The following is a 228085-nucleotide window of genomic DNA, read 5'->3' as shown; positions in this document are numbered from 1 at the left end:
CCGTTATTCCATTCGACAGACGTCACACGCCGCCCCTCGCGGTTGATCTTGGTCACGGCTGTGCGCTCGATCACCTGCGCCCCGTTCTGACGGGCGCCTTTGGCCAGTGCCAGCGCGATATTGGCCGGATCGCCCTGCCCGTCTAGCGGCAGATAAACGCCAGCCGTCACATCGTCGATGTTCAGATGCTCGTAACGCTCTTTCACTTCAGTCGGGCTGATCTCTTCGACCTCAACGCCGAAAGCGCGGGCCATCGCTGCCTGACGGAAAATCTCTTCCTTACGCTCCGCCGTCAGCGCCGCCGTGATCGACCCCACGCGCTTAAAGCCCGTAGCGACACCGGTCTCCGCTTCCAGATTGCCGTAAAGCTCTTGGCTATATTTGGCGAGCTTGGTCATATTGGCAGACGCCCGCAATTGCGCAATCAGACCAGCCGCATGCCACGTCGTGCCTGACGTCAGTTGCTTGCGTTCCAGCAAAACCAGTTCTTTCCAGCCAAGTTTGGCCAGATGATAAGCAACCGAACATCCGATAACACCGCCACCGATAATCACGACGCGGGCTTGGGCAGGAACAGGCATGACGAGGCTCCGTAAATTGGCAAGAAAGTCATGCCAGCCTTGTCATATGTGACCTATCTGCGCCTTTTCAAAAACGTCATGCGTGGCGCAAATCTGCTATTTCAAACGGCCCTTCTTGCGCGCTGTATTCGGCGTCATTCCAAAGGCGCTGCGATAGATCGTGGAAAACCCAGATGGGAAACCGCAGGCCAGACCGATTTCATTGATCGACATATCGGTGTTGAGCAGTAGGTTGTTGGCTTTGGTCAAGCGCAGTTCACGGTAAAATCCGTTTGGCGTGCTATGCAAAACCGCGTGAAAGCGCCGCTCTAATGAACGTTTCGACAGGCCCGCACGGTCTGCGATTTCGCTGATCGGGATCGGAAATTCGATATGGTCCTGCATCAGCCCGACACATAAATCCAGATCACGATCTCCGGTTGTCAGTGCCGCGCGGCCCCCGAACGGTTGCAGCGTGTTGTGATGCCTGATGCGTTCATGCAGCAGGATATCGGCTACCGTCATCATCGTGGCTGACGACACATGACCGGCCGCCAGCGACAGCATCATATCCACGGTTGCCCCCATGCCCGCACAGGTCACAATCGCGCCCGCATCCACGGCAAGCGCTGTTTTGGTGTCATAAAGCCCGTGGCGTTCCGACAGCACAGCACGGTTTTCCCAATGGGTCGTGTGATGATCGGCCTGATCACCTTTTTCCGCGATAAAGCGGCTTGCCGCTTCAGACAGCAGGATCACCCGCGCGTTGCGGGCCGTGTAGGTTCCGATGGCCCGCGCCAGTGACAACTCGGAATGGTCGGGGTCGGCGTTGCCAAGCGCCACCGCATAACGCGCGTTTGACTTGTCAGTCAGTTTGGCGGTTTGCACCGATGCCGCAGAACTGCTGGCCACCTCACCCCCGCTGGCAGAGACGTATCGCCACGCAAAAACCTCGCGTTGTGCGACCCGATTGGCCAGACGCAACACATCCACGACACCCGCCATTTCGGTCAGAACAAAGCCTTCGGCCACGATCACATCGAAATGGATGGGTGGTGTGTCTTGCATCAGACGATCCTGTGTCCCGCCTCGCGAATGGCATCTGCCATCGCGCGAATGTGTGCGGGTCCAACTTCGCAACAACCGCCGACAATCGTGGCCCCCAGACCGATCCACGCCATGACATGCCCGGCATAGGCATCCGGCCCCATATCGCGGCGCTGGGTGAGCGCGTCCACGGTGGGGTTTTCTTCAAGAAAGTCGGATGTGATCTGGGTAAAGCCATTGGCATAGCCGCCAAACGGCAGCCCGCAATCCGCGATGACAGGCAACCCCTGCGACACAGCCTCGGGTGATGAGCAGTTGATCAGCAACGCCGCCGCCCCGCCTTCCTTTGCCACGGGGATCACATCGGCCAAAGGCTCGCCCGAGCGCAGCTTGGCACCATCGCGATCATCGACCGAAACAGCAAGCCACACAGGCTTTCCGGTCTGGGTGGCTGCCGCAAGAATACTGCGGGCATGATCAACTGACACCACGGTTTCGCAGATCAACAGGTCCACCTGCGGCGCTAGAATATTGGCCACTTCAGTATAAAGCGGGATCGCCTGATCCGCAGCCGGATGCACGTCAGGGCGATAAGACGCGACCAGAGGCCCGATCGCACCCGCGATGCGCGTACCGTCGCGTTGCGCTGTTGCGGCCTCTTTCAGGGCGGCGGCATGCAGCGCGTCAAACTGGTTTTCGATACCGGCAAACGTCAGCCTGTCGCGGTGGATCGCGTAGGTGTTTGTCGTCGCAACTGTCGCACCGGCATCAAAATAGTCGCGGTGAATCTCGGCCACCAGACCGGGCCGGTCGATCATCACTTGTGTCGACCAAAGGGCCGTGGGTCTGTCACCTGCGCGATGCACAAGCTCTTGCCCCATGCCCCCATCAAGTAAGGTAATATCCGCCATGTCGGTGTTCCTTTTTCGCCGCCCGATTTGGCGTGCGATAGCAAATCCCCCCGCCACGCGAAAGGGATTTGCCAAGCCGCGCGATCAGGCGCGGATGCGGTCGTTCTCGGGGTCCCAAAGCGGTTGGTCATCGTGGATCGTGGCGGTGTATTTTTCACCGTAAATCTGGATTTCGACCTTGTTGCCCGGTTTATTCACGTCCGTGCGCACCATGCCCAGCGCCACGGATTTACCGATCCGGTGGCCCCAGTCGCCTGACGTGGTTTCGCCCACGACTTCACCACCGGCCCAGATGGGCGACATATAAGGCGCGTCCTGCGGACCCGGGTTGTCGAGCGTCATGGTCGCAAACATCTTTTTGCTGCCCTGCTGCTTTTCGGACATCAGCGCGGCCTTGCCGGGGAAATCCTGTTCTTTGTTCAGACGTACGAACCGCTCCAAACCGCCTTCAAGGATCGTGTAGTCGGTGGACAGATCGCCCTTCCAAGCGCGGTAGCCTTTTTCAACGCGCATCGCGTTCAGCGCGAACATGCCAAAGGGTGCCGCACCCGCGTCGCGGATCGCGGTGTAGACGGTGGCGGCATCCTCGAATTTGGAATGCACCTCCCACCCTAGCTCACCGGCAAAGTTGATGCGGAAAAGCTTGCATGGCTTGCCCGCGACGGTGGCGTCCTGAATGGACAGCCAGCCCGCCTCCAGATCGCCATCAGAGATTTGCGCCATCAGGTCGCGCGATTTTGCGCCAGACACCAGTGCTGTGGACCATTCGGTTGTGATGTCGGTCATGGTCAGGCTGTCCGGCATCCGCGATTTGAGGAACTCGAAGTCGTGCCACTGCGCAACGGCAGCAGTCATCAGCCAGAAATCATCCTCGCCCCAACGGATCACAGTCACCTCGGTCACGATCCGGCCACGGCTGTCCGCGAAATAACCAAGGTTCATCCGCCCGACCTTTGGCAGCGCGCCGGAAATCTGACCGCGGAGCCACTCAGCAGCACCCGCTCCCGTCAGCGTGTAGCGCGAGAATCCGGGCATATCGAGAACGGCGACGTCATTGGTGGCAGCTTCCACCTCGCGCTTGATACCAGCCTCCCACGGGCCTGCGCGACCCCATGTCTCGGTGGCCTCAACCGACGTATCCTCGCCGTCCTGCGCAAACCATGTGGCGCGTTCCCAGCCGTTGTAGGCCCCCATCTGGCCACCGGACGCAATCAGCGCATCATGGTTTGGCGACAGCTTCTTATCGCGGCCAGCGGGCCACATCTTGTGAGGGAAATGCATGCCGTATTCGTGACCATAGGTCTCCAGCGCCTTTGCCTCACAATACTCCGCATCAGCGTAATCGGTATAGCGGCGCGGATCGACGGCCCACATATCCATCTCTGTCTCGCCGTGGATCAGCCATTCGGCCATGACTTTACCAGCGCCACCGCCCTGCACGATACCAAATGTGAAAGAATGCGCCTCGAACGCATTGGTGACGCCGGGCATCGGGCCGATCATCGGCAGACCATCGGGCGCGTAAGGGATCGGTCCATTGATATTGCGACCCACACCAGCGGTGCCAAGGACCGGCACACGCTCCATCGCGTCCTCGATATACCATTCCAGACGCTCAAGATCGTCCGGATAAAGCTGGAAGCTGAAGTCATGCGGCATCGGATCGTCCTTGGTCACCCAATGCGCCTTACAGTTCCGCTCGTAAGGGCCGAGGTTCAGACCGTTCTTGTCCTGACGAAGGTAATAGCTGCTGTCCACGTCGCGGATCATCGGGGTCTTTTTGCCGTTTTCCTTGGTCCACGCCGCAATCTCGGGGATTTCCTCGGTCAGGAAATACTGGTGCGACATAACCGTCAACGGCACATCGCGGCCACCGTAAGGCTTGAACCATTCGCCCACGCGCGCGGCGTAGTAACCGGCGGCATTCACTACCTTTTCGCAGGTGATGTCACCTTTCTCGGTGTGCACGATCCACTCGCCGTTGTCTTTCTGAGTGACACCCGTCGCAGGGCAGAAACGTTCGATCCGCGCACCCAGATCACGCGCACCTTTGGCCAACGCTTGGGTCAGCTGTGCGGGGTCGATGTCACCATCCAGCGGGTCCCACAGCACGGCAGACAGGTCGTGTGTTTCGACAAACGGATTGTATTTCTTAACGTCCTCGATGCCGATCATCTCAAGCGGAAGGCCCATCGCCTGCGCCTGAGAACAAACCTGCGCAAATTCCTGCGCGCGTTCTTTCGTGTGACCCAGACGCAAGGCACCCGTGACGTGGTAATTCATTGGATAGTCAACGTCATCGGCCAACGTGCGATACATCTCCAGCGAATAGCGCTGCATGTTCATCACGGCCCAGTTGGGCGCAAAGTTGGGGCAGTTGCCCGCAGCATGCCATGTCGATCCTGCCGTCAGTTCGTTCTTTTCCAGCAGAACACAGTCGGTCCAGCCCTCCTTGGCCAGATGATAAAGGGTCGAGACCCCGACGACGCCGCCACCAATGATGACAACACGGGCTGTGGTTGGAAAATCGCTCATGACATAGGCCTCTCAGACAGTGTTAATAGACGGGCGGAGCAATGACCCAGATGATGACGCAGGGCGCATCATGGGGGTTGGCCCAGTGATAGGATTGGCCGCGAATGCGAAAACTATCGCCTGCGGTGAGGTGAAACTCCGTGTCGTCGATCCACAGATCAAACTGCCCGCTAACAACATAGCCCACCTCTTGGGTGGGGCGTGTGACAGCTTCGGTCAGGGCCGATTGCGGCTCGAACGTGGTGTGAATCATCACAAAATCATCGGTCAGATCGGGTGACAGCAGTTCCTCGACCGACCCCGCGATGCGTGACCCGATCGGGCGGCGTGCCGTGCTGCGCACGATCAGGCCGTCTTCACCGGCGGCCGTTACCGCGCTGAAAAGGCTTGCGATTTGCACGTCCAATGCGGCGGCAAAAGCGCGCAGGTCCGAGATCGACGGCTCTGACAAATCGCGTTCCACCTGACTGAGCCAGCCAACAGATTTACCAAGCGTGTCAGCCAGCGCCGTCAGCGTCAGCCCCCGCGATTTGCGTAGTGCGCGCAGGTCAGCGCCTAGGGTCCGGGTATCAGGTGGCAAGCTGTGCAGCATGGGTCCGTGAAATAAATGCGGATTCTTTCACCGTCACGTTGGCACAGGGTCGTGAAATTTCCTAGAAAATTTTCACGGGCAGAGTGATTTTCATGAGAATCATTTCAGCGGGCAAATGTATCGCGCAGGATTTTGGCAAGCTGATCGGCGTCATCTTGGGTGAAAGCTGACGGTTGGTTGCTGTCGATATCCAGCACCGCGATCAAATCGCCTATGGCGTTCCAGACCGGCAAAACGATTTCCGATCGCGTGGACGAGGCGCAAGCGATATGGCCCGGAAACGCATCTACGTCGTCCACCAGTTGCGTCTTGCCTGTCCGCGCAGCCGCACCGCAGACCCCGCGTGCGAACGGAATTTGCAAACACCCGTGCCCGCCTTGATACGGGCCGATCTTTAGCATTTCCGGTGCCGTCACGCGGTAAAATCCGGTCCAGTCGAATCTGTCGTCTGCGTGATGCAACTCGCAAGCGACGGTCGCCATAAGGGCGACGGTGTCGGTTTCGTTCTCGGTCAGCGACGCGATGGATTTCGCGATAGTCGTATAGTCGATGTTCACAAGTTCGTCTTTCATTTGGAACGTCATGGCCCTGACATAAAGGCGGATCAACGGTGCTTGGTCCACACTCCGTCGGGCAGCTACCTGATCAAAAATGGAGCGCTACCCTATGGGCGCTCAATGGCAATGGCCGTGCCCTCGCCACCGCCGATGCAAATGGCCGCAATGCCGCGCTTCAGGTTACGGGTCTCCAAGGCATGCAACAGCGTGACCATAATCCGCGCGCCAGACGCACCAATCGGATGGCCAAGCGCGCAGGCACCGCCATTCACGTTGATCTTGTCGCGGGGAATATCCAACTTGTGCATAAAGGCCATTGGCACGACGGCAAACGCCTCGTTCACTTCCCACAAGTCCACGTCATCCACTGACCAGCCAAGCCGGTCCATCAGCTTTTGCGCGGCGGGCACGGGTGCGGTTGTGAACCAGCCGGGGGCCTGTGCGTGACTAGCGTGCCCTAGAATCGTGGCCCTGACCGGACCGGTTGCGACATCGGCGCGTTCCAGCACCAACGCCGCGGCACCGTCAGAGATTGAAGACGCGTTGGCCGCCGTGACCGTGCCATCCTTGCGAAACGCAGGCTTCAAATGCGGGATTTTGTCAGGCATCGCGCGGCCGGGCTGTTCGTCTGCGGCGACGGTCACATCGCCCGTGCGGGTGCTGAGTGTGACCGGAATGATTTCGGCATCAAACGCGCCGCTATCTTGGGCGGCCTTTGCGTTGGACAGCGATTTCAGCGCGTAATCGTCCTGGGCGGCACGGGTGAACTGAAATTCTGTAGCGCAGTCTTCCGCAAATGTGCCCATCAGACGCCCTTTGTCATAAGCGTCCTCCAGACCGTCCAGAAACATGCTGTCGATCACCTGCGCATGACCGATCCGCGCACCGCCTCGCATTTTGGGCATCAGGTAAGGCGCATTGGTCATACTCTCCATGCCGCCAGCGACGATCCTGTCCGCCTGCCCCAAGGCCAGCGCGTCATAAGCCATCATCGCGGCTTTCATGCCGGAGCCGCACATCTTGTTGAGCGTCGTGGCAGGCACATCATCGCCCAACCCAGCGGCAAAGCTGGCCTGACGCGCGGGCGCTTGCCCCTGCCCCGCTGGCAACACACAGCCCATCAACACTTCGTCCACCTGTCCGCGGGGTGCATCGCCCAAGGCCGCAGCAATCGCAGCACCGCCCAGCGTGGGCGCATCCACATCGGCAAAGACGCCCTGAAACCCGCCCATCGGTGTGCGCGCGGCCCCTGTGATGACAACCTTATCCATGTGATTTCTCCCAATTTGGCTTGCCCGCAAACGTAGGTGAGCCGCGAAAGAAGGAAAAGCCCTCAAAGGGCCATATTGTTTTCATGCAATCGCCCCAGCCGCCCGCGATACCGTTTCATGTAGCTGCAGAGCTTCATCCGGCATCGCGTCGTTTTAGCCCCCACCCAGTGGCGCGGTGCCGGATACTTCCCCCATTGAAGCCGCCCGGAATTATCCTAAAGTACGCCTGACTTATGGGGATGACATCATGCGTGACTTTTCGGCTGGCGGACGCTCTGCGACATTTGCAACAAACGGAATGTGCGCCACGTCGCACCCCTTGGCGGCGAAAGTGGCCGTTCAGATGCTTGAGGCGGGCGGCAACGCCGTTGACGCTGCGATTGCGGGCGCGGTTTTGCTGGGTATCTGCGAACCCCAAATGACGGGCATCGGCGGCGACTGTTTTGTGCTGCTGACCCCGCCGGGTGAAGACCGCGTCGTCGCACTGAACGGATCAGGGCGCGCGCCAGCGGGGCTGGATGCCGCCGAACTGCGGGCCGCTGGTCATCAGACCGTGCCGGTTCATGGTGTTGAGGCTGTCACTCTGCCCGGTGCCATAGATGCGTTTTGCAAACTATCCAAGGATTATGGCCGGATCGGGCTGAAAGCGTCCCTCGCCCCCGCGATCCACTATGCCGAAGCAGGCGTTCCCGTGGCGCCGCGTGTGGCCTTTGATTGGGCGCAGCTGACGGATGACCTGCAAGGACAAGCGCGCAACGCCTATCTGGTTGATGGCAACGCGCCGCGTGCCGGACAGATGTTCCGGTCCCCCAAACAGGCCGAAGTTCTGCGCCGCATCGCAACCGAAGGTCGCGCCGGTTTTTACGAGGGCGAAGTGGCCGAGGATATGGTCGCATCGCTGAACGCTTTGGGCGGCTCACATACGCTGGATGATTTTGCATCCGTGGCCTGCGACTACACCGATCCGATCATGGGCGGTTACGGTGGGCTGGACCTTTATGAGCATCCGCCCAACGGGCAAGGTGCCACCGCGATCCTGATCCTGAACATTCTAAAGCACTTTGATCTGGCCGCGATGGACCCGATGGGTGCTGCCCGCGCCCATATCGAGGCCGAGGCCACGAAACTTGCCTATGACACCCGCAACCGGATGCTGGCCGACCCCGATCACATGTCGCGGCTTGCACATATGCTCGCCCCTGAAACAGCGGAGAAACTGGCCGCGTTGATCGACCCCAAGCGCGTGCTGACTGCCGATCTGCCGGGGGCCGAAGCGGTGCATAAAGACACGATCTACATCACCGTTGTCGATAGCGACTGCATGTGTGTGTCGCTGATCTATTCGATCTTCCATGGTTTTGGGTCGGGCCTTGCGTCGGACAAATTCGACATCCTGTTCCAGAACCGTGGCGCAGGATTCACGCTGAAAGAGGGTCACCCGAACGAGGCTGGTCCCGGCAAGCGCCCGATGCACACGATCATCCCCGGCCTGCTGAAACGAGATGGTGCACCCTACATGCCGTTCGGCGTGATGGGCGGCGCGTATCAGTCCACCGGGCATGCGCGGTTTGTCACGAATATGCTCGACTTCGGAATGGACGCGCAGACTGCCATTGATGCGCCACGGGTCTTTGCCGAAGGATCAGAGCTGCGCGTGGAAACCGGCTACAGCGACAGCGTGCGTGCCGCGTTGGCTGACCTTGGGCATAATGTGGTGGAACCGGACACGCCCATCGGCGGCGCGCAGGCGATTGCTGTGCATGACAGCGGCGTACTGGAAGGCGCGAGCGATCCGCGCAAGGACGGCTGTGCATTGGGCTATTGAGGGCGGCGGGGTGGAACCCCGCCCTACGATGGCGTCGCTGCTCAGTTCAACTGCACCTGCAATGGATACTGACCATCCTCGAACGGGCCAAACAGGTCTTCCAGATCGGGGTGCTCAACCGGTTGCCCGGAATAGTCGGCCACAAGGTTCTGCTCGGACACGTAGGCCACGTAATAGCTTTGGTCATTCTCGGCCAGCAAATGATAAAACGGCTGGTCCTTTTTGGGGCGGCTATCCTCCGGGATCGCCTCGTACCATGCGTCTGTATTGGAAAACATCGCGTCCACATCAAATACCACACCGCGAAACGGATGTTTGCGATGGCGGACAACCTGCCCCAGATGATATTTTGCGCGCGTTTTGAACATGGAAAACGTACCCCCGCTTCCCTATTAGACGCCCCACAGGGGCGCTGTCCACGCCAAACCCGCCGAATCAAAGGAAACAGTCTGTGAACCTCGCATTGACAGTCTTGAACATCACCGCGCCTGTTTTCCTACTGGCTGCGGTCGGTTTTGCATGGGTCAAGATGGGCTTTGAATACCGGGTGGAGTTCGTGACCCGCCTTGCGATGACCCTCTCTGTTCCCTGCCTGATCTTCGTGGCCCTGATGCGGACCGAGATTGAACCAGCCGCCCTTGCCGCCCTGTCATTGGCCAGCCTTGCGGCATACGGGTTGGTGACAGTGGGCTCTTTGATCCTTGTGGCGGTGTTCAGATTGAATGTGCAGACTTTTCTGGCGCCGCTGATGTTCGGCAACACCGGCAACCTGGGCCTGCCGCTGGCGCTTTTTGCCTTTGGCGATGTGGGCTTGGGCTATGCCGTGGTGGTGTTCGCCGTCATGGCAATCCTGTCGTTCACCCTTGGCATCTGGATCGTATCAGGCGGCGGATCGGTGCTGCGCGTGGTCAAGGAGCCGCTGGTCGCCGCCACCTTGCTGGGTGCGCTGTTCTTGTGGCAGGGCTGGGAGACGCCTTCGTTCCTGACCAACGCGCTTGATCTGATCGGACAAATGGCGATCCCGATCATGCTCATCACGCTTGGCGTGGCTGTCGCACGGCTGGAAACCAAGGCACTGGGGCTGGCGGTTGTCCTCTCGATCATAAAGGTCATCATCTGTGTCGCCGCCGCCTACGCCGCAGCCCTGTGGTTCGCGCTTGACCCCGTGGCAGCCGGAGTCCTGATCGTGCAGGTCGCCACCCCTGTGGCTGTCACATCCTACCTGCTGGCCGAAAAATATGGCGCCGACGCGCAGCCCGTGGCGGGCCTCGTGGTTGTCTCGACGTTGCTGTCAGTGATCACTTTACCGCTTATTCTGGCATTTGTGATCTGACCGCGACACCTTTGCCGTTCACAGCAACCGCGCAATCCGCTATGCTCGTCTCAAAATAAAGACGAAAAGCGAGAGGCAGATGAGCAAACTCTTTCGCGCAATGGTACTGATGGTCATTCTGGGAAGCTGTAGCAGCGGCTATGGCACGGCCCCGCGTGATCTGGACAATGCCTGCGCCATCGTAAACGAACGCCCCGAATATCTGCGTGCCTTCAAGGCGGTAGAGCGGAAATACGGCGTGCCGGTCCCGACGATTATGGCGATGATTTATCAGGAAAGTAAGTTCATCTCCAACAACCGCCCGCCGCATCAATACGCATTGGGCGTGATCCCCGTGGGTCGTCAGTCGTCGGCACTTGGCTATTCCCAAGCCCTTGATGGCACGTGGGAGGAGTACCAAGACGGTCCCGGTGGTCGCAGCGCCGACCGCGAGGATATCTGGGACGCCACCGATTTCATGGGATGGTACATGACCGCCACGGTCCGTGAAAACGGCATCGCGATCAATGACACCCGCAACCAGTATCTGGCCTATCACGACGGGCGCACAGGGTTCCGGCGCGGAACTTGGCGGGCCAAGCCTTGGCTGATCCGCATCGCCGGTGAAGTCGAACGACGCGCGGCCACCTATGGCGCGCAACTGCGGTCCTGCGGAAAAATCTGACCGCGACACACGGCTCCAAAACAATAAGGGCGGCCCACACTGGACCGCCCTTTCTTCATGCCTGCCGTGAGACCCCTAGTTATTCCAGCGGTTCATCTCGGCCACGATGTTGAACTTGATCTCGCCAATCGCGGCACCCGGCACCAGATCGTTCAGGATCACGGTGGTCTGTGTGCCGGTATCATCGGTAACGATCCACTGGCGCAACTCGACCGGATTGTTGGTAAACACCATCTTGATGTTCCCGTACTGCGGATTGTCAGGGTCTTGCGCCGTAATCGTCGTGCTGGTCCCGTCCGATGTGTGACCCGTCACCATGCGCGCACGGCCAAGGTTCACATTCTCTTCCAGAATGATTTTCAGCGGCGTCTGGTTCAGCGGATACTGATCCGGACCCGTGTTAGAGCGCGGATCAAAGATCGCCACTTGCCCGCCACCGGCCACCATCAGCGAGTTATCCGGCGGGTTATACTCGAACCGGATGCGGCCCGGACGCTTGATGAAAATCTGACCCGTCGACAGCGTGCCATCGCCGTTGATCTGCGTGAACCCGCCTTGTGCTGTGCGCAGCCGGTTCAGGTAGCCCGATACCGCGTCCAGCGATATGGCCTGTGCCTGCGCTGACGTGACAAGTGCGGGTGTCGCCAGTGCGGCGGCCCCCAAAGCGAGAAATGATCGTCTAATCATGGCGTATTACCTTTGTCTTACGGGCTGACTTGCACCCAAGATAGGTCTCACCCTGCCCAAGGACCAGAGGTTAAGCGATAACACGCCGTCGGTTAACCGTTAACACAACGCGCTGCCGCCCGTTTGAGGCCTGTATCATTTTGCCAAAAATACTCAATATTTGCTGATGTCAGGCAGCAAAATTGCGCCGCCCAACGGGCGGCGCAAAACGTCATGTCGCGCGGCACGCGCGCCCGTTTGGCTAAACCGGATCAGTGCTGTTCAGGCACCAAAATCTCGCGCTTGCCAACATGATTGGCCGACGACACAACGCCTTCGTCCTCCATCTGCTCCACCAGACGTGCGGCTTTGTTATAGCCGATCGCAAGTTTGCGCTGGATATAGGACGTGGAACATTTGCGATCCTTGATCACAATCGCCACGGCAGTGTCATAAAGCGCGTTCTCGCTGTCCGACCCGTCACCAAGCCCCAGCACCAGATCGATACTGCTACCCTCGTCATCCGACGGTCCCTCGACCACACCGGACATATACTCTGGCGGACCAAAGCCCTTGAGGTGGTTGACGATTTCCTCAACCTCTTCATCCGAACAGAACGGCCCGTGCACGCGGGTGATCTTGGACCCGCCCGCCATATAAAGCATGTCACCCATGCCCAGCAGTTGCTCCGCGCCCTGCTCGCCCAGAATAGTTCGGCTGTCGATTTTGGACGTCACTTGGAAGGAGATCCGTGTGGGGAAGTTCGCCTTGATCGTGCCGGTAATCACGTCCACCGACGGACGCTGCGTGGCCATGATCAGGTGGATACCCGATGCACGTGCCATTTGTGCCAGACGCTGGATACATGCTTCGATCTCTTTGCCTGCGACCATCATCAAGTCGGCCATCTCATCCACGATCACAACGATGTAAGGCAGCACTTCGGGCTGGAATTCTTCGGTCTCAAACACCGGCTCGCCGGTCTCGTCGTCAAAGCCCGTCTGAACTGTGCGGCTGAACATCTCGTCTTTCGCCAGCGCATCTTTCACACGACCGTTGTATCCGTCGATGTTGCGCACGCCCATTTTGGACATCTTGCGATAGCGTTCCTCCATCTCGCCCACGACCCACTTGAGGGCCACAACCGCCTTCTTGGGGTCGGTCACAACGGGCGACAACAGGTGCGGAATGCCGTCGTAGACGCTCAGTTCCAGCATCTTGGGATCGATCATGATCATCCGGCATTCTTCGGGTGTCAGCTTGTAAAGCAGCGACAGGATCATCGTGTTGATCGCCACCGATTTACCCGAACCCGTCGTACCCGCAATCAGCAGGTGGGGCATCTTGGCCAAGTTCGCGATAATCGGCTCGCCACCGATATCCTTACCCAGCGCCAACGGCAGCTTCATATTGCTGTCGCCAAAATCACGTGCCGACAGCATCTCGCGCAGCACAACCATCTCGCGGTTTTCGTTCGGCAATTCGATACCGATCACTGAGCGGCCGGGCACTGTGGACACACGCGCGGACAACGCCGACATCGACCGGGCAATGTCATCAGCCAGACCAATTACGCGCGAGGCTTTCAAACCGGGTGCAGGCTCAAGCTCATACATCGTGACGACGGGACCGGGGCGGACCGACACGATCTCGCCCTTGACGCCGTAGTCGTCCAATACGCTTTCCAGCATGCGGGCGTTCTCTTCCAACGCTTCGTCGGACAGGTGATGCCGCTCAATCGTCGACGGGCTGGTTAGCAAGGATAGGGGCGGGATTTCGTAGTCCGCATATTTGTCTTCAAAGGCCAATTTCGGCTGGCTTTCGGCCAGTGCCTGCTTGGACGGCATCGTCGCGCGCTTCAAAGGATGCTGCACAACCTTTTTGGCTTCCGGCACGGGCGCGGCCACAGGCGCAGCGGTGTCGTAAAGCGGCTCAGCCGTCAGTGGTGTCGCTTCCGCCTTTGGCAAATTCTTGCGAATAAAAGGCGCGTTGCGCGGCGCAGGTGCGGCATCCTCCATGATCACCGCTTCGTCCTCGGCCTCTATCATCACGTCCATCGCCACCGGCGCCTCTGCTGGCACTTCAACCGGATCGGTGTTCAGCAACAGCGGGCGCGGGCCTTTTCCGCCCGTCAGGCGCGGCTCGATACGGGCAGCGACGGCCTTGGGCACAATACCACCCGCGCGGCTGCGAATTGCATCAGATATGCGCGCGCTGACACGATCACCATCTGGTGCGGCGCTGTCAGCGGCTGGTGCGGCGGCCACCAGTTCAGGCTCCGGCATCGGTTCATTGCGCTTCAGCAAACCTGCCAGAAATCCGCCCGATTGCGGGGCGGGCGCAGGCGCAGGTTCGACGCGCGCAGGGGCCGTCAAGGCAGGCTCTGCGGCAACCTGATGGCGCGACATGGGCGGCATCTTGCGCCCGTCAGCGGAGGCCATCGCAGCTTGGACGGGCATCGCAGGATTTGCACGGACCACGGCGGCGGCACGGGCGCGGGCGTCGGGGGCTGGTACAGCTGCGCGGGCTTCTGCCTCTTCGGCGGCTTGCGCGGCCATGATGGCGCGCTGCTCACGCGACTGCTCGCGACGTGCAGCAATCGTGCCGCCAACGCCTTGCGCTGTGGATGCGGCAACAGATGCGCCCTGCCCGACAAGACGCAGGATCGCAGCGTAAAGCATCACGCAGCCAATCAACGCGATACGCACGCCGGCCTTCACCTCAGCACGGACAAAGCCCAACACAAACGCCAGCAACGCCACAAGACCGATCCCCATCAGGAACGACATCATCTTGACGCTGAAAATCGGACCGAACGGAAGGATTTCCAGCACGATCCCAAGGGCAGTATCGCCAAACAGACCCCCAAGGCCAAAGTTCGGCGGCCAGTTCAGACCAGCCGTCAGGGTCGCGGCATAGATCGACGCAATCGCCACGGCAATCGGCGCAAAGATCACACGGCCCACCGCGCGATCAGACCCGATATGCGTCATGAAACGCACGCCCCAGCCGACAAATAGCAGCGGCACGACCCAGATGCCCTTGCCCACGATCATCATCAGTGTGGCGGCTGTGGACGCGCCCAAACGTCCCATCCAGTTTTGCACAGGCGCGTCTGTTGCAGAAATCCAGCTTGGATCATCGGCCGAATAGCTGACCACCATCGCGGCAAACAGCAGGCCCACGACGATGAACGCCAGCCCCAGCAATTCGCGCCCGCGCTTTTCGATCACCGCCTGCGTGTTGCTATCCAAAAGTGGATCGCGTTTGCGTGCCTGATATGATGCCATGTTCTTAATTTCCCTCAGCCGTAGAGACAGTCGCGGATCTGGGTGAGCCCGCGCTGCACTTCTTGTGTTGGGGCCACAAGTGCGACCCTGATAAATCCTTGTCCGGGGTTGGCCCCGTCCACGTCTTTGCAAAGGTAGGCGCCGGGCAGTGTTTTCACGCCCGTGGCCTCCCATAATTTCACTGCTGCCGCTTCGCCGTCATCAACGGGCAGCCACAGGAAAAACCCCGCTTGCGGCGACATGTACCCGGGGACCTGCCCCATGATTTTGTCGGCGATGCTGTATTTCTGCTGATAAAGCGCGCGGGACTGTTCCACATGCGTCTCGTCCAGCCATGCGGCGGCAGACACGATCTGCAACGGGCCTGGCACGGGCGATCCCGAATAGGCGCGCATCCGTCTGATACGCGCGATATTTTCCGGCCCGCTGGCAACAAAACCGGACCGCAATCCTGCTAGGTTTGAGCGCTTGGACAACGAATGAAACACCAGCACGCGTTCGGGATCGGCACCCAGACGCTGCGCCATCTCAAGCGCGCCAGTGGGCGGTGTGTCGCGGTAAATCTCGGAGTAGCATTCGTCGGCAAAAATTTTGAAGTCGTATTTGTCCGCCAATGCGATCAGATCGCCCCAATAGGCTGCATCAGCCATCGCCCCATGCGGGTTGGTGGGCGATCCGACATAGGCGATTGTGGTGCGGCGCAGAATGTCGTCCGGCAGTGATGCGAAATCCGGCAGGTAGCCGTTTTCGGGTGTGGCGGGAACAAAGACGCTTTGCGCGCCGACAGACGCGGCAGCCGACGGATAGGACGTATAGAACGGGTTGGGCAGCAGGATGACCGGCGCCTCGCCGTTCTTTTCCTCGGGGTTCAGCGCTATGGCCGCGTTATAAAGCCCCTCGCGCGTGCCATTGAGAACCATCAGGTTCTCAGGCCCGACCTTGGCGTCAAAGCGTCGGTCCAGCCAAAGCGCAATCGCATCCAGCAACGCGGGCATGCCGTTGTTATCTGGATAGCCACGGAACCCGCCAATGTTGTCGGCAATGATCGGGCCAACGAATTCGGGCATATCGTGTTTCGGGGTGCCAATGGTCATATCAATGACGTCACCGCCCGCGGGGCGATGGTCCAATAACGCGCGCAGACGTGGCCACGTCGGCGCCGGAAGGGCTGAAAACCGCTTTGGATAAGTCATAACTGCCTCGATCACGAGATCATTGACGCCTCGCATTGGGGCCAAACTAGCGGCAAAGCCCGCCTCCTGTCCAGAATTTCAATGACTTGTGGCGGGGCGATTAGGGCCGATTGTGTCTTTTCGGCCCCCCTGCCCCATCGGGTCGCTTATGCGTTCAGCGCAGCCTCGGCGGCAGCGGCGATGCGCAAAAGCCGTGCCTCACCATAATTCTGTGTATTTATCATGAACCCGCAGGACGACTTCCCCGTGGGTAAGGTGATCGACGCCAGATCAAGCAGATTGGCGATGCGGGTGTTGCGCAAGGCCAGCAGGTTTTCGGATTTGTAGTAGTCGTCGTCGGTCAGAAGGCGGTTTGCGTCCGGCGGCAGGATCGGCGCTGTGGGCAGCAGGACTGCGTCAAATTCCGCTGTCTCGGCAGCATATTGGCGGCGGATGTCGCGCAGCGTGTTCCAGCCAGCGCAGTAATCCGGCCCGCTGACGGTCTTGCCACCGCGGACCCGCTCAAGGATCTGAGGGAACATCTTTTCGGGGTGCGCCTCGACCAGATCACGCCACCAGCCATAGCTGTCGGCGGCGTACAAATTCCCCGCCACATTGAACGCATCAAATAGCTGCGCAAAATAGCGGTGTTCGATGGTGGCACCGGCGTCTTTCATCTTCCCCACGGCAAGGTCAAAAGCCGCACGCGGTGCGTCGCGCACGTCATCTGGCGCAATCGTGTCGAGCACCATAAGGCGCAGGCCCTTCAGCGACGTGGCCGCCAGATCAACCGGCTTGCTGTCTTCCAACGCGGCCAGCATCAGTGCTGCATCCTCGACCGACCGGCACAATGGGCCCACGGTATCGAACGTCAGGCAGAGCGGCACGGTGCCATCCAGTGACAGGCGCCCGTGGCTGGTTTTCAAGCCCACCAGATCGTTCCACGCGGACGGGATGCGCACGGACCCGCCCGTGTCAGACCCGATTGCCGCTGCCGCCAGACCAAAGGCGACAGAGGCCCCCGCCCCCGACGACGACCCACCCGGAACGGCGTTCTCGTCGTTCACGCAAGGCGGCGTGCCCAATATCGGGTTCAGGCCAAGGCCTGAAAAGGCAATCTCGGACATGTGGGTTTTGCCCAGACAGACCAGCCCGTTTGCAGTGGCCGTTTGCAGCACCTTCGCGTCGGCGTCAGGTGTGCGGCCTTCCATCAGCTTGGTGCCTGCTTCGGTCACGATACCGGCGGTATCAAACAGGTCTTTCCACGACACCGGCACGCCGTCCAGCGGCCCACGACGCAGCCCTGCCTTGGCGCGCGCGCTTGCTGCTGCAGCCTCGCTTCGCGCGCGGTCATGGGTCACGCGGGCATAGATGCGGTCGCGCAGGGGATGCGCGTCGATGGCGGCAAGATATGTTTCGGTCAATGCCACGGGATCAATGTCGCCCGTGCCGATGCCGCGCCCCAGATCGGCGGCTGTCATCCAAAGCCAGTCTTGCATGATGATCCCCTTTTGCGCCGACCCTAGCGGCGGCGCGACGCATGGACAATCCCGTGCCGCTGCCCATATTGCAGGGTATGGATACTGATCTGATTATCGTCGGCGGCGGCCTGAACGGCCCCGCCCTTGCCCTTGCCACGGCCCAAGCGGGTTTTCGCGTCACAATCATTGACGCGCTGCCGCTTGATACGCGCGAAGACCCTGCGTTTGACGGGCGATCCTACGCCCTTGCGCTGGCGTCCAAGCGTTTGCTGGCGGGCATCGGGATCTGGGATCAGATCGCGGATCACGCCCAGCCGATGCTTGAGATCAAGGTCACCGATGGGCGTGCGGGCGAAGGACCAAGCCCGTGGATGCTGCATTTCGACCATGCCGAGCTTGAAGAAGGCCCGATGGGCTATCTGGTGGAGGACCGCCACCTGCGCCGTGCGTTTCTGGATGCGATGGCTGCCACTCCCGGTATCACCCATCTGTCTGAACAAATGGTAACGGCACAGTCCGTCGATGCATCGGGTGCAAGCGTCACTCTGGCCAGCGGTGATGTCGTGACGGGACATCTTTTGATCGGATCAGACGGTCGGCAAAGCGGCACGGCGACACGCGCGGGGATCAAACGGATGGGCTGGGGATACGACCAGACCGCCGTGGTATGTGCTGTGGAACACGCGCTGCCCCATCACGGGATCGCGCATCAGTTTTTCATGCCCGGCGGCCCGCTAGCTATTCTGCCGCTGACCGGCAACCGGTCATCAATCGTCTGGTCCGAGGAAACCGCACGTGCAAAGGCGTTGATCGCAATGGACGACGCCGATTTTCTGGACGCCCTGCGCCCTGCATTCGGCAGCTTTTTGGGCGAAATCTCATTGACCGGTGCGCGGTTCAGCTATCCGCTGGGGCTGTCACTGGCGCAAGCCTTTGTCGCAGATCGCGTGGCGCTGGTGGGTGATGCGGCACACGGCGTGCACCCGATTGCGGGCCAGGGGCTGAACGCGGGGCTACGCGATGTGGCAGCACTTGCGCAGGTCCTGCAAGAGGCGCGCGGACGTGGCGAAGATATCGGCGGGACGCAAACGCTTGCCCGCTATCAGCAGTGGCGGCGATTTGATACGGCCACGCTGGCGGCCGCCACCGACACGTTCAATAAGCTGTTTTCGAACGACAATCCGCTTTTGCGCGGATTACGCGATTTCGGGATGGGCGCGATCAATGCAGCCCCCGGTCTGCGCCGCCGTTTCATGCGTGAAGCGGCTGGCCTGACGGGTGATCTGCCAAAGCTGATGCGCGGATAGGTCAGTCAAACACCGCGCCAGCAGATCCCGGCGCGGGGGCAAACTGCACCTCGCGGACGTAATCAGTGCGCCAGAAGCTTTCGTCATTTAGGATATGTTCGGGCAACTTTTCCCGCAGGAACACCCGCTTCTGAAGCGGTTTGACCTGTGCCACCACATCCTTGCCGATACGCGGCAAACTGTCGTTCAGGAAACCTTTGCGCAAAAATGCCTCGCGCATTTTCAGTCTTTTCAGATCGCTTCTGATGTCGGCCAATTCGTCAGCCGGATGTCGCAAACTCAAACCCATCAATCACCTCGCTTACACTTCGGCGATCATGAAAGACGCAAATTCCTTAAAAATCGTAAACGCGCGGCATGTCAGTCGAGGTGCCGTGCCTCGTCAATCAACATGACGGGGATACCGCCACGGATCGGGAACGCAAGATTGGCAGATTTCGAGACAAGTTCTTGCTTGTCTACATCATAGTGCAACGTCTGATGCGTCTGCGGACAGATCAATGCCTCAAGCATCTTGGGGTCGAATTCTGTCTCGCTCATTGCATCATCTCCTCGCCTGATCCGCCGCGCAGGGCAAACTCCATCAGCGTTGTGAGCGTTTCGCGCCGCGTGGTCAATGACGGCGCTTCAAGCAGGGCCTGCCTGTCTTCGGGTTCAAACGGGCAAAGCATGGAGAGCGAGTTGATCAACAACTCGTCGTCCGCCTCGCCCAGTGATTCCCAGTCGGTCTTAAGGCCCTGATCCTCAAAGAAACGACCCAGCGCGTCCATAAAGGCTGCGCGGTCGAACCCCTCGTCCTTTTCAGCGCCACCAAGGTCACGCTCAAACCCCGACCAGCGCACATCGCAGCGGCGATATGGCGCAAAGCCTTCCACCTCTTGCGCGATGCGAAAGCGTGACGCGCCCGACAGCGTGATCATGTAACGCCCGTCCTCGGTTTCGGAAAACGATGTAAGCCGCCCCGCACAGCCGATGGTATGCAACTGGTTTGCACGTCCCGGCCCGTCATAGGGCTGCACCATTCCGATCAGGCGGGTTGGTGTTTTCAGAACGTCCTCGATCATCGCAAGATAGCGGGGTTCAAAGATATGCAACGGCAGCTGGGCGCGCGGCAAAAGCAGCGCACCGGGCAGCGGGAACACAGGGATCGTGTCAGGCAAATCTGCGGCGTTTATCATACCCTCGAGGTAGCCCGATGAACCAATCAGGCAAATATAAGCGACGACAATTTCCGGCGTCCGTTCAGGACCAGCGGATCATTGGGCTTGAGCGCGTCAAATATCTTGAAAAGCTGGGTGCGCGCGGCACCGTCATTCCACTCCGCGTCGCGGCGGAAAATCTCAAGCAACGCGTCGATGGCTTCGGCTGTTTGTCCGTTGGCGTGCAGCGCTGCCGCCAGATCAAAGCGGGCCTGATGGTCATCAGGGTTCGCCTCAACCGCGGCGGTCAGATCGGCCACAGGGCCGGCGTTGGCCGCCTCTTTGGCCAGCGCGATCTGCGCATACACCGCCTCAAGCAGCGGGTCGGTTGAACTTTCAGCGGGTGCGCCGTTCAACACGGCCTCGGCCTGTTCAACGTCACCAAGTGCGAGATACCCGCGCACCAGCCCTGCGTAGGCTGCGGCATGATTGGGGTCTTCTTGCAGGATTGCCGCAAAAGTTTCGACAGCATCGGTGACTTCGCCAGCTTCCAGCATGCTTTCCGCAGCTTCAATGGCAGCCCCCAGCCCCTCGTCCTCGGCTGGACCGGCCAGATCGGCGATCTTGGTGATAAAGGCATCAATTTCGGACGGGGGGATATTGCCCTGAAACCCGTCAACCGGCTGGCCGTTGTGAAACGCATAGACCGTGGGGATCGACTGCACTTGCAACTGCCCCGCGACGGCGGGGTTTGCATCCACGTCGATTTTCACCAGCTTTACGCGGCCACCGGCCTTGGTCACCGCCGCTTCAATCGCGGGGCCAAGCGTTTTGCACGGGCCACACCATGGCGCCCAGAAATCAACGATCACGGGAACGGTGCGCGATACCTCGACCACGTCCTGCATAAAGGTGGCATCGGTGCCATCCATGATGTGGTCACTGGCCTGCGGGGTTGGCTGTGTGCCGCCAAGTTCGATCATCGGTCGTCTCCTGAAATCTTGTTGCCCGTTATATGGGCGCAATTAGGTGCCACGCCAAGGGGCGGATGCAGCGGGACGGCGGGAGGGGCGTCGGCGCAGCCGCGCGGCTCCCCGCCGGATCAGATATCAAACGTGGCAAAGACAGGCGCATGATCGGATGGCTTTTCCCAGCCGCGCACATGGCGCAAGACCTTACTGCTGTGCGCCGCACTCGCAATATCGGGTGTGGCCCAGACGTGATCCAGACGACGGCCCTTGTCCGCGCCGTCCCAATCCTTGGCGCGATACGACCACCAGCTATAAAGCAACCCGTCAGGAATATCGGCGCGGGTCACATCGACCCAATCCCCTGCCGCCTGAACGTCCGCCAGCGCCTCAACCTCAATTGGGGTATGGCTGACGATCTTGAGCAATTTTTTATGATCCCACACATCATCCTCACGCGGCGCGATGTTCAGATCACCCACCAGGATCGCCTTTTCCGGCTTCGCAGCAGCGAACCCGTCACGCATATCGGCCAGATAATCGAGCTTCTGGCCAAATTTTTCGTTCTTCTCACGATCAGGAATATCGCCACCGGCGGGCACGTAGAAATTATGCACCGTGACGCCATTCGACAGCCGCCCCGCCACGTGCCGCGCGTGGCCAAGGCCCGCGTAATCATAGGCCGCGACCTCTTCCATCGGCAGTTTCGACAGGATCGCCACGCCGTTGTAACCCTTCTGCCCGCGCGCAACCATGTGGCTGTAGCCCAGCGCCTGAAACTGCTCCATCGGGATCTTTTCGACAGGGCTTTTACACTCCTGCAAACACAGCACGTCTGGTGCTTCCTGTGTCATCAGATCAACCACGATCTGTTCGCGCAATCGGACCGAGTTGATGTTCCAGGTGGCAAGGGTAAAGGGCATCCGGCTTCCTTATCTCAAAGCGGCAGCGGGGCGCATGTGGCCCGTGACGATACCGTTCCAGTTTTTGATCTGCGGGGTCATCCGCTCGATTGTCGCAGGGTGTTTTGCGTCCAGCACACCCAGTTTCACAAGGATCGCCGCGATCGCGGCCTCGCTCGCGCGGGTGGCACCATCTGCAATCTTCAGCGCAACGCCCAGCTTTTTGGCGGGGATGATCGCGATGAAGTAGCCCTCAGCCCCTGTCTTGATCGTAACCTTATGATCCATCGCCCGCATCAGATCGGTGCAGGCGCGGGTCTCTCCGGCGACCAGTTCGGGGTATGTGGCCATCGCTTGCGTCAGGCGTGCTGCGGCTTTTGAGCGGGTGTCGCTGCGGTCATTGGCAGAGGCGAAAAACGCCATTGCGCGGGCCATGCCATGCATCGTGCAGGCGTGGTTGGGGGCCGAACAGCCGTCAACGCCCCAAAGCGGTGATGTCTCTTGCGTCACCTCCTCGAAGGCGGCTTTGCAGGCCACCTGAACGGGGTGGTCAATTTCGTGATACTCAGTGCCAGCCTTCAGGTGTTGAGTCAGCGTGAGGAAGCCCGTGTGCTTGCCCGAGCAATTGTTGTGAATTTGGCAAGGCTCCTCGCCCGCGCAGATCATCGCGTTGCGCACGGCGATGTCGCGGCTTTCCTGCGGGCCGCAGCGGAAGTCATCGTCGTGCAGGCCAAGCTGGTTCAGCCACAGTCCGACCTTCACGGAATGGATGTCAGATCCTTGGTGCGACGCACACGCTAACGCCAGTTGCTCGTCGCCCAACCCGTAGGCTTCCGCCGCCCCGCTTTCGATCAGGGGGAGGGCCTGCAACATCTTGGACGATGATCGCGGATAGACCACAGCGGCCGGATCGCCCCACGCCTGCACAATCTCGCCATCTGCGTCGCAGACAACCGCGTGGCCGCGATGAACCGATTCCAGCAGATCGCCACGCCAGATTTCGACGAGGTCGACGGCGTTTTGCATGGTTTGATCAATCATTCGGCACTTCTCCTGCGGCGGGTCGCCGCGATTGCGCTATGTAAGGCGCGAACAGGGCTTTCAAACCCAAGCGGTTTTTTGCTACCACCTTGCCTATCGCGTTGAAACCGCACCCGCCAGCCGGAAAAGTGTCGCCAAACGGCCCATCCGGCATAACTGTAGGATAACATAACCGCTGCGGACAAAGGCGGGGTGGTGCAATCAGAGGCAAGGACAGCTTGGAGGCTGGATTGATGAATTTTAAGTTTTACGGGGCGGTTGCCGCCTTGGCCGCCTTCGGGCTTACCGGCGCGGCCTTCGCGCAGAACTCCGATAACCGCGTGGCCGCCAACACTGATTGGAGCGTCTTTGTCGAGGACGACCCCAAGGAATGTTGGGGCGTGTCTGCACCGAAAGAGACCGTGAACTCGCGCGATGGCAACGTCGTGACAGTGCGGCGCGGCGATATCCTGTTGTTCGTCTTTTACCGTCCCGGCGCGTCTGTGCAGGGTCAGGTGGCCTTTACGGGCGGCTATCCCTTTGCCAGCGGATCAACAGCCACCCTTGAGATCGGCGGCACCAATTTCCAGCTGTTCACCGAAGGCGAATGGGCATGGCCCGCCACCCCAGAGGATGACCAGCGTATCGTTGCCGCGATGAAGCGTGGCGCAAGCGCCGTTGTCACCGCCCGTTCGGGCCGTGGTACGCAGACAGTCGATTCCTTTTCGCTGTTGGGCTTTACCGCCGCTGTGGAAGAAGCCGCGCGCCGCTGCGGTTAAACGCGCCGTCACATGAAATGCAGGGCGCGGTTTTCCATTGGAAACCGCGCCTTTTTGCTTATATGAGGCGCAATCACGCCTCCTGACCCGCCTTCTGAAAGGTCCAGACCGATGACTGCCAAGGCCCCTATTACGCAAGATATGCTGACGATCCCGCGCAAAGATACCGCCGGTGGTCTGCCTAATCTGGTGGGTATGACACGGGTACAGATGCGTGATGCGCTGATCAAGGCAGGCACGCCCGAAAAGCAGGCCAAGATGCGCGTGGGGCAAATCTGGCAGTGGATTTACCACTGGGGTGTGCGCGATTTTGCGGTCATGACCAACCTGTCGAAAGACTACCGCGCGATGCTGGCGGAAAAGTTCGTGGTGGCGGTGCCGGAAGTTGTGACCAAGCAGGTTTCCGACGATGGCACCCGCAAATATCTGGTCCGCATTGCGGGCGGTCACGAGGTCGAGGTGGTCTATATCCCCGAAACGGATCGTGGGACGTTGTGCATTTCCAGCCAAGTCGGCTGCACGTTGACCTGCACGTTCTGCCACACGGGCACGCAAAAGCTGGTACGCAACCTGACCACCGCCGAGATTATCGGGCAGGTCATGGTGGCGCGTGACGATCTAGGCGAATGGCCCGAGCAAGGCGCGCCCAAAAACGAGGTGCGCCTGCTGTCGAACATTGTGCTGATGGGCATGGGTGAGCCGCTTTATAATTTCGAGAACGTGCGCGACGCGATGAAGATCGCGATGGATCCCGATGGCATCCAGCTTTCGCGCCGCCGGATCACGCTCTCGACCTCTGGCGTTGTGCCGGAAATCGCCCGCACCGCCAGTGAAATCGGTTGTCAGTTGGCAGTATCCTTCCACGCGACCACTGACGGGGTGCGAGATGTGCTGGTGCCGATCAACAAACGCTGGCCGATTGAAAAGCTGCTGGATGCGCTGCGCGAGTATCCCAAGGTTTCCAATTCCGAGCGGATCACATTTGAATACGTGATGCTGGATGGTGTGAACGACAGCGACGCCGACGCGCGCCGCCTGATCAAATTGATCGACGGCATCCCCGCAAAGATCAACCTGATCCCCTTCAACGAATGGCCCGGCAGTGTCTATAAGCGGTCGTCCAACAATCGTATCCGTGCGTTTGCGGACATCATTTACAAAGCGGGATATGCCTCTCCGATTCGCACGCCGCGGGGCGAGGACATCATGGCAGCGTGTGGCCAGTTGAAGTCCGCGACAGAACGCGAGCGTAAATCCCGCGCGCAAATCGCAGCCGAAACGGGAACCGCCTAAGCCGCAATCGTGTTTGCCTTGTGAAAAATCACAGGAGAACACGACATGTCTGACTACAACGAAGGCGATAAGGTTGAGTGGGACTGGGGCAACGGCACCGGCACCGGTAAGGTCGTCAAGAAGTACACCCAGAAGATCACGCTGAAAATTGACGGCACTGAAGTGACCCGCGACGCCAGCGATGATGAGCCTGCCTATAAGATCGAGCAGGACGATGGTGACGAGGTGCTCAAGTCCGGTTCCGAGTTGTCAAAGGCCTGATCTTACCTGTTGCGCAGCCAGCTATACGCCGCCTTGTCGCGGCCGGTGTGGCTGCGCAGACCCAAAGTGCCCAAGAACGCTGAAAAGCATTCGGACGGGTTGCCGTAGTAATCTGCATAGGCCGTCACGCTTTCCTCGCTCAGGTCATGCAGCCAGACGTAGGTCACAAGCGGCATCTTAGCTGCATTGGCCGCAGCGAACTGATCAACCTGCTGCACAAAAGCAAGTTGCATCGCCTCGCTCGCACCGCATCCGCCACTGGGATAGCCGGCCTCGGTCAGAAAGACGGGCTTACGACCCGCCATCGCCAGCATATCGACCAGATCAGCAGCGGTGTTGCGCGGATCACGCGCCTGAAATTCGGGCGTGAGCGGGTAGTAGTTGATCATCCAGACATCACCCAAAGCGGCCAGTGCCTGTATCTGCGGATTATCTTCAAGCCCGTCCCACGTGACCGTCATTCCAACAGGCACTTCTGGCGCAAGACGGTGGATCGTATCGCTCGCTGCTGCGAAAAAGACGGCATACTCATCGATTGTCACGTCATCCAGATAGCCGTCAACTTCGTTCCCGATACCGATGCTGGTGAAGGTCACGTCAGGCATCGCAGCCATGACTGTCGTCAGAAATTCATCAAATGCAGCAATCACTTCGGGGTCCGAGAACGCGCGCTGCTGCAAGGCCACCGGGCGCCTGTCGGCGACCATATCGACCACAGCGATATTCAGTGACACCTGCAAATCGGCAGCCGGATAGATCAGGTTGGCAATCGCGGGCCAGTCGGGATCAGGCGCATAGGCACCATCGGGTGCCATCAGGTCCCAATATAGCGTGAGGTTGGTCGCATCAGCATCAATCGCATCCAGCGCATCCAGCACAACGGCATAGTCTTCGGAGGCATCCATCGTGCCTGCGACCGACAAAAGCGGATCGGCCCACAGCGGGGCAGCGCCCGTCAGGATGGTCGCAAAGGCAACGTGCCGTGCGATGGCATGGAAATTCATCTGCTCTGCCTCCGGCCCCATGAACGGGACCATCATATCGTGACCCGTATGTTCGGGCCTTGAGATGAAGATGCTGGAAACGGCAGCGATTCTCTACTGTCGCGCTGATTCAGGCGCAGGAATCCGCGAATGTGTGACCTTGTGTGCGTCGCGACGAGCTATCTGCCCGGAATCGCACCGCGTTTTTCGCCTGCACCTTCCCAGTTTTCCAAGGCCTCAACCGCCTCTTCTGCGGTTTCGACAAAACGGAAAAGTGCAAGATCATCGGCTGAGATGGTGCCCGCGTCAGCCAACGCGTCCCAGTTGATGATCGTTTCCCAGAACGATTTACCGAACAGCAGGAACGGCACGCGGGCCATACGCCCCGTCTGGATCAGGGTCAGCGCCTCGAACGTCTCATCCAGCGTGCCAAAGCCGCCGGGGAACACGGTGATCGCTGCGGCGCGCATCAGGAAATGCATTTTACGAATGGCGAAGTAGTGAAAGTTAAAACACAGCTCCGGCGTGACGTATTCGTTGGGAGCCTGTTCAAACGGAAGCACGATGTTCAGGCCGATGGATTTGCCGCCCGCATCCAGCGCACCGCGGTTGCCGGCCTCCATCACGCCGGGACCACCGCCGGTGACGATGACGTTGTCAGTGCCGCCTGTTTCCATCGATTTGCGGGTCATGATTTCCGCGAATTTGCGGGCCTCTTCGTAATATTGCGACAGATCGGCAAGCGTTTGCGTGCGGGCGCTGTCCTTGTTGGCAGGGGCTGGAATACGCGCGCCGCCGAACAGAACGATGGTTGAATTGACGCCTGCTTCATCCATCAAAAGCTCTGGCTTCAAAAGCTCAAGCTGCAACCGCACAGGCCGCAAATCATCACGGCACAAGAAATCCTCATCCGCAAAGGCCAGCTTGTAGGATGGCGCTTGTGTCTGGGGCGTGACAGGCGTCTTTTGGGCCGCCTCGCGGTCCTGACCACTGTCACGGAATGGATGATTACGGTCGTCTTTCATGAATCTGCCCTTATCATTAGAACGTGCAAGAATGACCGCTTGGGCCAAAGATGCAATGGAGAACCGATGCTGCTTAAAACAAACGCCTGTGAATTCGGCTGGCCCGCCCCCGATTTCAAGTTGCGGACGCCAGATGGTGCGACGTGGACGCGCGATGAGGTGATAGGCGAAGGGGGCATGCTGATCGCGTTTATATGCAATCATTGTCCTTATGTGATCGCGGTGATTGACCGGCTGGTTGCGGACATCAAGGATATGCAGGCCGCAGGGATCGGCGTGGCATGCATCATGTCCAACGATTACGCGGCCTACCCTGCCGATGCCCCCGCGCGCATGATCGATTTTGCCGCGCACTACGGCCTGACAGCGCCTTATCTGGTGGATGAAGACCAAACCGTGGCGCGAGCCTATGATGCGGTCTGCACGCCTGACTTCTTTGGCTTTGATGCCAAAGGCGGCCTGCAATATCGCGGGCGGATCGACAGCGCGATGATGGGTAATCCCACAGGCCGCGCGCCAGAATTACGCGATGCGATGCTGGCGGTGGCTCGTGGCGAGGGCGGCCCGCAAGATCAGACTCCGTCGATGGGCTGTTCGATCAAGTGGCGTTGATTGATCGCCCCGACCCCGCTAGAACGCCGCTGAAACGCCAACCGGAGTAGTCCCATGTCAAACGCCGCACTTGAAACCGCCATTGAAGCCGCATGGGACGCCCGCGACGGCATCTCGCCCGCCACGACAGGCGAAACCCGCGAAGCAATCGAAGACACGCTGAACGCGCTCGACAGCGGCAAGCTGCGTGTTGCTGAAAAGCAGGACGACGGAAGCTGGCACGTCAACCAGTGGGCCAAGAAGGCCGTTCTGCTGTCGTTCCGCCTCAATGACATGGCGATGATCGAAGGCTCCAACGGCGGTGGTCACTGGTGGGACAAGGTTCCGTCCAAGTGGGAAGGCTGGGGCGACAACGAATGGAAAGCCGCCGGTTTCCGTGCCGTGCCCGGATCAATCGTGCGCCGCTCGGCCTACATCGCGCCCGGTGTGGTGCTGATGCCGTCGTTTGTGAATATCGGCGCCTATGTCGGTGAAGGGTCAATGGTTGATGGCTGGGCTACGGTCGGATCCTGCGCTCAGATCGGCAAAGACGTGCACCTGTCTGGCGGTGTGGGCATTGGCGGCGTTCTGGAACCGATGCAGGCTGGCCCCACGATCATCGAGGACAACTGCTTTATCGGCGCACGCTCCGAAGTGGTCGAAGGCTGCATCGTGCGCGAAGGGTCGGTCCTTGGCATGGGCGTCTTTATCGGCCAGTCCACCAAGATCGTGGATCGCGAAACCGGTGAAGTCATGTACGGCGAAGTGCCGCCCTATTCGGTGGTCGTAGCAGGCTCCATGCCGTCCAAGAACAACACATCGCTTTACTGCGCCGTGATCGTGAAGCGCGTGGACGAGCGCACGCGGTCCAAGACAGCGATTAACGACCTGCTGCGCGACTGATGATCATTAGCCGTCAGTTGGCCAAGGGCCGCATCGCCAAGGGTGAGCGGCCCGGCTTTCTGGCCGCGTGGGGACCTGTTCTGCTGGACTGGGTCGCAATAATTGCCGTTCTGGCGTTGCTGTTTGATCCGGTGATGTGGGCCATCTATGCCGCTCAACCCGGCGACGGGATCACCTTTGCCATCCTGTTCGGCGTGTTCTTCGTACCGATGCAAATCGTGCTTATCATCTCGTCCATGTGGGCCGTGCGGTCACGCTGGCAGGATCTTGACGGGAACCAATCGCGCTGAACTGCGTTGTTTTGTCGCAATACCACAAGGGGACGACAGAATGGGTATCGGACTTATCGCAAGCATCATCGTCGGCGGCTTGGCCGGATGGATCGCATCTATGATCATGAAGGCTGACACCGGCCTGATCCTGAACATCGGCTTGGGCATCATCGGTGCGGCTGTTCTGAACATGCTTCTGGGCTGGTTTGGCATCTATGCCGAACGCAGCTGGTTGCCGCAACTGATCGTGGGTGCTGCAGGTGCCGCGGCGCTGATCGCGGTCTACCGTCGGATCAAAAGCTAGGGTCGCACTTGCCCGCCAAAGCGATTACAGAATGACCTGTCGCAACGTCTGCGGCAGGTTTTTCGCATCTTAAGGCCATTGCAATGACCCAAAAGCCCAAAAAAAAATCGCGCCAACAGGTCTTTACGTTGCTGGTCGAGGTTGGCCGCACCGCAGATGACGGCCTGCCGGACGGGGCGACAGGTGCCGCGCTGATGTGTTATTCAAGCGGCGTGGACGAGGCTGAGGCCGTGCGCGAAACTGTCGCGATCCTCAAGCAGGCCGATCTGGCCCCGCTTGATGTGTCAGGCTACGGCACGCTGGATGAACGTCTTGCCGAAGGGCACGAGATTCCAGACGAGGAACGCGCCCTGATGCAGCGCGCGCTGGATGAAAATTCGGTGATCATCGCTCAGATGACCCCGTTCTTTGAAGGGGACAAAGCCGATGCCGACTGATCCCGCAGCCCTGACTGCCGACTTGGTCCGCTGTCCCTCTGTTACGCCAGACGAAGGCGGTGCAATCGTGCTGCTGGAAAAGCTGCTGACAGACGGCGGCTTTGACTGCACGCGTGTCGATCGTGGCGGTATCGCAAACCTTTACGCCCGCTGGGGCCGCAAAGGGGCCAACCGGACGTTCGGCTTTAACGGTCATACAGATGTGGTGCCAGTTGGCGATTTGTCTGCGTGGTCGGTTGATCCGTTCGGGGCCGAGATCAAGGACGGCTGGCTCTATGGGCGAGGTGCGACGGACATGAAATCGGGCGTGGCCGCTTTCGCCGCCGCCGCCATCGACTTTGTCCGCGACACGCCGCCTGATGGCGCTGTTGTGCTGGCGATTACGGGCGACGAAGAAGGCGACGCGCTGGACGGCACGACCGCCCTGCTTGACTGGATGAAAACGCAAGGCGAACAGCTCTCGGTTTGTCTTGTGGGCGAACCCACCTGCCCCGACACCTTGGGCGAGATGATGAAGGTCGGACGGCGCGGATCGCTCACCGCCTACTTCACATTCACCGGCGTGCAGGGCCACAGCGCATACCCGCACCGTGCCAATAATCCACTGCACGCAGCAACGAAAATGCTGGATAAGCTCGCCAGCACCCCGCTGGACGAAGGCACCGATCACTTTGACCCCTCAACCCTTGCCATCGTCACCATCGACACCGGCAATCCCGCAACAAATGTGATCCCCGCCCAGTGCAAGGCCACCATCAATATCCGCTTTAACGACCAGCACAGCGGCGAGGGTCTGACGGCTTGGCTGCAACACGAGGCGAATGAGGTGTGCAAAGTCACTGGCGTGCGCGTTGAGACACAAATCAAGGTGTCGGGCGAAAGTTTCATCACGCCCCCCGGCCCCCTGTCAGATTTGGTCAGCGCAGCGGTAGAGGCGGAAACAGGCGTCACGCCAACCTTGTCCACGACAGGCGGCACATCGGACGCGCGCTTTGTCAAAAACCATTGCCCCGTGGTGGAATTTGGCCTTGTCGGCAAGACCATGCACCAAGTCGACGAACGCGTCGAAATCGCGCAAATCCATCAGCTCAAATCCATCTACACCCGCATCCTCACGGACTATTTCGACACCTAATGCCCTGATCTTCTTTTGGATCAAACTACTTCGGGGGTATGGGGGCTGGCCCCCATGCGTCTTTCACGCAGGACCGCACCATGACCCAACTGCCCAGCAAAGCCGACATCCTGCAATGGATCTCAGACAACCCGACCAAAGCCGCCAAGCGCGACATCGCCAAGGCGTTCGGGATTAAAGGCGCGCAGCGGATCGACCTCAAGCGTATCCTGAAAGAGCTTGAGGCAGAGGGTAAACTGGCCAAACGGCGCAGCAGCTACCGCGATGCGAATGTCCTGCCTCCCGTCAGCGTGCTCGAAGTCACCGGTCCCGATGCTGACGGCGACATCTACGCCAAACCGTTGGAATGGAGCGGCGATGGCGCGGAGCCACGCATCCTGCTCACCCTGCGCGAGACCGACCCGGCCCTTGGGGCGGGCGAGCGGATACTGGGCCGCCTGACCGCTATCGTGGGCGAAGATCACAGCCACACCGCCCGCCTGATCCGCAGGATCGGCACCAACCCGCAAAAGCTGCTAGGCATCTTCCGGCAAGGCGCCGAAGGCGGCCGCATCGTGCCCATCGATAAAGGCTCCGACCGCGAGTGGGTGGTCCCCGCAGGGGCCACGCAAAGCGCCAAAGATGGCGAGTTGGTCGAGGCAGAACAAACAGGCCCGAAGGGCCGGATGGGCCTGCCGAAGGCGCGGATTACGGACGTGCTGGGCGATCCAAGCGGGCCGCGCGCGGTATCGCTGATTGCGATCCATCAGCACAACATCCCCGACAGTTTCCCCGATAAGGTCGTGGCCGAGGCGGATGCCGCCAAGCCCGCGCCACTGGGCAAACGCACCGACCTGCGTGATATGCCGCTAGTCACCATCGACCCGCACGATGCGCGCGACCACGATGACGCTTGTTTTGTGCAATCCGATGACGACCCCAAGAACGCGGGCGGCTTTATCATCTGGGTCGCGATTGCCGATGTGGCGCATTACGTGACGCCCGGCTCTGCGCTGGATCGCGAGGCGCGGATGCGCGGCAATTCCACTTATTTCCCAGACCGCGTGGTCCCGATGCTGCCCGATACGCTGTCGGGTGATCTGTGTTCACTGCACGAAAATGTGGACCGCGCCTGCATCGCCGTCGCCATGACCATCGACAAAGACGGCAACAAGCTGGGCCAGACCTTCCACCGCGCGCTCATGCGCTCTGCCGCGTCACTGCACTATGAAGAGGTGCAGGCGGCGATGGACGGGGAGGAGACCGACCGCACCGCGCCCCTGATGGACGAGGTGATCCGTCCGCTTTACGCCGCCTACGCCGCGCTGCGCAAAGCCCGCGCGCGGCGTGAACCGCTGGAACTTGACCTGCCAGAACGCAAGATCGAACTGGATGAGCGCGGCAATGTCACCGGCGTGAACTTCAAAGACCGCCTCGACGCGCACCGTCTGATCGAAGAATTCATGGTGCTGGCCAATGTCGCCGCCGCCGAGGTGTTGATCGCCAAAAAATCGCCGCTTCTGTTCCGCGTCCACGAAGAACCCAATGCCGACAAGCTGGACGCCTTGCGCGAGGTCGCGCAGTCGGCGGGGCTCAATCTTGCCAAAGGTCAGGTCCTGAAAACTGCGCATCTCAACCGTCTGCTGGCGCAGGCAAAAGAAACCGACCACGCGGAGCTTGTGAATATCTCGACCCTGCGATCAATGACGCAGGCCTATTACAACCCCGAAAACTTTGGTCACTTCGGTTTGGCGTTGCAGGCCTACGCGCATTTCACATCACCAATCAGGCGGTATGCAGACCTGATCGTGCACCGTGCGTTGATCAGTGCGCACGGCTGGGGCAACGACGGTCTGTCGCCAGAGGATATTGAGCGTCTGCCGGACACGGCACAGGTGATTTCCGACACCGAACGCCGGTCCATGCTGGCCGAGCGGGATACAACCGACCGCTATCTGGCGTCCTTCCTGCAAGAGCGGATTGGCGCGGAGCTGACGGGAAAAATCAGCGGGATCGCGAAGTTTGGTGTGTTTGTGAAGCTGGATGAAACTGGGGCGGATGCGCTTATTCCGATGCGCAATCTGGGGAACGAGTATTTCCACTACGATTTCGACACGCAGACGCTGATGGGGTCGGATACTGGCACCGTGATCGGGCTGGGCCAGAAGGCAACCGTGAAGCTGGCTGAGGCCGCACCTGTCACGGGCGGCTTGATCGCCGACCTGCTCACGCTCAATGACAAGGCGATGGCACGGGGGCCTTCAAAGGGGCGCGGAAAACCTGTGCGGCGCAAGGCGGGATCGGCCAAAAAGAAAGCGGCGAAAACCGCGCGCAAGGTCAAGCGGACGCGGAAGTAAGCGCTTTCTCATAGCGCCAGACTTGCAAGGTGTACGGCGCGCCAAGGGTTTCGACCTGCAAGTCCTCGGTCGCGGTGTGGATCCAGCCTGCCTTTTCGTAAAACCGTGCAGCGCGGTCGTTCCCGACAGAGCAGGCCAACCATGCCGTTGTGACACCTGCGTTCCGCATGCGTCGCTCCGCCTCCTGCATCAAGGCCTTGGCAAGCCCGGTGCCACGTGCGGATGCGCTGACATAAAACTGGTAAAGCTGATCGTCACAGATCATCGCCATCGCTGTCACATCATCGTTGACGATTGCGTCATCCAAATGCGCGCGCGTGCGGGTTTCAAAGCTGTCGTATGTGCGCAAGGCGATCAGATCATCCGGCACGATGGCGGCATGGCCGTCGGCCCAGCCTGTGTGCCACATCGCGGCAATGGCTGGCACGTCAGCCGCAACAGCCGGCCGGAAGGCGGAATCAGTCAAGCGGCGGGGCGCTTGGCGTGGCGACGCCCAGATTACGGAAGCGGGTCAGTTCGCCGTAAGCATCCAGCGCCTGATTGCGATAGGTGCTGAAATACCGGTCCGTGCCAAGGAAATTGAACCAGTTCAGCACCTGCGCGGAGCGGCGGATGCCTGCATCCTGCGCGGCAAGTTCGGCGCGGATCGCGGGGTTCACACCGTTGCGACCTGCGGCTGCCACAAGGGCGCTGTCGCTGGACGGGATACCACCGGCGAAGGCCCGCGCAGGATTGCCGCCCAATGCTACAATCGCGTCACCAGTAGGATTGGGATCAGTGATGTTACTCCCGCCCGGTGTGGGCTCTGGCAGGGCATTCAGGTTGGTTGGCAGGACAAGTGGTGCGACGGGGACGACAGAGAATTCATCCGGCCCTTCGGAATTTGCACGCAGATCGTGAAGGGAACGGTCACCCGCCGTGCAGGCCGTCAGGGCAAGTGCGGCAAGGCCGGAAAGAAGTGTCGCGCGCATGTGTCGTTCCTTTGATCTTGGGGCCTGTTTAACCCAAGCATCGCGTCGCGTCACGTGGTCTTGTTCCGGCGCGGCTTTTTCGCCTTTGGCGTGTTGTCGTCGGACAAAAACGCAAGCCCGATGGCCCCCACAAAAATCGCCACATCAGCGATATTGAAGGCAAAAGGATTGTTGATGCCACAGCACGACATATTCAGGAAATCGGCCACGGCACCGTAAAGCAATCTGTCCACCACGTTGCCCAGCGCGCCGCCAATCAGAAAGCCCGCCGCGATATGCATGTTGCGCGTGCCACCAGCCCGATAGAGCCAGACCAGCACGCCCACCGAAATGGCGATTGCCACACCAATCAGCACCCAGCGCATGTCGTAGTTCGCCCCAAGGCCGAAATTCACGCCCTTGTTCCACGCCATACGAAATTCCAGATACGGCGGGAAAACGCGGATACGACCATCCGCGTCGTTAATCAGGCCAAGGTAGTGGACCACGTAATACTTCGTCGCCTGATCGGCGAGAAAGACCCAAAACCCTGTCCAGAAAACTGTGCGCATTGATATTCGTCCTTAGTGTCGGAAGTGGCGCATGCCGGTAAAGACCATCGCGATGCCAGCCTCGTCAGCGGTGGCGATCACCTCGTCATCGCGCATGGACCCGCCGGGTTGGATGACGCAAGTGGCACCGGCGGCTGCGGCCTCCATCAAACCGTCAGCGAAAGGGAAAAACGCGTCGGAGGCCACGGCAGAGCCTTTGGTCAGCGGTTCAGGCAGGCCCATCGCATCGGCCATACGCTCGGCCTTTTTAGCGGCGATCAGGGCACTATCGAGACGGCTCATTTGACCCGCGCCAACGCCCACGGTGGCGGCGTCTTTGACGTACACGATGGCGTTGGATTTGACGTGTTTTGCGACTTTCCAAGCGAACAGCAGATCGGCCATTTGCGCGTCAGACGGCTTGGCCTTGGTCACAACCTTCAGGTCGTCCATGCCGACATAGCCGGTGTCTTTGTCCTGCACGAGCATCCCGCCCGCGACCTGCCGCATAGTGAGTTGCTTGGCAGTCACATCGGGGAGGCTATCGGTCGTCAGCAGGCGCAGGTTCTTTTTGGTGGCGAACACGGCCTTGGCGGCATCGGACGCACCGGGCGCGATCACAACTTCAGTGAAAATCTCGACGATGGCTTTTGCGGTGTCTTCGTCCAGCGGCATATTCAGCGCAACGATGCCGCCAAAGGCCGACGTGCGGTCGCAGTTGAAGGCGTTCTGATAGGCTTCCAACAGCGTCGCGCCGCGTGCCACACCACAGGGGTTCGCGTGCTTGATGATCGCGACAGTGGGGCCGTCTGCGGGGTCAAATTCTGCAACCAGTTCGAACGCGGCGTCGGTGTCGTTGATGTTGTTGTAGGACAGTTCCTTGCCCTGATGCTGCTGCGCTGTGGCAACGCCCGCACGGCCGGTGCCGTCGGTGTAGAACGCGGCCGACTGGTGGCTGTTCTCGCCATAGCGCAGGGTTTGCGCGAAGGTGCCGGCAAAGCTGCGGCGGCGCGGTTCGCTCAGGTCAATTGCACCGGCCATCCACGTGCTGACGGCGGTGTCGTAGGCGGCGGTGCGGCCATAGGCAGTCTGGGCCAGTTTCTGGCGGAACGCGAGGGTCGTCTGGCCGTCGTTTGCCTCCAACTCAGCCAGCAGGGCGGCGTAGTCTTCAACGTCCGTCACCACGTTCACGAATGCATGGTTCTTGGCGGCAGAGCGGATCATTGCAGGGCCGCCGATGTCGATGTTTTCGATGCAGGTGTCGAAGTCAGCACCCTTGGCGACGGTTTCCTCGAACGGGTAGAGGTTCACGACCAACAGGTCGATCGCACCGATGCTGTGCTCGTTCATGGCCGCCACATGTGCTTCCAGATCGCGCCGCGCCAGAAGGCCACCATGCACGACCGGATGCAGCGTTTTCACGCGCCCGTCCATCATCTCGGGAAAGCCTGTTACATCGGCCACGTCCTTGACCGGCAAGCCCGCGTCGCGGATCGCTTGGGCAGAGCCGCCAGTGGACAAAAGCTCGACCCCGCGCGCGTCCAAGGCTTTGGCCAGATCAATCAATCCGGTCTTGTCGGATACAGAAAGTAGGGCGCGGCGTAGGGGGGCAAGATCGGTCATGGCAGTCTCCGGTTACTCGTTTTCCATGTCCGCGGGGTCGCTCACGACCAGATCACGCACGGCGTCAGGGGTGTCCTGCGCCTTGGCCAGTGACCAGCGGACGCGCGTCGCATAGGCCATTGCGCGTCCGGATAAAACCACCTGTTTGGTCGCGCGCGGCTTTAATCGCCCGTTTTCAAGATAAACCGACGGTTCGACGGTCAATGTGGCGCTACCGTCCTGCCTGAAAATCCAGACCTCTCCGGATTTGAGCACCATCGATACCGCCGCCCCGCCCAGATCCAGCGTGGCGTCCACGTCAGGGTGCAGATGAAACCGCACTGCAAAGGGGATGCCTTGCAAACTGGTCCGGTCAAGGGCCGCATCAAACCGCTGGTTGTCGGTGGGGCTGAGAGTGGTCAGCAAATCTTCACCCACCATCCCGCGCCCGTCGACGGCGATGTCAAAGGTACGCGCGTGGGTCAGCCCGTGCGTGCGGGCGTAACCGTTGTGCGACAGCTCCACACGGCGACCATCATAGAGCGGGCTGATCTCGCATTGGACAAACGTGGGAATGTCCTCAAGCCGTTCCTGCATCGCAATGGCAAGGCGTGACGGGGCTGCAAGCCTTGAAGACGAATACCCGTCGATGGCAAGTGTAGAGTGGCTGGCGGTGGCTCGCCCTGCCCTGCGCCAGTCTTCGCCAAAACTGCGCCCCGATCCGCAACTTACGACAAGCGGACGACGCCCCGAAGTCAGCTCAAACCCAAGCGTGCTGGCGTGGCCGTTGGCGGATGCCTCACCCTTCGGGGGCGGGGCTGCATCAATGATTAGCGATGTCCGTCCCGCCGTGAGCCGCGAGAAGCCCATCGCCAAGGCATCATCACTACGAGTTTTGACAGCTGATGTAGCAAGTGCGTGATCCAACCGCCCGTCAAGCCCGCGTCCGCCGCCGTGAAACCGTGCAAGGCTCCCGTCAGAATGGCGCAGCGCACGCAGTGTTGGCGCGATACGGGCGATGGCATTCAGCAGTTCTTCCGGCGGCCGTTGGCCGGATTCGTTCAGGGATTGCGCGGCCCATGTCAGCAGGGTGAAGACCTCAAGAAGCTCTTCGGGATTGCGCGTGGGAATGCCGCCCTCGCCGTCGACCTCGGTCGCGCAATCCCGGGCAAGGGCCGCCACGGCAGGCGCTACATGGTCTTCCATGCCTTCCAGTGACAAGCCCGCATAGATCATGCCCGTCAGCGCCTCGAACCGTGGCAGGCCGGGCATGGTGGTTTTCCAGCGGCGCGACAAAAAAATCGTCTGACGGCCAAGGCACCGGAAAAAGCGTTCGCTGTCTTCTTTTTCCTGTCCGCGTAGCAGGAAAAAACCGTGGTTGATCCAGCGGATCAGGCGGCGACCGACCAGATCAGGCGTCCAGCCCGGTCCGCGTCCGTCACCATAGCGCGCGATCCAATCGTTGACCCAGCCCTGCGCCAGCGCACGCGCCTTGGCGTCACCAACGGCGGCAAGATCATCCAGCCACGCGCAGCCCTGCACCTCGTCCTGCACCACGGCATTGTCGCTGCTGATATCCCAGATCGACGCGCCCTTTGCCTCAACCAGCAGACCCGAGAACAGAAAGTTACCGGCGATAAGCTGCCGACCACGGGCGAAATGGCCAATGGTGCGGGGTTCGGGTTGCAGGACAAAGGCCGTCGCAGGCCGTCCACGCGCCACAAGGCGCGCGTGAAGACGGTGCATCAAGAACGTGCGTCGCGCACGCCATGTCAGCGGTTTGGTCAAGGGCCTGCTGCCTTTTATCTGCGCGTCGCGCTTATTGTTGGCAGCAATATATGAGGCAGGGGTGATTCTGTCACGACTGTTGTCGCAGGGATCAATTCGCGGCGCGTTCAGCCCTTGCGCAGGGCCGCGATGTAAAACCCGTCCATGCCGCCTTGATCAGCCCAGTAATCGGGACGCAATCGCAGGCCGCCTTCTTCGGTGATCCACGCAGGATCAATGCCCGCGCGGTCATAGCTGGCGGTGATGGGCGTCAGATCGGGATGGCGTTCAAGCGCCTCTTCGACCTGAATTTCGCCTTCGTCCGGCAAAAGAGAGCATGTGCAGAACAAAAGCGTGCCGCCCGGTTTCAGCAGTGTCAGTGCATGGTCGATCATCGTCGCCTGCTGGTCGATCAACGCGCCAAATTCGGACCCGTCCTTGGCGTATGGCAAATCAGGGTGGCGGCGCATCGTGCCTGTGGCTGAACAGGGCGCGTCGAGCAGCACGGCGTCATAGCCGCCTTCGGTCACGTCAAACGCGTCGCTCACGATGGTTTTCGCCTTGAGCCCCGTGCGCTTGAGGTTCTCGCGCACGCGCAACATGCGGCTTTCGCTGTTGTCCACGGCTGTCACTTCTGCGCCCGATGCTGCCAATTGCAGCGTTTTGCCACCCGGCGCGGCACACAGGTCCAGCACGCGCATGCCTTTAGTGGGAGCCAGCACCTGCACCGGCATGGCGGCGGCGGCGTCTTGCACCCACCAATCGCCTGCCTCAAAGCCCGGCAATGCAGTGACCTGCCCCACGTCGGCCAATCGCACCGACCCACTGGGCATCAACATTCCGCCCGTCGCCTCTGCCACAGCGGCAGGGTCGCCTTTTGCGGTCAAATCAAGAGGGGGTGATGCGAACTGAACCGCCTCGATCCCTTCAACGCCTTTGCGGCCCCACGCCGCGACAAGCGGTTGGCGCAACCAGCCGGGGATCAGCGGCACGTTGCGTTTGTCCCAGCCTTTACGGCCTTCTTCGGAAATACGGCGCAACACGGCGTTGGTCATGCCGCGCATGGATGACACGTGTTTGTTGTTGCCCACGATTTCGACATAGGCGTTGACCACGCCGTGTGCGGCCTCACCGTTCACAAGCTCAATGGTGCCGAGGCGCATGGCGTTTTGCACAAACTGCGGCGGTTCTTTTTTCAGGTAGGGCTTCAGCATCCGGTCCGCGCGGTCCAGCCCGCGCAACGTCTCTGTCGCCAGCCGCTGTGCGCGCGCACGGTCATCGGCAGCCAGATGGTCCAGCGCACCGCCGCCCAACAGTTCGGACATAAGGCGACCTTCGCCGATGATCTGTTCCAGCAGATAATGGGCGGCGCGACGGGGCGGAAGACCGGCTTTGGACATCGGGGATAACTCGCTTGTTCTGGGTTGGGCGGGGATTATATGAAAGGCGTGAACGCAGCAAGGAGTGCCGCCATGTCAGAAGAACACGCGCAAGACCTGCCCCCCGCCGCCCAACGCGCCTTGGCAGAGGCCGAGGCAAGACGCAAAGCGGCCGACACCGTGCAGATGCCGACCGAATTGGGTGGTCGCAATGGCCCCGAACCCGTCCGCTATGGCGACTGGGAAAAGAAAGGCATCGCGATCGATTTCTAGGTCGCGTGCCTAGCGCAGGGTAAAGGCAGCTGAGTCGCCTGCACCCTGATCGGTGGTAAAGCGCATGTCATTGCCCGCGCTTTCGACAAGCTGGCAGTTGTAGGGGATCGGATCACCGCCCCAGTTCATCTCGCGGCAGAAATAGCCGTTCTGCCACGACCATGTGCCGGTGATGTCCCAGCCAGCACCAGAACCGGTGATCGTGCCATCGGCCCCCACGCGCAGGTCGACACCGTACAGACGGTTTGTCAGGTTCTTGCTCCCGATCAGTTGCAGGAACGTCGCCTTGTCGGTGACAGGCTGGTAACTTTGTGCGGCAGCAGGAACCGCGGCTAAAGCAGTCATTGCGGCAAGGCCAAAAGCGAGAATTGCAGATTTCATCGGACGGGTCCTTTCGTAGCTTTCATAAAACATACGCGGAATGGTCCGATTCGGTTTCAATTCATCTGGACACGTCGCGGCAAACCGCCTGTTTTGCTAGCCGTCCGACAATCCCAGCACGTCCATCATGTCATATTCGCCCGGTGCTTGCGTCTGCCCCCACAACGCCGCTTTCACCGCGCCGCGGGCAAAGATGCTGCGGTCGGTGGCCATGTGGCGCAAAACGATACGCTCTCCGGGGGCTGCAAACATCACATCGTGTTCGCCTACGATATCGCCGCCGCGAATGGCGGAAAAACCGATATCGCCACGCTTACGTGCGCCAGTGATACCGTCTCGCCCGCTGTCAGAGACATCCTTCAGATCAACACCGCGCCCCTGTGCGGCGGCCTCACCCAGCATCAGGGCGGTGCCGGAGGGAGCATCAACCTTGTGGTGGTGGTGCGCCTCGATCACCTCGATGTCGAAATCCTCGTCCAGTGCGGCGGCGACCTTTTTGGTCAGTTGCACCAGCAGATTCACACCAAGCGACATATTTCCCGCCCGCACAATAACAGCATGGCGGGCGGCGGCGTTAATCTTGGTCAGGTCATCGTCGGACAGCCCCGTGGTGCCGATCACATGCACCGCGCGCGCCTGTGCGGCCAGTGCGGCAAAACCAACGGTGGCCGCAGGGGCGGTGAAATCAATGACAGCCTGTGCTTTGGCAAAAACCTCGAGCGGGTCATCAGTGACGGTGACGCCAATGGCAGCCCCACCCATCGCCACGCCCGCATCCTGACCGATCCAGTCGTGACCCGGACGTTCCAGCACACCCACCAACCGGCACGCGTCAGAGGCCTGCACATGGTTGATCAGCATCTGCCCCATGCGCCCCGATGCGCCTGTAATCACGATCCCCGGTGTGTCTGTCATCGCCCTGCCTTTTGCGTTGTGTCGCACCGTCATAGCCGCGCGGACGCTGCGGCGCAAAGGCTTAGGTTGGCAAAGCCGCATTGAGCCACTACATCACGGGACATGGCTAAGAATTCAAATCGCGATGGTCGTGCGCCGACCCAACGCATGTTGCAAGTGGGCGAGAAAATCCGCCGCACCCTGTCTGAAATCCTGCAACGCGGTGACGTGCATGACCCTGATCTGGGCCGCATGTCGATTACCGTGGGCGAGGTACGCATGTCGCCCGATCTGCGTGTCGCAACAGCCTTTGTGCTGCCCTTGGGTGGCAAGGACAAGGAACTGATGCTGGACGCACTGCGCCGCAATCGCCACGAAATCAGACATCTTGTCGTGCGTGGCGGAAGCCAGAAATACGCGCCCGAGCTGCGGTTCGAGATCGATGGCACCTTTGACCAGATGGATGCCACACGCGCCCTGCTTGACAGTAAGCACGTCAAGCAAGACCTCGACGACTGATGCGCTGGGCGGTGGCCGTGCTGATGTGGCTGGCAGCGCCGGCCCAAGCGGTGACCTGCGCCGATACAGTCTTTGACGGCGCATCTTTCACGATCTGCACGGTTGATGCCGCTACCGAGGACTTGCGCCTCTTTCACAGCGATCAGGACGGCGCGCTGCTGGGCGACTTTGCTGCAATTGAAAGCGTGCACCCCGACAAAACCCTGGCCTTTGCCATGAACGCGGGCATGTATCATGCGGACCGTGCGCCAGTAGGTCTGTATCGCGAAGGAAACACCGATGTGTCCCGCATCGTGACTTCGGCGGGGCCAGGTAACTTTGGCCTTTTGCCAAATGGCGTGCTGTGCCTGACCGACACCACCGCCAAAGTCTATGAAAGTCTGGATTTTGTGACCCGTGCGCCTGCGTGCCGTGATGCAAGCCAGTCCGGCCCGATGCTGGTCATCAATGGCGCGCTGCATCCCCGGTTTATCCCCGACAGTTCTTCCGAATTTATCCGCAACGGTGTTGGCACCTCGGCTGACGGGCGCACGGCGGTTTTTGCCATTGCCAATGATGCCGTGAATTTCCACACCTTCGGGCGGCTGTTTCGCGACCACCTGAACCTGCCCAACGCGCTGTATTTCGACGGTAAGGTCAGCCGCCTTTATGCGCCAACGCTAGGCCGTCATGATTTCGGCTTTCAACTGGGGCCGATGGTTGGCGTGTTACAGTAAGCTGGACGCAACGCCCCCTTGACCACCCTGTCCCCCGCGACTAGCAGACGCCACCTATCTGGATCGCAAGGACGCAGCACATGGCACGCAGGAAAAAGGGCAAGGATATCTCCGGCTGGCTGGTCGTCGACAAACCTGCGGGGATCACATCCACGGCTGTCGTCAACAAGGTGCGCTGGGCGCTTGATGCCAAGAAGGCGGGTCATGCGGGCACGCTTGATCCTGATGCAACGGGCGTTCTGGCTGTCGCTTTGGGTGAGGCTACCAAGACCGTGCCTTATATTACTGATGCACTGAAAGCCTACACGTTCACTGTGCGCTTGGGTCAATCCACTAATACCGATGACGCCGAGGGCGAAGTGATTGCGACCTCTGACGTCCGCCCTTCGGATGATGAGATCAAGGCAGCCTTGCCTACATTTCTGGGCGATATCATGCAGGTCCCGCCGCAATTTTCAGCCGTGAAAGTCGACGGAGAGCGCGCATACAAGCTTGCCCGCGAAGGTGAGGACCTTGAACTGGCCGCCCGTCCACTTTGGGTGGACGAGTTGCTGCTGGTGGATCGGCCTGATCCCGATCACGTCACGCTGGAAATGACGTGCGGCAAGGGCGGCTATGTCCGGTCCATTGCGCGTGATCTGGGGCAGGCACTTGGATGCCACGGCCACGTGCGCGAATTGCGCCGGATCTGGTCCGGTCCATTTATCGCAGAAAACGGCGTCACGCTGGATCAGGTTGATGCGGAGGCAAAGACGCCCGCGTTGCTGGAACGCGTGCAGCCGCTGGAGGTTGGTCTGGCCGATCTGCCCGAAGTCCGCTGCCCGCAGGAAAGCGTGACCAAACTGCGCAACGGCAATCCGGCCAGCGTTATTGGGTCGGGTCTGGAATATGGCGAAGAGGTCTGGGCCTCTTATGATGGTCAGGCCATCGCAGTCGGGCGCTATATGGGCGGCACGCTTCAGCCGTCACGGGTTTTTGTGCCACCTGCGGACAGCTGAATTTCCGCACCGTTGCGACAAATTGTTACAACCTGTCACGCAGATCACGCCGCCGTGCGCCATGGCGGGGGATATGTTTCACGCATTGTTACAATCGGTGCGATCAACATCAGAGCGTTGTGAGGGGGCTGCACAGACACGCCTGACGTCGTCATCTTGAGTGCAACAGACACACTCAGGAAAATGGAAAACCCCTCTGATGACACAGCTTGCAAACAAACAAACCGCCTTCACCATCCTGTCCGCCGGAGCGCTGGCAACGATTGCCTTTGATGCCTTTGGGCAGGGCCTTTCGCCGCTTTTGGGATACGCCAAGCTGGCCCCTGTAGGACTGGCCAACCAAACCCTGAAAACTGTCTTTGGCGCAAGCCCGTCAGGTCTGGCGCATCTGCTGCACGTCTTCACAGGCATGTTCGCTTACACGCTTGGCTATTTGTTGATCGCCCGTCCGCTGCAACAGCGGATCATGCCGTCACTGCCATGGATCGCAACTGCGGTGGCCTACGGGGTCGTGCTGTGGGTGTTTGCACTTTACGTCATGGCGCACCTTGTGGCTGGGAATCCGCCATTCTTGGGCTTCTCTGGCATCACATGGGTCGCGCTTTGGGGGCATATCGTATTCGCCTTGGTCGCCGCATGGGTGATGGAAGCCCGCGGCATCATCAGCGCCCCTGCCCGCCAGCACGCCGCACTGGCATGATAAAGACACAGGCGGTCATTGGGGCCCCTCCCACCTCGCACGCACCGCCTGAAACAAAAACCGTCTGCCCCACCGGCAGGCGGTTTTTTACTGCGTTGTGCCTTGGACCGCGACAGGGCAATCTGCGGACATGATCACCCGCACGCATACGACCGACAGCATCGCATCGACGGTGCAATACTCCGATTGCGAAAAATACCGCTATGCGTTGACCCGCGTCTGGGATGCGAACGGCAAGACTGTCATGTTCATCATGCTCAACCCGTCCAAGGCGGACGAGCTCGCCAACGACCCGACCGTCGAACGCTGCGAACGCCGTGCGCGAGCGCTTGGGTTTGGTGCCTTTCGTGTGACCAACATCTTTGGATGGCGCGACACCGATCCCTTTGCCATGCGCAAAGCGGCGGAACCCGTTGGCCCAGACAACGATGCGACCTTGCGAGACGGGCTGGCTTGGGCCGATTGCATCATCTGCGCATGGGGCACCCACGGCGCGCATCGCGGGCGTGGGCCACAGGTTGCCCAGATGCTGCATCGCTCCGGCCACCAGCTGCACACCTTGGGGCTGACAAAAGACGGTCACCCAAAACACCCGCTTTACATCGCTTACGCAGAACAGCCTCGGGAATGGAGCCTTTCATGATAACCGGATTTGACCAAAGCTATGTGCAATGCGGCGATGTGAGGCTGTCGGTCCATCGCGCAGGGCACGGAACACCGCTGATCTTGCTGCACGGCTATCCCCAAAACCATCATTGCTGGGAAAAGGTCGCCCCCACGCTGGCAGAGGATTTCGACGTCATCGTGCCTGACCTGCGCGGCTACGGCGACAGCGATGCCCCACAGGACGATGCAGAGCACAGCGTTTATGCCAAACGTCAGATGGCTGCGGATATCATCAAGTTGATGGATGCCCTGCAACTGCCCAAGGCGCACGTCCTCGGCCATGATCGCGGCGGGCGTGTGGCCTACCGGTTTGCGCTGGACCATCCTGACCGGCTTCTGAAGCTGGGTATCATCGAGATCGTGCCAACCGGGGATTTCTGGGCGCACTGGGACGCCAATCTGGCGATGAAAGCCTATCACTGGACATTTCTGGCCCAGCCAGCCCCCCTTCCCGAACGTATGATCGGTGCCGATCCGGAGGCCTACATCGACTGGACCCTGTCGGCCTGGACACTGGCAAAAGACCTATCGGCGTTTTCAGATGCAGCGTTGGAAAGCTATCGCGCGCAGGCGGCGGATGACGCGCATCTGCATGCAATGTGCGCCGACTACCGCGCGGGGGCAACGTATGACAAAGCGCTCGACGAGGCGGATCGCGCCGCTGGACGCCAGATTACAGCGCCAATGCATTTTCTGTGGGCCGAAGACGGCTTTCCGGCGCAGACGGGCGATCCGGCAAAGCTCTGGCGCGACTGGGCACCACAGCTGACCCACGGGTCGTGCGTATCTGGCCATTTCGCGATGGAAGAGAACCCGCAGGCCGTGTGTGACGCCTTCCTGCCGTTCTTTCGCGATTAACCAACGCACACGAATTCAGCAGATTTCCGACGCCAGATTTGCTATCACCGACGGACGAAACCGGCTGGGGGCAGTACGTTTTCGAAAGGTGTCTGCCATGCTTGCGATTTTGGGATTGATGGGTTTTGCCGTCGCCACCCTGATGTGGACCGATGCCGATACGGCCACGGATGCCGACGACCAATCCGCGTCGGATCAGCTTGCCAATCAGGATCAGGCACTCACGACGGTGGCGATTGATGAAATCATCGCCTCTGACGCGGATCGGATTGACGGCACGGCAGCCAACGACCGGATCACTGCCGCCGAAGGGGACAACGATATCAACGGCGCGGACGGCGACGATGTGATCATGGCCAACGGTGGCAATGATTGGGTGCATGGCGGCGCGGGCGACGATATTCTTGACGGCGGCACCGGCAATGACGAATTGCATGGCGGCACTGGCGATGACCGGATCGACGGTGGTGACGGCGATGACGCCATGATGGGTCACACGGGCGATGATGCGCTGACCGGCGGTGCGGGCGACGATTCCATCAGCGGCGGCGCGGGTGACGATACGCTTGACGGTGGCGCTGGCGATGACAACCTGTCGGGTGGCCTTGGCAATGACACGCTTGCTGGCGGGAGCGGCAGCGATGCGCTTTTTGGCGGGATGGGTGACAATGTCCTGATCGGTAATGATGATTCCGAGGCTGACTATCTGAACGGCAGCAGCGGCGACGATCTTTTGCGTGGCGGTACGGGAGACACGATGACAGGCAGTGGCGGTTTTGATACCTTTGCCATTGATGCCGATGCAGGTGCGATCGTGCTTGATTTTGACCCGCGCGACGATGTGATCGAAGTGCACTATGTTGAAGACGCGACCCCGCCGGACCTGTCGGTAGAGCCGACAGAGGATGGATCAATTCTGCGGGCCAACGGCGAAACCGTTGCAGTGTTCACCAACGGCCATGTGGTTGATGCCTCACTTGTACGGCTGGTCGCAGGCACCGTCGCCTGACGCCCGATGAATTTGCTTTCTTTTTGATCGAATCTGCCTTATGCGCAGCCATCCGCTTGGGATACCTCTTGGGCGGACCCTCCACGGGCTTTTCTGGACGACATCCCGGATCGCGCCTTAACCCTTTGAAAACAGGAGACCCCGATGTCGATTACTGCTGAAGAAAAATCACGGATCATGAAGGAATACGCCACCAAAGAAGGCGATACCGGCTCCCCCGAGGTGCAGGTTGCAATCCTGTCGTCGCGCATCGCGACACTGACAGAGCACTTCAAGACCCACAAAAAAGACAACCACGGCCGCCGTGGTCTGCTGAAGATGGTGGCCCTGCGCCGCAAGCTTCTGGACTACACACGCGCCAAGGATGAGGCCCGCTATCAGGACCTGATCAAGCGTCTGGGCCTGCGTCGCTAAATTCCAGAATTTGGCCGTGGCCTAGCGTTTTCTAGAAAACGCGCGAGCCGATGGACTTGGATTTGAAACGCCCGCCTTCTGGTGGGCGTTTTTTTGTGCGCCTTTCACGCAAAGACCATGCCGCACACCGCTTAGACGGCATACGACGCAAATTGTTACGCCCGACCAGAAAAGACTGATCGGCATCCACTCTTTAGCGGGCCAAGGCGTTGAGATAATCTCCGACAGCCTCTTCCCAAAGGTAGGGATATGCAGTCACCCAGTGCCCTTTGCCAAAACCCGGTACGTCAGTCACAATAAGATCACTGTTCGCCCCGAGCCGTTCCATCTCGGCGATATTCGCTCTCGCATGCGCGATGCTGTAGTGCGTATCGTCTTCGCCATAAATCGAAAGGATCGGCCCGTCGAACGATCCGATCCGTCGAAAAAGAGGCGGATTGATAGGGGTATCGCAGCACCCCTCACTGACCCAGCCGCCAACAAAGTTTATCACACCGATGATATCATTTTGGCGTTGTCCGGCTTGCATGATTGCCACCACGCCACCGCGTGAAACGCCCGCCAAAAGAGCCGGTCCGGGCTGCACGTTCGAACGGTTCCGCAAGGCCGCGAGAGCTGCATTTGCATCCTCAAGCGCCCTATCCGCTCCCGCTATGGCAATCGCCGCATCTGATGAATACCCGTCCGAACGATCCGCAGAAAACCCCTCGTCATAAAGCCCGTCCGACCCACCGCGACCGCGTCTTTGTGGAAAGGCAGCGATATAGCCATTTTCGTTCAGAACGTCGGCCAGCCAGTCGTTGGTCCAGACATGCCTGAACCAAACCGATTGCCGCCCTGTCCCCGTTGACCCGTGGTGAATAACAGCGAGTGGAAAAGGCCCCTCTCCGCGCGTAGTATAAATCACCGCCGCAAGTTCGACAGGCGCATCGTCCTCAACCAGATCGGTTTCCAATCGCTCGAGTTCCCCGACTAGAAACCAGTCATCGTCTGGGGACGACAGCACGGCTGAGATGTCTTGCCGCTCCAACACCGCAAATCGTTCGTTGTCGCCAAACACCGCTCGCATGCGGCCGGTAGGTGACATGGAATAGCGGACCGGAAGGCTGTCATCGGTGGAAACCAACGCGTCACCTTCGATCTTCGCCTCCAGCCGTAGCCAGTTGCCACGACCATTCTGAGTACTCGCAACGGCGTATACGACATCAACAAGACCGTCGGCATTCAAACCTTCCACGACCAGGATGTGGTTTCGCCAGTTATCCCATTTCCCGATCCAGACGCCTGAGACCGGCAGTCCAGCGTCGTCCTGCACGCTGACGTCCTCCGGCAGCGGGACGTTTCCGATGAAAATCGGGTTTTGAGCGATGACGCCGCACGGCAATACCATCCATACCGCTATCAAAAAGGCCATCACGCTCGAATTCATCAATTCTCCCACCTCTCAGGAAGCTTATGCGATCAGCGCCGAAAATGTAGAATTTTGCAAACCTATCCCGCGCCGACACTATTCGCCGCGATCTGTGCAGTCGCAGCGAAAAGCGGCTTGGCAGCGGACAAGCACCCCCTTCCCAAAACATGCAATCCCCTGTATGGCGCAGCCATCTTGAGACGTACCGGCGCCCGGACCCAGCGCCAACCCGACGAACGGGCAAGATGAAGGGGTCAGGGGGAATACGCCCCCTATGCAAAGTGGCCAGCGTGCCAAAAGGAAAAACTACATGTTTAACGAAGTGAAAAAGTCGATGAAGTGGGGTCAGGAAACCCTCACTCTCGAAACAGGTAAGGTTGCGCGTCAGGCAGACGGCTCCGTTATTGCTACGATGGGTGAAACATCCGTCATGGCAAACGTGACATTTGCCCGCAAGCAAAAGCCCGGTCAGGATTTCTTTCCCCTGACAGTGCACTACCAAGAGAAATACTATGCCGCCGGTAAAGTCCCCGGTGGTTTCTTCAAGCGCGAAGCGCGTCCCACTGAAAAAGAGACGCTGACATCCCGCCTGATCGACCGTCCGATCCGCCCACTGTTCGTCCCCGGCTTCAAGAACGAAGTTTTGGTGATGTGTACGGTTCTGTCCCACGATCTGGTCAACGACCCAGACATGCTGGCGATGATCGCTGCATCCGCCGCGCTGACGATTTCCGGCGCGCCGTTCATGGGCCCGATTGCCGCCTGTCGCGTAGGCTATGAGGATGGCGATTACATTCTGAACCCTGAGATGGACGACATGCACAACCTGCGCATGAACCCAGAGCAGCGTCTGGACCTCGTTGTGGCTGGCACTAAAGACGCCGTGATGATGGTTGAATCCGAAGCCTACGAACTGACCGAAGCAGAGATGCTGGGTGCGGTGAAGTTCGCCCACGACAGCATCCAGCCTGTCATCGACCTGATCATTGATCTGGCCGAAGATTGCGCGAAAGAGCCGTTTGACTTCCAGCCGGAAGATTACTCGGACCTGTCCGCAGCTGTGAAAGCCGCTGGCGAAGACAAGATGCGTGCCGCTTACGCGATCACTGACAAGCAAGAGCGCACATCCGCTGTTGCTGCCGCCAAGCAAGACATCATCGACAGCCTGACCGAAGAGCAGCAAGAGGACAAGAACCTCGGCTCCGCCCTCAAGGGTCTGGAATCGTCCGTTCTGCGCGGCGACGTTGTGAAAAACGGCAAGCGTATCGATGGCCGTGCCCTCGACACCATCCGTCCGATTGTGTCCGAGACTGGCATCCTGCCACGCACACACGGCTCTGCCCTGTTCACACGTGGTGAGACCCAAGGTCTTGTTGTGACGACACTCGGCACCGGCGACGACGAGCAGATGATCGACGCGCTGTCTGGCATGTATAAGTCGAACTTCATGCTGCACTATAACTTCCCACCCTATTCGGTTGGTGAAGTTGGTCGTGTGGGTGGCCCCGGCCGTCGCGAGATTGGTCATGGTAAGCTGGCATGGCGCGCGCTTCAGGCGGTTCTGCCTGCGGCAACCGACTTCCCTTACACAATCCGCGTTGTGTCCGAGATCACGGAATCCAACGGCTCCTCCTCGATGGCATCCGTCTGCGGCGGTTCGCTGTCGATGATGGACGCTGGTGTACCTTTGAAAGCGCCGGTTGCCGGTGTTGCGATGGGTCTGGTCATGGAAGACGACGGGTCCTACGCGATCCTGTCCGACATCCTTGGTGACGAAGACCACCTTGGCGACATGGACTTCAAGGTTGCGGGTACCGAAAACGGCATCACATCCTTGCAGATGGACATCAAGATCGCGGGCATCACGCCAGAGATCATGGAAAAGGCACTCGATCAGGCGAAAGCCGGCCGGATGCACATCCTTGGCGAGATGGGCAAAGCCCTGACAGGTGCCAAAGACCTTGGCGTGCACGCACCCAAGATCGAAACGATGCAGATCCCGACGGATAAAATTCGCGAAGTGATCGGTTCGGGTGGTAAGGTCATCCGCGAAATCGTCGAAGTGTCCGGTGCGAAGGTCGACATCAACGATGATGGTGTGATCAAGCTGGCCTCGAATGATGCCGACGCGATCAAGAAGGCCTACGACATGATCCACTCGATCGTGGCAGAGCCGGAAGAGGGCGTCATCTACAAAGGCACAGTTGTGAAACTGGTCGACTTTGGTGCCTTCGTGAACTTCTTTGGCAAGCGCGACGGTCTGGTGCACGTGTCCCAGATCGAGAACCGCCGCCTGAACCATCCTTCGGATGTGCTCAAGGAAGGTCAGGAAGTCTGGGTCAAGCTGCTTGGCTTTGATGATCGCGGTAAGGTCCGTTTGGCCATGAAGATGGTTGATCAGGAAACCGGCGAAGAGATCAAAGAAGAGAAGAAGGAAGACTAAGGTCTTACCCTCGAACGATAGATTGGCCCCGGTGGAAACGCCGGGGCCTTTTGCATTTGAGGCCAGCGGTCAACGCAGCCGAGGCGTTGCACAATGGCACCAGTGCATCATCCTCACAGTTTTTTGATGGGGAACTTGACCTTAAGGCGCATAGTTGATGAATCACTGTCACAGACTATTTTTGGGGGAGCCTGCCATGCTCACACGCCGTCATTTTATCGCCACCGGCGCTTTTTCGTCCATTCTGGCCGCTCATCCTGCATTTGCGCAGGAAGCGGTTGAACCTGCACCATCCGCAGAACCAGCTGATCCGCTTGCGCCAACGCAAGTGACGCTCGCTGGTGCGATCCCTGCAAACCAGATCCACATGGACCCGAACACCTTCCGCCTGTATTTCAGCGTCGGTGGGGATCAGGCGATCCGCTATGCTGTCGGCGTTGGCCGCCCCGGCCTCTACGAACCGGGTGCATTTTTCGTCGGCGCCAAGAAAGAGTGGCCAAGCTGGACACCCACGCCCGACATGATCGAGCGCGAGCCGGAAAAGTATAAGCAGTACGAAGACGGCATGCCCGGTGGACCAAACAATCCGCTTGGTGCGCGCGCGCTATATCTGTTCCAACCCGGTCGCGGCGATACATATCTGCGTATTCACGGCACCAATTCGCCGCGGACAATCGGCACGGCTGTATCTAACGGCTGTGCGCGCCTGACCAACGAATATATCGTTGATCTGTATGATCGCGTGCCGCTTCGGTCGAACGTCTTTTTGTACACACGCACCGGCTAATCCATTCACCCCACATTGATCGGGTGATGCAAGAAATCCGCAGGCCTCGCGAAAATTCGCGGGGCCTGTTCGTCTTGAAGGGTCATGATGCTAGTTTAGGTGCTTAAGCCGCGCCAAGCGGTAGGTCTTGAGCAGGAAATCAGCAATGCTAACTCGTCGTCATTTTATAGCATCGGCCGCAGCAACCGCCTGTGCCGCGCCAGCACTCGCCACACCAACCGTGGTGCGCCTTCCCTACAAATTTGTGCCGCAGGATGTGGCTGTTAATCCCGATCTGCCAGCAGGCCAAATCCACGTCATCAAGGAACAGTTCTTCCTGTATTGGACGTTGGGCAATGGTCGCGCCCGCCGCTATGGAATCGCGCTTGGTGAACAAGGCCGCAATTATACCGGCGTGCTGACAATCCGGCGCAAGGCAGAATGGCCAAGCTGGACACCAACGCAGAACATGGTCCGTCTTGAGCCCGAGATTTACGGCCCCTACCGCAACGGTCTGCCTGGCGGCCATCCGCAAAACCCAATGGGTGCGCGCGCGCTTTATCTTTATGACGGCAACGTCGACACCTATTACCGCATCCATGGCACCATGCAGCCTTGGACCATTGGACAAAGCTTTTCGTCGGGCTGCGTACGGTTGATCAATGACCACGTCGAGGAACTGTATTCGCAGGTTCCGATTGGCACACAGGTCTATATCTTCTGATCTTACCCACTAAATTTCCGACAGAACAGGCGCCATATCGGCGCCTTTTTTGTCATCTAAACGCCAACTTAACCAATTAAATTCAAAGTGACCGTAGCCTTCAGCAATGAGAATTTGACATGAAACGTCGTGATTTTCTGGTGTCCGCAATCGCAGCCGTCGCTGCGTCATCCGCATCAGCAAACGCTGTTCCGATCACATATCAGCCGCAGCTAGTTGATCTAACGACATCGCAACGCGCAGGCGTGATCCATGTGAACACCGACCAGCGGTTCCTTTATCTGACACTGGGCGGAACACAGGCCATTCGCTATGGCGTCGCCGTCGGTGCAGCGGGGCGCGCATTTAAGGGGCAGGCCACGATCCGGCGCAAGGTTGAATGGCCCAGCTGGACACCAACAACCAACATGATCCGGCAAGAGCCGAACGTTTATGGACCGTATCGCGCCGGACTGCCCGGCGGTCATCCCGAAAATCCAATGGGGGCGCGGGGCTTGTACCTTTATCGCGGCAACCGCGACACGATGTTCCGTATTCACGGGACGCACCAGCCATGGACCATCGGGCAATCGTTCTCGTCGGGCTGCATCCGGCTGCACAACGACCATATTGCCGATCTTTACGCCCGTGTACCTATCGGGACTCGTGTGATCGTCACATAAAAAAGCCCCGCAGACGCTGCGAGGCCTTTCTGCGCCGTCTGAAGCGACTTTAGTCTTTCAGTTTGGTCTTGCGGATGTACGGCAGCACGGTTTCAAAATCGCCGAACTTTTCCTTGGCCTCTTCATCGCTGACGGCCACGGGGATGATAACATCCTGCCCCACGGTCCAGTCAGCAGGTGTCGCAACACCGCGCTTTGCCGTTGTTTGCAAGGCATCCAGCGCGCGTAACACTTCACCGAAGTTGCGGCCCACAGTCATTGGATATGTCATCGAAAGCTTCAGCTTCTTGTCAGGACCAATGATAAACACCACACGCACGGTCGCACTGTCAGCAGGGGTGCGCCCATCCGGCAAATAGGCATCTGCTGGCAGCATGTCGAAGGCTTTGGACACTTCAAGATCGGTGTCGGCAACAATCGGGAAACCCGCCTTGGTGCCTGCGACCTTCTCAATGTCGCCTTTCCACTTTTTGTGATCCTCAACCCCGTCAACAGAGATGCCCATCACCTTGGTGCCGCGCTTTTCCCATTCATCCGCCAATTGCGCCACGGCGCTGAATTCTGTTGTGCAGACGGGGGTGAAGTCTTTGGGGTGTGAAAACAGGATGGCCCAGCTATCGCCAATCCAGTCATGCAGTTCATGTGTGCCCTGATCGGTCTCGACCGTCAGGTTGGGAATAGTGTCGTTGATGCGCATGCTCATGTCGTGCTCCTTGAGGAATTACTGTCTGAAGCAGATATAAGTCTTCTGTCGCAAACCACCACCGCTGCCGCCGCTTGCGCCTTGCGTGTGGCGGTGCCACGATATGCCAAACTCACCGAAGGTATCCCCCATGATCGAAAAACGTGACTTCTATATCAACGGCACGTGGACAGCCCCTGCCACCGCGCGCGACTACAATGTAATCAACCCATCCACCGAAGAACCGTGCGCCGTGATTTCCCTTGGTGATCAGGCAGATACGGATGCAGCCGTGGCGGCGGCGCATGACGCTTTTGCCAGCTGGGCAGCAACCGCCCCTGCGGAGCGCGCGAAGTTGGTGAAGGCCATCCTCACGCAATATGAGGCGCGTGTCGAAGAGATGGCCGAGGCAATCAGCCTTGAGATGGGTGCACCAATTGATATGGCGCGTGGCAGTCAGGCCCCTTGCCTGCCTTGGCACCTTGAAGGCTTTCTTGAGGCGTTTGACGAAGTGGAATGGGTCCGACCACTTGGCCCACATGCCCCCAACGACCGGATCGCGATGGAGCCTATTGGCGTTGTCGGCCTGATCACGCCTTGGAACTGGCCGATGAACCAAGTCACGCTCAAGGTAATTCCTGCCTTGCTTGCGGGTTGCACAATCGTGCTGAAACCTTCCGAAGAGGCCCCGCTGTCGTCCTTGTTGTTTGCAGAATTTGTTCACGACGCAGGCGTTCCTGCAGGGGTGTTTAACCTTGTGAACGGCGACGGCGCAGGTGTCGGTTCGCAGTTGTCGGCCCATGAAGACGTGGCGATGATCTCTTTCACCGGATCAACACGCGCCGGCAAGGCGATCTCTAAGGCGGCGGCAGAGACACTAAAACGGGTGACGCTTGAATTGGGTGGCAAGGGTGCAAACGTCATCTTTGCTGATGCTGATGAGAAAGCGGTGAAGCGTGGTGTGATCCACTGCATGAACAACACTGGCCAGTCGTGCAACGCGCCCACGCGGATGCTGGTCGAGGAAAGCTACTACGATGAAGCCGTTGAAATCGCGACCCAAGTGGCCGCTGCGACAAAGGTTGGGCCCGCATCAGAAAGCGGGCGTCACATCGGGCCAGTGGTCAACAAATCGCAATGGGACAAAATTCAAGGACTGATTGAGACCGGTATCAACGAAGGCGCGCGCCTTGTCGCCGGTGGCACCGGATTGCCCGAGGGCGTGAACCGCGGCTATTTTGTTCGCCCGACGGTCTTTGCCGATGTCACCCCCGGCATGACCATTGAGAAAGAGGAAATCTTCGGTCCCGTTCTGTCGATCATGAAGTTCAAAGACGAAGCCGAAGCCATCAAAATCGCCAACGACACGCAATATGGCCTGACAAACTATGTGCAGTCTCAGGACGGGGCGCGGCGCAACCGCATGGCACTGGCGCTGAAATCCGGCATGGTCGAAATGAACGGCCAAAGCCGCGCACAAGGATCGCCCTTTGGCGGCGTGAAGATGTCCGGACGCGCCCGCGAGGGTGGCATTTGGGGGATTGAGGAATTTCTTGAGGCCAAAGCAATCTCAGGCTGGGACCCCTCTGCAGGCTAACGACGATCAGTATCATTTTGCCAAAAATACTCAAAACACGACATGCGCGTCAGAACGGCACTTTTGCCCTGATGCGCATGCCCTTGCCACCATCGGGATGTCTGAATTGCAGGCTTTCGGAATGGAGCATAAGGCGCGGATAATCGCGGGCCGCGCCAGTTGCATAAAACGGATCGCCCAAGATCGGGTGGCCCAGTGCCAGCATATGCACCCGCAGCTGGTGAGAGCGACCGGTCTTGGGTTTCAGGCGCACACGGCTTTCGCCGTTCCGCGCGCGCAGCACCCGCCAATCTGTCACCGCCTGCTTTCCCGTCTTGTGACACACCATCTGACGCGGGCGGTTGGGCCAATCGACGATCAGCGGCAAATCAACGGTGCCGGTTTGATCGGCCATTTCGCCCCAGACCCGCGCGACATAAGTCTTTTGAGTCTGACGTTTTTCAAATTGCAGCCCCAGATGCCGCTGGGCATGGGGTGTAAGCGCAAAAACCATCACGCCCGATGTGTCGCGATCAAGCCTATGCACCAACAGCGCCTGTGGAAATACCGCCTGCACCCGCGAAATCAGACAGTCCGACAGATGCTCGCCCTTGCCCGGCACCGACAGCAAACCGCTTGGTTTGTCGACCAGCAGGACCTCGTGATCGTCATGCAGCACCACAAGCGGGTCAGTGGGCGGCGCGTAGGTATCATCCATAGACCCGCTCACCAAATATGGCCGAGCCGACACGGATGTGCGTGGCTCCAAGCGCCACTGCCGTTTCAAAATCGCCGCTCATCCCCATCGAAAGCCCCTTCAAGCCGTTGCGCTCTGCAATCTTGGCCAACAGCGCAAAATGCAAAGACGGCTCTTCATCTACAGGCGGAATACACATCAGCCCCTGCACCGGCAGGTCCAGCGCGCGGGCCTCTGCAATGAAGGCATCCGCATCTTTGGGCAGTATGCCGGACTTCTGGTCCTCTTCACCTGTGTTGACCTGAATAAACAGATCAGGGCAGTGGCCCGTCTCTTGCGCAAGCCGCGCAAGCGTCGTGGCCAGCCTTGGCCGGTCCAGCGTGTGGATCGCATCAGCCAGTTCCATCGCCTGACGCGCCTTGTTGGTTTGCAAAGGCCCGATCAGATGCAGTGCGATCCCGTCATACTGCGCCCTGAAATCAGGCCACTTGCCAGCAGCCTCCTGCACCTTGTTTTCGCCAAAGCACCGATGACCTTCATCAAGAATCATCGCGACTCGCTCGTTTGGCTGGACTTTGGAAACTGCAATAAGTGTGATGTCAGATGCCTCGCGGCCTGCACGCTTGGCAGCCTTTTCGACACGCGCGTTGATCTCAGCCAGTGACATGCAGCAGCCCCCTGTATTTACTCATGAATTCTTAATACCAAGACGAATATGGGGTTTGGGCACGATTGTCATGGGCCAAACGTGGCAAAAGTGTGTGTGACCTCGTTGCATCATTTCCCGTAGAGTCACGCGGAAACAGGGCAATTCACTTGAGTGTGCAGCCTCTTGGGCGCAGTTACACACTCAATGCTGGACGATCTGGCATCTTGGGAATGCAAACTTACGAGGGAATTATCCATGAAAAGCATCCTTCTTACCTCGACTGCCCTGGTCGCCTTTGCTGGCGCAGCTGCAGCCGACGGCCACGCCTCCGTTTCTTACGGTCTGGGCGCAACACTGGGCTACAACGACACAGTTGCAGCAACAGACGACAACAACGAAGGCTTCTACTGGGAAGGCAACCTGAAAGCGACTGCTTCCGCAGCGCTGGATAACGGTGTCACAGCTGGTGCATACTTCGAAGTGACTGTTGCTGAAGATGACGGCGACGCATCCGACGACGGCGGCATCGCACTGTCCTCCTCCGACTGGGTTGTTTCGCTCGAGTCCGACATGGCCTCCCTGTACTTCGGTGACACATCCACAGCCGCTACAAAGCACTGGGTGTCCGCTGGCGACATGGAAGCTGATGACTTCACAACTGGCACAGACTCCGCAGTTCTGCGCGGTGACGTTTCCTTCGCTGGTTTCGACACATCGCTGTCGTACATCTACGACGACGACTCCAACGAGCTGGAGCAGCTGTCCTTGGGTGCAGCAGGTTCTTTCGGCGCTTTCACAGTGTCCGCAGGCTACCAGGCTGACACAGACTTTGCTGACGCTTCCGGCGACTTCAACGCTTCCGAAGTATACGGTATCTCGGTTGGCGGCACATTCGCTGGCGCAACTGTAACTGCTGGTTACGCGTCCAACGAGACCAACGGCGAAGCCTCCACAGGCATCAAGCTGGCCTACCCATTTGGCCCAGTAACTGCTGAAGTTTACTACGTCATGGAAGAAGTCGGCGACGACAACTACGGCGTGAAAGTAACTTACGATGCAAACGGCATCGCAGTGACTGCTGCTTACCGCGACGAGCAGGGCCGTCCAGAGTACAACATCGACGCATCCTACGACCTGGGTAACGGTCTGGTTGCTATCGGTGGTATCCTGAACGAGAACGAAGGCGACGACATCGACTACTACGTTGGCGCAACATATGACCTCGGCGGCGGTGCATCCGTCCTGATGACATATGCTGGCGACGAAGATGGCGACCAAGCTGACGAAATCGGTGCAGGCGATTACCAGGAAGGTATCACTGTTGAGGTTTCCTTCGCGTTCTAATCGAACCTGAAGATACTCTTCTGATTGAGCGGTCCCTCGGGGCCGCTCTTTCTTTTTGTGCAACAGCTTTTGCGCAGCCCTGCCCCGTTGGCGGTAAACCGCTTGTGACGCAGGCATCGCTTCGTTAAACATTTTGCACAGACCACGGGCATGGGGACGGACCTTGAAAGCAATGACGCGCACACTGCGGATGATGGCCACGGCCACAGCCCTGATCGCCACCACAGCCTGTAGCAGCTTTTTCGGCAGCGGCCCTGTTGACGCCACACGCGAGGCTGTCCGCACACGCGGCGCCGAAAGCGTTGCCGTCAATCGTTATCTTTGGGCCGCATCGATTGATGTCCTGAATTTCCTGCCGATCGAAAGCGTTGATCCTTTTACCGGCGTGATCGTCTACGGCTTTGGCCGTCCACCCGGCGCACCACGCGCCTATCGCGGCACCGTCTACATCACCGATCCAGCACTTGATGCGCGGTCATTGAATGTTGCCCTGTCCACGCAATCAGGCCCCGTGGCACGCGAAACGCAGCGCGCTATCGAGGACGCGATCCTATCGCGCGCGCGCCAAATCCGTGACGGCGATAGCGGTCTCTAGCCTTTCACGGCAAGCCGCAGTATGACAATCGCCGGGCCCCGCTGCCCGGCGTTTCACGTTAAGAAAGACGAATATTCCATGTCGACCTACGCACCCGCTGATATCGAAGCAAAATGGCAGTCCGCATGGGACGACGCCGGCACATTCAAAGCTGTGCGCAGCCCTGACAAGCCAAAGTACTACGTGCTGGAAATGTTCCCCTACCCGTCAGGCGCGCTGCATATCGGGCACGTGCGCAACTATGCGATGGGTGATGTGGTCGCCCGCTATAAATTGGCCACTGGCCATAGTGTTCTGCACCCTATGGGCTGGGACGCCTTTGGAATGCCGGCAGAAAACGCCGCGATGGCCACTGGTGTGCATCCGAAAGAATATACCTACGGCAATATCGCCGACATGAAGAGCCAGTTCAAAACGCTTGGCTTGTCGCTAGACTGGTCGCGCGAATTTGCGACTTGCGATCCCGAATACTACGGCCAACAGCAGGCGCTCTTTATCGACTTCATGGAGAAGGGTCTGATCTATCGCAAGAAGGCGGTGGTCAACTGGGATCCGGTCGACATGACGGTGCTGGCCAATGAACAGGTGATCGACGGCAAAGGCTGGCGCTCCGGTGCCGATGTGGAACGGCGCGAACTGGTGCAGTGGTTCTTCAAGATCAGCGACTATTCTGAGGAATTGCTGGCGGCACTCGACGGGTTGGACAACTGGCCCGCCAAGGTGAAGCTAATGCAGGCCAACTGGATCGGTAAATCGCGTGGTTTGCAATTCTCGTTCAGCTTGGTGGACGGCCCCGATGGCCATGATCGCGTTGAGGTTTACACAACGCGCCCCGACACCTTGATGGGTGCGTCTTTTGTCGGCATCTCGCCGGACCATCCTTTGGCCAAGCAGTTGGAAAAGGATAATGCAAATCTGGCGGCCTTTAACGAGGATTGCCGCCGTGGTGGTACGACTGAAGAAGCCTTGGAAAAGGCCGACAAAAAGGGGTTTGATACCGGACTTCGCGTGCGCCACCCGTTTGATACGGCTTGGGAATTGCCTGTTTATGTCGCCAACTTCATCCTGATGGACTACGGCACTGGCGCGATCTTTGGCTGTCCGGCCCACGATGAGCGTGACTTTGAATTTGCAACGAAATACGGCCTGCCCATCATCGCGACGTATCTTCCCGACGAAGACGCCAGCCCAGAACTGACCGAAGCTTATGTTCCGGCCAAGACCGATAAGGTGTTCTATAACAAAGGTTTTGCCGGAAAGCAGTGGCAAACCGGAAACGAAGCCGTCGACGCCGCGATCGCATTCTGCGAGGAAAACGGCGTTGGTCAGGGCGTAACCAAGTTCCGTTTGCGCGACTGGGGTCTGTCGCGCCAACGCTATTGGGGTGCGCCGATCCCCGTGATCCACTGCGATGCCTGCGGCGTGGTGCCGGAAGCCAAGGAAAACCTGCCGGTTCGCCTGCCAGACGATGTGACTTTCGATATTCCAGGCAACCCGCTGGACCGTCACCCGACTTGGCGCGATTGCACCTGCCCGACCTGCGGCGCGGCAGCGACCCGCGAGACCGACACCATGGATACGTTTGTGGACTCGTCATGGTATTTCGCACGCTTCACCGCCCCGGATGCTGCAACACCCACAGATCTGGACGACGCCGCCTACTGGATGAACGTCGATCAATATATCGGCGGGATCGAGCACGCGATCTTGCACCTGCTTTACTCGCGGTTCTTTGCCCGCGCCATGAACATCACAGGCCACCTGCCCTCCGAGGCAATTGAGCCGTTTGACGCGCTCTTCACCCAAGGCATGGTGACCCACGAGATCTATCAGACAACCGGCGACAATGGCCGTCCTGTGTTCCATTTCCCGTCTGAAGTGACTGACGGAAAACTGGCCGACGGGACCGAGGTAACAATCATCCCATCCGCCAAAATGTCCAAATCTAAGAAAAACGTCGTCGATCCCGACCAGATCATCGCGACATACGGGGCCGACACCGCGCGTTGGTTCGTGCTGTCCGACAGCCCGCCAGAGCGCGACGTTGAATGGACCGCTTCCGGCGCGGAAGCCGCGTTCAAGCATATCGGGCGCGTGTTCCGTATCGCCTCTGACATCAGCACAGCACAGCAAGACGGCGACACAAGAGCTGACGAAGACCTGCTGCGTGCCATGCACAAGACCATCCGCGATGTGACCAATGGGTTGGAATCATTCGGGTTTAACGCGGCTATTGCCAAGCTTTACGGCTTTACCGCAACGCTGTCGAAGTCCAAGGCCAGCGCCGCGGCCAAGGTGCAAGCTGCCAAGACGCTTGCGCAGTTGATGGCACCGATGACACCGCATTTGTCCGAAGAAATCTGGGCGATGCTGGGCGGCGAAGGGCTTATCGTCGATGCGGCATGGCCCATCGCGGATGAGGCGATGCTGGTTGAGGACACAGTCACCCTGCCGATCCAGATCAATGGCAAACGCCGGTCTGAAATTGCCGTTGCTGCCGATGCATCCAAGGATGATATTGAAAAGCTGGCGCTGGCAGATCAGGCTGTGGTTAAGGCGCTGGATGGATCCGCGCCCAAAAAGCTCATCGTTGTACCCGGACGGATTGTGAACATTGTCATCTAAGACCCGCATCATGCCGCCCCGCCGGTTCGCCCTTCTTGGGCTTCTGGCGTTGGGCGCATGCGGGTTTACGCCGGTTTACTCCCCTGGGGGCGCAGGCGATGCACTGCAAAACGCCACATCGCTGGTCACACCTGAAACCGTCGCCGGATTTGCATTGCGCCAACAGCTTGAGAGCAGACTGGGCAGGGCACGCTCTGACCGGTTCACGCTGGAAACCACGCTCGACCAGTCGCGCACGCCAGCCACGATCACGGTTGACGGGGACACCACACGCTTCAATCTGGTTGGCACAGCAGGCTGGGTGCTGACGGACCGCGCAACGGGTGCTGTCTATGACGGCACTGTCGAAACCTTCACCAGCTACGCCACCACAGGATCGACAGTCGCAACCCAAGCGGCCCGCGCAGATGCGCGCGACAGGCTGTCTGTTGCGCTTGCGGACATGATTGTCGCACAGCTTATCATCGCGGTTCCCGCGCAATGAAACTGACCGGAGCGGCCGCCAACACCTATTTTCGCAAACCAGACCCAACCCACGCAGGACTGCTTGTGTTCGGTATGGACGCGATGCGCGTCGCAGAGAAACGTCAGCAGGTAATCCTTGCTCTGGTCGGTCCGCAGGGCGAAGAGGAAATGCGCCTGACCCGCCTGAACGGTGCTGATCTGCGCAAGGACGCGGCCCTGTTGGATGACGCAATCAAGGCGCAGGGTTTTTTTCCCGGACACCGCGTCGCCTTTGTCGAAGATGCGACGGACGGCCTGTCAAAGCTATTTGCATCGGTCTTGGCAGATTGGAAGCCGGGGGATGCGCAACTAGTCGTGACCGCAGGATCGCTGACTGCAAAGTCGCCTTTGCGCAAGGTATTCGAATCGCACGGTAACGCAGTGTCCGTTGGCATCTACGATGATCCGCCATCCCGTGAAGAGATTGAACAGACGCTGCGCGATGCCGGTTTGGACCAACCCGCACGTGATGTGATGGATATCGTTTTTGAACTGGCCCAAAGTCTTGAGCCCGGCGACTTCCGGCAAACGATCGAGAAAGTGGCACTTTACAAGCGCGGGGATACTGAACCTCTGAGCGTTGCAGACGTCATGGCCTGTGCCCCACAATCAGCGGATGTGGATGTGGACGACGTGCTTGAGGTGGTGGCCTTGGGCCAAGCGGACAAGATCGGCCCGACACTGCGCAACTTATACGCTCAGGGTGTTCTTCCCGTGACGCTTTGCATCGGCGCGATGCGCTATTTCCGCACGCTGCACACGATTGCCTCGGACCCCGGTGGCCCGAATGCGGGGATCGGCAGATTACGCCCGCCCGTTTTCGGCCCGCGGCGTGACCGGCTGGTGCGGCAAGCGGGGAATTGGGGGCGTGACCGATTGGAGCGGGCATTGACCGCGCTGACGGATACCGATTTGCAGATGCGATCAGCCGGGCAGACACCGGATCAGGCCTTGATGGAGCGGGCATTGATCCGTCTGGCCATGATGGCGCGCCGGTAAGCGCCACCAAAACGCAAAAAGGCGAGCCGCCATGGCCCGCCTTTCCGATATTCTGTTCCGCAGACTTAGAAAGATGCGGATGCAGCAACCAGTGCGCCAAGAACACCCAACACGATCAGGCCCGGCGAGATGGAGCCTGTTGGCTCAACCGGAACGATCTCAACGGGGCCAACTGGGATGACCGGGGCAAGGCCACCGGCGGAAACGGATGTGGCAGCTGTGGAAAGCAGAACAACAGCAGCGATTGTCTTAAGAGTTTTCATAATTTAGGTCCTTTCAAAGTCAAAAAGCAAAAGGGGCCAACCGTAGCTGACCCCTTTCAAATCGATATCTAATCAGTAGATTAGAAAGAAGCCGAAGCAGCAACCAGAGCACCCAGCACGCCGAGAACGATCAGGCCTGGGGAGATGGAACCAGTTGCAGGTGGTGTGTCAACGATGACAACAGGTGTCGCGTCGACGATTGGGGCCAGGCCGCCAGCGTTAGCAGCAACACCGGAAACTGCGATAGCAGCTGCGGCAGCGAGAGTAGTTGTAAGGCGCATGTCGGTACTCCAAATAAATGCACGTTGTGAACGATCAACGTTTTTCTATCTACGTTGTTCCGCTAAGACAAGTAGCTAATTCAAAACAGGAAGTCAGCACCAGATTACGCGTAAAGCGGTTTTTGACTTGCCCGTTTTTCGCGGTTGAGGATTGTTGAAGGCGCATCTATGCGGCAGCGTTTCACCATATAACTCAACCAAAACAATGCTTTATCGTCAATAAAGGCGCATCAGGACGGTGACTTTAGGTCAGATTCATTGCGTTTTTAAGCACCGATGTTCCGCAGAAGCGATGCGATCATGCAACAGTGAAATGCGGCACTGCAGCAGTGACAGTCACTTCTTCAGCGGAATATCGCGAAAAATCGGCCTTCGGACGTGATTCTCGCGGGTTATGGGGCCTTTTCCCAGCCCAGCAGACAAATAAGGCAGAATTGGGGCGTCGGACTGAATGAGCGATTTCTTAACCATCCGAGCGGTAGGGTCACGCTATGTTACTGTCCCACGCACGGCGATTCGTGTTCTTCCCCGACCCGATTGATGGATCGCCGATCCTTTCGGGCGGGTTTGCCCCCCTTACCGATACGGATTTGCAGGATCGCGCGCGGCGTGGTGCCCTGTTTCACAGCACGATGTCACCGGCCGAAGCTGAATGGGCTTTTGACGGTGCCGGTTATGCCTTTCGCACCTACCTACGGGTCGCCGTTGTGCAAAACCCGTTTGTACAGATGGTGAAGCTTTACGAAAAAATCACCGCTACCGATCAGATTTGGCAGGCCCGCTATAAGGCCGGTCTTGGGCGACCGGACTTTTACCGCTGGTTGCGGGGCACGCGGCCCAACGGGATGGGCGCCGGATCAAAGCACAGCCCGACATGGCGCCGCTTTGGCGCGTGGAGTGCCCGAAACTGGTGTGGCGACTATGTGAGCCATGTGATCCGCCAAGAAGCGATGGAGGAAGACCTGACCGCTGTCTTGGGCATACTCGGCGTCGCGCCATCGTTTGATAAGCCGCTGAAATCAATCAAGACAGACATTGATTGGGAAAGTTATTACGATGAACGCTCCATTGCCTTGATGCATCACCGATATGGCTGGGACCTCGCCCAATATGGATACCGGATGCCGACCCATTTATGCGCGGGTTAGGCAGTAGCGTAGCGCGCCGCAGCAAGCCCAGCCAGACGTCCTGTCGCAAGGCAGGCGGTGATCAGATAGCCGCCTGTTGGAGCTTCCCAATCCAGCATTTCACCAGCACAGAACACGCCAGGGCGATCCTTTAGCATAAAATTATCGTCAAAATCCGCAAAACGCAGTCCGCCCGCCGTTGAAATCGCTTCATCCATCGCAAAAGGGCCTGTGGTCGCGATGGGCAAGGATTTGAGCCGCCCAGCGATCTGTTCCGGCGTTTGGCCAATCGCGTCGCGCCCGCATTCCTGAAACAAGGCGCCTTTGATCGGCGACAGCTTTAATGATGACTTCAGAAAGCTGGAAAGCGAGGTTTTCATCCGGCGCGCCGCGATCCGCGCGATCAGCTTGTCCAGTGCGACATCCGGCATAAGATCGATGGCCAGCAGCGCACCCTCTCTCACCGCTGCCGAGACGCTATAAATTCCGCCGCCTTCAACGCCGCGCGAGCTGACAATGAACTCACCCCGAGACGAAAGGTCGCCTGCCATCAGGCGCACACCTTTGACGGCCTGTCCCGCAAAAGGGATCATGTATTTTGACCAATCCACCGCAAAACCCACGTTAGCAGGCTTGAAATCAGCTACGCCGTCAAAGTGCCGGACCCAAAGACCGTCAGACCCGAGCCGCGACCAGCTCGCGCCACCAAGCGCAAGCACCGTGACTTTCGGGGAAAGCGATACCGGGCCATCGGGTGTGTCGAACGTCGTTGCGCCATTGTCCCACCCCGTCCATCGCCAGCGCGTGCGCAAGATGACGTTTTGATCAGCCAACTGGGCGAGCCACGCGCGAAGCAGCGGCGAGGCTTTCATCGCTTTTGGAAAAACACGCCCGCTTGATCCGGTAAAAATGTCCTGCCCTAAATCCGTGGCCCATGCCTGCACATCGCGCGGGCCGAACGCGGCAATCGCCTGCGCCAACTGATCGGGCAAATCAGAATAGGCCTTTGAAAACGCATCGTTTGGCACAGACATGGTCAGGTTCAAACCGGACTTGCCAGCCATCAGAAACTTGCGCCCGACAGACGGCATCGCGTCAGCGACCGTCACTTGCAAACCGGCGCGGCCCAGCATTTCAGCAGCCATCAGACCGGCGGGCCCTGCTCCGATCACAAGCGCATCTGTCACGCAGGCAACCCGCCTTTGATCTCGACCACGCGCTGTGGATAAGGAATCTCAATCCCCTTGTCTTTAAGGGCATTCCAGATCAGGAACAGCACGTCAGAGGTGTACTTATTCTTACCGTCGTCGATACCCTCGACCCAAAATTCCACCGCAAAATCAATGCCGCTATCGCCAAAACCCCTTAGTTCGCAATCAGGTGGCTCCGGCGTTTGCAGCACGCCCGGATGCTTTGAAACCGCCGCTTCGATGATGTCTGGAATCAGGTTGATATCGGTGTCGTAGCTGACCGAAAATTCAGCTTCCAGCCGGTTGGCCGATCCGCTGTCGGAATAGTTCACAACGCGGGTTGTGATGAAATCCTCGTTCGGGACCACGATCCAGCGTCCGTCATATGTCTCCAGAAACGTGGCGCGGGCAGTCATCTTGATGATTGTGCCAGCCTCGCCGCCGTCCAGTTCGACGTAATCGCCCACCGTGGCCTGCCCCTCGATCAGCAGGATCACACCAGAGATAAAGTTGGACGCAATCTTTTGCAGACCAAAACCCAGACCAACACCAACGGCACCACCAAGCACGGCCAAAGTGCTGAGATTGATCCCCATGATGTTCATCAACAGCAGGAACGCCAGACCGAAGATCGAAAATTCTGCTGCCTTCACAATCAGTTGGCGGATCGCAGGGCGCATCGATTGGCGTTCGATATAGGCGGATGACTGTGTGTTCGACCAACTGCCAAGCCAGAAAAGCAGACTGCCCGCAACGATCCCGCGAATGATCGCAAGGACGGAAAAGTTGATATTTCCGATGCTAACCCGCGTTTCGGACAGCGACAGGAGCACCGGATCAAGGATTCCCAGCGCGTAGAGCGCGCCAACAGGGACAAGGAAAAACTTGCCCAATAGATGCAGGAAGGGATCGGTCAGGATATCGCGGGCAAAGGCACGGATCGCGAGGAACAGGAAAACCCGTTTACCAAAGGCAATCACCGGACCGGAACCGAACATCGACGTGACAATCGCCTCGCCCGCGGCGGTCAAGGCGTAGGCCAGTAGTGGCAGAAGAAGCGGCAGAAAGCGCAATACAAAGCGGCGGATCGTTGCAAGGATCGATTGCGTGTCGGCAGGCGGCAACAGGATACGGGTGATGCGCGGCGACACGATCCGGTTGATCAAACGGGCCAGCAGGTAAGAGGCGACCAACAACCCAAACTGCGACCACGCCGCAGGCGACAAAAGCCACTGCGTCGCAAGGACAATCGCCTGATCGACGTAGCCCATTGCGGTATCAAACAGGTCTTGCGGATCCATGCGGGCGCCCCTTGTCGTTCGCGGTTGCTATCTTTTGCCTATTGGGCCCGCGCAAAACAAGGGTTCAGATCATTGCTTTGATTGCAGTTGCATGCGTTGGAGATGCTGACAACGTGTCGGCTGACAACTCATCGACGGTGCCGCGTAGTTGATCCTGCGGCACAACGCGGTCAACGAGACCCCATGCCAAGGCGGTATCCGCATCGATTTTCTCTCCGCCCATCAGGATCATCTTGGTCCGTGCAGGGCCGATCAGATCGCGCAGACGCTGTGGGTCAGAGGGTTGCGGCAGAAAACCTAGCTTCATCACCGGATAGAAGAACCGCGCGTGGCGTGCGCAAATCCGCAAATCACAGGCCAGCGCCATGCCAAACGCGCCGCCTGCCAGTGATCCGTTCAGTGCCGAAATCGTCAGGCACGGCAAATCCGCTATTGCCGAAGACAGGCGTTCCCAAAGATCGCTGGTAGCAAGACCCGCGCGGGCGGCATCAAGGTCAGCCCCTGCGCTGAAGACGCGCCCTGCACCCGTCAGCACAAGGCACCGCGCGGCGCTTGCGTCCTGTGCAATATCGACCAGTTTTTCCAGCATCGCTTCGGTCAGAGCGTTCGCTTTATCAGGTCGGTTCAGCGTTACCGTCCAAAGGTCGCCATCCTTGGTCAGGTCAATCATATAAGACCCACACTGCGCCGGACGTCTTCATCGCGCAGGGAAACATCATCGCCCAGATACCCATCAGCATCAGAGCCACACATCCACACAAGGGTCTGCGCGGGCCATTCGGGCGGGATGTGATCTGACCAGTCAAGTTGGCTGACCGGATTGATGCCCGACGCTTTGATCTCGCGCTGCATCTGGGTTGCGACTGTTCCGGGCGACAGGCCAAGGATGCGAATACCGTGGTCGCGGTTTTCCTTGTCGGCGGCGCGGGTCAGCATGTAGGCACCCGCCTTGCCGCTGCAATAGGCTGTCCAGCCCTCGACAGGTCCATGGGCGGCACCGGATGAAACGGTAATGATTGTGCCGTGGCCTTGCGTGATCATATCGGGCAGCACAGCGCGCATTCCGTAAAAAACGCCCTTGAGGTTGGTATCAATGGATTTGCCCCAATCGCGGGTATCCGCTTCGGCCAGATGACCGATCGGGTCGATGGTGCCTGCATTTCCGATCCAGACATCCAACCCGCCAAACCGTGCCTTGGTCGCGGCAACAGCCTGCGCCACGCTATCGTAATCAGACACATCACACGTAATCGCGTGGGCCGCATCGCCGATCTCTGCGGCAATTTCGGCAATCAGCGTCTCGGAGCGTGCCAGTAAGGCGACATTGGCACCAGCATCGGCAAAAGCACGCGCGGCGGCAGCGCCGATCCCTTTGCTTGCCCCTGTAATCGCGACAGTTTTTCCCTTCAGGTCAATCATTATTGGCCCCTTCCTGCTCAAGAATTGCACATCAAAACCTTGAAAGGTCTCGAATACCCGACCTTGACCATGCGCGCCCGGCGTATGATCGTATGGCCAGATTGATACGAAAGGATATGAAATGAATGTATTTCACAAGTTGAAAGGCGCGGTCAGCGTGGCCGCTGTCATGACAGGCTCTGCCGCCGTTGCCGACGTCACCGCGATGGAGGTCTGGGAAGACTGGCAGGAAAATCTGGCCATCTATGGCGAAGATGGCATGTCCGTCGGGTCCGAGGATGTGTCTGATGGTACGGTAACAATCACCGATCTGACGCTGTCGATGGAAGATGAATACAGCTCTGTAACCGCGACCATCGGCACGATGACTTTTACCGAAAACGGCGATGGCACGGTCACTGTCACGATGGATGACAGCTATCCCATCTTCATGGATCTGGAAGGCACACCGGTCAATATGACCGTGCTGCAAGAGGGCATGAACCTTGTTGTCAGCGGCGAGGCTGACGACATCTTGTATGATATCAATGCCGACAGCTATGGCATACGGATCGACAGCATCGAAGACGTGGAAGGCGACATGCTTTTGACGGCCAATGGCGTTGCCGGTCAGTTCGGGTCAACAGCCGAGGATGGCGGGCGCGAGTTGGGCTATCAGCTTGCTGCGGCATCCATTGATCTGTTGGTCGATATCAAGGAACCGGGTGGCGATGGTTACGTTGTCGGCGGCGGCAAGATCGACAATTTCGAGACACGCTTTGGCGCATTCGTGCCTGACGACACCGACTATGACAAACCCGAAGAGATGTTTGCCAACGGGTTCGGTTTCGGCGGCGGATATGGCTTTTCAAGCGCCAACTATCTGTTTGATTTCAACGCCGACGGTGAGAGTGCCGCTGGCACGATCCAGATGGGCGAAGGCGAATTGCGCGCCGCGATGGAAAGCGAAGAAGTATCGTATCGGGTCAATACCAAGGACCTTGCAGTCACGATGCAGTCCAATCAGCTGCCCTTCCCTGTGAATGTGTCGGCGTCTGAATACGGGATCAACTTCTACATGCCGCTTGAGGCCTCCGACGAGCCAGTCGAGTTTGGCACCGGCATTGTGCTGGCCGATCTGACCATCAACGACGAACTGTGGATGATGGCCGATCCGTCAGGCACCCTGCCCCGCGATCCCGCCACGATCGAGCTTGATCTTTACGGCACAGCCAAGCTGTTCTTTGACCTGCTTGATCCCGCGCAGATGGAAGCCGCAGCACAGTCGGACATCCCCGGCGAGCTGAACTCCCTCACACTTGAGACGCTCAAGATCGCGGCCGTTGGCGCTTTGATCGAAGGGAACGGCGCGTTCACGTTCGACAACTCTGATCTTGAGACGTTTGACGGGCTTCCGCGCCCCACAGGCGAGATCAACCTGACGATCAACGGCGCAAATGCCGTGATCGACAATCTGGTGTCGATGGGCCTTCTACCTGAAGATCAGGCGATGATGGGACGGATGATGATGGGCATGTTCGCACGCTCCGTCGGCGACGATCAGCTGGAATCGAAGCTTGAGATCAATGATGAAGGTCACATTCTGGCCAACGGTCAGCGCATCCAGTAGGCTTCACACGAACCGGGGCCGGATGGGGGAACCTGTCCGGCCTTTTTCTTTGCTTAACAGGGATTTATCATGCTGCGACGCCATCTGCTTTGCTCGACCTTTTTCATTTCTGCTGCTGCCGTGCCTGCCATGGCGGATATCAGCCCTACCGATGTGTGGGACAATACAAAGGCGCTTTATGCCGCAACCGGTGCCACCGTAACCGGCACGCCGCGGGTCGATGGTGATGTCATAATCGTCGACGATGGCGCACTACTTTATGCGCTGCCATTTGGTGCGGGCACGGTCACGGCCACACTCCCGCCGCTGCGCATGTCCGATAACGGCGATGGAACGGTCAGCCTGATGGACACCGGCGCGTTTGATCTTAAGGTCGACATGGATATTTCCGGCGAACCGCCGGTTTCTGTCACGCTGAACATGACCCAGACCGACTACACCGGCCTTGTGAGCGGCACGCCAGAAGAGATGATCTATGATTACCGCTCTGGCCCTTATGAGGTGCGCGTGACGGACATCTCTATCCCCGAAGACGAAGTGGTCTTTGACATGGCGATTGCCGGCGAAGGGTATGATGCAGTCACCACTGTCACCACCGCTGATCTGATCTCGCTGACAAGCGTGTCCAATACTGCGCCCCTGACCATGAATTACGAAATTACCGACGGCGAAGGCTTTAACGTCACATCAAACGCCACCTACGAGGCCGCAACCGCGACCTATGACATGACGCTGCTGACAGGTGGGGCGAATATCCTGAACCTGACACCGGCCCTTTCTGCGGGGATGAGCATCGCCTACGAGGCCGCATCGGGCGGCAACACATCGTCCAGCCAAACTGTTGTGAACGGCGAGGTGCTATCTGACCAAACCATCGAAAGCGGCGATACTGTTGCCAGCTTTTCCCTGTCGCAAGACGGGTTGAGCCTTGGTGCCACAGCGCAGGATATCCTGATCCGGATGGTGCAGGCCGATCTCTTGCCCTTCCCGATTGAAGCCGAGATGTCCGCAATGGCGGCCGGTTACACTTTTCCCGTGATGGCCAGCGCCGATCCACAGGATTTCAGCTTTGATATGGTGCTTGATGGCCTGCGCCTGAGCCCCGAAATCTGGTCGCTTTTTGATCCGGGCAAGGACCTGCCACGTGATCCGGCGACTGTTGCCCTGAACCTCGCTGGCACAGCGACTACCGATGTTGATTTGTTCGATTTCCTTGTGCTGGAAAGCAAATTTGAGGCGGCAACTCCGCCGGTGTCACTGGAGTCGCTGAATGTCAGCAAAATCGGCCTCAGCGCCATTGGTGCGACGCTTGACGGATCATCAGAGCTTGTCTTCGATAATACCGATCTGGCCACATATGACGGCCTGCCGAAACCTGTCGGTGATGCGTTTTTCGCAGTCACCGGCGCAAATGCGCTGCTGGATCGTCTACAGGCCGTGGGCATCCTGCGCGAAGACGAAGCCAATGCAGCACGGTTTGGCATGGGCTTTTTCGCCCGTTCAACCGGTGATGACAGCTTTGAAACGACGGTCGACTTTGGCGACGACGGCAGCCTGAGCGTCAACGGCCAGCGTATTCGCTAAAGCTGCCGCCTAAAAACTTGCGATAGGGCGTGCGGTGACCTACCTGATGGGAACATCAAAGGACACCGCATGACCCAATCGCTCTCCGACATTACTGAAAATATGATCGCGCAGGCCCGCAAGTCTGGCGCCGATGCATCCGATGCGATTGCCGTTGACGGCACATCGGTGTCGATTGATGTGCGGGCGGGCAAGCTGGAACATGCAGAGCGATCCGAGGGTGTTGATATCGGCCTGCGGGTTTTTGTGGGCCAGCGCAGTGCGATTGTATCGTCGTCCGATGCGCGCCCCGAAACTGTTGCAATCATGGCCGAACGGGCTGTGGCGATGGCCAAGGAAGCGCCGGAAGACCCCCATGCGGGTCTTGCTGATCCGTCACAACTGGCCCGCGACCGCGACAGCACATCGCTGGATATGTTTGACCCGTCAGCCGAACCCGACCCCGCCGCCTTGCAGGAGGCAGCCGTACAGGCCGAGGCCGCAGCACTGGCCAATGATGGCGTCAGTCAGGTGCAGTCAGCATCCGCAGGCTATGGCAAACGGCGCGTGCATCTGGCCGCGACAAACGGATTTTCCGGTGGCTATACGCGCACCGACAGCAGCCTGTCCTGCGTGGCAATCTCTGGCAGCGGCACGGGGATGGAGCGGGACTACGACTACGACAGCCGCATCTATTACAGCGACCTGCGTGATCCGTCCGAAATTGGCCGGATCGCCGCCGAACGCGCAGTCGAACGTGCAGGCGCACGTAAGCCGAAAACCGGCAGCTATCCGGTTTTGTTTGACGAACGCATCGCCTCTAGCCTGATCGGGCATCTCGTGGGCGCAATCAACGGTGCCGCAATTGCACGCGGGTCAAGCTGGTTGCGCGACGCCATGGGGGAGCAGGTTCTGCCCTCCTCCATGTCATTGATCGAAGATCCGCGCCGCCCCCGAGCATTTTCCAGCCGCATGTTTGATGCCGAAGGCCTGCCCACGGCCCGCCGCGCAATCATTGAGGATGGTGTGCTGACAGGCTGGACGCTTGATCTGGCCAATGCGCGCAAACTGGGGCTGGAAAGCACAGCAAGTGCGGTGCGCGGCACGTCCGGCCCACCCAGCCCGAGCCTGACCAATCTGGCACTGACCCAAGGCGCACAATCGCGCGATGACCTGATCCGCGATATGGGCACCGGTTTGTTGATCACGTCGCTGATCGGTTCAACCGTCAATCCAAACACGGGTGACTATTCACGCGGCGCATCCGGTTTTTGGGTTGAGAACGGCGAAATAACGCATCCTGTGAACGAATGTACCGTGGCGGGCAATCTGCGCGACATGCTGATGCGGCTCACACCTGCCAACGATGCGCGCCCGCATCTGAGCAAGGTGATCCCGTCCCTTCTGGTTGAAGGGCTTACGCTTGCCGGCGACTGATCTTGATCTTCTGATTGCGGCTTCAAAAGAGGCGGGCGCGATTGCCCGCCACTATTTTGGTGACGATCCACAAGTTTGGGACAAGGGCGGGAATGACGGCCCCGTCACCGAAGCTGATTTGGCCGTGAATTCCATGTTGGAGCGCGACCTGCGCGCGGCCCGTCCGTCTTATGGCTGGCTGTCGGAGGAAAGTCAGGATGGTGCAGATCGCCTGCAAGCCGAGCGCCTCTTTATCGTGGACCCAATTGACGGAACCCGCGCCTTTATCGAAGGATCAAAGGACTGGGCACATGCGATGGCTGTCGTCGAAAACGGGGTCGTGACCGCGGGGGCGGTGTATTTGCCCATGCGCGATCAGCTGTTTGCCGCGGCTTTAGGGCAAGGTGCCACGCTCAACGGGGAGCCGATTGCGGTGACCGGCCAAGATGCGCTGCACGGTGCAACTGTGTTGGGTAACAAGTGGAATTTTGAACCCAAATACTGGCGCGATGCGAAAACGCCGCCCGTTAAGCGCCATTTCCGATCTTCATTGGCCTTTCGACTAAGCCTGGTCGCACAGGGCCGGTTTGACGCGATGATTACTCTGCGCCCGACGTGGGAATGGGATGTCGCCGCCGGTGCGCTGATCGTGACCGAGGCGGGTGGCACCGTCACCGACCGACAGGGGCATGACCCTGTTTTTAACAATGTCCATCCCCAGCTTAACGGCATGGTAGCAGGTGGCGCGGTACACGGACCCCTCCGCGCCGCTTTGGCATAGCATTTGCCTGATATTGAATAGCGGCGCGCACGGGCCCCATCTTGGGATAACCGCAGAATTTGTCTGCGATCCCTTGATTGTAAAGGAAATACCATGCGCTCTGCTTTGCTTACCGTTTCCCTGATCTCCGGTCTGTCTGCCTGTGGGACAGCAACCCGCACTGCCAATGTCGCGGCCCCCGATCCGATTGTACCCGCACCTGTGACCGACAGCTTCAACCGCCGCGAAAACGAACGCCGCGCGTTGCTGAATGATTTTGGCACTTTGGATGTCACCCGACCCGGCGATCTGCCTTTCACCTCGCGCCTGCAATACGAAGGGCTTTTGAACACAACGCTTGGCGAACGGCGCGACGTGATCGGTGAAGTTGATATCGAGGTCGACACTTTCCGCGATACGATTGATGGCAGCGCGGGTAATTTTCGCGACCAGTTCAACCGCCGTGTCGATGGTGAGCTTGAGCTGTTCCGCGGTGAATTTGATGCCCGTCCCGATGCGGACAGAAATCAGGCAGTTGCCGGTGTGCGCGGCACACTGCGCGAAGGCAATTTCCGCGACTATGCCATCAGTGGCCAGTTGCAGGGCGACGTGCTGGGGCGTGATGCGCAGGCCTTTGAAGGCACGCTGACCGGATCGGTCAAAATCGATGGCGCCCCGCAGCAGCCTATCAAAGGCGGCGTTGTGGCCGAACGTGTGCGCTAAACGCCAATGGCCGCTTGAGACAGGACAGCGACAGGCATAGGGTAGCGCCAAATCCAATTTACGAAGGACACACCATGACCCAGCGCCTGCACCTTGTCTTTGGCGGCGAACTTGTCGATCCGACGAAGAACGCCTTCAAAGACGTGAGCGACATCGATATTGTCGGCATGTTTCCCGATTACAAAAGCGCTTACAATGCGTGGAAAAGTGCCGCACAGCGCACAGTTGATAACGCGCATACCCGCTATTTCATCGCGCATATTCACCGCCTGCGCGACGAAGAGACAGCCAGCTCTCCTACAGAAGAGCTTGATACCTAAGGCGGGGCGAAACGATCATGGCGCGCCCGCTTCCGCTTGCGGCCTATCTTGCACTGCGGGGCGCGGATGACCCCAAGCGGCCCGCGCCCGACTATCCGGCGCCGGCCGCCGGGGTCACCATCTGGGCCGTCTGCACAACTGATGCGATGGTCGAGAAAGCCAAAATCCTTGAACAGGCGCTAACCGCAGACGGTGATCCCATCACCCTGTTGCGGACTTGCCTGACCGGTGATGATCACACCGGCTGCACCACGATGCCACGCGGCAGGCAGGAGGTACAACGGTTCTTGCAGCACTGGAAGCCGTCGCTAACGATCTGGTTCGGGGATCATATTGATCCGCTGATCCTGTCGCAGATCCAACTGGCAGCGATTCCCGTCATTCTGGCCGAGGCTTCACAAACGCTGCCACAATCGCACGACAGGCATTGGATACCTGGACTGACACGCGCTGTTCTGGGCATGTTCAAACGCGTGTTTGCCGTGGATGACGCGGCGAAGATGGCACTTTTTCAGGCAGGATTGCCCGCATCGCGGATCAGTGTTGTCGGTGAGATCGAAAAAGCGATCGACAGCCTGCCCTATAACGAGGGCGAGCGGCGCGACTTTGCGGAAACCGTTGGAACACGACCTATCTGGCTGTCGGCCGAAACATCGCTGGCCGAACTGCCAGCCCTTGCACGGGCGCATCATCAGGCCAGCCGCCGGTCACATCGCCTTTTGCTGATCGTGGCCCTGCGCGAGCCGCAAACCGCGCCTGATGTCCGTGATGCATTTCGCGCCGAAGGATACGAAGTGGCTGTCCGCACTGACGGCGAAGACGTCAGTGACGCCACGCAAATCTACATTGTCGACGGCGGGTCCGAGCTTGGCCTGTGGTATCGCGCCTCTCCGGTCACGTATTTGGGTGAGACACTGAACGGCCAACCGCACAGGCACCCGTTCGAGGCGGCAGCACTGGGCACGGCCTTGGTCTATGGTCCGAATATTGATCCGTTCCAATCGGAAGTGACGGCGTTGGAAAGTGCTGGCGGTTCAATGGCGGTGGCATCTGCTGACGGGCTTGGCGACGCGGTTGAACAGCTTCTGGCGGCAGACAAGGTGGCGCAGATCGTTCATGCCGCATGGGATGTGACGACACGCGGCGCGGATGTGGTGCAGCATATCGCGCAGTGGATACACGCTGAACTGGATGCGCAGGGGGGCAGATAATGCGGCAGCCATTGTTCTGGTCAAACGCGCCCGACGCGCCGGGGTGGCAGGCCAAGGCGCTTGCGCCGCTGGGGTGGCTCTATGGCCAAGCCACGAAGCGGCGCGTGGCGACTGGTCCCGGATATCGCGCGAACGTTCCTGTCATTTGTATCGGCAACATCAATATCGGTGGCACTGGAAAGACCCCCACGGCCATCGCGTTGACGCAACATCTCCAATCACAAGGCAAAGCCGTGCATATCGTCACGCGCGGATTTGGCGGCAGCCTGACCGGCCCCACCCGCGTGATCGAACGTGACCATTCGGCAGCGGATGTGGGCGACGAGCCGCTTTTGCTGACCGCCTTCGCCCCGACATGGGTCGCCAAGGATCGCAAGGCAGGCGTGAAGGCTTCCCAAGACGATGGCGCGGACATCATTTTGCTGGATGATGGTTTTCAAAATCCGTCAGTCGCCAAAGACATCGCGATTGTCGTGGTCGATGCCCATCGTGGTTTCGGAAACGGCAGGGTGATCCCCGCCGGACCTTTACGTGAACCTGTTCCCGTTGGTCTTGCTCGTGCTGATTTAATTCTGGCGATAGGCGACGATGCTGCGCAAGATCGCTTTCGTCAGGCTTGGCCCGTTGAAACGACCAAAATGACAGGTCAGCTTGTGCCGCTGCAAACAGGGATGCCGTGGGGCAATATGCGCGCGCTGGCCTTCGCCGGGATCGGTCATCCCGAGAAGTTCTTTCAGACGCTACGCGCTTTGGGCGTTGATCTGATCCACGCGGAGGCGCTGGCAGATCATCAACCGCTCACTCCTGCGCTGATGAAACGGCTCGAGCTAGAAGCTTCGGCCCGAAATGCACAGCTTGTGACAACCGAAAAAGACGCGGTGCGCTTGCCAGACAGTTTTCGGGCCAAGGTCATCACCCTGCCCGTCCGGCTGGAAGTGGATAGCTGGGGGCCGCTTGACGCAGCCCTCCAGCGTGTCAGCGGCGATTAGGCCCCGATTTTGTCGTCCAGAATGGCCTTCAGATCAGCGTAGGCCATGTTGGAATACTTCTGTCCGTCAATCAGGAAAGATGGCGTCGACGACACATCATCGCGTTCGGCGTTGGCACGATACCAATCAACAAGGTTTTGCGCCATTTCACCGTCCGACATGCATGCATCCAGCGTTTCTGCGTCCAGACCTGCCATCAGGCCGATCTTGTTAAGCTCCTCCGCGATGATTGCGGGGTCACCCGATTCGGTCCATTCGCGCTGCTTTTCATAGATCAGATCGGTGATGCCAAAGAATTTCTCTTGCCCGCCGCACCGTGCAACCATGGATGCCCACAGGCCGAAACGGTCGAAATAGACCTCGCGATAGACAAACCGGACCTTGCCGCTGTCGATATAGTCGGCCTTCAGTTCGGGGTATGTGTCCGCGTGGAAACGGGCGCAGTGCGGGCAGGTGTAGGACGCGTATTCGATCATCTCGACCGGCGCATCGGCGCTGCCTTGGACCATGTCCATGATACCAAATTCGTTATCGGCCTCTTGCGCCATGATCAGGCGTGGCGTTGTGATGCCCAGCGCGAATGCGGCGCCGCCGGTGGCAAGAAGGGTTCTGCGATCCATAAGATATACCTCTGGTTTATTTATTCTGTTTGGTCAGGACGTGCGCACCAAGCCGCGCAAGCGCCGCTTTCAGTTCTGGGTTGGCCACGTCATTGGACAGCGCAGCAGATGCGGCCTGCATCTCCGGGCTGGGTGTTTTGTCGGCCTTCGGTGCGGCCGCAAAGCTGGCGCGGCCTTCGGCAAATCCGGTCGGGGCGGTCTGTGTGATACGGACCCGCACGATCGCGCGATAGCCATAACACGCGTTCACCTTTTCCTGAATTTGCGTCTTTTGCATTTCCAGCATCGGGGCCTGCGCGCCGGTCGTCAGCAACGTCAGCGTCGCCCCCATACCGCCACGCCCATAGCTGATATTCACCGGTGTGGCGATTTGCGCGGTGGCGTCGCCCACAATTTCCGACCAGTGGGTCAGCAGGCGGGTCACGGCAAATCCGCGCGTTTCGCTGGCTTTGCGCACACGCGACTGCAACAGGCCGGAAGCCCGCGAAAACCCGTAGGTCGACGTATTGCGATGGCGTGTCTGTTTCATCATCACGTTCTAATGTAAGCCTTGCCTGCCGCCAAGCCAGAGCCTTTCGAAAGGGTTAAATAAACAGTGCGTGATCTCGCTGATACATTGCTAAGCTGGTACGACCGAAATGCACGCGTGATGCCGTGGCGGGTATCGCCCGCAGATCGCAAGGAAGGCGTGCGGCCCGATCCCTATTTCATCTGGATGTCCGAGGTGATGCTGCAACAAACGACTGTTGCCGCCGTGAAGGACTATTTCCGCAAGTTCACCGCGATCTGGCCCACCGTGGGCGATCTGGCCGCCGCAGACGACGCCGATGTCATGGCCGCATGGGCAGGACTTGGCTATTACGCAAGAGCGCGCAATTTGCTGAAATGTGCGCGTGCGGTTGTCGCTGATCATGGTGGTCAGTTTCCAGACACCTATGATGCGCTGATCAAACTGCCCGGTATTGGCCCCTACACCGCCGCCGCCGTTTCCTCGATTGCATTTGACCGGCCCGAAACGGTGCTGGATGGCAATGTGGAACGTGTCATGGCGCGGATGTATGACGCGCACACGCCTTTGCCCGAAGCCAAGCCAAAACTGATGACACTGGCAGAGGCGCTTACCCCCAACGAACGCCCCGGAGATTACGCGCAGGCTGTGATGGATCTGGGTGCCACGATCTGCACCCCGAAATCACCTGCCTGCGGGATATGTCCGTGGCGCGAACTTTGTCAGGCCCGGATTGCAGGCACAGCCGCGGACCTTCCCAAAAAGACACCAAAGAAGAAAACGCCGATACGCCACGGTTTTGTGTACGTTACACGCGATATAAACGGGGCATGGCTGCTTGAGACGCGTCCCGAAAAGGGGCTGCTCGGCGGCATGCTCGGCTTTCCGACAAGCGACTGGTCAGACGACCCCCAGCACCACTTTCCCATCGATGCGCAATGGGAAGAAACGGGGTTAGAGGCGCGGCATACCTTTACGCACTTCCACCTGCGTCTTGCGATTCTTACCGCACAGGTGCCCGCTGACGTGCCGCCGCAGCGTGGACAATTCGTGCCACACACCCGCTTTGTGCCAGCCGCGCTGCCCACAGCCATGCGAAAAGTCTATGATTTGATTGCGACGCTACGCCACGATTGAGCGATGGCGCGTGATTGGCTAACCTTCGGCGCAGCCAAAGGGACAGATCACATGACCGCAATTCCTGCGCCGCAGCTTCGCAAACTTACTGCTGCCCTGCCATTCTGGATGACGTTGGGATTGATCCCCGTTGCGATCATTACCGCGATGTATGGGGGCTGGACGCTGCTCTTGATGCCGATTGCGACGTGGTATCTGTTTTCGATGCTGGATTTCTTTACCGGCCTGAACACCGATAACGCCGATCCGCAGACGCCGGATGAAGACCTCAAATGGTATCGCGCGATCACGCTGATCTGGGCGCCAGTGCAGATCCTCACGATTTTCGGACTTCTGGTCTATATGGTGAACACCGATCATCTGCACTGGGCCGAAGAATGGGCGCTGTTTGCTGGTGTTGGGATCATTACTGGCACGGTAGGGATTAACTACAGCCACGAGTTGATGCACCAAAAGCCCAAGATCGAACGCTGGATGGCCGATATATTGCTCGCGTCCGTGCTCTATTCGCATTTCCGGTCAGAGCATCTTTTGGTGCACCACCGCTATGTCGCAACCCCGCGTGATCCCGTGACGGCCCGCTATAATGAACACTTCTGGCGCTTTTTCCCGCGCGTTTTGCGTGAATGCTGGGTGTCGGCCTTCAATGCCGAAAAGGCGATGCTGGCCCGCAAGAAACTGCCTTGGACCGACCTGTCCAACCCGTTCTTTCGTTACTGGTCGCTGCAAGCCGTCTTTCTGCTGGCAGCGGTGCTGATCGGCGGCTGGTGGGGGCTGTTCCTGTTTGTGACGCAGGCATTCTGGGCGATCTTCCAGCTTGAACTGGTGAACTACATCGAACACTACGGCCTGACCCGCAAACATCTGGGCGACGGCAAGTACGAACATGTCCTGCCGCGCCATTCGTGGAACGCAGCTCAAAAGGCATCAAACTGGTTGCTGATCAATCTCCAGCGTCACTCAGACCACCACTACAAACCTGACCGCCGCTTTCCGCTGTTGCAGACCTATGACGATAACGAGGCACCGCAACTGCCATATGGCTATCCCGTGATGACCATGGTCGCCCTGTCACCGCGTCACTGGAAACGCGTGATGAACCCGCGTGTGCAGGCATGGCGCGAAAAGTATTATCCCGAGATTTCCGATTGGCAGCCCTATAAGAACGCCACCAATCCACAGCCGCGCTAAAGAAAAAAACCCCGCCACAAGGGCGGGGTAAAAGTTAGTGCTGACGGTCTTTATCTACTTGGATAAAGGCGGGTCGCCAGCACCGGCGGTATTCAATTTCAGTGGTGTTTTGCCATTTCAGAGCGGATTTGCTGGCGCAAAAGGTCAATCGGCACCTTCTGTCCGTCACGCTTGAATTGCCAATAGGTCCAGCCGTTACAGCTTGGCGCACCTTCGCAGGCAGCGCCGACCTGATGGATCGATCCTTTGATATCGGCACCAATTACCGTGCCGTCGGCACGCACCTTGGCCTTGTGACGCCCGTTAAGCGACCACAGTTCTTCACCAGGGCGCAGCATGCCGCGCTCGACCAGCACACCAAAGGCCACGCGGGGTTCAGCGCGTTTGGATTGGCTGACCTCAAGGGCTTCGTTATCAAACTTGCGGGTGTTGGCGATACGCTTGGTGGCGACCTTGCGGTAGGCTTCCTCGCGCTCGATCCCGATGAAATCACGCCCCAGCATCTTGGCGACCGCACCCGTGGTGCCTGTGCCAAAGAACGGATCAAGCACTACGTCACCGGGGTTCGTTGTGGCGACCAGAACGCGGTGCAGCAGTGACTGTGGCTTTTGCGTCGGATGCGCTTTTTCACCGTTTTCGTTCTTAAGACGTTCGTGACCCGTGCAGATCGGCAGCACCCAATCAGAACGCATCTGCACACCTTCGTTCAGCGCCTTCAGCGCCTCGTAGTTAAAGGTATATTTGCTCGCCTCTTCCTTGCTGGCCCAGATTAGCGTCTCGTGAGCGTTTGTCAGGCGTTTGCCACGGAAATTGGGCATCGGGTTCGACTTGCGCCACACGACGTCGTTGAGAATCCAGAACCCTTGGTTCTGCAACTCAGCGCCCATGCGGAACACATTGTGATAGCTGCCAATGACCCAGATCGCGCCATTGGGTTTCAGCAGGCGGCGGGCGGCGGCCAGCCATTCGCGGGTAAACTTGTCGTAGACCTTGAAGCTGTCGAACTGGTCCCACGCATCATCAACCGCATCCACCTTGGAATTGTCAGGACGGTGCAGATCACCCTTCAGTTGCAGGTTGTAGGGCGGGTCGGCGAAGATCAGGTCAATGGACCCCGCAGGCAGCGCGTTCATGCGCTTAATGCAGTCGCCATCAAGGATCGTGTTTAGCGGAAGCGTCGCCGCCTCCTTCCCCGCTTTCGGGGCCTTTGTTTTGGTCGTCATATCTTGCCTCTGTCCGCGGCGGATTGTTCCGCTCGTTGGTTGCAACCAATGTGATTCAACCACGAATCAGAGTAAATAAATTTAATGAATCAAGGCTTTAGGTTTTTTTCTTGCCACAAGATGTTGTGGACAGGTGCAAAAGTACGCCGATGATGTTGAGTTACACCGTGGCTTTTGAGTCCCGCTTTATGTTCCGGCGTCGGATAACCCATGTTCCGCTCCCAGCCGTAGTGCGGATGTTGTTGCGCCAGCGCCACCATCAGACGGTCGCGCCAAACTTTTGCCACAATTGAGGCCGCCGCGATGCTGAGTGAACGGGTATCGCCTTTCACCAAAGTGCCCGCAGGCGTGTTCAATCCGCGCGGCACCATGTTTCCGTCAATCAGTGCGTAATCCGCAGGTTGGCGCAGCCCCGCGACAGCGCGCACCATCGCCAGATGTGATGCCCGCAGAATGTTGTGCTCTTCAATCTCGCGCACATCCGCCTCGGCAATGGACACGTCGGCGATGTCGTGCAGCAGATCAAACAGCGCATCGCGGCGTTTGGCTGTGACCTGTTTACTGTCGTTCAATCCATCGGGGATATTTTCGGGGTCCAGCACAACAGCCGCCGCAACCACCGGACCTGCAAGCGGCCCACGCCCAACCTCGTCCACGCCAGCCACGCGGGCATAGCCGCTGGCGATGGCGTCAGTTTCAAAGCTGAAATCGGGTGTCGTCTTGGTCATAGGGTCTGAGTCACCAGACAAGACGCACAGGTTCAAGCACAAAAAAGGGCCGCGCGGACGCGGCCCTAAGGTGGCGCGGTGTTGGGGACACCCGCGCTCTGACACGCTGCTAGTGGTTGCGGCGGTCAATCCGGTATCCGAAATCGCGCAGACAGCTGGGCGCATATCCCTGACGCGGGCCGTCATAGGTGCGCAAGCGGATCTGGCACTGATCAGGCAGGCTGCGGGCATGACGGTAATTTCGCTCAAGGCACCGCTGGCCAAAGATGCGCTGCACACCGCGTTGTGTATCGTGTCGACGCAGGCATGACGATGGCAGCACATCACGCGCACCGGCCAGACGGTCATTGAAAGCGGGCTGCTGCGGGCGCAACGGACGAAGCGTGTCGTGGCGTTCCTGCACCGGCGCCTGACGCGCCTCCTCGCGGCGGTCATTGTCACGTCTGTTGGTGTCGCTGATCGCTTTGCCGATAATGCCCGCGACAACCAGACCAAAGAGAAGCTGACCGACCTCGCGTTCGTTTATATCTGCCGCCGCTGGTGCCGGGGCAAGTGTCAGGGAAAGCGCGGTCAGACCCGCCATAAATGTCTTATACATGTCCATCTCCTTTTCAGGTGGGAACGCATCGCACCAATCTGTGCTGCGTCGATGAAGCTAAGATGTGGCGGCTGGGGGGTGTCTCTCAATAACGCGGGCTGGCTATGGGATGGCAGGCGCGATAACATAAGCAGATATTGAATATCACAGTGCCACAACCGCATGGTCACCCGCATGAAACAGATTTCTTTCTCAGTTCTGGCGCTTGTCGCCACGACAGCGACAGCGCAGGCCGCCTGCTTTGCCGATTACAAGGCCAAGCAGGACGATCCGTTGCGGCTGCACTACGGCGTAGCGGAAATTCGCGGTGATTGCACAGTTTCCAACGCTCAGGCGCAACTTTCTGGCCGTCTGGATCGTGACGGTTGGGAACTCCTGAATGTTCTGGGCATCTTTGATGATGCAGGACTTGCTGAAAGAAGGACCGCTGCCGGTGAATACTACCTCCGCTATTGAGACCCGTCAGACCGGCAATCGCATCGTAATTGCAGGGATCACGGCCATCGTGCTGATCCTTGGTGTGGCGGCTGTGCTGCTGTTCATCAACCTGCCGGATGCGAACGCGTTCAATATGCGTGTGGAACGGTTGTTTGTGGAAAACGACACGCTGACCGGCAATGCGGAGATCAAGCTGCTTGAGATTCTCGCGCAGTCGGGCACCGCCTTTTCCGACACGCTGTCGTCCTACCGCTTTGTGATCTTTGTGCTGCTGGTCTTTGCAACGGCCATGCTGATCGCCGCTGTGGCATTTCTGGTGATGCTCATCGCGCTGAACCGGCGCATGGGCCAGATTGAGCGGAAGGGGATCGAGGTGAACTCGCTCATGATCTCGCGCGATCAAAAGGCGGTTTATCTCAATAACTTTGAATTCAAGCTGACCGAGGCCGCGATGGAAACGCTATCCGTGCTGGCCGAGGCGCGGATGGATGATGAGGTGATGTCAGGCGCTGAGATTGAAGGCGTGATTTCCGGCCGCGACGCTTCCGATTGCGACGAGGCGGCCGGTGCCACGCGGATCAAACGCCTGCGTGACACGCTGGGCAACCAGATGGTCAGTGAACTGCTGGTCAAGAACATCGCGCGCAAAGGCTATATGCTGGCGATTGATAAAGACGTCATCCGCATGGTCTGACGCTCTTGCAATCAGTCTGGGCGCTGGCCAAAGTTGGCGCATGGTTGATCTGGTTATCAAAGGTGGCACGGTGGTTACCCCCGACGGGGTGTCGCAGGCGGATGTGGGGATTACGGGTGGCAAGATTGCCGCTCTAGGCGTTCTGGACGGCGCAAAGCAAATCGACGCCGCAGGCAAGATCGTCACCCCCGGCGGCGTAGACGCGCATTGCCATATTGAACAGATGTCGGGCATGGGCGTGTGGAACGCTGATACCTTTGAAACCGCCACGCTCTCTGCTGCGATGGGCGGCACAACCACGGTGGTTTCATTCGCAGCACAGGCAAAGGGCGAACGGTTGCGCGATACCGTCGCCAATTATTCCGCCCGCGCCGAACGTGGCGCAAGGGTGGACCACGCGTTCCATATGACGGTAACGGATGTGGACGTGCCAGACTTTGAAAGCGATCTGGCAAAGCTGATCGACGCCGGTCACCGCTCGATCAAAGTGTTCACCACCTACAACATCATGCTCGACGATACCGCAATCCTGCGGGTGATGCGTGGAGCCAAAGCTGCGGGCGCGCTCGTTTGCGTGCACGCCGAGAATGACGCGATCATTGCGACCGCCAAGGCCGACCTGATTGCCGCTGACAAAACCGCCCCGCACCACCACGCCGCTTCCCACCCCCGCATGGCGGAAATCGAAGCGATTAGCCGGATGTGCCATTTCGCGGAGTATCTGCACCAGCCAGTGATGATCTTTCACGTCTCGACCGTTGAAGGTGCACAGATCATCCGCGACACCCGCACGCGTGGCGTGCCGGTCTGGGCTGAAACCTGCACGCACTATCTGGGCATGACCGAGGATGTTCTGCACCGTGACGGGATCGACGGAGCCAAATGGATGTGCTCCCCCCCACAGCGTGCGCAAGCGGATCAGGATGCGCTGTGGGATGCGCTGGCAGACGGCACGCTTGATCTGGTGTCGTCCGATCACGCGCCCTACCGCTTCGACGAAAGCGGAAAACTTTCCGCCGGACCCAACCCGCCGTTCCAAGACATCGCCAACGGCCTTCCTGGTTTAGAAGTGCGATTGCCGCTGATGTTCGACGCGATGGTCACGCGCGGACGTGGCGGGTTGGAACAGTTTGTGAAACTCACAGCGACTGCCCCCGCAGACCTCTATGGCCTGACAACCAAAGGCCGGATCGCAGAAGGCTATGATGCCGATCTGATCCTTTGGACCCCCGATAAGACCCACACCTACGGCGCGAACGATCTGCACGACAACGTGGGATATAACCCGTGGGAGGGCACAACTGTCACTGGCTGGCCCGAGACAGTCATGCTGCGCGGCGAAGTCATCGTGGAAAATGGCACCAGCCACGCAAAGGCAGGCCAAGGCCGCTGGCTCAAACGCGACCGGATAGGAACAACAGTATGACCAAACGTCCCGACCTGAATGCAAGTCTTGCCATCACTTTTCTCTATTACCGCGACCTGCCCACGGCGATGCGGTTCTACGAAGACGTGCTGGGGCTGAAGCTGGCCATCGACCAGGGTTGGTGCAAGATTTATCGCCTGTGCCCCGGTGCACATATCGGGCTAGTGGATGAAACCAAGGGCATGAACAAATGGGCCGAAACGCGCCCCGTGCAGGTATGCATGCGCGTGCCCGACGTGGATGACTGGTATGCCTATGCCAAGGCGCAGCAACTTGACGGGCTTTCAGAGCTATTCGTGAACGACGATATCGGCATCCGTGCGTTCGTGTTCTTCGATCCCGAGGGCTACCAGATCGAAATCCAGACCAGCACACGTCATGATTTTGAGCCGGGCATGGGCTGATGAAAAAGGCGCTTATCGTCATTAATCCCAACTCCACCCAATCGTTGACAGACGGGATCGCGGCTGCACTTGAGCCGCTCCACAGCTTTGGCATCCCGATCCGCTGTTTGACGCTGGCCGAAGGTCCGCCGGGGATCGAAACGCAGCAGCAGGCCGATCTGACCATTGCCCCGATGCTCGCGCGGGCCAAGCGCGAAGAACCCAACGCGCTCGGCTACGTCATCGCTTGCTTCAGTGACCCCGGCCTCTATGCCCTTCGCGATGGGACCGCCCTGCCCGTGCTTGGCATCCAAGAGGCGGCGATGATGACAGCCATGACCCTCGGCCAAGCCGTCGGCGTCATCGCGATCAAACCCGCCTCAATCACCCGTCACATGCGGGCCTTCGGCGCAATGGGCGTGTCAGGCCGCATCGCAGGCGAACGCGCGCTTGGGCTAAGCGTGACCGCACTGACCGGCGATGGTACGCTGGACGCGATGATCGCCACGGGCCGTGCGCTGCGGGACGAAGACGGCGCGGAGGTGCTGATCATGGGGTGCGCCGGTATGGCACGTTACCGCGATCCGCTGGAGCAGGCGCTGGGTATCCCTGTTGTTGAACCTTGCCAAGCCGCCGCCAGCATGGCCTTGGGCCGGATTGCACTGAACCAATCTCACAAAATCACAGGAGCCACCGATGCTTGATGAAACCGCAAAAGGTGTCTTTACGATCGCCTGCACGCCATTCCTTGAAGACGGCGCACTGGATTTGCAAAGCGTTGATAGCACGGTGGATTTCTATCTGTCCAAAGGCTGCACCGGCCTTACCATCCTTGGCATCATGGGCGAAGCAGGCAAGCTGTCGGCGGAAGAGTCTATCGCTGTGGTTAAGCGCGTCGTCGCCCGCACCGATCTGCCTGTTGTCGTCGGCGTCTCCTCCCCCGGTTTCGCAGCGATGCAGGCGCTATCGGGTGCGGCAATGGACGCAGGTGCCGCCGGTGTCATGGTCGCGCCACCCGCCAGCCTACGCAGCGACGACCAGATCGTGAACTATTATCACGCCACCGCCGAAGCCTTGGGCGACGCGCCATTCGTCTTGCAAGATTTCCCGCTGGTCACGACGGTGCAAATCCCAACCAAATGCATCGTAAAGATCGTCGAGGACTTGCCGACCTGCGTTATGCTGAAGCACGAGGACTGGCCCGGCTTGGCCAAGATCAGCGCCCTTCGCGCGGCGTCTGACGCGGGCGGGCGGCGCATCTCGATCCTGTGCGGCAATGGCGGTCTTTTCCTGCCAGAAGAGATGCAGCGCGGTGCCGACGGGGCCATGACCGGCTTTGCCTATCCCGAGATGATGGCTGACGTGGTCGCCGCGCATAACGCAGGCGACACCGACCGCGCGCAGGATATCTTTGACGCCTACCTGCCCCTTGCCCGCTACGAAAGCCAGCCGGGTCTGGGCCTCGGCGTGCGCAAACACATCCTCGCCCAGCGCGGCGCGATTGCTCACGCGACTGTCCGCAAGCCCGGTGCAGGCATTGATGCAGCCACGCAGACCGATGTTACCCGCTTAATCGAACGTCAGGAGAGAAAGCTGGCCGCGCTTTAGGCTTTGCGGATCAACGTGTCGCCAAAAGCGATCTTCGGCTCCAGCTCGATCCGCTCCGGTTCGGTGCTCCCACCCTCGACATAGTGACGCGCAATGACCTGCGCGGCCTGCTGCCCGATCTCGCGGCGGCAGGCATCCATCGTGGCAAGCTGCTTGGGCAAACCATCCAGCAATTCGACGCCGTTAAATCCCGCCAAACCAATCTGACCGGGCACATCGATCCCTTGTTCTAGCAGATAGAGCAAACCGCCTGCGCCGATCATGTCGTTCGAGTAATACAGAAAATCCAGATCAGGCGTGCGCTCCAGCATGGTCGCCGTCAGTTCTCGCCCCTTGGCCAGCGCCGATCCACCCGAATAGAACTGCTGGTCCGCAATCTCGATCCCCGCTTTGGCCAGCGTGCGTGTAAAGCCTTCAAACCGTTTGCGAGCACGGTGGTCCAGCGGCATCTTCGTGCCCATGAATCCGATCCGGCGATAGCCCGCATCAATGATCTTTTCCGCCATCATGCGGCCTGCCCGCCTGTGCGAAATGCCGACACAGCTGTCCACTGCAACGCCGTCCACGTCCATAATCTCGACCACCGGAATACCGGCCTGTTGCAACATCGCCATCGCAGCTTCAGAGTGTTCAAGCCCCGCGATAATCACGCCAGACGGCCGCCAAGACAGCATCTCGAACAGAACTTTCTCTTCCTTTTCAGGCAGGTAGTCCGTTACGCCGACCACAGGCTGCAATTCGGTGTCCTCAAGAATTTCGGAAATACCGGCAAGAACTTCGGGGAACACCATGTTGCCCAGCGACGGGATAATCACCGCGATCAGGTTCACGCGGCTCGATGCCAAAGCACCTGCGATTTTATTGGGCACATACCCTAACCGCTTGGCAGCATCCTGCACGCGCTGACGGGTGGCGGCGCTTACATCGCCCTTGTTGCGCAAAACGCGACTGACCGTCATCTCACTGACGCCGGATGCTTCGGAGACGTCACGCAAAGTGAGCGGGCGGCGCGGTGGAACTGTCACGTATCTTATTCCCGTGGATTGCGTTATTCGCCTTACCTTACGCCGCAGATGTTTACGTTCCAAGTACCCAAAATGCGCACGCCCGCGCATTGACCATAACAGCGATGGCAGGCAAACATCGCCACTATGGCCCCGTGGCTCAACTGGATAGAGCAGCCCCCTCCTAAGGGGCAGGTTGCAGGTTCGAATCCTGCCGGGGTCACCAAAAACACCTGAAAAATATGACTTATTTACAGGGCTTTGTGCAGGAGCGTGCAGACATTCCCTAGAACTTTCGCGCCGAATTTTGCTGAAACGGCGGAAATCTCGTACAAAACCTGTACAAAATTCGCACGTCTTTGCGCCTTTTGAGGTGTTCCAATGAGTTGGCGGGTTGCGAACACATGCGCGGAACGCAAGTTCGGCAGCGCAACGCGCAAGCAGATCATCATGTTTCTGGCTGACAAGGCGAGCGACGATGGCTCAGGCATCTGGTGTTCTAAAGGAACGATTCAGCGACATACCGAGCTTGGCGAGACCACCGTCAAGCGAACCGTGCGTGAGTTCCTAAAAGAAGGCATCCTGGTCGAGACTGGCTCACGGACCTGCAAGAACGGTTTCACTGTCGTTTACCGGATCGATCTGGCCAAGGTTGAGGCGCTGGAACCAACCGCAGAGCCAGAAATAGAGACGGGGTCCACAGTGGCCCCCGTCCAGTCTGGCCCCGGTACGGGGGCCACTATGGCCGGCGTACCGGGGCCACCACGGCCCCCAAACCCTCCTAAAACCATCCATAAACCACCTACGCGCAGGCGCGAGGCGGCGGAGGCTGAAGGCGCTGAGAAGATTTTGGCGGCGTATCCGCCCGACCGATTGCGTGGCAAAGCAGCATGCCTTTCCCAGATCGAAGAGGCCATGAAGGAAGGGATTATACCAGAGGACCTGCTGGAGGCCGTCCAAGCCTACGCAACCGACAGCGCTGGTTTCACCCGCTCCAAGGTCTGCTTTTCGGACAACTGGTTCCAGTCGCGGCGCTGGCAGGCCTATGTCGAGAAACAGGCGGAAGACCGAAAGAAGGTGACAGCGTTGCAGGCCGATCACCAAGCGCGGTTAGCGTGTTGGATCAATGATCGCAGCCCGATGTGCAAACATATCACAGGCACCCAAGTCACGGCTTTGCTGGCGTCGAAGTTGGTGACGGAAGTCCAAGTCCAAGCGGCAGGCCTCAAATCATGACCGCAACCGATCCCACCGAAGAGCAAACAGCAAGGCGACCCATGTCATACGCTGACGCTGCTGACACGGGACCTTGCGAGGGGCGGCAAGCCTCCCCTTCGAACCCCACCGGCGCGGGAAAAGCCCGCACCAAAGAGCCGCTTACCGAGACCTTCGTCTTTCGGTGCAGCGCCGCAGAGAAGGCCCAGTTGCGCGCCAAAGTCGAGGCCGCTGGACTGCCCGCTGCGACCTTGCTGCGCGAGGCGCTTGGCCTCACTGAGGCCCGTCGCCGTAAGCCGATGCCCCGCGTCGATCCGGCGCTTGTGCTGGCCGTCGGGCGCATCGGCGGCAACCTCAACCAGATCGCCCGCTGGCTGAACCGCGCGATGCTGGCGGGCCGCGTTAATCTCGACGGGTTGACCGTTGCCCGCCGCCTGTTGACCATCGAACGCCAACTTGCCCAGATCATCGAGGCCTCACGCCGATGCTGATCAAGTTCTTCCGCAACGGCAAAGGTGCGGGCGCAGGTCCGGTTGGCTACCTCGTTGCGGACAAAGTGCTGGCTTATGACGACAACCGCGACCTGATCCGCGATGCGGACGGCCAGCCGATGACTGTCACCCGTGAACCTCTGCCCGAGGTCCTGCGCGGCAAACCCGACCGCACCGAAGCCCTGATCAACGCCAGTCGCCACCAGTGGACCTACCGCGCTGGCGTGATCAGCTTCGCCGCCAACGACGCCCCGACCGAGGAACAGCAGGCCGAGGTCATGGACCACTTCGAGCGTCTGGCCTTCGCGGGGCTGGACCCGACGCAATATGACGTGCTTTGGGTCCGACATACCCACGAAGACCGTGTCGAGCTTCATTTTTGTACACCGCGTTTGGAGCTGACCTCGAGCCGGAGCCTGAACATCGCGCCGCCGGGATATGAGAAAGCCTTCGACAGCCTGCGCGACGTGATGAACCAGCGCCACAGCTGGGCCGATCCGATGGAACTTGAGCGCACCCAAGTGGTCCGTGACACCATCGAGACGCCGACACGCGCCCAGGGGCGCGACGAGCTGCATGCGTGGCTGCAAGACCAGATCAGCGTCGGCCTGATCACCGACCGCGCCACGATGATCGATGCCCTCACAGACGCAGGCTACGACCTGCCCCGCGTCGGCAATGCATACCTGACCGCCCGCGATCCAGACACGGGCGAACGCTGGCGTTTGAAAGAAGAGATTTTCCATGAAAACTGGCAAGCCGACACGGCTGAGCGAGAAGCTGAACGCGGAACTGGACACGATCCGGCAGGACTACGCCGCCTCGATGGCATCTCAGCTGGAGAGCTTCAGGACCGATTTGAACAAAGTTGCGACCATCGCGCATCGTACAATCGAGAGCGATACCCGCAGCTTTCTGCGACAGAACAAGAGCTGGCTGACGATCTCGCCCTGGCTGATCACGGGGACGTTCTTGGCGGGGATCGTCTCGATGATGGCCGCGAGCTTGCTCTGGACGCTGATGCTGGCCAGCTCGGAACTGACGGACTTGGGCCTGACGCAGATCGACAGGGAGGACGCGACATGGCTGGTGCTGGACCCGACCAAGACGCGCCTGAGGACCTGCACATTGGGCGGCAGATCAGTGACATGCATCAAGATCGAGGAGAATTAGATGACGACACCCCTGACAGCGTTGGAACGCGACTTGCTCGCCTGCGTCGAGCGGTTGGTGACGGCCTGCGAGGTCTCAGCAAAGGAATTGAGCGGGTTAGAGGCACGCTCGACGACCAAGATGCAGAGCCAGATGGATGGATTGGCCGCCTGCGTGTCAGTGCTCATTCAATCGCAAACGGCGTCCGTGGCTGCGTTGCACGGCTTGCTGAACGAGGGCTCGAATTACGGGAAGCTGCGCACGCAACTCGAGACCAGCTTGAAATTAGTGAAAGCTGCCGAAGAGAGGTTGAGACAGAGATAGAAGAGCGAGAGGTCGAGATGGACCGGGGGATGACGCATTTGGGGGCTGCGACGGCCAGCAGCGCGGGACATTGAATTTTGTGCAATCAACCTCATATGTGTTGCTAAGATACAGGTCGCTGGCTTAATACTTCTATAAGATCGCCAGTGTTTAAGGCGAATGGCGTTCTGTCGCGCTTTTTCAACAACGCTTGAAAACGCCTTTCGAATCCTGTTATAGACCAGCGATGAGATTCAGACCGCGTCGCACCCTGCGGCGCGTTGTTTATTTGAGAGGAAGATGCTGATCAAAATTCTAAATGTGGTGGCCAACTGCGGCCTATCCACACGAAATAGATTGATTGACAGCATATTGGGTGTAGTGTGGGCAAAAGCATGGCGGATGGGCAGACAATGACAAAGCAGGCACAACCCAAACCTACTAAGACAGAAGCACAGCTGAAAGAGCGCGTTCGTCGTCTTGAAGAAGCTCAGATTTCAGTTGCTGAACCTCCAAATGGCGGTCCTCGTATGTCTCAATTTTTTGAAGGTATACATGGCATGGGCGCACGCGCGCGTGCAAACGGTACCATAGCGCTTAGCGTTAGAAACCGCAAGCGCGCCTAGTTGGCCGTTCTGCACTGAGTTGTCATGTTCCCCAACGTAGACGTACCCAAAAAACAGGTTCTTTTCCTGTCAGAAGAATGTGCCCAAGTCTTTCAAGTGATTTTGGAAAACTTGGGTGTCAAGGCGGACATTGACCCAGATTTGGTTGATGAGCTTGCTGCGTTCTTTCTGCGTGACATCTACCGCATCGATCAACAACAGCGCGGGTCAGTTTCCTTGGCCAAATATGCAGGATACTGGGCGTTTTGGGTCCGAAAGCTGAAGCCGGTTTCGAACCCCAGCTATGCATCTGACGATCCCGAAGAGCACTACCTCACCAAACGTGAGCTCAAGTCGATCAATGAAATCGTCTCAGTCTATTTTGCAATTGAACTCGTGAAAGACTTCAGAACACGCGAAGAGAATGTAACGCGCGTTCGTGGTCAGCAAGAGGATGTCGTTCGTGTAGCCTGTGCTAAACTGAAGAATGGGCACTGTAAGGGTGCAGAGTGCTTTAAAGAGCACACTGAACGATACCTGATTTTCAATGACGGCTTCTTTTTACAGTATATTACCTACTCGATGCGCAACAGGACCTTTGGTCCACATCATTTCGCTCTATTGATCGAAAGCCTGATCTACGCTGCATGCCCAATCGTGGCTGGGCCCGAAAATGCATAGTGAAATTACAGAAGCTCTGTCAGCTTGGTATGTCGACAACGGCATCGACAGCTTTGCAGATCGGGCCTATCTTTTTGGTAGCCTCATCAATGAAGACGGAGACTCCTTTTGGCCAACAGGGGTTCGCACAAGCGACATTGATTTTCTGATCCGTATCAATCCTGAACGCGCAACAGCTGTGCCCCGAACTGAAGCATTGAAGGAAGTGAAAGACCTCTTACCCCCTATCGAAGCAAAAATTGAACAAATCCTTGAACGCGACCCTGAACACAAAGATTCTGTTCTCAGCGTCCTGCCTGTCACTTGGTACGAGCTCTACAATTGCATCCACAAAGGGTTCGATCCAAAGATTTTCACCCTCAATATCTTCTTTGACATCGTAAATATGGTTGATCGTAAAGGTGGATTGTCTGACTACATTGATAAGTCTTACCATTTTGACAATACAGAGACGTTTGCAGTGATGCGTCTCAGCCAAAGCCTGCGTAATGCCTATCTGAGGCGAGACGACGAAGGTTGCGAAGTTTTAAAGCCATTCAAGGGTGTCATGGCGATTCCAAAGGAACTGATGCGCGCGGCTGCTTTGCTTAAATATGTCGAAACAGAAGGCAAAAAACCCAAAACTCGCACTAGCCTTCGCGAAGGTGAAGATTATTTTACTAAGTTGGTCGAGAGGAAATCCGGTGACCATGATGATATCGCTCGACTTTATGAGAAAATCGTAAAACGCGGCTCGACCACTATTCCTCCCCATAACAAACCAGCGCTTGAACCAATCGACCTGATCCTCGCGAGCGAGCTGCTATTTGACGAGGCCAAGGAGCTATCGTTGCCGTCCGTGCGTGAAACAATTGACCGCATGCGCCGAATGTCCGAGGATAAACCTGTTTATTCATAGGTTTCCCAGCAAGGTTTGATATGGCGGATGACTTTTTTGACCTAAAATATTCCATCCTTCTCGAAGAATGGAAAGCGTGTGGGAGTAACATTGGTCGCCTTGATGGGATTGTATTCACGATCCGGGGTTGGGCAATCACGACGACAACGGCTGCAATCGCCTATGCCTACACCAAGGCAGACCCTGAGGTCTGCATGTTGGTTCTTATCCCACTGCTCTTGTTGTGGATCATTGACGCAATGTTCAAGACTTTCCAACGTGTTTTTATTGTGCGGTCCAAGGAAATCGAACAATACCTTGTGTCGGACCAATTCAAGGTAGATTTTGATGGGCGCAGTCCAAGTTTTGTCACACCGGTCTTGTCGAGCCGCTTTGGGCAAGGCTCAATTGGGGGAAGATTGGGAGAGCTATTTGCGCAAGCCTTCTTGCGAAATGTCGTCGCCACTTACGTCTCATTGATAATATTTTCACTTTGTTCGTACGTGGTTATAGCGACCCGTATCGGCTGATATGTGCCTGGCCGTCTAGCAACAATTGCTCAGAAGTTGTGGGGTACTTGATCGAAAAACCGCTGTATTGAAGGAGAGGTTCGAGTTGAGGGTGAAACGCAAATTCACCCTCGACGTCACAGGCCTTCAAAAAGTCACGACAAGCGGTTCAATGCCCGAGACGTCGATTTCCTTGGCTGCCACTGCCATGTCGTAATTCGTCTGCAAGTTCACCCAGTAGGCCGGGGTTGTATTGAACACGCGGGCGAGGCGCACCGCCGTGTCAGGTGTGATCCCGGTCGTCCCCTTGATCAACCGCTCGATCCGCGTCCGAGGCACGCCCAGACGCCGCGTCAACGCGATTGCCCCTAGTTCCAGAGGATCAAGGTAAAGTTCCTTCAGGACTTCACCGGGGTGCATTGGATCTTCAAACAAGCTCATTAGCGTATCCTCTCAATGAGAATCTACAATTTAGACAACGGCGGGGCCCTTCGGCGTTTAGGAAAAACCAATGATCATCGCTCAGAAGTCACCCTCAGCGCATTGTAGGCAAGTGATGTTGTTTCGTCGCCACATTTCGACCACTGAGTTGCGGTCATCGACGACAAATGAGATCGTTTTACCTTCGGACAAAAGTCCGTCTAAAATTTCCTGCTTGATTTCAACATCTGATCTGAAATCACCGTGAGGGCGCATCAAGAGCTTGCCGAAGGGGATCAAATTCCACGTGAGCCAGGTCTCTGTGACTGAGCGAAATTCTTCACCACGCCCTGAGACTAGGATCAATTCATAGCTCTTAGACTCCCAAAGAGCCCTATATAGGTCAACAATCGGCTCGTTTGGGAGATCGTCGCCCATTAGGGAGTTGAACGTCTTCCAGTCTGGTTTCTTTCCAACAACGAGGGGCCGTCTATGGTCAATTTTCGCTAAAGTCCCGTCGATGTCGAAAAGCGCTGTCAACATTGATATGCCTATCCGCTAGTCAAGCTTGCGACGTACTTGCTTAAGATGTCGGCGGCTTTGTTGATCGCTTTACGCATGCGAATTGCTTCAGTTTGATCGAAAACATAATTTGCCTTTCCGTCTTCAGCCAAAACAATCTGTGCATCCGTTTCTTCAATGCGAGTCCAGTGGGCGAGCCAGTTACGTTTCGATATTGTGTCTGGCAAACTTGAAAGCGTCGTATGATCATCTTTATGCAGATCACCCTCAGCTAGTTCTACAATTTTGCTTGCCCGCTTGTGCGAGTCCAAAATCATCGTCGAATGTAAGCTGGCTATGAATGCGTCGTTGTCTTTTTCGGCGGCTTTTTCCTTGTATTTCAGCTGCCCTTTGGCCTGCTTGAGGAGTGTTTTCCGAAATCCATCCGCAAAGGCATCCTTGTCACAACCTTCCTCGTTGAACTTATGCTCGATTATTTTGAAACACATGTCGTCGATCTGGGACAACGAACTGACCATTATTCCCCTCATAATCTTTGGGTGGAGTGTCTTGTGCAAAAGGTGCTCGATCAGCTCTCTGGCCTCGTCACGGACCTCGTTTCGTTGGGCGGTGTACACACCCTGCAGCCGCTTATCGTATACTTCTTGCTCCAAGCCAGCGCTGCCCGAGTAAAAAAGTATGTCTGAGTAAGGCACTTGCTCCCGAATTTTCGCGATCACGTCACCCCCGACTGGCTTATCGACCTTGTCGGTATCTTCCACTCGCCAATCAACCAGCATGAGGTCATACTGGGATGTGTTTACAAAATGTTGGTCCCATTGAGTATTTTCCGGATCAGATATCCGGGTCACGACAAGATGAAATCCAAGATCGTTAAGATACCGCTCTAGAGCGCGATGCGAAGCTCGGTACCATCTATCGTCATCCTCGACCCACAATACCGAAAACTTAATCAGCAAGTCTTTTTACCTCCAACGCTAGCCCAGACCATCCATCAATGGGTCCGTCACAAGCTGATATTTCTAAATCGATTGTTCTCAATGTGTTCGCAACATGAAACAGTCCGCGACCTGACCCTTCGGTTCGGGTCGTAAAGCCCTTTTGAAAAATGTGACTTGGATCAGGGATCGATGCGTCCAGTCCCGTTCCATTGTCGGCAATGCAAAACACACCACTCTTTGATTGAGGGGGCAGAAAGGCAATTTTCTTCGCACTGTGCCTTTTCGCATTGGATATGAGGTTATCGACTAGGATCATGACATCTAGAGGCGAAAACTGGGCCTCGAACTCACTGGCTTCACCCAGTGAGTTGACAACATTGATACGCCGGAGCTCGGAGGGGTTTTGCTTCAGATCTTCCAGATATTCAGACACGAACTTCGTTAGGTTTCCCTTCACAGACTTTAGAGCAATCTTGTATTTCCCACCTGTAGCGTAGTTTGAAAATTTCGAAATCTTTTCAATACTTTCCTCTATGGAGGCAAGGTATTCGAGTGCTTCATCGCGGTCAAAATCGTCTTCGTCCAGAAGTATGTGCTTGAGATTTTCAGCATCTGTCGCTGCTATTGAGCTGTAAAGTGCGGTCTGGTGGTGAAGGTTTAATACGTGATCATGGTCTTTGGTCGCATCCAGACGAAGAAACATATTTTCGTCGGCAGTTGTTCGAAGGCGAGCCTCAACCTTCTCACGTTCGGTTTTTTCTAGCTTAGCTTGCTTAACAGCAACGTCGCGAGCGGCTGCAGCGGTTGCTTCGCGGGCTCTTGCATCTTGCTCTTGTTTTTCAGCTTGTTCAGCGCGGCCCCGCTCTTCTTCAGCACGCCTTTCCGCTTCTTCGGCGCGCAGTCGTTGAGCATAAGCTTCAAGGCGCGCCTCCTTCTCGGCTTTGATAGCCTCCATGTTGCGCTGAGCGATTTTCCTAAAATTGCCTTTGTCAACGGAGCTTAGCTGTTCAAACGTTCTGTCAGTGGTGTTCTGAATGAACGACAAGACGTACTCATTGTAAGCATCGTCGGCTTCTTGCGCCAATTGTGCGATGATTTTTTCGTTTATCTTGAATGACTTGATTTTGAAACTTGAGGTCCTCAGGGTCTTGTCGATCGCTTCCTTGACGGCACTCTCATCGATTGTTCTGATCGCGAAGTTTGTTGGGTCCGCGCGCACATCCTTTTCTGGAATGTTTTTTCGGTCAGGATTCGAAAGATCCATAAGGGTATGCCAGTTTAGCCCTTCAACAATGAACCGTTCCAATTGTCGAATAATATGTGGGACGTAGCCGTAATCCGTTTCGCCGTTGCGAAGCTGGACTTTTTGCTCTGGGTCTGAAGCTGTGAGCTCACGATACGGTTCGTCTTGAACCAAACCCTCACGACTTGTGATCGGCTTAAAGAGGTCTTCAGAATCGACAACAGAGACCTGACCGATAACATCACGGGTACCCAGATTTCGGGACGTACCTTGAGCTTTTCGTTGGTCTAGCCCAAGCCAGTCATTCTTAGGATTTCCAAATGGTGAAATCCGAAATCCATTGAGATACATAAAAACGGAGCCGTAGTCGTTGGAAGGGTATCCCGTTCTTCTTTTGAAGAATAGCTTTGAGCTAAAGTTCATGTAGTGAATATCGACAATGATATTCTTCAGATTGCGGTAAGGGTTTTCAACCTCATAACTGTATACCTGCTCACCATGATAGCGAAGTTCTGTGGAGAGCGTCTTACCTGCGGCATCAATACTCGACAGAATGTTGTAAGTGCGCAGCGACAATTCTTCAAAGACCGAATTTGCGATAATTTCTTCTGGATCTTCGTTGATTTGGATGGATACTTCAAAAGTCGAGTCTGGATCAGAGATGAATTTCTCCAGCTCGGATTTCAACTTTTGGATCCTCTTTGGATCCCAATTAGAACGTAAGTTTGAAATCTTGAGGACTGTGCCCGTCTTGAAGCTCGCTTCACCAATTTCTTCTAAGAACGCTCGTTCAGGTAGTATCTGGTACTCTAGCTTGATTGTCGAAATTTCCGCGTCAATCTTCCCTGTTTCAAAAAGAGCCCATTCAATCGGCAGCTTGATAAAATCACCGTTTGAAGCCTTGGTATAAAGCGTCAATTTCTTGCCGAGGCGGTCGCAGGAGAAGCGTCCTACACCCTTGCTCCCAGCGAAAGGCTTGTTACGCTCAGAGTTTGCGACCTTCTTTTCTGAATAGGCGATGTTCAGCCACTTATTGCTTATATCAGCAATGCTCATGCCATCCCCAAAGTCCTTAAGGATCAACTCGGAGGGGGATGATTTCGTCCTATCCTTGAACCGAAGTTTTACGTTCGGAGAGGATGCATCTTTGGCATTTTTAATTAGCTCGATGATCGCGATGTTATCATCGAGAATAAGTCCTTGACCAAGAATGTCTTTGATACCCGCGTTCGCGCGAAAAGCGAGCTCTTTGCTTGCACTTGTCATCTAGCCAATGCTTTCATGCATTTCGAAAATTATTTGGCCTAATGCTTCTGCCATAAGCGGGGGAACAGCGTTGCCAACTTGAGTATATCGAGGGCATTCTAGTTTACGCCTGGCACCACCCGTTGTGTATTTACCCAAAAATTCAAACCAATCAGGAAACGATTGCAGACGAGCGCATTCACGCACAGTAAGAATGCGGGGTTCACTATAGTGAAGTAAGTCGTCCGGAAGCGTTGTAATTGTTTTCGACAGTTCGTCAGGGTGCAACGGGGTAAAGCACTGTTTGCGAATGTTGTATTTTTCACGAAATGCTTTTGGTAACGATTTGCCTTTCGGGCAAGTTTCGAGAATTTCTTGAAACCTTTGGATGGTCTGAGGGCGATGCTTTGCCAAACGGAGGCTGTTTGCTGAGGTTGTTTTCTCCACTCCAGCCTTCATCAGCGCTTGATACGTGGATCCTTTGGATCGGTTGTATACGATTTGCTGGAAGCCTTTGGTGTCGACGCTTGGTATGGTCCCTGACAATGCCACTTCTAGGTCCGAAATAGCTTCCTTAACGGTTATTTCATGCCCGTTGAGTTTCTTTCTATCCCTGAAATTGCTTGCATGGCTTTCGATGGTCTCGAAGGGATCATCAACAGTCTCTCCTTCTTGGAGCAGGTCAGCGCGAACCGCGATGAGAATAAATCGAGGTCTAGGCTGTGGGACGCCAAATACTGAAGCGTTTATGATCTTGGAGAAGGTCTTGTATCCCCCCCAATGATAGTCATGAAGTTGCTTCACGACTTGCTCTGAGTGCGTTGGGGCCGATGAGTTTTGAAAGCGCGCAGTGAAACCCTTTACGTTCTCGAACATCAAAAATTTGGGTCGAACGAGATCGACAATTTCTAAGTATTCATTCTTTAGCTGATTGCGCGGATCATCAACTTTCCTGCGACCTGCAAAAGAAAAGCCCTGACACGGAGGGCCGCCGCAAATCATGTCTATGGTGCCGCGCAGTCCGATTAGGTCAATGCGGTATCTGTCAATCAGATCTGACGTACTCATTGCTTCTTTAGGAAGCCATTCTGGCCAAGAAAAACTGATGCTCTTCTTCTTCTGAAAGTTGTGGATGAGTGTCTTGAAAGCGTCTTCATTTTTCTCGATTGCGAATACGCCCTTCCACCCGGAAAGGGATAAGCCCAGTGATAGGCCGCCGCAGCCAGCAAAGAGATCGATGAAACGCATTCGTTTAGTCCAATTGATATGAGAAGGTTATAGGTTAGAAACTGTACGCGCGCCAGGTACTTTGTTTTTTCTGATTGTGTTGTTGTTAGCGCGTGGATCGCGTGGATCATGCCGAGGTAACATGATCTGTTAAGAACAGTGGCTCAGCTAACCTTCGGTCATAGAATCCAGGCGACGCCGAGCGAGTTCAAGGGTGAGTATAGCTCCGAAAAAAAATGGCACAAACGCCATGGCGATGGTCGTGATGATAAGCTGAGTGGCACTAAGCAATGTAAACCCATCCAGAGGGTCAAAATACTGAAATCGCACGAGACCTGTTGCAGAAACGATAAATGTAACAACGGCGAGATCGTTTAGGATATTGAGAGGTTCGATAGCGCGCCGTGTCGCACGTTCAATCATTGCACGGCGCAGTTTTTGGATAGTTGGCTGCAGGTGTCTCATTTTTTTACTCCCTGACGAGTTCGATCCATGTGTGAACGTCATCGTCGGTCACTTCGCGCCCTTCGACGTGTGACTGGTACCAGCGGGCGACGATGGCCCCGCGTTTTTCACTTCTGATCTTGATGGCCTGTTGATTGAGGTGCTGGTCGAGCGAAGTCTCGATCCTCTTGAGTGCGTCGAAGTCATGGGCTGCGCGGACCGCTTTGGTTCCAAGCAATATCCAGGCGGCGTCCACATCGAACCGGTCAGCCATAGCGACCAAAGCTTCAACCGGTAGGCCACGTTGGCCCTTTTCATAGCTGTGATATGCGCGATGAGAGACCCCAATCGCCTCTGCCATGGCGGTTTGAGTCAGGCCGACTTCATTGCGCGCAATTGCAAGGCGCGCACCCATGGACGTGAAGACAGACTTAGAATCCTGCGCCATGCAAGGTTTCCTATTGACGAAACCGTCATATCGCGCGAAACTGCACAAAATGACGTAAAATTACATCTAAACCCATCTGACCACGTCAGAAGGTGCGGAACAAGCGATTCCATGCGTACGGCGAATTCAACTCATCTGGATAAGGACGAAGGAAATGGCAGAAATCGACAAAACAGACAGCTCGCAAATCCTAGGGCTTGGCAAGACGCCAGCACAATGGGTTGAGATCATAGCAGAGCGAGGGATTGAAATTTCCGAACGCACACTGCGCGAACGGGCAAATGATACAGGCGCGTTCTATCGGCTTGGGCGGACCATGCTGATCACACCTGCGCAGATCGATGCGATTTTTGAAGGAGGTCAGTCATGCCGCTCCAAATCTACAAGAGGGGTCGCTTCTACTGGGTTAAGGGCTGGGTCGAGTACAACGGCAGGCGCATCGCAGGCTCATACCGGCGAAGCACTAAGGCATCTACAGAAGCAGGCGCGCGGGACTGGGTAGCGCTTGAAACTGAAATGCAGATACGTCGACATGTTGTTGGTGATGAGATCAGTAAGACATTTTCAGATGCAATCATGCTCTACAACGCCTCCGAAGAAGACGCTGAGCGACTCATTCCAATTGTCAAAGAGATTGGGGCCATGCCCCTGACGGACATCACAGGCGCTTTGTTGAAGGGCTTTGGTCCAGATTGGAAACCGATGGCATCGACCGATACTTGGTGGAGGGAAATCGTTACTCCAGCAAGCGCTGTCATCAATAATGCACACCAGCTATTGGGAACGCCTCTGATCCGCGTAAAGCCCTATGACAAATTTGAACGCATTTCGCAGGACAAACTGCGCGACAAGCCGAGCCGCGTTGAGCGTACCCCTGCGGACAAGGAGTGGATCGAGGCCTTCTGCCGGGCCGCTGATCCATACAACGCTGCATTGGTCCGATTCATGTTTGAGACTGCGGCGCGGATCGATCAGGCTGTCTCGATTGAGCCTGACGATCTGCGCCCCGCCGAAAACAAGGTCAGGGTGAAGGCACAGAAGGGCCACCCGGAAAGCTGGATCACGGTTTCGCCGCAGATGATGGACGAGCTGCTCGACTTGCCACCCAAACGGCCCAAGAACCGCAAGACTGGCAAGTTCATGAAGCCGCGTGTTTTTGGCTATGGAAGCTCGACTGGCTACAACACGCGATGGAAGACCATCTGCAAGCAAGCGGGCATTCAGTACCTGACAGCGCACCCAGCAGGACGGCATGGGTTTTTCACTGAGTTGGTGGTCAGACAAGGCGTCGATCCAGTCACAGCGGCCAAGGCTGGGCGCTGGTCAGACCCTAATTTGCCTATGCGCATTTATGCCCATGCAGAGACGGATGAGGCTGATGTCAGGGCCCGTTTTCGTACAAACCATGTACAGGAAGACCCTGTACAAACACCCAAACAGCAGAAATCAAAGAAGGAATAACGCTATGAACGGTTCCCTCCTAAGGGGCAGGTTGCAGGTTCGAATCCTGCCGGGGTCGCCAGTTAAATGAAGGTCAGTAATAGTTCGGATAGTTAGCTACCTGCATCTATGACGGGCAATGCGATGCCCCCGATTTGGGCGAGCAGTTCCAGCACCTCGGGCGCGCCTTTGCCGCTACGTAGGCTGGTAAAGACGAATGGTTTGTCACCACGCATGCGGGAGGCGTCGCGGGCCATCACGTCGAGTGACGCGCCGACATGCGGGGCCAGATCAACTTTGTTGATCACCAGAACATCCGATTTGGTGATGGCCGGGCCGCCCTTACGAGGAATTTCTTCACCCGCGGCAACATCAATGACATAGACGGTTACATCGGCCAGTTCGGGGCTGAATGTCGCGGATAGATTGTCGCCACCGCTTTCGATCAGCACCACATCAAGATCATCGTGCCGGCCACGCATCTCGGCGATAGCGGCGAGGTTAATCGAGGCATCCTCGCGGATCGCGGTATGCGGGCATCCCCCTGTCTCAACCCCAATCACGCGGTCTTGGGGCAAGATTTGCATGCGCATCAACGCCTCTGCGTCCTCTTGCGTATAGATATCGTTCGTGATCACGCCGATGGAAAGTTGCGGGTGCAGTAGCTTGGCGAGCTCTGCCGTCAGCGTGGTTTTTCCGGCGCCGACAGGACCGCCGATACCGATCCGCAAGGGGCCATTGGGGGATGACATGGGAAGGCTCCTTTTCAGCTGCGAAAAACGCGGGAGTATTGGGTTTCGTGGCGCATGGACATGATATCTGCGACCCAAGTTGCACTGTGCAAATCATCAAGCGTGGCAGTCTGCATCTTACCCGCGATTTGCACGCAATACGGTTTGAGAGCGGCCAAGGCCTTTTGCCCGTCTATCTGCCCAAGAGGGACCAGCCGCATGGCAGCAGCGCAAATGTTGGCCGCAAACGCGTGCAGATACAGCGCGGTCACGTCCTGTGGATCGAGGTTTAACAGTTTTCCCACACGGCCCACCCCGACAGGGTAGCAGAGCGGCGGAAGGTCATGGCCCCATACGGCTGACACCGTTTCACAAAAAGCAGCGCCCTGCAGGTCCGTCTCGCGCAGCCGTTCAGCAGTTGCGGCAAAGGCGCGAGCTGTGGTGTCGAGCGACGCAATGTCCGCAGGATCGGCGGCATACGCAAGATTGAGGAGGACGGCGTCCGAGCGTCCGCTGCCAAGGCAGATCAAATCAGTCAACCAAGCTTCCAGCGTTGCGCGGGACGTTACCGCACCACCAGCAATCGCGGATTCAAGCCCGCTCGAATAGGCGAATGCTCCGACAGGAAAGCTCGGCGAAAGAAGCTGGGTCAGGGTCAGCAGGTCAGTGGTCATGGGCCGTTGCGACATGTTCATGGGCATGCGTGCGACCGTGACCGTAAGCCCCGCCTTCGGGGGTGAAGGGGGCGTTGACAGACCTGATCGTCGCTCCAAGATGGGCAAGCATGTGGCCTATCACCGGATCGTCTTGGATCAAAAGCCTCTCGGCTTCGATCTGGCAGGGTGTGTGGCGATTGCCGATGTGCCATGCCAGCCGCACAAGATCACCTGTGATAGACAGCAGTGGCTCTGGCGCGGCCTCCACAGCCACAAAAGCGCCCCTGTCCAGCTGAAATGCATCGCCGTGATTGACCGACGTTGTGCTTGTCAGATCGACGAGCAACGCTGCATCAGAAACCGTTTGCAAGACTTTGCGGCGTAAAAACCGATCATCATAGGTCAGCACGCAACGGTCGATTGCATCCGACCATGTGCCCGCTCTCGCAAGCGTATGAGAGGTGAAATCAACCATCAGAACAAGAAATAACGTTGTGCCATCGGCAGCTCTGACGCCGGTTCGCAGGTCAGCAGTTCGCCATTGGCGCGCACTTCGTAAGTTTCAGGGTCCACCTCCATCTTTGGCGTGGCTGTGTTCAGGATCAGGTCGGATTTCCCGATCTTGCGCGTGTTCTGGACAGCGATGGTTTGCTTCGCCAGCCCCAGCTTTTCACCGATCCCGTCCGCCTGCGCGGCAGCCGAAACGAAACAGACTGCTGAGTTCTCGACCGAGCGGCCAAAAGCGCCGAACATCGGGCGGGAGTAGACGGGTTGTGGCGTCGGGATCGAGGCATTCGGATCACCCATCTGCGCGCATACAATCGTGCCGGCCATCAACACCATTTCAGGCTTTACGCCAAAGAACGCGGGGTTCCACAGCACCAGATCGGCGCGCTTTCCCTCTGCGATACTGCCGATCTCGTGGCTGATCCCGTGCGCAATCGCGGGGTTGATCGTGTATTTCGCGATATAGCGGCGCACGCGGAAATTGTCGTTTTCGCCAGTTTCCTCCGGCAAGCGGCCGCGCTGCTTTTTCATCTTATCGGCGGTCTGCCATGTGCGGATCAACACCTCGCCTACGCGACCCATCGCCTGACTGTCGGAAGCAATGATCGAGAACGCGCCCATGTCGTGCAGGATGTCCTCGGCGGCAATGGTTTCGCGGCGGATACGGCTTTCGGCAAAGGCCACATCCTCGGGGATGGATTTGTCGAGGTGGTGGCACACCATAAGCATATCCAGATGCTCTTCCAACGTGTTAACGGTGTAGGGGCGCGTCGGGTTGGTGGATGACGGCAAGACATTTTCGTCGCCGCAGATCTTGATGATATCCGGCGCGTGGCCGCCCCCTGCCCCTTCGGTGTGAAACGCGTGGATCGTGCGGCCCTTCATGGCGGCAACTGTGGTTTCCACAAAGCCGCTCTCGTTCAGCGTATCGGTGTGGATCATCACCTGCACGTCCATGTCATCGGCCACCGACAGGCAGCAGTCGATGGCGGCAGGCGTGGTGCCCCAGTCTTCGTGCAGTTTCAGCGCACAGGCCCCACCGTTGATCATCTCGACCAGCGCGTCGGGCTGGCTCGCGTTGCCTTTGCCCGCAAAGGCGAGGTTCATCGGGAACGCATCCGCCGCCTGCAACATGCGCCCGATGTGCCACGGGCCGGGGGTGCATGTGGTGGCCAGTGTGCCATGCGCGGGGCCGGTGCCGCCGCCAAGCATCGTGGTCAGGCCCGAATGCAACGCATCCTCGATCTGTTGCGGGCAGATAAAGTGGATGTGGCTGTCAAAACCGCCTGCTGTCAGAATGCGCCCCTCGCCTGCAATCGCCTCTGTCCCCGGTCCGATGATGATATCAACGCCAGGCTGCGTATCCGGGTTGCCCGCCTTACCGATCTTGTGGATGCGCCCGTCTTTCAAGCCGACGTCCGCTTTGTAGATGCCGCTGTGGTCCACGATCAGCGCGTTGGTGATCACGGTATCAACGGCGCCTTGCGCACGAGTCGCCTGCGACTGGCCCATACCATCGCGGATCACTTTGCCACCGCCGAATTTCACCTCTTCGCCGTAGGTCATGCCGTTGCCGCCATTGGCGCGTTCGGCAGTCAGATCACGCTCCACCTCAATAATCAGATCGGTGTCGGCAAGCCGCAATTTATCGCCCACGGTGGGGCCAAACATGGCAGCATAATCGGCGCGGGAAATACTGGTGGCCATGGCTTAGCCCTTTTTCAGGCCGCGCTTGCCCAGACGGCGGGCGTTGGCGCGGGTTTTCTGGCGGATTGGTTTGATGGCGGCTGCAACTACGGCTTCGGGAGCGGCGCCGTTCATGGCGGCGCGAGTGCTGTCAGTCGCGGCACGGGTCAGCGCATAGACCTTTTCAGACAGCATACGACCGTCTTCCGCAGGGGTGACCGACCAGATACCAGCCATGCCCAGCATCCGCATGGTAATGACGCTTTGCGCCTCGACGACCAACATGGTTGCCTGCATCGTATTGGCCCATACGGCCATCGGGTTGAACGGATGCATCACAGCTCTCCCATGATCTGTTGATTAAAGCCGACGACGCGCCGCGCGCCGGACAAGGTAATCAGGTTCACCTCGCGACGCTGACCGGGTTCGAACCGCACAGCGGTTCCGGGCGCGATATCGAGCCGGTGGCCGCGTGCGGCATCCCGATCGAAATCCAGCGCGGCGTTCGCCTCGGCAAAGTGATAATGGCTGCCCACCTGCACCGGCCTGTCGCCTGTGTTTGCGACCATCAGTGTGATCGCCTCACGGTCAGGGTTCAGGGTAAGATCGCCATCGGCAGGGAAAAGTTCTCCGGGTATCATAGCGCTCTCCTAGCGGATGGGGTTGTGTACGGTGACAAGCTTTGTGCCATCTGGGAAAGTGGCCTCAACCTGCACATCGTGGATCATCTCTGGCACGCCTTGCATGCACTGGTCATAGGTGACGACATGTGCGCCCGCTTCCATCATATCGGCAACGGACCGGCCATCGCGTGCGCCTTCGACCACGGCGTCTGTGATCAGGGCAATCGCCTCGGGATAGTTAAGTTTCACACCACGAGACAGCCGCTTGCGCGCCACCTCGGCTGCCATTGCCACCAGCAATTTGTCTTTCTCACGAGGTGTCAGTTGCACGGGTCAAAGTCTCCAGTTTTTGGGCGGGCGGTTTGCGGTCAGCATATCCAAAAGCGGCATCAGGGCTTGTCGCAAAACAAAGCTGTCCGCGCACAAAATACGCCCGACGACCACAGTTTCGCGCAGTTGCGTCGCGTATCCATGTGGCGACAGGATTTGCCGGATCGGAGCGAGGTCAGCTGCGGCATCAGGCCTGACGACCACAATATTGGCCATCGCGCGGGCACCCGCAGCAACCGCTGGGCGAGGCAGCTTTTGCGCCAGACTTCCATCCAGCTTAACGCGATCCATGTATATCGGTTTGCCGCCGGACCGGATGGTAACTGCATCGCGTAGCATGCCGGTTTGCAAAGTTTCTCCAGACGCCTCGCGGCCAAAAACCACGGGCTCGATCATCACAAATTGTCCATGAGGATGCACATCGGCGGCCAGAACACGGTTCAGATTGCAGGCGTCAAAAAGGATGGTCTCCTGCGGCACCCAGAATAGGGACGCATCACGGTCCACCTGTATTTGTGCACTGATCGATCCCGTCTGACCGGCTTGCGCGCGGTAAATCCGCTCTGCCGCTTGTGTGGTGATCAGCGCCTGTGTGCCGGTTGTCGCGTGGGCGTCGATTGCGAAGCTGTCGCCGCCGGTGACACCACCGGCTGTATTAACGAGGACCGCGTCAAGACGATCAGATGGCCCGCGTGGAAACACTGCCTTAAGTGATCCGTCCTGATGAAGCCGGTCGATAACGGACGCCCGCAATCCACGCCGTTTGACGGTCAGGGACACGCGCCCCCTCGCCCGCTGCACGCCGGCATCTTCTATCGGGCCTGCCAGACACGTCATGCGGTTTCTCTCATCCTTGAACTAAGCAAGTTTCCACCCCAAAAAGCTGATCGGCAAGGCGTGCCAGACGGAACGCTAGAAATGCCATAGGGGCGAACGCCCTACGCCCACAAAAGGGGCGTCCTGCTTGCGAATTGAGCAGAAATGAAAGTGAAAACTTGCGATTTGCGGAGTCATATTATGGACTGCGAGGCGGGCGCATTCAATTTACCGGACACGCTCAATAGGAAACCAAGACCTTTAAAGGCGCGATTTCAGCGGACCATTTAAATGATTATTTATCGGTTGCTTAGCAGAAAATTTTTCAGAAAATCAATCTAAACGCGCAACCAAATTCTGACATTCCGGTTAATCAATCAACCCAAAAGGAGATTGAATATGCCGACAGCACCCGTTGCAAATGACGACATTCTCACCTTTCAGGAAGGTGGCACCATCAATATCCAGATCAGTGACCTGATCGCAAATGATGACTATGCGGGCGACCGCAATTTGCTGACCGTTTCAGCCGTCCGCGGCGATACCGGCCCGGGTGTGACGGGTCTTCAAGACCGTACCATCGAATACCAGTTGGGCACCAATTATTTCGGCACGACCGAGTTGATCTACACAGTCACCGATGGCGTGCTTGAGGACGAAGGCGTTGTGCGCATTATCGTCGAAGATGTAAACGACGCGCCGGTTGCGTCGCCCGACGGGTTCAAGGTGCAGGCAGGCACCACACTGACCGTTGAGGCCGATCGCGGTCTATTGCGCAACGACAGTGATCTGGATGGCAATCCCCTGACAGCCGTACTGGATCAGAACGTATCAAACGGCACACTCAATCTGAATGCGGACGGGTCGTTCAGCTATACACCCAATGCCGGGTTTTCGGCCGGAACTGACAGCTTCACCTATTTTGCCAACGATGGCACCACCAACTCAATGCAGCCGGTGACGGTCAGCATTGATGTGCCCGCCGATACCACCAATAGCGCGCCCGTGGCCGTGGACGATTTCTTCACAGGCACCGAAGACGAGCGGCTGACGATCTTGACCGAAAACGTGCTTGGAAACGACCGCGATACTGACAGCGGCCCGAACCCGATCCAGCTTGCCGGTGTGCTTGGCGCACAAAACGGGATGGTTTCGCTTGAAGATGCCAACATCTTTTTCATTCCTGATCCCGATTTCAACGGCATCGCAAGTTTTGTCTATGTCCTGTCAGACGAAGGCCTGACAGATCGCGGACTTGTAGAAATCAACTTTGGCGCCGTAAATGATGCCCCTGTCGCCAATGATGAACCAGAACCATTCCTTGATCGCTACATGGCGTTCACAGGCGACACGCTGACCGTCGTCGCGTCCGAAGGCGTGCTGTTCAACGATGTCGACGTCGATGGCGATACGCTGAGCGCAACTTTGGATAGCGGGCCAGCCAACGGCGCGTTATCGCTGTCGGCTGATGGATCGTTTACCTACACGCCGGATGCGACGTTCTCGGGAGAGGACGAGTTTTTCTACACTGCCTCTGACGGCACAGCGACAAGCGCATCCACCCGCGTTGTCATCAACGTTAACAACCAAGGTGAAGATGGCGGAAACGGAACCGGACTGCCCGGTGGCTTTGATACCGGCACATGGTCAAGCGGTGCACCAACGGCGGGTGCTGACAACTACTTCGGCACCGATGGCAATGACACCGCGGATGGTCAGGGTGGCGATGACAACCTGTTCGGGCGCGGCGGTAATGATCAGCTTTTTGGTGGTGCCGGTGACGATGACATTCAGGACAACGCCGGTGACGACATGGTCTTTGGCGGCGCAGGTGATGATTATATCCGCGTCGGCGGTGGCGCTGACAGCTACGATGGTGGCGACGGCTTTGACTACATCTCGTACTACGATTCCAGCAACGGTGTGTCGCTGGACCTGTCGACAGACTCTGCCAGCGGATCGTGGGCTATCAATGACACAATTGCGAATTTCGAAGGTGCGGCCGGATCCGAAACCGGTGACGACACGATCTTTGGTAGCAGCGTGTCGAATGATATTCGTGGCTACGGTGGTGATGACCGCATCACGGGCCGTGGCGGTGATGACTTCCTGTTCGATGGTGCTGGCAACGATAACGTCGATGCGGGTAGCGGTGATGACTACGTCCGCGTGGGCGGCGGCGAAGACAGCTATAATGGCGGCACCGGTGTGGATTACATCAGCTACTATGATGCAACGAACGGCGTGACGATCGACCTTGAAACGCAATCGGTAAGCCGCTCATGGGCTGTCAACGATACCATCAACGGTTTTGAGGGTGGCGCGGGGTCGAATACCGGCGATGATCTGTTGCTGGGTGATGCCTCTGCCAACGAATTCCGTGGCCACGGTGGCGATGACCGGTTTAACGGGCGTGGCGGTGATGATGTGATCTACGGTGGCGCAGGTAACGACAGCCTCTTTGGTGCATCTGGTGCGGACCGTCTGTTTGGCGGTGCTGGCGACGATTTCCTTGATGGTGGTGCCGGCGATGCGCTGGACCTTCTCAAGGGCGGATCAGGTGCGGATGAATTCCATTTCGACAAAGGCGAAGGCACAGACATCGTCGTGGATTTCGAGAACAACGTCGATACGCTGGCGTTTGATAACTTTGGCTTTGCCACTGTGTCCGATGCTTTGGCCGCCGCCAGTGATACGGCGGACGGTGTGGAATTCGACTTTGGCGCAGACGGAATGATCACGATAAACGACATGACAATTGCGACCATCGAAAACGACATCATCCTCGTCTGATGTGACGTGTTGCTTGAACGGGCGCCGGGCGAAAGCCTTGGCGCCCGTTGGCGTGCCGGATCACGAAAGTCTAGGACGTTTTGATCCAGCGCAATGACATGCAGGTCATCGCCATGGGAAATAGCTGCCAAAGGAGACACCTATGGCTGCCACATCACAAAGCGATCTGCTTGCGATCACCGTCAAGGAATACGGAAAGCTGCGTCAGGTCATTGATGCGCTGGATACTAAAACCGCCATGCGTAAGCGGGCCGATGATACGACGATCAAGGACGTGATCGCCCATCGCGCGCATTGGATCGGTCTTTTCCTGGGATGGTATGCAGACGGTCTAGCCGGCAAGACGGTCCACTTTCCAGCCGAGGGTTACAAGTGGAACGATCTGAAACGCTACAACGCGGAATTACGGGCGCGTCAGACTGAACTTGACTGGAAAGCTGCAAAGGCATTGCTGGCCAAGGCTTATGCAGACCTGATTGCGTTCATCGAAAGCCACGACACGCCTGCGCTTTATGGTGGCCCGATGAAAGGCGCGCGGAATACATGGACACCGGGCCGCTGGGCAGAGGCGGCTGGGCCGAGCCATTTCCGCTCGGCCACCAAATACGTTCGAGCCTGCCTAAAGGACGACCGCGCGGCCTGATCGCGCTGCTTTTTCAGTCTGTCGCCGCGCACCACTGCAACGAGCGTTCCAATCCTACTGAATTCACGGATCAAAGGCCGCTGTTCTCCCTTGGCGACGTCCAGGGCGCCGCAAAGCAGGTGACCTCCAACCAGCGTGGAAAGTAGCGCTTTGGAACCTCGCTAAAACGCAGGATGATCCGATACGAGACGCATACCCAAGTGCGCAGGCGGCGTGCCGACAGCGCAACCGCCGCGCGCCGGGTCGCGCATCAGATAGGACATTGCAGCCACATGCTCGCCGCCCACGAAATAAGCCGGGCACCGAACCGGATCCGTTTCGCCGGACGCACCGGCATAACAATCCTGCGTCCATTCCCAGACACTGCCATCAAGATCTTCAATCCCTTCGGCGGTGGTGGAGAAACTACCCACTGGCCGCAGCGCGCGTGCCGCGTTGCCTTCCAGCAGATAAGCCGATGCCCATGTCAAAGACGGATCGGTGAAGATCGGATTTGGCGTTTCAGGCAAGACGGGTGCAGCCATGAACTGCCATTCGACGGCTGTCGGCAGGCGATAGAAACCGCCGGTCCGCGCGTTGATCCACGACAGGTATTCTTGCGCGTCAAGATAATTTAGCCCTGTTGCCGGAGTTGCCGCATCATCCTGATCGGGACGCACTCGCAGCACTACCGTGCATCCACCACCCCTATGACAATCATTCCATTGCGCAACCGTAACCTCGTGGCGCTGCACATAAAGCGCGGTGCCGCCGGGCAGGATCACCGGCTTGTCCGCCATCACCGGTCGATCAGCAAGATGCGGTATACTCGACACTGGGATCGTGGCGCGCTGCAACAGCGCGCCGCCACCGATGATAGCCGCCAAAGCACCGGCCAACGCAGCAAGGCCTTTCAGCCGGCGCCTCGTCCCGATCGGCTTGGCAACCATCATCTGTTCTGTCCCTGTCGCCTGCCTAAGTCTCGAATGACTGCGGCGCGACGACCTGTTCCATCAGGGCGTTGTCCCACTGACCATCGACAACAAAATGCGCAGTGGCGCCCAGCATGACCCCTTCGATCAGGTTGTGGTTCACATAGGCGTAGACCCCTGGCTGTTCGAAGGTGTACATCGCCGCAGCCGCGCTGCCGCCGCGCACGAACCATGTTTCCATGTCCTGCAACGGTGGTTCGGTGAAGGACGACTCCCAGACATAGTTGCCGTGACCGCCAATCAGGTGCGGACGGCTGTCGCGGTTGGCCTGGTTGTGGATCATCAAGACCGTCTCACCGACGCTTGCGGTCAGTGCGGCATCACCTGTCAGCGCTCCGACAGCGCCATTAAAGACCGAATGGGTCGGGATCAGTGTGCGCATTGCATCAAGACTATCGGCGTAATCATCACCGGCGGCTTCATAACTTTTGTAGTCGCCGTTTTCGTCCATCGGCAGATAGTAGTCCTGCTCACCGATATAGGCGATACGGTCATACCGCAGGGGATTGCCGTCAGCATCTTTCAGACCGTCCCGCGGCAGCACCATCACGGCGCCATTCATCCCGTGCGTGACGTGATAGGGGATCATCGCACCACCGGGAGCGCAGTGATAGGTAAAGCAACCCGGCTTGGTCGCCTTCCAGCGCAGCACCGTTTCTTCACCGGGATAGACGTGGGTCAGACCGCCGCCGCCCAGCGCACCTGTTGACGCGTGAAAGTCGATGTTGTGCTCCATCATACTGTCCACAGGATTGCGTAGCGTGAGTTCGATCATATCGCCTTCATGGCAGATCACCAGCGGCCCCGGTACAGAGCCATTGTACGTCAGTGCCCAGACAGATGCGCCGGTGTCTTCGTCGACAACCATCAGACGTTCTTCGGTCTCCATTGTGATCTCGATGATCTTGGGACCGCCGGTTGCAACCTGTTCATGTTGAGGCGCAAAGGGCGGCGCGACCAATTCCTGCGTCACGCGTGTAAAGCCGGACAGATCGGCAGGCTTTGCATCTGTTGCCGCCTCCTGTTCACCGGCTGTGCGATACAAATGCGCAGACGTCTGATCAATCATGCACACCGATGGCGATTTCGGACGGGCGGCGACGGCAGCACCTGTCATCGCAGCCGCACCGGCAAGCACGCTGCCGCAAAGCACATTGCGACGGTTGGTTGGCATCAGGCCGGGGTTGATAAACTTGGTCATAGTATCCTCCATTGAAGATGTGGGGACGCGGGGCGTTCGCACCGCGCCGGAGATTGGGCTACTGCAGGTTGGAAAGCTGTTGCTCAAAGCGCGCCTTGGCATTGCGCGGCACACGTCCTTCCAGAAAACCGTCAGGTGGGGCAACTTCTCCCACAGCGATGATCATCACCATCCCCATCGAGAAATGCGGCTTGCAGATCACGCCGTAGACACCTTCGGTTTCCAGCGTGACTTCGATCTCTTCGTTGATACGTCCGGTGAACTGTTCAGCGCCGTCAGGGAACATCCCGTCATTCAGCTCTGCATTATGGCCACGGTCGGTCACGATGAATTTCACGATATCGCCGGGCTGCGCCTGAACGAAGGCAGGTTCAAACACCATCCGTTCTCCGTCAGAGCCTTGGTTAAGCATCTGCACCTCAAAGGTTTCGGCGGCTGGCGCCCCTGCTAGAATAACTGTCAAAGCCGCGGATGTTAGCAGTGTGCGGATCATGGTCTGTTCCTTTCTGATCGCAATTTCTTGCCCGGACTCTAGCAATGGACACACCACGCCACTTTGTTCCCGCACAAAGAACCGCGCGAATTCCGGGCTTTCACCCTGTTCTAATTTCAGTGACAACGCGCTGGGGTTCATGGCATCAAAGCCCATGAACAAATCGGTCCACTCCAAAGTCTTTCCGCGACTAGACGAAAGCCTACTGACCCACCTGCCCCCGTTTTCCCGCCTTGATCGCACTCAGATCCGCAGCATTCTGGATCAGGCCACGTCACGCAGATACGCACCCGATACAGTCATTTTCTCAGAAGACGCACAGGCCGAGCGGTTTTATATGTTGCTGGATGGTGTGGTGCGGGTCGTGCGAGTCACCGAAACTGGAGAACAGGTCACCGCGCTTCATATCCCACCGGGTCAGTTGTTGGGTATCGCCAAAGCCCTTGGCCGTGACACCTACCCCGCGTCTGCCATAGCCGCGACCGAGGCCATCGCGCTCAGCTGGCCAACGACGCTGTGGGACAGGTTCATCGCCGACTATGATGGGTTTGCCAGTGAAACCTACAAAACCGTCGGCACGCGTGTGTCTGAAATGAATAACCGTATTGTGGAAATGGCCACGCAGCGCGTGGAGCAGCGGGTTGCCAATGCATTACTGCGTCTGGTCCATCAGGCAGGGCGCAAGACCGATCTGGGAATTGAGATCAATTTCCCCATCACGCGGCAAGACCTATCAGAACTGACCGCAACGACCCTGCACACCGTCAGCCGCCTGCTAAGCGGTTGGGAGAAAGAGGGCATCGTTCTGAGTAAGCGCAAGCATATCACAGTCACCAACCCGCATGCGCTGATGCTGAAATCGCAGGCCTAGTGTTGATCGTCGGTGACTGCCTTGCGCAGGTCCGCCAACAGATCAGATCGGTTCAATCCATATGCAGCACAGGCATCATCCAGCGTATGAAAGCCGCCGACCAGGCACCCGACACACTGCATCCTGTGCCGCACAAACACGGTGATCGTCTCTGGCCAGATCACCATCATATCGACCAGCAGCAAATCAGGATCAGTCAATTTCGCGGGTGTCACGGCGGCCTCCCTTTTCTGCACGATATCGCGCCACGAGACCAAGACATTGTGCCACGTCAAACTTTTCGCACAACGCGCTCAACGAAAGGCAACTTGACGAAAACGACGCCCGTTCTCATGCTACGGCAAGTTGGGCTTACAGGTGGCGACCAGACATGAGCATTCGCAGGCTGCGCACTTTGGTGGCAATTGCCGACACAGACACATTCAGCGCCGCCGCGATGCGCGTGCATGTCACCCACGCCGCGGTCAGCCAACAAATGCAAACGCTGGAGGCCGAACTGGCGATCCCGTTGTTTGATCGCAGCAAGCGCACGCCAAAGCTGACACCGGTCGCGCTTCAAATCGTTGCCAAAGCACGTGACCTGATTGCGGACTATGACAATCTGGTGCCATCGGTCATGGGCGATGATGGCCTGCACGGCACGATCCGGTTGGGTGTTTTACGCACCACACTCACCGGTCTGGTTCCGCAAGCCATTGCGGCACTGAAGGCGGATTATCCGGCACTGGGCCTGCATATCCGACCTGCGCTGACATCGACATTGCTAGCCGAGATTGAGCGCGGAAATCTTGATGCCGCGATCACCACCAAGCCGCACCTGCTACCGCCTGACGTCGTTTTCCAAGACATCGCCACAGAGCCGATGGTGCTGATCACCTCGCTCGCCGAAGCGGGCAACGACCCTATCGACCTGCTGAAAAGCAGACCGTTTATCAGGTTCGACAGAACGGCAATCGTTGGCACCTTGATCGAAAATTGGCTCCTGTCCCGAAAGATACAGGTGCGCGAGGCGATGGAACTGGATAGTCCCGAAGCCATCGCGAGCATGGTGCAGGCTGATCTGGGCGTCTCGATTGTGCCTGATCAGATAGTAAAGTCGCCAGACCGCTACCCCGTCAGACAGATCAGTCTGGGACAAGATGCACCGACCCGCACGCTGGGTCTTGCCCATCGCAAAGATCACCCGAAGGCCAAGGCGATCACGGCCATTTACCGCGCTGCGATGGATGTGGTGCAAAAATCGGCTGCAATTTCATGACCGGTTCGACGATCATGTATCTTATGCTTGGCGCATGCGCTGGGGGCTTTATCAACGGATTGTCGGGCACAGGCACGGCGCTTTTTGCGCTGGGGTTTTACCTGATGGTGCTTGATCCGGTGCAGGCTGTGGCCATCGTGGCGTTCATGTCCGTGCTTGTGGGTCTGCAAGGGGTCTGGATTGTCAGGCGCCAGATTGCTGCGCAGCCAGCACGCCTCGCGCGATTTGTGATACCGGGACTGGCAGGAGTGCCGCTTGGCCTTGCCCTACTTGACCGCATTGAGGCGGGCAGTCTGCGCCTTGTCGTTGCAGCTTTTCTGATCATCTACGGGTGCTATTTCGGATTTCGTGCCGCATTGCCTGCGTTTTCCAGACCAACGCCTTGGATTGATGCGCTGATCGGATTTGCTGGCGGTATCTTTGGCGGGGCCGCTGCGGTGTCAGGCGCGATCCCGCAAATGTGGCTGTCCATTCGGCCCTGGACGAAATCTGAAACCCGCGCCGTTTTGCAACCTTTCAACAGCGTGATCCTAACCACAACGATCTGTCTGCTGTTTCTGCAAGGCGCATATGACCAGACTGCACTCAACGCCCTTCTCGTGACCATACCAACCGGCCTGATTGCCGCGCAGATAGGCATCGCCGTGTTTCGCCGCCTGACAGATACTGGGTTTCGCCGCGTTCTTATCATCCTGACACTGCTCATGGGGGTCGGCATCGTCCTGACCGAGCTCCTGGGATGAAGTACTTTTACGCCAAACAATCGTCGGCCCTTGCGGCGCATATTCTGCTGGAAGAGGCGGGCGCGCACTACGAGGCGGTCGAAGTTTCCATTGCAGACGGGGACCATCGCACTGCCGCCTTTCTGGACGTGAACCCAAAAGGGCGCATTCCTGCTTTGCAAACTTCAGAAGGGATCATCACCGAAAACCCCGCAATTCTGGAATATATCGCAACCACCCATCCCGCCGCGTGTCTGATGCCGCAGGATAGGTTTTCGCAGGCGCAAGCACGTTCGCTGCTGGGTTATATCTGCGCCACTGTGCACGTGGCCTTTGCCCACCATAAACGCGGGGCGCGATGGGTAAGTTCTGACGCAGCCCTTCAGGATCTGAAAAACAAGGCACCAGCGGAATTGCACACCTGTGCGGCACATCTTGAGAGCACGCTCGCTTTTAGCCCTTGGGCGCTGCCGCACGGGTTTTCGTTGTGCGATCCTTACTTGTATCTGATTGGCGGTTGGATGCGCGGCGTTGGCGCAAGCCTTTATGATTTCCCCAAGCTGACCGCCCATGCCAAGGCGATGGAAAGCAGACCGGCCGTGCGGGCCGCTTTGGAATTCTATGGCTAAATCACCTCGTCAGTGCGGTCGTCACTTTCGCCGTATCGCTTGAGCACGGCAGGCTTCGTGCCTTCATAAACCCGCGCTACATTCTCCGCGATCTTGGCGTTCTCACGCTCAAACAGGCAGTCGCCGTTCATGTCGGATGCCACGATAAATGGCCCCATGCGATTGCACTTGATAACCCACATGGCCTGCGCAATCCCAAGTTCCTCGTGCCAGTGGACCGCTTCCACGCTTTCGACACCGCGCCCCAGCAAAGCGCCGGTGCCATAGCCGACGGTGGACAGATAGACCGCGCCATTTGGCACGAAATATTCCTTGTAATCCTTTGATGTCATCCCGCCCTTACCGACAATCAACTTGGCCCCTGTTTTCGCCATCCAGTCGGGCAACCATTTCGCAAACCGGAACGACGCCGTGGCCGTCACCGCCCCCATGTCAAAACTGCCGTCAGGATTGATCCGCGCGGCGGGCGAACAATGAAAATTCGCAGCTGACTGGCTGGGCAGTTCCATCGGGATATTGGCCTGATCCTCAAGCGCGCGCATGTAAACGCCCTCCCGGGCAGTATACATCAAGCCACTCAGGTAAACGATATCGCCCAGCCGCAGGTCCGCAATCGCATCTGGCGTCGGGGTCGTGGAAAGCTCAACTTCGCGTATGGTCATTCGGCGGCCATTTCTGCCGCTGGCCAGTCGACCGTTTCGCGGCGTTGATACGGGGTGAACCAGTCGGGGTCCGTGCGGTGTTCAACCCGCCCGTCTGCATGGATGCGCGCCACAGCGCGGCGCGATGACAGGCAAAACGCATGCACAGACATCGGCATGCCGCCTGTGTGGCAATAGCCCACTTCGATGTTGCAATCGATCACCATGTTCTTGCCGACAAATCCCATCGCACCCATGCCAATGGAATTGCCCAGCTCTTTGAACTCGTCCTCCATCTTGGCAATCTCGGGGTCCGCGTTGCGCGATCCGACGATCCGCAAGGTGGACGCGCGCTTGCCAAGCGTCATACAAATGTCCTTTGACCCGCCAAGACCGATCCCGATGATTGCAGGCTGGCACGCAAGGCCGCGCTTGCCAAATGCCATAAGGCTATCAAGGTAAAACCGTTTGATGCCCTGCACGCCATCGCTTGGAAAAAGCATCCGATAGTCTGATCCGAACAGGCCGCCCTTATGCACTGTGATAAGGTCGATCCACGCGCCTTCCGGCTCAAACCCGTATTCGATCTCGGGCGCACCGATGCCCACATTGTTGTTGTGATCCGTACGCCAAAGCGGGTGGACGCGGTTGGGACGCAGCGGCACGCCGTTGGTGGCATTGGCCGTGGCACGCCGCAACGCTGTCTCAAGCGCGACCATGCCGCCTTCGATTTGCGCATCATTCCCCAGTTTGACAAACCAGCGTGGCACACCCGTATCGCCGCACATCGCGCGGCGGTCCTCTTTGGCGGCTTCATAGTTGTCCAGCATGGCCTTGAGGATAAACGACGACAGATCACCGTCTTCGGTGCGTGCCGCCTCTTTCAGCCCGTCCAGATAGTCCTGCGGGATTTCAATGGCAGCCTTGTCCATCAGGGTTTCTGCCGTGGATTGGATCAGATCAATAGGGATCATTGCGCCGCCACCAGTGTTTCGGGTTCATCATGGGGCAGTATGCTTTCCCCCGGACGCACGATGGTAAATGCAACAGGCTCTCGCGTGACAACAACACCGTCATCGGTTTGCCGTGCCACGGTAAAGTCGCTGTCCTCAAGCGCGCCTGCATCGGGGAAATCCTCCCTGAAATGCGCACCGCGCGAATTTTCCCGTGCCAGACCGGCCTTGGCAATAACTTCGGACACATCGCAAAGCGACCGCAGGTTCAGCCAGTCGTGCCACGTCAGATTGAAAGCCAGATTGCTGTCATCAACGCCGGTGTCCATCAGCGCACCTGATACGTCGGCAATACCGGTCAGACCACGCTGCATGCCTGTCTTGGTGCGCATCACACCCACATCATCCCACATCAGGTTTTGCAGACGCTGGCGCAGTGGCAGCACCGGGGCAGCCTTGCGGCGCAGCGGATAAATGGCGCGTTCCAGTTCGGCTGCAAGTACGTTTTTATCGGGGTCACGCAAGGACATCTTAGCCACATCGCGCCCCATCGTGTCGCCAGCGATACCACCATAGACAGTTGAGTTCGCCACGCCATTGCCGCCAAGACGGTTCGAGCCGTGCGCACCGCCCGCGTCTTCGCCTGCAACGTAAAGCCCTTCCATCGCCGTGCGCGTATCCACATCAACGACCACGCCGCCCATAAAGTAATGCGCTGTTGGGACCACCTCGACCTGACCGGCGGCCAGATCAAAGCCGCTGTCGGCGCAACGATTGACCATCCCCTTGAATTTCTGCCGCACGAAATCGGGGCCCAGATGCCCCATCGAGATAAAGACACCCTCTTGCTTGGGGTCGTTCGCCTTGCGCATTTCGGCATAAATCCCGCGGCTGACCACATCACGGGTGGCCCGTTCGCCCTTGGCGTCATAGTCAAACATGAAACGCTGCCCCGCGTGATTGACAAGCTGACCGCCCGCGCCCCGCAACCCCTCTTCCAGCACGGTGCCGGTCATGCGCGTGTGATCGCCAGCCAACAGACCCGTGGGGTGGAACTGCACCATTTCCATGTCGCGCAGCGGCAAACCCGCGCGCAGCGCCATGGCCAGTCCATCCATCGTCTTGTCGCCAGATGGCGTGTGATACTTGTACATGGTCGGGCCGCCGCCGGTTCCCATCAGTACCGTCTTGGCCCGCACCAGCCGGAAGCGTCCTGACCCCATGTCGATCATCAGCACACCGGCAAGCGCCGATTTGTCAGCGGTAGGGATCAGTCCGATGGCGCGATGCTCTTGCAGTTTCTCAACACCGGAGGCCAGAACCTTTTCCATCAGCCGGTTAATGATTTCGATACCCGTCAAATCGCCCTTGTGCACGGTGCGATCTGCGGTTTGTCCTGCAAATGCCTTTTGATGCAACGATCCGTCGCTGTTGCGATCAAAAAAGCATCCGACCTCATTTTCCAGTTCGCGGATACGCACGACAGCCTGTTCGCACAAACGCCACGCCATGTCCTGATTGGGCAGCCATTTGCCGCCGTTGATCGTGTCCATGAAATGCCGTTCCACAGTATCGCCACCGCCCAGCGCCACGTTGTAGCCGCCCTGAACCATGCGGGTGCAGCCGCATTTACCGATCAGCCCTTTCACCGCGATGGTGATTTTCGTGCCGGCAGGTGCCGTCTGCTGCGCATGAAGGGCCGCAAAAAGCCCCGCCCCGCCGGTGCCGAGGATCAGGATATCCGTGTCATGGCGTTCGATGTCGGTCACTTTCATGTCAAACTGCCTTTAGCAAAAACAGGGTTGCGATCAGAAACGACAGGGCCGCGGCCAAGGCCGCCAGCGTTTTTTGCGGCGCCGTCCACGGCAACCATTCCAGCGCCATCAATCGCAGTCCGCCAAACATGTGGACTGCAAGAAGAAACACCAATCCAAACTCGCCCAGTTTGATAATTGCTGTATCAGTCAGGTGCAAAAATCCGTCCAGCCGGTCAGGTCGCGTGACAGCCAGCGAAAGCACCCAGAAATGCAGCGGCAGAAACAGCGCGAGCGCCAGACCTGACAGCCGGTGAATGATATAGGCCAGCCAAAGCGGGTGGGCTCTTGCGACGCGGCTCATGCGAACGTCACGGCCCAGACGGCGCGTGCTCCCAACCCAAACAGTCCCAGCCCAATGACCCACACTAACACATCAAGAACGCGACCACGAAGACCGCCCCACTCGGCTGCGATCACGCGCAAGCCAATCGCCCCATGGATCGCGGCGGCCACAACAAAGCTGCCGTAGAACAAAAACCAGATAATCGATCCTTGAGTGCGGCCCAGAATTTCTGCTGCGCTTAGCCCCCCTTGCACAGCGTAGATCATGACCGCCAAATGTCCCAGCACAAGTGGTGCCATCAATAGCGCCGTGATCCGTTGCAACATGTAAAGGCGCAGGTTCATGACCGCCGATCCTTTCGGAAAAAGGATTTCGCCGTTTCACGCTTCAGCCCCGCGATCGCGGTCATCGGATCCAGATCGTTCGGGCAATAAACCGTGCAAGATCCCATTGCATGGCAATTATGGCAGCCGCCGTCACCAGAAACGGCGTCTAAGATTACATCGCGCCCCGTGTCTTTCGCATCGTTGAGAAGTGTCCACGCGCGCTGCAACGCCGCCGGACCAAGGTAGTCATCATTATTCGCAACCGTATCGCAAGCTGCATAACAAACAGAGCAGTTGATACATTCGATCCCCGCATCCGCGACAACCCGCGCGGGCGTGGCTGTATCAACTGGCGCTATGGGATCATCACGCGTCAGGTCACCATGATGCACACCTTCCGCCGCGATCCATTTGTCAAAAAAGGGATCCATATCCACAACCAGATCCTTGATCACCGGAAGGTTGCGAAGCGGTGCGATTGTGACAGCATCGCCGTCCAGCACCTTTGCGATATGGGTTCTGCACGTCCAGCGCGGCACACCGTTCACCATCATCGCGCAGCTGCCGCACATGCCGACGCGACAAGCGAAACGATAGCTGAGGGTTGGGTCCGCGTTTTGCTGCACCCATGACACAACATCCAGAACGGTCTGATTATCAAAAGCGGGCACTTGGAAAACCGTTTGCGCGCTTTGATCGTCAGGCCCACGATCAATCGTGACTGTAAGTGTCGCTTGGGTCATGAATGATAAATACCCTTGGCTCGGCTTTGCTTGCATGCAGCATAACAGACAGTTCGGCTTGAGGGACGCGAATTTATCTTTCAGGTTTTGTAAGGTTTTCTTGCAGAACGACAGGACAGGACCCGCGCCATGACAACGTCGCAACAGGTACTATTTGCTGCTTTAGCCGCCCGCTTTAGTGATGCCCCCAAAGCCACAAGATCGGAGCCAAAGATCGACAACCTTGCCGCGATGGCCGCGCGCGGGTCTTGCCGTGCGTTCACTGACACACCGGTCCCGAATGAATTGATCAAGGTCTTGTGCGCCACAGCGATGGCGGCACCGACGAAAAGCGACCTCCAACAACGCGACATCATTCTTCTCAAAAATCCAGTCATCCGCGCAAAGCTGGCCGATCTGGTTGATAGTCAGGCATGGGTCGCGGATGTGCCGATGATCGCTGTGTTCTGCGGCAACAATCGCCGTCAGCGCCTGCTTCACACGCACAAAGACGTGCCGTTTGCCAATGATCACCTTGATGCCTTTTTTAACGCTGTCGGGGATGCCGCAATCGCGCTTGGCACCTTTGTCACTGCGGCCGAGGCGGTTGGGCTTGGCACATGTCCGATCAGCGCGGTGCGCAACAATGCTCGGGCGGTTGCCGATCTATTGGAGCTGCCGGATCACGTGTTTCCATTTGCAGGTCTGGCCTTTGGATATCCCGCCGATACGCCCGTGATCTCCAAGCGTTTGCCGCTGCGCGTGACGTGTCACACGGACCGCTATACCGAAGAAAACCTAATGGACGATATCATCGCCTACGACGCAGACCGCATGCAGTCACAGCCCTATGCCAACATCCGGTTGCAGGATGTCTTCGGTGAGAGCGATGTTTACGGGTGGTCCGATGATAAGGTGCGCCAATATAGCCAGCCCGAAAGGGCCGATTTTGGACATTACATCCGGTCCATCGGGTTCAAGCTGGACTGACGCAGCGGGCTACTGCGAAAAATCGGTGATGACAGCGGTGCCCGGTGGCGTGGGGCCTTTCATGGCACGCAATTCCGCGCTGGCGCCTGACAAAGCAACCTCGCGATCCAGCATGGGGCTCAGATCGACGTCACCTCGTTCGATCATGTCCAGCAGGGTCGGATATTTCCACGACGGCATGCCACGGGTGCCATAAAACGCAAGTTGCTTGGCGTAGATGGCCCGCATGTTGACGTGCATCATGCCGTCACCTGCTGGCATACCAACATGCACATGTCGCCCCAGCGTGGCCAGACACTCAAGCGATGCATTCGTCGTCGCAGCGATGCCCAGCGCCTCGATCGAGACCTGCGCGCCACCGCCCGTGATGTCACGAATGGCAGATGGCACATCGCTATCGCTGGCATTAACAGCTGCGTCCGCCCCCAACGAGAGCGCATGCGTTAGCTTGTCTGCGACGATATCAACCACAACCACACGCGCCCCCAACATCTTCGCCAGCAAGAGGGCCGACAGGCCAATGCCGCCGGTGCCATGAATGGCGACCCATTCCCCCGCCCTGACCGCCGCACGATCAGTGAGCGCATGCCAAGCGGTTGTCACACGGCACCCCAATCCCGCTGCAAGCGCAGGCGAAAGTGTCTTGGGCAGGTGGACGAGGTTATGATCGAACGGAACCGCGACAAATTCCGCGTAGGCCCCTGGTGCGCCAAATCCGGGCACGATGGCATGTTCGCAGGTGTTTGATGCGCCTGTCCGGCAGGCCGGACAATCGCCGCAGCCCAAGATAAACGGGGCGATGAGACGATCCCCGATGGCATGCTTGGCTTGTGGTCCCGCTTCCACCACCGTTCCGCAATATTCGTGTCCAAGGATCGACCCGCAGTGCACCTTTGGGTGTTCCCCCGTCCAGCCGTGGAAATCCGAGCGGCAAACGCCACAGGCTGCAACTTCGAGGACGACGCCATTATCGGGGCACACCGGATCATCGACCGTTTCTATCGACAGGTCTGCATGAAAGTCCCTTACAACAGCAGCGCGCATCATTTCACCTTTTGGTTTTTGGCGTTCACAAGGCCGTGCCTTGCGTCCTGCCAATCAGTCTAAAAGCTGTCCGCTTTGTTTGTCGTCACCTTTTTCTGGGTGGGTCACGTTTCTTGAGTGTAGCCCAACTCGTCTTCAAGCACGATTGCCCCCACCAAATCATCGCGCCAGCGCACAGTGCTTTTCTGACAGGACAGTCACCGCATCCGAAATCGGCGTTGACCAACCCGGATTGTCGATAAACGGCGCCATTGCAGCAAATGTCTGCGGACCAAGAAAGCCGTCAACCGGCCCCGGATCTTCGCGCAAGAGAAGTAAAAGACGCTGCATGGTCGCGATCTCGGTCGCTTCGTTCACCAGCGCAATCCCGCATTCGACCACGGCTTCGGTCTCAGCAGGCGCAACAACTTGCGGTGCAGCCGGCTCTACCTTTGATACTGGGGTTGGCTGTTCCTCATTTTGCGCCTCATCTGCTACCTCCGCGACTGGCGGGGGTGGGACCAGACACTGCCCGATGCGTTCGGCCACCTGCATCGCAGGCGCAGGTGCTGGGCCGATTTCAGTCTGACTGCAAGTCTTGTCATTCGCGTCGCAAGAAACCTCGATCCGCCACGGCTGACCGTCGCGTTCGCCTTGCAGAACCCCTGATGCGTTCGCGAAAATGCGATATTCATACCCGTCAAGACGACCTTCCTGCCAGAAAGCGGGGAATGCAGAGGATGGCAGATCGGTCACATGCGACGTCACATCAGTGGCGCCAGGAAGCGGCACATCGAATGTGGGCGAGACGCAGGGTGCAGCGGCAGCTTGCGTGGCTGACACAAGAGCAAAGGCGATGGCTGTATATACTGTGCGGTTCATTGGCCTGCCCGGATCAGAGGACCGTGCGCGCGAAACGCCAAAGCGGCGAGAACGACAGCATTTGTATTCACCGTCACAGAGGAATTGGTCGATCCGTCAACTTCGTAGATACCCTCTGGCCAGCCCCGTTCCGGATCACCCAGCGGTGCAATAGCGGCGACAAGTTCGCGTGTATAGTCCGTGCCAAACAACGCATCCCATGCAAAGGCGGCTTTTGTTGTGATGGTGCGCTTACTATCAAGACGCTCGCCGCGAAACGACATGACGGCCCAGTCTGCTCCGCCGCCCCAAACAGACGAATAGATGAAATAGGGTGCCTCATCTATGTGGGACTCGCTGACCGCAGTCAGGATACCTGTGTTGCGATAGCGTGCCTCTTGGGCTTCATAGATGGATGTCGCAAATCGGGCGGATCGGGCATCAAAGCCAAATTCCAGACCGTCAAAAAGATACGGTTCGCTGACGGTAAAGGCAGGCGTGATGTTGCGGTGCAAGCGGTCGTCCACCGGGATCGGCTGACCTTCCACATGACGCACCATCAAATGGCTTTGCGCGTCGTAGGCGCGGTAGGTATCGAGGCCGAACAGCATCATTGCCTTAGCTGCGTATTGTTCATATCCCACGCGCCCTTCCTGATCGTGGCGCAGGGTGCCATCGGCCATATTCCCGCCGATCAACTGGCCATCGTCCACCATTTGCTCAAGGTCCCAACGCGCCATGACCTGCGCCGTTTTGGGGGCAAGGTCGGGAAAATGGGCGTTCACATGACCAAGTGCTGCAACCATGCGGGCGATATCGAGCGCGGACCACCCCAGTCCCCGTTCCACCGGTTCGTTTGCATAATTGACCAGAGCACCGGTGCGCACGTTATAGGCCTTATTGGGCAAGGCATCGTCAAACAGCCGCATATCAATCAGGGTGTCGAGAACTTGGTCAATGCGTGACTCCGCCTCGCCGGCGTCAATCAGTCCCAGACGGTTGGCCGACAGAACTGCCACAACATAAGACCCGGTTTCCCACATCGTGGTCGATGGGTAATTATCCGTTGAATTCACAAGTCCCGTTTCAGGGTCGGTGTTATTCACAAAGTACTGCCACGCGATTTGCGCATGCGCCAAGTCTTCGGGTGACGATGATCCCGTCACGGCCAATTTCAACGGTGTGACGTTGTCAAATTCTGCCATAGCAACTGCTCCTGTTTGCGTATCGGCGCGCGTTTCGCTGGCTGCATCAATTGCGGTGACAAGCGCAAGACCACAGCCCAGCGCGATCAGGAAAATGATGTGGCTGCGAGCCTTTAAAAGGTTGGATTTGAAGTTCATGATTTTGCACTTTCTTTCGTCGCGTCAGGCGTCCAAAGCGCCGCGCTGATGATGCCGGCCATCGCCAGACAATTGTTAAGCCCCCAAAGGATGTTCGAAACGACCCCAGTGGCGGAATGTGATGTGGTGCCAAGGCCAAGTGCGGCCACGGCCCAGACAGCCGCGATCAGTGTCGCTGAGACAACGAATATCTGGGGCCACACAATCCGTAGAAAATTGCCAGATTGGCGGGTCTTCGGCGTGACTTTGAAGGAAATGGTCTGCCCCTTGATGACGGACCCGATTGCCCGCAACCCCAGCGGAAAGAAGGACAGGTAGCTGGCCTTTGCCGCATAACCCGAAATGCCCCACGTTCCGGCCATCATCGCCAGTTCCAGCGTCACCAGAAACGGGATCAGGTGCCAAAAGAAGTCTGCCGAATAGGCTGACACGGGCGAAACACCGGTAAATAGGTAGATAATCGGGGCGATCAGAAATATCACGTTCCAGACCGGCGCGAGATAGGAATAGAAGGTCGCGGCATACATGACGCGCTGCGAAAATGTCAGACCACGCCCGAATATCGGGTTGTCGTTGACCAGGATATCAAGACTACCACCTGCGTATTTGTAGCGTTGCACAGTCCATGTCAGCAAATCCTGTGGCGACAGCATTTTGCTTTCCACAATCGGGTGCATCTTTGATTTCCAGCCGCGCTCTCGGTCGGCGTGCAGCACGATGGACGTGTAGATATCTTCGGACACGTGAAAGCGATATGGCGTCAGAATTTCGCTCATCGCCGCTTCTGTGCGAATAGCGCTCATCATATCTGGCGCGATGTTGCGCTCCTTGCTCGACACGGTCAGGCGTTCTTCGGTGGCGTGGGCACGTTTTTCGACCTGCTTGCCAAAACTGCGCAGGGCCGCTTCCATGACAGCCTCCCGGCGATGGATGGAGCCTGCACCACAGCAGAAAGATGCATTGGCCCAATTCCGGCGGCGCTGGATAATGTCGTAGAACATCTTTGGATCGTTGACGAAGGGGTCACGGCCAAGCTGAACCGGGCCGACAACCTTCTGAACCAAGCGGCCGAATGCGCCGCCCCTTTGACCAAATCGGCGATCCAGTACGCGATCCAGCGGCTCTCCTTCCGGCAGATCGTAAAACCACTGCGGGGTCTGCACCCACGCCATCTTCGGGTCTTTGAAATAGCCCAGCGTGTTTTCCAGAATCGTAGGGAACGGGCGCGTGTCAGCATCGCAAATGACCAGTAAATCACCCGATGTGTGCTCCATCGCGTGGCGCAAATTGCCAGCCTTGAACCCTTCATTGGTGGGGCGCGAGATATAGTTCGCGCCCGCATCCTCAGTTACCCTGCGCATCGCCTCGCGCCGCCCGTCGTCAAGCACGTGGATACGAATATCGATGGGGTATGGATACGTGATGCTTTGCGCATCTTTGATGCCAAGCAATACCAGCGCGGGGTCCTCGTCATAGGTCGCGAACATGATATCGACGCAAATCGGGCGGTCGCCTTCGGGATGGTCAGGTGCGATAGCGCCCATCGTGGCAGGCGCATCCGCGATCTCGATCGGGTCGTCTTTCCAAAGATTGAAGACAAACAAAAACATCCCGAGAAAAGCGCAGGTTTCCGCGATAACCAAGGGCACCGCAAACCACATCGCTTCAGTGTTCAGTGACGCAGTCCAGCGCCACCAAATGTACCAGCTGCCCACCACCAGTGCGAGCGTAGCAAGGAATTGCCAGACAAGTTCGCGGGTAGCGGAATAGGCAAGCGGTGGCTCTGGCTTGCGGTCTTCATATTCTAAGAAATAATCATCCATCATTACGCCTCCGCACGTCGGGTGCGCGCGATATCCCAAAGGGTCGGGCCGAGGCCGATGGTCCACGCCAGCGGTTTGAACTGCGACAGCCCGTAGGCCAGTGCGAACGATGCCGGAAGAACGATGGCAAACCGTGTCAGCACCAGCACGCCCGGTGCCATCATCTCTGACAGACCCGTGCGGAAGACGCTGATGTCGAAAAGGTCGATCACCAGCGGGTGCACCAGATAAACGCCAAACGTGTACGTCGCGAGAAATGTCCAACGCGGCGACCACTGCAAATACTGACCGCCAATGAAGACCAAAAACACGAAGATCGGCATGAGAAAGTGGCCGTAATAGTCCCACCCCTGCCGAACGCCCCACGCGCCGGTGTCAAAAGCGACATGGAAGAACGGCAGGGTCGCGATGTAGGCCAGAACTGCAAAATAGAACCCGCAGCGACGGATCAGGCGGGATTCACCACGCGGGATGCCGTCGTTCCAAAGCCCGTAAATTGCAAAAGCTGCCATGCCATATCCGACATATCCGAAGACCTTAAGCGCACGGATTAGGTAGTCCCGCAAAGCCGGATCAATATCCAATCCCCACAAAAATCCCTGCACATTGTTCATGACCCCGATGGTGACAACGACCGTCAGCCCCAAGATTGGGTAGCGCGTGGCAGAGCGCATCACCGGATAAAACAGGAACAGCGCAAAGAGCGTCGGCAAAAAGTGCATATGATATTGCGATTTGCCAAGGATGAGATACCCCAACCAGCCTTGCGCCTGACCCAGCTGATCCCAGATGTAAGGCGCATAGTCGAATGCATCGGCCTTCAGCAGTCGGAAGAACGCATAGAACACCGCCCAAAAGGCAAATGGCACCAGCAGGCGCTTGGCCTGCACCGCGATTGCGCTGCCATATGTCGGCATTTTCTTGTCCACCCGCATGGCCATCAGGAAAAGCGAGAACATGAAAAACATCTCGGATCCTGAGAACTCGCCCAAGGACCGCAGGATCACCGGAACAATGCGCTGGGCTTGATCAGCGTTCGGAAATGCCTGCCCGCCAAAGTCGGTGGACGAGTGGATCAGGACGACACCAAAAGCGGCGAACACGCGATTGGCATCGAACCAGACCAGACGGGGTTTAGACGACATGCTCATGGGTTTGACACCAACATGGGACAGCTCGACGGCAAGACCTGACGCACCTGTGGACGCGGGAAGTTATGTTCCACAGTGCTGCACTCGGTCGCGCCAATCTCTGTGCCGCCGACCACGGGGCGGCAATAGACGAACTCTTCCACAGGAATGACGGGCGGGATCTGATTGGAATTGGCGCACGCACAGCACGGCACTTCTTCGACCATGCGGTTCGGATGGCATTTGTTATCGCGAATGTCGGTGCCGATAAACGCAGTGTCCCACACCTGGGTATTCTGGTTCACACGCTGAAGGATCGGACCCTGCACCTTGTATAACAGCGCAGCAAGAATGATCCCGTTGTTGTTGGCAGTTTGCAGCGGGATAAAGCCGTTTCCGTTTTCATAAAGACCTTCGTAGAACCCGCGATCCGGCTGGGACAGATCTGCCACTGCCTCGAACAACAGATCGGTATAGTCGGTATCCCAAAGCGCCCACATGCCAACGGCAGCCTTGGCAGACACAGCAGCGCGATCGGGCTGGTATTCGCCAGTCGGGTCAAGCGTGTTCCACGGATAGCCATCTGCAAAAATCGTGTCGTAGACAAAATAGGGACTGCCCTCGATCTGATGCTCGGACCGCGCGGTGATCACACCGGTTTGTTCAAAGCGACGCTGTTGAACCAGATAAATCCGGTTGGCGAACTCTGCGCGCCAGCCGTTGCTGGCGACCGTGCCGTCGTTGCTGCGGTCTGTCGGCAAATCCCAGCCCATTTCCAGACCATCCAGGATGTAGCCCTCGGTCAGAACATAGTTCTGGTTTTTGAAGACACGCGGGTCGCGGCCATCATACGGCACGCGCACACCGAAGATTTCGACATAGTTCACCGGTTCCGGAGACATCGCGCGGTCTACGTCAAACCCCCACAAGGCAAACCCTTTGGCGGCATATTCTTCGTAGCCCAGACGCCCCTCTTGCACATAGCGCGTGTTGCCATCGGACTGCGTGAAAGAGCCGAACATGCGACCATCGTCGTTGATCAGGTTACAAAAGTTCCAACGCATCGGCACGTTGTCGACGCCGTTTGCCAGATGCGGATGACGTTCTTTCAAAATCTGGAGCCAGACCAGAAGACGGCCAATGTCGTTTGCCGACATACCAATCTCACCGGGCTGGTTGGCGTAGTCCACCATCGCACCGGTAGCGGCATTATACACTTTGTTCGGCGCCTCACCGCGATAGAGCGGCAGATTGCGCAGGGTGTTGATCAGGCGATTGGCGCGGTCGTCAAATGTGCGCTTGTCGATCACACACAGCTCGTAGGCGGCGACAAGGGCACTGATGTAAGATGCGGTATCCCAAAGCGTTGTCGACGGGAACGATCCAACGGCATTCACCAGTCCTGTCTCGGACTGGTAGCTGCTTTCAAAGTATGACCAGGCGGTTTTCGCCATCTCGAATTCGCGCGGTGTCGGCTGACCGTTGCGCCCGAAATGCGCTGAGGACTGCGCTTGCGGTCCGCGCATGCAGGTCGGTTCTTCGACCAAATCGCCAAATTGAACGGACAAAGGCGATGATGAGGTAACGGTGACGCTGTCAAAGCTTTGCACGCCGCTTGCAGCTCCCTCGATAGTCAGCGCGCGCGGCTCTTCCTCGGCGGTCTGCGCAGTCCCGCTTTGGGACGGGAACACCGCCAATAGTGAAACAGCAGCCGCAAAAAGCAACGGAGCGGAAGTTGGTCGTGTCATGTGATCAGTCTCCTGATTTCGAAATTGTAAGGGACAGGCACATGCGATCAGCCTTGGGGCCGTATGCGATATGGTCTGTGCAGTGAACGATCAGGCCAAGGCCGCGGCCATTTTCGGCAAGCGGATCAGCGGCGTTTTGTGATGGGGCATGGTCGCGCACGTCAAAAGGCGCCGCGCCAACGGGGTCGCAGATTTCAACGCACACAGCATTGTCTGCATCATGCAATTCAATATCGATTGGTGCCGCTGCATCGCTGGTCGTCGCGTGCTTGACGAGGTTCACCAGCGCTTCGGTGACGCTGATCTCGAACCTGAGCAGCGCAGACGCGCCCAAAGATGGTTCCACGCAGGCTTTCATCGACAGGACCGTCCGGTCCACGTGACGCAGATCATTGGGCATATGAAACGTGCGGCGTTTCACAGAGCGCCCGCCAAATTTTCGCAGGCCTGTTCAACAGAAGCAAATATGCGGAACACACCGTCCATGCGGCAGATCCTGAACATTTGCGCAACGTCGGCCTGTAATCCGGACACAGCCAGATCACCGCGAAGGCCGATCAATTTGTAGATACCAACCAGCGCACCAAGACCCGAGGAATCCACAAACGAAACTCCGCCAAGATCAATCACCAGATGCGACGCACCGCTTTTAATCAGCTGGCTGACATCATCCTTGAATGTCTTGGCATTCGCGGCCGTCAATCGCTCTACACCGGGGCGAACGATTGTTATGCCAGCATCATGCGTGGTTGTCTGGATCATTGGATTATTTCCTCTTAAGGGTGACGACGGTCAGGTCATCATCAAGCGACCTGCCACCGCGCCATGCGGAAAGGGCGGCAACCAGTTCGTGTGGAACGTCAGTGGGATTTGTCGCGGCGGCACTTTGGGCGACGGCACGCACGCGGCCATATCCAAACGGAACGTGCGCCGTATTCTCGGCCTCAGAGGCCGCATCGGAACAGACGATTAAGGCACCACCCTGCGCGATGATGTGGCTGTTGTTTTCGTAAGTGGCATGCGCGATCAAACCGACGGGAAAGCCACCATCACCAATGTCATGAACTGCGCCGGTGTCTGTCACGTAGAACGGGGATGGAGAACCTGCCTGACAAAAATCAAGCCGACCGGTTTGCGTGTCGATGATCCCGCAAAACATCGTGAAATAGTCATCCGTCTCGCATGCGCTGAACCTGTCATTCAACGCGCTGACCAAGGTCGCCGGATCAGGAGCCCCTGCCTCGTCAAAGGCGACATTCTGAAAGAATTCCTTGGTCACCAGATGACCGATCGCAACCGACAGCAAAGACGCCTGAATGCCGTGACCCGACACATCAACCATGTAAAACCCAAGGTGGCCGCCGCCAAGCGCGAAGCATCCGAACATATCGCCCGACAAGATCGCGGAAGGCACAAACGCGGACGCGACGCTGAACCCCAGGATGTCTTGGTTCAGCGTTGGCAAAAGCTGACGTTGGGCGGCGGCCGCCACGGTCAGATCATCCTGAATGCGCTTGTGCGTCTCGGCCAGAACGCGGGTCCGTTCTGCCAGTTCGGTCGCGTGATCGATAAATCGTGTCGCAGTCCGCAAGCGCGCTTTGAGCATCGCTGTGCTGCTGCCTTTGGTGATGAAATCGTCGACACCAGCAATCAGTGCCGCATCACGGCTTTCCGCCTCATCCGCGCTGGTCAGCATGATGATATGGACGTAAACCTCACCGCCCAACTGCCGCACGGACTGTGTCACCTCAATACCGTTAAGGTGTGGCATGGACAGGTCTGTGATCAGGATCTGCGCACCGGTTGCCTTCAAAAGGTCCAGCGCGATCTTGCCGTCTTCGGCTTCGATCGCCTCGAACCCCAGCTCATTGATCAGACAGCATAGATACAGACGCTGAAGTTCGCTGTCCTCTGCCACGACGATCTTGATCCGTGCCCGTGCAGGGGAAATCTCGGTGTCGCTGGATGACGCTGCGCGGGGTGCAACGGGCACAGGCGCATCGTCGCAATCCCACGGCATGGACTTCGGCGGGATCGGTGTAAATTCTGGTATGGTGAGGGTGGTGTTCATCTGTTTCTCCGTTAGGAAACAGCTAACACCGGCATTGATCCTCTTCATCCGCGCGAACGGCTGGTTCAGGGGGGCAATCGTGTGGAAGGCCCATCCAAAAGGATAGGATCAGAAGAGGCCAGCCTCGCGCGCGATCAACGCCGCTTGTGTACGGTTGGCGGCACCCACTTTACGATAGAGCGTCTTCATATGCAGCTTCACCGTGGGTTCGGTGATATCCAGATCGCGGGCAATCTCTTTATTGGATTTGCCTTCGGTCAAACCTTTGAGAACTTGAAGCTCGCGCTCTGTCAGCTTGGCCGCTAGCGGATTATCATCCTGCGTATCCTCGGCCGTCATGAAATCAATTGGGGCGTATTGCTCGCCCATCGCCATGAACTTGATGGCATTCACCAATGACTTTGCTGGCAATGACTTTGGCACAAAACCGGCCGCACCAACCTCAAGCGCATCTTCGGCGATCTTCTTGCTTGCCTCGCCCGACATCAAAGCAACCCGTTGCCCGCCTTCATGGGCCAATGCGGATTTCAGCCCGGCAAGACCGTTCATACCTGGCATATTATAGTCGAGAAGGATCAGATCATAACCCGCGCCCGCATCAACCAATGCCATTGCATCATCAAATGTCCCCACAGCGTCGGTTTCAATCCCGTCTGAATTTTCCAGAAACATGACCAGAGTATCCCGCAGGAGGTCATGATCGTCTGCAATTAGAATTCTCATCTACTATTCCTCAAATACGGGAGGAGATTTGTCATCCAAACATGGCGTCAGAATGGCGGCTTAGGAAGGGGAAATGCCAGTGCATTCTACCCGATAGGATAGATCGGCGATCCAAAAGGTCACAACGTGACCCGCATGCGCACTTTGTGTGTCCGTCCGCTTTGTAGATGCATTGGTTTGCATGCCTCATAAGCAGGGCAACCGAATTTCGATGAAAGCAAATCAGATGCCACACATTCGCAAGGCCGTCTTTCCCGTCGCTGGAGCGGGAACGCGCTTTCTGCCCGCAACAAAATCCGTGCCCAAGGAAATGCTCACCTTGGTTGACCGGCCACTCATCCAATACGCGATGGACGAAGCGCGTGACGCTGGCATCGAAGAGTTCATCTTTGTGTCTGCCGCCGGCAAAGGTGCGCTTGAAGATTACTTTGATACCGCTGCCGCCCTTGAAATGAGACTTCGCGCGGCCGGAAAGGTTGAAGCGTTGAAAGCACTGGACTGCACGCGATTGCCGGAAGGTGCGCTGACAATCCTGCGCCAAGCGCAACCGTTAGGCTTGGGTCATGCCGTGCGGCAAGCCAAAAACCTGATCGGTGATGAAGCCTTTGCCGTTATTCTGCCAGATGATGTCATCAAAAGCGAAAAGGGCGTGCTTGCACAGATGATCGAAGCCCATCGCGATTTGGGCGGGCACATGGTGGCCGCCACGGATGTGCCGCTAAGTGAAATCAGCAAATATGGCGTGCTTGATGTCGCCTCAGAAAACGGGCGCGTTTGTTGCGCGCGTGGTCTGGTAGAAAAACCATCCCCACATGCGGCGCCATCCACCAAAGCCGTGATCGGGCGCTACATTCTTGAACGGTCTATCTTTGACCGGCTGGATGCGCTGCACCCCGGTGCTGGCGGCGAGATGCAACTGACCGACGCCATCAACGCCGATGTTGAAACGGTTGGCGTCAGCGGCTTTACCTATGACGGGCAGCGCTTTGATTGCGGATCCATTCAGGGATACGTCCAGGCAACAGCCGCATTTGCGCTGGATCGCGCTGACCTGCACGACGAATATTCGACCTTCCTCAGCCAGAAACGGCAGCATCTTAGCCTCGTTGCTTAGTCTGTTTCTGGCACGCTAGCGGGCCGGCCTATCCTTTCGGATAGGCCGGTATCCGTTTGCCCGAATGCTTTGCATGGTGACCCGTGTCATAAGCGCACAAACACAAGAGGTTGCCCCATGCTCAATACAATCACACGTTTTCTATCCGGCTTTGCCTTGGTCATGGGTATGTCCCACGCCGCAATGGCGGATGATGCGGCAAAGCCGCTCCTGACCATTTCCGGTGATATCGCCCTTACATCGCAGGATGATGTTCTGGCGCTAGATCTGGACGCTCTGCGTGCGCTGCCTGAAACTACAATCGAAACCAGCACCATCTGGACCGAAGGCGTGAACACCTTCACCGGCGTGACCTTGGCTGATCTGATGGACGAGGTTGGCGTTGAAGACGGCACGCTGATTGCCACGGCAATCAACGATTATTCCGTCGAAATCCCCGTGTCCGATGCCGTCGACGGTGGCCCGATCATCGCTTACCTGATGGACGGAAATGAGATGCGGGTGCGCGACAAAGGTCCGCTTTGGGTCATCTATCCGTACGACAGCAACACCGACTACCGCAGCGAAGTGATCTATTCGCGGAGCATTTGGCAACTCGACGGACTGGAAGTCGTTGAATAATCGTAAAGGCAGCCAACGGCCCTTACGAAGGAACGCCTCGTGTCAGTAAATCCATCCAACCGTGCAATCCGGGGCCGGAAACTTGCCATGATTGCTGGGGGAATTGCGGTCATCGCAATCGCGTTTCTGACGTTTAATGTGTCTCGGGAAATCCGACTTCTTGGGTCAGCCCAATCAGACAACGTGCAATGGTCACTGGTTCAGACACAGGTCGAGTTTCTGGAGTTTCAGAAAGAAGTTGATGCAGCCCCCGTAGATTTGGCGCAACTGCGTCAGGCTTTCGATATCTTCTACAGTCGCGGTAGCACATTGCAGCAGGCCACCGTTTTTGAAGGCCTGCGGGACGATCCGGGGGCGCGCGGCTATCTGGATGGTCTGGTCAGCTTTCTGGATGACGCGGTGGTGATCGTTGATGCGCCCGACCCGGATGTCGTCGCGCAAATTCAAGAACTAAGCACGCTTGCCGCGGATGCCTCACCGGTCGTACGGGCTTTGGGGCACTCCGCCTCGACCTTTTTGCCCAAGCCGCCGATGCACAAAGACATGCCGTCGCACGAACGATGACGCAGCTCGCGATTGCGATTGCGGGTCTCATTGGCGTGCTCACGCTGGCGGTTCTTTTTCTAAACAGAATGAACGCGCGGATTTATCGCCGCGAACGCGAAAACCATCAGACCACAACGCGGATGACTACCGTAATGAGCACGTCACTCGATGGGGTGATCGTGTGCAATGCCAACGGCGAGATTCTGCAGTTCAACCCTGCTGCCGAAGGGATTTTTGGCCACCGCGAAGCGGATATCCTTGGTCAGGATATCGGCTCGGTCATTGTTCCCGATCATATGCGTGACGCGCATGAGGCGGGCATGGAACGCTTGCGCGAAAAGGGTGAAAAGCGTGTGGTCGGCAAGGGCCGCGTTAAACTGGAAGCGAAACACAGCGACGGCCGGATTTTTCCGGTTGAGTTGGCCATTCAGTCTGCGATGACCGACCAGGGCGAAATTTTCGTGGCATTCCTGCGCGATATCTCGCACCGCGTAGCCGCCGAATCCGAGCTGGTTGCAGCCCGCGACAAGGCTTTGGCCAGTGAAAAGCTCAAGACCGATTTCCTATCCACCATGAGTCACGAAATCCGAACACCGCTGAACGGATTATTGGGCAATATGAACCTGTTGCGTGACACGAAACTGAACGCCGATCAGGATCGCTATGTCGGGCACATGGAAACGTCTGGCCGCCTTTTGATGAACCACATCTCGGATGTGTTGGACATTACCCGCTACGATGCGGGCATGCTGAACACACGCTCGGAACCGGTGAATATATCCGAACTTTTGCAGGACATTATTGACAACCAAAGCGGCGCGGCCGCCGAAAGTGGCACCAAGCTGACGTGGCATTGGAAAGGCCAGCCGGTGCATTGGATCTTGTCTGACCACGATCGCCTTCAGCACGTCATGATGAACCTTATCGGCAACGCGGTGAAATTCACTCACAATGGCTCGGTCGACGTGAGTATTGAAAACCACGGGACTGATACAGACGCCGAACTGATGGTTAAGATCACAGACACAGGCGCCGGCATGGCACCGGACCTTGTGGAACGGGTGTTTGATGATTTTGTCACCGGCAACACGGCCTATGACCGTAATGTCGGCGGCACGGGGCTTGGCCTGAGCATTGCAAAACGGTTCGTAAATGCGCTTGGCGGTGAGATCGGGGTCGAGAGCGACGAAGGGGCCGGAAGTACGTTCTGGGTGTCGCTGCCTGTTCCTGTTGCCGAGGCATCCCGCGACCAGCAAACCGCAAAGCAAGGCGATCAATCCGATCATGCGCTGCACGTGTTGTTGGTTGAAGACAACGAGATCAACCGCATCGTTGCGCGTGAAATGCTCGAAGCAGACGGGCACATCGTGACCGAGGCCCACAACGGCACCCAAGGCGTTGAGGCCGCGGATCAGGCGCATTTTGATCTTATTCTGATGGATATCAGCATGCCCGTGATGGATGGCCGGACCGCCACGCGCACCATCCGAAGCGGACAAGGACGCTCTGCCACGATCCCGATTGTCGCGCTGACCGCTAATGCGATGCTGGAAGAGCAAAACGAGTTTCTGGCTGATGGCATGGACGAAATTTTGACCAAACCGTTGTCGCGCGATGCCCTGCGTGCGTTGGTCGGGCGTATTACCAAAAATGAGGCTGAAACGGCTCATGTGCAGGTGATCGACACCGCACATCTTGCTGAGACACGGGATACTCTTGGGGATGCATCGTTTAGCACTCTGCGGTCCCGTTTTGCGCAAGAGGCCGATGCCTTCATGGACTGGCTGGGCGATCGCGAAACGACAGATATGTCCGAGATCGCCTCGCGTGCGCACAAAGTGGCCGGAAGCGCTGCCGTTTTTGGTGCAGTGTTCTTCCGCGATACCCTTCGCGAGATTGAAGTGGCAGCCAAAGCAGGTGACGCTGACTTGATCGCGACGCTCCGGCAGGATGTGGTTGAAGTCTGGAGGCACACCGCTCTGGCGCTAAAAGCTGATCAACGTGTGTAGCGTCGATCCGGTGCGCCGCCATCTGTAAGAATGCCCCCACCAGCTTGCAGCTATCAGCGAAAACGAAAGGACCACCAATCTGAAGATTGATGGTCCTTTCACCGTCATTAATAAGCTGGGTCAGGCACAGTTCCGAATAAGTGGACCAACTCCAGTTAGCCGCACTTGGAATAGCCGCACGAACCACAGGTCATGCAGCCTTCGATCATCCGCAACTCGTATGATCCGCAGGACGAGCAGGCCTTGCCTTTGGGTTTCTGGTTCAACGGCACCACGTCTGCCTGCGGATCAGATTTGAGGCCAAGCCCCTCGCCCGCCAAGAACCCTGTGCTGATCATGTGCTTTTCGATCACACCACCGATGGCAGCAAGGATCGACGGCACGTATTTGCCCTGCATCCACGCACCACCGCGCGGGTCGAATACAGCTTTCAGCTCTTCCACAACAAACGACACATCGCCCCCGCGCCGGAATACCGCCGAGATCATACGTGTCAGCGCGACGGTCCACGCAAAATGCTCCATGTTCTTGGAGTTGATGAACACCTCGAACGGGCGGCGATGCCCCGCGACGATCAGATCGTTCACGGTGATATAGATCGCGTGCTCCGAATCCGGCCACTTCAGCTTGTAGGTCGCGCCATCAAGCTCTTGCGGGCGGTCCAACGGTTCAGCGAGATAGACAACTTCGCTTTCCTCGCCGTCGGTCGTCACCTGCACCGGCGCTTCCTTCTTGTCGTCAGATACCGACAGGACAGAACCTGTCACGTCATTGGGACGGTAGGTCGTGCAGCCCTTACAGCCTTGATCCCACGCGGCCATATAGACCTCTTTGAACGCATCAAAACTGATATCTTCCGGGCAGTTGATTGTCTTGGAAATCGAGCTGTCGATCCACTTCTGCGCTGCGGCCTGCATGCGGACGTGGTCCAGCGGGGCGAGCGTTTGGGCGTTGACGAAGTAGTCGGGCAGTTCTTCGTCACCTTTCAGGTCGCGCCACATCTGCACGGCGTAATCCACGACCTCTTCTTCGGTCCGCGATCCGTCTTTTTGCAGCACTTTACGGGTGTAGGCATAGGCGAACACAGGTTCGATCCCCGATGACACGTTGCCTGCATAAAGGCTGATCGTGCCAGTGGGCGCGATTGAGGTCAGCAGCGCATTGCGAATACCGTGCTTGCGAATTTCGTCGCAAACATCGGCGTCCATGTCCTGCATCGCACCGGAGGCGAGGAACTTCTCGGCATCAAAAAGCGGGAACGCGCCCTTCTCTTTGGCCAGATCGACCGACGCCAGATAGGCCGCCCGCGCAATCGCACGCATCCACTGTTCTGTCTGGGCTGCCGCCTCTTCGGAGCCATATCGCAAGCCGACCATCAACAGCGCATCGGCCAGACCCGTCACGCCCAGACCGATGCGGCGCTTCGCCTGCGCCTCGGCCTGTTGTTCAGGCAGCGGGAATTGCGATGCATCGACCACATTGTCCATCATCCGCACGGCAGTGCCGACCAGATCGCGCAACGCGTTCGGGTCCAGCTTGGCATCTGCACTAAACGGATCAGCAACCAGCCGTGCCATGTTGATCGACCCTAGCAGGCACGCCCCATAGGGCGGCAAAGGCTGCTCGCCGCAGGGGTTGGTCGCGGCGATGGTTTCGCAATAGTTCAGGTTGTTGGCCTGATTGATCCGGTCGATGAAGATCACACCGGGCTCGGCATAATCATATGTGGATTGCATGATCGCATCCCACAAATCCTGCGCCTGCACGGTTTTGTAGACCTCACCGTTAAACACCAAGTCCCACGACTTGCCAGCCTTTACAGCTTCCATAAACGGATCGGAAATCAGCACAGACATGTTGAACATCCGCAAACGTGCCGCGTCGGATTTCGCAGTGATAAAATCCTCAACGTCTGGGTGATCGCAACGCATCGTCGCCATCATCGCGCCACGGCGCGACCCTGCGGACATAATCGTGCGGCACATCGCGTCCCACACATCCATGAACGATAGCGGGCCGGACGCATCAGCGGCCACGCCGTGCACCGCCGCGCCCTTAGGCCGGATGGTCGAAAAATCGTAGCCGATCCCGCCGCCCTGCTGCATGGTCAGTGCGGCCTCTTTGAGCATGTCAAAAATGCCGCCCATGTTGTCCGGCACCGTGCCCATGACAAAGCAGTTGAACAGCGTGACCGACCGCGCCGTGCCAGCCCCTGCCGTAATGCGACCAGCGGGCAGGTATTTGAAATCCTCCAAGGCCTCGTAAAACTTCGGCTCCCACGCCTTAGGGTCTTTCTCGACCGAGGCCAGAGCACCGGCGATACGGGTCCATGTGTCCTCGACCGTCTCGTCCTTGGGCGTGCCATCCGCCTCTTTGAAACGGTATTTCATATCCCAGATTTGCTCTGCGATCGGGGCGGAAAAACGGGACATGTGGGCAGACCTTCTTATAGCGGGAGATGTCATCAGATTCGGTGACGGATCGGGTTCGGGGGCACCATATGTAGTATGCGGCCATTCAGACAACACCACATCAGCGATAATTACACTTTGTCGCACTTGCGCATCAGCGCGTCAGATGCGAGATACTCAACATGACAGGAACCGTAAACATGCTCAAGCTGTCCGTGGGGACAGAAGATGTCGCAGGGCTCGAAGCGTGGCAGGCACAAAAGCGCGTGCGCACGCCTGACGGTTTTCCGCGTCACATCACCCGCATGTGGCCCAAGCGCGAGGCAGAGATCGTCAATGGCGGCAGCATTTTCTGGGTGATCAAAGGTGTCATTCTGGCCCGCCAAAAGATCGTGCGGCTCGATGAATACATCGGTGCAGATGGCATCCGGCGCTGCGCGATTGTGAGCGATCCGAAACTTGTGCGTGTCGCGGCTACGCCCAAACGTGCTTTTCAGGGCTGGCGCTATCTGCCCGTAGAGGATGCTCCAGCGGACTTGCCGGACGGCAGACAGGATGAAGAGGCGCTTCCCCCGGAACTGTCCAAGGCGCTGGCTGATATCGGGATCAGATAGCACACAAATTTGCTGGCGCGACAGCGCGGTTGCCGACATATTCAGGTGAGTTGACATCATCGGTCTGCCCAATCCGAAAGCTGCGCCATGTCCCGCCGTCACTACAATCTACCGCCACTCACCACGCTGACAGTGTTCGAGGCTGCGGCACGGCATCTCAGCTTCAAGAACGCAGCGCAGGAACTTTCAGTCACGCCCGGTGCCGTGAGCCATCAGGTAAAATCACTTGAAACGGAATTGGGCTGTGCACTTTTTGCGCGGCATCACCGCGGTGTAACACTTACGGCGGACGGGCAGGATTTGTTCGAAACGCTTGCCGCGTCTTTTGCGCAAGTGTCCAAGGAATTAGCCCGCATTCGTCAGTCAACGGGTCCTGAAACTGTGTCGGTCGGATCAACGACCGCCGTCGCTGCCTTGTGGCTGTCGCAAACCGTGGTCAGTCTGTGGCGCGACCACCCTGATCTGAATATCAATCAAGTAACACAAGATCGCCCGTTTTCGCGTCAGGACGGGCTGGATTTCTATATCCGTTACGGCAAAGACCCCGATTCCAGCCTAACGCATACCCCGCTTTACCGTGATGAGCTTGTGCCCGTTGCAGCACCTGATGTTGCGGCCAAACTGGACGGATGCAGCCTGTCTGAACTGGCGCAGCAGCGCTTGATCCACCTCGATAGCCCTACGCGATCATGGACCACGTGGCGCGATTGGTTCGGCGATCTGGGATACGCCGGTGAACTCAATCTGGCCGTGCGCGTGACCAGCTATTCCGTCGCACTTCACATGGCACGCCAAGGCGCTGGTATTGTATTGGGCTGGCGGCGTCTGATTGCGCCGTTCCTGACAAGTGGGAAGCTTGCTGTCATCGCGCCTTACGATCTGCCAGCGCCCGAAAAATTCTATCTGGTCGGGCGGTCTGATGACGCGCTTTCAAAAAATGCCCTGATCCTGAAACACTGGATTACCTTGGGCGCAGGTGACCTTTCGGTTTAATTCACCTCATCCAAGGGTGAGCATTTGTGACCTTGCGACATTACCCCTGTCAGGCGCAGTTTTAAGCAATTGGCTTGCGTTGAATTGCGGGGAGAATGATGATGAACAAACACTCTGATCTGGCGTCGGTCATTGCGGACGTGTCCACCGCAAACGGCCTGCCAAATGCCCACTACATCGACCCATCCGTGTTTGAGGAAGAGAAACACGCGGTCTTATTTGCAAATTGGGCCGGTGTCGGCTTTGGCAAGGATATCCCCGAACCTGGTGACGCTAAGCCGGTCGATTTTCTGGGCATGCCGATCTTGCTTGTGCGGGATCATGATGGCGCAATTGGCGTATTTCAAAACACCTGCCGCCATCGCGGGATGATCCTTGTCGACAAACCGCAGAAAATTCGCGGCGCGATCCGCTGCCCATATCATAGCTGGTGCTACAATCTGAACGGTGCGCTGCGCACCACGCCCCATGTTGGCGGTCCGGGGCGCAGCATGCACGAAGACATCAACATGGATGAACTTGGCCTGTTCCGCATCAAAGCGCACGTCTGGCGCGATGTGATTTTTGTGAATGTCGATGGCGCCGCCTCCCCGTTTGAAGAGGTGCATGCCGATCTGCTTGAGCGGTGGAAGGAATTTGATACGCCAGTTCACCACGGCGGCGCGTCCTCTTCATTCACGCTGCAAGTCGCCAGCAACTGGAAACTGGCTGTCGAAAACTACTGCGAAAGCTACCACCTGCCGTGGGTGCATCCGGGCCTGAACAGCTATTCCCGGCTGGAAGACCATTACAACATCGAGGAACGTGGACTTTATTCCGGACAAGGCACCTTGGTCTACCGCCAGCTCAAAGACCAAAGCGGCGCGGTGATGCCCGATTTCGCAGGATTAAGCGACAAATGGGACGAGGGCGCGGAATATGTCGCACTTTACCCCAATGTCCTGTTCGGCATCCAGCGCGACCACAGCTTTGCGATCCTGCTTGAACCACAGGGCTGCGAAACCACCGTTGAACATATCGAGATTTATTACGCCAAGTCCGAGGCCGACACACCGGAACTGACAGCCCTCAGAGACACCAACGCCACACAGTGGAAAGGCGTGTTCGAGGAAGACGTGTTTGTTGTAGAAGGCATGCAAAAGGGACGCCACGGCGTGTTGTTTGACGGTGGGCGGTTTTCGCCGGTGATGGACGGGCCAACGCACAACTTCCATCATTGGGTGGCCACGCAGATTGCGGCAGGGCGCGACGCATGACCCTGCAGACCAGCAGCGCGCTTGATGATGCGCTGCTTGCCGCCCACGCGAAATCTGATCTGCCGGACCTTGTCGCGCTTTACACCCAAGCGGCAGATCAGGCCGAAGGACGCAGCGATACAAACGCCGCCTGTTTTTATCTGACGCATGCCTTTGTTTTTGCGCTGGAAGACGGCGCAGCCGAGGCGGATCGCCTTAACAAGCGGCTGGCCGACTATGGCTGTGCAAAAAGGCTGGAATTTTGACGATGCTCCGGCAATCATCCCCGACAAAGCGACAGGAGAAGCGCGATGCGTAAACAGGCACAGGCAGTCGTCATCGGGGGCGGCGTGATCGGTTGTTCGATCCTGTATCACCTGACAAAGCTGGGTTGGTCTGATGTGGTCCTGCTTGAACGTGACGAGCTGACATCAGGCTCCACTTGGCACGCGGCGGCCAATATTCACGGGTTGCATGACAGCACGAACATCAGCCGCATCCAGCACTATACGATGACGCTTTACCAAGAGCTTGAGAAAGAGACGGGCCAAAGCTGCGGCATCTTCCAGCCCGGGTCACTGTATCTGGCCCAGACGGAAGAGCGTGAGCATCAGCTGCGCCTGCAAGCGGCCAAGGCAAAGCTGTATGGCATGAACTTCTACGAGGTCAGCATCGCTGAGGCGCAAAAGCTGAACCCGATGGTGAATTACGACGGCATACGCTGTGTCATGTTTGAACCTGACGGCGGCAATGTGGACCCATCTGGTGTGACGAACGCCTATGCCTTGGGCGCGCGCCAGCGTGGCGCAGAGATTCACCGCTTCACCCCTGTCACGGCCACCGATCAGCAGGACGACGGCACGTGGATTGTTCGGACACCCAAGGGCGATATTGCAACGCCGTGGGTGATCAATGCGGCGGGCCTGTGGGGCCGCGAGGTGGCGAAACTGGCGGGGATTGATCTGCCGCTGCAACCTACAGAGCACCAGTACTTCGTAACCGAAACGATGACAGACGTCGAAGACCACGCGACACGCCTTCCGTCTGTCAGTGATCGCGATGGCGAATATTACCTGCGGCAAGAGGGGCAAGGTCTGCTTGTCGGCGCCTATGAAAGGGACATGAAATTCTGGGCCGAGGACGGCACCCCGCTTGATTTTGCACATGATCTGTTTCCCGACGATCTGGAACGGATCGAAGAGAACATGATGAATGCCATCAACCGTGTCCCTGCCGTGGGCGAGGCTGGTATCAAGCGCGTCATAAACGGCCCGATGATCTGGTCACCCGATTCCAACGTGCTGATGGGGCCGGTGCCAGAGCTTGACGGCTATTTTTGCTGTAACGGCATCATCCCCGGCTTTTCGCAATCGGGCGGCATGGGTCTGATGGCAGCGCAGTGGATTATCGAGGGCGAAACGCAATACGATATGTTTGCGTGGGACATGGCCCGATTTGACAGCTGGGCCACAAAGGATTTCACCAAGGCCCGCGTGCAGGATCAATACGCCCACCGCTTTGCGATCCACTTCCCGAACGAAGAACGCAGTGCAGGCCGCCCTGCCCGCACCCGCCCGATTTACGAGACACAAAAACAGATGGGCGCAGTCTTTGGCCTGAATGGCGGGTGGGAGCATCCGGTCTGGTTTGCAGATCACCTTGGCGCATCAGACACAAACGGCTTTACCCGCCAGAACTGGTGGGGACCGGTCGGTGAGGAATGCAAAATGCTGCGCGACCGTGCGGGGATCATCGATATCTCGAACTTTGCCAAATACCGCTGCCAAGGCCCCGATGCAGAAACATGGCTGAACGCGGTTTTTGCCAACAACATGCCAAAAGCTGTCGGGCGATCATGCCTGACGCCTCTGATATCCAAACGCGGCGGGATTGCAGGAGATTTCACAGTCACCCGCACTGGCGAAGATGAATTCTGGATCATCGGGTCCGGCATGGCAGAGCGGTATCACAAGCGTTTCTTCAAGCAGGTCCCGCTGCCGGAAGGTACTACGTTTGAAAGCCAGACCGACGCCATGTGCGGCTTTAACATCGCCGGACCAAAGTCGCGTGATCTGTTGCAGCGTCTGACAAATGTCTCTCTTGCGACGGCTGATTTCCCGTTCATGCGTTCACAAATGATCGAACTTGCGGGCGTGCAGGTGCTGGCCCTGCGCGTATCCTTCACCGGTGATCTGGGATGGGAATTGCATTGCAAAACAGAGGATCAAGCGCAGCTTTATGATGCCCTGATTGCCGCTGGTAAAGACGTGGGCGCGGGTCCCGTGGGCAGCCGCGCGTTGATGTCCCTGCGGATCGAAAAGGGCTATGGATCATGGTCGCGCGAATACAGCCCCGAATACTGGCCGCAAGAGGTCGGGCTGGACCGCCTGTGCAAGATGGACAAAGCGTTTTTGAACAAAGAAGCCGCGGCAACCACTATGGCCAATGACGCCCGCGAACGGTTGGTTCTGCTGCATCTGCACGAGGTAGATGTCACAGCCTCGAACGCCGATGCAACAGGCGGCGAACCTGTCTTCAAAGATGGCAAGGGCATCGGGCGCGTCACATCGGGTGCATACGGTTACACCGTTGGCAAATCGCTCGCCTTGGGTTTTGTCAGAGACGCGCAGGACGGCGATAGCGTGGATGTGATGGTGTTGGGCAAACCCCACCGCGCAACGATCATGTCGGCGCCACCGTTCGACCCTGACGGATTGCGGTTGCGCGCATGACGCCCTAGAGCATCAAAGGCCCAGCAGAGAAGTCAGTTCTTTCAACTTGGCCCTTTGCGGATCACTCCAGTCGCGTCGCAGCCCGCGAAACAGCGTGGCTTGTGAAGCATGGATCAGACCGTCATCAAGGATTTTCAGCCCGTTGGCGCGAAGTGTCTCTCCGGTGGACGTGATATCGGCAATGGCCTCGGCGGTTTCGTTTTTTACTGTGCCTTCAGTTGCGCCCTGACTGTCCACCAGTTTGAAATCACCAACACCCGCATCGCGTAGAAAATCCCGCACCAGCCGGTGATACTTGGTCGCAATCCGCAAACGCATACCGTGGGCCGCGCGAAACGCGGCGGCAGCACCATCCAGATCATCAAGCGTATCCACATCGACCCAGCCCTGCGGCACGGCAATGATCAGATCAGCCCCGCCAAACCCCATGGGCGCAATCTCGGCGACAACACTGTCCCACGCGGGCAGCTTTTCACGCACAAGATCGGACCCCGTCACACCCAAATGGATGTTTCCTGCTGCCAGTTCACGCGGGATTTCCCCTGCCGACAGAAGCACCAGTTCCACCCCGTCGATCCCGTCCACAGCACCGGCATATTCGCGATCCGACCCCGACTTGCGCAGGCCAACGCCGCGCTTGCCGAACCAGTCGAATGTCTTGTCCATCAGCCGTCCCTTGGACGGCACGCCCAGTTTCAGCATCAGCGCAACTCCACCAAAAGATCGGGCCGGATCACACCACCCACGGCAGGTACCGCGCGGCCTTGGCCCAACTGCCGCGTCAGCGCGTCATAGCGCCCACCCGTTGAAATCGCTGGTAATTCCGGCCTGTCCACAGCGGAAAACCCGAACACGAAGCCGTCGTAATACTCTAACGTTGTTCGCCCGAAGTTGCCTTCAAAGCCAAGCCGGTCGACGTTGATCCCCAGATCGGCCATCGCATCCAGCCGCGCTTCCATCTGCGCAACGGCTGGAAGAATGGCGGGCATGTCCACAGCGATATCGCGCAGGGCGGCAAGCACATGCGGGGCTGTTTCGCGCAGGTTCACAATCGCATCAATCAGCGCGATTTCCTCGCTGGAAATCGCAGGTTCGGCGGCATCGGCGCGCAGCGCATCAATCCGCGCCTGCACTTCGTCCCGACTACGCAAGCCCACGTCAGGACCGGCATCGGCAAAGGGATCATCAGCCGCCAGAAGCGCAGCACGGCGCGCGGGTACTGCCGTGCGCCCGCCAAACCGGTCCAACAGTGCGCGAAAGCGGCGTGGTCGCCACAGGTGGCGGAGCAGTGCTGTTTTGCGTGCACTGGACGTGCACAGGCCGTGCACCGCCGCGATCAGCAGACCGATATCGCCAGTGGCAGGTTTCACCGCAACATCACCTAATGCTGCGGCAATCGCTGCAAACACCTCGGCGTCTGCCTGCGCAGGGTTACTGCCGTCAAATACCTCGAACCCGACCTGCACGTATTCAGATGGCCTGTCGGTGGCATATTCCTGTTTGCGGAAAACCTTACCCGAATAGGTATAGCGCGCGGGGTCAGCGCGGCTTATCATATGCATCTGCACGACAGGCACCGTGAAATCGGGCCGCAACATCATCTCGCCCTGCAGCGGATCAGCGGTGACATAAGCACGGTTGCGAATATCCTCACCGTACAAATCCAGCAGCGTATCTGCAGGTTGCAAAATGTCGGCCTTCACCACCTGCGCGCCCATCGCGGCAAAGTGGCTACGCAGGCGTTTCGCCTCAGTAAGCGTTTCTGGTGATGATGGCATCAGCCCTGCTCGCTATACGTCGTAAGGATTTTGCGCACCTCGGCTACAAGGTCTTCGCGCTTGACCTCGTATTGGTTGGTACGCTCATTCCACTCTTCCAGCGTCGCGTTCTTGGCGATCTCCGCGCCAAGGATCAGGTCCTTGATCTGCACGACACCGCTGTCAAACTCGTCCCCGCCCGCAATGACCGCTACCGGCGAATTGCGCTGGTCCGCGTATTTGAGTTGGTTGCCGAAGTTCTTGGGGTTGCCCAGATAAACCTCTGCGCGGATACCTTCGCTTCGCAACTCGGCCACCATCGCCTGATAGTCCGCCATCCGGTCGCGATCCATGACAGTCACAACGACAGGCCCGACGCCCGCACCTTTCAACTGCCCCTTTGAATCAAGTGCCGCAAGCAAGCGATCCACACCAATCGACACACCCGTCGCAGGCACAACCTGTCCGGTGAAGCGCTTGACCAGATCGTCATACCGCCCGCCGCCCGCGACAGAGCCAAAGTTGCGCGGACGCCCCTTTTCGTCGGTGACTTCAAAGGTGAGTTCGGCCTCATAGACGGGGCCGGTGTAGTAGCCAAGGCCACGGACGACCGAGGGGTCGATCTCAATGCGGTCTGCGGCATACCCACCTGCTTCGAGCAAGGCAGCCATCGTTTCAAGCTCTGCTACGCCTTCGCCGCCGATCTCGCTATCACCGACAAGCTCTTTCAAGCGGGCCACGGTCTCTGGGCCAGTGTCGCGCTTGGCGTCCATAAAGCCCAGGACAACATCGGCCTGCGCCTCACCCAGCCCAGCGCCTTTGGTAAAGTCGCCGCTATCGTCCTTGCGACCTTCACCCAACAACGCCCGCACACCTTCAACGCCAAGCCGGTCCAGCTTATCAATCGCGCGCAGCACGATCCCGCGTTCGGCTTCTTTGTCGTCGCCAGCGAGGCCAGCAACTTCCATCACACCGTTCAGCACTTTGCGGTTGTTCACACGCACCACATAGTCACCGCGGGCAATCCCAACGGCCTCAAGCGTATCGGCCAGCATCGCGCAAATCTCGGCATCAGCCGCGACGGACGCAGCGCCAACCGTGTCAGCATCGCATTGATAGAACTGGCGAAACCGCCCAGGTCCGGGCTTTTCATTGCGCCACACAGGCCCCATCGCATAGCGGCGGTAAGGCGTCGGCAAATCATTGCGGTGCTGCGCGTAGACCCGCGCCAGCGGTGCGGTCATATCATAGCGCAAGGCGAGCCAATCGGCGTCTTCTTCCCACGCAAACACACCCTCGTTCGGCCGGTCCACATCGGGCAGAAACTTGCCCAGCGCCTCGACCGTCTCCACGGCGGAAGTCTCAAGCGCGTCAAATCCATAGCGATGATAAACAGCCGCGATCTTTTGCAACATTTCTGTGCGCTTGGTCACCTCCGCGCCGAAATAATCGCGAAAGCCCTTGGGCGTCTGTGCCTTGGGGCGGGGCTGTTTCTTGATCTTGGCCATGGGATTGTCCTGCCGGTTTGAACTCTGGCGGACGTTTAACGCGCCACAGCCTAGGGGGCAACGCGCTTATGGTCCCTCGCCGTTTCAGTATCATTTTGCCAAAAATACTCAAAAAACAGCAGATGCATATCACAGCAATGCCATGCTAAGGACCCGTTATGACAGACACCACATCCCTTGAAGAACAGATTGCCCACTTGACCCGCACTGTTGACGAGCTTTCAGAAATCGTCGCCAGACAGGAAACGGCCTTGGCGCTGGCCACGCGACGGATCGCAATGTTGATGGAACGTGAGGCAGGCCGCGAGATGGACGGCGGCGGCACGGTGCCACTGGCCGATCAACGCCCGCCGCACTGGTAGGGCGTCTGCCTTACAGGTCTTCGATCGCGATGGCCGCCACCTGTCCGCCGTGCAGCAAAATCTCGAACCACTTACCGTTTGTGCCAAACCTCTCATAAACAGAGAGGAAAGTGGTATTGGCGGCGAGGGAATCGAGACGCCCCCCACAAGGAGAGCCGTGGCTGACGCGGCAGAACGATGCCTTGATCGCCTCGTATGCATTGTCGGTTTCGGAATAGGGCTGGCGGTTGGCGGGATTGTAGCGCACGACCTCATGGGTGCCCACGTCCCCCATCAATGACAAAGCCGCCGTAAACTGGCGCACACAGCCGTCACCGAAACCGCGAATGTAGTGCGGGCGGGGCGCTGTCGAATTCGGGATCGAATCAAAGACGTCGTAGCCTGAAACGCTTGCTATCCGCGTGCCCAAATTGGATGGCGCGTCACAGACCGTGGCGATTTCGCCAAACGGAAGTCGTGTGCCAAACGGGACCACCTGACGGTCAGGGCCATCTGGTGACGGGGTCGCAGCCCCTGCCGTGCGGCCAAATCCGAAAAGGCTACCCAAGGTGCTGGTTTCAGCAGCACCACCAGCAGCTTCAACCACCTCGGCCACGTCATCCGCATCAGGGTTTTCACCCGTTGCATCCGCAAGAGCCTCTTCAATTGCTCCGGCTTGCGCAACTGGACCGTCATTGGAAAACGCCCCGAACAGGCTTGAGAAAAGTCCCCCTTCGGACGCTGGCGCAGCAATGGCCACCGCGTCCGTGTCACTGTCCACATCAACGTCGCTCAGCCGTTCGACATCATCCAAAGGGTTTGACGCGGGTGTCGCATCGCCCATGAGGCCGCCAATACCGGAACACGCGCCAAGCAAGGCAAACGCCGCAACTGTCGCTGTCATACGCATCATGATCCGGCACCCTCGCGTTTCTACTGACCGGCCTTTTACGCCATCCGCACGGCACCTGTCCACGTTGCGCGGGCGTATCCTTGCGGAAACCGGCCTAGAGATCTTCGACTTCGATAACGCCGCCCAAGGACCGCAATGCCCCTTTGATTTGCGGGTTCACGGGGAAATCATCGCCAAGATCAAGCTCGACCTCACCGGGCAGATCGGCATTGAGCAGGCAGAAATAGATCGGCCCGCGTCCGCCTTTGACACGATCACGCGCCGCGTTGGACAACACCGACGCAACCGACGGAATCGCCTCTGGCCCATCCAGGAAGATACGGAAACCACCGCCGCCCGCATCAGCCACAGCCGTGTCGATAGGCGAGACAGAACGGCCAAGAAGTTTCAGCTGGTCGGCTTCCATCGTTGCCTCGGCTTGAATGACAACTTGGCTTCCGGTTTCCAGATGTTCGCGCGCGACCTCAAGCGTGTCGCTGAACATTGTAACCTCGTACTGCCCCGTCGGATCGGACAGCTGCACAAAGGCAAAACGATTACCCCGCGCCGATTTGCGTTCCTGCCGCCCTGATACGGTGCCCGCCATTTTGACGATACACGCGCCGCGTTCGGCCTTGGCGGTCACGTCATCCAGCGTCAGCACGTTCTTGCGTTTGAGCGATGCCATATAGTCGTCCAGTGGGTGACCGGAGAGGTAAAAACCGATTGCTTTGAACTCCTCGGCCAGACGTTCGGCGGGCAGCCAGTCGTCGCCGCCCATCAGGCGCGGTTCGGGCAGGTCATCGCCAGCTTCGCCGAAGAGCGACACTTGGTTCGAGTTTTTCTGGTCGTGGATCGCAGCCGAATAGGCGCTGATCGCATCAAGGCTACCCATCACGCGACGGCGGTTGGGGTCGAGCACGTCAAAAGCACCCGCGCGGGCCAGCATTTCCAGCGGGCGTTTGCCAATGCGTTTGAGGTCCACGCGGCGGGCAAAATCGAACAGGTTCACGAACTCGCGCCCGTCACGCCCTTCGACAACAAGTTTCATCGCCTCAACGCCGACGTTTTTCAGCGCACCCAGACCATAGACCAATTTCTGGTCCTGCACGTCGAACACCGCCTGAGAACGGTTCACGCAGGGCGGGATGTAGTCGATACCGAGGCCCTTCTTCACCTCTTGGAAATAGACGCCCAGCTTGTCGGTCAGGTGGATATCGCAGTTCATCACGCCAGCCATAAATTCGACGGGGTGATTGGCCTTCAGCCACGCGGTTTGGTAGCTGACCACGGCATAGGCGGCGGCGTGGGACTTGTTGAAGCCGTAGTTGGCGAATTTTTCCAGAAGGTCGAAAACCTCGGCGGCTTTCTTTTTCTCGACCCCGTTTTCCATCGCCCCTTTTTCGAACTTGGGGCGTTCCTTGGCCATTTCCTCGGCGATCTTTTTACCCATCGCACGGCGTAGCAAATCAGCGCCGCCAAGCGAATAACCCGCCATGACCTGCGCGATCTGCATCACCTGCTCTTGGTAAACGATAATGCCTTGGGTTTCTTTCAGCAGGTAGTCGATGGACTCGTGAACAGACTCGATTTCCTTCTGCCCATTCTTCACTTCACAATAGGTCGGGATGTTTTCCATCGGACCGGGTCGGTAGAGCGCGACCAGCGCCACGATATCCTCAATGCAGTTGGGCTTCATCCGCTTGAGCGCGTCCATCATGCCGCTGGATTCCACCTGAAACACGGCGATGGTTTTGGCGGAGGAATAAAGCGCGTAGGATTTTTCGTCGTCCAACGGGATCAACGCGATGTCGTCCTGCGTGCCTTCTGGCGGTTGGTAGAGTTCCGTGCCGTCGGGCGCGATGTGCAGGTGGCGACCCGATTTGATGATCAGGTCCACGGCGTTCTGAATGACCGTCAGGGTTTTCAAGCCGAGGAAGTCGAATTTGACAAGCCCCGCCTGTTCCACCCATTTCATGTTGAACTGCGTGGCGGGCATGTCAGAGCGCGGGTCTTGGTAAAGCGGCACCAATTCGTCCAGCGGACGGTCGCCGATCACAACACCAGCGGCGTGGGTTGAGGCGTTACGCAGCAGTCCTTCAACCTGTTGGGCGTAAGTCAAAAGGCGGTCGACAACCTCTTCGTTTTTGGCCTCTTCACGCAGGCGGGGTTCGTCGGCCAGCGCCTTTTCAATGCTGACGGGTTTGACGCCTTCGACGGGGATCATCTTCGACAGGCGGTCCACTTGACCATAGGGCATCTGCAACACGCGGCCCACGTCGCGGACGGCGGCTTTGGACAAAAGCGCACCGAAGGTAATAATCTGGCCCACCTTGTCGCGGCCATATTTGTCTTGGACGTAGCGGATCACTTCCTCGCGGCGGTCCATGCAAAAGTCGATGTCAAAATCGGGCATCGACACACGTTCGGGGTTCAGGAACCGCTCGAACAGGAGGGAGTAGCGCAGGGGATCAAGGTCTGTGATCAGCAGCGCATATGCAACAAGAGAGCCAGCACCAGAGCCACGGCCCGGCCCCACGGGGATCGCGTTATCCTTGGCCCATTTGATAAAGTCGGCCACGATCAGGAAGTAGCCGGGGAAACCCATGCCTTCGATGATCTTCAATTCGAATTCGAGGCGTTTCTCGTATTCCTCCACACTGACCGCATGCGGGATGATCGCAAGGCGGGCCTTGAGGCCCTCTTGCGCCTGCCTGCGCAGTTCGGCCACCTCGTCATCGGCAAACTTTGGCAGGATCGGGTCACGTTTGTAGGTCTTGAACGCGCAACGGCGGGCGATTTCGACGGTGTTTTCAATCGCCTCGGGCAGGTCGGCAAACAGCGTCACCATTTCTTGGGCCGATTTGAAATAGTGCTGCGGCGTCAGGCGGCGGCGCGCCTCTTGCTGGTCGACATAGGCGCCTTCGGAGATGCAGATCAGCGCGTCGTGTGCCTCGTAGAGTTCCGACTTCGGGAAATAGACATCGTTCGTGGCGACCAGCGGCAGGTTCTTGGCGTAGGCCATTTCGACAAAGCCACGCTCGGACAGTTTTTCAGCCTCAGGCAAGCCGCCGCCGTCGGGATGGCGCTGGAGTTCAACATAAAGCCGGTCGCCGAAGATGCTGGCGAAGCGATCCATCAGCGCCTCAGCCTTGGGGCGCTGGCCGTGGCGCAAGAGGCGACCCACCGGACCGTCGGGACCGCCGGTGAGACAGATCAGCCCCGCATTAAATTGTTCCAACTCGTCCAAGCTGACCTGTGGCAGCTCCCCGCCCTGATCGAGGTAGGCGCAAGAGTTCAACTTCATCAGGTTCATATAGCCCGCCTCGGTCTGGGCGAGCAGAACGATGGGGGCTGGCGCGTCCGGGCGCTTGCCGGGTTCGGGGGTCGTGTAGGTCAGATCGACCTGACAGCCGACGATGGGCTGCACGCCCGCCTTGGCAGCACCTTCGGAGAATTCCAGCGCGCAGAACATGTTGTTGCTGTCGGTCACGGCAACTGCGGGCATGTCCATGCCAGCGGCAAGGGCTGGCAGCTTTTTAACGGGGATCGCGCCTTCGAGCAGAGAATACTCGGAGTGGACGCGCAGGTGAATGAATCGGGCGTGGGATGTCATGGGCGCAATCATAGGCGGGAGGATCGTGATGGGCCAGACGGTGTGCGGCGCGTAACGCCAAACTTTGAAACTAAATTTGCGGCCGACTCCTACGACTGGAATTGCCTTATTAATTATTACTTAGCCATATCACTAAGTATCTTGACGCAGCCTGCTTTGCCGCGCATGATCGACCCCATGTCACAACAACTGAACGCCTTTTTTGCCGCCGTATCGGACCCGACCCGCAGGGCCGTTGTCGAACGGCTTGCATCCGGATCGGCCACCGTGAGCGAACTGGCCGCACCGCACCCCATCGCCCTGCCCACCTTCATGCGTCACCTCAAGGTGCTTGAGGACAGCGGGATCGTGCGGTCGGTCAAAAAGGGGCGCGTGCGCACCTGCCATATCGAGGCAGAGCCGCTGATTGCCGCGCAAGGTTGGCTCGCTTGGCAGCGCGAAATTTGGGAAGGGCGGCTTGATCGGCTGGAGGCATTGGCCCTTCAGGTTGATGCCGCTGATAAAGGAGAGACCGATGTCACTTGATACATCTTCGTTCGACATGCACCGCACGCTGCCACTGGCGCCTGATAGGCTGTGGCACGTGATGACCGACCCGAAGCATCGCGAAAAATGGGGTGCACCCGATGCCGAAACTGTCCTTATTGTGGACAAGGCCGATCTGCGTGTCGGCGGCCAAGACAAGCACCGCTGTGGCCCTGCCGATGCGCCGGAGTTCGAGGTGGAAACGCGCTGGTATGATCTGACGTCACCGGACCGCGCCGTTTTTACCGAGACATTGATTATCGGTGGCGATGCACTCTGCACCAGTCTCGTGACCTACAGCCTTGCGCCCGAGGGCACGGGCACCAAGCTGTCGATTACTGTCGCCGTGTCGTCGTTCAGTGGGCCGGACACGCTTGATGAATTCGCCCACGGCTGGGAAGGTGGCCTCGCCAATCTGGAACGCCATGTGGAGAGCCTTGATGCCTGAGCAAACAGACGATACCGATCTTACCCTTGTTCTTGAGCGGCAGATCGCCGCCAGCCCTGCCGCAATCTGGCGCTGCTGGACGGACGACACGTTGATTAAGCAATGGTTTGCACCAAAGCCTGTCAGCGTTGTCAGCGCAAAGATTGATCCCGTTCCTGGCGGTATCTTCAATGTGGTCATGCAAATGCCGGATCACGACCCGATGGAAGGTCCGTCCGGCTGCGTGTTGTTGGTGGAGCCACACAAACGCTTTGTCTGGACAGCAGCGCTTGGCCCCGGATTTCGCCCAAATCCACCCCATGACAGCCCCGACGATTTTTACAATACCGTTGATATTACGCTCACCGCGACCGAAAGCGGCACGCGCTATGTGGTGAAGGCGCTTCATGCCACGACTGCGCATAAGGCCGCGCATGAGGCGATGGGGTTTCACACCGGTTGGGGCACCATGACCGACCAACTTGCCGCAATGGCCGCCACGTTATAGCGCCCAAACCCCTTGCTATTGCGCCCTCCGATGGGTTTCATGGGCGTCAAAGGGATTTGCGCACCACGTGTCTACGCCGCATCGACGCAGGCAAATCCCCTCGGACAATCGGTAAGGCGGCGGGTTTAAGACATGGAAGTTGTGTTTCTTCTCAATGGGGAGACCGTGCGCGTTCAGGCGGATGCCACGCGCACCCTGCTGGATTGGTTGCGCGAGGATCGCGGGCTGTGCGGCACCAAGGAAGGCTGTAACGAGGGCGATTGCGGGGCCTGCACCGTCATGGTCACGGACCCTGACACGGGCGTAGGTGTGCGAGCGCTGAACGCCTGCATCCTGTTCATGCCGCAACTGCATGGCAAGATCGTGCGCACGGTGGAGGGCATCAGCGGCCCGGACGGGGCGTTGCATCCGGTGCAGCAGGCGATGGTGGATCATCACGGATCACAATGCGGATTTTGCACGCCGGGATTCATTGCGTCGATGGCGACAGGGCATATGCAAGGCCGCACCGACCACGACGATGTGCTGGCCGGAAATCTGTGCCGCTGCACAGGCTATGCGCCGATCATCCGCGCGGCCAAGGCGGCTCAGGATGCACCGGTTCCAGCATGGCTTGACGATGCGGCCCCTGAGGTAAGCGCCGCACCTTACGCCCCAGAAACGTTGGACGAACTGGCTTCGTGGTATGCGGGCCACCCTGATGCCACAGTGATTGCCGGTGCCACGGACGTGGGGCTTTGGGTGACAAAGCAGTTGCGCGAATTGGGCGAAGTCGTGTTCCTGAACCGATGCCGCGACTTGCAACGGATTGAGGTCGGTGACGATACGATCACCTTCGGCGCTGCCGTCACGATGACAGACGTGCACCGTGTGCTGAAAGACCATCATCCGTCATATGCGGAAATGGTCCGGCGCTATGGATCGGAGCAGGTGCGCGCGGCGGCGACCATTGGCGGCAACATCGCCAACGGCTCACCCATCGGGGACAACCCGCCTGCGTTGATAGCTTTGGGCGCTACGCTGCATTTGCGCCACGGCGATACGACGCGGGATATGCCGCTAGAGGATTTCTTTATTGAGTACGGCAAACAAGACCGCGCGAAGGGGGAGCTTGTGACAGGCGTCACAATCCCGAAATCCGCCCCTGCCCTGCGGTGTTACAAGCTGTCCAAGCGGTTCGATCAGGATATTTCGGCCGTCTGCGGCGCATTTAATATCACGGTTGAAGATGGCGTCGTTACCACCGCGCGGATTGCGTTTGGCGGTATGGCAGGCACGCCAAAGCGTGCGGCGAACGTTGAAAGCGCATTGTTGGACCAACCGTGGACAATTGCCACGATCGGGGCGGCCCGTGCCGCATTTGAAGATGATTACCAGCCGATGAGCGATATGCGCGCCTCTGCACAATATCGCCTACAGACAGCACAAAACATGCTGCGGCGATACTACGCAGAGACGACAGGTCAGGCCGTGAATGTGCTGGAGGTGCAGCTATGAGCGTCGCAAAACCCCTGCCCCATGATGCGGCAAAACTGCATGTGACGGGTCAAGCCCGCTATATCGACGATATCCCGACGCCATCGGGCACGCTGCATTTGGCGTTTGGCCTGTCAGAGGTGGCCCGCGGCAAAATCACGGCGATGGATCTGGATGCGGTCCGCGCCGCTGGCGGTGTTGTGACCGTCCTGACCGCCGACGATCTGCCGTTCGTCAACGATGTGTCACCATCCAACCATGACGAGCCGTTGCTGGCGACGGGTGAGGTTCACTACGTCGGCCAGCCGTTATTTCTCGTGGTGGCAAAAAGTCACCTCGCCGCTCGCAAGGCGACGCGTCTCGGAAAAGTGACCGTTGCGGAAGAAAAGCCGATCCTGACGATTGAAGAGGCGATGGCGGCGGATAGCCGGTTCGAGGACGGGCCACGCGTATGGACAAAGGGCGACGTGGACAGCGCGCTGTCATCCGCGCCGCACCGTTTGCAAGGCCGCATCGAAATGGGCGGGCAAGAGCATTTCTACCTTGAAGGACAAGCCGCCCTCGCCCTGCCGCAGGAAGGCGGCGATATGGTGGTGCATTCCTCGACCCAGCACCCCACTGAAATCCAGCACAAGGTAGCCGAGGCGCTTGGTGTGCCCATGCACGCTGTGCGCTGTGAGGTGCGGCGGATGGGTGGCGGCTTTGGCGGAAAAGAAAGCCAGGGCAACGCGCTGGCCATCGGCTGCGCCGTGGCGGCCCGTGCGACGGGGCGTCCTTGCAAGATGCGCTATGACCGCGACGATGACATGATCATCACCGGCAAGCGACACGACTTCCGGATTGATTACGATGTGGGCTTTGATGCGCAAGGGCGCGTGTCAGGCGTGGACTTTACTCAATACACCCGCTGCGGCTGGGGAATGGACCTGTCCCTGCCTGTTGCAGACCGCGCCATGCTGCACAGCGACAACGCATATCTGCTGGAGGCCGCGCGGATCACATCGCACAGGCTGAAGACCAATACGCAAAGCGCCACCGCCTATCGCGGGTTTGGTGGACCGCAGGGGGTGCTGGGGATCGAGCGGGTGATGGATCATATTGCCGCCGAACTGTCGCTTGATCCAGTGGCTGTGCGGGTGGCAAATTATTATGCTCCGATGGAGCATATGGGGCTGTCTGCCCCGATGGCCGGAGGCCAACCCCCCGAAAGTATTTCCGTCCAAAAGAAGGGGGGCGGTCGGCGCTTTGGGGGGGAGTATTCTCCCAAATCTGCAGCGCAGACGACACCTTACGGAATGGAAGTGACGGATTTCATTCTGCACGAGATGACCGAAAAGTTGTTGGCATCCTCGGACTACGAACGGCGGAAGGACGAGATCGCGGCTTGGAATGAAAGCCAGCCCCTGCTGAAGCGCGGGATCGGGTTCTCGCCTGTGAAATTCGGCATTTCATTTACGCTCACGCATCTCAATCAGGCGGGCGCGTTGGTACATGTGTATCAGGACGGATCAATCCACCTCAACCATGGCGGCACCGAGATGGGACAAGGATTGTTCCAAAAGGTTGCTCAAGTAGCGGCAAGCCGCTTTGGCGTGGATGTGGCGGCGGTGAAGATCACGGCGACGGACACGGGCAAGGTGCCGAACACCTCTGCTACGGCAGCATCATCGGGCACAGACCTGAACGGCATGGCGGTGCTGGCGGCCTGTGACACGATTGCGGGGCGGATCGCGGACCATCTGGCAGGGAACCGTGCGGGCGAGGTCACGTTTGCGGATGGGCGGGTACGGTTTGGCGATGTGGACATGAGCTTTGCCGAAGCGGTGACAGAGGCTTTCGTGAACCGTGTGAGCCTGTCGGCGACGGGCTTCTACAAAACGCCCGATCTGGCGTGGGACCGGATCAAGGGGCATGGCCGTCCGTTCTTTTACTTTGCCCACGGCGCGGCGGTGACAGAGGTTGTGATCGATACGCTGACCGGCGAGAACCGGATTTTGCGCACTGACATCTTGCATGACGCCGGTGCGTCGCTGAATCCAGCGCTAGATATTGGACAGGTGGAAGGGGGCTATGTGCAGGGTGCGGGTTGGCTGACCACAGAAGAGCTGGTGTGGGACGACAAAGGGCGGCTGCGCACGCATGCGCCTGCGACCTACAAAATCCCCGCCTGTTCGGACAGGCCGGACCAATTCAACGTCGCACTTTGGGATCAACCGAACCCTGCGCAGACGATCTATCGGTCCAAAGCGGTGGGCGAGCCGCCGTTTATGCTGGGGATTTCCGCATTTCTGGCGCTGTCAGATGCGGTTGCGGCCTGTGGTGATGGGTATCCCGACTTGCAGGCACCCGCGACAGCGGAAGAAGTGCTGGCAGCGGTGGGACGTGCACGTGGCTGAGGCCGTCTGGATCGAGGTGATTGCGACGCGGGGGTCTGCGCCACGTGATGCGGGCACGGCGATGATGGTGACGGCGGACGCGACCGAAGGCACGATTGGTGGCGGTGCGCTAGAATATCAGGCAATTGAAAAGGCCCGCGCGATGTTGGGGGCTGGCGAGGAAAATGCAGAAGTCACCTGGCCCTTGGGTCCGGGGCTGGGACAGTGTTGTGGCGGTGCGGTGACATTGCGATTTGGTCGCGAGGCGCGGGCGGTTGATGTTCCTCAGACCACAACACGCCCGCTGCAACTGCCTGACCAGCCGCTGAATCTGTGGCTGTGGGGCGCGGGCCATGTGGGGCGCGCCGTGGTATCAGCGGCGCATCCGGCCGCGTTCACGATCACTTGGATTGACCGTGCGCCGGACAGGTTTCCGGCCAATTCCCGCGACGATGTGACGACCCTGCCCGCTGCCAATATGCCACTGCTGGCCAGCAAAGCACCCGCGAACACGCACCACCTGATTTTCACTTACAGCCACGACATTGATTTGGCGCTTTGCGATGCGCTTTTGCGGCGGCCTGTGGCCTCCATCGGCTTGATCGGGTCGGCGACCAAATGGCGGCGGTTCCAGACACGGCTGGGCCAACTTGGCCACCAACCTGATGAAATTTCGCGCATCACCTGTCCAATCGGACAGCCCGCTCTGGGCAAAAAGCCTGATGATATTGCCTCAGGCGTGATTGCAGCGTATCTCGAAACGGCTGGGGCGGAATTGCGCCCCGCACGGGGGAGACGACAGGCATGAAGACGCCGCTTTTGCAGCTGAACGGGCTGACCAAGGCCTATCCGGGCGTGGTCGCCAATAGTGACGTTTCCTTTCAGATCGCATCTGGTGAAATTCATGCCTTGTTGGGTGAAAACGGTGCTGGCAAATCGACGCTTGTGAAAACGATCTATGGGCTTGTGAAGCCTGATAGCGGCACCATGACGCTAGAAGGGCGTAACTTCACGCCGCCCGATCCGCGTGCCGCGAGAGAGGCTGGCGTTGCGATGGTGTTCCAGCATTTCTCGCTATTCGATGCGTTGAACGTGGCTGAAAACATCGCTTTGGGCATGGAGAACCCGCCCAAGCAGCGCGAAGTGGCGCAGCGGGTGCGGGATGTGTCGGACAAATACGGGCTGCCGCTGGACCCTGACCGCGTGGTCGGTGATCTGTCGGCGGGTGAGCGGCAGCGTGTCGAGATTATCCGCTGCCTTCTGCAAGACCCCAAGCTGCTGATCATGGACGAGCCGACATCGGTGCTGACCCCGCAAGAGGTGACGATCCTGTTTGAGACGCTGCGCAAGCTGGCGGCAGAGGGCACAGCGATCCTTTATATCTCGCACAAGCTGGAAGAGATCAGACAGTTGTGCGACGCGGCAACCGTATTGCGTCTGGGCGCCGTTGTCGGCACCTGCGATCCGCGCGAAACATCGGCCCGCGAAATGGCCGAGCTGATGGTGGGCACAAAACTACACGTGCCGACCAAGGCAGAGCGCGCGCGCGGCGGTGCTGTGCTGTCGCTCAAAGGGTTGTCGGCGAAGGCTCCGCATCAATTCGGCACTGCCCTCAAGGACATCAACTGTGATTTCCGCAACGGCGAGGTGCTGGGCATTGGTGGCGTGGCTGGCAACGGGCAGGACGAACTTGTCGCGGCCCTAAGCGGCGAGATGCGCGTGGGCAACAAGATGATCACGCTCAAAGGCGAGCCCATCGGCAAACTTGGCCCGAATGCGCGGCGCGCCCGTGGTCTTTGTGCCGCCCCGGAGGAGCGCAACGGTCACGCCGCAGCCCCCGATATGACGCTGACCGAAAACGCGGCCCTGACCGGGGCTGTGCGCAAACGCATGGCGAAACGGGGTTTTGTGAATTGGGGCAAGGCCAAGAGCTTTGCGGAAGAAATCATCGAACGATTTGACGTGCGCACCCCCGGCCCCGCCAATGCGGCGCGGTCGCTGTCGGGCGGCAACCTGCAAAAATTCGTCATCGGTCGCGAGATCCTGCAAGCACCTGACGTTTTGATCGTGAACCAGCCGACGTGGGGCGTGGATGCCTCTGCCGCTGCTGCGATCCGACAGGCGCTGCTTGATCTGGCGGACAAGGGTGTGGCGGTTGTGGTCATTTCCCAAGACCTTGACGAACTGATGGAAATTGCCGACCGCTTTGCCGCGCTGAACGAAGGCCGCCTGTCCAAACCGCGTGATGCTAAGGGGCTGACGGTCGAAGAGATTGGCCTGATGCTGGGTGGCGCACATGACATGGAGGTCGCGCATGTTGCGTCTTGAAAAGCGACCGCAGCCAAGCCGCGTTTGGGTGTTTCTGGCCCCCTTGGTCGCAGTTGCGCTGACGATGATCGTGGGCGGCGCATTGTTTGCCGCCTTGGGCAAAGACCCCATCGTGACCATCCGCACGATTTTCTTCGATCCGCTGTTTTCCGAATTTGCGTGGTACTACCGTCCGCAACTGCTCATCAAAGGCGCGCCACTCGTACTGATCGCGATTGGTCTGTCGTTTGGCTTTCGCGCAGGCGTCTGGAACATCGGGGCCGAAGGGCAATACATCATGGGCGCCATCGTCGGTGCTGCCGTGGGACTAGCGCTTTATCCGATGGAAACGCGGTGGATTTTCCCACTGATGATCTTTGCAGGAGCATTAGGCGGCTGGGCATGGGCCATGATACCGGGCGTGTTGCGCGTGAAATTTGGGACCAACGAAATTCTGGTGTCGCTGATGTTGGTCTATGTGGCGGAATCGCTGCTGGCCTCCATGGCGCTGGGCGCGTTGCGCAACCCTGACGGCATGGGCTTTCCGGGGTCACGCAATCTGGCGCAATGGCCGTCCGCCGCCAATCTTGAGATTTGGGCGGGCAGTGGTGTGCATTGGGGTGTCGTTGCAGCAATGATTGCGGTCATCTTTGCCTACGTGACGCTGGCCAAGCACATGTTTGGCTTCCAAGTTCGCTTGTCGGGACAAAGCCCGCGTGCGGCTGCGTTCTCCGGCGTGAACCCTGCGCGGCTGGTGCTGATCTGCATGGGGATTTCCGGCGCACTGGCAGGCATGGCGGGGCTGTTCGAGGTCACGGGGCCTGCGGGCCAGATCAGTATTGATTTCAATGTGGGCTACGGTTTCACCGCGATCATCGTAGCGTTTCTGGGCCGCTTGCATCCGGCGGGCATCCTGCTGGCCGGTGGCCTGATGGCGCTGACCTATATCGGCGGCGAGATCGCGCAAAGCCAGCTTGGCCTGCCCGGTGCGGCGATCCAGTTGTTGCAGGGGATGCTGCTGTTCTTTTTGCTAGCGGTGGATGTGATGACGAACTTCCGGCTGCGGTTCGGTAAGGGGGTCGCGGCATGAGTATGCACAAATTGCCAGTGTTGATGGGCGCCGCGATGGGTCTGATGATGATGTGGATGCTGCATGCATCGCACGCCACGGGGGCCACGACGGGGCAGATGGCTTTGTTTGCTTTCGTGGCTGGACACCTAGTCTTGGTTGCAGTGGTTATTGCAGCGGGAATATTTGCCGCACGGCTTTCGCCACGTATGCGGGCGTGGATGTCACGGTTGCACCGTCCGTCGCTGGGCCACATCGGCCTGATGGCCGTCGGGATGGCGGCGGGTGCTGTCGTTATCCATCTTTATCAACATGGGGTGGGTGCCTGATGGACTTGTCATCGATCAACCCGATCCTGCTGCTGGCGTCCCTGATGGTGGCCGCCACACCGATTATTCTAGCTGCCATTGGCGAGCTTGTCGTGGAACGCGCTGGCGTTTTGAACCTTGGCGTTGAAGGCATGATGATCACAGGCGCGGTCTGCGGATTTATCGTGGCCGTGGGCACGGGCAATCCGTGGCTAGGGTTTGCAGGCGCTGCCGTGGGTGGTGCGCTGCTCTCACTTTGTTTTGGTATTCTCACGCAATATCTGCTGTCCAATCAGGTGGCGACGGGGCTTGCGCTCACGCTTTTCGGGTTGGGATTATCGGCACTGTTGGGGCAAGGCTATATCGGTATCAAGGCTCCTGACTTTCCTGACTGGCACATTCCGCTGCTTGGCGACATTCCTGTGATTGGCCCGATCGTGTTCCAGCATGATCCGATGGTCTATGTCGGTCTGTTCATCGTGCTCTTGGTCTGGTGGTTCCTACGCTTCACGCGCGGCGGGCTGATCCTGCGGGCTGTTGGCGAGAATCACGACGCGGCGCATGCGCTTGGCTACAAGGTGCGCCGTATCCGCATCATGGCAATCATGTTCGGTGGGGCCTGTGCGGGCCTTGGTGGTGCATACCTGAGCCTTGTGCGCGTGCCGCAATGGACCGAGGGCATGACGGCGGGTGCGGGATGGATCGCGCTGGCAATTGTTGTGTTCGCAAGCTGGAAGCCGGGGCGGCTTTTGCTGGGCGCCTATCTTTTTGGCGGGGTGACTGTTTTGCAGCTGAACCTGCAGGCGGCGGGCCTTGCGATCCCTGTCGAATATCTTTCGATGTCGCCCTATCTGGCCACCATCGTCGTTCTGGTTATTATGTCGTCGGGACGCGCGCCCGGATCATTGGGACGCATTTTTCATGCCTCGCGTTAGGGGCACAACATCGCCGGAATCTTCCGGCACCAACGGGAGAAATACCTTGAAAAGAAGAACTCTGCTCGCTTCGGGTGCTGCTGCTGCCACAGCTGCTGCCATCGGCGTGCCTGCCCGTGCGCAGGACGTCACAAAAGTCGGTTTCGTATATGTCGGCCCTATCGGTGACGGAGGCTGGACGTACGAGCACGACAAAGGTCGTTTGGCTGTTGAAGCCGAATTTGGTGACAGCGTTGAGACAATTTACGTCGAGAACGTGCCCGAAGGTGCCGACGCCGAGCGCGTGATGACAGACATGGCGCTGAACGGCGCGGACCTGATCTTCACCACATCCTTTGGCTACATGGACCCGACAATCAATGTCGCCGCCAAGTTCCCGAACGTGAAGTTCGAGCATGCGACAGGCTACAAGCGCGCCGATAACGTCTCGACATACTCCGCACGTTTCTACGAAGGCCGCGCTATTCAGGGCCACATCGCAGGCTCGATGACCAAGACCAACACCATCGGCTACATCGCGTCGTTCCCGATCCCCGAAGTGATCCGCGGCATCAACTCTGCGTTCATCCATGCGCGCAAAGTGAACCCCGAGGTAGAGTTCAAAATCGTCTGGGCCTACACATGGTTTGACCCCGCGAAAGAGGCTGAGGCCGCAACTGTTCTGATCGAACAGGGCTGTGACGTTGTTTTGCAGCACACAGACTCGACCGCGCCACAGGCCGCTGCACAAGCTGCTGGCGACGTTGTCACATTCGGTCAGGCGTCCGACATGGCCGAGTTCGGCCCGTTCCCGCGCGTATCTTCGATCATCGACGATTGGGCGCCTTACTACATCGCCCGCACGCAGGCCGTCATGGATGGCACTTGGGAAAGCACCGACACATGGGACGGCATCGGGCCGGGCATGGTTGGCATCGGCGAGATCACAGATGCCGTACCAGCGGAAGTAAAAGCCGAAGCCGAAGCACTGCGCGATGCGATTGCTGCTGGCGACTACCACCCGTTCACCGGACCGCTGAACAAGCAGGACGGGTCCGAGTGGCTAGCCGACGGTGAAGTGGCCGATGACGGCACACTGGCTGGCATGAACTTCTACGTTGAGGGTCTGGACGGCGATATTCCGTCCTAATCCGGTTCACGTTACAAGACAGGCCCGCCCATCACGGGCGGGCCTTTTTCGTTTGTTGCCCCCGCAAGTCGAAGGATAGACATGATTGATTTCCTGATTATCGGCGGTGGCATTGCCGGGGTGTCCGCCGCCGCGCGCCTTGCGACGCTAGGAAGCGTCACCGTCTTGGAACAGGAAGATGCGCTGGCCTATCACGCGTCGGGCCGGTCGGCTGCGGTTTATGAAGACAACTATGGCGCCCCTGCCGTCGTCGCCTTGAACAGGGCCAGTCGTGAAGGGTTGGAGGCTGCTGACGGCGGTGTCTTGACGCCGCGCGGTTTTCTGATGCTGGGCAACGCGGACAACTCTGCCCGGTTTGACGTCGATAAGGCCGTGATGGATCAGACCGAGATTTCAGTGTCCGAGGCTCTGACGCTCTGCCCCGTTATCGACACAAGCACGGTCACCCGCGCGGCCTATCACAACACCGCCAAAGACATTGATACCGACAGGCTGGTGCAACATTTTGTGCGCCTTGCGCGATCCGCTGGCGCGCAGTTCAAAACGCGCAGCGCAGTGTCGCAGATCACCCGCACCGCAAAGGGATGGGACGTGCAGGCGGGACAAGCCGTGTTTCAGGCCAGACAGATCGTCAATGCCGCCGGTGCATGGGCTGACCAGATCGCGCAGATGGCTGGCATTTCGCCATTGGGACTGACCCCCTACCGCAGGTCGATGGCCCGTATCCCCGCACCTGCCGGATACGACGTTAGCGACTGGCCGATGATCTTTGGTCCGGGTGAAACGTGGTATGCAAAACCCGACGCCGGTGCGCTGATCGTGTCCCCCGCTGATGAAACATCCGTTGCCCCGCATGACGCCTATGCAGACGAATTGACGTTGGCCGAGGGGTTGGACCGCTATGGCCAGCATGTCACCGCACCCATCACGCGATTGCTTGCCTCTTGGGCCGGATTGCGGACATTTGCACCTGACCGTAATCTAGTGATTGGACCATCGCATGAAGACGGCGATTTTTTGTGGTGCGCCGGTCAGGGCGGCTATGGCATCCAGACATCCTTTGGCGCCAGCCAACTTTTATCTGATCTGGTAAGCGGCGCCAAAAGCAGTCTGGACGCAAGCACCATCACGGACACCCAAGCGATCCGCTTTTCCTAGGCGAACGCGCGCGGGGTTAGGCCACAGCGGCCTGTAATTCCCATGATCGCAATGTCGGATAGTCAGCGTCAAAGCTTCTGGCACCATAGCGCAATTCGGGGAACAGGGCGAAAAGCTCGGCGCGGGCGTCGGCATCCAGATTGGCGATGCCTTCAGGACCTGGATGGAAGCTTTCTGTGGCAGCGCCTTCAGCAAAGATCACCTCGTGACGGTCAAAAACCAGATGGAAATAGGTGATCTCGGTCAGGCTGCTATCGACGTAAATCTCTTCATAGCTGGCGGCAAGCGATTTGGCCCGCGCGAACACAGCATCTTCGCCAAACAGAAGGCCGATGCGAATATGACTAATCAGCATCCGGTGCTGGGGCGATACACGCAGATTGCGTCTTGGTAGGCCAAAGCCCAGTGATCCAGCTTGCAGGCATACCGGCCACAGCTTGCGCGATTGGCGGTAGCTTTCACCGGACAACCGTCTGTCATGGATCATGCGGATAGGCTGCGGTCCGTTATCCCGCGTCAGAACAAGATCGCCGACGCAAAGATCATCAATGACACGCGGACCATCTGGCGTGTCGATCAGCGTGCCGCCCGTGAGGCAAATAACAGAACTACCTTCGCTCAGATCGCCGTCAATCCGGTTGCCATAGACATCAAACTGGATTGACTGGCCGGATGCAGCCGCGATGTTGACCGAGGTCGCGCCGGCGGCTGGCCCCTCTGTCGCCGTGATGGCCGTGGTGCCACCGCCGATGTCGACAAAGCTTTGCACTTGCGGGTTGGCTGCAGCATCCACAAAGGCAACGGCCTCGGCCTCGCCCGCGCTCAGGGAATTGTCGGGTGCTGTGACGCGTGTGGTGATTTGGAAAAGCGTCCAACCTGTTGCCGGATCAATCACGCCTGTCGCTGTGGCCAGATTGAAACTGGCAGCAACGGTGCCGTCTGCCTGATAGGTCGCAACCGTGAAATCGCCCAGCCGCGACAGATCATCAGGATGCACGGAAACCTCGACATATTCCGACACGCCGGTCCGGCCCGCAATCGCGTTGCGGTAGTGAATTTCAGATATGAAAGCCACGCGGTGCCATCCTTTCGCCCGATTGCATGTCGGATTCCTTCGTTTTCGTGCATAGTTTTTGGGTAAGGCCAGCAAATGTCCGCTATGGGGAAAGAATTGGGCAGTTGCCTGTTGCTACTTGAGATACGATAAGTGTCAGGAACACGAAGACCGAAAGGACCTTTTAATGCGCATCATTCTTGCCGCCATCGCCTTGGCCGCGCTGCCAATGGCCGCAGCGGCGCAGTCCGCGCTGGACAGGTATGAGGCCGCGTCAGAGCTGCTTCAGGCCAATACATATAATTTCTTTGAAAGCCGCGTGCCGGGTCTTGCCGCCGTGCGCCCCAGCACCGATTGGACCGCAGCAGACAGACAGGCAGGTGCCTGTTTGATCGAAGGTCTGCGCGCCGCCAAAGGTGACGCTGGCGTTGCCACCTATCTGAGCGATCTTGAGGCGTTTGCCCGCCAGCCGATTACCAGCATCGCGGCGATGTCGGCCAATACTCCGGCCAGCCTTGCCGACGCGCAAACCGTCCAGATCGGATCATCCTGCGGGACCGATAAGATCGGTCAGGCCCAGATGCAGCGCAGCGGGCTTGTGGCGCAACTGTCCAACCCCGTCGTGCTGTCACGGATCATGGCGCAGTAAGCAGAGCACACATTGGAATAAACAAAGGGCAGGCGCTTGGCCTGCCCTTTGTCGTTTCAGCCATCCACGCGAATGGTGGTGTTCTTGGGATCATAGGGGCTGTCTTCGACAATTTCGGCAGGCCAAAGCTGGTCCAGCATCTTGACCTGCACCTTCGTGCCGACTTCGGCCAGATCGGGTTTGACGTAACCCATGCCGATTGATTTCTCAAAAGCCACGGAATAGCCGCCTGACGTCAGGCGCCCGATGCGGTTGCCGTCCATATCGTAAAGCGCCTCGCGGCCCCACGGGTCGGCATCTTCCGGTCCGTCAATCAGCACTGTCACGCATTTGGAACGGATGCCCTTGGCGACCATCGCATCTTTGCCGTGAAAATACTTTTCAAGGTCGATGAAGCGCGGCAGATCAGCCTCGGCGGGTGTCGCATCACGTCCTAATTCGTTGCCGAACGCACGGTAGGATTTCTCCTGACGCAGCCAGTTTTGCGCACGTGCGCCGACCAGCTTCATGCCGTGCTTCGCACCCGCTTTTTCCAGCAGATCGAAAAGGTAGTTTTGCATTTCCATCGGGTGGTGCAACTCCCAACCCAGCTCGCCCGTATAGGCCACACGGATTGCATTTACAGGACACATTCCCAGTTCAATCTGGCGGGCGGTCAGCCACGGGAAGCGTTTGTTGGACAGCGCGGTTTCTGGATCGGGATCGTTGATCACTTCTTTGAGCACATCGCGGGCTTTGGGACCAGCGAGGGCGAAAACGCCCCACTTGGTTGTGACGTCTTCTTCGTTGATGCGGCCAAACTCTGGCTCTTTCTCCATGATCGCTTTGTAGAGGTAATCTTCATCGTAGGCGTGCCATGCGCCTGCGGACACGAGGTAATAGTCATCCTCGGCCAGCCGCACGATGGTGTATTCGGTGCGTGTGGTGCCGTGGGAGGTGAGCGCATAGGTCAGGTTGATGCGGCCCACACGCGGCAGTTTGTTGGTGGTGAACCAGTCAAGGAAGGCCGTCGCACCGGGGCCGGAGATGCGGTGTTTGGCAAAGGCCGTCGCGTCGATCAGGCCGACGCCTTCGCGGATGGCTTTGGCCTCATCCACCGCGTATTGCCACCAGCCGCCGCGCCGGAAGGACCGCGCGTCGTGATCAAAGTTGTCGGGTGCATCGAGCGGGCCATAATAGTTCGGACGCTCCCATCCGTTGACGAAACCGAACTGTGCGCCGCGTGCCTTTTGGCGGTCATAGGCGGGTGCTGTGCGTAGCGGGCGGCAGGCGGGGCGTTCTTCATCGGGGTGGTGCAGGATATAGACGTGATCATAGCACTCTTCGTTCTTGCGGGCGGCAAATTCGGTCGTCATCCAGTCGTGGCCGTAACGCTTGGGATCAAGCGATGCCATGTCGATCTCGGCCTCGCCATCGACCATCATCTGCGCAAGGTAATACCCTGTGCCACCAGCCGCGGTGATGCCAAAGCTGAAGCCTTCGGCAAGCCACATATTGTTGAGACCAGGTGCGGGGCCAACCAGCGGGTTGCCGTCAGGAGTGTAACAGATCGGACCGTTAAAATCGTCCTTCAGACCGCTTTCCTCGCAAGACGGGACGCGGTGGATCATGGCCATGTATTGCTCTTCGATCCGTTCCAGATCGAGCGGGAACAGATCGGCGCGGAAACTATCTGGCACGCCATGTTCAAAAACAGCCGGAGCGTTCTTTTCGTAAACACCCAAGATCCAACCGCCGCGTTCTTCGCGCACGTATGACTGCGCGTCGGCGTCGCGGATCACGGGGTGTTCGGGGTTGCCCTCGGCGCGGTAGGCGACAAGCGCGGGGTCTTGATCCATGACGATGAACTGGTGTTCAACGGGGATCGCGGGCAACTTGAGGCCCAGCTTTTTCGCTGTGGTTTGGACATGGTTGCCAGACGCGGTGACAACGTGCTCTGCCGTGATAACGATCTGTTCGTCGGACGGCACGAGGTTGCCGCCCTTTTCGACCATTTTGGTGCAAGTCACTTCCCATGCGTCGCCATTCCAGTGGAAGGCATCCGCCTGCCATTTCCGCTCGATCACAGCGCCATGCTGACGCGCGCCCTTGGCCATCGCCATCGTCACATCGGCGGGGTTAATGTAGCCATCGGTGTGGTGATAAAGTGCGCCTTTGAGGTCCTCGGTGCGGATCAGTGGCCACTTTTCCTTGATCTCGTCCGGTGTCATCCACTGGTAGGGCACGTCACAGGTTTCGGCGGTGGACGCATAAAGCATGTATTCATCCATGCGTTCGTCCGTCTGGGCCATGCGCAAGTTACCGACGACAGCAAAACCCGCGTTCAGGCCCGTTTCTTCCTCCAGCGATTTGTAGAAATCCACCGAATATTTGTGGATGTGGGTCGTGGCGAAGGACATATTGAACAGCGGCAAAAGACCGGCGGCGTGCCATGTGGACCCTGATGTCAGCTCGTCGCGTTCCAGCAGCATGACGTCATCCCAGCCGGCCTTGGCCAAGTGATACGCGATCGAGGTTCCTACGGCACCACCGCCGACAACCAATGCTTTGACGTTCGTTTTCATGTCGGCGACTCCGGCTCGGAAGGACTGAATTTGCGCCACATTGGCCCAAATCGGAAAAGCACGACAGAACCAGCCGACCAAGTTTGGCAAAAAACCGACAACGCCCCTTACCCGATTGGTCTTGCGGGCATTTTTGCAACGCGATGTGCCATGTGCACAGAATTTCGCGACAAGTTTACCAATTTATGCTAGTTTAACTGTCAGCACCCATAAGAGGTGCAGATTGAGGAGAGTTTCGCTATGACCCGCACGCTTTTGGCGGCAATGGTCGCGTCTGTATTGCTAGGTGCCTGTGCCGCATCCCCCGACAGCTTTATCGCTGAACGGGCTGATAATGACATGTTGCGGTTTTCCGCATCCAACTATGCAACGCCGGCATTAGGCCCGCGCTAACCCAAACTACTGTCCTGACACGAAAAAAAGGCCAGACGCTGATGCGCCTGACCCTTGATGTCTTGGCAGAGACGAAGGTTTAGTTGGCGAGCCAGCTATCGACTTCTTCTTTCGCTTGCTCTTTGGTCTTGCCGTACTTCTGCTGGATTTTGCCTTCCAGCGCGGTGCGGTCACCTTGCACTTCGTCCAGCTCGTCGTTTGTCAGCTCGCCCCATTTCGCTTGGGCTTTGCCTTTGTATTCTTTCCAGTTGCCTTGAATCTGGTCCCAGTTCATCGCTGTTCTCCTTCACTTAAGGGTGCGGCGCTTCGGCGCCACTTCGCTTCTGGTAAAACAACGCAGGCAAGGCGTGAAAGTTCCAAGAAACTAGAGCATTCCGGGCACAACAAGATCAGGCGGACGGTGGCCATCATCGAAGGTCTTGATGTTGATGATAACTTTCTCGCCCATCTCGATCCGGCCCTCGACGGTGGCCGATCCCATATGCGGCAACAAGACGACATTCGACAGCTCTCGCAGGCGCGGATTGATCTCGGCGCCGCGTTCAAACACGTCCAGACCGGCACCGGCCACTTCGCCTGACCGGAGCATCCGCGTCAGTGCGTTTTCGTCAATCACCTCGCCTCGCGATGTGTTCACGATCACAGCGTCAGGTTTCATCAGCTTGAGCCGCCGTGCGTTCATCAGGTGAAATGTGGATGGGGTGTGCGGGCAGTTGATCGACATCACGTCCATGCGCGCGACCATCTGGTCGAGGCTTTCCCAATACGTGGCCTCAAGCGCCTCTTCAATTTCCGGGCGCAGGCGCTTGCGGTTGTGGTAATGCACCTGCATCCCGAACGCCTGTGCACGCCGCGCGACGGCCTGCCCGATCCGGCCCATGCCAAGAATACCAAGGCGCCGTCCCGCAATCCGTCCACCCATCATCGCGGTGGGTGCCCAGCCGTCCCAATCGCCAGCTTGCATCGTCCGCAGGCCTTCGGGGATACGGCGTGTCACGGCAAGGATCAGGGCCAGCGTCATATCAGCCGTATCATCGGTCATGACACCGGGGGTGTTGCTGACCAGAATACCGCGCTGACGGGCTGTCTCTACATCAATGTTATCTACGCCAGCGCCATAGTTTGCGATCAGCTTGAGCCTGTCACCCGCCTGCCCCAAAAGCTTGGCATCAATCGTATCGGTAATCGTCGGCACCAGCACATCTGCACCCTGCATGGCATCGGCAATCTGGTCACGCGTCATGGGCGTATCATCTGTGCGCAGCGTCACATCAAAGAGCTCTGACATGCGCGTTTCAACCGCTTCGGGTAACCGTCGCGTAACAACAACACTTAGCCGCTTACCTGGCATGACACTCTCTCCCTTGCTTGAAAACGCAGCACGTTTCCGGTCAAGGTGCCTGTAAGGGACGCGAGGCACAAGAACCCGCGCCAAGAAAAGAGCAGTGAAGAAAGCAGGTTGATCTTGAAAAACGTGTTCGCTTGTCTTGCGGCATCCGTTTGGGTGTTCTGCCTCGCTGTTTTGCCCTCCGCGCCTGTCAGTGCGCAGCAGGTCACACAGGCCGCTGCGGCGACAACGGCTTCCCCCACGATTGGACCTGAGTCCAATCTTCCACTGCCGCGTTATGTGTCGCTGAAGCGCGACGAGGTGAACGTGCGGCGCGGGCCATCGCTGTCGCATCGCATTGACTGGGTATTCCAGCGTCGGTCCATGCCGGTGCGTGTTGTTGCGGAATACGGCCATTGGCGGCGCGTGGTAGATCGCGATGGTATGGGGGGCTGGGTCCACTTCCGACTGTTGTCGGGCCAGCGAACCGTAATCAACGACCAAAACATGCTGTCACTGCGCAGCCGTGCAGATGCGCAATCCCCCGAAACCGTGGTGCTTGAGGCAGGCGTGGTTGCGTCGCTGGATGAGTGCACACTGGACTGGTGCCGGCTTGAGGCTGGCGGATATCGCGGCTGGGCACCCAAGACAGCACTTTGGGGTGTCGCCGCCGACGAGGTGCGCGACTAAGCGCGATCCCAGTGGTATTGCGGCACATGATACTGCCGCCCAACGCCTTCGCACATCACCGTCAATTCGCTGTAACCGGCAAAAACCTCATCGACCTGCACTGTTAGTCCAGTTCTATAGGGGTTGCCCTGCGCGCGATGAAACGCGCAGGGGCAAGCGTCTTCAGGCCTCGACACCAAGCCCACGTCCTTTGAGCAATGCGTCAACACCAGGCATCCGTCCGCGGAATGCCTCGTAAAGGGCAGCCGCGTCCTGCGATCCGCCCGATGACAGCACCGTTTCCTCCAGCCGTTTGGCAAGCGCGGGATCAAAAGGATCGCCCACCTCTTCGAAGGCTGCGAAGGCATCGGCGTCCATCACCTCGGACCACATGTAGCTGTAATAACTGCTGGAATACCCGTCGCCCGCAAAGACATGCGCAAAGTGTGGCGTTGCGTGGCGCATACGAATGGCGTGAGGCATGCCAATCCGCTCCAGCACTTCGGCCTGCTTCTGCATCGGATCAGCAGGAGCAGCACCATTGTGGAATTCCAGATCAATCAACGCGGACGACACGTACTCAACCGTCTGGAAACCCATGTCATAGGTCGCGGCATCCAGCATGCGTTGCAACATGTCCTCAGGCATCGGTTCGCCTGTATCAGCGTGTGTCGCAAACTCGGCCAGTACCTCGGGCACTTCCAGCCAGTGCTCATAAAGCTGGCTCGGCAGTTCCACGAAATCGCGCGCCACGGATGTGCCTGACACGCTTTCATATGTGACGTCCGACAACATCTGATGCAGCGCGTGGCCAAACTCGTGGAACAACGTCCGCGCGTCATCATAGGACAGAAGCGCGGGCTTGCCCTCCACAGGTTTGGCAAAGTTGCAGACATTGACGACATGCGGGCGGACCTCGCCCTCCATCCGGTTCTGCGACTGCATCGCCATGCACCACGCGCCGGAACGCTTTGAGCCGCGCGCAAAATAATCGCCGATGAACACAGCAACATGTTCGCCATCGCGGGTCACGTCCCACAGGCGCACATCAGGATGATAGACGGGGCCGTCAAGCGGGGCGAATTCGAGCCCGAACAGGCGGTTCGCACAGGCAAACTGAGCCTCGATCATACGGTCCAACTGTAGGTAGGGTTTAAGCGCCGCCTCATCCAGATCGTGCTCTGCCTGACGACGCTTTTCGGAATAATAGCGCCAGTCCCACGCCTCCAACCGCCCGTCGAACCCGTCAGAATGTAGCATGCGGGTCAGTTTCTCCGCATCTTCTTCGGCGGCCGCTTTGGCCGGCGTCCAGACCTGCATCAACAGATCGCGCACCGCGTCCGGCGTGCCCGCCATTTCGGTTTCAAGCTTGTAGGTAGCGAAATCAAGATAGCCCAAAAGCTTGGCCCGCTCTTCACGCAGGGCCAGCGTCTCGGCAGCAATCGCGCGGTTATCGGTGTCACCACCGTTTGCGCCGCGCGACACCCATGCTTCATAGGCCTTCTGCCGCAAATCGCGCAGCGGAGAGAACTGCAGGAACGGCACGATCAGCGACCGTGACAGCGTCACAACCGGCCCGCCAGCGTCCTTTTCAGCACCCGCGCCACGTGCTGTGGCGATCACAAAATCGGGCAGACCTTCCAGCTCGTCCTCGGCCAGTGGCATCACCCATTCACGTTCATCCGCCAGCAAGTTTTGCGTGAATTGCGTCCCCAACACCGACAGCCGCGCCTTTACCTCTCGCAGGCGCTTTGCCCCATCACCTTCCAACAGTGCGCCCTGCCGGACAAAACCGCGCCGCGTCAGCATCAACACACGCTGCTGTTCATCCGTCAGATCAAGGTTTTCGCGATCAGTCCACAGCGCTTCAACCCGCGCAAACAGCGTCTTGTTCTCGGTAATCTCAGAGCCAAACGCGCTCAGCTTCGGACCAAACTCGCGCTGCAATTCCTCGCGCTTGGGATTGCTGTCGGCACCTGCAACGCCATAAAAAACGCCCAGCACACGGCCCAACTCGACCTCGGCAAGTTCCATCGCGGCAATCGTGTTATCGAAAGTCGGCGCATCTGCATTTTCCGCAATCTCGGCAATCGCAGCGCGGGCGTTTTCAAGTGCCTGATCAACGGCGGGGCTGAAATCATCGTCAGAAATCGCATCAAACGGCGGCAGCCCGTGAGGCGTCTCCCAGTCAGCGAGCAGCGGGTTTGTCATAGTAATTCTCCTTTGACATCAAGCTAGGCGCGACAAGGGCCACTTGAAAGCAACCCTTGTATCATTTTGCCAAAAATACTCAAAAATCCGCACGAACGTCGGGTCGCTGCCGCAAGTATTTCTCAAACCGGCGCAAGCCAAGCGACAGGGTGATCGTCATCGTCAGATAGACTAGCGCCACGACGTTATACGTCTCGAAATACCGGAAATTGCCCGCAGCGAGCACTTTGCCCAGTTGCGTCACGTCCGTCACGCCCAACACAGAGACAAGCGATGAGTCCTTCACCATCGCAACAAAATCGTTGCCCAAGGGCGGCAGGATCGTGCGGAAGGCTTGGGGAAATACAATGTGGCGAAACCGTTGCCAGCGATTGAGGCCCAGCGCCTCGGCAGCTTCGATCTGGCCCTGATCAACCGATTGCAGGCCTGCCCGAAATACCTCTGCCAGAAACGACGAATAGGCGATGGTCAGAGCGATCACCGCCCGCCAGAGGAGCGAGAAATCGCGTGTGCGGATCGGATCAAAGCCCAGCGCATCCGCGACCCAGTTCCAGCCCGCAACCCAGTTCCAGCCCGCAACCATGGCGGGGGCTAGCACGAAGGCCACGTAAAGCAGCAGCACGATGATAGGGATACCGCGCACGACCTCAACATAAAGCCGTGCCGCCTGCCGCAGGATGAGCGAGCGCGACATTGCCGCAACCGCAAGCCCCAGCCCGATCACGCAGGCACTGAAGTAGGCGACGATGGTGACATAGACCGTCACCCATATGCCCCGCGTCAGTGTGTCCAGCACGCGAGAATAGACCTCAACCGTGAAGACCTGCCAGAACAAATAGGCCCCGGTGGCCACCACGATCAGCAGCCACCAGGGGAAATCTTTGTCGTCAGGGGATGAGGGGATCATTGATGGTAGGGCGGGGTTTGACCCCGCCGCCGATGCTTATTCACCCAGTTTATACTCAAGGAACCACTTGGTGTTCAGCGCCTCGATTGTGCCATCGGCCTGCATATCGGCGATGGCTGCATTGATCGGCTCCACAAATTCCGATCCTTGCGGGAAGATGAAACCAAAGTCTTCTGTGCCCAGCTTTTCACCAATGATTTTGAGGCCACCATCGGACGCGTCCACATAGCCATTTCCAGCTGTGCCATCCGTCAGCACCAGATCCACGTCGCCAGTGCGCAAAGCCTGCACGGTCGCGCCGAAGGTTTCCATCAGCTGGATACGCGGGTTTGCCTCGTCACCGTCAAGCACGTCATAGACGCCAACGTAAAACGGTGTCGTGCCGGGCTGTGCGGCCATCAGCAGATCGTCGTTAGCGGCAAAGGACGCGGCATCGGTAAAGCGATCTTCATCACCGCGCACCATCATCACCATTTCCGATGTCATGTAGGTGTCGGAAAAATCAACGATCTCTGCACGATCCTCGCGGATCGTGATGCCTGTCATGCCCATGTCGAACTGGCCTTCGGACACAGCAGGGATCATCGCATCCCAGCTGATGTTTTCGTAGGTCACTGTGGCGTTGATCCGCTTGGCGATCTCGGCCATCGCGTCATATTCCCAGCCCACAGCCTCACCATTTCCGTCGATGAATTGAAGCGGCGGATAGGCGTTTTCAGTGACAACGACAATTTCCTGTCCACCGAGATCAGGCAGGTGCCCGTCTGCAAGCGCAGGGGCGGCGATCAGTGTGGCAGCAGCTAGGGAAGCGATCAGTTTCATGGTGGTTCTCCAGTGGCAGATTGCAGATATTTGACGCCGACTATGCCCAAGCCTGACGTTAAGACAAGTGCGACCCACCGCAAACTGCGCAATCGGGTCGTCGTTTGGCCGTGATCGTGCGAGTGTCTGCATAAAGCGCATCATAAATCATCAAACGTCCCCGCAGCACATCACCCGCGCCGGTAATCAGCTTAACGGCCTCAACCGCCATCATGGAACCGATTACACCCGGCAACGGGCCGATGACGCCCGCCTCGGCGCAACTTGGCACCAGCGCGGGTTCAGGCCGGTCGGGAAAGATGCAGGCAAAACACGGCGCACCATTGGCAGGGTCATAAACGCAGATCTGCCCTTCCCATTGGGTCAGGGCCGCCGCGATCAGGGGGATGCCCCCTGCCACACAAGTCTCGTTCACCAGATAGCGTGTGTCAAAATTGTCCGACCCGTCAAGCACCAGATCATATTCTGCAAAAAGCTCGGGCGCGACACTGTCATCCAACCTGCGGTGATAGGCTTTCACGCTGACAAACGGGTTTTGCGCGCGCATGGCTTCGGCAGCGGAATGGACCTTTGGCAAACCGATCCGGTCATCAAGATGGATCACCTGCCGTTGCAGATTGGCATTCTCGACAATATCGTCATCAATCACGCCGATGGTCCCGACACCAGCCGCTGCCAGGTATTGCAACACTGGCGACCCAAGCCCGCCTGCCCCGACGACCAGCACTTTTGCGTCTTTCAGCGCCTTCTGACCGGTGCCTCCCACCTCGCGCAGCACGATGTGGCGGGCGTAGCGGTTCAGTTCGGTGTCAGAGAAACTGCCCTTTTGGGCGGGCGCAGGATCGGGTGCATCGTGGGCTGCGATCCGGCCTTTCACAGCGCCGAGGAATTGACGGTAAATCCAGACAAATCCGGCGGCAGCCAGCACCAGCGCCCAAAGCCGCGCGTCACCGCCTGTTGCCTCGCGTAACGGATGACCGTCTGGCAGGACAACCTGCACAAACATCACCGCGACCAAAAGCAGCCCGATCATGATCCAGCGGGCGCGGTGCGGTGCGCCCATCGCCATGCCCGTCCCCCACAGGACCGCCGCCATCGCGGCCACCATGATCATCGGATTGTCCTATCGGCTGGCATGACCGCATCGTCCCTGTCTGAGGCTGTTCTGGCCTTTCAACCTAGGCGGAAATGGCTGGACACCAACCCCAAAAATGCGCGTGACTAGTCGTCGTCCAACAGGATGCGTGCCGCGTTGCCTTGGGCATCATCATATTGATCCGACCGGACAGTCCAGAGAAACGCCACAAGGCCGATGCCGCCAAGGATCAGCGACACGGGGATAAGTATGACAAGAACATTCATTTAATCCACCTGATCCGTTGGGAATTCAACAATACGGTAATCGACGACGCCGACATCGCCAAGGCGGCGATCAGCGGGGATGCGTAGCCTGCAATCGCAACCGGCACGGCGATGACGTTGTAGACCGTCGCGATCGTGAAGTTCTGGTGTGCAAGACGGCTGGCACCACGCGCCACGCGGATCATGAGCGGCAGGTCAGCAAAGCTTTCCTTCAGGATCACGATATCGGACGCGCTGCGCGATGCCTCAAGTGCGGCGGCAGGCGCGATGGAAGCATGGGCTGAGGCAAGGGCCGCTGTGTCATTCAGGCCATCGCCAACCATGAGAACCTTGTGGCCTTGTGCCGCCAAAGCATCCAACCGCCCCAGTTTGTCGGCGGGGCGGGCGTCGGCCAGCACGGGCAGATCAATCTTGCGGGCCAATGCATCGGCGGCGGCGGCGGTGTCGCCGGTTACGACCTCGCATGGAAGATCAATGTCGTCCAAGGCTTCCAGCACACCCTCACGCAATGCTTCAGGTGCTTCGATCATTTGCGGCGCGGTCGCCCCGACCCGCAGGCCCAACCCATCGAAATCAGCGCCAAGCCACGCGCCACGCCCCAAACGCACGACTAGACCATTCCAAGTGGCGGTCACGCCTTGGCCGGGCACCTCATGCACATCGGAAATTTTAGCGGCTTGGACATCAGGCAATGCGGCGACGATGGCGCGGGACAGCGGGTGGTGGGATGCTTGCGCCAGCGCCTTTGCAATGGCCTGATCTTGCGAAAGCAATCGGCTGATCGCAGCGACAGAGGGGCGGGTCAGCGTTCCGGTCTTGTCGAAGACAACGGTTGTCACCTCGGCCAGACGTTCCAGTGCGGTGGCGTGTTTGACCAGAAAGCCCGCGCTGAACATCCGGCTGATCGCGGCGGTTGAGACCGCAGGCACGGCAAGACCCAGCGCGCAGGGACACGTGATAATCAGAACCGCAATCGCAATGTTGATGGACTGGCGCATATCGCCGGTGAAGACATACCAACCAAGGAACGCCACGAACGACAGGATGTGGACCAGCGGCGCATAAAGTGCCGCGGCCTTATCGGCCAAAGCGGTGTAACTGTTGCGCCCGTTTTCAGCGGTTTCAACAAGAGCAGCCATCTGGCGCAGTGTCGTATCCTCGCCCACAGCAGTGGCACGCATCTCGAACGGGGCGGTCAAATTGATCTCGCCTGCTTGCAAAACAGCGCCGCTTTCGAGCGAAATGGCAGCACTTTCACCAGTCAGGAATGATCGGTCCATCAGAGCGGCCTGCGATTGTAAAACACCATCGACAGGCACCCGCGCGCCGCAAGGCACAAGGATCGTGTCACCCACAGCCAGTTGGGCGACAGGCACGGATTGCACGGCTCCGTCGGTGATCCGGTCGGCCTGGTGCACCTCAAGCGCCGTCAGTTCTTTCGCAGCAGATCGTGCCGCAGACCGCGTGCGGTGGTCCATATAGCGCCCGATCAGCAGGAAGAAAGTGAGTGCGACGGCTGCGTCGAAATAGGCATGCTCCCCGCCGTGCAGGGTTTCATAAAGCGAACTGCCAGCGGCCAGCAGGATCGCCAGCGAAATCGGCACATCCATATTCAGGCGCTGCACTTTCAGGGCGGACCATGCGTTCGTAAAAAACGGCTGGCCGGAATACATGATGACAGGCAAGGCGATTGCCGCAGAAATCAGATGGAACAGATCGCGGGTCGCATCAGTGGCGCCCGACCACACCGCAACCGACAACAACATGATATTCATCATCGCAAAACCGGCCACGGCCATGCGGGTCAGCAGCGCGCGTTCGCGATCATCGCGCGACGTATTCAGCGCCTGCGCATCCAGCGGATAGCTCTCAAAGCCCAGATCTGTCAGGGCCGCCTGCACAGTCTCAACCCCCACCTGCCCGTTCACGGTCAACCGTTTGAGCGACAGGTTCACGCGCACGCCCTGCACACCGCGCAGAGTTGCAAGGCCGCGTTCAATCTTACCGATGCAGGCCGCGCAGTGGATCGTGGGCAGCGAAAACTGCAATCCGGGGCTCGCCGCCGCAATATCCTCTGGCGTGGGGCCAGCGACGCAGGCAGGGCAGACGGCGGTCATCTGACCGCCCGCACGATCACGCGCTGCTGAAACGGTGTGCCGTCATCGGCAATCGCTTTCAGACGCAGGTTCCAGTTGCCAGCACCGCCCGCCACATCAGCCCGCAGCGCGGTGCCGTCAAAGCTGAAGACTGGGCTTTCGTCTTGCCCCACGTGGGTCGCGCGGCCAAAGGTAGCCTCGGTTATCTGGGGCGCGATGGCGGTGCCGTCTTGCATGATGAAAAGCGATAGCACCTTACCCTCAAGCGTGGCGGACACGTCCCAGCCCAGCGCAAGCTGCGCGGTACGATCCACGTCGAACGATTGACTTGCGACGTAGGAGTTTTTGACCTCAAGCCCCGGAAACGTGCGCACAGCGTTGAAGGCCAGCGTCAGGTTCACCGTGATGATGATGCCAAAGGCGACGGCGAAACCTGCAAAGACATGCCAGCCTTTGATCTCGCGGACGGGTGGTGTTTGCGTGGTCATTGGTCTCTCCCGTTAAAGGTGCTGGGGATGCTGGCGCGTTCATTGCTCTCAAGGTCTTCGACCCAGAACCGCAGCGCTGTCATATCGGTGGTCGCGGCAGGGTCTTGTGGCCGTGCTGTGACATAGACCCGCTGCAGGATCGTTGTGTCGGCAGGCACGTCGACAGACAAATCCCGTCCGCCGCCTTCCAGATCGATGCGCAGGGTGGCATCGCTGGTCAGGCTTAGATGCAGTTCGCGATCCTCGCCTGTCTTGTTGCGCAGGCGCACGTCATAGATGTTACGGATTGATCCGTCGGACTGCATCACAAAGGTCGGATTACGCACAGGGCTGACCGTCAGTTCGATGTCCGAGCGGATGAACAGCGCATAGACCAGCCCAAGGCCAATCGCGGCCCACATTGCGGTGTAAACCAGCGTGCGGGGCCGGAAGACGTGTTGCCAGATGGGCTTCGGCGCCTCACCCGCGCGTTCGGCCTCTTCATCCGACAGCGCCAGATAGTCGATCAGGCCGCGCGGTTTGCCGATCTTGGCCATCACGTCATCGCAAGCGTCGATGCACAGGGCACATGTGATACATTCCATCTGCTGCCCGTCGCGAATGTCGATCCCCATCGGGCAGACGTTCACGCAGGCCATGCAATCAATACAATCGCCATGCTCTTCGACCATCGCGGTCAGGGTGGGCGTGCCACCTACCTGCAACGGGCGATTGGGATAGGGTGTCGCTTTGTAACGAACGGTTTGGCCATCGCCTGCCGCCTGCGCCTCGCGCTCGGCCTTTTCGGCGGCAGCGCGGTCGCGTTTGCGTACATTGCCTTTGCCGCGTGGCTCCCCGCGCCATTCGCGGTAAGCAACAGTGATCGTGTCGGGGTCCATCATCGCGGCCTGAATACGCGGCCAAGGACACATGTAGATGCAGACCTGCTCGCGCAGAAAGCCACCAAATAGGAACGTGGTCGCCGTCAGGATCGCGATGGTGATGTATGCAACGGGATGGCCGTTGAGCGTGACCAGATCGCGCAGCAGTGTGGGCGCGTCGGCAAAATAGAACACCCACGCACCGCCTGTGGCCACAGCAATCGCCATCCAGACCACCCATTTGGTGATCCGCAGTCGCCACTTTTTGAGATCCCACTTGGCCTTGTAAAGCCGCACCCGCGCGTTGCGGTCGCCTTCGATCCAGCGTTCAACAAGTATAAACAGATCGGTCCAGACGGTCTGCGGGCAGGCATAGCCGCACCAGACGCGGCCCAGCGCGGATGTGAAAAGAAACAGACCAAGGCCCGCCATAATCAGCAGGCCTGCGACGAAGTAAAACTCATGCGGCCAAATCTCGATCCAGAAGAAATAGAATCGCCGCGTGGACAGATCGATCAAGACCGCCTGATCGGGCAGGTTCGGGCCGCGGTCCCATCTGATCCACGGCGTCAGATAATAAATACCCAGTGTAAACAGCATGATCCACCACTTGAAGCGGCGGAACGGGCCGGACACGCGGCGTGGAAAAATCGGCTCTTGCGGAGCGTAGAGTGGTGCTTCTGACATTGATTGGTTTCCTGTTCGCACTGTCAGATTAGGACAGAGGGCCATCGGTTGCCTTGATCTGGATCAAGCAACGGCCCGAAGCGGCTTAGTTTGCGAACAGGGCCGCTTCGGGTTTGGGCTGCCAGGGGAGGCAGCCCCTCCGGTCTTACTCACCGCCACCAAGGCTGTGAACATAGACCGAAACTGCACGCACATCTTCTTCTGACAGGCGTTGTCCCCATGGGGGCATCACGCCGAACCGCGCGTTGCGCACGGTGTATTCCAGCGCTTCGCGGTCCCCACCGTAGAGCCAGATCGCATCCGCAAGGTTCGGCGCACCCAAATCACGGTTGCCCAACCCCTCATCGCCGTGACAGGCTGCACAGTTGTCGTAGAACAGCGGCTCGCCTGCCGCGACAAGCGTGGCGTCGACGTTGTCTGATGACAGGCTTGTCACGTATTCGACAACGGCTTTGATCTCGTCGCGGTCGAACAGATCGCCATAGGCCGGCATCTGCGAATACCGCGAGTCAAAGTCCTGATCGTTACGGATACCGTGGCGGACAGTGTAGGCGATGTTTTCGATGTCTCCACCCCAAAGCCAGTCATTGTCCAAAAGGTTCGGATAGCCCAACGCACCCGCCGCACCAGAGCCGTGGCATTGGCTACACTGCGCCGCAAAGACAGAGTCGCCCCTTGCCACTGCATAGCGATGCAGGTCATCACCGGGGGCAAGCGCTGCAAGATCGGCGTTATTCAGTGCCGCAACAAGCGACGCATTCTTGGCCTCGTGGTCTGCGATATCCTGTGCAACCTCACCACGGGTGGAGTAACCCAAGACACCGGCTGTCGCACCCGACACCATCGGCCAAGCAGGATAGGCGATCACATAACCGATCCCCCAGACGATGGTCAGATAGAAGGTCCAGAGCCACCAGCGCGGCAAAGGACTGTTCAGTTCTTCGATCCCGTCCCAGCTATGGCCGGTGGTCTCGATCCCGGTTTCCTTATCAATCTTGCGATTAGACATTGCGTGGCTCCTTGAAGTTGAGCGCATCGTCGGCGCATTTGCAGGACGCGCATGTGCCGCTGCATTTGGCCTTCGGGTTATCGTTGCGGAACGGGATCAGGCTGGCGTCTTCGCGGTTGCGGGCCTGACTGGGCAGAAAGGCCCAGACACCGACACCCAGAAAGAACATAAACATGGCCAGCAGCACCCAGCTATCGGCAATTTCACGTAAGAGAGTATAGGTTTCCATTTCCGTGCCCTCCTAGCGGCTTGCGTCTGGTGTGAAGGTCGAGAAGTCGACCATCGTGCCCAGAATTTGCAGATAGGCGATCAGCGCATCCATCTCGGTCAGCTCTGGCTGGCCGTCAAAGTTGGACACCACCGCACCCGGATAGCGTTCGACCAGCGCATCCCAATCCCCGTCCGGATCGGCCTGCACTCTGAAATCTGCAGACGCACTGGCGATGTGGTCATCCTCATACGGAACACCCACCATACGGTGTGTCGCCAGCAAGGCCTCGATATTGTCGCCATCCAGCACGGCATCAGCCAGAAACGCGTATTTCGGCATGATGCTTTCGGGTACAACCGACTGCGGGTCCATCAGGTGATCCACATGCCATGCGTCCGAATAGCGGCCACCCACGCGGGCCAGATCCGGCCCTGTGCGTTTGGACCCCCACTGGTGTGGGTGGTCGTACATACTTTCCGCCGCAAGGCTGTAGTGACCGTAGCGTTCCACCTCGTCGCGCATCGGGCGGATCATCTGGGAGTGACAGACATAACAGCCTTCACGGATATAGATGTCGCGCCCTGCCAGTTCCAGCGGGCTATAGGGGCGTACGCCTTCGACTTCCTCGATCGTGTTTTCGAGCCAGAACAATGGCGCGATCTCGACGATACCCCCGATTGTCACGACCAATAAGGAGAAGGTCAGCAACAGCGTCGGGCTTTTCTCAAGGATGGCGTGCTTGCTCAGGATTGCCGAGTGTTGCGGCAATTCGTTGGGGATCTCGTCAGGGAAGTCAGACAGTTGGCTGACCTTCGGGTCGTCGGCGGGATCTGGGATTTTATCATTAGGTGCCATGATCCGCTCCTTATTCTGCAGGGGTTGCGTGAGGTGTGACAGATGCGCCGGGGATGGGGGCCGTGGCAGGCTTGCCGCCACGAATCGTCATCCACATATTCCAGCACATCAGCAAAGCACCGCTGAGGAACAGGACACCGCCCAGACCGCGCACCACATACATCGGGAACTTGGCGCTCACGGTGTCGGCGAAGGAGTTGACGAGGAAACCCTGGTCATCGACCTCGCGCCACATCAGGCCTTCCATGATGCCGGTGACCCACATGGATGCCGCGTAAAGAACGATACCCAGCGTTGCCAACCAGAAGTGCCAGTTGATCGCGGACATGGAATACATCTGTTTCCGGCCCCACAATTTAGGTGTCAGGAAATAGATGCAGGCAAATGTAATCATGCCGTTCCAGCCCAGCGCGCCAGAGTGCACGTGACCAATGGTCCAGTCTGTGTAGTGCGAGAGCGAATTCACAGCGCGGATCGACATCATCGGACCCTCGAATGTGGACATGCCGTAGAAGCCAAGCGACAGAACAAACATCCGCATGATTGGATCGGTGCGCAACTTGTCCCACGCGCCTTGCAGCGTCATCAGACCGTTGATCATACCACCCCACGACGGCATCCAAAGGATGATCGAGAACACCATGCCAAGGGTCGATGCCCAGTCAGGCAACGCGGTGTAGTGCAGGTGGTGTGGACCGGCCCAGATATAAAGGAAGATCAGCGCCCAAAAGTGGATGATCGACAGCTTGTAGCTATAGATCGGACGTTCGGCCTGCTTGGGGATGAAGTAGTACATCATCCCAAGGAAGCCCGCGGTCAGGAAGAAGCCCACGGCGTTGTGGCCATACCACCACTGCGTCATCGCATCCTGCACGCCCGAAAAGACCTGCACGGATTTGCTGCCCCAGATCGACACAGGGATCGACAGGTTGTTGACGATATGCAGCATCGCAACGGTCACGATGAAGGCGAGGAAGAACCAGTTGGCCACGTAGATGTGGCGCTCTTTCCGCATATAGATCGTGCCCAGGAACGCGACGAGATAAGCCACCCAAACGATGGTCAGCCAGATATCGACGTACCATTCAGGCTCTGCGTATTCTTTGGACTGCGTCGCACCCAAGAGGTAGCCAGTCGCGGCCAGCACGATAAAGAGCTGGTAACCCCAGAAAACGAACCATCCCAGATTACCACCCCAAAGACGGACACCGCTGGTGCGTTGCACGACGTAAAAGGATGTTGCGATCAGGGCGTTGCCACCAAACGCAAAAATCACCGCACTGGTGTGTAGCGGGCGTAAGCGGCCAAAGTTGGTGAACGGCTGCCCCCAATCGAAATTGAGCTGCGGAAACGCCAGTTGGAACGCGATAAACGTCCCCACCAGAAATCCTGCGATGCCCCAGAACGCAGTGGCAATCACGCCCGCCCGAATGACACCGTCAAAATAGGCGCCATCTTCGACGATAGCAGTTTTTGGTTCGTCTGTGTGACGCAAAACCCAGATGAACATGGCAAATCCAATTACCATGATCAGCAAGGCATGCACCTGATACGCGAGATCCTGCGCCCAACTGGCGGCGATCGCGGCAATCAGGGTCACAATGCCAAGAATGACAAGCTTGAAGTAGTCCATAGCAATACCCTCAAAATCAAAGAGCATCGCAAAGACGCTCCTGTTCGCAGGGTTGTTGCTAAGGGGTGGTCGGCGCCATCTCTTTGATCTGAATCAATATCGCCGCGAAAACCGCTGGATCAGACGATCATTCCGCCGTCAGAGTCGTCGCCGGTTGCGTCCCGCAGGGCCACCAGATCAATGACCTCTACGTGCTTTCGGTCCGAGAAATCTATGATGCCGTCTTTTTTCAGCGCGCTGAATTGGCGGCTCACTGTTTCCAGCGTCAGGCCAAGGTAGTTGGCAATCTGGTCGCGCGTCATCGGCAACACAGAAATGCGGGATCCGTTCGGGCCGCTTGTCTGCGACCGCCGTGCCAGCATTTCAATGAAGGTGGCGATCTTTTCGCGCGCCGTTTTGCGGCCCAGCAACAGCATCCAGTCGCGTGCCGCATCCAGTTCGTCCAGTGCCAGTTCCATCAGGCGTTGGGCCACATGCGGTGTTTCATCGACCAGACGCTCGAACGGTTTACGGTCAAAACAGCAAAGCACCACATCCGTGGTTGCCACCACATCAAACTCAACCTGAGCGCGGCCCGGACGGCCAATAAAGTCGGACGGCAACAAAAGGCCAACCATCTGTGTCCGGCCATCTTCCATGGTCTTGGACAGCGACGCGACCCCGTCGACCACCGAAGCAACAAAGCTAAGCGGTTCGCCACGCCACAAGATCGTGTCGCCTGTGGCAAATTTTTTGTAGGATTTCATGCCCTCAAGCATCGCCAACTCATCAGTATCGCACTTGGCGCAAACTGCGCGGTGCCTGATGGGACAATCACCGCATTTCACGGCACCGGGAATGTTTATCGTCATGCTTGATCTGTATCAAAGTCGTTGGCGTTCGTGGCTTTATAACGGGTCACATGGAAAAGATCGACACACTTCGGCGCTTTGGGCTATTTGACGCAAGGGTACCGCGATACACAAGCTATCCGCCCGCCAATCATTTCGCCAATGGCATAGGCCATCAATTTCACGCGGACTGGCTGCAAACCGTCACGGACGGCTCTGTAATCTCGGTCTATATCCACATTCCATTCTGCAAGCGGTTATGTTGGTTTTGTGCCTGCCGCACGCAAGGCACCCGGACAATGCGCCCGGTGGATGCCTACGTGCAGTATTTGCTGAAAGAACTGTCGCTGGTGCGCGATCTGCTGCCAAAGGACGTCAAAATGGGGCGGCTCCACCTTGGTGGCGGCACGCCAAGCATCCTGCCGCCCGACACCATGGCAAACCTGCTCGATGCCGTTTACGCGGCTTTCCCCAAGGCTGACGACTATGAGTTTTCTGTAGAGATTGACCCGACAGAAGCGGCCCCTGATTTGCTGCGCACACTTGCCAATTACGGGATGAACCGTGCCAGCGTTGGCGTGCAAGACTTTGCCGAGAAAGTACAAAGCGCGATTGGTCGACTGCAGTCCTTTGAGCAAACCCGCGATGTCATCGCGCTGCTCCGCGATCTTGGTGTGCAAAGTCTGAATGTTGATCTGCTTTACGGGCTGCCCTTTCAGACCAAATCCAGCTTTCAGGCCACGCTTGATCAGGTGGCTGAACTCAAACCCGACCGGTTGGCGATTTACGGCTACGCGCATGTGCCATGGATGTCCAAACGACAGGTGATGATCGACGGCGAAGCACTCCCCGGTCCGGAGAAACGGTTCTGGCTCGCCGAACAGGCGCACGCGCATTTCACGGCTCTGGGCTACGCGCCCATCGGCATTGATCACTTCGCCCTTCCAACCGACAGTCTTTACAAGGCCGATCAGGCTGGCACGCTCCGGCGCAATTTTCAGGGCTATACAGACGACCAAAGCGAGGCCCTGATCGGGCTGGGCGCGTCGGCGATTTCGCGGTTTCCGCAGGGATTTGTGCACAACGCGCCCGCCACGTCGGCCTATCAGGAACGGATCGCCTCTGGCGGGCTTGCTGGGCAAAAAGGTTACCGGATGGATCACGCAGATGATCTAACATCCCAAATTGTCGAAGACCTGATGTGCCGTTTCTGTTTTGATGCAACCAGCCTTGGCGCCGATTTCCCGGATATGGCCGAGATCATCGAAGACACCCGCTTATCCCTTCTGGACGCATTTCCGGGCATTTTTCTGACAAGCGCGGACGGTTTAATTATCCTCGATAATGCAAAACCGCTTGTGCGGATTATCGCAAGTTTCGTGGACAGTTTCACCAGCAGTCAGACCGCGCATTCTGCCGCAATCTGATCAGGACAGTCCCGTGGACCCGAAACCGCCGCTGCCACGCAGGGTGTCATCAAGGGCGTCGACTTCCGCCACCTGATATTGAGGGGCTGGCGCGATGACAGCTTGGGCGATCCTGTCGCCGTGGCTGATCGTAAAGCCCTCATGCCCGAGATAATACAGGCCCACCATGACAATCCCGCGGTAATCCGCATCAACCGTGCCGGGGGCATTTGGCAGGATAAATCCGTGCTTGAGCGACAGACCGGATCGGGGACGGATTTGCATCTCGGTGCCTGGCGGCAAGGCGACATGAAAGCCTGTTGAGATCAATTCAAGCTGACCGTGGACAAACGCAATCGGCCCGTCAGGGAGAAAGGCGCGCAAGTCCATTCCCGCAGCACCGGATGTCGCGTAAGCCGGCAGCGGAAGGTCCGCGTTTCCCGCGCTGCGCATGAACTGCACCGGCTGGGTCACGTCAGCGCATCCGCGATTTTTTGGGCAAGCCTGCGGGCAACCGCGTCTTTATCCATGCGCGGCCAAGCCTCTTGCTCTGCCGCCGAAATCACTGTGACCGCGTTTTCGGTGCCGCCCATGATCCCTGTTTCAGGCGACACATCGTTGGCAACGATCCAGTCGCACCCCTTGCGCTGCCGCTTGGCCGTGGCGTTTGCGATGACATCATTTGTCTCGGCTGCGAACCCGACCACAAGCTGTGGGCGGTCTTTTTTGCGCTGCGATACGGACGCGAGGATGTCGGGATTTTCGGCAAATTCCAGTGTCGGCAGGCCAGATTTGTCTTTCTTGATCTTGGCGTCTGACGCGTTGGACACATGCCAATCGGCAACCGCAGCCGCAAACACCGCCGCATCAGCCGGAAGGGCCGCGTCAACTGCCGCCTGCATCTGCGCTGCCGTTTGCACAGGCACAACCGTCACACCAGAGGGCGGCGGCACGTCGGCAGGCCCTGTGATAAACGTCACCGTGGCACCTAAACCCGCAAGAGCGGTCGCAATCGCCGTGCCCTGCGCGCCGGATGACCGGTTAGCAATATAACGCACCGGATCAATCGGTTCATGGGTCGGGCCGGATGTGACGACGATGTGCTTGTCCTTCAAAGGACCGTCCGCCAGCGCGGTTTCAATCGCCGACACGATCTCAAGCGGCTCTGCCATGCGCCCGGGGCCATATTCACCACAAGCCATGTCACCTTCATTTGGACCGACAAACAGGATGCCATCGCCACGCAGCGTCTCCAGATTGCGCCGGGTTGCAGGGTGGTCCCACATCCGCACATTCATCGAAGGCGCAACCAGCACGCGCTTGTCGGTTGCCAAAAGGACGGTGGAGGCCAAATCATTGGCCAAGCCGCCCGCCATCTTAGCCATAAGATCTGCCGTGCCGGGTGCCACCACGATGAGATCGGCGGCACGTGACAGTTCGATGTGGCCCATCTCGGCCTCATCGGTGAGGTCGAACAGGTCCCGAAAAACCTTCGTCCCACACAGCGCTGACACGCTGAGCGGCGTGACAAATTCGGTGCCGGAACGGGTCAGAACGGGCGTGACCTGACAGCCGCGTTCGCGCAGCCGCCGGATCAGATCAAGCGATTTGAATGCGGCAATCCCGCCGCCGATGATCAAAAGAATATGCTTGTCAGCCAGCATTTTGGCCCCCGTCCATCAGTGTTCGACAGACTGTAGGCCGCAATGCTGCGCAATGACAATGTGCAGCGCCTGCTAGTGCAGCAGCGCCAGCACCTCGGAGTTGTTGTCTTCCAGCGTGCGGCGCATCTTACCGAATGCCGCTGCCTCAAGCTGGCGCACCCGCTCTTTCGATAGGCCAAGCTCTGTGCCAAGGCTTTCCAATGTGCGGGGGTCTTCACGCAGCTTGCGTTCACGCACGATAAAGCGCTCGCGCTCGTTCAGATCGGACAGCGCGGACAGCAGCCAGCGGCGCAGTGTTTCACTGTCGTGATCCGCCTCGATCTGCTCTTCCGCCTGCACGCCATCGTCTTCCAGCGCGTCAATCCACTCGCGGCCTTCGTCCTCTGCCGATTGTGTCGCATTCAGCGAAAAGTCAGAGCCAGACAGGCGGCCCATCATCATCTCGACGTCATGGATCGGCACGCCTACTTCAACCGCGATCAATTCGCGCATCACGTGCCCCTCAAGGACTTTGCCCTCTGCGGCGGCTTCACGCTCCAGACGGGCCTGCACGCGGCGCAGATTGAAAAACAACGACTTTTGCGAAGATGTGGACCCGGTGCGCACCATCGACCAGTTGCGCATCACATAGTCTTGGATAGATGCCTTGATCCACCATACGGCGTATGTCGAGAAACGCACGCCCCGATCCGGGTCAAACTTGTCGGCGGCCTTCATCAGGCCAACAGACGCCTCTTGGATCAGGTCGTTCATCGGGGCGCCGTAGCGCTTGAACTTGGAGGCCATCGAAATCGCAAGCCGCATGTAGGCTGTGATCAGGCGATGCAGGGCTTTTTCATCACGTTGGTCGCGCCACGCATAAGCAAGAGCAAGCTCTGTTTCCGCGTCAAGCAACTCTGCTTTCATTGCGGTGCGCGAGAATGCTTGGTCTGAAAGTCCGTCAAAAGCCATGATGTATCTCCCGATCGTCAACCACGGGTTTTCGTGGTCGTTTTATTCAGTTACGCAGTCTTAACTCCGCTGGATCAGATAAAGTTGCTAAATGTCATTGCCTAAATTGACCTTCGTACTGGGTGGTGCCGCCTCTGGAAAATCGCACTACGCGGAAACTTTGTTAAAAAACCGTTCAGAACAACGCATTTATATTGCGACCGCCGAAGTTTATGATGCCGAAATGGCCGATAAAGTCGCGGCACATAAACGTATGCGGGGGAAAGGCTGGCACACAATTGAAGAGCCGCTGGACCTGCCAAAGGTGTTGTCGGACCGTGAAAGCGGCGAAGTCATCCTGATTGATTGCGCGACACTTTGGTTGACCAATTTGGTTCTGGGAGACCACGACGTCGATACCGCCACGGAACAGTTAATCGCTGCAATCGCGGCCTGTCCGGCACCTGTTGTCATTGTGTCGAACGAGGTGGGCCAAGGGATCGTGCCCGACAACGCCCTGTCGCGTAAATTCCGTAACGCCCAAGGCAAGCTGAACCGCGATCTTGCCGCAGTTGCCGACCGCGTTGTTGCTGTCATGGCGGGTTTGCCGCTTGTGCTGAAAGGGTAACAGATGCGCGTCTGGTTAGTCCGGCACGGCCCCACTCATCAGAAAGCATTTACCGGTTGGCGCGATGTGCCGGCGGATTTGTCGGACAAAGATCACATTGCCCGCGTGGCAGCATATTTGCCAAACGATGCGCATGTCATTTCGTCCGACCTGCAACGCGCGATTGCCACGGCTGATGCTATCGCCCCATCACAAACGCGCCTGCCACACGATCCTGCTTTGCGCGAATTTGATTTTGGCATCTGGGACGGCCAGCATTTTTCGCAGGTGGCAGAAAGTCATCCGGTGCTCAGCCGCGCATTCTGGGAACAACCGGGCGACATTTCAGCCCCCGAAGGCGAAAGCTGGAATGATGTTGCTGCCCGCGTGAATGCTGCGATTGACCATCATGCACAGGCAGTGCCCGATCAGGACCTGATCGTCGTGGCCCATATCGGTGTGATCATGACGCAAATCCAAAGGGCGACCGATGGCGTTGCCTATCACGCGCTGGCCCACACCATCGACAACCTTTCGATCACTGACATGACGCATGACGGGGCGCGCTGGCACATCGGCGCAATCAATCACAACCCGTGATGCACACCGCACATTTCTGAATTGGCCAGACATCGCCAAGACACGTAACGTCTGCACATGACTTACAAACTTTTCATCGGTGATCGCACCTTTTCCAGTTGGTCCATGCGTGGCTGGCTTATGCTGGAACATTTTCCCATTCCCCATCGCACACAGATGCTGGGGCTTTACGACGGCACATTGCAGCAGGATCTGGCTGACTTGGCACCCGCGCGCACGGTGCCAGTGCTGCAAACCCAGGACGGCCACGTTGTGGGCGACAGTCTGGCGATTGCCGAAACATTGGTCGAGGCCCACCCCGACCTGCCCCTCTATCCAAGCGATCCGGCGGCCCGTGTGATGGCCCGCAACCTGATGGCCGAGATGCACAGTGGCTTTTCCGCATTACGCGGTGACTGTCCGATGAACCTGCGCAACCGGTGGGACGGATTTCAAGCGTCCGATGCGGTTCTGGCCGATGTCGCACGCATTGAAAAACTTTGGGCGCTTGCCCGAAACATGCGAAACGGCGACGGCCCTTGGCTGTTCGGTGACTACAGCTTTGTTGACGCGTTCTACGCCCCCGTAGCTGCGCGGATCGTGACATATGGCCTGCCCCGCAATGACGCCGCGCAGGCCTATATCGACGCGACACTGTCCGATCCGATTTTCCGCCAGTGGCGCGCGATGGGTGAAACCAAGACCTACGATCCGTTCCCCTATGCCTCTGATCTGACCGATCTTGGCTGGCCAATGGAGCGTTTGAACGCGCGCCCAGTGGAACAGGGCGTTGCCGAAAACGATGCATGCCCTTATTCGGGCGATCCGGTCACGCATTTGATGGAACTGGATGGCCGCATATTTGGGTTCTGCAATGCATTTTGCCGTGACAAGACCGTAGCAGACCCCGCGGCATGGCCAAAATTCATGGCACTCTATCAGCGTTAACCATTCCCTAAGACCTGTGTGCGTTAACCATTATTAACGCTGACGGGAACGAACGAAATGGTGGCAGTCGCCTATACGGTGGCCTTTGACGGCATCGATGCAAAACTGGTTGAGGTGCAATGCGCCGTGTCCCCCGGCATGCCCGCGTTCGCGATTGTGGGCTTGCCGGACAAAGCCGTGTCTGAGGCACGCGAACGGGTGCGCGCGGCGTTAGGCGCGATGTCCATCGCCCTGCCCTCCAAGCGGATCACGATCAACATGTCGCCTGCCGACATGCCGAAAGAAGGGTCGCATTTCGACCTGCCGATCGCCTTGGCTTTGCTTGCAGCGCTGGAAATCATTCCCGCAGACGACGTCCGCCAAACCGTGGCCTTGGGGGAGTTGTCGCTTGATGGGACGCTCGTGCCTGTTGTTGGCGCCTTGCCCGCCGCGATGGCTGCAATGGCCGAGGACCGAACGCTTGTCTGTCCACGCGATTGTGGCGCAGAAGCAGCTTGGGTTGCCGCGGTCAATGTCATCGCGCCACGCACACTGGGCGATGCCGTGCGTCACTTTTCCGGTCAGTCGATCTTGTCTGCCGCCACACCCGGCGAGGTGTCGACAGACACATCCAGCCGCGATCTGGCCGAGGTGAAAGGTCAGGAACGTGCCAAACGCGCGTTGGAAATTGCCGCAGCAGGCCGTCATCACTTGCTGATGGTCGGCTCTCCGGGATCGGGGAAATCGATGCTCGCCTCTCGCCTGCCGGGCATCCTCCCGCCACTGACAGCAGCCGAAGCGTTGGAAACGTCGATGATCCATTCGCTGTCAGGGCTTCTGGATGCAGGCGGGATCAACCGCACACGCCCGTTTCGAGAGCCACACCACACGGCTTCGATGGCAGCCATCGTGGGTGGCGGCCGCACCGCAAAACCGGGTGAAATATCACTCGCGCACAATGGCGTGCTGTTTATGGATGAGTTTCCGGAATATCCGCGATCCGTCTTGGAGACATTGCGCCAACCGATTGAGGCGGGCGAAGTGGTCGTGGCACGTGCCAATGCTCACGTCAAATACCCTTGCCGCTTTATGCTGGTTGCTGCCGCAAATCCCTGCCGCTGCGGCTACATGGCCGATCCGGCACGGGCTTGCGCACGCGTACCAATCTGCGGCGAGGAATACCTTGGACGCATTTCGGGGCCACTAATGGATCGGTTTGATTTGCGCGTTGAGGTGCCGCCCGTTGCATTCACCGACTTGGACCTGCCGCAATCTGGCGAAAGCTCAGCCGTCATCGCGGCGCGTGTGACCGCCGCACGTGATGTGCAAAGCCAACGATTTGCCAATGCGCCTGACGTGCGGGTGAATGCAGAAGCGCAGGGCGACCTGCTGGACAGCATCGCGGCCCCTGATGCCGAAGGCCGTGCCCTGTTGGCGAAGATCGCTGATCGCTTTGGCCTGTCCGCGCGCGGGTATCACCGCATTTTGCGCGTGGCGCGCACGATTGCCGATTTGGCAGGGGAAACCGATGTCCGCCATCCCCACATCGCAGAGGCGGTTAGTTTCAGGCTGGCCATGACCAAAGAGGTCTAGGTCAGCCGCCCTTCAATCGCTTCCCAGATTTTGGCCGTCACGTTGGTGCCGTCAAACCGTTCAAGCTCTTGCAGGCCGGTCGGAGAGGTCACATTGATTTCAGTGAGCCATTTGCCGATCACATCAATGCCCACGAAAATCTGACCCTTTTCGCGCAAAAGTGGCCCGATCCGATCACAGATTTCGCGATCACGATCTGTTAGGTCCACTTTCTCGGGGCGGCCACCAACATGCATGTTTGAACGCGTCTCGCCCTTTGCCGGAACACGATTGATCGCGCCAACAGGCTCTCCATCGACTAGAATTACCCGCTTATCGCCGGCGCTGACATCCGGCAGGAATTTCTGCATGATCAGCGGTTCGTTGTTAATACCGCTGAAGAGCTCGTGCAGCGACGCGATGTTACTGTCGTCGCGCGACAGCTTGAACACGCCCGCACCACCATTGCCATAAAGCGGTTTGAGAATGACATCCCCGTGCTGGTCCCGGAAATCGCGCAGCATTTGCAGATCGCGCGCAATCATCGTGGGCGGGGTGAGGTCAGGAAAGTCCAGAACCAGCAGCTTTTCGGGGTAGTTGCGCACCCAGAAGGGATTGTTCACGACCAGTGTCGTGTCGCGGATCATATCAAGGATATGCGTGGTGGTGATATAGCCCATGTCAAATGGCGGGTCCTGCCGCAACCAGACCACATCGAAATCGGCCAGATCAACTTCGGCCATTTCGCCAAGTGTGAAGTGATCTCCTTCGACCCGTTGCACATGCAAAGGCCAACCGCGCGCCAGAACCTTACCCTCGCGATAGGCAAGCTTGTCTGGCGTATAGTAGAACAGCTCGTGCCCGCGTGACTGTGCTTCTTCGGCGATGCGGAAACTGCTGTCGGCGTTGATGTCGATCGCGTCGATCGGGTCCATCTGGATGGCAACTTTGAGGGTCATGGCGGGCCTTTCATCTGCGATCGTTTGCAGATTACATGGGCTATCGCATCGCAAGCCGCAATGGCTGACAGGTCATGCCGCCATAAAAGCGTTTTCGATGATCTGCACCGCACCGAATTGATCAACCGTTGCCACGTCAAATCGCACATCGGTAAGCTGCCCCAAAGGTTCGTCTCCGATGTATTCAGAGGCTGCCGCATAGATGCGATTCATCTGGCGGCGGCTGACACGGCTTGCGGCGCGTGCGTGAGAGGCGCTTTTCTTGACCTCAACAAAAATCAGCGTGTCACCATCGCGCACAATCAGATCCACCTCACCACCAGCGCCGCGCCAGCGGTGACTGGCAATCTGGCGTCCGCGGCGTTCGTAGTCGCGTGCGACATTCTGTTCGGCAGCAAGGCCTGCATGGTATCTGGTCTGGGCTGTTATCATCAGTCGGTATCCTGCATTTGCAACAGATTAGTCCGTGACAATGAACAATTTCCTAATCATCGTCCGCATCCAGCCCAAGCGCGATCTGATAGACCTGCCTGCGCGGCAAACCCAACGCACCGGCCACCAAAGTGGCCGCGTCTTTGACACGCATGTTCCGCATGGCTTCGTTCAAAGCCAAACGCACGTCACGTTCCGAGACAGATTTAGCCCCAGCACGCCCCACCAGAACGACAATCTCGCCTTTGACTTGCCTTTCGCCGTATGCGGCAGCCAATTCCTCAAGTGATCCACGGCTGACCTCCTCGAACTTCTTGGTCAGTTCGCGGCAGACCGCCGCCTCGCGGTCACCACCAAGCACATCTCGCAGAGCTATCAACATGTCGGCCACGCGTTTCGGGGATTCGTAGAACACCAGCGTGAACGGCACATCGCGCAAAAGCGCGATTTCCGTTTCGCGTTGCGCTTTGGTGCTGGGCAGGAACCCGACAAAGCAAAACCGGTCTGTCGCCAGTCCAGACACCGTCAAGGCGGCTAGCACCGCAGACGCGCCGGGTGCAGACGTCACAGGAAGATCGGCGGCGATCATTGCGCGACCCAGCTCATACCCCGGATCGGCAACCAGTGGTGTTCCCGCTTCGGATACATAGGCCACAGACTGACCATTGCGCACCGCAGCAACAAGGCGTTGGGTCACGGCCTCGCCGCTGTGGTCATGAAATGCCACAAGCTGACGCTGGCCCAGCGCCACGCCGTGGATCTCCATCAGCTTCCGTGCGGTGCGCGTATCTTCGGCGGCAATCACATCGGCTGACGCCAGAATATCCAGCCCCCGCAATGTCATGTCCCGCGCCGATCCGATCGGGGTAGCCACAAAATACAAGCCAGCGGAGAGTGGCTGAGGGGAAAAATTCATGCCTAGAACCCTTGTGTCGACTGCCCTAGTATGGCCCCTATCATCAGAAGACCATGCAGTGTCGCGACGCGGACAGCCGGTCACACCACTCACAAGGGAGTTGCCATGTTTGCCCGTTTACCTCTTGCCCGCAAGTCAGCCTCACGGCTTTTTGCGTTTCTGTCATTGGTCTGGCTTGCCGCCTGTGACGTGGGCGGCCTCGTCGCTCCCGGTCAGAACACCGGTCAGACGATCAATCCGAACGCGCCTGTGCAGGTTGCACTTCTGGTGCCTGGCGGCTCGGGGCAGAGCAGCGACAGCTTTCTGGCGACGAACCTAGAGAATGCAGCGAGACTTGCCATTTCCGATCTACAGGGCGTGCAGATTGACCTGCGTGTCTACAACACTGCCGGTAATCCACAACAAGCGGCCAGCGTTGCGGCTCAGGCCGTGAATGACGGCGCAAAGATCATCCTAGGCCCTCTGTATGGCGAAGCAGCAAACGCCGCAGGCGTCGCAGCCGCCCCCGCCAACGTCAACGTGCTGGCGTTCTCAAACAACCCGACAATCGCAGGCGGCAACGTCTTTGTGCTTGGGCCAACTTTCAGCAACACCGCCAACCGCTTGGTCAGCTATGCCAGCCGTCAGGGCGTCAGCCGCTATATGATCGTGCATGGCACCGACCTGCAGGGTCAGGTGGGGCGTGACGCGATTGCATCTGCCGTGCGGAATAATGGTGGTGAGATTGCTGGCATCGAAGGTTACCCGCTGTCACAGGCCGGTATTCAGGATGCGGCAGGACGTATTGCAGCCTCGACCAACGCCACAGGCGCTGACGCAGTCTTTTTGACCGCAGGCGTGAATGCCGATCTTCCGATCCTTGCCACTGCATTGCCAGAGGCAGGTATCAGCCCGTCCAGCACCAGCTTTATCGGTTTGACCCGCTGGGATGCCGCGCCACAGGCTCTGGCTTTGCCGGGTTTGCAGGGCGGTTTGTTTGCACTTCCTGATCAGGGCCAGAGCGATCTGTTCGAAAGCCGCTATGCCGCTGCATATGGTGGCCAGCCGCACCCGCTGGCCGGTCTGGCCTATGACGGGATTGCTGCCATCGGTGCGCTTGTTGCACAGGGTAACGCAAACGCGCTGACCAAGCAGGCCTTGACCACGCCGCAGGGCTTTCAGGGCACAAACGGTATCTTCCGGTTCCAGCCGAACGGTCTGAACGAACGCGGCCTTGCTGTCGCCTCTATCCGCAACAATCAGGTGGTGATCCTTGAACCTGCCCCAAGAAGCTTTGGTGCCGGTCTCTGACCCCGCCAATCCCACTTACAACCATGTGACGCCGGACAATCTGATCTGTCCGGCGTCAGACGTTTTTGACAGGCCCGCCGTGGTCGCAGAGCTTGCGGCCGCGCTTGCTGAGGCGGGCGACGCCAAAGCCGTGCGCCGGATCACAGTCGAGGTTCTGGCCAAGGCCCGCAAATCCGCGATGGCGGTGATTGCCGATGCCCATGCCGCGCAGCCGTCTGCCGCGCGCCCAGTGACCCGCGCCTATAGCTGGCTGACCGACCAGATCGTCAGCATCACGCTGGATGTGGTGCGAAACTATCTGCACCCGCTTCCCAACCCGACAGAGGCCGAGCATATTGCCGTGATTGCTGTGGGTGGCTATGGCCGTGGCGAAATGGCTCCGTTTTCGGATGTCGACCTGCTATTCCTGACTCCCTATAAGCTGACCCCTTGGGCCGAGAGCCTGATCGAAAGTACGCTGTACATACTTTGGGATCTCAAGCTGAAGGTCGGCCACGCCAGCCGCACAGTCAAAGAATGCGTGCGCCTTGCGGGCGAAGATTTCACCATCCGCACATCCCTAGTCGAATACCGCTTTCTGAATGGCGACGAGGCATTGGCCGAGGCTCTTGGCAAACGCCTGTGGGATGACCTGTTCAGCACCACCGCATCCGAATTTATCGAAGCCAAACTGGAAGAACGCGCTGCGCGTCACCGCAAGCAAGGCGGACAGAGATATGTGGTCGAGCCCAATATCAAAGAAGGCAAGGGCGGGCTGCGCGATCTGCAATCCATGTTCTGGATAGGCAAATATGTGCATGGCGTGAAAAATGCCAAAGCGCTGGTGAAGCTGGGTGTCTTTACCGAAGACGAATTTCAGGCGTTCAAGACGGCGGAAGATTTCCTGTGGGCCGTGCGTTGCCATCTGCACCGGATCGCAGGCCGCGCAATGGATCAGCTGACCTTCGATATGCAGGTCGAGGTTGCCGCGTGCATGGGCTACGAAGATGGAAGCGGACGGCGGGCCGTTGAATACTTCATGCAGGACTATTTCCGCCACGCTACCAGCGTCGGCGATCTCACACGCATCTTTCTGACTGCGTTGGAAGCGACCCATACCAAGCCCGAGCCTATGCTGGTCCGGTTGCTCAGCCGCCGCAAAAGCGCGCGCGCACCTTACGCGATCAAACAGAACCGGCTTACAGTGGACGACATCGACGGGTTCTTTGCTGACAAGCTGAACATGTTGCGGATCGTGGAAGAGGCGCTGCGCACCGGCACCTTGCTCCACCCTGACGCGATGCGGCTTCTGGCGGCACGGCTTGATCTGATCGACGACGACATGCGCAACGATCCGGCAGCGCATAAGATTTTCCTGGATATCATGCTCAAGCACGGCAACCCGGAACGGGGCCTGCGCCGCATGAACGAACTGGGCCTGCTGGCCGCCTTCATTCCGGAATTCGCACCGATCGTCGCGATGATGCAATTCAACATGTATCACCACTACACCGTGGACGAGCATACGATCCAATGCATCAGCAACCTGAGCGAGATCGAACGCGGCGAACTGGTAGAGGAATTGCCGGTTGCATCGTCGATCCTGAAGAAGGGCGTGAACCGCAAAGTGCTTTATGTCGCGCTGTTGTTGCATGACATCGGCAAAGGACGACCAGAAGACCATTCGGTGCTTGGGGCGCAGATTGCCCGCAAGGTTGCACCGCGTCTGGGCCTGAACAAGAAGGACTGCGACACGGTCGAATGGCTGGTGCGCAATCACCTGCTGCTGTCGGATGTTGCCCAAAAACGCGATATCGCCGAACCCCGTACTGTGCGCGGTTTCGCCAATGCGATGAAAACGGTGGAGCGGCTGGACCTGCTGACCGTGCTGACAGTCTGCGATATTCGCGGCGTCGGGCCGGATACGTGGAATAACTGGAAAGCGGTGCTGATCCGCAATCTGCATGCCGCCACCAAGGACGCCCTTGAAAACGGGCTTGAGGCGCTGAACCGCGAAAGCCGGGAAGCAGAGGCGAAGCGCGCATTGCGAGAGGCGCTGTCGGACTGGGACGCCAAGGCACTGCGGACTGAGGCAGGGCGCCACTACGGCCCCTACTGGCAAGGCTTGCCACCGGCCACACATGTTATCTTTGCGGGCCTGCTGCGTGATCTTGCAGACGATCAGATCGCGGTTGATCTGGTACTTGATCCGGATCGCGACGCCACACGCACCTGCTTTGCCATGGTGGATCATCCGGGCCTGTTCAGCCGCATGACCGGTGCGCTGGCTATCGTAGGTGCCAATATCGTCGACGCCCGCACCTATACGTCCAAAGACGGATACGCGACGGCTGTGTTCTGGATACAAGACAAGGACGGCAACCCCTATGAGGAAAGCCGCCTGCCCCGTCTGCGCCAGATGATTACCCGCACGCTGAAAGGCGAGGTCGTCGCCAAAGATGCCTTGAAAGACCGCGACAAGATCAAAAAGCGCGAACGTGCCTTCCGTGTCCCAACCAATATCATCTTTGATAACGAAGGTTCAGAGATCTACACCATTATCGAAGTGGACACCCGCGACCGTCCGGGCCTGCTTTATGACCTGACGCGCACGCTGGCCAATAATAACGTCTATATCGCCAGTGCCGTTATCGCGACCTACGGCGAACAGGTGGTCGACACGTTCTACGTCAAGGATATGGTTGGCCTCAAATACCATGCAGAGGCCAAGCGCGAGACGCTTGAGCGAAAACTGCGCGAAGCCATCACGCAAGGTGCGCAGAGGGCCGTGTCATAGTGTGCCATATGAATAACCAAGCAGGACTGGCATGAAACCGATCCGCCTTATGGCTGGCTTTTTCACTGTAGGCATCTGGACTCTGCTGTCGCGGCTGCTGGGCTTTGTGCGCGATATCATGATTGCGGCCTACCTTGGCACCGGCCCTGTGGCCGAGGCATTTCTTGTCGCCTTTTCCCTGCCCAACCTGTTCCGGCGCTTTTTTGCAGAAGGCGCGTTCAACATGGCCTTTGTGCCGATGTTTTCCAAAAAACTGGAGGGCGATGAAGACGCGCTGAAGTTCGCGCAGGATGCTTTTGTGGGAATGACCGTGATCCTCTCGGCCTTCACCATTATTGGTATCATCTTCATGCCGCTTCTGGTGACGGCAATGGCCAGCGGGTTTCGCGGTGATGAACGCTTTGACCTTGCCGTGACATATGGCCGGATCGCGTTCCCCTATATCCTCTTTATCTCATTGGCGGCCTTGCTGTCCGGCGTGCTGAATGCAACGGGCCGTTTTGTGGCGGCGGCCGCGGCGCCGGTCTTGCTCAATATCATCTTTGTCGGCGCGATGGTGATCACCACTTTGATCGGGGTCGATCCAACCGCTGACCTGCGGCTGCGTGTGGGCGATGCGCTTGCCTATGCTGTCCCGCTCGCGGGCATCGCGCAGATGGCGCTTGTCTGGATGGCAGCCTCGCGGGCGGGCTACGCGCTGAAACTCAAACGGCCCAAGCTGACACCGGAACTGAAACGGCTGGCGATCATTGCCGCCCCCGCCGCGCTGGCTGGCGGTGTTGTGCAGATCAACCTGCTCGTTGGTCGGCAAGTCGCCAGCTTTTTCGACGGTGCTGTGGCGTGGCTCAATTACGCAGATCGGCTGTATCAGCTGCCCCTAGGCGTGGTCGGCATCGCCATCGGTGTCGTATTGTTGCCGGACCTGTCACGCCGCCTACGGGCCGGAGATACGGACGGTGGGCGCAATGCATTCAACCGCGCGGCGGAAATCTCGCTCGCGCTGACAATCCCCGCCGCGGTGGCGCTGATCGTGATCCCCGTGCCGCTGGTCAGCGTGCTTTACGAACGCGGCGCGTTCGGACCCAGCGATACGCAAGCTACTGCCTTGGCCGTTGCGATCTACGGTCTGGGGTTGCCCGCATTTGTGCTGCAAAAGGCGTTGCAGCCGCTTTTCTTCTCGCGTGAAGATACGCGGCGGCCATTTCTATACGCCTTGGTCGCGATGGTCCTGAATGCGGCACTGGCCATCGGTCTGTCGCCTGTCATCGGGTTTACCGCAGCAGCCGTGGGCACAACGCTGACAGGATGGGCGATGGTTGCACAGCTTTGGTGGGGCGCACGCGACATGGGTGAGGCCGCGCAATTTGATGCGCGTTTCAAAAAGCGACTGGTCCGCATCGTTCTGGCATCCATCCTGATGGGTGTGCTACTTTTGGCACTGGTCTGGCTTTTGGGCAGCACACTGGTCCTGCCAACATGGCGCTACGCAGCGCTGGCCTGTCTGGTGCTGGGCGGTATCGCGGGCTACTTTGCAATCGGGCAGATCGTGGGCGCCTTTCACATCTCGGACTTCAAACGCGCCGTCAGACGTTAATCGCCGTTGCCAGCCTGCCCGGCTTCCCCCATTATCGTGACCGAATACAAGGGAGACGCAGATGCGCAAATTCTTGGTCGTGCTAGATGACAGCCGCGAATGCCTGAACGCGATGCGCTTTGCGTCCATGCGGGCGGCAAACACAGGTGGCGGTGTCGAAGTGCTGGCCATCATCCCGCCGGATGAATTTAATCACTGGATCGGCGTTGGCGAGATTATGCGCGCCGAGGCACGCGAACGGATCGAGGTTCATTTTGAGGTATTTGCAAAATGGATGCGCGACAAACAAAACATCGAACCCGAATTGGTTATCCGCGAAGGCGAACCGCTGACCGAGATCATGAACCAAATCCACGAAGACACCGATATCGGCGTTCTGGTTCTGGGTGCTGGCACCGATAACAAAGGCCCCGGTCCGCTTGTCACTGCGCTGACACGGCAATCGGGCAGTCTTTCGGTGCCGATTACCGTCGTGCCGGGCGATTTATCGAAAGAACGGCTCGAAGCGATCACCTGATCGCAGCCATCTTCGCAAAAAAGCACAATCAAACGCCTTCGTATCACTGCGGGGGCGTTTTTCGTATCTAACACCCCGACCCTGACCGTTACATTCATCGCCAAAAACGCGCAAACCCGTGAGTTTGTGCAACAAACCGCGACACGAATTTCGCGACAGCGTGAGCGCAATGAAATTTTTGTCGCTCACAGTTTTGGGAACGGCTGACGCGCGTGAGCGGCTGAAACTGAATTTACGGTCAATATGCCCCGCTTCTGTGCGGGCCGAAACCACGACCTTTGCAAAAATGCACATAAACGGGGGGCTGGTCTAAACGCACCGCGCGTCAAGCCCCCGACCCCATCACATCCACATCGTTTTTTCGTGATGTTTCCCCACCTGTGCAAACGCCAATTGAGGGGCAATCTTAATCTCATCGAACGGCACAACACGAAACGAACGCCGCTCAATCTGACAAACGAAACACACGTAACCAACTGAAAAGGAACCTACACAATGACTATCAAGACACTCATCATCGCCGCCGCTGCTGCCGCTGTTACTGCCACTTCCGCTGCTGCGAACCAGTTCCCCGTCGACAACCGCATCGACACCTCCGACATCCTCGAGCTGGGTTCGATCACTGCCGACAACGCCGGTGTTCTGGAAGTATATGACTACCGTCTGGGCACACAGGGTCGTCTGTTGGGCACCGATGATATCCACGCCGGTGCAAATACAAATGTCCGCGTTCCCGTCGGTATCGCGCCGACAGGTCAGGTGCTGGCCGTTCTGACCGTCGATGGTCAGCCCGTCGCCGCCCAGCGCTTTTACGTTGAAAACGACTAAACCTCTCGAACCAAGCCCAAGGTGATCTCCCGCACCTTGGGCACCCTCCCCCCCACTCGCGGCTGACATGAAATTGCGCCGCACCATCCTAAAGGAACCTACACAATGACTATCAAGACACTCATCATCGCCGCCGCTGCTGCCGCTGTCACCGCCACTTCCGCTGCTGCAAACCAGTTCCCCGTAGACAACCGCATCGACACCTCCGACATCCTCGAGCTGGGCTCGATCACTGCCGACAACGCCGGTGTTCTGGAAGTGTATGACTACCGTCTGGGCACGCAGGGCCGCCTGTTGGGCACTGACCAGATCCACGCCGGTGCGAACACAGACGTCCGCGTGCCGGTTGGCTTTGCCCCGACAGGTCAGGTGCTGGCCGTGCTGAAAGTTGACGGCCAGCCCGTCGCCTCCCAGCGGTTCTTTGTCGAGAACAACTAATCCCGCTATACAATTCAATGCGCCGCCTTTGTCCAACAGAGGCGGCGCATCGCTTTTTAGAACCGTTCTAAACCTTGACAGGGCCGCGCCAGATGCGCATATCAAAGACCTGATACAAAAGGTTGGTCCCATGTTCATTCAAACCGAATCCACACCGAACCCCGCAACGCTCAAGTTCCTGCCCGGCCAGACTGTGCTTGAAGTTGGCACAGCCGACTTTCCGACCGAGGAAGCGGCGCAGGCTTCACCCCTTGCAAAGCGCATCTTTGCCACGGGCAATGTGACAGGCGTTTTCTTTGGTATCGACTTTGTGACCGTTACCAAAGCTGACGATGTGGAATGGGATCATATCAAGCCTGCCATTCTGGGTGCTGTCATGGAGCACTACCAGTCCGGCGCATCGGTGATGGGCGCGGATCACCAGCCCGTCAGCGGTCACGCAGAACACACCGGCGAGGATGGCGAGATCGTGGGCCAGATCAAGGAATTGCTTGATACCCGCGTGCGGCCTGCCGTTGCGCAAGACGGTGGCGACATTACTTTCCACGGCTTTGATCGCGGGATTGTCTATTTGCATATGCAAGGTGCCTGCGCCGGATGCCCGTCGTCGACACTGACCCTGAAGATGGGCATTGAAAACCTGCTGCGCCACTACATCCCCGAAGTGGTCGAAGTGCGCCCTGTTGCGGCATGACCGCTGACAAAGTCGAGGTTGAGAACGTCAACTCACCCGGTCAGGTGACTCGGGTGGACGCCGCGAAATACAATGCCATGAAAGCGGCCATGATGCAGGTGATGTCATCCGACCCGATGACCGCCAGCGCGATCAAAGATGCTGCAAAAGCGCACCTGCCGGACGATCTGTTCCCCGGCGGGGCTACTGCTGGCTGGTGGCAAAAATCAGTGCAGCTTGATCTAGAGGCGAAGGGCGTTGTGCAGCGCCATCCGTCAAAACCGCTTACGTTTTCTTTGGTCTGAACAGGCCCGCGATGACTGATCCAATCATATTGGCATTTGATACCTCAGGCCCGCGCTGTGCCGCCGCGCTGCTGGTCGGTGACCGCGCCTTTGTGAAAATCGAAGACATGGCCAAAGGGCAGGCAGAGCATCTTGTTCCGATGCTGGAAGGTTTACTGACCGCACATGACCTGACGTGGCAAGACCTGAGCGGGATTGGCGTTGGCACCGGTCCCGGCAATTTCACCGGCATCCGCATCAGCATTGCGACAGCACGCGGTCTTGCGCTTGGCCTTGGGAAACCAGCCATTGGCGTCACGCAGTTCGAGGCTTACGCGTACGGCAACACCAACTGTGTTGTAGCACTTCCAGCGATGCGCGGGCAAGTTTACGTTCAGGCCTTTGTCGCAGGGGGCGATCGCGCGCCGCGCATTGCTGATGCGGTTTATGACCAGATGCCCCGCTATCCCGGGCGCGCAGAACCGGGTGTTGTTGGACCGGCAGCCGATCAAGTGGGTCCACTGCTTCACGCGCCCACGGTTTCCGCGCAGTGCGAGCCGGTTGAGGCGATCGCCCGCATCGCGGCGTCCCGCTTGCATGACCCCGATCTTGCGCGCCCTGCGCCACTTTACTTGCGCTCGGCCGATGCCGCCCCGCCACGCGATCCCGCACCTGTGATTCTGGCATGACACCACAAGAGCTTGCGGCGACGCACCACGCCGCATTTGGCGAAAATGATGCGTGGAGCGCCTCCGCATTCCGCTCATTGATCGCGCAAAACGGCATGATTCTGTGCGGTGACGTGCGGTCATTTGTGCTGGGTCGTGTGACAGTTGACGAGGCTGAAATCATCACAGTCGCCACTGATCCTGCGTATCAGCGACAGGGATTGGGGGCCGCCACCCTGACCGCGTTTGAGACATCGGCAAAGGCACAAGGGGCAACGCGCGTTTTCCTTGAAGTTGCGGCGGACAATGACCCCGCTATCGCATTGTATAATAAGCAAAAATACACTCCCGTAGGGCTAAGGCAGAATTACTACGCCCGCACGAACGGCCCAAATGCCGACGCGCATGTTCTTGAAAAGAAGCTTTGCTGACCATTCAAAGCGATGTGCCCACGCCCGATCCGGCAGTCCAAATTTATTGACCAAACGGTCAAAACGGAACAGTTGCCGCACAAAAACAGGTTGACCCCGCGCCGTTGGCATTGCCTTATCCTGTGATGAACCGACTTCAAGATCGGCTCGGCTTTTCGGGGGGAAAGCCATTTTTGGCCTCTCCCCTTCACCAACGACCCGGGAGACACCCATGACCCTTACAACCAAATTTCTGAGCGCAACCGCTGCGCTGGCGCTGACCGCAGGTGCTGCATTTGCAGAGCCGGCTGTTCTGTTCGACCTCGGCGGCAAGTTCGACAAATCATTCAACGAAAGCGCATTCAACGGCGCGCAGCGTTGGTCGGAAGAGACCGGCGGCACATTCGCCGAAGTTGAAATCCAGTCCGACGCGCAGCGCGAGCAGGCGATCCGCCGCTTTGCTGAAAACGGCAACAACCCCATCGTGATGGCGGGCTTCGCGTGGGCCTCTGCTTTGGAAGAAGTATCTGCTGATTATCCTGAGACAAAGTTCCAGATCATCGACATGGTCGTTGACCAGCCAAACGTCCGCTCCATCGTGTTCGCCGAAGAGCAGGGCTCCTATCTTGTTGGTATGCTGGCCGCGATGGCATCCGAGAGCGATACAGTTGGCTTCATCGGTGGCATGGACATCCCACTGATCCGTAACTTTGCCTGCGGCTATGCCCAAGGCGTTCTGGCTGTGAACCCTGACGCGACAGTGATCGCCAACATGACAGGCACAACGCCTGCGGCTTGGAACGATCCGGTCAAAGGCTCCGAGCTGACACTGGCACAGATTTCCCAAGGCGCTGACGTGGTTTACGCAGCCGCTGGCGGCACAGGCGTTGGCGTTCTGCAAACAGCAGCCGATAACGACATCCTGTCCATCGGCGTTGACGCCAACCAGAACTACCTGCACCCCGGCGAGGTTCTGACTTCCATGCTCAAGCGCGTGGACAACGCTGTGTATGACGCACTGACCGCTGGTGAAGCTCTGGAAGCGGGTTTCAACGTGATGGACCTGTCCAACGGTGGCGTCGGCTACGCAGTGGACGAGTTCAACGAGAGCCTGATCTCGGCTGAAATGACAGCCGCACTGGACGAGGCACAAGCGGCCATCGTTGCCGGTGACGTTTCGGTTCACAACTACAACTCTGACGAATCCTGCCCCGCGCTGGACTTCTAAGAGCGGCCTAAAAGGCCAGACGATAAAAGGGCCGCGCTTTATCTTGCGCGGCCCTATTTTTTAAAAGGGGACATCAACATGAGTGACGCGCTGAAAAATTTCTTTGCTGCATGGGCAGAGCCTGATGCAGACAAACGTAACAGCATGATTGATGCCGCTGTTGATCCGGCGATCCTCTATGCCGATCCCCGCACCGAAGCACCGCTAACCGATCTGGCGGCACTTAAAGATTATGTCGCGATGTTCTCGCAAATGGCGCCGGGTATGCCCGTGGCGTGCGTGAACGTATCGAACACGCTGCATTTCGCCCGCGCGACCGTGCATTTCGGCGAAGGCGACAAAGCACAGACAGGCCAATACATCGCCGATTTGGACGCAGGTGGCAAAATCACCCGCCTGATCGGTTTCGTCGGCATGGGAGAGCCGCAAGCATGACAAACAACGTCGTCTCGCTGGCCCCTGCGATTGAGCTGAAGGGCATTTCCAAAGCGTTTGGCCCTGTGCAGGCAAACAAAGACATCAATATCCGCGTTATGCCCGGCACGATCCACGGGATTATCGGCGAAAACGGCGCTGGCAAATCCACGCTGATGTCGATCCTGTATGGTTTCTACAAGGCTGACGCGGGCGAGATATTTATCGGCGGCACGAAGACGGCGATCCCCGACAGCCAAGCGGCGATTGCTGCCGGAATCGGCATGGTGTTCCAGCACTTCAAACTGGTCGAAAATTTTACGGTGTTGGAAAACATCGTATTGGGCGCCGAGGACAGTGGGTTGCTGAAACCGTCGCTGAACCGCGCCCGTAAGGAGTTGAAAGCACTGGCCGATGAATACGGCCTGAACGTGGACCCTGATGCGATCATCGAAGAGATCGGCGTTGGCAAACAACAGCGTGTCGAAATCCTCAAGGCGCTGTATCGCAAGGCCGACATTCTGATTTTGGACGAACCCACGGGCGTGCTGACCCCCGCAGAGGCCGACCAGCTTTTCCGCATTCTGGAACGCCTCAAGGAAGAGGGCAAAACCATCATTCTCATCACGCACAAACTGCGCGAGATCATGGAAACCACCGATACCGTCAGCGTGATGCGCCGTGGCGAGATGACCGCCACGGTGAAAACCGCCGAAACCTCGCCCGCCGAACTGGCAGAGCTGATGGTTGGCCGCAAGGTGCTGCTGCGCGTTGACAAAAAACCGGCAGAGCCAGGTGAGATGATTCTTGAGGTCGAGAACCTGAAGGTCGTGGATGAACAAGGTGTTGAGCGTCTGCGCGGCATTGATCTGAATATCCGCGCAGGTGAAATCCTTGGCATTGCTGGTGTGGCTGGCAACGGTCAATCCGAATTGCTTGAGGTGCTGGGCGGCTATGAAAAAGGCACCGGCACGATCCGGATCAACGGGCAGGAACTGGACCTCACCGGATCGGTTTCTGACGCGCAATCGCGCCGCGCGCGTGGCATCGCGCACGTGCCGGAAGACCGGCAGCGTGAAGGTCTGATCATGGACTACGCCGCGTGGGAGAACGTGGCTTTCGGCTATCACCACGACAGCAAATACCAGTCATCGCGCCTGTTCATGGACAACAACGCCCTGCGCCGTGACACCGAAGAAAAGATGCAGCGTTTCGACGTGCGCCCGCCCAATCCGAAACTGCCTGCCAAGGCGTTTTCGGGCGGCAACCAGCAGAAGATCGTGCTGGCCCGCGAGATTGAGCGCAACCCCGATCTCCTGCTAATCGGCCAACCAACGCGCGGCGTGGACATCGGCGCGATTGAATTTATTCACCAGCAAATTGTCGCCCTGCGTGATCAGGGTAAGGCGATCCTGCTGGTATCGGTGGAACTGGAAGAGATCCTGTCCCTGTCAGACCGCATTGCGGTGATGTTTGACGGGCGGATCATGGGCGAACGCCTGCCAAACGAAACAGATGAAAAAGAACTCGGCCTTCTAATGGCCGGTGTCGCAGGGGAGGCCGCGTAATGTCTGACGGCAAGATGCCAAAATGGGCCGACGTGACGCTGATCCCGCTGATCAGCTTGCTGCTGGCCGCGTTCTTCTCGGCCCTCGTGATCTGGGCAATTGGTGAAAGCCCATGGGACGCGCTGAAGCTGATGGTCGACGGGGCGATCGGCTCCACCTACGGCTGGGGCTATACGCTTTATTACGCGACGAACTTCATCTTTACCGGCCTCGCCGTGTCCATCGCGTTTCACGCCCGCATGTTCAACATCGGCGGTGAAGGTCAGGCGATGATCGGCGGCTTGGGTGTCGCGCTGGCATGTCTTTACATCCCTTGGCCGCACTGGACGATTGCGCTGCTTGGCGCGTCTGTCGCGGCTGCGTTGTTCGGTGCCGCATGGGCCGCGATCCCTGCGTTTTTGCAAGCCAAGCGCGGCAGCCACATCGTGATCACCACGATCATGTTCAACTTTATCGCCGCTGCTGTCCTGAACTTCCTGTTGATCGGCGCGCTGAAAGTGCGCGGCTCTATGGAGCCCGCAACAGCGAAATTCCCCGAAGCCACGCACCTGCCGTCGTTTCAGGACATGTTCAGCTTTGGCGAAAACGCATTGTTCCGTGGCGCACCCGCGAACGTTGCTTTCTTCGTGGCAATCGCCGCCTGCATCGCCCTTTGGGCGCTGATCTGGCGCACGCGTCTTGGCTACGAAATTCGTGCCTTCGGTCACTCTGAAACGGCTGCGAAATACGCTGGCATCAGCCCGACGAAGATCATCATGATCTCCATGCTGATCTCGGGCGGTCTGGCTGGCATGATGGCGATCAACAACGTGCAAGGCGAAGCGGAACGCCTTGTCTTGAACGCGGTCGAAGGTGCTGGCTTCATCGGGATCGCCGTGGCGCTGATGGGCCGCTCGCACCCCTTCGGCGTTTTCCTTGCCGCAATCCTGTTCGGGTTCCTGTATCAGGGCGGCGCAGAGCTTGCCTTGTGGACATCCATCCCGCGCGAAATGATCGTTGTGATCCAAGCGCTAGTGATCCTGTTTACCGGCGCGCTGGACGACATGGTGCGCGCGCCGATTGAAAGGCTGTTTCTGGCCATGGGCCGCAAACCCAAGCGCGAGGAGGTGGTCTGATGGATTTCTTCCTGCTTTTCCAGATCGAGGTTCTCGATAGCGCTCTCCGCTCCGCCGCCCCGCTCTTGTTGGCTTGTCTGGCTGGTCTATTCTCGGAGCGTGCTGGCATCTTTGACATCGGGCTTGAGGGCAAAATGCTTGCCGCTGCCTTTACGTCTGCCGCTGTCGCAGCGGTGACAGGGAATATCTGGCTTGGTCTGCTGGCCGGTATCGGTGCATCGTTGTTGCTCTCCGCTGTGCACGGGGTGGCATCGATCACCTTCCGTGGAAATCAGCTGATCTCGGGCGTTGCGATCAACTTCCTTGCCGCTGGTCTGACCGTTGTGATCGCGCAAAGCTGGTTTGGCCAAGGTGGACGGACGCCGCAATTGACGGGTGATGCACGCTTTGCAGGACTTGAACTGCCGTTTGCCGATGCCCTGCAAGACGTGCCTGTCTTCGGGCCGATCTACAACGGTCTGATTTCGGGCCATACGATCCTTGTCTACGTGGCGCTGCTTTGCGTCCCGCTTAGCTGGTGGGTGCTGTATCGCACACGCTTTGGCCTGCGCCTGCGTGCCGTGGGTGAAAACCCTGCAGCAGTGGATACCGCTGGTGTATCCGTTGTGGGCCTGCGCTTTGCTGCCGTGATGATCTGCGGCGTGCTTTGTGGTTTGGCCGGTGCACAGCTTGCCACGGCTGAACCTGCTGCGGGCTTTGTAAAGGACATGACAGCGGGTCGTGGCTACATCGCGCTTGCCGCGTTGATCTTTGCCAAATGGCGGCCTTGGTACGCGCTTTATGCCACCTTGCTGTTTGGCTACCTGCAAGCGATTGCCCTGCGCCCCGACCTGATCGAAAACGCACTCGGGTTCTCGGTACAGGCGCAACTGCTGGACGTGCTGCCGTATATCCTGACCGTCATCATTCTCGCCGGTTTTGTCGGCAAGGCGATCCCACCACGCGCCGGAGGCGAGCCTTATGTCAAAGAACGCTAAGGCACTGGCGGCGGCTATTCACGCACAAGCCGGTGACGCGCCGGTCAGCGTCGGTATGATCCTTGGGTCCGGCCTTGGTCACATCGCGGATAGCGTTGATGGCGTGGCGATCCCATACAGCGACCTGCCCGGGTTTCCGCATGCTGGCGTGTCAGGCCATAACCCGAACCTTGTGATCGGTGATCTGGAAGGGCAGCGCGTGGCCGTTTTTGGCGGGCGGGCGCACTATTACGAAAACGGGCGCGCCGACGCGATGCGCCTGCCATTGGAAGTGCTGGCCGAACTGGGCGCGGATACGATGCTGGCAACAAACGCAGCGGGTTCGATGCAAAGTGATATGCCAACGGGTTCGATTATGAACCTGCACGATCATATCAACTTTTCAGGCCTAAACCCGCTGATCGGTGAACAGACGGACAAACGCTTTGTCCCGATGAAAGACTGCTATGATCCCGCGATCCGGGCAGAGCTGTCGGCGGCGGCGCAGGCCGCAGGCGTGCAGATGCATAGCGGCGTTTACGCGTGGTATTCCGGCCCGTCATTCGAAACCCCGGCCGAGATCAAGGCGATCAAGATGCTTGGGGCCGATGCGGTTGGCATGTCCACCGTGCCAGAGGTTATCCTTGCGCGGTTTCTGGGCCTGAAGGCGGCGGCAATTTCGTGTATCACCAACATGGCGGCAGGCATGTCTGATGAAAATATCAGCCATGACCACACCAAGGCGATGGCGCCTCAAGGCGCTGCAAAAATTGAGACGGTGCTGCGCCAATGGCTGCGAGACAAGTCCAGCTAGCATATCCTTTTAAGTCCAGCTGACCAGTAATGCTGCAATTGCAGCAAATTTCCCCGACGTGGGGTTTGACTCTGGTCTGTGAATTGGGCTTTGTGAAAGCAGCGGCCCAATGTCGCTCGGAATGCCCATGCAAATTTATCTTCCCATCGCCGAAGTATCGGTGAACGCCTTCCTTTTGTTAGGATTGGGGGGGATTGTTGGCATATTGTCTGGCATGTTCGGCGTCGGTGGCGGATTTCTGATGACGCCACTGTTGTTCTTTATCGGCATCCCGCCCGCCGTGGCCGTGGCAACCGAAGCCAACCAGATCGTCGCGTCGTCTTTTTCAGGCGTGCTGGCCCACCTGAAGCGCAAGACAGTTGATTTGCGCATGGGCACGGTGTTGCTGATTGGTGGATTGATCGGTTCTGCGCTTGGTATCGTCTTATTCAATTACCTGCGTTCGCTTGGACAGGTCGATCTGCTGGTAAAGCTTTGCTATGTGATCTTCCTTGGACTGATCGGCAGCCTGATGTTTGTGGAGAGCCTCAATGCGATCCGCAAAACAAAGAAGGGCGTTGTGCCCAAGCGCAAGCGCCACAACTGGGTCCACAATCTGCCCTTCAAAATGAAGTTCCGCGTATCAGGGCTTTATATCTCGGTCATTCCACCCGTTCTTGTCGGTGTGCTTGTCGGTATTTTGGCAGCAATTATGGGTGTTGGCGGTGGCTTTATCATGGTTCCCGCAATGATCTATCTGCTGGGCATGCCCACAAAAGTGGTGGTTGGTACATCGTTGTTCCAGATCATCTTTGTCACCGCTTTTACCACGATGCTGCACGCGACAACCAACTACACGGTCGATGTAGTGCTTGCGGTTTTGCTGCTGATCGGCGGCGTGATCGGTGCCCAGATCGGGACGCGCATTTGCGTGAAACTTCCCGCTGAGCAGTTGCGCATTCTTCTGGCGGCAATGGTTCTGCTGGTGTGTGGCAAGCTGGCGTTTGATCTGCTGGTCCAACCGTCCGAACTTTACTCTGTCGGCATGGGAGGTCACTGATGTTGCGCCTTCTTGCCCTGCTGCTGATCGCAGCCCTGCCCGCTAAAGCCGAGGAAATCGTGCTGGGTCTGTCCCGTGACGAGGTCGCGATCACCGCCAACTTTGACGGGTCCGACATCCTGATCTTTGGCGCCATCAGCCGCGAGGCCGGCACCACCCGCGATGGCGAGCTTGGTGTCATCATCACCGTCGCGGGACCCGACCAAAGCGTGACTGTGCGCCGCAAGGATCGCCGTTTGGGCATCTGGGTCAATACCGACGCGGTCGAGATCGGTATTGCGCCATCTTTCTACGCCGTGGCCACCAATGCGCCGCTTGCCGAAATCCTGCTCCCTGCCGAGGATGCATCATCCAAGATCAGCCTGTCGCGCGCCATTCGTGCCATCGGCCCGTCTGAGGGTGACGGGCGCGTGTTTGCAGACGCCCTGATCCGCATTCGCAAAAACGCCGCAACTTACCAAAGCCTGCCGGGTGCTGTGTCGGTTGAGGAAGACACGCTGTTCTACACCGATATCGAACTGCCCGCGAACCTGACCGAAGGCGACTACCGCGCCGAGATTTATCTGACCCGCGATGGAAAGATCGTTGATGTTTATGTCACGACAATCCCTGTGCAAAAGGTCGGGTTGGAACGGTGGCTTTACAACCTCGCCCACGACAACGCCATTCTGTATGGCCTGATGTCGCTTGCGATTGCGATTGCCGCGGGCTGGGGCGCTTCGGCGATATTCACCGCGCTCAAGCGGTAATCACCCGCGTCCGACAAACGGCATCTTTGTCGCCATCAGCGTCTGGAACTGCACATTGGCCTCTGGCGGTAGCTTCGCCATGGCAAGAACTGCAGCAGCCACATGGACCACATCCATGGCTGGCAATGGCGGCAGGCCTTCGGCGGCTCGTTTTTCTTCCAGCCCGATCACCATATCCGTGCGGGCGTTGCCAATATCAATCTGGCCGCACGCAATGTCATAGGGCCGCCCGTCCAGCGAAAGCGTCTTGGTCAGGCCGGTCACAGCGTGTTTGGTGCTAGTGTAGCAGATTGACCCCTCGCGCGGTGAATGGGCGGAAATTGAACCGTTGTTGATGATCCGTCCGCCCATGGGCTGTTGCTCTCGCATGGCGCGAAAGGCCGCACGAGCGCAAAGAAACATGCCCGTCAGATTTACATCGACAACCTGCTGCCAGTCCTGCAACGACACCTGATCTATCGTGGTTTGCGGGCCGAACATGCCCGCGTTGTTGAAGAGGGCGTCAACATGGCCGAATGCTGCAAAGGCACGATCCACAGCGTCCTCGTCAGTCACGTCGCAAGGCAGCACCTTCGCGGTGTCATACCCTTCGGCAACCTCCTCCAGCGCATCACCACGGCGCGCGATAAGGCCGACGCGCCAACCGTCCGCCAAAAATGCCTCGGCGCAGGCGCGCCCGATGCCAGAACTTGCGCCTGTGATGATAATCGCGCTCATGACGGCTCCTCGCTTGTCAGCTCTAACGGGACACTTGCCACGCTCAGGTCGTCAACCGTCAGCGGCGATGTGGGCCGCCCCAAGCGATTGCGCACAACCCAACGCAGCTGCGTTTCGGCCCGCGTGATTGCCACATAGGCCAGCCGTTTCCACAGCGGTTGCCCCGCTTCGACACGGCCCATACGGGCGGCAATTTCGATGTCGGGGGCAAAGACCTGCACCGTATCCCATTGCGAACCCTGCGCCTTGTGGATCGTCACAGCAGCACCGTGCAGAAACGTTGCCCCCATGCGGGCGGCAAAGGGAATAAACGGCTCGGCGTCGCCTTCCTGTTCGATTTTTACGATGGATGCGGCGCTGACCTGCGGATCTTCCGCCCCCATGACGTGTAAGCGTGAAAAGCCGGGTTTGCGACCAGGCCCGAGGTAAATCACCTGCGCCCCTTTGATCAGTCCGCGTGCCTCAAGATCGAGCCGTTTTTTGCGGTGCTTCATCGGTAGTTCGATCCCGTCACAGATCAGCGGCTCGCCTTCGAGCAGTTCATCCACAGGCGCACCGAACGCCCCACGAAACGCATGGATCAACCGGATGCGGGTGGCATTGCGCCAGACCAAAACGGGAGAGCGGGCCATAAGATCAGCTTCGACCCGCTGGGCCATGACGACACGTTCATCACGCTCTGCCGCTTCGGCCACCAGTTTTTCAAATTTGTAGAAATCCACCATTGGATCAGCCAGCGCATGGGCCAGATCAAGGATCGGATTGCCTGCATCCTGACGGTGAATTCGGTTCAGGGTCAGCACGCGTTTTTCGGGCAACGTCTCAAACACCATCCCGCCTTCTGACTGCACGGGCGGCAACTGCGCGGGGTCGCCAAACAGGATCAGTGTAGGGAAAATCTCTTGCAGGTCTTCGAACTGCTTTTTGTCGAGCATGGAGCTTTCGTCGACAAAACCGATGTCCAACCCTTCCTCGCGGCGCTTCCAGCCGGTGATGAAATCACTGCCACGCAGGCCCGCAGCGGCAAGAGCGGCGGGCACTGATTTGTTCGCCTCGAAAGACGCTGCGGCACGATCCAGCGCAATATCGGTCAAGCCTTCAATCTCGGGCCGTTCCCCCTGCCCCGCCAGCCATTCCGCGACCCTTTCGTATTCAGGATCATAGACAGGCGTATAAAGGATCCGGTGGATCGTGGTCGCTGGCACGCCGCGGTTGCGAAGCACCGACGCCGCCTTGTTCGTTGGGGCCAAGATGGCAAGCGTGCGTCTGTCTTTGCGCTTCTTGCCTTCCCAATCGCCCGAAATCACATCGACGCCTGCCTCTTCCAGCGCCTCGTAAAGGCGGGCCAGCAGCATCGTTTTGCCCGACCCCGCCTTGCCGATCACGGCCATAACGGATGACTTTTCCGACTGCGGCGGCATAAGCAAGCTGTCGTCAAGATCAACGCCGGACTGGCGCAACGCGCTGGCCACGTCGTCCCATGCCTGGGCCTGATCGTCAGAGAATGTGATTGTGGGTGCGTTCATGCAGCGACAGTAACCCGCGTCATGGGCAGGTGCCAGCGGTCACGCGGCGCGTGGTGCCAAAACCTTGCGCCCGAACGACCTGTAGAACCAGTGTTCCGATAAATCCGAGGAAATCCCCGCGCGTTGCAAGACCTTTACACGATCTTCCGCGCGGAACTGCCACAATCCAACGCTGATCCTGTCGCGTCCCTCACCCGTGGCACCCAGCACTTCAGGGCTGGCGCCGATCATGCGGTAAATCCGGATCATGCGGGCATCAAAGACGCCCAACAAATGGGTCAGATCGAAACCGCGCATCAGCTCTCCGCCAGCCAGCATCAAGGCGGCCGCGATGTGGCTGGAGGCACCTTCGCGCAAGCAATAGCGCGTGCATTCCCAAATATGCGGATCACGGATGGCAGCACCGTTCATCACGTGTGCGAAGTGGTCATTGACCATAGTTGAACCATCCATCGGCAGAAACCGCATTGACCCGCCATGTGTCCCATCGGGCTGGACCCAAATGACGTAAAGCGTGTCGTCCGTGTCGTAGCCGTCACGTTCAAACCCATTTTGATCCACCTGCACTGCCCAGCCCAGACGCCGCTGAAACTGGTCGGCCCTGTCGCGGTGCATGCTGTCACGCAAGATCGGAACGTGGCGCAGATCGCGCCCGTAAATATATCGCAGCATGTTTTGACCCCTCATCCGTCATGAGGAAGGTGCCGCAGCGATGGTTTATGCGTGGTTTACAGCGCGCACGCCCAAGTTAACGAAAACTAAACGCGCTAGTGGGACAGCGGGCTTTCATCCTTGCGTCCTGGCCAGCTTTCAGCTGCCGCGCGGGCTGCACCGCCGACAACGATTTGCCCCTCTAGCAAGGCTTTGGTTATGGCGTGGATGGTGTTGGTTGCGCCCAGCTTGAAGCGGGCGCTTTCAATATAGGCCCGCAAGGTATGTTCTGAAATCGATAGCATTTCGGCGACATGCGCGCGCCCGTATCCCATGGCCAGAAAGGTCAACGCATCCACTTCGCGTGGCGACAGATGGCGTGTTGGTTCCGGCATACGGTTTTTTTCGAACTCCATCGCTTTTTGATTCAGGACATGCGCCAACAGGATCAGTTCCCGTTGATGTTCCAGTGTGAATGCAGCCCATACATCGTCGTCGCAGGTATGGCTGACGCTGAATAAGGCGAACTGGCCATTTGGCCCCCTGATGGGCACCGAATAACCTTGCGTGCCGACACCATGCGCTACGGCATCATTTCGAAATGCGCGGGCGGCTTTACTGGACCAATCCAGTCTTTTCCAGTCGACGGGCTGGAATGTGCTGAAACAGCCAATAATGACAGGGTCTGTGCGCAGGTAGTCTTTTTCTGCGTAAATCGCGGCCCATTGAGCGCTGTAGGTGCCAAAGCCATATTGGCCCCCGTCTGCGCTGACCCAGTGATACACGGCATGATCGATATGATAGTGGTCTCGCACATCGACGATCAGGCCCTGGATTTCATCCAGCGCGTCGGCGCGCTCGATCCGGTGCAGAAAATTCTCTAGCTTCTTGTCCAGTGTCGTCTCCCTGCGTGGCAAAGCGCGCGTCGCCTATCAACGCGTCAATCTCTGTCCTTGCCATGTCCGAAACGACTTCAAGTTGTGAAGCCAATCGCGGGAGTTCATTGCTCTGCGCGAATTTGCGTAGATCGGCCAGAACGTCGATGATCCACTTATTTCCCATAATGCAGGCTCTTTCTAATTAGTTAACGAATTGTTAACGCCGGTCCCGTCTGTCACGCTTGGATGACAGTTCGTGGCGCCAAGGGAAATTTAATCCCATAAATTGACCATAACACCAGTCACTCAACCTTTAGGAGATACATTTTCGGGCTCCCCATAAATAGGGGGGCGGCGTTTTTGCAAGCTGTTGATTCGAATGAAACGCCACAGGCATCTTCACAAAAAACAAAGGGCACGCCCTGTGCAGGCGTGCCCCGGTGTCAGACAAGTCTGACAGAATCACTGATCCGGCAGCGTATCCTCGAATGTCCGCAATCCGGTCCGTGGCGATTGCACCAGAACTGCCATATTACCCGGCTTGTGCTGGTTCTTGCGCATCATGGTGTGTGCGGCTGGGATATCGTTCCAGCCGAAAACCTCTGACATGCACGGATCAAGGCGGCGTTCGACCATCAGGTGGTTCGCGGCAGAGGCCTGCTTGAGGTTGGCAAAGTGGCTGCCCTGAAGGCGCTTTTGGTGCATCCACATGTAACGCACGTCAAACGTGAGGTTATAGCCCGTCGTGCCTGCGCAGATCACGACCATACCGCCGCGTTTGCACACAAAAGTAGAGACCGGGAATGTCGCCTCGCCGGGGTGTTCGAAGACCATATCGACATTGTTGCCCTTGCCGGTGATGTCCCAGATCGCCTTGCCGAACTTGCGTGTCTCGGTGAACCATTCCTTGTATTCAGGCGTGTTCACCGTGGGCATCTGGCCCCAGCAATTGAAGTCGTTGCGATTAATGACGCCTTTTGCACCCAACGACATCACAAACTCGCGCTTGCTCTCGTCGCTGATGACGCCGATCGCATTGGCACCCGCGGTATTGATCAACTGGATCGCATAAGATCCCAGACCACCGGATGCGCCCCACACAAGGACGTTCTGACCGGGCTTAAGGTCGTGCGGCTCGTGACCGAACAGCATGCGGTATGCAGTGGCCAGTGTCAGTGTATAGCACGCGCTTTCTTCCCACGTCAGATGCTGCGGGCGCGGCATCAACTGCTGGCTTTGCACGGCTGTGAATTGCGCGAACGACCCGTCCGGCGTCTCGTAACCCCAGATCCGCTGAGACGGGGACATCATCGGATCTCCACCGTTGCAGTGCTCGTCATCGCCGTCGTCTTGATTGCAATGGATCACCACCTCATCCCCGACCTTCCAGCGCTTCACCTTGTCACCCACAGCCCAAACGATGCCGGATGCATCAGAGCCTGCGATGTGGTAGTCCGCACCATGCACGTCAAACGGGCTGATCGGCACACCAAGGCCCGCCCAGACACCGTTGTAGTTCACACCAGCGGCCATCACCATCACAAGAACTTCGTTGCTGTCGGGTTTGGGGCAATCAACGACCTCGATCTCGAACGCCTGATCGGGTTCGCCATGACGCTCGCGCCGAATGGTCCAAGCCTGCATCTTCGCAGGCACGTGGCCCAAAGGTGGCATTTCGCCAATCTCGTAGAGGTCTTTCTTTTCGGCCGCATAAGCTGCTGCGCCGCTGGTCAGATCAAGGGCCATTTTTGTCTCCATCACGAGGTCACTCAATTGTTGCCGCACCGCAGAATCGGCGCGCTGTTACCCTGTGATATTGACGGTCACGCAATAATGCAACACCGAGACGGACATTTTTGTAATTTTATGTCCGCCGCGATGCAGCGTCGCTTTAGCGGATGGTGAAGGTGCTGATCACGCAGACATTCACGTTGTTTTCCACGCGGGTCGATCCGTCAGCAAATTCGATCTTCATATCGAACTCGCACGAACCGGTGCCATCATCGAAGTTGATGTTGATGCTGCTGCCAGACGGCAACACGTTGCTGCCCAGAATGTCTTCTTCCCAAGAGTTGGTTGTCACGCGGCTGCCATAGAACCGGAACACCGTGCGCCCGCTGACGTTTTGCACAAGCACGTTGCGGTTCAGACCGTCGCCGCCGCTGGACACCGGACCTGTTCCGCTACAAGCGGCCATACCTGCAGTAATTGCTGCGACCGCGACAAATTTCTTAAAGCTGAATGACATTCGTATCTCCTATTGCGTCAATCGTTCAAAAGTACCTTGACGATAGGCGACCTGACGTTTCGGAGGCAACGCTTTAATCAGCGCCGGTTAGGTCGGGTCAGTTTCGAAATGATGCGCGATAGTGTTGGCGTAATACTGCAGGATCGGGCGACCCTCTTCAGTGACGGTGACCGTTCCATCGGACTCGCTCACCAAACCTCGCCGTTCCAGCCGTGCGGTCATTTGCGTGACCAGTTCTTGCGCTTTGCGTCGAGGTGTCGGCATTTTCCGATCTTTCAGCGATTGCAGGATCGCGTCGACCTCTTGCACGAGCGCGGATGTTGTCCGTGGTGGACCCGACAACAAGACATGCGACACCAACGGACCCGCCAGAATAGGCACGACCGCCGCGATCCGTTTCATCAGTTCTGCGCCAATCGCTTCGGTCAGATCGGGTCTGTCGGGCGCGAGGCTCGACAACTCAAGCGGTGTGCCAAAGCCCACTGACGCAGTGCCAAACCCTTTGAAACGGCCCGTGATGCGCAGCCAAATGTGCGATAGCGTGCCGCCGATGATTTTGCCCAGCGGTGGGCGGAATTTCCGCACGCCCGTCTGATCGGCACGCACCAGAAACTTGTCTTCAAAAATCCGGTCGTAGTTCAGCCCTACAGGCACAAAGATCACATCACGGGCGTCCGACTTGCGGTCAGACACGATGTAATTAAGCAACCCCAGTTTGGGTTCACCCAACCGACCCGTTAGGCTAAGCCCGCCTTCGGGGAACATCGCTTGCGTTACACCGCCATCGGTTGCCATTTGTACGTAGCGGGCCAGCACCTTCCGATACAAAGCGCCCCGGGACCTGCGCCGGATAAAGTATGCGCCCATCGCTCGGATGATGCCCGACAACGGCCAGACCCGCGCCCACTCACCCACGGCATAGGACAGCGCGCCCGCACGGCTAACCAGATATGTGACCAGCACGTAATCCATGTTGCTGCGATGATTGATGACGAAGATGACGGTCGCATCGGGGTCGATCTTTTCAAGCGCCTTGCGGTCAAACTGCCCCAGCCGCACACGATAGAACGCCTTGGACAGCCACTTGGCCAGACGCGCACCCACCGTGAAATAGGCTGTGGCGGAAAATGACGGCACGATTTCCCGCGCATATCGTTTGGCCTGCTCAAACGCGACGTTCTCGGGTATGCCTTCCTTGCGGGCATGTTCGACAATCGCCTCGGTCACATCGGGATCGTAGATCAGCCGCTGGATCATGTCATAGCGGCGCGCCAGTTTGAACGGCTCGATCGGGCGCTGGAGCCGGCTATTGAGACGCTCGATCACACGCTCGGCGCGTTTGCGGAAAAACCACCGCACAGACGGAAACAGAAAGTGCGACGCAAAGGTCACCGCCGCAAACAGCAAAATCAGGATGAAAACCCAGAGCGGCATTGAGACTGTTTGCGTCATGGCCGGACATTGACAGGAACACGGGGGCGCGTAAATCCCGTCATGCCGCAGCGCAGCGCGTTGACAAGGTCATAAAGTGACGGCTACATACCCTGACCGCGCAATAATATTGCGCAGACTGATTCAGAGGACCGACATGTCGCAGACGCAGCAAAAAGACCGCCCCTGGCTTTTCCGCACCTACGCGGGCCACTCCACAGCGGCGGCGTCCAATGCGCTTTATCGGGGCAATCTGGCAAAGGGCCAGACCGGGCTTTCCGTGGCATTCGACCTGCCCACGCAAACCGGTTACGATAGCGATCATGTTCTGGCCAAAGGTGAGGTCGGCAAGGTGGGCGTGCCTGTCAGCCACTTGGGCGACATGCGGGCACTGTTCGACAGCATCCCGCTGGAACAGATGAATACGTCGATGACAATCAATGCGACGGCACCGTGGCTGTTGTCGCTTTATATCGCTGTGGCCGAGGAACAGGGCGCCGATATCTCCGCGCTACAGGGCACGGTGCAAAACGACATTATCAAGGAATACCTGTCGCGCGGGACATATATCTGCCCGCCTGCCCCATCGCTGCGGATGATTACCGACGTGGCCGCCTATACCCGCGAGCATTTGCCAAAATGGAACCCGATGAACGTGTGTTCCTATCATTTGCAAGAGGCCGGTGCGACACCGGAAGAGGAATTGGCATTTGCGCTGGCCACAGCCACGGCGGTGCTTGATGATTTGCGCGACAAAGTCCCTGCTGAAAACTTCCCGCAAATGGTGGGGCGCATTTCGTTCTTTGTGAACGCGGGGATTCGTTTTGTGACCGAGCTTTGCAAAATGCGCGCCTTTGTCGAATTGTGGGACGAAATTTGCCGTGACCGTTACGGTGTCGAGGACGCCAAATACCGACGGTTTCGCTACGGTGTGCAGGTCAATTCGCTTGGCCTGACCGAACAGCAGCCTGAAAACAATGTCTATCGTATCCTCATCGAGATGCTGGCTGTCACGCTGTCCAAAAATGCCCGCGCCCGTGCCGTACAATTACCAGCGTGGAACGAGGCGCTTGGCCTGCCCCGCCCGTGGGATCAGCAGTGGTCGCTTCGGATGCAACAGATTTTGGCTTATGAAACCGATCTTCTGGAATACGAAGACCTGTTTGACGGCAATCCCGCGATTGAAAAGAAGGTTGATGCGCTTAAAGACGGCGCGCGTGCCGAATTGAAACAGATCGACGAGATGGGCGGTGCAGAGCAGGCCATCGCCTATATGAAATCGCGCCTTGTCGACAGTAACGCCGCCCGCATCGCTGGTATTGAAAGCGGAAATACGACCGTGGTTGGTGTCAATAAATGGCAGAGCGGTGAACCCTCTCCGCTAACCGCTGGTGATGACGCTATCATGGTGTCTGATCCTGCCGCGGAAGCCGATCAAATGACGCGCCTGACCGCGTGGAAGGCGGCCCGTGACGATGCGGCAGTCAAGCAGGCATTGGCGACACTTCGCGCTGCTGCGATCGACGGCACAAATATCATGCCGCCATCAGTTGCATGTGCCAAAGCAGGTGTGACCACCGGCGAATGGGCGGATGTTATTCGCGCCGTATTCGGGCAATATCGTGCGCCCACCGGGGTCAGTCGCAACCCGTCAAACCGGACCGAGGGGCTCGACGACATTCGCGCAGAAGTAGATCGCGTCAGTGCCGCACTGGGACGCAAAATCAAATTTCTGATGGGCAAGCCCGGGCTTGATGGTCATTCCAACGGAGCCGAACAAATCGCAGCCCGTGCGCGAGATTGCGGGATGGATATCACCTATGACGGTATTCGGATGACGCCAGAGGAATTGGTATCTGCCGCTGTGCAAGAAAACGCCCATGTCATCGGACTTTCCATTTTGTCGGGATCACACATTCCGCTGGTGACCGAAACGCTTGATCGACTGCGCGATGCCGGAATGGGCCATATCCCTGTTATTGCAGGCGGAATTATCCCGGACGATGATGCACAGGCCCTATTGGCCAAGGGTGTGGCGCGTATTTATACGCCCAAGGATTTTGAAATGAACAAGATCATGCACGACATCGTTTCGCTTGTTGATCCGGCCGCAAAGGCTGCAGAATAGGCTTTTTCTTTCCTTATTGCCTGATTTCGAGTATTTTTACGCATTGTTGTCGCGGTGGCGGGACCCACCTGGCAACACCACACTCGAGGAAATAAGAATGAAATTCGATTTGAAATCCATGTCTCGTAAAGAGCTGGAAAAACTTAAGGTTGATATCGACAAGGCACTTGTCAAAGTCACGCAGAAGGAAATGAAAGCCGCGCGTGACGCCGCTGCCAAGGCTGCCGCAGCGCATGGTTTCAGCCTCGCAGATCTGGCCAGTGATATGCCTGTGGCAAAGGCTGCCAAGAAAACCCCGAAAACAAAATCGCCACCGCGTTTTGCAAATCCTGCTGACAGCGCGCAGACGTGGACAGGCAAAGGGCGCCAACCTGACTGGTTCAAATCTGCAATCAAGGCCGGTCAATCGCCAGACGATCTGGCCATTTGATATCGTCCGGGCCGGTTGCATCCCGCTTGCGGAGGTGACCGGCCCGCACGCTTTGCCGTTTTCATCTGTATAACGCTGCGCTATCACAGCGCATCCGTTTGAAAAGGGACGCAGGATGAGTTTGCATATTGGTGCTGAGCAAGGCGATATTGCCGAGGTCGTTTTGATGCCGGGCGATCCCTATCGCGCCAAATGGGCGGCAGAGACGTTTCTGACAGACGCCAAATGCATCAACGAAGTGCGCGGCATGCTGGGCTTTACAGGCATGTGGAACGGCCATCGCGTGACCATTCAGGGCTCTGGCATGGGAATGCCGTCCCTGTCGATCTACGCCAACGAACTGATCCGCGACTATGACGCCAAAACGCTGATCCGCATCGGGTCATGTGGCGGCATGCAGGATCATGTGGGCATCCGTGATGTGATCCTCGCGATGAGCGCGACAACCGTCAATACACCCTCCAGCGGAATGTTCCGCGAACTGAATTTTGCACCAACGGCCGATTTCGGATTGCTGCACGCCGCATATGCCGCCGCGCAATCCCATGACAGCAAGGTCCATGTGGGCCCAATTTATTCATCCGATGTATTTTACGACGAACGGCCAGACCTGAACGAACAAATGGTCCGGCATGGCATTCTGGCCGTCGAAATGGAGGCGGCAGAGCTGTATACACTGGCCGCACGCTATGGCCGCCGCGCATTGGCAGTATTGACCGTCAGCGACCATCTGATTACCCACGAAGCATTACCAGCAAGTGATAGAGAAAAGACATTTGGCGATATGGTGGAAATCGCTTTGACCGCCGCATTCGCCGCCTAAGGCGGAGACGATAAAGTGACATTGCAAGGATTTGCTGTGCCGTGTGCGCTGTGTTTCGCGCTTTGCGCGTGCAGCACGATGCGGGATGTGGCCGAACCGGTCGCGCTTGAGGACGGCTTCAACACGCCGGCGTCGGACGGCACGTTTCCCATTGCCCTGACATCCATCCAGCGCGGGTCGATCCCCGGTCAGTATGCCTATCAAACAGGGTTTGAGCAGGATGTCGGCATGCGCGTATTTGCCGGCCTGATGCCTGACGCCGTGGTCTCTGGGTCTGTGGGTGGTTCTGCCATCTTTGATGCGCGATATCAGGGCAGCCGGACATCGGAAATTGCGATCACTCCGGCTACCACACCGGGCGGCGACCCGATCCTGACAGGTACGAGCGGTGCATTTTCAGGTGATATCACTTTGACCGTTGATATGGCTGGAACCGCGCTGACGGGCAGCGACGGCTTGCTTGCAGTCAACGGGCAGATCGACGGGCAGACACTTGCGGGCACTGTCACCTATCGCGGATTGGACGGGTCACTGACGGGTCTGATCGGCGAGGACGAGGCAATCGGGGCTTTCTTTGCGACATCAGACACCACCATTTACGCAGGCGGCTTTGCTGGCAAGGCGCGCTGACTATCGACCGTGGCTGCGGTCGTAGGCGTTGATCTGGGGCGACTGCCACCCATCAAGACTGCCTTGAGCGGGCGAACGCACCTCCATCAGCAAAGGATGGCACGGAGCTGTGTCGCTCGAATGCTCTGATCCGCAATCCCCTCCCGGACAGGCGCTCAGCACGGCGAGCAGATCAATCTCGGCAAAAACCTCGATGTAATCTCCGGGTCGCACCGGGCTTTGCTTCATGAAATACTGACCGGTGTCGCGCGTAAAGCCTGTGCACATAAAGACGTTAAGAACGTCATGCACATGCGCCTCTGCCTGCACCAAGGTTAGTCCGGTTTCATCCGCCAATGCGCGGGTCAGGTTGGAATGGCAGCAGTGATGGTAATCATCCCCCGAAAGCAGCCGCCCCGTATACGGATCGCAACGCGTGCCAATCACGTCGTGAACCGATCCGCCGAATGCGTCGATGCCATACCAGCCCAGACTGTCATGGCTAATCGTAGCCATTGGGCGCAGCGTCGGGAACGATGACCAAAGCCTGTCACCAGTGGTCACATGTGTGCCATGCAATGCACGGGTTTTTCCCGAATAAAACCGCTCTGAAAGATCATTGGCGTTGAATAGATTGAGATCACCAACCTGCGGTCCGTCCACGCTGACGATGCGCAAAAAGTGGCCAGCGGGCACATGGATCGCAGCGGCATCGCGGGGTGCGGCGGTTGCGGTGGCAACCGTCTGCGCCGTGCCGCTTGCGGCCTGATAGAGCGCCAGATCAGGCTGCGGCAACGTATCGGTTGGATAGCAGATAACAGGTGCCACGGCACGGCGTTCATCTGCATCGGAGGGGATTGGTGTGTCAGTCATGAACGAACCCTTGCAGAACAGTCCCGCCATCACAAGCCGCCGACAAGGCTGGAAATTGTGACTAGGGCGAATCTCAAAAAGTAGTTAACGTAGCGTCATCTTTTTTGATTTTTGAAAAATATAGGATTTTGTGATGTTCAAAATTGCCTTGTCGCTTCTCGCTGTTGTCAGCCTGTCCGCTTGTGGTGGATCGGCGATTTCCAATGCACTTGGTGGAGCCCGTATTCAGGTGCCAGCGCCAACGCCGCCACCCGCTGGCCTGACCCCGACCGAGATCACATCGCCCGCCGGTGGCGGCTTCACATTTGGCATCAGCAGCGGTGGATCCAATCTTGGCGGCGTGATCAATGCTGGCGCGCAGGGCTATGCACAACTCCTGCCCACGACCGTAAACCAGCCGCCGCTGACGGGTGGAACGGTCATGAACGGCACCTATAGCCTCGACAGTCTGACCCTTGTGCCACCGGGCAGCCCTCCCGACCCAAGCGATGTGCAGCTGCGGAACCAGCCCATCAGCCTGACCGCCAGCTTCACCGATAAGACGCTGACGGGCACCGCGGGCAGTCTTGCCGTGAATACCACGATCACAAACGGCATTCTTGGCGGCACAGTGACCTACAACGGCGTCAGCACGTCGAATATGCAGGGCGTCATTTCAGACGATCGCGCGATTGGTGCCTTTGTGATCCAAAGCAACACCGAAGGTGTGATCGTTGCCGGTGGCTTTGACGTTTCGGAATAGGCCATCTGAAGTTCGTCCGGCGCGCATAATGAGCGCGCCGGACAGCCCCGATAGATTGACAGCATTCGTCCGGCTTCCCACAGTGCAATAAGCCAGTCGGGGACCACTATGCTCAAACGCTTCGCCATGATCGCCACTTTCGCTGCCCTATCGGGGTGCGGCGGCGCGTCAACTGACCCGCAAAATAGTTTCGCAGCACCCGGCGCATCTTTTGCGACGCCCGATAGTGATGGTCTGTTTCCAAACGACCTTATCTTTTTCGACGGCAGCCCTGTGCGCGCCTTCAATGGAAACGGTTTCAGCTATCAGGTGGGGGCAACGACTGACGGAATTGTCGCCCGAGCCGGCTTGATTCCCAATGCCCGTGTCGCTTCCGCGCCCGATGACACAACTGTTGTCATCCCAAGTATCATCACCGCACGCAGTGCTGACGCTGCCACACCAGATGCATCATCTTTGTCGGTCGCCCTGATTGATCTCACAGCCGATTTTAGCGCTGGCACGCTGACAGGGGCCGCGACAACAAATGCACAAAACGGTGACACCACATCATTCGCTGTGTCAGGCCGCATGAGCGACGGATTGCTGTCGGGCGATGTGACGTTCGACGGAATTGACGGCAGCCTCGCCGGATTAATCGGCGCGGATGAGGT

The 228085-nt window shown here is 58.2% G+C and carries 233 protein-coding genes and 1 tRNA gene (2 of these 234 running past the window's edge); 119 read left to right on the top strand and 115 right to left on the bottom strand.

The window, feature by feature from the left end:
• From V8J84_RS15075 to V8J84_RS15045, 7 genes are all read right to left on the bottom strand, one after another.
• Window positions 1-581: the 5' end (the start) of a GcvT family protein gene (locus V8J84_RS15075; RefSeq protein WP_339932643.1), read on the bottom strand. Its footprint begins 1867 nt before the window's first position; the window shows 581 of its 2448 coding nt (coding positions 1-581); its start codon is at window positions 579-581; the stop codon falls past the left edge of the window.
• Between the two features lie 96 nt (window positions 582-677).
• The gene (locus V8J84_RS15070; RefSeq protein WP_339932641.1) at window positions 678-1628 is read right to left on the bottom strand and encodes a GlxA family transcriptional regulator; all 951 of its coding nucleotides are present in this window, start codon (window positions 1626-1628) and stop codon (window positions 678-680) included.
• Window positions 1628-2518, bottom strand: a complete 891-nt coding sequence (locus V8J84_RS15065; RefSeq protein WP_339932639.1) for a homocysteine S-methyltransferase family protein — start codon at window positions 2516-2518, stop codon at window positions 1628-1630. Before V8J84_RS15065 ends, V8J84_RS15070 begins: the two co-directional genes overlap by 1 nt.
• An 84-nt stretch (window positions 2519-2602) precedes the next feature.
• Window positions 2603-5053: a GcvT family protein gene (locus V8J84_RS15060; RefSeq protein WP_339932637.1), complete on the bottom strand. Its 2451-nt coding sequence runs from the start codon at window positions 5051-5053 to the stop codon at window positions 2603-2605.
• Between the two features lie 22 nt (window positions 5054-5075).
• Window positions 5076-5645: a helix-turn-helix domain-containing protein gene (locus V8J84_RS15055; protein ID WP_339932635.1), complete on the bottom strand. Its 570-nt coding sequence runs from the start codon at window positions 5643-5645 to the stop codon at window positions 5076-5078.
• Window positions 5646-5749: 104 nt separating this feature from the next.
• Complete coding sequence (locus V8J84_RS15050) at window positions 5750-6202, bottom strand: GAF domain-containing protein (RefSeq protein ID WP_339933150.1); 453 nt, start codon at window positions 6200-6202, stop codon at window positions 5750-5752.
• Between the two features lie 107 nt (window positions 6203-6309).
• Window positions 6310-7473 (bottom strand): acetyl-CoA C-acyltransferase, encoded by a 1164-nt coding sequence (locus V8J84_RS15045; protein ID WP_339932633.1) that lies wholly within the window; start codon window positions 7471-7473, stop codon window positions 6310-6312.
• Between the two features lie 247 nt (window positions 7474-7720).
• Between V8J84_RS15045 and V8J84_RS15040 the strand changes: the two genes are divergently transcribed.
• Window positions 7721-9298 carry a gamma-glutamyltransferase family protein gene (locus V8J84_RS15040; protein ID WP_339932631.1) on the top strand — a complete coding sequence of 526 codons (1578 nt, stop codon included), beginning with the start codon at window positions 7721-7723 and terminating at the stop codon, window positions 9296-9298.
• A 41-nt stretch (window positions 9299-9339) separates the two neighbouring features.
• Here V8J84_RS15040 and hspQ read toward each other — a convergent pair whose 3' ends face one another.
• Complete coding sequence (gene hspQ, locus V8J84_RS15035; RefSeq protein ID WP_339932629.1) at window positions 9340-9666, bottom strand: heat shock protein HspQ; 327 nt, start codon at window positions 9664-9666, stop codon at window positions 9340-9342.
• A gap of 83 nt (window positions 9667-9749) precedes the next feature.
• On the opposite strand from hspQ, the gene V8J84_RS15030 reads away from it, so the two are divergent.
• Together V8J84_RS15030 and V8J84_RS15025 are read left to right on the top strand one after the other, a co-directional pair.
• Window positions 9750-10631, top strand: a complete 882-nt coding sequence (locus tag V8J84_RS15030; RefSeq protein ID WP_339932627.1) for an AEC family transporter — start codon at window positions 9750-9752, stop codon at window positions 10629-10631.
• A 79-nt stretch (window positions 10632-10710) separates the two neighbouring features.
• On the top strand, window positions 10711-11295 hold the full coding sequence (locus V8J84_RS15025) for a transglycosylase SLT domain-containing protein (RefSeq protein ID WP_339932625.1): 585 nt from the start codon (window positions 10711-10713) through the stop codon (window positions 11293-11295).
• Between the two features lie 75 nt (window positions 11296-11370).
• Here V8J84_RS15025 and V8J84_RS15020 read toward each other — a convergent pair whose 3' ends face one another.
• The 4 genes from V8J84_RS15020 to V8J84_RS15005 form a co-directional block, all read right to left on the bottom strand.
• A complete protein-coding gene (locus V8J84_RS15020; protein ID WP_339932623.1) occupies window positions 11371-11982 on the bottom strand; it encodes a LolA family protein in 612 nt (203 codons plus the stop codon).
• Between the two features lie 251 nt (window positions 11983-12233).
• Window positions 12234-15251, bottom strand: coding sequence for a DNA translocase FtsK (locus V8J84_RS15015; RefSeq protein ID WP_339932621.1), 3018 nt, complete (start codon window positions 15249-15251; stop codon window positions 12234-12236).
• Between the two features lie 14 nt (window positions 15252-15265).
• A complete protein-coding gene (locus V8J84_RS15010; protein ID WP_339932619.1) occupies window positions 15266-16444 on the bottom strand; it encodes an aminotransferase class I/II-fold pyridoxal phosphate-dependent enzyme in 1179 nt (392 codons plus the stop codon).
• A 146-nt stretch (window positions 16445-16590) separates the two neighbouring features.
• Window positions 16591-17922, bottom strand: coding sequence for an amidase (locus V8J84_RS15005; protein WP_339932617.1), 1332 nt, complete (start codon window positions 17920-17922; stop codon window positions 16591-16593).
• Window positions 17923-17963: 41 nt separating this feature from the next.
• Between V8J84_RS15005 and V8J84_RS15000 the strand changes: the two genes are divergently transcribed.
• The gene (locus tag V8J84_RS15000; protein ID WP_339932615.1) at window positions 17964-19211 is read left to right on the top strand and encodes a UbiH/UbiF/VisC/COQ6 family ubiquinone biosynthesis hydroxylase; all 1248 of its coding nucleotides are present in this window, start codon (window positions 17964-17966) and stop codon (window positions 19209-19211) included.
• Window position 19212: 1 nt separating this feature from the next.
• Here V8J84_RS15000 and V8J84_RS14995 read toward each other — a convergent pair whose 3' ends face one another.
• The 6 genes from V8J84_RS14995 to V8J84_RS14970 form a co-directional block, all read right to left on the bottom strand.
• The gene (locus V8J84_RS14995) at window positions 19213-19431 is read right to left on the bottom strand and encodes a hypothetical protein (protein WP_339932613.1); all 219 of its coding nucleotides are present in this window, start codon (window positions 19429-19431) and stop codon (window positions 19213-19215) included.
• A 140-nt stretch (window positions 19432-19571) separates the two neighbouring features.
• Window positions 19572-19751 (bottom strand): Trm112 family protein, encoded by a 180-nt coding sequence (locus tag V8J84_RS14990; RefSeq protein ID WP_339932611.1) that lies wholly within the window; start codon window positions 19749-19751, stop codon window positions 19572-19574.
• The gene (locus V8J84_RS14985; RefSeq protein WP_339932609.1) at window positions 19748-20389 is read right to left on the bottom strand and encodes an LON peptidase substrate-binding domain-containing protein; all 642 of its coding nucleotides are present in this window, start codon (window positions 20387-20389) and stop codon (window positions 19748-19750) included. The genes V8J84_RS14990 and V8J84_RS14985 overlap by 4 nt, the downstream gene beginning before the upstream one ends.
• A gap of 26 nt (window positions 20390-20415) precedes the next feature.
• Complete coding sequence (locus V8J84_RS14980) at window positions 20416-21333, bottom strand: co-chaperone YbbN (protein ID WP_339932607.1); 918 nt, start codon at window positions 21331-21333, stop codon at window positions 20416-20418.
• 119 nt (window positions 21334-21452) lie between these two features.
• A complete protein-coding gene (locus V8J84_RS14975; RefSeq protein ID WP_339932605.1) occupies window positions 21453-22241 on the bottom strand; it encodes an exodeoxyribonuclease III in 789 nt (262 codons plus the stop codon).
• Between the two features lie 9 nt (window positions 22242-22250).
• A complete protein-coding gene (locus tag V8J84_RS14970) occupies window positions 22251-23246 on the bottom strand; it encodes an asparaginase (protein WP_339933148.1) in 996 nt (331 codons plus the stop codon).
• A 248-nt stretch (window positions 23247-23494) separates the two neighbouring features.
• Here V8J84_RS14970 and V8J84_RS14965 point away from each other — a divergent pair, with 248 nt between their 5' ends.
• From V8J84_RS14965 to V8J84_RS14955, 3 genes are all read left to right on the top strand, one after another.
• Complete coding sequence (locus V8J84_RS14965; protein WP_339932603.1) at window positions 23495-24019, top strand: invasion associated locus B family protein; 525 nt, start codon at window positions 23495-23497, stop codon at window positions 24017-24019.
• 111 nt (window positions 24020-24130) lie between these two features.
• The gene (gene rlmN, locus V8J84_RS14960; RefSeq protein WP_339932601.1) at window positions 24131-25312 is read left to right on the top strand and encodes a 23S rRNA (adenine(2503)-C(2))-methyltransferase RlmN; all 1182 of its coding nucleotides are present in this window, start codon (window positions 24131-24133) and stop codon (window positions 25310-25312) included.
• Window positions 25313-25357: 45 nt separating this feature from the next.
• Window positions 25358-25573 carry a hypervirulence associated TUDOR domain-containing protein gene (locus V8J84_RS14955; protein ID WP_339932599.1) on the top strand — a complete coding sequence of 72 codons (216 nt, stop codon included), beginning with the start codon at window positions 25358-25360 and terminating at the stop codon, window positions 25571-25573.
• Window positions 25574-25575: 2 nt separating this feature from the next.
• Here V8J84_RS14955 and V8J84_RS14950 read toward each other — a convergent pair whose 3' ends face one another.
• Window positions 25576-26613 (bottom strand): hypothetical protein, encoded by a 1038-nt coding sequence (locus V8J84_RS14950; RefSeq protein WP_339932597.1) that lies wholly within the window; start codon window positions 26611-26613, stop codon window positions 25576-25578.
• A gap of 122 nt (window positions 26614-26735) precedes the next feature.
• The gene (locus V8J84_RS14945; RefSeq protein ID WP_339932595.1) at window positions 26736-27581 is read right to left on the bottom strand and encodes an LOG family protein; all 846 of its coding nucleotides are present in this window, start codon (window positions 27579-27581) and stop codon (window positions 26736-26738) included.
• A 66-nt stretch (window positions 27582-27647) separates the two neighbouring features.
• Here V8J84_RS14945 and V8J84_RS14940 point away from each other — a divergent pair, with 66 nt between their 5' ends.
• From V8J84_RS14940 to rnr, 7 genes are all read left to right on the top strand, one after another.
• Window positions 27648-28193, top strand: coding sequence for a thioredoxin family protein (locus tag V8J84_RS14940; RefSeq protein WP_339932593.1), 546 nt, complete (start codon window positions 27648-27650; stop codon window positions 28191-28193).
• A gap of 54 nt (window positions 28194-28247) precedes the next feature.
• Window positions 28248-29075: a 2,3,4,5-tetrahydropyridine-2,6-dicarboxylate N-succinyltransferase gene (dapD, locus tag V8J84_RS14935; RefSeq protein ID WP_339932591.1), complete on the top strand. Its 828-nt coding sequence runs from the start codon at window positions 28248-28250 to the stop codon at window positions 29073-29075.
• Window positions 29075-29365 (top strand): hypothetical protein, encoded by a 291-nt coding sequence (locus tag V8J84_RS14930; RefSeq protein ID WP_339932589.1) that lies wholly within the window; start codon window positions 29075-29077, stop codon window positions 29363-29365. Before dapD ends, V8J84_RS14930 begins: the two co-directional genes overlap by 1 nt.
• Before the next feature lie 40 nt (window positions 29366-29405).
• Window positions 29406-29651 carry a GlsB/YeaQ/YmgE family stress response membrane protein gene (locus V8J84_RS14925; protein WP_339932587.1) on the top strand — a complete coding sequence of 82 codons (246 nt, stop codon included), beginning with the start codon at window positions 29406-29408 and terminating at the stop codon, window positions 29649-29651.
• A gap of 83 nt (window positions 29652-29734) precedes the next feature.
• Window positions 29735-30088: a hypothetical protein gene (locus V8J84_RS14920; RefSeq protein ID WP_339932585.1), complete on the top strand. Its 354-nt coding sequence runs from the start codon at window positions 29735-29737 to the stop codon at window positions 30086-30088.
• Entirely contained in the window at window positions 30078-31223 is a 1146-nt protein-coding gene (gene dapE / locus V8J84_RS14915; protein WP_339932583.1) for a succinyl-diaminopimelate desuccinylase, read from the top strand. The genes V8J84_RS14920 and dapE overlap by 11 nt, the downstream gene beginning before the upstream one ends.
• 80 nt (window positions 31224-31303) lie before the next feature.
• Window positions 31304-33559, top strand: a complete 2256-nt coding sequence (gene rnr / locus V8J84_RS14910; protein ID WP_339932581.1) for a ribonuclease R — start codon at window positions 31304-31306, stop codon at window positions 33557-33559.
• Here rnr and V8J84_RS14905 read toward each other — a convergent pair.
• The 6 genes from V8J84_RS14905 to V8J84_RS14880 all read right to left on the bottom strand — a co-directional run bounded on the left by V8J84_RS14905 (window position 33540) and on the right by V8J84_RS14880 (window position 39829).
• The gene (locus V8J84_RS14905) at window positions 33540-34025 is read right to left on the bottom strand and encodes a GNAT family N-acetyltransferase (RefSeq protein ID WP_339932579.1); all 486 of its coding nucleotides are present in this window, start codon (window positions 34023-34025) and stop codon (window positions 33540-33542) included. The genes rnr and V8J84_RS14905 overlap by 20 nt on opposite strands.
• Window positions 34018-34530, bottom strand: coding sequence for a DUF3035 domain-containing protein (locus V8J84_RS14900; protein ID WP_339932577.1), 513 nt, complete (start codon window positions 34528-34530; stop codon window positions 34018-34020). The genes V8J84_RS14905 and V8J84_RS14900 overlap by 8 nt, the downstream gene beginning before the upstream one ends.
• Window positions 34531-34580: 50 nt before the next feature.
• On the bottom strand, window positions 34581-35081 hold the full coding sequence (gene lspA, locus V8J84_RS14895) for a signal peptidase II (RefSeq protein ID WP_339932575.1): 501 nt from the start codon (window positions 35079-35081) through the stop codon (window positions 34581-34583).
• A gap of 12 nt (window positions 35082-35093) precedes the next feature.
• Window positions 35094-36683: a bifunctional phosphoribosylaminoimidazolecarboxamide formyltransferase/IMP cyclohydrolase gene (gene purH, locus V8J84_RS14890; RefSeq protein ID WP_339932573.1), complete on the bottom strand. Its 1590-nt coding sequence runs from the start codon at window positions 36681-36683 to the stop codon at window positions 35094-35096.
• Window positions 36684-36695: 12 nt separating this feature from the next.
• Window positions 36696-38408, bottom strand: coding sequence for a heparinase II/III family protein (locus tag V8J84_RS14885; protein ID WP_339933146.1), 1713 nt, complete (start codon window positions 38406-38408; stop codon window positions 36696-36698).
• A 149-nt stretch (window positions 38409-38557) separates the two neighbouring features.
• On the bottom strand, window positions 38558-39829 hold the full coding sequence (locus tag V8J84_RS14880) for an RsmB/NOP family class I SAM-dependent RNA methyltransferase (protein WP_339932571.1): 1272 nt from the start codon (window positions 39827-39829) through the stop codon (window positions 38558-38560).
• 72 nt (window positions 39830-39901) lie between these two features.
• On the opposite strand from V8J84_RS14880, the gene V8J84_RS14875 reads away from it, so the two are divergent.
• Complete coding sequence (locus tag V8J84_RS14875) at window positions 39902-40081, top strand: DUF1674 domain-containing protein (RefSeq protein ID WP_339932569.1); 180 nt, start codon at window positions 39902-39904, stop codon at window positions 40079-40081.
• 9 nt (window positions 40082-40090) lie between these two features.
• On the opposite strand, the gene V8J84_RS14870 is transcribed toward V8J84_RS14875, so the two are convergent.
• Window positions 40091-40462 carry a dihydrodipicolinate reductase gene (locus V8J84_RS14870; protein WP_339932567.1) on the bottom strand — a complete coding sequence of 124 codons (372 nt, stop codon included), beginning with the start codon at window positions 40460-40462 and terminating at the stop codon, window positions 40091-40093.
• Between the two features lie 96 nt (window positions 40463-40558).
• On the bottom strand, window positions 40559-41377 hold the full coding sequence (dapB, locus tag V8J84_RS14865; RefSeq protein ID WP_339932565.1) for a 4-hydroxy-tetrahydrodipicolinate reductase: 819 nt from the start codon (window positions 41375-41377) through the stop codon (window positions 40559-40561).
• A gap of 102 nt (window positions 41378-41479) precedes the next feature.
• Here dapB and rbfA point away from each other — a divergent pair, with 102 nt between their 5' ends.
• The 8 genes from rbfA (at window position 41480) to rpsO (ending at window position 47236) form a co-directional block, all read left to right on the top strand.
• The gene (gene rbfA / locus V8J84_RS14860) at window positions 41480-41875 is read left to right on the top strand and encodes a 30S ribosome-binding factor RbfA (RefSeq protein WP_339932563.1); all 396 of its coding nucleotides are present in this window, start codon (window positions 41480-41482) and stop codon (window positions 41873-41875) included.
• Window positions 41875-42591 carry a phosphodiester glycosidase family protein gene (locus tag V8J84_RS14855; protein ID WP_339932561.1) on the top strand — a complete coding sequence of 239 codons (717 nt, stop codon included), beginning with the start codon at window positions 41875-41877 and terminating at the stop codon, window positions 42589-42591. Before rbfA ends, V8J84_RS14855 begins: the two co-directional genes overlap by 1 nt.
• 80 nt (window positions 42592-42671) lie before the next feature.
• Window positions 42672-43589, top strand: coding sequence for a tRNA pseudouridine(55) synthase TruB (gene truB / locus V8J84_RS14850; protein ID WP_339932559.1), 918 nt, complete (start codon window positions 42672-42674; stop codon window positions 43587-43589).
• A gap of 199 nt (window positions 43590-43788) precedes the next feature.
• Window positions 43789-44289 carry a hypothetical protein gene (locus V8J84_RS14845; protein WP_339932557.1) on the top strand — a complete coding sequence of 167 codons (501 nt, stop codon included), beginning with the start codon at window positions 43789-43791 and terminating at the stop codon, window positions 44287-44289.
• 130 nt (window positions 44290-44419) lie between these two features.
• Window positions 44420-44932 (top strand): DUF1643 domain-containing protein, encoded by a 513-nt coding sequence (locus tag V8J84_RS14840; protein ID WP_339932555.1) that lies wholly within the window; start codon window positions 44420-44422, stop codon window positions 44930-44932.
• Window positions 44929-45813, top strand: coding sequence for an alpha/beta fold hydrolase (locus V8J84_RS14835; protein WP_339932553.1), 885 nt, complete (start codon window positions 44929-44931; stop codon window positions 45811-45813). The genes V8J84_RS14840 and V8J84_RS14835 overlap by 4 nt, the downstream gene beginning before the upstream one ends.
• Window positions 45814-45910: 97 nt before the next feature.
• Window positions 45911-46822, top strand: coding sequence for a calcium-binding protein (locus V8J84_RS14830; protein ID WP_339932551.1), 912 nt, complete (start codon window positions 45911-45913; stop codon window positions 46820-46822).
• Between the two features lie 144 nt (window positions 46823-46966).
• Window positions 46967-47236, top strand: coding sequence for a 30S ribosomal protein S15 (gene rpsO / locus V8J84_RS14825; protein WP_339932549.1), 270 nt, complete (start codon window positions 46967-46969; stop codon window positions 47234-47236).
• Between the two features lie 193 nt (window positions 47237-47429).
• On the opposite strand, the gene V8J84_RS14820 is transcribed toward rpsO, so the two are convergent.
• Window positions 47430-48650, bottom strand: coding sequence for an alpha/beta hydrolase family protein (locus V8J84_RS14820; protein ID WP_339932547.1), 1221 nt, complete (start codon window positions 48648-48650; stop codon window positions 47430-47432).
• Between the two features lie 307 nt (window positions 48651-48957).
• On the opposite strand from V8J84_RS14820, the gene pnp reads away from it, so the two are divergent.
• The 4 genes from pnp (at window position 48958) to V8J84_RS14800 (ending at window position 53242) form a co-directional block, all read left to right on the top strand.
• On the top strand, window positions 48958-51090 hold the full coding sequence (pnp, locus tag V8J84_RS14815; RefSeq protein WP_339932545.1) for a polyribonucleotide nucleotidyltransferase: 2133 nt from the start codon (window positions 48958-48960) through the stop codon (window positions 51088-51090).
• Window positions 51091-51286: 196 nt separating this feature from the next.
• Window positions 51287-51877 carry a L,D-transpeptidase gene (locus tag V8J84_RS14810; RefSeq protein WP_339932543.1) on the top strand — a complete coding sequence of 197 codons (591 nt, stop codon included), beginning with the start codon at window positions 51287-51289 and terminating at the stop codon, window positions 51875-51877.
• 145 nt (window positions 51878-52022) lie between these two features.
• On the top strand, window positions 52023-52580 hold the full coding sequence (locus V8J84_RS14805; protein ID WP_339932541.1) for a L,D-transpeptidase: 558 nt from the start codon (window positions 52023-52025) through the stop codon (window positions 52578-52580).
• A 119-nt stretch (window positions 52581-52699) separates the two neighbouring features.
• The gene (locus tag V8J84_RS14800; RefSeq protein WP_339932539.1) at window positions 52700-53242 is read left to right on the top strand and encodes a L,D-transpeptidase; all 543 of its coding nucleotides are present in this window, start codon (window positions 52700-52702) and stop codon (window positions 53240-53242) included.
• Between the two features lie 49 nt (window positions 53243-53291).
• On the opposite strand, the gene V8J84_RS14795 is transcribed toward V8J84_RS14800, so the two are convergent.
• A complete protein-coding gene (locus V8J84_RS14795; protein ID WP_339932537.1) occupies window positions 53292-53945 on the bottom strand; it encodes a peroxiredoxin in 654 nt (217 codons plus the stop codon).
• Between the two features lie 130 nt (window positions 53946-54075).
• On the opposite strand from V8J84_RS14795, the gene V8J84_RS14790 reads away from it, so the two are divergent.
• Complete coding sequence (locus V8J84_RS14790; protein WP_339932535.1) at window positions 54076-55521, top strand: aldehyde dehydrogenase family protein; 1446 nt, start codon at window positions 54076-54078, stop codon at window positions 55519-55521.
• A 49-nt stretch (window positions 55522-55570) separates the two neighbouring features.
• Here the strand turns inward: V8J84_RS14790 and V8J84_RS14785 are convergent, their stop codons facing one another.
• Both V8J84_RS14785 and V8J84_RS14780 read right to left on the bottom strand, forming a co-directional pair.
• A complete protein-coding gene (locus V8J84_RS14785; RefSeq protein WP_339932533.1) occupies window positions 55571-56218 on the bottom strand; it encodes an RluA family pseudouridine synthase in 648 nt (215 codons plus the stop codon).
• A complete protein-coding gene (locus V8J84_RS14780; protein ID WP_339932531.1) occupies window positions 56211-56864 on the bottom strand; it encodes a YggS family pyridoxal phosphate-dependent enzyme in 654 nt (217 codons plus the stop codon). The genes V8J84_RS14785 and V8J84_RS14780 overlap by 8 nt, the downstream gene beginning before the upstream one ends.
• 237 nt (window positions 56865-57101) lie before the next feature.
• Here V8J84_RS14780 and V8J84_RS14775 point away from each other — a divergent pair, with 237 nt between their 5' ends.
• From V8J84_RS14775 to holA, 5 genes are all read left to right on the top strand, one after another.
• On the top strand, window positions 57102-58190 hold the full coding sequence (locus tag V8J84_RS14775; protein ID WP_339932529.1) for a porin: 1089 nt from the start codon (window positions 57102-57104) through the stop codon (window positions 58188-58190).
• Between the two features lie 172 nt (window positions 58191-58362).
• The gene (locus V8J84_RS14770) at window positions 58363-58785 is read left to right on the top strand and encodes a DUF3576 domain-containing protein (protein ID WP_339932527.1); all 423 of its coding nucleotides are present in this window, start codon (window positions 58363-58365) and stop codon (window positions 58783-58785) included.
• 78 nt (window positions 58786-58863) lie between these two features.
• Window positions 58864-61410: a leucine--tRNA ligase gene (gene leuS / locus V8J84_RS14765; protein ID WP_339932525.1), complete on the top strand. Its 2547-nt coding sequence runs from the start codon at window positions 58864-58866 to the stop codon at window positions 61408-61410.
• A complete protein-coding gene (lptE, locus tag V8J84_RS14760) occupies window positions 61400-61894 on the top strand; it encodes an LPS assembly lipoprotein LptE (protein ID WP_339932523.1) in 495 nt (164 codons plus the stop codon). The genes leuS and lptE overlap by 11 nt, the downstream gene beginning before the upstream one ends.
• A complete protein-coding gene (gene holA / locus V8J84_RS14755; protein WP_339932521.1) occupies window positions 61891-62913 on the top strand; it encodes a DNA polymerase III subunit delta in 1023 nt (340 codons plus the stop codon). Before lptE ends, holA begins: the two co-directional genes overlap by 4 nt.
• 65 nt (window positions 62914-62978) lie before the next feature.
• Here the strand turns inward: holA and V8J84_RS14750 are convergent, their stop codons facing one another.
• Window positions 62979-63176 (bottom strand): hypothetical protein, encoded by a 198-nt coding sequence (locus tag V8J84_RS14750; protein WP_339932519.1) that lies wholly within the window; start codon window positions 63174-63176, stop codon window positions 62979-62981.
• A gap of 772 nt (window positions 63177-63948) precedes the next feature.
• Between V8J84_RS14750 and V8J84_RS14745 the strand changes: the two genes are divergently transcribed.
• Entirely contained in the window at window positions 63949-64605 is a 657-nt protein-coding gene (locus V8J84_RS14745; RefSeq protein ID WP_339932517.1) for a hypothetical protein, read from the top strand.
• Here the strand turns inward: V8J84_RS14745 and V8J84_RS14740 are convergent.
• The 4 genes from V8J84_RS14740 to V8J84_RS14725 all read right to left on the bottom strand — a co-directional run bounded on the left by V8J84_RS14740 (window position 64602) and on the right by V8J84_RS14725 (window position 68494).
• Window positions 64602-65771, bottom strand: a complete 1170-nt coding sequence (locus V8J84_RS14740) for a TIGR03862 family flavoprotein (RefSeq protein ID WP_339932515.1) — start codon at window positions 65769-65771, stop codon at window positions 64602-64604. The genes V8J84_RS14745 and V8J84_RS14740 overlap by 4 nt on opposite strands.
• Complete coding sequence (locus V8J84_RS14735) at window positions 65768-67075, bottom strand: mechanosensitive ion channel family protein (RefSeq protein ID WP_339932513.1); 1308 nt, start codon at window positions 67073-67075, stop codon at window positions 65768-65770. The genes V8J84_RS14740 and V8J84_RS14735 overlap by 4 nt, the downstream gene beginning before the upstream one ends.
• A gap of 64 nt (window positions 67076-67139) precedes the next feature.
• A complete protein-coding gene (locus V8J84_RS14730; protein WP_339932511.1) occupies window positions 67140-67745 on the bottom strand; it encodes an enoyl-CoA hydratase/isomerase family protein in 606 nt (201 codons plus the stop codon).
• A complete protein-coding gene (locus V8J84_RS14725; protein WP_445285979.1) occupies window positions 67742-68494 on the bottom strand; it encodes an SDR family oxidoreductase in 753 nt (250 codons plus the stop codon). The genes V8J84_RS14730 and V8J84_RS14725 overlap by 4 nt, the downstream gene beginning before the upstream one ends.
• Before the next feature lie 121 nt (window positions 68495-68615).
• Between V8J84_RS14725 and V8J84_RS14720 the strand changes: the two genes are divergently transcribed.
• The 8 genes from V8J84_RS14720 (at window position 68616) to lpxK (ending at window position 77085) form a co-directional block, all read left to right on the top strand.
• Window positions 68616-70103, top strand: a complete 1488-nt coding sequence (locus tag V8J84_RS14720) for a DUF2125 domain-containing protein (RefSeq protein ID WP_339932509.1) — start codon at window positions 68616-68618, stop codon at window positions 70101-70103.
• 69 nt (window positions 70104-70172) lie between these two features.
• Complete coding sequence (locus tag V8J84_RS14715; RefSeq protein ID WP_339932507.1) at window positions 70173-71687, top strand: hypothetical protein; 1515 nt, start codon at window positions 70173-70175, stop codon at window positions 71685-71687.
• 69 nt (window positions 71688-71756) lie between these two features.
• Complete coding sequence (locus V8J84_RS14710) at window positions 71757-73103, top strand: TldD/PmbA family protein (RefSeq protein ID WP_339932505.1); 1347 nt, start codon at window positions 71757-71759, stop codon at window positions 73101-73103.
• Entirely contained in the window at window positions 73090-73863 is a 774-nt protein-coding gene (locus V8J84_RS14705; protein ID WP_339932503.1) for a 3'(2'),5'-bisphosphate nucleotidase CysQ, read from the top strand. Before V8J84_RS14710 ends, V8J84_RS14705 begins: the two co-directional genes overlap by 14 nt.
• Before the next feature lie 93 nt (window positions 73864-73956).
• Window positions 73957-74565, top strand: coding sequence for a hypothetical protein (locus V8J84_RS14700; protein WP_339932501.1), 609 nt, complete (start codon window positions 73957-73959; stop codon window positions 74563-74565).
• Between the two features lie 74 nt (window positions 74566-74639).
• Window positions 74640-74885 (top strand): DUF4170 domain-containing protein, encoded by a 246-nt coding sequence (locus V8J84_RS14695; RefSeq protein ID WP_339932499.1) that lies wholly within the window; start codon window positions 74640-74642, stop codon window positions 74883-74885.
• A gap of 17 nt (window positions 74886-74902) precedes the next feature.
• Window positions 74903-76096, top strand: a complete 1194-nt coding sequence (locus V8J84_RS14690) for a 3-deoxy-D-manno-octulosonic acid transferase (RefSeq protein WP_339932497.1) — start codon at window positions 74903-74905, stop codon at window positions 76094-76096.
• A complete protein-coding gene (gene lpxK / locus V8J84_RS14685; RefSeq protein WP_339932495.1) occupies window positions 76096-77085 on the top strand; it encodes a tetraacyldisaccharide 4'-kinase in 990 nt (329 codons plus the stop codon). The genes V8J84_RS14690 and lpxK overlap by 1 nt, the downstream gene beginning before the upstream one ends.
• Here the strand turns inward: lpxK and V8J84_RS14680 are convergent.
• Both V8J84_RS14680 and V8J84_RS14675 read right to left on the bottom strand, forming a co-directional pair.
• Window positions 77082-77705, bottom strand: a complete 624-nt coding sequence (locus tag V8J84_RS14680) for a DsbA family protein (RefSeq protein WP_339932493.1) — start codon at window positions 77703-77705, stop codon at window positions 77082-77084. The genes lpxK and V8J84_RS14680 overlap by 4 nt on opposite strands.
• Before the next feature lie 16 nt (window positions 77706-77721).
• The gene (locus V8J84_RS14675) at window positions 77722-78234 is read right to left on the bottom strand and encodes a DUF721 domain-containing protein (protein WP_339932491.1); all 513 of its coding nucleotides are present in this window, start codon (window positions 78232-78234) and stop codon (window positions 77722-77724) included.
• A gap of 66 nt (window positions 78235-78300) precedes the next feature.
• Between V8J84_RS14675 and mutY the strand changes: the two genes are divergently transcribed.
• Together mutY and V8J84_RS14665 are read left to right on the top strand one after the other, a co-directional pair.
• Window positions 78301-79350, top strand: a complete 1050-nt coding sequence (gene mutY / locus V8J84_RS14670; RefSeq protein ID WP_339932489.1) for an A/G-specific adenine glycosylase — start codon at window positions 78301-78303, stop codon at window positions 79348-79350.
• 51 nt (window positions 79351-79401) lie between these two features.
• A complete protein-coding gene (locus V8J84_RS14665; protein ID WP_339932487.1) occupies window positions 79402-80541 on the top strand; it encodes an alkane 1-monooxygenase in 1140 nt (379 codons plus the stop codon).
• Window positions 80542-80639: 98 nt separating this feature from the next.
• Here V8J84_RS14665 and V8J84_RS14660 read toward each other — a convergent pair whose 3' ends face one another.
• The 3 genes from V8J84_RS14660 to V8J84_RS14650 all read right to left on the bottom strand — a co-directional run bounded on the left by V8J84_RS14660 (window position 80640) and on the right by V8J84_RS14650 (window position 83090).
• Entirely contained in the window at window positions 80640-81764 is a 1125-nt protein-coding gene (locus V8J84_RS14660; protein ID WP_339932485.1) for a site-specific DNA-methyltransferase, read from the bottom strand.
• An 89-nt stretch (window positions 81765-81853) separates the two neighbouring features.
• Entirely contained in the window at window positions 81854-82492 is a 639-nt protein-coding gene (locus tag V8J84_RS14655) for a ribonuclease HII (RefSeq protein ID WP_339932483.1), read from the bottom strand.
• A 109-nt stretch (window positions 82493-82601) separates the two neighbouring features.
• The gene (locus V8J84_RS14650) at window positions 82602-83090 is read right to left on the bottom strand and encodes a hypothetical protein (protein WP_339932481.1); all 489 of its coding nucleotides are present in this window, start codon (window positions 83088-83090) and stop codon (window positions 82602-82604) included.
• Between the two features lie 174 nt (window positions 83091-83264).
• On the opposite strand from V8J84_RS14650, the gene V8J84_RS14645 reads away from it, so the two are divergent.
• The 6 genes from V8J84_RS14645 to V8J84_RS14620 are packed head-to-tail and all read left to right on the top strand — an operon-like array spanning window position 83265 to window position 87639.
• Window positions 83265-83546 (top strand): hypothetical protein, encoded by a 282-nt coding sequence (locus V8J84_RS14645; protein ID WP_339932480.1) that lies wholly within the window; start codon window positions 83265-83267, stop codon window positions 83544-83546.
• Window positions 83491-84222 carry a winged helix-turn-helix domain-containing protein gene (locus V8J84_RS14640; protein WP_445285987.1) on the top strand — a complete coding sequence of 244 codons (732 nt, stop codon included), beginning with the start codon at window positions 83491-83493 and terminating at the stop codon, window positions 84220-84222. The genes V8J84_RS14645 and V8J84_RS14640 overlap by 56 nt, the downstream gene beginning before the upstream one ends.
• 40 nt (window positions 84223-84262) lie before the next feature.
• Complete coding sequence (gene hydA / locus V8J84_RS14635; RefSeq protein ID WP_339932478.1) at window positions 84263-85648, top strand: dihydropyrimidinase; 1386 nt, start codon at window positions 84263-84265, stop codon at window positions 85646-85648.
• The gene (locus V8J84_RS14630) at window positions 85645-86052 is read left to right on the top strand and encodes a VOC family protein (protein WP_339932476.1); all 408 of its coding nucleotides are present in this window, start codon (window positions 85645-85647) and stop codon (window positions 86050-86052) included. Before hydA ends, V8J84_RS14630 begins: the two co-directional genes overlap by 4 nt.
• Window positions 86052-86735: an aspartate/glutamate racemase family protein gene (locus V8J84_RS14625; RefSeq protein WP_339932474.1), complete on the top strand. Its 684-nt coding sequence runs from the start codon at window positions 86052-86054 to the stop codon at window positions 86733-86735. Before V8J84_RS14630 ends, V8J84_RS14625 begins: the two co-directional genes overlap by 1 nt.
• Entirely contained in the window at window positions 86728-87639 is a 912-nt protein-coding gene (locus tag V8J84_RS14620; RefSeq protein WP_339932472.1) for a dihydrodipicolinate synthase family protein, read from the top strand. Before V8J84_RS14625 ends, V8J84_RS14620 begins: the two co-directional genes overlap by 8 nt.
• Here V8J84_RS14620 and V8J84_RS14615 read toward each other — a convergent pair.
• Window positions 87636-88664, bottom strand: a complete 1029-nt coding sequence (locus tag V8J84_RS14615; protein ID WP_339932470.1) for a LacI family DNA-binding transcriptional regulator — start codon at window positions 88662-88664, stop codon at window positions 87636-87638. The two genes, V8J84_RS14620 and V8J84_RS14615, sit on opposite strands and share 4 nt — an antisense overlap.
• Window positions 88665-88792: 128 nt before the next feature.
• On the opposite strand from V8J84_RS14615, the gene V8J84_RS14610 reads away from it, so the two are divergent.
• From V8J84_RS14610 to V8J84_RS14580, 7 genes are all read left to right on the top strand, one after another.
• Window positions 88793-88869 (top strand) — tRNA-Arg (locus tag V8J84_RS14610).
• Window positions 88870-89024: 155 nt separating this feature from the next.
• Window positions 89025-89879 (top strand): hypothetical protein, encoded by an 855-nt coding sequence (locus V8J84_RS14605; protein ID WP_339932468.1) that lies wholly within the window; start codon window positions 89025-89027, stop codon window positions 89877-89879.
• Window positions 89876-90349: a plasmid mobilization protein gene (locus V8J84_RS14600; protein WP_339932466.1), complete on the top strand. Its 474-nt coding sequence runs from the start codon at window positions 89876-89878 to the stop codon at window positions 90347-90349. Before V8J84_RS14605 ends, V8J84_RS14600 begins: the two co-directional genes overlap by 4 nt.
• A complete protein-coding gene (locus V8J84_RS14595) occupies window positions 90343-91899 on the top strand; it encodes a relaxase/mobilization nuclease domain-containing protein (RefSeq protein ID WP_339932464.1) in 1557 nt (518 codons plus the stop codon). The genes V8J84_RS14600 and V8J84_RS14595 overlap by 7 nt, the downstream gene beginning before the upstream one ends.
• 555 nt (window positions 91900-92454) lie before the next feature.
• A complete protein-coding gene (locus tag V8J84_RS14590) occupies window positions 92455-93090 on the top strand; it encodes a hypothetical protein (RefSeq protein WP_339932462.1) in 636 nt (211 codons plus the stop codon).
• Window positions 93083-93988 carry a hypothetical protein gene (locus V8J84_RS14585; protein ID WP_339932460.1) on the top strand — a complete coding sequence of 302 codons (906 nt, stop codon included), beginning with the start codon at window positions 93083-93085 and terminating at the stop codon, window positions 93986-93988. The genes V8J84_RS14590 and V8J84_RS14585 overlap by 8 nt, the downstream gene beginning before the upstream one ends.
• Window positions 93989-94008: 20 nt before the next feature.
• Complete coding sequence (locus V8J84_RS14580) at window positions 94009-94497, top strand: hypothetical protein (RefSeq protein ID WP_339932458.1); 489 nt, start codon at window positions 94009-94011, stop codon at window positions 94495-94497.
• Between the two features lie 126 nt (window positions 94498-94623).
• Here the strand turns inward: V8J84_RS14580 and V8J84_RS14575 are convergent, their stop codons facing one another.
• The 7 genes from V8J84_RS14575 to V8J84_RS14545 all read right to left on the bottom strand — a co-directional run bounded on the left by V8J84_RS14575 (window position 94624) and on the right by V8J84_RS14545 (window position 100966).
• Window positions 94624-94917: a HigA family addiction module antitoxin gene (locus V8J84_RS14575; RefSeq protein ID WP_339932456.1), complete on the bottom strand. Its 294-nt coding sequence runs from the start codon at window positions 94915-94917 to the stop codon at window positions 94624-94626.
• Window positions 94918-94998: 81 nt separating this feature from the next.
• Window positions 94999-95439 carry a phosphatase domain-containing protein gene (locus V8J84_RS14570; protein WP_339932454.1) on the bottom strand — a complete coding sequence of 147 codons (441 nt, stop codon included), beginning with the start codon at window positions 95437-95439 and terminating at the stop codon, window positions 94999-95001.
• Between the two features lie 8 nt (window positions 95440-95447).
• A complete protein-coding gene (locus tag V8J84_RS14565; protein WP_339932452.1) occupies window positions 95448-96197 on the bottom strand; it encodes a hypothetical protein in 750 nt (249 codons plus the stop codon).
• A gap of 169 nt (window positions 96198-96366) precedes the next feature.
• Window positions 96367-98868 carry a sensor histidine kinase gene (locus V8J84_RS14560; protein WP_339932450.1) on the bottom strand — a complete coding sequence of 834 codons (2502 nt, stop codon included), beginning with the start codon at window positions 98866-98868 and terminating at the stop codon, window positions 96367-96369.
• Window positions 98869-100095, bottom strand: a complete 1227-nt coding sequence (locus V8J84_RS14555) for a DNA cytosine methyltransferase (protein ID WP_339932447.1) — start codon at window positions 100093-100095, stop codon at window positions 98869-98871.
• A gap of 147 nt (window positions 100096-100242) precedes the next feature.
• Window positions 100243-100539 carry a hypothetical protein gene (locus V8J84_RS14550; RefSeq protein WP_339932445.1) on the bottom strand — a complete coding sequence of 99 codons (297 nt, stop codon included), beginning with the start codon at window positions 100537-100539 and terminating at the stop codon, window positions 100243-100245.
• Window positions 100540-100543: 4 nt separating this feature from the next.
• Entirely contained in the window at window positions 100544-100966 is a 423-nt protein-coding gene (locus V8J84_RS14545; protein ID WP_339932443.1) for a helix-turn-helix domain-containing protein, read from the bottom strand.
• Window positions 100967-101332: 366 nt separating this feature from the next.
• Here V8J84_RS14545 and V8J84_RS14540 point away from each other — a divergent pair, with 366 nt between their 5' ends.
• Complete coding sequence (locus V8J84_RS14540) at window positions 101333-102427, top strand: tyrosine-type recombinase/integrase (protein WP_339932441.1); 1095 nt, start codon at window positions 101333-101335, stop codon at window positions 102425-102427.
• Window positions 102428-102519: 92 nt separating this feature from the next.
• On the opposite strand, the gene ureG is transcribed toward V8J84_RS14540, so the two are convergent.
• Genes ureG through V8J84_RS14500 form a run of 8 tightly spaced genes read right to left on the bottom strand, consistent with a single transcriptional unit; the run spans window position 102520 to window position 107776 of the window.
• Window positions 102520-103158: an urease accessory protein UreG gene (ureG, locus tag V8J84_RS14535; RefSeq protein WP_339932439.1), complete on the bottom strand. Its 639-nt coding sequence runs from the start codon at window positions 103156-103158 to the stop codon at window positions 102520-102522.
• A 14-nt stretch (window positions 103159-103172) separates the two neighbouring features.
• Window positions 103173-103811, bottom strand: a complete 639-nt coding sequence (locus V8J84_RS14530; protein WP_339932437.1) for an urease accessory protein UreF — start codon at window positions 103809-103811, stop codon at window positions 103173-103175.
• On the bottom strand, window positions 103801-104268 hold the full coding sequence (locus tag V8J84_RS14525) for an urease accessory protein UreE (RefSeq protein WP_339932435.1): 468 nt from the start codon (window positions 104266-104268) through the stop codon (window positions 103801-103803). The genes V8J84_RS14530 and V8J84_RS14525 overlap by 11 nt, the downstream gene beginning before the upstream one ends.
• Window positions 104268-106007 carry an urease subunit alpha gene (gene ureC / locus V8J84_RS14520; RefSeq protein WP_339932433.1) on the bottom strand — a complete coding sequence of 580 codons (1740 nt, stop codon included), beginning with the start codon at window positions 106005-106007 and terminating at the stop codon, window positions 104268-104270. Before ureC ends, V8J84_RS14525 begins: the two co-directional genes overlap by 1 nt.
• 3 nt (window positions 106008-106010) lie before the next feature.
• A complete protein-coding gene (locus V8J84_RS14515) occupies window positions 106011-106322 on the bottom strand; it encodes an antifreeze protein (protein ID WP_339932431.1) in 312 nt (103 codons plus the stop codon).
• Complete coding sequence (locus V8J84_RS14510) at window positions 106322-106627, bottom strand: urease subunit beta (RefSeq protein WP_339932429.1); 306 nt, start codon at window positions 106625-106627, stop codon at window positions 106322-106324. Before V8J84_RS14510 ends, V8J84_RS14515 begins: the two co-directional genes overlap by 1 nt.
• Before the next feature lie 9 nt (window positions 106628-106636).
• The gene (locus tag V8J84_RS14505; RefSeq protein ID WP_339932427.1) at window positions 106637-106939 is read right to left on the bottom strand and encodes an urease subunit gamma; all 303 of its coding nucleotides are present in this window, start codon (window positions 106937-106939) and stop codon (window positions 106637-106639) included.
• A 3-nt stretch (window positions 106940-106942) separates the two neighbouring features.
• Complete coding sequence (locus V8J84_RS14500; RefSeq protein ID WP_339932425.1) at window positions 106943-107776, bottom strand: urease accessory protein UreD; 834 nt, start codon at window positions 107774-107776, stop codon at window positions 106943-106945.
• Between the two features lie 378 nt (window positions 107777-108154).
• On the opposite strand from V8J84_RS14500, the gene V8J84_RS14495 reads away from it, so the two are divergent.
• Window positions 108155-110548 carry an Ig-like domain-containing protein gene (locus tag V8J84_RS14495; protein WP_339932423.1) on the top strand — a complete coding sequence of 798 codons (2394 nt, stop codon included), beginning with the start codon at window positions 108155-108157 and terminating at the stop codon, window positions 110546-110548.
• A gap of 142 nt (window positions 110549-110690) precedes the next feature.
• Entirely contained in the window at window positions 110691-111191 is a 501-nt protein-coding gene (locus tag V8J84_RS14490) for a ClbS/DfsB family four-helix bundle protein (protein ID WP_339932421.1), read from the top strand.
• Window positions 111192-111352: 161 nt separating this feature from the next.
• Here the strand turns inward: V8J84_RS14490 and V8J84_RS14485 are convergent, their stop codons facing one another.
• The 3 genes from V8J84_RS14485 to V8J84_RS14475 are packed head-to-tail and all read right to left on the bottom strand — an operon-like array spanning window position 111353 to window position 113856.
• Complete coding sequence (locus tag V8J84_RS14485) at window positions 111353-112123, bottom strand: formylglycine-generating enzyme family protein (RefSeq protein WP_339932419.1); 771 nt, start codon at window positions 112121-112123, stop codon at window positions 111353-111355.
• 22 nt (window positions 112124-112145) lie between these two features.
• A complete protein-coding gene (nirK, locus tag V8J84_RS14480; protein WP_339932416.1) occupies window positions 112146-113363 on the bottom strand; it encodes a copper-containing nitrite reductase in 1218 nt (405 codons plus the stop codon).
• 58 nt (window positions 113364-113421) lie between these two features.
• Window positions 113422-113856, bottom strand: a complete 435-nt coding sequence (locus tag V8J84_RS14475; RefSeq protein WP_339932414.1) for a pseudoazurin — start codon at window positions 113854-113856, stop codon at window positions 113422-113424.
• Between the two features lie 154 nt (window positions 113857-114010).
• On the opposite strand from V8J84_RS14475, the gene V8J84_RS14470 reads away from it, so the two are divergent.
• Window positions 114011-114727 carry a Crp/Fnr family transcriptional regulator gene (locus V8J84_RS14470; protein WP_339932412.1) on the top strand — a complete coding sequence of 239 codons (717 nt, stop codon included), beginning with the start codon at window positions 114011-114013 and terminating at the stop codon, window positions 114725-114727.
• On the opposite strand, the gene V8J84_RS14465 is transcribed toward V8J84_RS14470, so the two are convergent.
• Window positions 114724-114942 carry a DUF1858 domain-containing protein gene (locus tag V8J84_RS14465; RefSeq protein WP_339932410.1) on the bottom strand — a complete coding sequence of 73 codons (219 nt, stop codon included), beginning with the start codon at window positions 114940-114942 and terminating at the stop codon, window positions 114724-114726. The two genes, V8J84_RS14470 and V8J84_RS14465, sit on opposite strands and share 4 nt — an antisense overlap.
• Before the next feature lie 155 nt (window positions 114943-115097).
• Between V8J84_RS14465 and V8J84_RS14460 the strand changes: the two genes are divergently transcribed.
• Genes V8J84_RS14460 through V8J84_RS14450 form a run of 3 tightly spaced genes read left to right on the top strand, consistent with a single transcriptional unit; the run spans window position 115098 to window position 117336 of the window.
• Window positions 115098-115985, top strand: a complete 888-nt coding sequence (locus V8J84_RS14460) for a LysR substrate-binding domain-containing protein (protein WP_339932408.1) — start codon at window positions 115098-115100, stop codon at window positions 115983-115985.
• Entirely contained in the window at window positions 115982-116728 is a 747-nt protein-coding gene (locus tag V8J84_RS14455; protein WP_339932406.1) for a sulfite exporter TauE/SafE family protein, read from the top strand. Before V8J84_RS14460 ends, V8J84_RS14455 begins: the two co-directional genes overlap by 4 nt.
• Window positions 116725-117336: a glutathione S-transferase family protein gene (locus V8J84_RS14450; RefSeq protein ID WP_339932404.1), complete on the top strand. Its 612-nt coding sequence runs from the start codon at window positions 116725-116727 to the stop codon at window positions 117334-117336. Before V8J84_RS14455 ends, V8J84_RS14450 begins: the two co-directional genes overlap by 4 nt.
• Here the strand turns inward: V8J84_RS14450 and V8J84_RS14445 are convergent.
• From V8J84_RS14445 to V8J84_RS14420, 6 genes are read right to left on the bottom strand one after another with little or no spacing between them, the layout of a single operon-like run.
• On the bottom strand, window positions 117333-117998 hold the full coding sequence (locus tag V8J84_RS14445) for a fumarate hydratase C-terminal domain-containing protein (RefSeq protein ID WP_339932402.1): 666 nt from the start codon (window positions 117996-117998) through the stop codon (window positions 117333-117335). The two genes, V8J84_RS14450 and V8J84_RS14445, sit on opposite strands and share 4 nt — an antisense overlap.
• Window positions 117995-118951 carry a fumarate hydratase gene (locus tag V8J84_RS14440; RefSeq protein ID WP_339932400.1) on the bottom strand — a complete coding sequence of 319 codons (957 nt, stop codon included), beginning with the start codon at window positions 118949-118951 and terminating at the stop codon, window positions 117995-117997. The genes V8J84_RS14445 and V8J84_RS14440 overlap by 4 nt, the downstream gene beginning before the upstream one ends.
• The gene (locus V8J84_RS14435) at window positions 118948-120705 is read right to left on the bottom strand and encodes an L-aspartate oxidase (RefSeq protein WP_339932398.1); all 1758 of its coding nucleotides are present in this window, start codon (window positions 120703-120705) and stop codon (window positions 118948-118950) included. Before V8J84_RS14435 ends, V8J84_RS14440 begins: the two co-directional genes overlap by 4 nt.
• Window position 120706: 1 nt before the next feature.
• Window positions 120707-121048, bottom strand: coding sequence for a succinate dehydrogenase, cytochrome b556 subunit (gene sdhC / locus V8J84_RS14430; RefSeq protein WP_339932396.1), 342 nt, complete (start codon window positions 121046-121048; stop codon window positions 120707-120709).
• Window positions 121045-121374, bottom strand: a complete 330-nt coding sequence (locus V8J84_RS14425; protein WP_339932394.1) for a succinate dehydrogenase — start codon at window positions 121372-121374, stop codon at window positions 121045-121047. Before V8J84_RS14425 ends, sdhC begins: the two co-directional genes overlap by 4 nt.
• Window positions 121371-122099: a succinate dehydrogenase/fumarate reductase iron-sulfur subunit gene (locus V8J84_RS14420; RefSeq protein ID WP_339932392.1), complete on the bottom strand. Its 729-nt coding sequence runs from the start codon at window positions 122097-122099 to the stop codon at window positions 121371-121373. Before V8J84_RS14420 ends, V8J84_RS14425 begins: the two co-directional genes overlap by 4 nt.
• A 129-nt stretch (window positions 122100-122228) precedes the next feature.
• On the opposite strand from V8J84_RS14420, the gene V8J84_RS14415 reads away from it, so the two are divergent.
• Complete coding sequence (locus V8J84_RS14415) at window positions 122229-123068, top strand: nitroreductase family protein (protein WP_339932390.1); 840 nt, start codon at window positions 122229-122231, stop codon at window positions 123066-123068.
• A 9-nt stretch (window positions 123069-123077) separates the two neighbouring features.
• Here V8J84_RS14415 and V8J84_RS14410 read toward each other — a convergent pair whose 3' ends face one another.
• From V8J84_RS14410 to V8J84_RS14365, 10 genes are all read right to left on the bottom strand, one after another.
• Window positions 123078-124112, bottom strand: coding sequence for a zinc-binding dehydrogenase (locus V8J84_RS14410; RefSeq protein WP_339932388.1), 1035 nt, complete (start codon window positions 124110-124112; stop codon window positions 123078-123080).
• A 159-nt stretch (window positions 124113-124271) separates the two neighbouring features.
• Entirely contained in the window at window positions 124272-124973 is a 702-nt protein-coding gene (locus V8J84_RS14405) for a hypothetical protein (RefSeq protein WP_339932386.1), read from the bottom strand.
• Window positions 124970-126295, bottom strand: a complete 1326-nt coding sequence (locus tag V8J84_RS14400) for a DUF3131 domain-containing protein (protein WP_339932384.1) — start codon at window positions 126293-126295, stop codon at window positions 124970-124972. Before V8J84_RS14400 ends, V8J84_RS14405 begins: the two co-directional genes overlap by 4 nt.
• On the bottom strand, window positions 126292-128118 hold the full coding sequence (locus V8J84_RS14395; protein WP_339932382.1) for a glycosyltransferase: 1827 nt from the start codon (window positions 128116-128118) through the stop codon (window positions 126292-126294). Before V8J84_RS14395 ends, V8J84_RS14400 begins: the two co-directional genes overlap by 4 nt.
• A gap of 2 nt (window positions 128119-128120) precedes the next feature.
• Complete coding sequence (locus V8J84_RS14390) at window positions 128121-129269, bottom strand: acyltransferase (RefSeq protein WP_339932380.1); 1149 nt, start codon at window positions 129267-129269, stop codon at window positions 128121-128123.
• Complete coding sequence (locus tag V8J84_RS14385; RefSeq protein WP_339932378.1) at window positions 129266-130996, bottom strand: DUF3131 domain-containing protein; 1731 nt, start codon at window positions 130994-130996, stop codon at window positions 129266-129268. The genes V8J84_RS14390 and V8J84_RS14385 overlap by 4 nt, the downstream gene beginning before the upstream one ends.
• A gap of 4 nt (window positions 130997-131000) precedes the next feature.
• The gene (locus tag V8J84_RS14380; RefSeq protein WP_339932375.1) at window positions 131001-131417 is read right to left on the bottom strand and encodes an ATP-binding protein; all 417 of its coding nucleotides are present in this window, start codon (window positions 131415-131417) and stop codon (window positions 131001-131003) included.
• On the bottom strand, window positions 131414-131758 hold the full coding sequence (locus V8J84_RS14375) for an STAS domain-containing protein (protein WP_339932373.1): 345 nt from the start codon (window positions 131756-131758) through the stop codon (window positions 131414-131416). Before V8J84_RS14375 ends, V8J84_RS14380 begins: the two co-directional genes overlap by 4 nt.
• Before the next feature lie 4 nt (window positions 131759-131762).
• Window positions 131763-133067 carry a PP2C family protein-serine/threonine phosphatase gene (locus tag V8J84_RS14370; protein ID WP_339932371.1) on the bottom strand — a complete coding sequence of 435 codons (1305 nt, stop codon included), beginning with the start codon at window positions 133065-133067 and terminating at the stop codon, window positions 131763-131765.
• A 108-nt stretch (window positions 133068-133175) separates the two neighbouring features.
• The gene (locus V8J84_RS14365; RefSeq protein ID WP_339932369.1) at window positions 133176-133790 is read right to left on the bottom strand and encodes a response regulator transcription factor; all 615 of its coding nucleotides are present in this window, start codon (window positions 133788-133790) and stop codon (window positions 133176-133178) included.
• A 226-nt stretch (window positions 133791-134016) separates the two neighbouring features.
• Here V8J84_RS14365 and V8J84_RS14360 point away from each other — a divergent pair, with 226 nt between their 5' ends.
• The 4 genes from V8J84_RS14360 to V8J84_RS14345 all read left to right on the top strand — a co-directional run bounded on the left by V8J84_RS14360 (window position 134017) and on the right by V8J84_RS14345 (window position 138080).
• Window positions 134017-134904 carry a UTP--glucose-1-phosphate uridylyltransferase gene (locus tag V8J84_RS14360; RefSeq protein WP_339932367.1) on the top strand — a complete coding sequence of 296 codons (888 nt, stop codon included), beginning with the start codon at window positions 134017-134019 and terminating at the stop codon, window positions 134902-134904.
• Between the two features lie 117 nt (window positions 134905-135021).
• Window positions 135022-135525 (top strand): molybdopterin-dependent oxidoreductase, encoded by a 504-nt coding sequence (locus tag V8J84_RS14355; RefSeq protein ID WP_339932365.1) that lies wholly within the window; start codon window positions 135022-135024, stop codon window positions 135523-135525.
• An 87-nt stretch (window positions 135526-135612) separates the two neighbouring features.
• Window positions 135613-136089 (top strand): hypothetical protein, encoded by a 477-nt coding sequence (locus tag V8J84_RS14350; RefSeq protein WP_339932363.1) that lies wholly within the window; start codon window positions 135613-135615, stop codon window positions 136087-136089.
• The gene (locus tag V8J84_RS14345; RefSeq protein ID WP_339932361.1) at window positions 136086-138080 is read left to right on the top strand and encodes an ATP-binding protein; all 1995 of its coding nucleotides are present in this window, start codon (window positions 136086-136088) and stop codon (window positions 138078-138080) included. The genes V8J84_RS14350 and V8J84_RS14345 overlap by 4 nt, the downstream gene beginning before the upstream one ends.
• Before the next feature lie 155 nt (window positions 138081-138235).
• Here V8J84_RS14345 and V8J84_RS14340 read toward each other — a convergent pair whose 3' ends face one another.
• Window positions 138236-140512, bottom strand: a complete 2277-nt coding sequence (locus V8J84_RS14340) for an adenosylcobalamin-dependent ribonucleoside-diphosphate reductase (RefSeq protein ID WP_339932359.1) — start codon at window positions 140510-140512, stop codon at window positions 138236-138238.
• A 161-nt stretch (window positions 140513-140673) separates the two neighbouring features.
• Between V8J84_RS14340 and V8J84_RS14335 the strand changes: the two genes are divergently transcribed.
• The 5 genes from V8J84_RS14335 (at window position 140674) to V8J84_RS14315 (ending at window position 146065) form a co-directional block, all read left to right on the top strand.
• Window positions 140674-141105 (top strand): DUF1489 family protein, encoded by a 432-nt coding sequence (locus V8J84_RS14335; RefSeq protein WP_339932357.1) that lies wholly within the window; start codon window positions 140674-140676, stop codon window positions 141103-141105.
• Window positions 141106-141192: 87 nt separating this feature from the next.
• The gene (locus tag V8J84_RS14330; RefSeq protein ID WP_339932355.1) at window positions 141193-142098 is read left to right on the top strand and encodes a LysR substrate-binding domain-containing protein; all 906 of its coding nucleotides are present in this window, start codon (window positions 141193-141195) and stop codon (window positions 142096-142098) included.
• 101 nt (window positions 142099-142199) lie between these two features.
• On the top strand, window positions 142200-143354 hold the full coding sequence (locus V8J84_RS14325) for an aromatic ring-hydroxylating oxygenase subunit alpha (RefSeq protein WP_339933141.1): 1155 nt from the start codon (window positions 142200-142202) through the stop codon (window positions 143352-143354).
• A complete protein-coding gene (locus tag V8J84_RS14320) occupies window positions 143351-143599 on the top strand; it encodes a hypothetical protein (RefSeq protein WP_339932353.1) in 249 nt (82 codons plus the stop codon). Before V8J84_RS14325 ends, V8J84_RS14320 begins: the two co-directional genes overlap by 4 nt.
• A gap of 45 nt (window positions 143600-143644) precedes the next feature.
• Window positions 143645-146065, top strand: a complete 2421-nt coding sequence (locus V8J84_RS14315; RefSeq protein ID WP_339932351.1) for a GcvT family protein — start codon at window positions 143645-143647, stop codon at window positions 146063-146065.
• A gap of 12 nt (window positions 146066-146077) precedes the next feature.
• Here the strand turns inward: V8J84_RS14315 and hisG are convergent, their stop codons facing one another.
• Genes hisG through hisS form a run of 3 tightly spaced genes read right to left on the bottom strand, consistent with a single transcriptional unit; the run spans window position 146078 to window position 149330 of the window.
• The gene (gene hisG, locus V8J84_RS14310; RefSeq protein WP_339933139.1) at window positions 146078-146770 is read right to left on the bottom strand and encodes an ATP phosphoribosyltransferase; all 693 of its coding nucleotides are present in this window, start codon (window positions 146768-146770) and stop codon (window positions 146078-146080) included.
• On the bottom strand, window positions 146767-147843 hold the full coding sequence (locus V8J84_RS14305; RefSeq protein WP_339932349.1) for an ATP phosphoribosyltransferase regulatory subunit: 1077 nt from the start codon (window positions 147841-147843) through the stop codon (window positions 146767-146769). Before V8J84_RS14305 ends, hisG begins: the two co-directional genes overlap by 4 nt.
• The gene (hisS, locus tag V8J84_RS14300; protein ID WP_339932347.1) at window positions 147843-149330 is read right to left on the bottom strand and encodes a histidine--tRNA ligase; all 1488 of its coding nucleotides are present in this window, start codon (window positions 149328-149330) and stop codon (window positions 147843-147845) included. The genes V8J84_RS14305 and hisS overlap by 1 nt, the downstream gene beginning before the upstream one ends.
• A 158-nt stretch (window positions 149331-149488) precedes the next feature.
• On the opposite strand from hisS, the gene V8J84_RS14295 reads away from it, so the two are divergent.
• Window positions 149489-149692 carry a SlyX family protein gene (locus tag V8J84_RS14295; RefSeq protein ID WP_339932345.1) on the top strand — a complete coding sequence of 68 codons (204 nt, stop codon included), beginning with the start codon at window positions 149489-149491 and terminating at the stop codon, window positions 149690-149692.
• A 10-nt stretch (window positions 149693-149702) separates the two neighbouring features.
• Here V8J84_RS14295 and V8J84_RS14290 read toward each other — a convergent pair whose 3' ends face one another.
• Both V8J84_RS14290 and dnaE read right to left on the bottom strand, forming a co-directional pair.
• A complete protein-coding gene (locus tag V8J84_RS14290) occupies window positions 149703-150584 on the bottom strand; it encodes a hypothetical protein (RefSeq protein WP_339932343.1) in 882 nt (293 codons plus the stop codon).
• A gap of 94 nt (window positions 150585-150678) precedes the next feature.
• Window positions 150679-154179 (bottom strand): DNA polymerase III subunit alpha, encoded by a 3501-nt coding sequence (dnaE, locus tag V8J84_RS14285; RefSeq protein WP_339932341.1) that lies wholly within the window; start codon window positions 154177-154179, stop codon window positions 150679-150681.
• A 177-nt stretch (window positions 154180-154356) separates the two neighbouring features.
• Here dnaE and V8J84_RS14280 point away from each other — a divergent pair, with 177 nt between their 5' ends.
• The 12 genes from V8J84_RS14280 to V8J84_RS14225 all read left to right on the top strand — a co-directional run bounded on the left by V8J84_RS14280 (window position 154357) and on the right by V8J84_RS14225 (window position 166396).
• The gene (locus V8J84_RS14280) at window positions 154357-154704 is read left to right on the top strand and encodes an ArsR/SmtB family transcription factor (protein WP_339932339.1); all 348 of its coding nucleotides are present in this window, start codon (window positions 154357-154359) and stop codon (window positions 154702-154704) included.
• Window positions 154694-155152 (top strand): SRPBCC family protein, encoded by a 459-nt coding sequence (locus V8J84_RS14275; protein WP_339932337.1) that lies wholly within the window; start codon window positions 154694-154696, stop codon window positions 155150-155152. The genes V8J84_RS14280 and V8J84_RS14275 overlap by 11 nt, the downstream gene beginning before the upstream one ends.
• Window positions 155145-155639, top strand: a complete 495-nt coding sequence (locus V8J84_RS14270; RefSeq protein WP_339932335.1) for an SRPBCC domain-containing protein — start codon at window positions 155145-155147, stop codon at window positions 155637-155639. Before V8J84_RS14275 ends, V8J84_RS14270 begins: the two co-directional genes overlap by 8 nt.
• Before the next feature lie 132 nt (window positions 155640-155771).
• Window positions 155772-157136, top strand: coding sequence for a xanthine dehydrogenase small subunit (locus V8J84_RS14265; protein ID WP_339932332.1), 1365 nt, complete (start codon window positions 155772-155774; stop codon window positions 157134-157136).
• Window positions 157133-159511 carry a xanthine dehydrogenase molybdopterin binding subunit gene (xdhB, locus tag V8J84_RS14260; protein ID WP_339932330.1) on the top strand — a complete coding sequence of 793 codons (2379 nt, stop codon included), beginning with the start codon at window positions 157133-157135 and terminating at the stop codon, window positions 159509-159511. Before V8J84_RS14265 ends, xdhB begins: the two co-directional genes overlap by 4 nt.
• Window positions 159504-160298 (top strand): xanthine dehydrogenase accessory protein XdhC, encoded by a 795-nt coding sequence (gene xdhC, locus V8J84_RS14255; RefSeq protein WP_339932328.1) that lies wholly within the window; start codon window positions 159504-159506, stop codon window positions 160296-160298. Before xdhB ends, xdhC begins: the two co-directional genes overlap by 8 nt.
• On the top strand, window positions 160295-161818 hold the full coding sequence (locus V8J84_RS14250; RefSeq protein ID WP_339932326.1) for an ABC transporter ATP-binding protein: 1524 nt from the start codon (window positions 160295-160297) through the stop codon (window positions 161816-161818). The genes xdhC and V8J84_RS14250 overlap by 4 nt, the downstream gene beginning before the upstream one ends.
• Complete coding sequence (locus tag V8J84_RS14245; protein WP_339932324.1) at window positions 161805-162887, top strand: ABC transporter permease; 1083 nt, start codon at window positions 161805-161807, stop codon at window positions 162885-162887. Before V8J84_RS14250 ends, V8J84_RS14245 begins: the two co-directional genes overlap by 14 nt.
• On the top strand, window positions 162884-163195 hold the full coding sequence (locus V8J84_RS14240; protein ID WP_339932322.1) for a hypothetical protein: 312 nt from the start codon (window positions 162884-162886) through the stop codon (window positions 163193-163195). Before V8J84_RS14245 ends, V8J84_RS14240 begins: the two co-directional genes overlap by 4 nt.
• The gene (locus V8J84_RS14235) at window positions 163195-164109 is read left to right on the top strand and encodes an ABC transporter permease (protein WP_339932320.1); all 915 of its coding nucleotides are present in this window, start codon (window positions 163195-163197) and stop codon (window positions 164107-164109) included. The genes V8J84_RS14240 and V8J84_RS14235 overlap by 1 nt, the downstream gene beginning before the upstream one ends.
• A gap of 46 nt (window positions 164110-164155) precedes the next feature.
• Window positions 164156-165238 (top strand): BMP family ABC transporter substrate-binding protein, encoded by a 1083-nt coding sequence (locus V8J84_RS14230; RefSeq protein ID WP_339932318.1) that lies wholly within the window; start codon window positions 164156-164158, stop codon window positions 165236-165238.
• Between the two features lie 81 nt (window positions 165239-165319).
• Window positions 165320-166396, top strand: a complete 1077-nt coding sequence (locus tag V8J84_RS14225; RefSeq protein ID WP_339932316.1) for an NAD(P)/FAD-dependent oxidoreductase — start codon at window positions 165320-165322, stop codon at window positions 166394-166396.
• 16 nt (window positions 166397-166412) lie between these two features.
• Here V8J84_RS14225 and V8J84_RS14220 read toward each other — a convergent pair whose 3' ends face one another.
• The gene (locus V8J84_RS14220) at window positions 166413-167471 is read right to left on the bottom strand and encodes a Hint domain-containing protein (protein ID WP_339932314.1); all 1059 of its coding nucleotides are present in this window, start codon (window positions 167469-167471) and stop codon (window positions 166413-166415) included.
• Between the two features lie 166 nt (window positions 167472-167637).
• Between V8J84_RS14220 and V8J84_RS14215 the strand changes: the two genes are divergently transcribed.
• Window positions 167638-168099 (top strand): hypothetical protein, encoded by a 462-nt coding sequence (locus V8J84_RS14215; RefSeq protein ID WP_339932312.1) that lies wholly within the window; start codon window positions 167638-167640, stop codon window positions 168097-168099.
• A 56-nt stretch (window positions 168100-168155) separates the two neighbouring features.
• Here V8J84_RS14215 and V8J84_RS14210 read toward each other — a convergent pair whose 3' ends face one another.
• Window positions 168156-170663, bottom strand: a complete 2508-nt coding sequence (locus tag V8J84_RS14210) for a GcvT family protein (protein ID WP_339932310.1) — start codon at window positions 170661-170663, stop codon at window positions 168156-168158.
• Window positions 170664-170903: 240 nt separating this feature from the next.
• Between V8J84_RS14210 and V8J84_RS14205 the strand changes: the two genes are divergently transcribed.
• Complete coding sequence (locus V8J84_RS14205) at window positions 170904-171056, top strand: hypothetical protein (protein WP_339932308.1); 153 nt, start codon at window positions 170904-170906, stop codon at window positions 171054-171056.
• Window positions 171057-171135: 79 nt separating this feature from the next.
• On the opposite strand, the gene V8J84_RS14200 is transcribed toward V8J84_RS14205, so the two are convergent.
• Both V8J84_RS14200 and V8J84_RS14195 read right to left on the bottom strand, forming a co-directional pair.
• Window positions 171136-171330 carry a CsbD family protein gene (locus V8J84_RS14200; RefSeq protein WP_339932306.1) on the bottom strand — a complete coding sequence of 65 codons (195 nt, stop codon included), beginning with the start codon at window positions 171328-171330 and terminating at the stop codon, window positions 171136-171138.
• A gap of 90 nt (window positions 171331-171420) precedes the next feature.
• Window positions 171421-172407, bottom strand: a complete 987-nt coding sequence (locus tag V8J84_RS14195; protein WP_339932304.1) for a 2-hydroxyacid dehydrogenase — start codon at window positions 172405-172407, stop codon at window positions 171421-171423.
• Window positions 172408-172521: 114 nt separating this feature from the next.
• Between V8J84_RS14195 and V8J84_RS14190 the strand changes: the two genes are divergently transcribed.
• Window positions 172522-173073: an SH3 domain-containing protein gene (locus V8J84_RS14190; RefSeq protein WP_339932302.1), complete on the top strand. Its 552-nt coding sequence runs from the start codon at window positions 172522-172524 to the stop codon at window positions 173071-173073.
• Window positions 173074-173235: 162 nt separating this feature from the next.
• Here V8J84_RS14190 and V8J84_RS14185 read toward each other — a convergent pair whose 3' ends face one another.
• The 13 genes from V8J84_RS14185 to fnrL form a co-directional block, all read right to left on the bottom strand.
• The gene (locus V8J84_RS14185) at window positions 173236-175263 is read right to left on the bottom strand and encodes a M3 family metallopeptidase (RefSeq protein WP_339932300.1); all 2028 of its coding nucleotides are present in this window, start codon (window positions 175261-175263) and stop codon (window positions 173236-173238) included.
• 79 nt (window positions 175264-175342) lie between these two features.
• Complete coding sequence (locus V8J84_RS14180; RefSeq protein ID WP_339932298.1) at window positions 175343-176170, bottom strand: amino acid ABC transporter permease; 828 nt, start codon at window positions 176168-176170, stop codon at window positions 175343-175345.
• Between the two features lie 36 nt (window positions 176171-176206).
• Window positions 176207-176992: a transporter substrate-binding domain-containing protein gene (locus V8J84_RS14175; protein ID WP_339932296.1), complete on the bottom strand. Its 786-nt coding sequence runs from the start codon at window positions 176990-176992 to the stop codon at window positions 176207-176209.
• A 58-nt stretch (window positions 176993-177050) separates the two neighbouring features.
• Window positions 177051-178106 carry a HesA/MoeB/ThiF family protein gene (locus V8J84_RS14170; protein ID WP_339932294.1) on the bottom strand — a complete coding sequence of 352 codons (1056 nt, stop codon included), beginning with the start codon at window positions 178104-178106 and terminating at the stop codon, window positions 177051-177053.
• A 107-nt stretch (window positions 178107-178213) separates the two neighbouring features.
• Window positions 178214-178354: a cbb3-type cytochrome oxidase assembly protein CcoS gene (gene ccoS, locus V8J84_RS14165; protein ID WP_339932292.1), complete on the bottom strand. Its 141-nt coding sequence runs from the start codon at window positions 178352-178354 to the stop codon at window positions 178214-178216.
• Entirely contained in the window at window positions 178351-180471 is a 2121-nt protein-coding gene (locus V8J84_RS14160; protein WP_339932290.1) for a heavy metal translocating P-type ATPase, read from the bottom strand. The genes ccoS and V8J84_RS14160 overlap by 4 nt, the downstream gene beginning before the upstream one ends.
• Complete coding sequence (locus tag V8J84_RS14155; protein WP_339932288.1) at window positions 180468-180938, bottom strand: FixH family protein; 471 nt, start codon at window positions 180936-180938, stop codon at window positions 180468-180470. The genes V8J84_RS14160 and V8J84_RS14155 overlap by 4 nt, the downstream gene beginning before the upstream one ends.
• Window positions 180935-182485, bottom strand: a complete 1551-nt coding sequence (ccoG, locus tag V8J84_RS14150; protein ID WP_339932286.1) for a cytochrome c oxidase accessory protein CcoG — start codon at window positions 182483-182485, stop codon at window positions 180935-180937. The genes V8J84_RS14155 and ccoG overlap by 4 nt, the downstream gene beginning before the upstream one ends.
• 145 nt (window positions 182486-182630) lie before the next feature.
• The gene (ccoP, locus tag V8J84_RS14145) at window positions 182631-183494 is read right to left on the bottom strand and encodes a cytochrome-c oxidase, cbb3-type subunit III (protein ID WP_339932284.1); all 864 of its coding nucleotides are present in this window, start codon (window positions 183492-183494) and stop codon (window positions 182631-182633) included.
• On the bottom strand, window positions 183487-183723 hold the full coding sequence (locus V8J84_RS14140; RefSeq protein ID WP_339932282.1) for a cbb3-type cytochrome c oxidase subunit 3: 237 nt from the start codon (window positions 183721-183723) through the stop codon (window positions 183487-183489). The genes ccoP and V8J84_RS14140 overlap by 8 nt, the downstream gene beginning before the upstream one ends.
• A gap of 12 nt (window positions 183724-183735) precedes the next feature.
• Window positions 183736-184560 carry a cytochrome-c oxidase, cbb3-type subunit II gene (gene ccoO / locus V8J84_RS14135; protein WP_339932280.1) on the bottom strand — a complete coding sequence of 275 codons (825 nt, stop codon included), beginning with the start codon at window positions 184558-184560 and terminating at the stop codon, window positions 183736-183738.
• 10 nt (window positions 184561-184570) lie between these two features.
• On the bottom strand, window positions 184571-186193 hold the full coding sequence (gene ccoN / locus V8J84_RS14130) for a cytochrome-c oxidase, cbb3-type subunit I (RefSeq protein ID WP_339933137.1): 1623 nt from the start codon (window positions 186191-186193) through the stop codon (window positions 184571-184573).
• A 119-nt stretch (window positions 186194-186312) separates the two neighbouring features.
• Window positions 186313-187044: a transcriptional regulator FnrL gene (fnrL, locus tag V8J84_RS14125; protein WP_339932278.1), complete on the bottom strand. Its 732-nt coding sequence runs from the start codon at window positions 187042-187044 to the stop codon at window positions 186313-186315.
• A 50-nt stretch (window positions 187045-187094) separates the two neighbouring features.
• On the opposite strand from fnrL, the gene hemN reads away from it, so the two are divergent.
• A complete protein-coding gene (gene hemN, locus V8J84_RS14120; RefSeq protein ID WP_339932276.1) occupies window positions 187095-188450 on the top strand; it encodes an oxygen-independent coproporphyrinogen III oxidase in 1356 nt (451 codons plus the stop codon).
• Here the strand turns inward: hemN and dut are convergent, their stop codons facing one another.
• From dut to V8J84_RS14105, 3 genes are all read right to left on the bottom strand, one after another.
• Entirely contained in the window at window positions 188451-188882 is a 432-nt protein-coding gene (gene dut, locus V8J84_RS14115; RefSeq protein ID WP_339933135.1) for a dUTP diphosphatase, read from the bottom strand.
• Between the two features lie 17 nt (window positions 188883-188899).
• On the bottom strand, window positions 188900-190093 hold the full coding sequence (gene coaBC, locus V8J84_RS14110) for a bifunctional phosphopantothenoylcysteine decarboxylase/phosphopantothenate--cysteine ligase CoaBC (protein ID WP_339932274.1): 1194 nt from the start codon (window positions 190091-190093) through the stop codon (window positions 188900-188902).
• 72 nt (window positions 190094-190165) lie between these two features.
• A complete protein-coding gene (locus tag V8J84_RS14105) occupies window positions 190166-191044 on the bottom strand; it encodes an RNA polymerase factor sigma-32 (RefSeq protein ID WP_339932272.1) in 879 nt (292 codons plus the stop codon).
• Between the two features lie 91 nt (window positions 191045-191135).
• Here V8J84_RS14105 and cobU point away from each other — a divergent pair, with 91 nt between their 5' ends.
• The 4 genes from cobU to V8J84_RS14085 are packed head-to-tail and all read left to right on the top strand — an operon-like array spanning window position 191136 to window position 194729.
• Window positions 191136-191651 (top strand): bifunctional adenosylcobinamide kinase/adenosylcobinamide-phosphate guanylyltransferase, encoded by a 516-nt coding sequence (gene cobU / locus V8J84_RS14100; protein ID WP_339932270.1) that lies wholly within the window; start codon window positions 191136-191138, stop codon window positions 191649-191651.
• A gap of 3 nt (window positions 191652-191654) precedes the next feature.
• Window positions 191655-192230 carry a histidine phosphatase family protein gene (locus V8J84_RS14095; protein WP_339932268.1) on the top strand — a complete coding sequence of 192 codons (576 nt, stop codon included), beginning with the start codon at window positions 191655-191657 and terminating at the stop codon, window positions 192228-192230.
• 57 nt (window positions 192231-192287) lie between these two features.
• A complete protein-coding gene (locus V8J84_RS14090) occupies window positions 192288-193157 on the top strand; it encodes a glutathione S-transferase (protein WP_339932266.1) in 870 nt (289 codons plus the stop codon).
• 57 nt (window positions 193158-193214) lie between these two features.
• The gene (locus V8J84_RS14085) at window positions 193215-194729 is read left to right on the top strand and encodes a YifB family Mg chelatase-like AAA ATPase (protein WP_339932264.1); all 1515 of its coding nucleotides are present in this window, start codon (window positions 193215-193217) and stop codon (window positions 194727-194729) included.
• On the opposite strand, the gene gshB is transcribed toward V8J84_RS14085, so the two are convergent.
• The 3 genes from gshB to rsmI form a co-directional block, all read right to left on the bottom strand.
• A complete protein-coding gene (gene gshB / locus V8J84_RS14080; RefSeq protein WP_339932262.1) occupies window positions 194726-195667 on the bottom strand; it encodes a glutathione synthase in 942 nt (313 codons plus the stop codon). The two genes, V8J84_RS14085 and gshB, sit on opposite strands and share 4 nt — an antisense overlap.
• A gap of 72 nt (window positions 195668-195739) precedes the next feature.
• A complete protein-coding gene (locus V8J84_RS14075; protein ID WP_445285977.1) occupies window positions 195740-196099 on the bottom strand; it encodes a YraN family protein in 360 nt (119 codons plus the stop codon).
• Window positions 196100-196151: 52 nt separating this feature from the next.
• Window positions 196152-197015 carry a 16S rRNA (cytidine(1402)-2'-O)-methyltransferase gene (rsmI, locus tag V8J84_RS14070; protein ID WP_339932260.1) on the bottom strand — a complete coding sequence of 288 codons (864 nt, stop codon included), beginning with the start codon at window positions 197013-197015 and terminating at the stop codon, window positions 196152-196154.
• A gap of 105 nt (window positions 197016-197120) precedes the next feature.
• On the opposite strand from rsmI, the gene V8J84_RS14065 reads away from it, so the two are divergent.
• The 18 genes from V8J84_RS14065 to V8J84_RS13980 all read left to right on the top strand — a co-directional run bounded on the left by V8J84_RS14065 (window position 197121) and on the right by V8J84_RS13980 (window position 214376).
• The gene (locus V8J84_RS14065) at window positions 197121-198305 is read left to right on the top strand and encodes a penicillin-binding protein activator (protein ID WP_339932258.1); all 1185 of its coding nucleotides are present in this window, start codon (window positions 197121-197123) and stop codon (window positions 198303-198305) included.
• Window positions 198292-201081 carry a [protein-PII] uridylyltransferase gene (locus V8J84_RS14060; protein WP_339933131.1) on the top strand — a complete coding sequence of 930 codons (2790 nt, stop codon included), beginning with the start codon at window positions 198292-198294 and terminating at the stop codon, window positions 201079-201081. Before V8J84_RS14065 ends, V8J84_RS14060 begins: the two co-directional genes overlap by 14 nt.
• Before the next feature lie 31 nt (window positions 201082-201112).
• A complete protein-coding gene (gene murJ, locus V8J84_RS14055) occupies window positions 201113-202675 on the top strand; it encodes a murein biosynthesis integral membrane protein MurJ (RefSeq protein ID WP_339932256.1) in 1563 nt (520 codons plus the stop codon).
• 61 nt (window positions 202676-202736) lie between these two features.
• Window positions 202737-203192: a universal stress protein gene (locus V8J84_RS14050; protein WP_339932254.1), complete on the top strand. Its 456-nt coding sequence runs from the start codon at window positions 202737-202739 to the stop codon at window positions 203190-203192.
• Between the two features lie 495 nt (window positions 203193-203687).
• Window positions 203688-204020 (top strand): hypothetical protein, encoded by a 333-nt coding sequence (locus V8J84_RS14045; protein WP_339932252.1) that lies wholly within the window; start codon window positions 203688-203690, stop codon window positions 204018-204020.
• Window positions 204021-204125: 105 nt separating this feature from the next.
• Window positions 204126-204458 (top strand): hypothetical protein, encoded by a 333-nt coding sequence (locus V8J84_RS14040; RefSeq protein ID WP_339932250.1) that lies wholly within the window; start codon window positions 204126-204128, stop codon window positions 204456-204458.
• Between the two features lie 130 nt (window positions 204459-204588).
• Window positions 204589-205152, top strand: coding sequence for a NifU family protein (locus V8J84_RS14035; RefSeq protein WP_339932248.1), 564 nt, complete (start codon window positions 204589-204591; stop codon window positions 205150-205152).
• Complete coding sequence (locus tag V8J84_RS14030) at window positions 205149-205436, top strand: DUF6958 family protein (RefSeq protein WP_339932246.1); 288 nt, start codon at window positions 205149-205151, stop codon at window positions 205434-205436. The genes V8J84_RS14035 and V8J84_RS14030 overlap by 4 nt, the downstream gene beginning before the upstream one ends.
• An 11-nt stretch (window positions 205437-205447) precedes the next feature.
• Entirely contained in the window at window positions 205448-206104 is a 657-nt protein-coding gene (tsaB, locus tag V8J84_RS14025; RefSeq protein WP_339932244.1) for a tRNA (adenosine(37)-N6)-threonylcarbamoyltransferase complex dimerization subunit type 1 TsaB, read from the top strand.
• Complete coding sequence (locus V8J84_RS14020) at window positions 206101-206514, top strand: GNAT family N-acetyltransferase (protein WP_339932242.1); 414 nt, start codon at window positions 206101-206103, stop codon at window positions 206512-206514. The genes tsaB and V8J84_RS14020 overlap by 4 nt, the downstream gene beginning before the upstream one ends.
• A gap of 211 nt (window positions 206515-206725) precedes the next feature.
• Window positions 206726-207721 carry a BMP family lipoprotein gene (locus tag V8J84_RS14015; protein ID WP_339932240.1) on the top strand — a complete coding sequence of 332 codons (996 nt, stop codon included), beginning with the start codon at window positions 206726-206728 and terminating at the stop codon, window positions 207719-207721.
• Between the two features lie 78 nt (window positions 207722-207799).
• Entirely contained in the window at window positions 207800-208156 is a 357-nt protein-coding gene (locus tag V8J84_RS14010; RefSeq protein WP_339932238.1) for a nuclear transport factor 2 family protein, read from the top strand.
• Window positions 208153-209703 carry an ABC transporter ATP-binding protein gene (locus V8J84_RS14005; RefSeq protein ID WP_339932236.1) on the top strand — a complete coding sequence of 517 codons (1551 nt, stop codon included), beginning with the start codon at window positions 208153-208155 and terminating at the stop codon, window positions 209701-209703. Before V8J84_RS14010 ends, V8J84_RS14005 begins: the two co-directional genes overlap by 4 nt.
• Complete coding sequence (locus V8J84_RS14000; RefSeq protein WP_339932234.1) at window positions 209703-210818, top strand: ABC transporter permease; 1116 nt, start codon at window positions 209703-209705, stop codon at window positions 210816-210818. Before V8J84_RS14005 ends, V8J84_RS14000 begins: the two co-directional genes overlap by 1 nt.
• Window positions 210818-211795 (top strand): ABC transporter permease, encoded by a 978-nt coding sequence (locus V8J84_RS13995; RefSeq protein ID WP_339932232.1) that lies wholly within the window; start codon window positions 210818-210820, stop codon window positions 211793-211795. Before V8J84_RS14000 ends, V8J84_RS13995 begins: the two co-directional genes overlap by 1 nt.
• Window positions 211779-212588 carry a purine-nucleoside phosphorylase gene (locus V8J84_RS13990; RefSeq protein ID WP_339932230.1) on the top strand — a complete coding sequence of 270 codons (810 nt, stop codon included), beginning with the start codon at window positions 211779-211781 and terminating at the stop codon, window positions 212586-212588. The genes V8J84_RS13995 and V8J84_RS13990 overlap by 17 nt, the downstream gene beginning before the upstream one ends.
• 127 nt (window positions 212589-212715) lie before the next feature.
• On the top strand, window positions 212716-213627 hold the full coding sequence (locus V8J84_RS13985; protein WP_339932228.1) for a sulfite exporter TauE/SafE family protein: 912 nt from the start codon (window positions 212716-212718) through the stop codon (window positions 213625-213627).
• The gene (locus V8J84_RS13980) at window positions 213627-214376 is read left to right on the top strand and encodes a TIGR02186 family protein (protein WP_339932226.1); all 750 of its coding nucleotides are present in this window, start codon (window positions 213627-213629) and stop codon (window positions 214374-214376) included. The genes V8J84_RS13985 and V8J84_RS13980 overlap by 1 nt, the downstream gene beginning before the upstream one ends.
• Here V8J84_RS13980 and V8J84_RS13975 read toward each other — a convergent pair whose 3' ends face one another.
• From V8J84_RS13975 to V8J84_RS13945, 7 genes are all read right to left on the bottom strand, one after another.
• Window positions 214377-215093 (bottom strand): SDR family oxidoreductase, encoded by a 717-nt coding sequence (locus V8J84_RS13975; RefSeq protein WP_339932224.1) that lies wholly within the window; start codon window positions 215091-215093, stop codon window positions 214377-214379.
• Entirely contained in the window at window positions 215090-216619 is a 1530-nt protein-coding gene (locus V8J84_RS13970; RefSeq protein WP_339932222.1) for an ATP-dependent DNA helicase, read from the bottom strand. The genes V8J84_RS13975 and V8J84_RS13970 overlap by 4 nt, the downstream gene beginning before the upstream one ends.
• Before the next feature lie 39 nt (window positions 216620-216658).
• On the bottom strand, window positions 216659-217291 hold the full coding sequence (locus tag V8J84_RS13965; RefSeq protein ID WP_339932220.1) for an acyl-homoserine-lactone synthase: 633 nt from the start codon (window positions 217289-217291) through the stop codon (window positions 216659-216661).
• A 95-nt stretch (window positions 217292-217386) separates the two neighbouring features.
• Window positions 217387-218187 carry a helix-turn-helix transcriptional regulator gene (locus V8J84_RS13960; RefSeq protein ID WP_339932218.1) on the bottom strand — a complete coding sequence of 267 codons (801 nt, stop codon included), beginning with the start codon at window positions 218185-218187 and terminating at the stop codon, window positions 217387-217389.
• A gap of 423 nt (window positions 218188-218610) precedes the next feature.
• Window positions 218611-219894, bottom strand: coding sequence for a crotonyl-CoA carboxylase/reductase (gene ccrA / locus V8J84_RS13955; RefSeq protein WP_339932216.1), 1284 nt, complete (start codon window positions 219892-219894; stop codon window positions 218611-218613).
• A gap of 145 nt (window positions 219895-220039) precedes the next feature.
• Complete coding sequence (locus V8J84_RS13950; RefSeq protein ID WP_339932213.1) at window positions 220040-220396, bottom strand: hypothetical protein; 357 nt, start codon at window positions 220394-220396, stop codon at window positions 220040-220042.
• 87 nt (window positions 220397-220483) lie between these two features.
• On the bottom strand, window positions 220484-221848 hold the full coding sequence (locus V8J84_RS13945; protein WP_339932211.1) for a 1-acyl-sn-glycerol-3-phosphate acyltransferase: 1365 nt from the start codon (window positions 221846-221848) through the stop codon (window positions 220484-220486).
• Window positions 221849-221984: 136 nt separating this feature from the next.
• Here V8J84_RS13945 and V8J84_RS13940 point away from each other — a divergent pair, with 136 nt between their 5' ends.
• The 4 genes from V8J84_RS13940 (at window position 221985) to V8J84_RS13925 (ending at window position 225838) form a co-directional block, all read left to right on the top strand.
• Entirely contained in the window at window positions 221985-223955 is a 1971-nt protein-coding gene (locus V8J84_RS13940) for a protein meaA (protein WP_339932209.1), read from the top strand.
• On the top strand, window positions 223927-224385 hold the full coding sequence (locus tag V8J84_RS13935) for an H-NS histone family protein (protein WP_339932207.1): 459 nt from the start codon (window positions 223927-223929) through the stop codon (window positions 224383-224385). Before V8J84_RS13940 ends, V8J84_RS13935 begins: the two co-directional genes overlap by 29 nt.
• A 115-nt stretch (window positions 224386-224500) precedes the next feature.
• Window positions 224501-225208 (top strand): purine-nucleoside phosphorylase, encoded by a 708-nt coding sequence (gene deoD, locus V8J84_RS13930; RefSeq protein ID WP_339932205.1) that lies wholly within the window; start codon window positions 224501-224503, stop codon window positions 225206-225208.
• A gap of 15 nt (window positions 225209-225223) precedes the next feature.
• Window positions 225224-225838 (top strand): hypothetical protein, encoded by a 615-nt coding sequence (locus V8J84_RS13925; RefSeq protein WP_339932203.1) that lies wholly within the window; start codon window positions 225224-225226, stop codon window positions 225836-225838.
• Here V8J84_RS13925 and V8J84_RS13920 read toward each other — a convergent pair whose 3' ends face one another.
• A complete protein-coding gene (locus tag V8J84_RS13920) occupies window positions 225839-226690 on the bottom strand; it encodes an urea carboxylase-associated family protein (RefSeq protein ID WP_339932200.1) in 852 nt (283 codons plus the stop codon).
• 133 nt (window positions 226691-226823) lie between these two features.
• Here V8J84_RS13920 and V8J84_RS13915 point away from each other — a divergent pair, with 133 nt between their 5' ends.
• Entirely contained in the window at window positions 226824-227432 is a 609-nt protein-coding gene (locus V8J84_RS13915) for a hypothetical protein (RefSeq protein WP_339932198.1), read from the top strand.
• A 108-nt stretch (window positions 227433-227540) separates the two neighbouring features.
• A protein-coding gene (locus tag V8J84_RS13910) for a hypothetical protein (RefSeq protein ID WP_339932196.1) crosses the window boundary here: on the top strand, window positions 227541-228085 show its 5' portion. 73 nt of this gene lie beyond the right edge of the window; 545 of the gene's 618 nt are visible here — the first part of the coding sequence; its start codon is at window positions 227541-227543; its stop codon lies off the right edge, out of view.

Source organism: Yoonia sp. 208BN28-4 (genome assembly GCF_037543925.1).
In the GTDB taxonomy this organism is placed as follows: domain Bacteria; phylum Pseudomonadota; class Alphaproteobacteria; order Rhodobacterales; family Rhodobacteraceae; genus Yoonia.
The sequence above is the reverse complement of the archived record's forward strand: the minus strand, read 5'-3'. Positions and strand labels throughout refer to the sequence as shown.

Coding starts and splice junctions, on each gene's coding strand:
- V8J84_RS15070 (WP_339932641.1), bottom strand. CDS start 1,628: ATGCAAGACACACCACCCATCCATTTCGATGTGATCGTGGCCGAAGGC.
- V8J84_RS15065 (WP_339932639.1), bottom strand. CDS start 2,518: ATGGCGGATATTACCTTACTTGATGGGGGCATGGGGCAAGAGCTTGTG.
- V8J84_RS15060 (WP_339932637.1), bottom strand. CDS start 5,053: ATGAGCGATTTTCCAACCACAGCCCGTGTTGTCATCATTGGTGGCGGC.
- V8J84_RS15055 (WP_339932635.1), bottom strand. CDS start 5,645: ATGCTGCACAGCTTGCCACCTGATACCCGGACCCTAGGCGCTGACCTG.
- V8J84_RS15045 (WP_339932633.1), bottom strand. CDS start 7,473: ATGGATAAGGTTGTCATCACAGGGGCCGCGCGCACACCGATGGGCGGG.
- V8J84_RS15040 (WP_339932631.1), top strand. CDS start 7,721: ATGCGTGACTTTTCGGCTGGCGGACGCTCTGCGACATTTGCAACAAAC.
- hspQ (WP_339932629.1), bottom strand. CDS start 9,666: ATGTTCAAAACGCGCGCAAAATATCATCTGGGGCAGGTTGTCCGCCAT.
- V8J84_RS15025 (WP_339932625.1), top strand. CDS start 10,711: ATGAGCAAACTCTTTCGCGCAATGGTACTGATGGTCATTCTGGGAAGC.
- V8J84_RS15020 (WP_339932623.1), bottom strand. CDS start 11,982: ATGATTAGACGATCATTTCTCGCTTTGGGGGCCGCCGCACTGGCGACA.
- V8J84_RS15015 (WP_339932621.1), bottom strand. CDS start 15,251: ATGGCATCATATCAGGCACGCAAACGCGATCCACTTTTGGATAGCAAC.
- V8J84_RS15010 (WP_339932619.1), bottom strand. CDS start 16,444: ATGACTTATCCAAAGCGGTTTTCAGCCCTTCCGGCGCCGACGTGGCCA.
- V8J84_RS15005 (WP_339932617.1), bottom strand. CDS start 17,922: ATGCAAGACTGGCTTTGGATGACAGCCGCCGATCTGGGGCGCGGCATC.
- V8J84_RS15000 (WP_339932615.1), top strand. CDS start 17,964: ATGGACAATCCCGTGCCGCTGCCCATATTGCAGGGTATGGATACTGAT.
- V8J84_RS14995 (WP_339932613.1), bottom strand. CDS start 19,431: ATGCGCGAGGCATTTTTGCGCAAAGGTTTCCTGAACGACAGTTTGCCG.
- V8J84_RS14990 (WP_339932611.1), bottom strand. CDS start 19,751: ATGAGCGAGACAGAATTCGACCCCAAGATGCTTGAGGCATTGATCTGT.
- V8J84_RS14985 (WP_339932609.1), bottom strand. CDS start 20,389: ATGATAAACGCCGCAGATTTGCCTGACACGATCCCTGTGTTCCCGCTG.
- V8J84_RS14980 (WP_339932607.1), bottom strand. CDS start 21,333: ATGATCGAACTTGGCGGCACACAGCCAACCCCGCAGGCCAGTGACCAC.
- V8J84_RS14975 (WP_339932605.1), bottom strand. CDS start 22,241: ATGCCCTTTACCCTTGCCACCTGGAACATCAACTCGGTCCGATTGCGC.
- V8J84_RS14970 (WP_339933148.1), bottom strand. CDS start 23,246: ATGCAAAACGCCGTCGACCTCGTCGAAATCTGGCGTGGCGATCTGCTG.
- V8J84_RS14965 (WP_339932603.1), top strand. CDS start 23,495: ATGAATTTTAAGTTTTACGGGGCGGTTGCCGCCTTGGCCGCCTTCGGG.
- rlmN (WP_339932601.1), top strand. CDS start 24,131: ATGACTGCCAAGGCCCCTATTACGCAAGATATGCTGACGATCCCGCGC.
- V8J84_RS14955 (WP_339932599.1), top strand. CDS start 25,358: ATGTCTGACTACAACGAAGGCGATAAGGTTGAGTGGGACTGGGGCAAC.
- V8J84_RS14950 (WP_339932597.1), bottom strand. CDS start 26,613: ATGATGGTCCCGTTCATGGGGCCGGAGGCAGAGCAGATGAATTTCCAT.
- V8J84_RS14945 (WP_339932595.1), bottom strand. CDS start 27,581: ATGAAAGACGACCGTAATCATCCATTCCGTGACAGTGGTCAGGACCGC.
- V8J84_RS14940 (WP_339932593.1), top strand. CDS start 27,648: ATGCTGCTTAAAACAAACGCCTGTGAATTCGGCTGGCCCGCCCCCGAT.
- dapD (WP_339932591.1), top strand. CDS start 28,248: ATGTCAAACGCCGCACTTGAAACCGCCATTGAAGCCGCATGGGACGCC.
- V8J84_RS14930 (WP_339932589.1), top strand. CDS start 29,075: ATGATCATTAGCCGTCAGTTGGCCAAGGGCCGCATCGCCAAGGGTGAG.
- V8J84_RS14925 (WP_339932587.1), top strand. CDS start 29,406: ATGGGTATCGGACTTATCGCAAGCATCATCGTCGGCGGCTTGGCCGGA.
- V8J84_RS14920 (WP_339932585.1), top strand. CDS start 29,735: ATGACCCAAAAGCCCAAAAAAAAATCGCGCCAACAGGTCTTTACGTTG.
- dapE (WP_339932583.1), top strand. CDS start 30,078: ATGCCGACTGATCCCGCAGCCCTGACTGCCGACTTGGTCCGCTGTCCC.
- rnr (WP_339932581.1), top strand. CDS start 31,304: ATGACCCAACTGCCCAGCAAAGCCGACATCCTGCAATGGATCTCAGAC.
- V8J84_RS14900 (WP_339932577.1), bottom strand. CDS start 34,530: ATGCGCGCGACACTTCTTTCCGGCCTTGCCGCACTTGCCCTGACGGCC.
- lspA (WP_339932575.1), bottom strand. CDS start 35,081: ATGCGCACAGTTTTCTGGACAGGGTTTTGGGTCTTTCTCGCCGATCAG.
- purH (WP_339932573.1), bottom strand. CDS start 36,683: ATGACCGATCTTGCCCCCCTACGCCGCGCCCTACTTTCTGTATCCGAC.
- V8J84_RS14885 (WP_339933146.1), bottom strand. CDS start 38,408: ATGCACCGTCTTCACGCGCGCCTTGTGGCGCGTGGACGGCCTGCGACG.
- V8J84_RS14880 (WP_339932571.1), bottom strand. CDS start 39,829: ATGTCCAAAGCCGGTCTTCCGCCCCGTCGCGCCGCCCATTATCTGCTG.
- V8J84_RS14875 (WP_339932569.1), top strand. CDS start 39,902: ATGTCAGAAGAACACGCGCAAGACCTGCCCCCCGCCGCCCAACGCGCC.
- V8J84_RS14870 (WP_339932567.1), bottom strand. CDS start 40,462: ATGAAATCTGCAATTCTCGCTTTTGGCCTTGCCGCAATGACTGCTTTA.
- dapB (WP_339932565.1), bottom strand. CDS start 41,377: ATGACAGACACACCGGGGATCGTGATTACAGGCGCATCGGGGCGCATG.
- rbfA (WP_339932563.1), top strand. CDS start 41,480: ATGGCTAAGAATTCAAATCGCGATGGTCGTGCGCCGACCCAACGCATG.
- V8J84_RS14855 (WP_339932561.1), top strand. CDS start 41,875: ATGCGCTGGGCGGTGGCCGTGCTGATGTGGCTGGCAGCGCCGGCCCAA.
- truB (WP_339932559.1), top strand. CDS start 42,672: ATGGCACGCAGGAAAAAGGGCAAGGATATCTCCGGCTGGCTGGTCGTC.
- V8J84_RS14845 (WP_339932557.1), top strand. CDS start 43,789: ATGACACAGCTTGCAAACAAACAAACCGCCTTCACCATCCTGTCCGCC.
- V8J84_RS14840 (WP_339932555.1), top strand. CDS start 44,420: ATGATCACCCGCACGCATACGACCGACAGCATCGCATCGACGGTGCAA.
- V8J84_RS14835 (WP_339932553.1), top strand. CDS start 44,929: ATGATAACCGGATTTGACCAAAGCTATGTGCAATGCGGCGATGTGAGG.
- V8J84_RS14830 (WP_339932551.1), top strand. CDS start 45,911: ATGCTTGCGATTTTGGGATTGATGGGTTTTGCCGTCGCCACCCTGATG.
- rpsO (WP_339932549.1), top strand. CDS start 46,967: ATGTCGATTACTGCTGAAGAAAAATCACGGATCATGAAGGAATACGCC.
- V8J84_RS14820 (WP_339932547.1), bottom strand. CDS start 48,650: ATGGCCTTTTTGATAGCGGTATGGATGGTATTGCCGTGCGGCGTCATC.
- pnp (WP_339932545.1), top strand. CDS start 48,958: ATGTTTAACGAAGTGAAAAAGTCGATGAAGTGGGGTCAGGAAACCCTC.
- V8J84_RS14810 (WP_339932543.1), top strand. CDS start 51,287: ATGCTCACACGCCGTCATTTTATCGCCACCGGCGCTTTTTCGTCCATT.
- V8J84_RS14805 (WP_339932541.1), top strand. CDS start 52,023: ATGCTAACTCGTCGTCATTTTATAGCATCGGCCGCAGCAACCGCCTGT.
- V8J84_RS14800 (WP_339932539.1), top strand. CDS start 52,700: ATGAAACGTCGTGATTTTCTGGTGTCCGCAATCGCAGCCGTCGCTGCG.
- V8J84_RS14795 (WP_339932537.1), bottom strand. CDS start 53,945: ATGAGCATGCGCATCAACGACACTATTCCCAACCTGACGGTCGAGACC.
- V8J84_RS14790 (WP_339932535.1), top strand. CDS start 54,076: ATGATCGAAAAACGTGACTTCTATATCAACGGCACGTGGACAGCCCCT.
- V8J84_RS14785 (WP_339932533.1), bottom strand. CDS start 56,218: ATGGATGATACCTACGCGCCGCCCACTGACCCGCTTGTGGTGCTGCAT.
- V8J84_RS14780 (WP_339932531.1), bottom strand. CDS start 56,864: ATGTCACTGGCTGAGATCAACGCGCGTGTCGAAAAGGCTGCCAAGCGT.
- V8J84_RS14775 (WP_339932529.1), top strand. CDS start 57,102: ATGAAAAGCATCCTTCTTACCTCGACTGCCCTGGTCGCCTTTGCTGGC.
- V8J84_RS14770 (WP_339932527.1), top strand. CDS start 58,363: ATGACGCGCACACTGCGGATGATGGCCACGGCCACAGCCCTGATCGCC.
- leuS (WP_339932525.1), top strand. CDS start 58,864: ATGTCGACCTACGCACCCGCTGATATCGAAGCAAAATGGCAGTCCGCA.
- holA (WP_339932521.1), top strand. CDS start 61,891: ATGAAACTGACCGGAGCGGCCGCCAACACCTATTTTCGCAAACCAGAC.
- V8J84_RS14750 (WP_339932519.1), bottom strand. CDS start 63,176: ATGAAAACTCTTAAGACAATCGCTGCTGTTGTTCTGCTTTCCACAGCT.
- V8J84_RS14745 (WP_339932517.1), top strand. CDS start 63,949: ATGTTACTGTCCCACGCACGGCGATTCGTGTTCTTCCCCGACCCGATT.
- V8J84_RS14735 (WP_339932513.1), bottom strand. CDS start 67,075: ATGGATCCGCAAGACCTGTTTGATACCGCAATGGGCTACGTCGATCAG.
- V8J84_RS14730 (WP_339932511.1), bottom strand. CDS start 67,745: ATGATTGACCTGACCAAGGATGGCGACCTTTGGACGGTAACGCTGAAC.
- V8J84_RS14725 (WP_445285979.1), bottom strand. CDS start 68,494: ATGATTGACCTGAAGGGAAAAACTGTCGCGATTACAGGGGCAAGCAAA.
- V8J84_RS14720 (WP_339932509.1), top strand. CDS start 68,616: ATGAATGTATTTCACAAGTTGAAAGGCGCGGTCAGCGTGGCCGCTGTC.
- V8J84_RS14715 (WP_339932507.1), top strand. CDS start 70,173: ATGCTGCGACGCCATCTGCTTTGCTCGACCTTTTTCATTTCTGCTGCT.
- V8J84_RS14710 (WP_339932505.1), top strand. CDS start 71,757: ATGACCCAATCGCTCTCCGACATTACTGAAAATATGATCGCGCAGGCC.
- V8J84_RS14700 (WP_339932501.1), top strand. CDS start 73,957: ATGCGCTCTGCTTTGCTTACCGTTTCCCTGATCTCCGGTCTGTCTGCC.
- V8J84_RS14695 (WP_339932499.1), top strand. CDS start 74,640: ATGACCCAGCGCCTGCACCTTGTCTTTGGCGGCGAACTTGTCGATCCG.
- V8J84_RS14690 (WP_339932497.1), top strand. CDS start 74,903: ATGGCGCGCCCGCTTCCGCTTGCGGCCTATCTTGCACTGCGGGGCGCG.
- lpxK (WP_339932495.1), top strand. CDS start 76,096: ATGCGGCAGCCATTGTTCTGGTCAAACGCGCCCGACGCGCCGGGGTGG.
- V8J84_RS14680 (WP_339932493.1), bottom strand. CDS start 77,705: ATGGATCGCAGAACCCTTCTTGCCACCGGCGGCGCCGCATTCGCGCTG.
- V8J84_RS14675 (WP_339932491.1), bottom strand. CDS start 78,234: ATGAAACAGACACGCCATCGCAATACGTCGACCTACGGGTTTTCGCGG.
- V8J84_RS14665 (WP_339932487.1), top strand. CDS start 79,402: ATGACCGCAATTCCTGCGCCGCAGCTTCGCAAACTTACTGCTGCCCTG.
- V8J84_RS14660 (WP_339932485.1), bottom strand. CDS start 81,764: ATGACGACCAAAACAAAGGCCCCGAAAGCGGGGAAGGAGGCGGCGACG.
- V8J84_RS14655 (WP_339932483.1), bottom strand. CDS start 82,492: ATGACCAAGACGACACCCGATTTCAGCTTTGAAACTGACGCCATCGCC.
- V8J84_RS14650 (WP_339932481.1), bottom strand. CDS start 83,090: ATGTATAAGACATTTATGGCGGGTCTGACCGCGCTTTCCCTGACACTT.
- V8J84_RS14645 (WP_339932480.1), top strand. CDS start 83,265: ATGAAACAGATTTCTTTCTCAGTTCTGGCGCTTGTCGCCACGACAGCG.
- V8J84_RS14640 (WP_445285987.1), top strand. CDS start 83,491: ATGCAGGACTTGCTGAAAGAAGGACCGCTGCCGGTGAATACTACCTCC.
- hydA (WP_339932478.1), top strand. CDS start 84,263: ATGGTTGATCTGGTTATCAAAGGTGGCACGGTGGTTACCCCCGACGGG.
- V8J84_RS14630 (WP_339932476.1), top strand. CDS start 85,645: ATGACCAAACGTCCCGACCTGAATGCAAGTCTTGCCATCACTTTTCTC.
- V8J84_RS14625 (WP_339932474.1), top strand. CDS start 86,052: ATGAAAAAGGCGCTTATCGTCATTAATCCCAACTCCACCCAATCGTTG.
- V8J84_RS14620 (WP_339932472.1), top strand. CDS start 86,728: ATGCTTGATGAAACCGCAAAAGGTGTCTTTACGATCGCCTGCACGCCA.
- V8J84_RS14605 (WP_339932468.1), top strand. CDS start 89,025: ATGAGTTGGCGGGTTGCGAACACATGCGCGGAACGCAAGTTCGGCAGC.
- V8J84_RS14600 (WP_339932466.1), top strand. CDS start 89,876: ATGACCGCAACCGATCCCACCGAAGAGCAAACAGCAAGGCGACCCATG.
- V8J84_RS14595 (WP_339932464.1), top strand. CDS start 90,343: ATGCTGATCAAGTTCTTCCGCAACGGCAAAGGTGCGGGCGCAGGTCCG.
- V8J84_RS14590 (WP_339932462.1), top strand. CDS start 92,455: ATGTTCCCCAACGTAGACGTACCCAAAAAACAGGTTCTTTTCCTGTCA.
- V8J84_RS14585 (WP_339932460.1), top strand. CDS start 93,083: ATGCATAGTGAAATTACAGAAGCTCTGTCAGCTTGGTATGTCGACAAC.
- V8J84_RS14580 (WP_339932458.1), top strand. CDS start 94,009: ATGGCGGATGACTTTTTTGACCTAAAATATTCCATCCTTCTCGAAGAA.
- V8J84_RS14575 (WP_339932456.1), bottom strand. CDS start 94,917: ATGAGCTTGTTTGAAGATCCAATGCACCCCGGTGAAGTCCTGAAGGAA.
- V8J84_RS14570 (WP_339932454.1), bottom strand. CDS start 95,439: ATGTTGACAGCGCTTTTCGACATCGACGGGACTTTAGCGAAAATTGAC.
- V8J84_RS14565 (WP_339932452.1), bottom strand. CDS start 96,197: ATGCTGGTTGATTGGCGAGTGGAAGATACCGACAAGGTCGATAAGCCA.
- V8J84_RS14560 (WP_339932450.1), bottom strand. CDS start 98,868: ATGACAAGTGCAAGCAAAGAGCTCGCTTTTCGCGCGAACGCGGGTATC.
- V8J84_RS14555 (WP_339932447.1), bottom strand. CDS start 100,095: ATGCGTTTCATCGATCTCTTTGCTGGCTGCGGCGGCCTATCACTGGGC.
- V8J84_RS14550 (WP_339932445.1), bottom strand. CDS start 100,539: ATGAGACACCTGCAGCCAACTATCCAAAAACTGCGCCGTGCAATGATT.
- V8J84_RS14545 (WP_339932443.1), bottom strand. CDS start 100,966: ATGGCGCAGGATTCTAAGTCTGTCTTCACGTCCATGGGTGCGCGCCTT.
- V8J84_RS14540 (WP_339932441.1), top strand. CDS start 101,333: ATGCCGCTCCAAATCTACAAGAGGGGTCGCTTCTACTGGGTTAAGGGC.
- ureG (WP_339932439.1), bottom strand. CDS start 103,158: ATGTCATCCCCCAATGGCCCCTTGCGGATCGGTATCGGCGGTCCTGTC.
- V8J84_RS14530 (WP_339932437.1), bottom strand. CDS start 103,811: ATGACCACTGACCTGCTGACCCTGACCCAGCTTCTTTCGCCGAGCTTT.
- V8J84_RS14525 (WP_339932435.1), bottom strand. CDS start 104,268: ATGGTTGATTTCACCTCTCATACGCTTGCGAGAGCGGGCACATGGTCG.
- ureC (WP_339932433.1), bottom strand. CDS start 106,007: ATGGCCACCAGTATTTCCCGCGCCGATTATGCTGCCATGTTTGGCCCC.
- V8J84_RS14515 (WP_339932431.1), bottom strand. CDS start 106,322: ATGCATCCGTTCAACCCGATGGCCGTATGGGCCAATACGATGCAGGCA.
- V8J84_RS14510 (WP_339932429.1), bottom strand. CDS start 106,627: ATGATACCCGGAGAACTTTTCCCTGCCGATGGCGATCTTACCCTGAAC.
- V8J84_RS14500 (WP_339932425.1), bottom strand. CDS start 107,776: ATGACGTGTCTGGCAGGCCCGATAGAAGATGCCGGCGTGCAGCGGGCG.
- V8J84_RS14495 (WP_339932423.1), top strand. CDS start 108,155: ATGCCGACAGCACCCGTTGCAAATGACGACATTCTCACCTTTCAGGAA.
- V8J84_RS14490 (WP_339932421.1), top strand. CDS start 110,691: ATGGCTGCCACATCACAAAGCGATCTGCTTGCGATCACCGTCAAGGAA.
- V8J84_RS14485 (WP_339932419.1), bottom strand. CDS start 112,123: ATGATGGTTGCCAAGCCGATCGGGACGAGGCGCCGGCTGAAAGGCCTT.
- nirK (WP_339932416.1), bottom strand. CDS start 113,363: ATGACCAAGTTTATCAACCCCGGCCTGATGCCAACCAACCGTCGCAAT.
- V8J84_RS14475 (WP_339932414.1), bottom strand. CDS start 113,856: ATGATCCGCACACTGCTAACATCCGCGGCTTTGACAGTTATTCTAGCA.
- V8J84_RS14470 (WP_339932412.1), top strand. CDS start 114,011: ATGAACAAATCGGTCCACTCCAAAGTCTTTCCGCGACTAGACGAAAGC.
- V8J84_RS14460 (WP_339932408.1), top strand. CDS start 115,098: ATGAGCATTCGCAGGCTGCGCACTTTGGTGGCAATTGCCGACACAGAC.
- V8J84_RS14455 (WP_339932406.1), top strand. CDS start 115,982: ATGACCGGTTCGACGATCATGTATCTTATGCTTGGCGCATGCGCTGGG.
- V8J84_RS14450 (WP_339932404.1), top strand. CDS start 116,725: ATGAAGTACTTTTACGCCAAACAATCGTCGGCCCTTGCGGCGCATATT.
- V8J84_RS14445 (WP_339932402.1), bottom strand. CDS start 117,998: ATGACCATACGCGAAGTTGAGCTTTCCACGACCCCGACGCCAGATGCG.
- V8J84_RS14440 (WP_339932400.1), bottom strand. CDS start 118,951: ATGATCCCTATTGATCTGATCCAATCCACGGCAGAAACCCTGATGGAC.
- V8J84_RS14435 (WP_339932398.1), bottom strand. CDS start 120,705: ATGAAAGTGACCGACATCGAACGCCATGACACGGATATCCTGATCCTC.
- sdhC (WP_339932396.1), bottom strand. CDS start 121,048: ATGAGCCGCGTCGCAAGAGCCCACCCGCTTTGGCTGGCCTATATCATT.
- V8J84_RS14425 (WP_339932394.1), bottom strand. CDS start 121,374: ATGAACCTGCGCCTTTACATGTTGCAACGGATCACGGCGCTATTGATG.
- V8J84_RS14420 (WP_339932392.1), bottom strand. CDS start 122,099: ATGACCCAAGCGACACTTACAGTCACGATTGATCGTGGGCCTGACGAT.
- V8J84_RS14415 (WP_339932390.1), top strand. CDS start 122,229: ATGACAACGTCGCAACAGGTACTATTTGCTGCTTTAGCCGCCCGCTTT.
- V8J84_RS14410 (WP_339932388.1), bottom strand. CDS start 124,112: ATGCGCGCTGCTGTTGTAAGGGACTTTCATGCAGACCTGTCGATAGAA.
- V8J84_RS14405 (WP_339932386.1), bottom strand. CDS start 124,973: ATGAACCGCACAGTATATACAGCCATCGCCTTTGCTCTTGTGTCAGCC.
- V8J84_RS14400 (WP_339932384.1), bottom strand. CDS start 126,295: ATGAACTTCAAATCCAACCTTTTAAAGGCTCGCAGCCACATCATTTTC.
- V8J84_RS14395 (WP_339932382.1), bottom strand. CDS start 128,118: ATGGATGATTATTTCTTAGAATATGAAGACCGCAAGCCAGAGCCACCG.
- V8J84_RS14390 (WP_339932380.1), bottom strand. CDS start 129,269: ATGAGCATGTCGTCTAAACCCCGTCTGGTCTGGTTCGATGCCAATCGC.
- V8J84_RS14385 (WP_339932378.1), bottom strand. CDS start 130,996: ATGACACGACCAACTTCCGCTCCGTTGCTTTTTGCGGCTGCTGTTTCA.
- V8J84_RS14375 (WP_339932373.1), bottom strand. CDS start 131,758: ATGATCCAGACAACCACGCATGATGCTGGCATAACAATCGTTCGCCCC.
- V8J84_RS14370 (WP_339932371.1), bottom strand. CDS start 133,067: ATGAACACCACCCTCACCATACCAGAATTTACACCGATCCCGCCGAAG.
- V8J84_RS14365 (WP_339932369.1), bottom strand. CDS start 133,790: ATGAGAATTCTAATTGCAGACGATCATGACCTCCTGCGGGATACTCTG.
- V8J84_RS14360 (WP_339932367.1), top strand. CDS start 134,017: ATGCCACACATTCGCAAGGCCGTCTTTCCCGTCGCTGGAGCGGGAACG.
- V8J84_RS14355 (WP_339932365.1), top strand. CDS start 135,022: ATGCTCAATACAATCACACGTTTTCTATCCGGCTTTGCCTTGGTCATG.
- V8J84_RS14350 (WP_339932363.1), top strand. CDS start 135,613: ATGATTGCTGGGGGAATTGCGGTCATCGCAATCGCGTTTCTGACGTTT.
- V8J84_RS14345 (WP_339932361.1), top strand. CDS start 136,086: ATGACGCAGCTCGCGATTGCGATTGCGGGTCTCATTGGCGTGCTCACG.
- V8J84_RS14340 (WP_339932359.1), bottom strand. CDS start 140,512: ATGTCCCGTTTTTCCGCCCCGATCGCAGAGCAAATCTGGGATATGAAA.
- V8J84_RS14335 (WP_339932357.1), top strand. CDS start 140,674: ATGACAGGAACCGTAAACATGCTCAAGCTGTCCGTGGGGACAGAAGAT.
- V8J84_RS14330 (WP_339932355.1), top strand. CDS start 141,193: ATGTCCCGCCGTCACTACAATCTACCGCCACTCACCACGCTGACAGTG.
- V8J84_RS14325 (WP_339933141.1), top strand. CDS start 142,200: ATGAACAAACACTCTGATCTGGCGTCGGTCATTGCGGACGTGTCCACC.
- V8J84_RS14320 (WP_339932353.1), top strand. CDS start 143,351: ATGACCCTGCAGACCAGCAGCGCGCTTGATGATGCGCTGCTTGCCGCC.
- V8J84_RS14315 (WP_339932351.1), top strand. CDS start 143,645: ATGCGTAAACAGGCACAGGCAGTCGTCATCGGGGGCGGCGTGATCGGT.
- V8J84_RS14305 (WP_339932349.1), bottom strand. CDS start 147,843: ATGCCATCATCACCAGAAACGCTTACTGAGGCGAAACGCCTGCGTAGC.
- hisS (WP_339932347.1), bottom strand. CDS start 149,330: ATGGCCAAGATCAAGAAACAGCCCCGCCCCAAGGCACAGACGCCCAAG.
- V8J84_RS14295 (WP_339932345.1), top strand. CDS start 149,489: ATGACAGACACCACATCCCTTGAAGAACAGATTGCCCACTTGACCCGC.
- V8J84_RS14290 (WP_339932343.1), bottom strand. CDS start 150,584: ATGATGCGTATGACAGCGACAGTTGCGGCGTTTGCCTTGCTTGGCGCG.
- dnaE (WP_339932341.1), bottom strand. CDS start 154,179: ATGACATCCCACGCCCGATTCATTCACCTGCGCGTCCACTCCGAGTAT.
- V8J84_RS14280 (WP_339932339.1), top strand. CDS start 154,357: ATGTCACAACAACTGAACGCCTTTTTTGCCGCCGTATCGGACCCGACC.
- V8J84_RS14275 (WP_339932337.1), top strand. CDS start 154,694: ATGTCACTTGATACATCTTCGTTCGACATGCACCGCACGCTGCCACTG.
- V8J84_RS14270 (WP_339932335.1), top strand. CDS start 155,145: ATGCCTGAGCAAACAGACGATACCGATCTTACCCTTGTTCTTGAGCGG.
- V8J84_RS14265 (WP_339932332.1), top strand. CDS start 155,772: ATGGAAGTTGTGTTTCTTCTCAATGGGGAGACCGTGCGCGTTCAGGCG.
- xdhB (WP_339932330.1), top strand. CDS start 157,133: ATGAGCGTCGCAAAACCCCTGCCCCATGATGCGGCAAAACTGCATGTG.
- V8J84_RS14250 (WP_339932326.1), top strand. CDS start 160,295: ATGAAGACGCCGCTTTTGCAGCTGAACGGGCTGACCAAGGCCTATCCG.
- V8J84_RS14245 (WP_339932324.1), top strand. CDS start 161,805: ATGTTGCGTCTTGAAAAGCGACCGCAGCCAAGCCGCGTTTGGGTGTTT.
- V8J84_RS14240 (WP_339932322.1), top strand. CDS start 162,884: ATGAGTATGCACAAATTGCCAGTGTTGATGGGCGCCGCGATGGGTCTG.
- V8J84_RS14235 (WP_339932320.1), top strand. CDS start 163,195: ATGGACTTGTCATCGATCAACCCGATCCTGCTGCTGGCGTCCCTGATG.
- V8J84_RS14225 (WP_339932316.1), top strand. CDS start 165,320: ATGATTGATTTCCTGATTATCGGCGGTGGCATTGCCGGGGTGTCCGCC.
- V8J84_RS14215 (WP_339932312.1), top strand. CDS start 167,638: ATGCGCATCATTCTTGCCGCCATCGCCTTGGCCGCGCTGCCAATGGCC.
- V8J84_RS14210 (WP_339932310.1), bottom strand. CDS start 170,663: ATGAAAACGAACGTCAAAGCATTGGTTGTCGGCGGTGGTGCCGTAGGA.
- V8J84_RS14205 (WP_339932308.1), top strand. CDS start 170,904: ATGACCCGCACGCTTTTGGCGGCAATGGTCGCGTCTGTATTGCTAGGT.
- V8J84_RS14200 (WP_339932306.1), bottom strand. CDS start 171,330: ATGAACTGGGACCAGATTCAAGGCAACTGGAAAGAATACAAAGGCAAA.
- V8J84_RS14195 (WP_339932304.1), bottom strand. CDS start 172,407: ATGCCAGGTAAGCGGCTAAGTGTTGTTGTTACGCGACGGTTACCCGAA.
- V8J84_RS14185 (WP_339932300.1), bottom strand. CDS start 175,263: ATGACAAACCCGCTGCTCGCTGACTGGGAGACGCCTCACGGGCTGCCG.
- V8J84_RS14180 (WP_339932298.1), bottom strand. CDS start 176,170: ATGATCCCCTCATCCCCTGACGACAAAGATTTCCCCTGGTGGCTGCTG.
- V8J84_RS14175 (WP_339932296.1), bottom strand. CDS start 176,992: ATGAAACTGATCGCTTCCCTAGCTGCTGCCACACTGATCGCCGCCCCT.
- V8J84_RS14170 (WP_339932294.1), bottom strand. CDS start 178,106: ATGATCATGGTGGCCGCGATGGCGGCGGTCCTGTGGGGGACGGGCATG.
- ccoS (WP_339932292.1), bottom strand. CDS start 178,354: ATGAATGTTCTTGTCATACTTATCCCCGTGTCGCTGATCCTTGGCGGC.
- V8J84_RS14160 (WP_339932290.1), bottom strand. CDS start 180,471: ATGACCGCCGTCTGCCCTGCCTGCGTCGCTGGCCCCACGCCAGAGGAT.
- V8J84_RS14155 (WP_339932288.1), bottom strand. CDS start 180,938: ATGACCACGCAAACACCACCCGTCCGCGAGATCAAAGGCTGGCATGTC.
- ccoG (WP_339932286.1), bottom strand. CDS start 182,485: ATGTCAGAAGCACCACTCTACGCTCCGCAAGAGCCGATTTTTCCACGC.
- ccoP (WP_339932284.1), bottom strand. CDS start 183,494: ATGTCTAATCGCAAGATTGATAAGGAAACCGGGATCGAGACCACCGGC.
- V8J84_RS14140 (WP_339932282.1), bottom strand. CDS start 183,723: ATGGAAACCTATACTCTCTTACGTGAAATTGCCGATAGCTGGGTGCTG.
- ccoO (WP_339932280.1), bottom strand. CDS start 184,560: ATGGCACCTAATGATAAAATCCCAGATCCCGCCGACGACCCGAAGGTC.
- ccoN (WP_339933137.1), bottom strand. CDS start 186,193: ATGGACTACTTCAAGCTTGTCATTCTTGGCATTGTGACCCTGATTGCC.
- fnrL (WP_339932278.1), bottom strand. CDS start 187,044: ATGACGATAAACATTCCCGGTGCCGTGAAATGCGGTGATTGTCCCATC.
- hemN (WP_339932276.1), top strand. CDS start 187,095: ATGGAAAAGATCGACACACTTCGGCGCTTTGGGCTATTTGACGCAAGG.
- dut (WP_339933135.1), bottom strand. CDS start 188,882: ATGCGCAGCGCGGGAAACGCGGACCTTCCGCTGCCGGCTTACGCGACA.
- coaBC (WP_339932274.1), bottom strand. CDS start 190,093: ATGCTGGCTGACAAGCATATTCTTTTGATCATCGGCGGCGGGATTGCC.
- V8J84_RS14105 (WP_339932272.1), bottom strand. CDS start 191,044: ATGGCTTTTGACGGACTTTCAGACCAAGCATTCTCGCGCACCGCAATG.
- cobU (WP_339932270.1), top strand. CDS start 191,136: ATGTCATTGCCTAAATTGACCTTCGTACTGGGTGGTGCCGCCTCTGGA.
- V8J84_RS14095 (WP_339932268.1), top strand. CDS start 191,655: ATGCGCGTCTGGTTAGTCCGGCACGGCCCCACTCATCAGAAAGCATTT.
- V8J84_RS14090 (WP_339932266.1), top strand. CDS start 192,288: ATGACTTACAAACTTTTCATCGGTGATCGCACCTTTTCCAGTTGGTCC.
- V8J84_RS14085 (WP_339932264.1), top strand. CDS start 193,215: ATGGTGGCAGTCGCCTATACGGTGGCCTTTGACGGCATCGATGCAAAA.
- gshB (WP_339932262.1), bottom strand. CDS start 195,667: ATGACCCTCAAAGTTGCCATCCAGATGGACCCGATCGACGCGATCGAC.
- V8J84_RS14075 (WP_445285977.1), bottom strand. CDS start 196,099: ATGATAACAGCCCAGACCAGATACCATGCAGGCCTTGCTGCCGAACAG.
- rsmI (WP_339932260.1), bottom strand. CDS start 197,015: ATGAATTTTTCCCCTCAGCCACTCTCCGCTGGCTTGTATTTTGTGGCT.
- V8J84_RS14065 (WP_339932258.1), top strand. CDS start 197,121: ATGTTTGCCCGTTTACCTCTTGCCCGCAAGTCAGCCTCACGGCTTTTT.
- murJ (WP_339932256.1), top strand. CDS start 201,113: ATGAAACCGATCCGCCTTATGGCTGGCTTTTTCACTGTAGGCATCTGG.
- V8J84_RS14050 (WP_339932254.1), top strand. CDS start 202,737: ATGCGCAAATTCTTGGTCGTGCTAGATGACAGCCGCGAATGCCTGAAC.
- V8J84_RS14045 (WP_339932252.1), top strand. CDS start 203,688: ATGACTATCAAGACACTCATCATCGCCGCCGCTGCTGCCGCTGTTACT.
- V8J84_RS14040 (WP_339932250.1), top strand. CDS start 204,126: ATGACTATCAAGACACTCATCATCGCCGCCGCTGCTGCCGCTGTCACC.
- V8J84_RS14035 (WP_339932248.1), top strand. CDS start 204,589: ATGTTCATTCAAACCGAATCCACACCGAACCCCGCAACGCTCAAGTTC.
- V8J84_RS14030 (WP_339932246.1), top strand. CDS start 205,149: ATGACCGCTGACAAAGTCGAGGTTGAGAACGTCAACTCACCCGGTCAG.
- tsaB (WP_339932244.1), top strand. CDS start 205,448: ATGACTGATCCAATCATATTGGCATTTGATACCTCAGGCCCGCGCTGT.
- V8J84_RS14020 (WP_339932242.1), top strand. CDS start 206,101: ATGACACCACAAGAGCTTGCGGCGACGCACCACGCCGCATTTGGCGAA.
- V8J84_RS14015 (WP_339932240.1), top strand. CDS start 206,726: ATGACCCTTACAACCAAATTTCTGAGCGCAACCGCTGCGCTGGCGCTG.
- V8J84_RS14010 (WP_339932238.1), top strand. CDS start 207,800: ATGAGTGACGCGCTGAAAAATTTCTTTGCTGCATGGGCAGAGCCTGAT.
- V8J84_RS14005 (WP_339932236.1), top strand. CDS start 208,153: ATGACAAACAACGTCGTCTCGCTGGCCCCTGCGATTGAGCTGAAGGGC.
- V8J84_RS14000 (WP_339932234.1), top strand. CDS start 209,703: ATGTCTGACGGCAAGATGCCAAAATGGGCCGACGTGACGCTGATCCCG.
- V8J84_RS13995 (WP_339932232.1), top strand. CDS start 210,818: ATGGATTTCTTCCTGCTTTTCCAGATCGAGGTTCTCGATAGCGCTCTC.
- V8J84_RS13990 (WP_339932230.1), top strand. CDS start 211,779: ATGTCAAAGAACGCTAAGGCACTGGCGGCGGCTATTCACGCACAAGCC.
- V8J84_RS13985 (WP_339932228.1), top strand. CDS start 212,716: ATGCAAATTTATCTTCCCATCGCCGAAGTATCGGTGAACGCCTTCCTT.
- V8J84_RS13980 (WP_339932226.1), top strand. CDS start 213,627: ATGTTGCGCCTTCTTGCCCTGCTGCTGATCGCAGCCCTGCCCGCTAAA.
- V8J84_RS13975 (WP_339932224.1), bottom strand. CDS start 215,093: ATGAGCGCGATTATCATCACAGGCGCAAGTTCTGGCATCGGGCGCGCC.
- V8J84_RS13970 (WP_339932222.1), bottom strand. CDS start 216,619: ATGAACGCACCCACAATCACATTCTCTGACGATCAGGCCCAGGCATGG.
- V8J84_RS13965 (WP_339932220.1), bottom strand. CDS start 217,291: ATGCTGCGATATATTTACGGGCGCGATCTGCGCCACGTTCCGATCTTG.
- ccrA (WP_339932216.1), bottom strand. CDS start 219,894: ATGGCCCTTGATCTGACCAGCGGCGCAGCAGCTTATGCGGCCGAAAAG.
- V8J84_RS13950 (WP_339932213.1), bottom strand. CDS start 220,396: ATGTCATTCAGCTTTAAGAAATTTGTCGCGGTCGCAGCAATTACTGCA.
- V8J84_RS13945 (WP_339932211.1), bottom strand. CDS start 221,848: ATGACGCAAACAGTCTCAATGCCGCTCTGGGTTTTCATCCTGATTTTG.
- V8J84_RS13940 (WP_339932209.1), top strand. CDS start 221,985: ATGTCGCAGACGCAGCAAAAAGACCGCCCCTGGCTTTTCCGCACCTAC.
- deoD (WP_339932205.1), top strand. CDS start 224,501: ATGAGTTTGCATATTGGTGCTGAGCAAGGCGATATTGCCGAGGTCGTT.
- V8J84_RS13920 (WP_339932200.1), bottom strand. CDS start 226,690: ATGACTGACACACCAATCCCCTCCGATGCAGATGAACGCCGTGCCGTG.
- V8J84_RS13915 (WP_339932198.1), top strand. CDS start 226,824: ATGTTCAAAATTGCCTTGTCGCTTCTCGCTGTTGTCAGCCTGTCCGCT.